The following is a 229,780-nucleotide window of genomic DNA, read 5'->3' as shown; positions in this document are numbered from 1 at the left end:
TTTGCTTTTCATTTGCGCGCTGAAAGGTCGCAAGGCGCAGGAAAGCCGGACCAAGTGCGAAGAGTACAGGGCGCGTCGTAGGCAACTCGAGAGCCTGTGCGACGAGGAAGATCCGAGCACGATCGACCGCGGAATCAGGGATCTTCGTGAGACAAAGCTTGCTCCGCATCTGAGGCAGCTCGTCGAGATCTGGATACCGGCGATCGAGACGAGATTGGAAGAAGCGCGACGGTTCAGAGAACTCGAGTGGAATCGCTTGGAGAAAATTCGCCGGCGCGAAGCAGTAACAGAAGCTGTGGCCAAGATGCGGGAGACGGCTAAAGCGAGGATTGCCCAGTCACGCAAGGCGCATCCTGTCCTCGCCGCGCGCGACGCAGCCATTCAGCGGCTTGCGCGGGTCAAGGTTCGAAGGGTCCAGCTCGAAGCCGATGTCGACGAGATGCTAAAAGGCAAGTCTTGGTGGACTCAGCTCAGCTATGACTATCCTGACTACAACAAGATGGACAAAGAAATTCGCGATCTGGAGCGGGACGTCAAACTTTTCCTGTCGCGTAATGCAAAGACCATTCGGGAGGCTGAAGAAAAACTAGACGCCGTGGCCGGGCGCATCGACAAGAGGCTACGGCGGATCGAGGAAACCGTCATTGGCGCCGTTCCGGATAGAAGGCAGGAAACCTTCGACGGGGACACCATTGCACGAGATGCGCTTATCCTGTCGGCGCTGTCGGTTCCTGTCTCCGCCTGGCAGGACATCTCACAAGCCGGCGAGGTCTATGACGCGCTGCGCTCAGTCAATGGCAATTTCGATGGCATGAGCGACAGCGAAATTTGGCTTCAAACGCTTGCCATGGAGCCCGAGAGCCTTGCGGGCCTCGCGTCTCTCACAAAGGGCGCGCTTTTCGAGGCGCATGTCACAGAGAGCACCGGCGGCACGCTCCACGAACACTTCAATACTCCGGATACCGACATCACGATTGACGGGATGGAGTTCCAAGTGAAGGCGACGGACAGCGCAGGCTACATCGAAAGCGTCGATCCTGAGATCCCGGTCATCGCGACAAGCGAAGTCGCCGTGGAGACCGGCGCCATCGATGGCGGCATGACGAATGCCGACCTAAACAGCGCCTCGGATCTCGCCCTGGGCGGATCAGTTGTCGACTTCCCTGATACGGCGATGGACGCGGTGATCGGTGGCCTCAGCGGTCTAGGCATCTTTGCCACTCTCCGGGGCATCAATCACGCTATCGATCGCCATCGTGAAGGCGTCGATAAGGCCGAGGCGATTGAGGAAGGTATCGGCGTCGCTGTGACCGGCACCATGAAGGCGACCGTGGACTTAGCTGAGATGGGTTACAAGGTCGCTACGTCGCGTCCGAGCCGCTTCTTGGGACGTCAGGTTGTTAAGGTCGGACAGGGGATCGGCCGACGGATCGATGCGGCAGAAGAACGTGCGCGCCAGAAAGAAGAGGCCGAGAAGAAGCATACTTGACTGCCGGCCGAGGGTGGCGCCAACGCCGAGTAAAAACAATGGCTTAGGGTGGAGAAGGTTGGATTTGAGGCCCACCCCCTCCGCCATTTTCTCTGCCGGTCAACATGTCGCGCAGCAAGGACCGGTCTGTTCTTATCTGCTTGGTTGTGTTCGAGTGGGGTCTGCAGGTTTCGGGGATGCTGTCTGATCCGCGCTAGACGCCGCATGAGGTTGCTTTACCGACGTTTTTACCGCTGCACCATAAAGCGTGCAAAAAATTTTGTGGTGGCACCAGGATCGGTGATCGGGTGAACCGCCGCTACATATTGATCCGGGCGCACGATCACCAGGGCACCTTGTTTGCGGTCGATGCCTCTGCAGTCAAAAATATCGGTACTGGATCTGAAATCCGGGCAGTATACCTTTTCGTAATCCTTCAATGCGAACTTCCCCTTTTGGGGCAGCAAGAGAGACGGCAGCATTTCTGATGACACCTTGTGATGCGGTTGTTGCAGGACGGCGCGCGTGTCGATAACGCTGTCGATGTCTTGCCCGGCAGGCGTGTAGCGCACAATCGGGCTGTCGGGGGATTGCGACAGATAGGCGCAAAGATTTGCAATTGCGCCCCCCTGTTGGCCCTGGTCTTGCGCGTCGCCAAAAGCGAACAGACGCCAGCGGCCGTCTGCCTCGATGACATGGCCCAGTTGCATCTGTTTGCCATCCGCCAGCCGGATCACCGGGGCAGAGTGGAACCGCATCCCAATTGTGAAGCCCTTTGCGAGGGTCTGATGCGCCGCGCTGTCAGTGATCAGCGACGCAGCATACCGGGTCTCGACCCCCGCTGTATAGCGACCGTGTTTCTTGAAATAGCGCTGGAACTGTTCGGCCTCGGCAGCATCCTTGGGGCGGGCACTGAACAGGCGGGCCATGTCACGATCAAAATCGATCAATTCTTTTGCCTTGGACTGTCTTTCGGATGAATAGCTGTGCAGCAGGGCAGGGATGGCCTGCCCGCGCAATACCGCTGCAAGCTTCCACCCCAGATTGAAGGTATCGGCCATCGACACGTTCATGCCCTGACCGGCCTTGGGACTATGGGTGTGACAGGCATCACCGGCGATAAAGATACGCGGATCCCGCTGGGTTCGTTCTGTCTCTGGTACATCGTCAAAGCCATCACAAAGCCGTTGCCCGATTTCATAGGCCGACCACCAGGCCACGTCTTTCACATCGAGGGTGAAGGGCGCAAGAATGGCACGGGCCTTGCTGATCAGCATCTGAGCCGTGACATTGCGGTCTGCTGCACGTTCATCCCCGTGCAGCGCGTCCAGTTCGATATACATCCGCACCAGATAGCCGCCTTCTCGCGGGATGATCAGAATACTCCCATGTTCCGCTGACTGAATGGCGCATTTCAGTCGGATGTCGGGAAAGTCAGTCACCGCAAGGATGTCCATCACCCCCCAAAGTTGCCGTGCTGCCGCGCCTTTCAACTGGTGGCCCAATGCGCGGCGTACCTTGCTGCGGGCCCCGTCACAGCCCACGACATAGCGGGCATGAATTGTTTCGGTAATGTTCTCCTTTTCTGTATTAAAGGTTGCCGTGACAGGAAAATCTCCGTGCTCCTGCGTCGTCAGGGTCATCAAATCGCGGTTGTAGAGCGGTTCCATCCGGTGTGGGGAAGAGCGCATCACCTCAAGATAAAAATCATGAATACGAGCCTGGCTCAGAATGACGTGAGGCATTTCCGAGAGATCATCTTCCACATCCTGAATGCGGTCGGCGCGGTGCAGAACACCCTGTGTATCCGGCCGCCAGAAGGCCACTTCGTTTACGTGATAGGCTTCTTTCAAAACCTTTCCGGCAAAACCAAAGGCCTGAAACATCTCGATCGAACGGCAGGCAATGCCGTCCGCTTGTCCGATTTGGAGCGGGCCAGATTTACGCTCAACGATACGGGTGGAAATCTCAGGAAAAGCGGCAAGCTGTGCCGCCAGTGTCAATCCCGCAGGCCCGCAGCCAACGATCAGGACATCGACCGCCTCGTTTTTGTCGACTGCCGGATGAACGCAGGGATCACCCGAGCGAAAGCCGTTGAGGTGGTATTGCATGGCGCTATATCAACCCCAGTAAACGTGCCGCGTTGCCCTTGGTGATGTCCGCGCGCAGCTCGTCCTTGATCGCGATTTTCTCAAAATCGGCCAGCCACCGTTCCGGTGTGATCATCGGCCAGTCCGAACCAAACAGCACCTTCTTCTTCAACAGTGTATTGCAATAGCGCACCAGAATTTCGGGGAAATATTTCGGCGACCATCCGGAAAGGTCAATATAGACGTTGGGTTTGTGCTGCGCGACGGCCAGCGCCTCTTCCTGCCAGGGAAAGGACGGATGGGCGAGAATGATCTTCATATCGGGGAAATCAACCGCGACATCGTCCATATACATCGGATTGGAGTATTTCAGCCGCATGCCGTTGCCGCCGGGCATCCCCGAGCCGACACCGGTTTGACCGGTATGAAACAGCGCGATGCCACCTTCTTCGGCAATGGCTTCATACAGGGGATAGGCCATGCGGTCATTAGGGTAAAAACCCTGCATCGTGGGGTGAAACTTGAACCCCTTGATGCCGAACTCCTTGATCAGGCGCCGCGCCTCGCGCACGCCCATCTTGCCTTTCCATGGATCAATCGACGCAAAGGGGATCAAGACATCGTCATTTGCTGCAGCCAGTTCAGCGACTTCTTCGTTCTTGTATCGGCGGTAGCCGGTTTCACGTTCGCTATCGACGGGAAAGATCACCGCGGCGATGTTCTGGTCGCGGTAATGGGCTGCGGTTTCCTCGATCGTTGGGGGGTGTTTCCACGGGGCGCCGAAATAGGCGGCCATGGTGGATTGCAATTCGTCGTATCCGTCATCACCGTGACAACCACAAGGTTCTTCGGCATGGGTATGAATGTCGATGGCGCGGATTTTAGTCAGATCGACCATTGTGGTGTCCCTATAGTGTCGTGACCGCAGGGTCAGCATTGTCATAAAGCCGCATGAGCAGATCGGCGCGACGGGTCAGTATCTTGCGAAAGTTCAGATTACCCTTGGCTGTCATTTCGCCCAGGGCCATCGATGCAGGTTCGCCCAGTATGATGGCGCGGGACACACAGGTTGAACTGCTGCTGCCTTTGGCATGGGTTGCCAGGCATGTGTTGACCTCGGCCAACAGCGCAGGATCGGTCAAGACACCGTTGCTTTGCGCTGTTGAAAAGCCCCGGCGTTCGATTTCGGTCATATTGGGAAAGATCATCAGACCGATCTCGTTCCGATCCGCGCCGGTGATCACAAGATCAGCGGCCAGACCGCCCAGACCCGCCAGCATGTCCAGACGAAGTTGGCTTGCGCGCACCCGCGTACCGGTGAGCAGTTTGAAATCCTCGCTGATCCGTCCGTCGAATTTGAGACCCTTGTTCATGTCTTGCGGGTCAACAAACCGCATTGCATCACCGGTGACAAAATAGCCTTCGTTATCAAAGGCCTGCGCCGTCTTTTCCGGCGCATTGAAATAACCTGGCATGATGTTGGGGCCTTTGACGCGCACCTCGCAGCGCATGTCGTCATCGGGGATCAGTTTGACCACGACATCCGTCATCGGTACCCCGACGACGCCGGAGCGGTCGGTTGGTTCCTGCTGGATCAACACCGCCGGAGCCGTTTCGGTTAGCCCCCAGGACGAGGTCATCAAGGGCACTTCGCCTTTCACCTCAAGAGCAAGGGTTTCAATCCCTTCCCAGACATCTTGTGGCAGGGACGCGCCGGCATAAAAGATCAGGTCGAGGTGTTCGAAAAACTGTCTGCAAAAACCGGGATCACGTCGCAGCGCGTCCAACAGCATCTGAAAGCCGACAGGAACATTGAAACACAAGGTTCCCGCCACCTTTCCAAGGTTTTCGACAGTTCGGTCAAACAGCCCCGGGGCGGGTTTGCCATCATCCACGTAAAGCGATCCGCCATTTGCCAGCATCATGTTGAAATTATGTGACCCGCCAAAGACGTGGTTCCAGGGCAGCCAATCCACAACTCTTGGCGGGCGTTGTCGCAAAAAGGGCAGGGCGTCGGCAATTTGGGTCTGGTTGGCGCAGATCATCTTGTGACTGGTCAGGACACCCTTGGGTTCGGACGTCGATCCCGATGTCATCAGGATTTTCGCAATGGTATCCGGGGTGACGGTGGCCTGTGCCGCAACCAGGTCAATGCCGCCATCGCCCCTGAGCAGATCGTCAAACGAAGTGATGCCATCGGATTGGCCCTGGCAAGCGACAATTTCAACATCTGCCAGCGCATCTACCTTCAGAGCGGCGGCGTAGCGCGCCGCATCGTCTACAAAGGCCATCGCAGGCTGGACCAGTTTCACGGCATGTTCCAACCTGCCAAGCGCTGCAGGGATCAGGGAGTATTGTTCGGCCACCGGCACAGTCGGGATGCCCACATAATGTGCAGCAAGGGTCAACAATCCATGATCCACCCCATTGCCCGACATGATCAGGATCGGCGTTTCCGCCCCCATACCCCGTGCCAGCAGGGATTGCGCAATGTTGCGGACCTTTTGCAAGGTGCTGCCATAGCTCTGGCTGCGCCAACCGTCCCCGCTGCGTTCTGCGATAAAGACATTTTCGGGCGTAGTTTCCGCCCAATGGTCCAGCCAATCGCCGATGCGTCGGGCGACGGGCCCGATCTCATAGGTCGAACGCAGCAGGATCGTGCCATCCGCACGGTCTTCGCGTTGCACGGAGTGAGGCAGGAAGTCTGATGTTCGTTTCATACTTTACCCTTTTGATTGGCGTTTTGGATGAGCTGCAGCGCGGTGACCACCGTCTTGCGTGTCTCGGGGGCCAAGGCTTCCAGAAGGTTTGCTTCGTGGGTCTTGGTGGCAGCTACCGCGCGTTCATAAAGCTGGCGACCTTTGTCCGTCACATGCAAGGCATAGGCACGCCGGTCCGTCGGTACGCGGTCGCGGGTGATCAGCCCGCGTTGCTCCAATTGATCGACGATAACCACCAGGTTGGGCCGCTCCACATCCATTGCGCCTGCCAGTTGTGACTGGCTTAACCCCGGATTGTCAGCGATCAACACCAATGCGGTATAGGTCAACATACGCAGGCCAAAAGGCTTCAGCGTATGAGTAAGGTCAGCCTGAACCACATTGAAGGCGCGTTTCATGTGATAGCCCACAAAACCGCGCAGGGTTGCATCGCTGATCTGAACCGGGGCAGGAGATGGTGTGATCTCTGGTTTTGTCAGGGGCATTGGATTACCGAAATTTTGGTGGGCGTTTTTCAAGAAAAGCAGTCAGCCCTTCTGTGGCATCCGGCGTTGTCTGCGATACCGACGCGGCGAGGGATTCAACGAACAATCCGTCACTTTGGGACATATCGCTGATCTTGGCGATGGCCTGAATCATCAGATAGTTTGAAAGCGGCGCATTGCGCGAAATCTTGCCCGCCAGTTCCCCGGCAAGGGACATTGCCGCCCCTTCTGCGACCGTGTAATGGGCCAGCCCCAGGGCAACACCGTCCTGGGCGTCGTATTTTCGCCCGGTCAGCATCATTTCCGTCATTCTGTCCGCGCCGATGAGACGACTGACCCGTGCTGTGGCACCACCGCCAACAAAGATTCCGCGACGCCCTTCAGGTAGTTGGAAAACGGTTGAGGGTTCGGCGATGCGTACATGGGTCGATGCGGCAAGCTCAAGCCCGCCGCCAATGACCGCTCCGAACATCGCCGATACCACGGCCAGTCCCCCGAACTGTATCTTTTCCATGACCTCGTGCCATTTGCGCGAATGATACAAGTTGTCTTCGGCAGAGCGGTGTACATGTTCAGAAAGATCCAGCCCCGAACAATAATGCCCCGCTGTTCCCGTGATGATGACCACGCGCAGGTCTTTAGGGGGCGCTGAAAAGAAGGCATCGATCGCCAGCAAAAGTTCCTCACACATGGCATTGCGCTTGTCCGGGCGGTTCATGGTGAGTGTCGCGACCGGCCCCGCAACGTCGATTTTCAGAATGGGTTCGCTCATCTGGATGTCCTTACGTTTGCGCGGAGGCGTGATGGCCTTGATCAGCAGGGGTCCGGTATTTCCCGCCGGGGCGCAGTTGTGATCCTGACGTTGCCATATGCCGATACTCTGCCGATTCTGTTGGCTCGGAATTATTGTTATACAGCATAACGAATTTTGTCGAAGAAAATAAAAGACACCTCCACTGGACGGTCAGGCATGGATTGATTGTCGGTAGGCAGGCCCCCGCAAAGGAAGCGGATTCATGACAGTCTGTGCGCAGTTTGCCCTTGTATCCGCAGGGTCGAGCACGGACGCAGAAAATGCGCCCAATGACGATCAGGTGAAACAGCTGGCGCAAGCGATGGTCAGGAACGTGGATCTTCGGGGAAATCCCGACTTTCGTCCAAGTCAGGCCCGGCGGTGTCGTCATCCAGCAGGATACGCCACGCAGCGCCGTCAAGGTCGTCATATTGATCGGATCGCAAGCTCCACAAAAAGGCAAGAAGCCCCAAGCCACCAAGGCAGAGCGAAACCGGTATGAGAACAGCCAGAATATTCATTGACGTGCCCTTCGCGAAAGACGCAAGGCGTTCAGCAAGACGGTGATGGAAGAGGTCGACATGGCAATCGCTGCCAGCAAGGGCGTGACAAAACCCAGAACCGCCAAGGGAATCACCAAGGCATTATAGCCCGCGGCGATGCTGAAGTTTTCGAGAATCCGGCGTTTGGCGCTGCGGGCTGTCTGAATCAACTCCGGCAAGGGGGCGAGGCTGCGTCCCAGTAACACCACATCCGAGGCCGCCCGCGCAGCGTCCGCAGCCGCTGCCGGTGCCACCGATGCATAGGCGCTGGCCAGCGCACCGGTATCGTTCAACCCGTCACCAACCATCAGCACCTTATGGCCTCGTTCGGCCAATGCGGTGAGATAGGAGATCTTGTCGGCAGGGGTTTGCCCGGCGTGAAATTTGGTGATGCCGAGGGTTTCGGCAACTGCGCGGGTTGCCGCTGGCGTATCCCCCGAGATCAAATGAAGTTCGAAACCTCTGGCTTGCAAAGTGGCAACCATCTCTCTGGCACCTTCGCGCAGGTTCGCTTGCAAGCTCAGATGCACGGGGGCAGCATCGCCGATGCGCAGCCAGGCACCGGGCAAATCCGTAGGCGCGGCCCCGGTGAAACTGGCTGATCCCAGCAGGACATCGAGATGTTTGAACACTGCGCGCAATCCTTGGCCAGGGATCTCTTTGATCCCGTTCAGGGGAGCGGCCTTTAAGGAATTATCCTGCAATCCCAGGGCAATCGCCTGAGCCACTGGATGGTTCGAGCTTTGTGCCAAAGCAAGCGCGACCGATAGGTCAGAGTCAGATAAGGCATCCAATGACGCGATTTCAAGCTGGCCTTCGGTCAAGGTGCCGGTCTTGTCGAAGACAACGACGTCCGCTTCGGCGATGCGTTCAAGTGCTGTTCCATTCTTGACCAGAATGCCTGCACGGAACAATTTGCCAGCCGCCGCGGTAGAGACCGCAGGCACCGCCAGGCCCAAGGCGCAGGGGCAAGTGATGATCAGGACCGCGATGGCGATATTGATCGACAGACGCGCATCGCCCGAAACGATGATCCAACCCGCAAAGGCGGCAAAGGCCAGCAGATGCACAACCGGTGCATAGATACGTGCGGCACGGTCCGCCAACGCGGTATAGCTGTTGCGGGCGGATTCCGCGGCGTCGATCATCGTGACCATGCGCCGCAGGCTGGTGTCCGTACCAACCGCCTTTGCCAACAGGGTCAGGGGGCCAGACAGGTTCAATTCGCCAGCGTTGACTGTGCTGCCTCGTTGCGCCGCGACGGGCAGGCTTTCACCGGTCAGCAGGGCACGATCCAGCGTGCTGTTGCCCGCGATCACAATGCCATCCACGGGCGCGCGCGCACCGGCAAGTACGACAATATGATCACCGACCTGAGCCTGCTCCGGCTTGATTGTCTCGCGTCCCGTAGCGGTCTCGCGGATCACACGCGGGACTTCCAATGCAGCCAGTTCACGTGCGGCAGAGCGGGCGGTGCTGCGGCAGCGATGATCAAGATAACGCCCACACAGCAGGAAAAACGTCAGCGATAGCGCAGCGTCGAAATAGGCGTCATGCCCGCCAGCCGCAGTTTCAAAGAGAGACATGGCGGAGGCAAGAACCAGCGCCAGCGAAATCGGCACATCCATGTTCAAGCGCCCGACCTTCAATGCCGTCCAGGCATTTCGGAAAAACGGCTGACCGGCGAAGACAACAGCGGGCAGGGCAATCGCTGCGGAAAGCCAGTGAAACAGGGTGCGCGTGGCTTCCTCCGCGCCTGACCAGATGGCGACAGACATCAACATGACGTTCATCATGGCAAAGCCCGCGATGGCAATGCGGATCAACAGCGCACGGCCGGCCGTATCATTTGTCGTGCCTAGCGCGTCGCGGTCCAGCAGGCGCGCCTCGACCCCAAGGTCGGTCAGATGGTCGATCAGTGTGTCGGGCGCGGTTTGGGACGCATGGGTGATCTGGACCTGTTTGCGGTTCAGGTTTACCCGGGCATCAAACACATCATCCCGTTGAAGCAATCCGCGTTCGACGGTTGCGATACAGCCAGCACAGTGAATGGCGGGTAAGGACAAGTATAGCGTTTCGCCCGTGGTGCCTGCTGTGCGCGCCTGGCTGGTCGCAGGTCGTGCGACGCAACCGGGGCAAGCAGTCAAACCCGGACTGTCAAATTCGGGATTTTCGGCCATGGTCATGATGCGGGTTCATCCACATGTAGCGGAATGCGGCGGCGAAACTTTGTACCGTCTGCAGCCTCCAGTTCCAGCCAGAGCGTCCAGTAGCCTGGTTGTACAGGGGCGGCGGCGGTCAAAGCGCTGCCGTTCCATTGCAGATCGGGTGTCATGTCCTCTGCTACATGGGTCGCGCGGCCGAGCGTCGCCTTGATCACGGTGGGTTCCACAATAGCGCCCGAGGCATCCGTGATCGCAAGCGTCAGTATGTCATTGACCAGCGTTGTGTCCAACGTCCACCCCAGTGCATCCTGAGCGGCGCGGTCGGCGTCAAAGCTCTGGCTGGCGATATATGAATTCTTGGTGACCAAACCGGGAAAGGTGCTGACGGCCTGAAAGGCGAGCGTCAGGTTCACGGCGATGATCACGCTGAAACATCCGGCAAACATCGCAAAGACATGCCATCCTGTAAGCCTCCGTTTCATATCATTCTCCCTTGCCGTTAAAGAGGGTGGCCGTGCTTGCACGGGTCTGAGCTTCAACATCTTCGACCCAGATGCGCAGATCTGTTCGATTGCTGGATGCGGCAGGATCCTGACGACGTGCCGTGACATAGACCCTCTGTAACAGGGTCTCGTTTGCCGGCACAAGGACGCTCAGGTCATTGCTGCCTTCAAGTTCGATGCGCAGGGTTTCATCCGAGCTTAGGGAAAGGTGGAACAGCCGGTCTTCGCCCGATTTGTTGCGCAGGCGAACATCGTAGATGTTGCGGATCGAGCCCTCGCTTTGCATCACATAGGTCGGGTTGCGCACCGGCGAAACAGTGAGTTCGATGTCCGAACGCACAAACAGTGCAAACACCATACCGGCACCGATGAGGCCCCATAGTGTTGTGTAAAGGATCGTACGCGGCTTGAGCACATGTTTCCAGATCGGGCGGGGGCTCCAGGTGGCACGCTCGGGCGACTCTTTGGGCGGCGGCACGTCCTCAAGTGCCAAATAGTCGATCAATCCGCGCGGCTTTCCGATCTTGCTCATGATGTCGTCGCAGGCATCAATGCACAGAGCACAGGTAATACATTCCATTTGCTGACCATCGCGGATGTCGATGCCCATCGGGCAGACGTTGACGCAAGCCATGCAGTCAATGCAATCGCCGGTGCCTTGATCCGCTTCGGGTAGGTTGGTTTCCACATAGGTTGTGGCAGTCCCAGCAGCGGCGGCCGCCCTTGCGCCCTTGCGGTGCTTGCCGCGCGGCTCTCCGCGCCATTCGCGATAACCGACTGTCAATGTGCCTTCGTCCATCATTGCGGCCTGAATGCGTGGCCAGGGGCACATGTAAATGCAGACCTGTTCGCGCATGAAACCACCAAAGAGAAAGGTCGTCGCGGTCATGATGGCGATGGAAATATATGCAACGGCGGCTGCATCCAGGGTAACCAAGTCTCTCAACAGGGTCGGCGCATCGGTAAAGTAAAAGACCCAAGCCCCCCCTGTGGCCACGGAAATCCCAAGCCATATCAGCCATTTGGTAAGGCGAAGCCGCCATTTGCGAAAATCCCATTTGGCTTTGAGCAGTCTGATCTGCGCATTGCGGTCGCCTTCGATCTTTCGTTCGACAAGCAAAAACAGATCGGTCCAGACCGTTTGCGGGCAGGCATAGCCACACCAGACGCGGCCCAGTGCAGAGGTAAAGAGAAACAGACCGAGGCCAGCCATAATCAGCAGTCCAGCGACAAAATAAAATTCATGTGGCCAGATTTCGATCCAGAAAAAGAAAAACCGACGGCTGGCGAGATCGGCGAGCACCGCCTGATCGGGGAGGTTCGGACCGCGGTCCCAGCGTACCCATGGCAACAAATAGTAGATGCCGAGGGTGAGACCCATGATCCACCATTTCAGGCTTCGGAAAAAACCGGACACACGGCGCGGAAAGATCGGTTCGCGTGCGGCATAGAGGGATGGAGGAGGGGTCTCGGCCATGGATGGCTCCTGTTTCTGTTCGCCCCTTGGCTATGCCTTAGTCTCATGGGGGGCACCTTGATCTACATCAAGGCAAGTCACCGACCAACTGGAAAGTGGGGCGCTCCGGGAAAAGAGCGCCCCGACGCCGCGCAGGCTGATGCGAACAGTGCCGCAACGGCGTTTGTGGAAGGGTGTTGAGCTCAATCCGTAACTGGATCAGGATCAGCCTCGCCGCCCCCAAGCTGGTGCACATAGGTTGCAACGGCCTGTACTTGCGCTTCGGACAGACGCCCCCCCCATGGCGGCATCACGCCAAACCGGCTGTAGGTGATTGTATGAGTCAGCGCCTCGCGGTCACCTCCATAAAGCCAGATCGCATCAGTCAGATTAGGCGCACCCTGTTCGGGATCTCCCATACCATCCTCCGCGTGACAGGCCGTACAATTGTCTGCAAAGGAGTCGGCACCGACTTCGGCCAGGGCGGCATCAAACTCAAGACCTGACAGGCTGCGCACATATTCGACCAGCGGTGGAATTTGTTCCTTGTCCAGGATTTCGCCAAAGGCGGGCATCTCGGAATAATGGGCATCGTCGTCGTCTTCGTTGCGCACGCCGTGGCGCACTGTATAGGCAATCTGTTCGTGATTGCCGCCCCAGAGCCAGTCGTCATCCAAAAGGTTTGGATAGCCGATGGCCCCGGCGGCACCGGAACCGTGACATTGTGAACAATTGGTGCGGAATACCGCCGCCCCCGAGGACACGGCATAACGGTACAGTGCATCATTGTCCGACAGGGTGGCCAGATCAGCACTGGCCAGCTCTGCGTTGCGTTCCGCATTGGCGGCTTCGCGGGCGTCGATGTCGGCGGCTACTTCGCCGCGGGTCGAATAGCCGAGCAACCCTTCTGTCGCACCGTTGATCAACGGCCAGGCGGGGTAGGCGATGGTATAACCGATGGCCCAGATGATGGTAAGATACAGCGACCAGAGCCACCAGCGCGGCAGCGGGTTGTTCAGTTCCTCGATACCGTCCCATGAGTGGCCAGTTGTTTCGATGCCGGTGACATCATCAATCGGCTTTTTATTTTCAGGGTCGCTCATGACGCATCTCCATTCTTGGGGGTGTCGGGCGTTGCGGTGCTGTCATTGCGAAACGGAATATTCGCCGTGTCGCGATAGGCCTTGGTGCTGCCGGGCCGAAAGGCCCAAAGAATTACACCCAGAAAGAACAGGGTCATTGCCAATAACATCCAGCTGTCGGCAAATTCGCGCAGGAGGGAATAGGTTTCCATGGTGGCCTCCTAGCGGCTTGCGTCTGGGGTAAAGGTTGAAAAATCGACGAGGGTGCCGAGCATTTGTAGATAGGCGATCATCGCATCCATTTCGGTCAACTCTGGCTGCCCGTCGAAGTTGCCGATGTTTGCAGTGTCACCATAGCGTTCCAGCAGCCCGTCATAATCGCTGTCAGGGTCTGCCTGAGCCTTGAAATCGGCACGAGCGTTTTCGACCATTTCATCGGTATAGGGCACACCGACGCTGCGGTGGGTCTTGACCAGGTCTTCAACGTGTTTGCCATCAATCGGCGTGCGGGCCAGAAACGCATACCTGGGCATGATCGATTCCGGCACCACGGATTGAGGATCGCTCAGGTGGTCCATGTGCCATGCATCCGAATAGCGACCACCCACACGGGCCACATCGGGACCCGTCCGTTTTGACCCCCACTGATGCGGATGGTCATACATGCTTTCCGCTGCCAGCGAATAATGGCCGTAGCGATCCACTTCGTCGCGCATCGGGCGGATCATCTGCGAATGACAGGTATAACAGCCTTCACGCACATAGATCTCGCGCCCGGTCAGCTCCAGTGGTGTATAGGGGCGCATCCCCTCGACGTCCTCAATGGTATTTTCAAGGTAGAAGAGCGGTGCAATCTCGACAATGCCGCCGATACTGACGACCAGCAAGGAGAGAACCATCAGCAGGGTCGCCGAACGTTCGATCATAGCGTGCCGTTTCAGAATGCCGGTTTCAAGCGGCAATTCATTCGGAATTTCCTCCGGCAGGTCAGACAGAGTGGAGACCTTTGGATCCTTGTCGGAATCCATGATTTTTTCGTTATCAGACATCTGTTTTTCCTTACTCAGCCGGCACACCGACGGGGGCAACAACACGGGCTCCGCCGCGGATGGTCATCCACAGGTTCCAGCACATGATCAATGCGCCTGACAGGTACATGACCCCGCCCAGACCGCGCACGATGTACATCGGGAACTTCGCCGCAACGGTGTCGGCAAAAGAGTTTACGAGGAAACCCTGTGCATCGACTTCACGCCACATCAGGCCTTCCATGATACCGGTGACCCACATCGACGAGGCGTAGAGGACGATTCCAATTGTCGCCAGCCAGAAGTGCCAGTTGATCGCGGACATGGAATACATTTGCGCACGCCCCCAGAGTTTGGGTGTCAGGAAATAAAGCGCGGCAAAGGTGATCATGCCGTTCCAGCCCAGTACGCCGGAATGTACGTGACCGATGGTCCAGTCTGTATAATGAGACAGAGAGTTCACAGCGCGGATAGACATCATCGGACCTTCAAAGGTCGACATTCCGTAGAAGGCCAGGGAGATCACCATCATCCGGATGATCGGATCCGTCCGCAACTTGTCCCATGCGCCATTCAGCGTCATCAGACCGTTGATCATGCCGCCCCAGCTGGGCATCCACAGGATGATCGAAAAGACCATGCCAAGGGTCGCCGCCCAATCGGGAAGGGCAGTGTAGTGCAGGTGGTGCGGCCCCGCCCAGATATACAGGAAGATCAGGGCCCAGAAGTGAATAATGGACAGTTTGTATGAAAAGACAGGACGGTTCGCCTGCTTTGGCACAAAATAGTACATCATGCCCAGAAAGCCCGCTGTCAGGAAGAATCCGACGGCGTTGTGGCCATACCACCACTGGGTCATTGCGTCCTGCACCCCAGAGAAGAGCTGTACCGACTTGGAGCCCCAGATGCTTACCGGCATGTGCAGGTTGTTCACAATGTGCAGCATGGCGACGGTGATGATAAAGCTCAGAAAGAACCAGTTTGCGACGTAGATGTGGCGTTCCTTGCGATTGATCAGCGTGCCCATGTAAATCACCAGATAGGCAACCCAAATGACGGTAAGCCAGATGTCGACATACCATTCGGGTTCTGCATATTCACGCGATTGGGTTGACCCCAGCACATAGCCGGTCGCAGCCAGAACGATGAACAACTGATAACCCCAGAATACGTACCAGCGCAGGTTGCCACCCCAAAGGCGGGTGCCACAGGTGCGTTGCACGACGTAGAAGGACGACATGATCAAGGCGTTGCCACCAAATGCAAAAATCACCGCAGAGGTGTGTAGCGGGCGCAGACGTCCAAAGTTCGCATAGGGTTGCAACCAGTCAAAGTTGAGCGCCGGAAAGGCAAGCTGAAACGCGATGAATGTTCCGACCAGAAATCCAACGATCCCCCAGAACGCCGTTGCGATCACACCGGCACGGACGACATCATCCATATACCCGTTGGGGTCGATCCCCGGTCTGGGTTCTTCATCGGTATTACGTAATACCCAGATGAACATGCTTGCTGCGATGCACATAATCAGCACCGCGTGAACTTGATAAGCCAGATCCCGGCCCCAGCTGGCAGCAAGAGCCGCAAATAGCGTGATCCCCGCCAGGATGATCAGCTTGAAATAGTCAGACGTCATTGGTTTGTCCCTTCTTTCACCCCCGCACCACGTCTGGGTGCATGGGATGTTTGTTCGCATAACGGCTTGTCCCTTAGGTACGACATGCGGTCTTTGATCTGAATCAAAGACGGATGGCTTTCTTTGCCGGCAAGATCACGAAAGTTCTGTATGGCACAACGCCGCGTGAATTTTTAGCCGAAACAGGAGCAGAGCATATGTCAATTCAAACGGTCACCACGATTTTGACAGATGAAGATCAACTGGATGCCCAGCTCGGCGCGGGGGTCGGTGTCGCACGGGCCCTGGACGCGCATTTACAGGTGCTTGCCCTTGCGATCGGTGTTGACAACCCGGCATTGGTCCAAACCGCGCTGGACGCTTTTCCGGTTGGTGTCGATATGGAGGAAACGGTTGTGCGAGCGGGCGAACTCAGCGCGTTGGCCAAATCAAAGCTGGCCAACGAAGACATCCGCTGGAACGTAGAACCCATTGCTGTCACCCGTGCAATCAGCGCCATAGAAGTTGCACGCCATACAAAGTTCAGTGACCTCGTCGTTCAATATCGTCTGGCAGGTATTGCCGGTGCTGAGCGCACCCGCGCCCTGGCGGAATCCGTATTGTTTGATGCCGGCGCCCCGTTGCTGTTGTTACCAGACGCCGAACCGATTGATGTCCCGCCCACCAATATTCTGGTGTCATGGGACGAAAGCGCAACCGCCTTGCGCGCCGTCCGTCAGGCGATGCCATTGTTGACCCGGGCGGATTATGTGCATGTGGTCATGGTAGATCCGCCCAAGGATGCGCCTGACCGGTCCGATCCTGGCGGTGCCTTTGCCCAATATCTGTCGCGTCAGGGAATCAAATGCGAGCTGTCGGTGTGCAACAAGGACGAGGGCGGCATTGCCGCCACCCTGGAGCGGCGCGCGACTGAATTGGGGTGCGGCATGATGGTGATGGGGGCTTATGGACATTCGCGCCTGCGTGAGGCGATCTTTGGAGGGACCACACGCACGGTACTGCTGGAAGCCTCAGTGCCGGTCTTCATGGCGCATTGAGCTTCATGGCGCATTGAGGGTGTGTCCCATGGCCTTTCCGATCCTAACTCAACCTGGCGGCACTTGTGTCATCTCCGGTTTCCGCCATCAAACTTGCGAGATCGGGGATGGTGATGGTGCGGCTGCCCTCCATCTTGATCAACCCGTCCTTGCGCAGGGCGGTCATCTGGCGGCTGACCGTTTCAATCGTCAGACCCAGATATTCGCCCATGGTTTCGCGTGACATGGGCATTTCAAAAGACAGGGAATCTTTCAACGGTCGAAGTTGCAGCGACGCCGTTCGCCGTGCGATCAAAGCCAGAAGGCATGTGATTTTCTCGCGTGCGGTCTTGCGCCCCAGCAATACCATCCATTCCCGGGCGACTTCGAGCTCGTCCAAAGACATCATCAGCAATCTTTGTCCGATATGGGGGGTGGCCTCGACCAGCGTTTCAAAGGGTTTGCGCCGGAAACAACACAAGGTCACTTTCTGTATGGCTTCGACATCGTAGCCCACTTGCTCACGTCCGGGTCGTCCGATGAAATCAGATGGCAGCAACAAGCCCAGCATCTGGATGCGCCCGTCAGGCAGGGTCCGCGACAATTTGGCGGCACCGGTGACAACCGAACCGACAAATACCATTTCGTCGCCTTCGAACATGATCTGCTGACCGGCATCAAAGCTGCGGTAGTATTTGATCTCTTCCAGACGGCGCAGTTCATCCGTATCGCAGGTCGCACAGACCGCACGGTGTCTGATATTGCAGTCAGCACAGGAGGGAAATTCGCTTCTGGAAGTAATCCTGGTCATGTATGTACCCTTTCTGCGAGTGCCCCTAGCGACTGTATCAGTTGCATTCCAGAACTCAATTGCGACAGGTCCGCACAAGCGGAAGTGAACCTGTCGTCACTTGTTTGCGGTGTTACTGCACTCTGATGCTGTGTTAGTGGTTGCAATATAGGGCGTCGTGGTATTTTTATTGACGCAACGATCAACAAAAACATGACCAAAAAACTGGGAGTTCACAATGAAACATCTTCTTGCAACAACGGCTGCCGCCATTGGTGTTGCCACATCTGTCGCGGCTGCGGGCTGTGACGAGGTGACCTTTTCCGACGTAGGTTGGACCGACATCACCGCGACAACCGCCGCTGCTTCTGTGGTACTGGATGCGCTGGGTTATGCGACAGAGACCAAGATCCTTTCGGTTCCCGTTACCTATACCTCAATGGCGGCTGGCGACATTGATGTTTTCCTGGGCAACTGGATGCCGACGATGGAGGCAGATATTGCACCCTACCGCGAAGCAGGTACTGTCGAAACCCTGCGCGCAAACTTGACCGGAGCGAAATATACGCTGGCCGTGAACAAGGCGGCTGCTGATCTGGGGATTACGTCATTTGGCGCGATTGCCGAACAGGCAGAGGCGCTGGATGGCAAGATATATGGCATCGAGCCGGGCAATGACGGCAACCGTCTGATCCAATCGATGATCGACGACAATGCCTTTGATCTGAAAGACTTTGAAGTGGTCGAATCGTCTGAACAGGGGATGCTTGCTCAGGTCAAACGCCTGAGTCGCAAGGAAGAGCCGATCGTATTTCTCGGCTGGGAACCGCATCCGATGAACGCCAACTTTGAACTGACCTATCTTGAGGGCGGTGATGATTTCTTTGGTCCGGATCTGGGCGGTGCAACGGTATTTACCAACACGCGGGCCGGCTATGCACAGGAATGCCCGAACCTGGGCAAGCTGTTGAACAATCTGGAATTCACCCTTGCCATGGAAAACGAAATCATGGGTGCCATCCTTGATGACGGGAAAGACCCCGAAGAAGCGGCGGCAGCATGGATCAAGGCCAATCCAGATGTGCTGGGAAGCTGGCTGGACGGTGTGACCACCAAAGATGGCGGGGATGCAATGGCCGCCGCCGAAGCCGCACTCAAGTAACCCTTTGAGAAAATGCAAAAGATGCCTGCGTTGGTACGACACGGGCATCTATTCTCTGAAGGGCGCGCTCCCTTGCGAAAGGAACAACCATGAAATGGCTTACTGACAATAAGCTGCCGGTTGATGACATTGCCGAAGCCGCTTTCGACTGGCTTCAGATCAAGGGAGAGTGGTTCTTTGACGGGCTTGCGCTGGTGATGGAACGGCTGATTGACGCGATTCTCTGGGTTCTGCAAACCCCACATCCGCTGTTTGTCATTGCGGCATTCGCAGGGCTCACTTGGTTGATCCAACGCAACTGGAAAACCGTGGTTTTCATCGTGATTGGATTTCTCTTCATCCTGAATCAGGATTATTGGGAAGAAACAACAGAAAGCCTGACGCTGGTCTTGTCGGCCTGCGTGGTCTGTATGGGGGTCGGTGTTCCGATCGGCATTGCAGCGGCACACCGTCCGGGCCTTTATCGATTTATGCGGCCTGTTCTTGATCTGATGCAGACCCTACCAACCTTTGTCTATCTCATTCCTGCCATTGTGTTTTTCGGCATCGGCATGGTGCCGGGGCTGATCGCAACGGTGATCTTTGTACTGCCCGCGCCAATCCGTTTGACACAGCTTGGCATCGCCTCGACACCGAAATCCCTGTTGGAGGCTGCTCAGGCCTTTGGTGCCACACCGAGCCAGACACTGTGGAAAATCGAATTGCCCTATGCCTTGCCGCAGATCATGACGGGACTGAACCAGACAATCATGCTGTCGCTATCCATGGTGGTGATCGCCGCCCTTGTGGGCGCGGACGGGCTTGGCGTGCCGGTGGTGCGGGCTTTGAACCAGGTGAATACGGGGCTGGGCTTTGAATCCGGGCTGATCATTGTGGTTGTGGCCATCATGCTGGATCGGATGCTGCGGGTGAGTGGTAAATGAGTACTGCAGTCACATTCAACAATGTTTCCATCGTCTTCGGCGAGAAACCTGATGCAGCACTTGAACTGATGGATGCCGGTCAAAGCCGCGCGGAAATTGAAGCCGCAACCGGGCAGGTGCTGGGTGTACATGATTGTTCGCTGGACGTGGAAACCGGAGAAATCCTGGTTCTCATGGGCCTGTCAGGGTCCGGAAAATCCACTTTGCTGCGGGCGGTAAATGGTTTGAACCCCGTGGTGCGCGGCCATGTCGAAGTCAACGATGGGAACTGGTCGGCAAACGTGCAGGAGTGTTCTGCGGGAGACCTGCGCAAGGTTCGGCGCGAATGTGTTTCGATGGTGTTTCAGCAATTCGGCCTTCTGCCCTGGCGCACTGTGCGCGACAACGTCGCACTCGCCCTGGAGTTGTCTGCTGTGCCCAAGGCCGAGCGGCTGGCGCGTGCGGACAGGCAGCTTGCGCTTGTGGGGCTGTCCGATTGGGCGGATCGCAAGGTCGGTGAGTTGTCTGGCGGCATGCAACAGCGCGTCGGACTCGCCCGCGCCTTTGTCACCGAAGCGCCGATCCTTCTGATGGATGAACCGTTTTCCGCTCTTGATCCGCTGATCCGAACGCGATTGCAGGACGAATTGCTGGACCTGCAACGCGAGTTGAAGCGCACGATCATTTTTGTCAGTCACGATCTGGACGAAGCTTTCAAGCTGGGCGGGCGTATCGCGATTATGGAAGGCGGGCGCATCGTGCAACTTGGCACCCCGCGTGAAATATTTTCGAACCCTGCGTCCGCATATGTTGCCGATTTTGTGTCCAATATGAACCCCTTGGGCGTTTTGACGGCATGGGATGTGATGACTGCCGCAACCGATCAGCCCGGTCCGCAAATCGCGGCAGCAACGCCGGTGGCGCAGTTGATCGATCAGTTGAGCGGTGCGGATACGGCGTTGCGTGTGGTCGATGGGGACAATGTTCTGGGGACGGTGACAGCACAAAGTATCGTCGATCGCCTGAGCCAGTAGGCCGGGCGCGCCGCATCCACATTGCCCGGTTTTCGATCACCTATTGACCTAACGACACCCGATGCCCCATCGTAAGGGCATTATTACGGACTCTAGGATTAAACATGGCTGAACCTAAACCAATTCAGCTCGACGCAAAGCAACAAGCCTTTATTGAACGATTTATTCTTCGCCGCCCGATTGTATCGCCCGAAAATGCGGACACCCCAGGCGCGGCAGTTGTTGCCAAGGCGGTCGAGCTACGCGCAGATATTGCAAAGCTGGGACGTGGGCCCGAGATTCTCAAGGCGCTTGATATTGCAATCGCGGCGGGCGATTTCGCCAAGGCCCAAAAGCTGTTGGATGTGTCCCAAAAGGCCATGCCTACGCCGCCTTTGCTAGGGATCTGGACCGAAGCCCGCAGCAAGGTGGCCAGACAGATAGGCGAACTGGAGGATGCGTTGAGGTCTTTTGACTCTCCGTTGTTCCAACGCATTGCGGAATTCGGACTGGCGGCTTTCACGGGAAAAAAGCTGACCAACATGGCGGTTGCAGTGCGCGAATATGATGGTGCCAACCCGAAGGACCGTGAAACCGAAGAGAACAAACTGCGTATCGCAGTGAACGAAATGCAGGCTTTTTCGCAGAACGATGAAGTTCTGGGCATGCTAGACGACAATCCGCTGGGCGTGACCTTAACCCTGCGCCAGACTTTGTCCGAGGCTCTCGCCACACTTGAACGCGAGATCATTCGCCGGGCCAATGTGGTATGACTGATCCGGTAGAAAAACAGCGTAAATGGGCAGGAAAACTTGCACAAAAAATTGGCCTTTCACTTGATGAATTCCTTGATGAACTGGAATTCGAAGATGACGGCGCAGATGAGGAACCTTCCGAATGGGACGCCCTCTATGGGGACCTAAAGGCGCAGATCGACCATTTGGTGGAAGAAGGGGAAACCCATGCGACCCTGATACCCGGATCAAAGCCCGAAGAACTCTTTGCTTTTCTGGGCGAGGTCGCCGGCCTGCGTAACACGTTGGAAACCGGAGATTTTGACGCATTGCAGGCGATTATTCCCAATGTGAATGCCTTGCCGCACCGGCTTCGTGAGATCAGGAGCGCGGTTGACGCACGTCTGGTTTCGGAAGCAGAAGCGCTTGAACGGGAATTGCTGGAGGCGACGCCACCCGCAGGGTTTGAAGCGGATGACAGCCCGGGTTTTGATACCGCTCGACAGGCGGCGCTGGTGCTCGTGCGGGCGCGACCAGTTGACGTGGATTGTTTTACGAAAGCACGCGAACTATTGCGCCTTGCCGCAGAGGCAATCACCCAGAAGGTCAAGGAACGCGAAGCGCAAAACCGCAGATTGACCTTGGAGGCCGCAGAGATCTATCCGGTTGGTATCCTCGACTCCCAGAAGAAGCGCTTCAAGAGTGCAATGGATTTGATCGATGCTTCTCTTGCTCCGCCGATCACCAGCGCCAAGAATTCTGATGCCGCCAAACAAATCAAAGCTGCCGAAGCCCTTCGCAAGACCTTTGATGACGAGGTCAAAGCCATTGGCGGCGAAGAAAAAGCACGCGATATCAACGATGCCTTTGGCGACAGGTTTGGTGCCATTGAAACCGCACTTGGCGGGACGGCTGCAGTGGTTGAACTGCTGAACCATTACAGTCCTCATGAACTTGCCGATCTGATCGTAGCCCTTGGCGATGGCAAGGCAGGAGCCGAGAACCTCAAGGAAACCTTTGTTGCCTTCGGGTCCGGAGCCAACGCCAAAAAGGCGATACAGGAACTCGGCGCTGAAAACCTCAAGAAAATGCAAATCGACGGCAGTACTCTGGATGAGATTGCCGGGATGAATAAGGGGCTTGGCCCGGCAACTCTTAAAGTGATGTTCACCGAGCATGACAATCTGACTGCGGCCCAGGAGGTCTTGAAAGGGTTTGGCACAGATGCCTCGCTGCTGCGGGATTTGGTGAATGACAGCGGGCTGGCAAATGAACCAAAGGCGCTTGTTGCGCTGCTGACGCCGAGCGCTGACAACTCGCCATCGGACATTGCAGAGATGGTCAAGAAGTTCGACAACAAGGAGAAGCGCGAGCGTCTTGGCGGCATGATCGGCGAAGGCGGTCTGGGTGAACACCCGGAAGTGTTTGGCGAATTGGTCAAGACCGCAGGAGGCGACGGACTTGTCGCCATGGCCACGGCCTTTGACAGCAAATCGAAGCGCGAGGCCTTGAAGAAGGGGCTGAACGAAGGCGGGCTTGCCCAGCCCGGGGTCAAGCCAAAGTTCCTTGGTGAATTCTTTAATAATTGTTCTACCGGCAGCAACACTGACAAAGGCAATGCAATGGTCGGCTTACTGACCGGTTTGACGCCGGATAGTCGCGGACAGATGAAGAATATGATGAAGGACGGTGGTGTGGGGCAGGCACCCAAGGCCTTTGCCGTTATGATGCGCGATGGCTGCGGCAATGATCCTGCCGCGCTGAAGGCCCTCCTGGACAAGACAAATTCGGATAGCGGCCGGACCGGTATGAAAGCCTTGCTGGCAAATGCGGGCATGGATGGCAGCGTTGCTGGTGCCGAAAACTGCATGGCTGAAATGCTACAGGCTTCGGGCGGTGATCCAGACAGCCGCGCCACGGGTTTTGCCAATTTGATCAAGGGCATCGACGGCACGATGGCCGACAATTTCAAGACCATGCTCGACAAAGGCGGCCTTGCGGGTCATCCCAAGGTGCTGGCCCCGCTGATCGCAAAAGGCTGCGGCAATGATGCGCGCAAACTTGGACTGCTTGCGGAAAACATCAGCGGCAACGCGACGGCGCAGGACAACCTGGCGGGGTTGGTGAACAAGGGCGGCTTTGGGGCGAAGGTCAGCGGCGGCGCGGACACAAATACCAAGCCGGAGTGCTTTGCTGAGTTGTTTGAAACCGGCTGTGGTGGCTCGCCCGCCGAATTGGTAAACCTGCTCAACGTAATGGGAGATACGCAACAGGCACAAATGTGCACCCTGATGAAGGACGGCGACCTCGGTAAACATCCCAAGGTTCTTGCCAACATGTATAAACATGGCTGTCTCAGCAAAGGCGAAGCCGATGCCACGGGACGCAAAGACCCGGCGAAACTGCTGGTCGTCCTGGCGGATTTTGCAGGCTCAGGGCCGTTGTTCAAGGAAATGATGACAACCGGCGGATTCGGAACCGGCCCGGAAGAGCGCCTGGGCAGTGTGATGCGCTATGGCTTTACCAACAAAGGCACAAAAGACGCTGATCTGACGCAATTGAAAGCCATGGCAACGGCGTTTTCCGGTGCTGATATGGTCAAACTGGACACTATGCTGAAAGCCATGGAAGGCGCCGATCCGATGGCATTGCCAACCGACAGGGACAAGGCATTGCAACCCGGTGGAGGCTTGCAAAACATTCTGGCATGGGACGGCCATGCAGGCTCAGCCGCTAAATTGAAAACCAAATTCTACGACAAGCTGGCCGCACCAAGCCCGACAAGTCCGGCCCGACAATCTTCAAACCTCAGTTTGTCTGTCTTGATTCAAACGGCGGCTTCTTTCGAGGGCGAACCGATTGCGACCCCCCAGTCAAGTTTCGTTACCGCGACCGGTCAGCAGATCGATATGAGGGCTGATCATATACTTGGACGGCATACACGCAAATATCAAGATTTTGGCGATGTCAAAGCGCAGAATACGCTGTTTCCTGCGCATTTGGATGCAGCGGGTATTGATGCCCTGGCAAAGGCATCGGTTGCAAATATTACGCCGACGACAGATCGACGCAAAAAGAGAAGAGAAGGTTTTCCTCCTACAGCAACGATTCCAAACCGCAACGACCGTAAGCGTCGCCCGCCCATAGACATTTTTGATTTGAACAGCGCCAGATCAAGCTGGCCAAAGGACTCCGTTTCAACCGGCGACGGCTATTCTGTGAAAGTCACCTTCATTCCTTCCAATCAGGGCGGGGATCGCGTGATGCTGGATCAATTTTATCCCGATGAATCCGGCACTGATCCTCATGTGCTTGATGTGAACCAAGCTGATATGCGCAAGATCAGGTCCGCACTGCGGAACCAGTTCTAGGTACCGATTGAGAAAGAATAACAGACCATGAGCACCTTTGAGATCGAAATACGGGTAAAGGATGGGGAAACCCAAATTCCCGAAGACCAGATTGTGGAATATGCCAAAGGAACGCCGGATCGTTTCGAAAGCTACATGCATCTGGAAGGTCTTATTACCTTTGTCATTGGCGACGCGCGATTGGAGATTGAAGATACGCTTTCCTATGTGTTGCCAACACTGGCACTTGAGGTTCTTTCCGATCTGGTGAGCGAGGGGGAAATCAAGTTCATCCTCAATACCAGCCCCGAAAAGTTCTTTTTCAAAAGTGATGGAACAACGGTCACGATGACGGGCAATTATTTGCCCGAAACGCTTGAGTTTCGTCAGGATGACATGATCTCGGCCGTATTGGAGGCCTGCCGACGGTTTCTGATCTGGGCAGAGCAGATCTGGCCCAATATCGGTATTGCCGACGATCTGACAATGCTGAACGAAGTGAAGGCGGAATTGAATTCCTGATCCGCAAAAGCCAAAAGCGGAGAGGGTGCGCCTGTGCCTTTGGTTTGCGCTGAAATACATGTCCCTACCTGAATGGTCCCGCCAATCGTGAAATACGTTGACAGGACAAAGGTAAATCCCTTCATCTGAGGCAAATGAAAACTGCCTGTTCCGGTGTTACCCCCTTGATGCAAGGTCTGACAAAGCAGCCTTGTCGCGGTCAGCAGGGTAGGCATCCGTATCTTAAAACACTAACGTCGATTGTGATCGCGTTAATGGGAATGGTTCGGTGCTGATTTATCTTCGTCAATTTTTCATTCTGATTTTCTTCATGATCTGCGCTGGGATGGCCATGGCCAGCGAGAAAGTAGCGCTGGTTATCGGGAATTCGAAATACCGGAATGTTTTCGTCCTGCCAAATGCTGCGCAAGATGCAATCGACGTGGCGCAAGTGCTTGGCAAGTTGGGGTTTCGCGTCATTCATGGAACCGATCTTACTCGTGTCGAAATACTGGAACATGCGCAAGACCTTCGCAGGTCGCTTGCCCCGGATGACATTGCGCTGTTTTACTTTTCCGGGCATGCGATCCAGATTGGCGCCGAAAATTTCATCATTCCTGTGGATGCTTTCGGTCAGGATGAACAGACCGTTCGCAATAATTCGGTCAAGCTGCAAACCGTTCTCTCCGAGATGGAAAGCAAGGCGGATCGCAATATCGTCATTCTTGATGCTTGCCGCAACAACCCTTTTGACATTCCAGCAGCAAATCGCGCCATTGGCGGCGCTGCCCGCGGTCTGGCCAAGGTGGATGCCGGTGTCGGGTCCTTTATCGCCTTTTCAACACAACCGGGAAATGTTGCCCTGGATGGAAACGGTAGGAATAGCCCATTTACCGCGGCCTTGTTACGGCACTTGCCCTCTCAGGCAGATGACCTCCACGAAGTCATGCGCAAAGTCCGTCGCGACGTAGTGGAGGACACCAACAGTTCCCAGATCCCATGGGAAAATTCTTCGATGATCCAACGGATTTATCTGGCGTCACATCCAGCCCGCACAGAGCCTGTAGCTCCGTCCACTGAAAGGCCTCGACCGGCCGCGCAGCCGGTGTTTGGCTACGAAGTTGCCGGGCTGGATCCCTATGGAGATGGTTTTCTTGCTCTGCGCAACGGCACGACCCCTTCGGCCACGCGTATTCTAAAGATGACCGAGGGAACCCGCCTTGAGGTGCTAGGCCAGGACGGAGTCTGGTTCCACGTCAGGACGGAAACCGGTGCGATTGGATGGGCACATTCGAATTGGATCGGCTTTGTCGGCGCAAGAAGCAACCAACCAACGGAAAGTTGTGAGAGCCTCTGGATGCAGCGCAATGCGATTTTCGCGCGCAATGGCTATTGTTTTCAAGGGGCGAGAGGGCGCAAGGCATTTTCCAATGCGGGGTGCAGGGTCGGGGTTGCCGCAGGCGACATTCCTCTGAGCGCTGCAGAAAGAAACGAAGTCGAATTTCTGAGATCGCGTGAAAAGCTACTGCAATGCCGGTAGGTGCCGTTCCCCCATGACATCACCGACGCTTTTGCGACCTGGTGCTGGCGCGGCCTGCACCCGCGTTGCCGTGAGGCGCAGTACAGGTTCCCCAATATGGCGAATTTGGCGTTTTCCCTGCCACTTCCTGACAGGGGTATGATCAGGCCGGATTTTACGATTTCTGCGGAGTGCCAGAAGGCCGCGAATTTGAAAGAACAGCGCTGCGCTCAGTAAAGTGTCAGTGGCAATTGCGCCCTTGCGATCAACCCTGTTCGCGCCCAATCCAAGGCAATTGTGCCTCCGGTCGCGGTTAAAAGGTCACTTATTATTTTCGATCCGCTTGCACGTTTTGGCACAACAACTGTCGGCCCGCCGGTTTCCGTCCAGTTGAAAACCAATGTGTCAACCGCCCCGACATCTTGAATGTCCCAGGTTAACGTGATCCGCCCTTTCTCGGAACCAAGAGCACCATGCTTGACCGAATTTGTCGCCAGTTCATGCAGGACCAGAGCCAGGCATGACAGCAGATGCTTGGGTAGCGTGATCGCGGGGCCGTCCAGTTCGAATTGCGCGGCACCCTTGACGGCATAGGCCAGCAACATTGGCTGCGCGAGTTCCATCATGCTCAACGCTTGATCATCCGGACGGTTTATTGTCTGCAAATGCGCATCGCTCAGCGTGCGCAGCCGTTCCGATGCCAGTCGGCCAACTTCCTTTGGATCGGTTTCCTCGCGGGCGGTCATCCTTAGAACAATGTCCATCACGTTGACGATGTTGCGCAAGCGATGGACAAGTTCATTTTCCGCCAGTTCGCGGGCCTTGCGTTCGGCATCTCGTTTTGCGGTCACATCCATTTGTGATCCGAAAAAGAAGACCAGGTTCCCATCATCATCCAGAATCGGGCCGATCTGAAGCGCATTTTCAAAGCTTGAGCCGTCTTTGCGGTAATTCAGTATTTCTACGGTCTCGACCTTCTGGCCCTCGATGGCGCGGCGCAAGTCAACCAGACTTTCTTCAGTGGTGCCGATCCCCTGCAAGAACCTGCAATTGCGTCCCAACACTTCATCTTCTTCGTAGCCGGTCAGATCCAGAAATGCGGCGTTGACATATACGATCGGATTGTCCGGTAACTGCGGGTTCGTAATGCACAGTGGAATCCGAGCATGTTGAACAGCCTGCGCCATTGCCTTGTCAGTTCTCAGGTCCCAACGGACACGGCTTTTCGCAATGGTCAATCCAAGGTTTCCATTTGTTTGGCGCTGACGGATCATGCTGTATATCGGGAATGGCAAAATCAGGCAACTATGTTTCCCTCCCGATTGCCGTCATCAAGCCACGCCAGGCGATCATGCGCGCTGGCGCTTGAATCTTCATGTTTTTTGGAGAAAATGGTGCCCCCACACGGACTCGAACCGCGGACCTATTGATTACAAATCAATTGCTCTACCAGCTGAGCTATAGGGGCGCACACCCTGAGGTGTCTTGCGTTGCCAGATTGTAAAACCATTCAACGTGGGCGTTCTTTAGGTGATGTTGTTTCGGGATGCAAGCACTCTCATCACCCATTTTGCATCATTTTTGCACCCTGTTTTTCCGGCAACATCCAAACCGATTTTGGTGTTTTACACGACAAGCCGGTGCCTGTATTCAACAGCCTAACCGAACGAGTAGCGAGTATGAACTTATGCAGTTGGTTTTGCACACAGGTGCCCATTTTACCGAACAGGAACGATTGATCAAATCGGTTCTGCGTAACAAGGATACCTTTGCGCAACGCGGTATCGTGGTGCCGGGCCCCAATAGCTATCGCGGCCTGGTGCGGGAGACTCTCAATGCCATGCGCAAAACACCGGCTTCGCCGCAGGCGCGCGAGGTTTTGCTGGACGTGATACTGGATGGTTCTCCGGCAGACCGTGTGATCCTGTCGGATGCTAATTTTTTCCGGACGGCTGGAACGGCGATCCAGCGGGGCGTGTTATATCCGGCGGCGGCGGACAGGATGGCCTTTATGGCGCAATTGTTTCCCGACGATGAAATCGAGATTTTCCTGGGGCTGCGCAATCCGGCCACGCATATTCCGATCCTTTATGCAAATTCGATCGACACCTCCGCCGAGGCCTTCTGGGAAGGGCGCAACCCACAAGACATTCGCTGGTCGGATACGATTTCTGATATTCGCGCAGCAGCGCCTAACATTGCAATCACGGTCTGGTGCAATGAAGATACACCGGTAATCTGGTCCGAGATCATTCGCGAAATGGCCGGGATCGACCCTCATGAAAAGATCTCTGGCGGGTTTGATCTATTGGCGAGCATTATGAGCAAAGAGGGGATGGAACGGCTGCGCAGCTATCTTCATACCCACAAGGACATTACTGAAATCCAGAAACGCCGGGTGATTGCTGCCTTTCTTGACAAATTTGCATTGGATGACCAGATCGAAGAGGAACTGGATATGCCCGGTTGGACCGATGAACTGGTAGAGGAATTGACCGACCTTTATGACGAGGACGTCGCCATGATCCAGCGGATGCCCGGCGTTCGTTTGATTGCACCTTAGATTTGGCATGCGCCGAATCGGGGTTTTCAGTGGACAGTTGCGTAACGAATTGAAATAGATATATTTTTACAGGTTTCAACCGGTCATGAACGTGAGCGGGCAAGGGACGGATCCGTGGTCCACATGCCTTGGAACCAATCAGGTCAGGGTCGGCGCAATGTCGGTTATTACATCATAGGCAGTATCCACATCCTCTGCGGTGCAGGTCCAGGCTCCTGCTTGAAACCGGATCACCAGATCACCATCGACGCGCGTTTGAGTCAGGTAAATACGCCCGTCCGCATTGATCGCATTGACCAGTTGCTGGTTGAGCGCATCGCTGTCCTGCGTGCCTTGGGGGACATAACGAAAAGTGAACAGCGACAGCATCGGCGCGGTCACAATTTCAAAGCCGGGTGTTTCGGCCAGTCGCGCTGCGAGACCCTGAGCCCATGACACATGATTGCGGATCATGTCGCGCAATCCGTTCAGCCCATGCGCGCGCAGCAGGAACCACAATTTCAGGGCACGAAACCGCCGGCCCAAAGGCACCGACCATTCCGAATAATTGATTATTCCGCCATCAGCACCGTCGGTCTTGAGGTATTCCGGGTGGATGGCAAGCGTTTTGACAAGACTGGCAGGATCTTGCAGAAAATGTGTGGTGCAATCGAACTGCGCGCCCAGCCATTTGTGCGGGTTCAAAACCACACTGTCCGCGCGTTCAATGCCAGCCCAAACCGATTGAAATTCAGGGCAGATCATCGCGGCACCAGCCCAGGCGGCATCGACATGCGTGTAAAGACCCTCGGCGGCAGCCACATCCATGACGGCGGCGATGTCATCGCTGGCACCTGCGCTGGTGCCGCCCACGCAGGCAATGATGCCAGCGGGCAAGAATCCAGCAGCGCGGTCAGCGTCGATCGCGTGTTGCAGCGCGGTGACATCCATGGCGCGGGTTGGCCCGCGTGAGGGAATGCGGACAAGGTTGGCCTCGCCAATGCCGGAAATCCAGATTGCCCGGTCAATTGAGGTATGGACCTCGGCACTGGCATAGATGCGCAGCGGTTTTTGGCTGCTCAGACCTTTCTTGTTGCCTTCCCAGGCCAGGGTTTTTTCGCGCATGGTCAGTACTGCGCAAAGTGTTGCGGTACTGGCGCTGTCCTGTATCACACCCGAGAATCCCTTTGGCAGGCCGATTGCCTGACGCATCCAGTCACAGGTTCGGGTTTCCAGTTCGGTTGCGGCGGGCGAGGTTTGCCATAACATGCATTGCGCTGCGATCGCCGTGACATAGCTTTCTGCCAATACTGAAACCGGTGCGGCATTGGCGGGGAAATAGGCAAAGAATCGAGGGTGCTGCCAATGGGTCATGCCGGGCATGATGGTATGTTCCAGATCATGGAGGATGGCGTCGATCGTTTCGGGGGTTTCCGGTGCGCTTGCCGGAAGCTGGGCAATGATCTCGCCCGGTTTGGTCTGGGCTCGCACCGGTCGTTCGCGCAGGGTGGCGTGGTAATCGGCGGCCCAATCCGCGGCATCTTTTCCGCGGCTGCGGAAATTTTCCCAATCCATCTGCGTTCCCTTCGATGTTGCTGACGCGGCGTATTTCCGGCCCTAAATACTTAATTTGTTTAGCAAGTCGCATCTTGCTGTCAACGTCCATCGCTGCCCCTGACAACAGCAGGGAAGCGGGACGGATTTGCAACGTCAAACTTGCGTTCTCCAGGTTGTTCCGGGCGCAACGGCTCATAGCCAAGAGAGGGGCGATGCGCGTGGGGCGTGCAGAAAACAAAGACCGATCAGGGCTGAATGTCCTTGCGCCGCTCAGCCAACTGGCGGCTTGGAAAAGGCACAGGCGGGGGTCACAAGATCACCTGCGGTTCGGCTATTCCCTGTGCGACATCCTTGAAGACAAAGGTTGTGCCGTTGAGGGGGGCGGTTTTCAGGATGTCATCCGAAAGACCCTGCTGCGCGCTCGTGACATATAGATCACATAGGTCGCTTCCGCCAAAGGCAGGGCAGGTCGGTTGTCGGGCTGGTACAGGGATGCGGTTAATCTCACGGCCATCGGTAGCAAAACAGATAACACAGGAGCTGCCCCACATCGCGACCCAGAGATTTCCACGCGCATCTGTTACCGCTCCGTCAGGGTTCAACCGGGTGGCATTCAGATCGATGAAAACCTCTGCCGCACCACTGGGCCAGCCATCTGCCGCATTCAGCGGTTGGCGCATGATTTGCCGAGTGAGAGTGTCGGAATAATAGGCACAACTGCGATCAGGCGCGAAACAGATGGCATTGCTGATGCTGATGTGCTTGACCAGTTCTTTCAAGGCCCCTTGATAAAAGCGGTAGATTGCTCCTGCCTGGGGCTCGGCATTCTTGCCCATGGTTCCAATCCAGAATCCGCCCCAGGGATCGGCCCGAGCGTCGTTTGACCGTGTGACCGGATTGTCCGCATCGAGCGCGATCAGTTTGGTTTTCTGCGCCGTGGCTATGTCAAACCGCCAGAGTGCGGTTTCAGACGCCAGCAGCAATGTCTGTTCATCAATCCATCCGGCAGCAGAATGATCCTCTGCCAGATGCCATTCCTGATGATTCTTGCCAGAGCGGGACAGCAAACGCCGCCCAAGAATATCGAACCAGAACAATTCCTGTCGTACAGGATGCCAAAGCGGCCCTTCACCCAAATGGCAGGCACGGCTGTCGTATCCCGTCATGCCGACGCCCTCGGGCAGTTTTCCAGATTCTGTGCCGCAGGTTCTGCCACCGTTCTGGTTGTACCAGCGCGGAATAGGAAAGGTCGGCCGTCGAAGGCCACCAGAGAAGAGACCGTCACCCCCGAAAGCAGCATCGGTTGAAAGAGAGCGGCTATCGGTAATGACTTCATCGGTTGGCCTGCCAGTGCCGGTAGGCGACAGTCAATCCCGCAACTGTCATGCGTTCTGCGTCTGTAACCGTGGCGGGTGCCCCCTGCGTTTGAAGGGCCCGTGCATAGGGCAGGGTGGCGGCATCCGTTCCAATGATCGCAATGTTGGTGCCCAGCCAATAGGGACGCGCGGCAGCCAGTTCCGCCCCGATAAGCAAACCGGACAACCGGGCCCGGCCGACGGCAGGCGCTATTCCGTTCAGCACATCATCGGCATGTATAGCAAAGAGCCTCGCGGCCAGTTTCTCGGGCTTGCTGAGGGTTTCTTCGACGGTGAAATCAAAGGTGGCCTCGTCCCAGACGTTACCGTCTATTGAAGCGCGCAGCACAGATCCGCCGGTAAGCAAAGCAAGCAATTCGCCGCTCATGTAGGTCTGAAAACTGATCACTTCACCGGCGGACACCTGGACCCATGTGCTATGGCGGCCCGGCAGACAGATCACGCCATCCCAATCAGGATTCAAGGAGAGAAAACCGGCGATACGTGTTTCATCCCCGTGCATCAGATCCGAAGGTGTCGTCTGGCGCAGACCCGCGATCACCTGCACATGAAAACGCTTGCTGGGGGCAGACACAAGGTTTTGGGCAAGGGGACGGCAGGGGACCACGCCATATGGGGCTTTGACCCAACCTTTGGCTGCACCGACCATGCCGCAGGCGATGATCGGTTGGTCGGACGTGATGTTCCAGGTTTCAAGCAATGTCGACAAGGCTGTTTCGAACCCGTCATGGGCAAGCTGTTCCGCGCCATCATCCGACCGCAGGCTTGCCAGGGCGCGCCCCTCGCGCATGGCCCATGCCTGTAGGTGATTATGGCCCCAGTCTATCCCGATCCATTCCGGCGATATTGATGCATTCATCCTGAAACCACCACATCTCTATCGCTGAACTGGTGTCGGTCGGACTTGGGTCTGCGGGCTTTTGAGACCTTGACGCCTGCAATCTGTGCTTGCCGCATTTCAAAACCGCGCGTGACGTCAAGGCCTGATAGGCCGCCACTGATGAAAGCGGGGTCGCTTTTGGATGGGCGAAGCGTTTCTGTTTGATCCATCACCTGAAATTCCTCAATGTGAACATTTGTCTTTCCACCAACAGGGTTTCACGATGACCCGCAACAAGGACGCGAAGATCCCGCTCAAGGCACCCTTGCAACTGGCTATGCCCTACTCTGCAAGTCTTGTCCGCAAAGATCCACAGGGGGCAGCGGTTTCACTGGAGTTCATGATAGACGCGGCGGCCACCACATCAAGGCGGAAGGACGAAATCGCTGTTCGCGCTCTCATGATCGACCGTTTGCCACTGGGGACAGCATGTAATGACATCAACGCAGTTGCCTTTGTTTTCGGGGCATCGGCTTTGGCCCTGGGTGGCGTCAGGGCGACAGTTTGGGCGGCACATGTTATGCTGGGCTATTCATTCCACGGAGAACATCTGTGGTGAGCGGATTTACTTTAGATATGAAATGTTTTTACTTGAAATAAAGCGGCGTTGCGCTTAGCATTTTCAGACACATCTGTATTGGGGGGCGACTTTATGCGTGCAATCTGTTTGGGCGGCGGGCCTGCGGGCCTCTATTTTGGCATCTCTCTCAAGCTGCGCAATCCGCAGGCAGAGGTGACTGTGCTGGAACGCAACAAGCCCGATGACACCTTTGGCTGGGGTGTGGTCTTGTCAGATGAAACGCTTGATAACCTTGAAGAAAACGATCCTGTATCAGCGGCCACCATCCGCGAAAACTTCGCCTATTGGGATGACATGGCGCTGATCTACAAGGGGGAAAAGACCGTCAGTTCCGGCCACGGGTTCTGTGGTATCGGCCGGATGCGGCTGCTGAATATATTGCAGGCACGTGCCAAGGAATTGGGCGTTGTGTTGCAATTCGAAACCGAAGTGCAGGCCGCGTCGGAATATATGGCCGATTATGATCTGGTGGTCGCCTGCGATGGGTTGAATTCAAAAACCCGAAAGGAATTTGAAACGACGTTCCAGCCTGATGTGGATGTACGCAAATGCCAGTTCATCTGGCTCGGTACACATCAGAAATTCGATGATGCCTTCACTTTCATCTTTGAAGAAACCGACAAGGGTTGGCTCTGGGTGCATGCCTATCAATTTGACGAAAATACCGCGACCTTCATCGTGGAATGCAGTCAGCAAACCTTTGACAATTACGGTTTCGGCGACCTGACCCAGCAGGAAACCATCGCGATTTGCCAGGAGGTTTTCAAGGATCATCTCGACGGGCATGCATTGATGACCAATGCAAACCATATTCGCGGTTCCGCCTGGATTCAGTTCCCCCGCGTGCTCTGTGAAAAATGGCATCACGAGAATGTCGTGCTTTTGGGGGATGCAGCGGCAACTGCACATTTCTCAATCGGGTCGGGATCGAAACTGGCGATGGAATCCGCGATCTCTTTGGCGGATCACCTGCATGCAGAACGAGATATTGCACAGGCCTTCGAAAAATACGAAGCCGCACGACGCCTTGAGGTGCTTCGCCTGCAGTCGGCGGCGCGTAACTCTTTGGAATGGTTCGAGGATGTAGAGCGCTATCTAGATCTTGATCCGGTGCAACTCAATTACTCTATGTTGACACGCTCACAACGTATCAGTCACGAAAATCTGCGCACCCGTGATCCAGAATGGCTTGGCGGGGCAGAAAAATGGTTCATGGAACAGGCCGGCGCGGACTTCAACGGTCCTGCACGGGCACCGATGTTCGCACCTTTCAAGCTGCGCGAGATGTCTCTGGCAAACCGCATCGTGGTGTCACCCATGGCGCAATACAAGGCCGTTGATGGTGCGCCCACGGACTGGCACCTGATCCATTATGGCGAAAGGGCCAAGGGGGGCGCGGGGCTGGTTTATACCGAAATGACATGTGTCTCCGCTGATGGGCGCATTACGCCCGGTTGCCCCGGCCTGTATGCACCGGAACACGAAATAGGGTGGAAGCGGCTGACCGATTTTGTGCACAACGAAACAGAGGCCAAGATCTGCTGCCAAATCGGTCATGCGGGGCGCAAAGGCTCCACCAATGTTGGCTGGGCCGGCATGGATGCGCCATTGAGCGAAGGAAACTGGCCGATTTATTCTGCCTCGGCCCTTCCCTGGTCCGATGGCAATGCAACGCCTATCGAAGCAAGTCGCGCCGACATGGACCGCATCCGCGATGATTTTGTCTTGGCCGTGCAAATGGCAGCGCGCGCGGGTTTTGACATGATCGAATTCCATGCAGCCCATGGTTATTTCATCTCGTCCTTCATTTCTCCCTTGTCGAACATGCGCAGTGACGAATACGGCGGGACGCTGGAAAACCGGATGCGGTATCCGCTGGAGGTCTTTGCCGCCATGCGTGCGGCCTGGCCAGAAGACAAGCCGATGTCTGTGCGTATTTCGGCCAACGATTGGGCGGGCGACGACGGTGTTACACCGCAGGAAGCGGTGTTGATCGCGCAGATGTTCGAAGCGGAGGGTGCTGATATTATCGACGTATCGGCCGGGCAAACCTCGACCCAAGGCAAACCGGTCTACGGGAGGATGTTCCAGACGCCGTTTTCCGATCGTATCCGCAACGAGGGCGGCATCAAGACGATGGCAGTCGGCAATATTTACGAGGCGGACCATGTCAATTCGATCCTGATGGCGGGACGGGCCGATCTGGTCTGCATCGGACGGCCGCATCTGGCTGATCCCTACTGGACCCTACGCGAGGGCGCTGCCATCGGAGACCGCAACTGCACATGGCCCTTGCCCTATGGGCCGGGGCGCGATCAGATGTGGCGACTGGCAGACAGGCAAGCAGAAATGGAGATTGTGTGAGACAGATTTTGGTAACCGGCGGCGGGTCAGGAATCGGGCGCGCCGTGGCACAGGATTTCGCAGCGAAGGGTGACACGGTGACCATTGCGGGACGCCGCATGCAGGCGCTTGAGGAAACCAACGCAGGCGGCAAGATGCGCTGTTTGACTGTCGATGTCACAGACGAGGGATCGGTCAAGACATTGTTCGACCGCCCCTATGACGTGGTTGTTGCAAATGCCGGTACAGGTCATGCCATGCCGCTGGCACAAATGCCTCTTGATATGTGGAACGACACATTGTCGGTCAATCTGACGGGTGTTTTTCTGACCTTTCGCGCCGCACTGGCGGAAATGCCCGCTGGGGGGCGGCTGATTGCGATGGCCTCCATCGCCAGCCTGAAAGGGGGGGCGAACCTTGCCGCCTATACGGCGGCCAAACACGGCGTCCTGGGGCTGGTGCGGTCTCTTGCTCTTGAAGTGGCAAAGTCCTCAATCACCTGCAACGCTGTCTGCCCCGGTTTTGTCGATACGCCATTGGCGGAGGGTGCGGTGCGCAATGTGATGAAACGCCTTGAGATCGACCGCGAGGAGGCGGAAAAGAGGGTCGTCGCAGGCAATCCGATGCGCCGGATGATCACCTGCGATGAAGTGGTCGCCGCAGTGCGGTTCCTTGCCTCGAAAGAGGCTTCGATGATCAATGGGCATGATCTGGTCGTGTCGGGTGGCGAGATATGACATCTGCCAAAGATCGCGTGAGATTGTGGCTGCGGCTGCTCAAGGTTGTGCGCGGGATCGAAACCGACCTGCGGGAAAAACTGCGCCGTGAACATAATACCACCTTGCCACGTTTTGATGTGATGGCCGCCTTGTCGCGCCATCCTGAAGGGCTGAAGATGAGCCAGCTCAGCGGCGTCTTGCGAGTGTCCAACGGCAATGTGACCGGCATTGCGGACCGGTTGAGCGACGAAGGTCTGGTGGAACGCGTTGCCGTGCCCGGGGATCGCCGGGCTATCGTTCTGCGGCTGACGCCCGAGGGGCTGGCCGTTTTCGAAGGACAGGCGCAGGCTCATGAAAGCTGGATCGACGAATTGTTAAGCGGTGTAAGCCCGGAAGAGGCGCGTTCGATGGCCGAGCGTTTGAAAGCCTTCGCCGCTGCCACCGAGGCCACCACAAAGGAGCATGAAAATGCGAACTGATGTCAAACACTTTTTATGTGAGATCGAAGACGGTATTGCCCATGTGCGTCTGGACCGGCCTGACCGCAAGAACCCGCTGACCTTTGACAGTTACGCGGAATTGCGCGACTGGTTTCGCGATCTGGTCTATGCCGACGATGTTGATGTGGTGGTGTTTGGATCCAATGGGGGCAACTTTAGCTCCGGGGGAGATGTCCATGATATCATTGGCCCTTTGACACGAATGAACATGAAGGAATTGCTGCGTTTTACCCGTATGACGGGTGATCTGGTCAAGGCAATTGTAAATTGCGGAAAGCCGGTGATTGCTGCTGTTGACGGCATTTGCGTCGGGGCGGGCGCGATCATCGCCATGGCATCGGATCTGCGGATTGCCACGGCCGAGGCAAAAACTGCCTTTCTGTTCACCCGTGTCGGACTGGCTGGTTGTGATATGGGGGCCTGTGCCATCCTGCCACGCATCATCGGGCAGACCCGTGCGGCAGAATTGCTTTATACCGGGCGGTCGATGACTGCGGAAGAAGGCGAACGCTGGGGTTTTTTCAACCGTCTGGTCACAGCCGAAGATCTGGAGACAGAAGCGACTGCGCTGGCAAGGCAAATTCAGGCGGGTCCGAATTTTGCCCATATGATGACCAAGACAATGCTGGCGCAGGAATGGTCCATGTCGATAGAGCAAGCGATCGAGGCAGAGGCCCAGGCGCAGGCGATCTGTATGCAGACCGGTGATTTCGAGCGGGCCTACAAAGCCTTTGTAGCGAAAGAGCGCCCGGTTTTCGAGGGTGATTGAATATGGCGGATTGCGGGATTGAGTTTAAGGGCAAGATGAAGTCCGGGCGGTCGATAGATGTCTGACCGGAGTTTTCTGACCTGGCCGTTTTTTGAGGAACGGCATCGGGAGCTGGCGGATGCCCTGGATGTCTGGGCCGAAGAGAACCTGTCATCGGTGGATCATGGGGATACTGATGAGGCCTGTCGCATGCTTGTGCAGATGCTGGGCAAGGGGGGGTGGCTGCAGTATAGCGGCGCCTTGGCGGAGGAGCGGCTTGATGTGCGTTCGCTCTGTCTGATCCGCGAAACCTTGGCGCGCCATGACGGTCTGGCCGATTTTGCCTTTGCCATGCAGGGGCTGGGAACCGGTGCGATCTCCCTGTTCGGGACGCCGGGACAACAGCGGGAGTGGTTGCCAAAGACGCGTGGAGGCAGCGCGATTTCAGCCTTTGCCCTGACCGAACCGCAATCGGGATCGGATGTGGCCAGTTCGACCATGACCGCGCGGGCAGAGGGCAATGGTTTTGTCCTGGATGGCCGTAAAACGTGGATTTCAAATGGCGGGATTGCGGATGTCTATACTGTTTTCGCGCGCACCGGCGAGGGGCCGGGTGCCAAGGGATTGTCGGCCTTTGTGGTGCCTGCGAATACGCCCGGACTGAAGGTCGAAGAGCGTCTTGAGGTGATTGCTCCGCATCCACTTGCTACCTTGCATTTTGACGGGGTGAAATTGCCAGGATCGGCATTGATCGGCGAGGCTGGCAAAGGTTTTGGGATTGCGATGTCGGTGTTGGATGTGTTTCGTTCGACGGTGGCTGCGGCGGCCCTGGGCTTTGCCCGCCGAGCGCTGGATGAAGCGATTGAGCGTGTGACAACCCGTCATGTGCAGGGCGCACCTTTGTCAGATTTGCAGATGGTGCAGGGGCATATCGCCGATATGGCGGTGGATGTGGATGCCTCTGCCTTGTTGGTGTATCGGGCTGCCTGGGCCAAGGATTCAGGGGCTCCACGGGTCACCCGCGAGGCCGCGATGGCGAAATTGTTTGCCACGGATCAGGCGCAGAAGGTTATTGACAAGGCCGTCCAGTTGCATGGCGGGGATGGCGTGCAACAGGGCCGGATTGTTGAAAGCCTTTACCGCGAAATCCGCGCCCTGCGCATTTATGAAGGGGCTTCTGACGTGCAGCGCGTGGTGATAGCGCGGCAAACCTTGGGGGGGAAATGAGATGTTACGAACGTCGGGACATGTAGACAGCTATGCGCGTGACAACCTGCCGGACAAGGAGACCTGGCCTGCCTTGTTGCTGGAGGGTTTCGACTATGCCGACCGGTTGAATGTTGGTGTGGAACTGACTGACAGGATGGTGGAAAACGGCTTTGGTGACCGGACCGCCCTGATCGGTAACGGACGCCGCCGGACCTATAAGGAACTGTCCGACTGGACCAACAAGCTGGCTGCTGCACTTGTTGAAAACCTTGGGGTGAAACCGGGCAACCGAGTGCTGATCCGTTCTGCGAACAACCCAGCGATGGTGGCCTGCTGGCTGGCGGCAACCAAGGCGGGGGCGGTTGTGGTGAATACCATGCCGATGTTGCGTGCGGGGGAGTTGAGCGCGATTGTCGACAAGGCCGAGATCAGCCATGCGCTTTGTGATACGCGGCTGATGGACGAGATGACCCTTTGCGCCAAGACCTCGCGGTTTCTCAAGACCGTGGTGGGATTTGACGGCACCTCCAATCACGATGCGGAACTTGACCGGCTGGCTCTGGAAAAACCGGTGCAATTCGATGCGGTGGATACGGCGCAGGATGATGTGGCGCTTTTGGGTTTCACATCGGGCACCACCGGCAAGCCCAAGGCGACCATGCATTTTCATCGGGATCTTTTGATCATCGCGGATGGCTATGCCCGCGAGATACTACAGGTCACACCAGAAGATATCTTTGTCGGCTCGCCGCCTTTGGCCTTTACCTTTGGCCTTGGTGGGTTGGCGATTTTTCCGTTGCGCTTTGGTGCGGCTGCGACATTGCTGGAGACGGCAAGCCCGCCCAACATGATCGAGATCATCGAGAAATTCAAAGCAACCGTCTGTTTCACCGCGCCCACGGCCTATCGTGCGATGTTACAGGCGATGGAAGGTGGCGCGGATCTGAGTTCATTGCGTGCGGCCGTGAGCGCCGGGGAAACCCTGCCGCCGCCTGTCTATCACGATTGGAAGGAAAAGACTGGCAAGCCGATGCTGGACGGGATCGGTGCCACCGAGATGTTGCATATCTTCATTTCCAACCGGTTTGATGATCACCGGGCGGGTTGTACCGGCAAACCCGTCACCGGTTATGAGGCGCGCGTCATTGCAGAAGACGGTACAGAGACGCCGCGCGGCGAGGTTGGACGCCTCGCCGTGCGCGGCCCGACGGGTTGCCGCTATCTGGCGGATGAGCGGCAGGCAACATATGTCAGGGACGGCTGGAATATCACCGGTGACAGTTTCTCGATGGACGAAGACGGGTATCTGCATTTCGCTGCCCGCAACGACGATATGATTGTGAGTGCGGGCTATAACATTGCCGGACCTGAGGTGGAGGCCGCGCTGTTGAGCCACCCGGCAGTGAGCGAATGTGGTGTGGTGGCAAAGCCGGATGAGAAACGCGGATTCATTGTGCAGGCCCATATTGTTCTGGTGGACGGAACCACAGGCGATGCTGCGATGGTAAAGGTGCTGCAGGATCACGTGAAGGCCACGATTGCGCCTTTTAAATACCCTCGTGACATCCGGTTCATTGATGTCTTGCCAAAAACCTCGACCGGCAAGATTCAGCGCTTTGCGCTCAGAGAAAAAACATGACGGGTTTCGACGAGGCCGCGAAAGGGGCCAAGATGGATTTCGCAAGCGATATGTCCTATGGTGACTATCTTGGGCTTGACGCGATCCTGTCGGCGCAAAGGCCCTTGTCGGAGGCGCATGACGAGATGCTGTTCATTGTTCAGCATCAAACCTCGGAATTATGGATGCGTCTGGCTATTCACGAGTTGCAAGAGGCGCGACGGGTAATGCTGCTTGGTGATTTGCAACCTGCCTTCAAGATGCTGTCCCGAGTGGCGCGGATATTCGAGCAACTTAACGCAGCCTGGGACGTATTGCGCACAATGACGCCAAGCGAATACACCGCGTTCCGCCCGTCACTGGGCAATTCTTCTGGCTTTCAATCGCACCAGTACCGGCTTGTGGAATATCTGCTGGGCAATCGCAACGAAGCTTTGTTGACTGTCCACAAGCACAAGGCCGCATCATTCAAGGCGTTGGCGGCAGAACTGGCGCTACCCAGCCTGTACCAGGTGGCGATCGACCTTGTCTGCACCCGTGTCGGGGTCGCTCCTTTGGCGGGCACTCCAAGCAACACGGACTGGCAGGCGGTTCAAGCGGTGCAGGATCTGTGGCAAAAGGTGTATGAAGACCCCAAAGAACACTGGGAGCTTTACGAACTGGCGGAAAAGCTGGTTGATCTTGAAGATTATTTTCGCCGTTGGCGTTTCAATCATGTAACCACGGTTGAACGGATCATAGGTTTCAAGCGGGGCACCGGTGGCACGTCGGGCGTCGCCTATTTGCGCCGCATGCTGGAAGTCGAACTGTTCCCGGAATTGTGGCATGTCAGAGGAGCGTTATAAATGTCGAGCGTATTGAAAAAGGATCGTTTCAAACTTCCCGACGGAGTGATTTATCTGGACGGGAATTCTCTTGGTCCGATGCCGAAAACCGTACCTGCACGGCTGGCCAGCGTGATGAACGAGGAATGGGCGGAAATGTTGATCCGCGGCTGGAACAAGGCCGGATGGATGGCGCAACCGACCGAAGTAGGCACCTCTGTCGGACGGCTGATCGGTGCCGCCGCCGGGTCGGTGGTGATGGGCGACACGCTGTCGGTGAAGGTGTATCAGGCACTTGCTGCCGGGGTGAAAATGCGTCCTGACCGGCGCGTGATCCTGTCGGATACGGGTAATTTTCCCAGTGACCTTTATATGGCTGAAGGCTTGGTCGGGCTGTTGGGGCAGGGATACGAATTGCGCACTGTGGCACCCGAAGATGTGGCCGCCGCCATTTCTGACGATGTGGCTGTTGTTCTGCTGACCGAGGTTGATTACCGCACCGGGCGCTTGCACGATATGAAAAAACTGACAGCGCTGGCCCATGGTGCCGGGGCGGTCATGGTCTGGGATTTGGCGCATTCAGCAGGGGCAATCCCCGTTGACCTTGCCGCATCGAACTGTGAATTCGCGGTAGGATGCACATATAAATACCTCAACGGTGGACCCGGCGCGCCGGCATTCATCTATGTACGCCCCGATCTGGCTGATGATGTTGAACCTGCGCTTAGCGGTTGGTTGGGACATGACAGCCCGTTTGACTTTGCCCTGAACTACCTGCCGGGCAAGGGTATCGAGCGCATGCGTGTCGGAACCCCCCCGGTCTTGCAGATGGCAGCGCTGGAAGAGGCGATGAAGGTTTGGGACGACATTGATATGGGCGCGTTGCGCAGCGCGTCCCTTGAATTGCAGGAACAGTTCATCGCTGAGATAGAGCATGCAGTTCCACAACTGACATTGGCCAGCCCGCGTGAGGCGAAGATGCGCGGATCGCAGGTGTCCTTCCGCTTTGAGCATGGTTATGCAGCGATGCAGGCGTTGATAGATCGTGGAGTGATTGGTGATTTCCGCGCACCTGACATCATGCGTTTTGGTTTCACACCGCTTTATCTGGACACCGCTGATGTTTCGGCAGCGGTTGCCGTGATCAAGGACGTCATGACCAATGCTTTGTGGGATGAAGACAAATACAAGGTGCGCAGCCGCGTAACCTAGGCTTAGACGTCAAAAAAAATCGTTTCATCAGGCCCTTGCAGGGTGACATTGAATCGATAAATGTCGTCACTTTCAGGGTGTGCCAACAGGGTGGCGACACGATTTCGATGTTCGATCCGGCCCAACACCGGGTCGCTTTCATTTTCCGGTGCATCCGCGAAATAGGCGCGGGTGTGCAACCCAATATTGATACCGCGGGCCACAATCCACAGGGTAATATGTGGTGCCTGCACGCCACCCGAGGGCCAGGGCACCGAAGCGGGACGCAGGGTTTCAAACCGAAAGGTCCCATCCTCTGCATCACAGGGGCAGCGGCCAAAACCGGTGAAATGCGGATCGGCACCTTCTTGACCTGCATAGAGTCCGTTGGCATCGGCCTGCCATGCCTCAACCATCGCATCGCGTAGTGGCGTACCGGTGCCGTCAAACACTTGACCGATCAGGGTGATCCGTTTGCCCGAGGCGTCGCCGGTGATCATCGTCGCGCCCAGGTCGACGTCATAAACCCCTGTGATACCTGCGAAATTCGGTGTGCACCCAATGTGTACATATGGCCCTGCGGTCTGGCTTGCGCTTTCTGGATGGGTGTCCATCACAGTCCCTCCATCCGGTTTTCAAATATCGTTTGGCGCCGCCCGCGCAATGTCACGTCAAAGCGGTAGGCGCGGGCATCCATCGGCAAGGTCCGGGACATATCCAATGGCGCGATCAGGCGGTCGACCGCTGCTTTGTCGTGGATTGTGCGCACGATCGGGCAGAGCGGAATCAGCGGATCGCCCTCAAAGTACATCTGTGTGATCAAACGCTGGGCAAAGCCGTGGCCGAATATACTGAAATGGATATGTGCCGGGCGCCAGTCATTGGGGCCGTTGGGCCAGGGATAGGGACCGGGCTGGACCGTGCGGAATTCATAACAGCCGTTTTCATCCGTGATCATGCGCCCGCATCCGCCGAAGTTCGGATCCAACGGTGCGACATAGCCTTCTCTTGCGTGGCGATAGCGGCCCCCTGCATTGGCCTGCCAGACTTCGATCAGCGCACCGGCAACGGGGCGGCCGAACTGGTCTTGCACGCGACCATGTACAACGATGCGCGGGCCGATGGCCGAAACATCCTGCGGGCCGAAATTATGCAGCAGGTCCGCATCAAGTGGGCCAATCAGGGAATGGCCGAAAACCGGCCCGCTTTCTTCGCTGATTGTCGTCGGGAAAGACAGCGGCGCGGCCTGAGGGCTGCGTTTCACACTGGTTCTGTATGGAGGATACAGGGCGACGGGTTGGTGTTGATGTTGGCGCGGAGCGTAACCGCCCAAAGGTTTTTTGGTCATCAGTAGGGCAATCCCACATAGTTTTCGGCAAAGGCTTTCTGAGCGGCGTCGTTGCTGCGCAGAAAGGAAATCTCAGCGCTCTGCATGCGCAGGTCAAAATCGCTTTGATCCGGGAATCTGTGCATGAGAGAAGAGAACCACCAGCTAAATCGTTCCGCTTTCCAGACCCGCGCAAGCGCGCGTTCCGAATAATGATCCAAACCTTCGGTATCGCCACTGTCATACCAGGCATGCAGGCCTTGAAACAGGTAATGCACGTCGGATGCCGCGGTGTTCAGCCCCTTGGCCCCTGTGGGCGGTACGATATGCGCGGCATCGCCGCAGAGAAACAACCGTCCCCAGCGCATGGGTTCCGTGACAAAGGACCGAAGCGGCGCAATTGATTTTTCGATCGTCGGTCCGGTGATCAACCGGTCGGCGAACTGTTCTGGCAAACGCCGTTTCAGTTCTGTCCAGAAATCATCATCTGACCAATTGTCTACATGATCAGCCATGGAACATTGCACGTAATAACGGCTGAGATTGGCATTGCGCATAGAGCAAAGAGCAAAGCCGCGTTCGGAGTTGGCATAGATGAGTTCGTGATCTACCGGCGGCGTTTCGGACAAGATACCGAACCAGCCGAAAGGATAGACCTTTTCATATTCCCGCCGCACGTCTTCTGGGATGGTCTTGCGGCTGATGCCGTGAAACCCGTCGCACCCCACAACATAGTCGCAAGAGATCGAATGTCCTTTACCATCTTGTTGGAATGTCACGCTGGGGGAGTCGGAATCTGCACCGTTTATCGCGACATCCGCAACTTCAAAGACGGTCCTGGCACCGACCGACTCGCGCGCATCATAGAGGTCACGGGTCACCTCGGTCTGGCCGTAAACCATGACGGTTTCGCCGGTGTGTTTCTTGAAGTCGACCCTGAAACAGCCGGCCTCGCTGGCCAGCAACGTGCCGTCATGGGCAAGTCCCTGAGCACGCAAGCGTGCGTCCACGCCCGCCTGCTTCAGCAGGTTTACCGTGCCGCGTTCCAAAACGCCTGCACGGATTCGGCCAAGCACATAATCACGGGTCTTGCGTTCCAGAACGACGGCTTCGATCCCCGCGCCATGCAACAACTGGCCCAGCAATAGACCGGAAGGACCGCCGCCGATAATCACAACTTGTGTTCGCATGGTTCCCTCCGTTTGTGTACAAGGTACCGAAAAAATGCGGTGATGCCAGTGCTAAGCGTTAGCGCCTCTGCAACGCGGGAGAGAGGCCGGTGGTGAGCGCGAAAAGCACCGCTGCCGCCGACACGATGCTGGGGCCGGTTGGCGTGTCAAAATAAAACGAGGCCGCAAGCCCGGCAAACACCGCGATTGCGCCGAGGATCATGGCGCAAATCGCCATCATTTCGGGAGTGCGCGCAAAAGGGCGGGCTGCGGCAGCGGGGATCACCAGCATGGCAGCAATCAGCAAGGCCCCGACCACCTTAAGTGCAACAGCGACGGTGATTGCCAGGGCGATGGTAAGAATCAATTGCTCTCGGCGCGGATTTCCGCCCGATGCCGTGGCAAGGTCAGGGTTCAGTGTTGCCGTCAACAGCGCCTGCCAGCGCCAGACGACAAGCAAGGCAACCAGCACGGCGCCAAACCAGATCATCACCACATCACCTATGGTTACGGCGAGGATGTCACCGAACAGATAGGCCGAAAGGTCCACCCTCTGACCAGGGACAAGGGATACGGCGACCAATCCCAGTGCCAGACCGGCATGGGCCAGAACACCAAGAAGGGCGTCGGTGCTGACCTGGCGTTCCGACAGGCTGCTTACGATCAATGCCATGATCAATGCCACGATCAAGACACCGCCAATCACGGGCAGCTCGGTGGCAAGCGCCAGCGCCACGCCCAAGAGGGCCGCGTGGCTGGTGGCATCGCCGAAATAGGCCATCCGCCGCCAGACAACGAAACAGCCCAATGGTGCAGCAGCCAAGGCCACGCCCAAACCTGCCAGGGCGGCGCGCAAGATGAAATCGTCCAGCATCAATGGATACTTCCGTGATCGTGGCTGTGGTCATGAGCATGATCATGATCGTGGCGGTATAAGGCCAGCGTGCCCTGGGTGCCGGTGCCGAACAGGGCGCGGTATTCGGGCGCATCCGCGACGATCTCGGGGGTGCCTTCGCAGCAGATATGCCCGTTCAGACACAAGACCCGGTCGGAAGCTGCCATGACGACATGCAGGTCATGACTGACCATGAGCACGGCGAGGTTCAGCTCACGACGTACATCTTCGATCTGGCGATAAAATGCCGCTGCGCCGGGTTGGTCGAGGCCCTGTGTCGCCTCATCCAGGATCAGGATGTCGGGGGTACCCAGCAGGGCGCGCGCCAACAACACACGCTGGAATTGTCCCCCGGACAGCGACGCCATCTGTGTGCCCGCCAATTCGGGAACACCGGCGCGGGTCAGTGCGGCATCACATTCAGCAGCTTTCTGACGTCTGGGCAGGTTGAGAAACCGCTTCACGGTCATCGGCAAGGTTGCGTCAATCTGCAATTTTTGAGGGACATAGCCAATCCGCAGCCCATTGGCCCGTGACACCGTTCCCGCGACAGGTTTCAAAGCGCCGATCAATGCCCGCAACAAGCTGGATTTGCCCGATCCGTTCGGACCGACCACTGTGACGATCTCGCCGCGTTCAATGGCGAAACTGACGTCGCGCAACACTTTGACTTGTCCGTATCCCAGGGTAAGTCCGTGGCTTTCGATCAACTTCATGCGGCGGCGTCCTGACAGGAAGGGCACAGACCTTCGGCCTCTACCACTGTACGTTCGATTGCAAAACCGGCGGCGCGGGCGGCGTCGTTCAGGCGGTTCCTTGTCGGGGCGGTGTCGGCCTCTGCAACAGATCTGCAGGCGCGACAGATGAGGAATGCAGGCATCTGGCACTCTCCCAAATGGGCACAGGCGATATAGGCGTTGAGAGCTTCGATCTTGTGGGCAAAGCCGGCTTTGACCAGAAAATCCAGCGCACGATAGGCAACGGGTGGCTGTGCCCCCATGCCTTCCGCCGCAAGCACGGCAAGAAGGTCATAAGCCCCCTGGGCGCGGTGTTCGGCCAGAAGAATTTCCAAGGCACGTCGGCGCACTGGGGTCAGCCGCAACCCTTGGTCGGCGCAATGGCTTTCTGCTCTTTGCATGGTATCTGCCACGCAAGAGGCGTGATCATGTGGGGCAAAGCCGATAGTGCTCATTGTGGTTCTCCGTTGATGGCGTATTGATATGTTATAACATTCGATATATCAAGCGCGTAAAATGCAAAGGAGTTTTTATGCGTGTTTTGTTCATGTTGTTGGCCCTGATGGTTCCCTCCATGCTGCGGTCAGAGGTGCCACGCGTGGCCACGGATATTGCGCCTGTACATGCTCTTGTCAGTCAGGTGATGCGGGGAATAGGGGTGCCGGATCTTGTCATCCCGCATAATGCTTCGCCCCATTCATATGCCATGCGCCCCTCCGAGGCCCGCAGTCTGAGTGCGGCGAATCTGGTGATTTGGGTCGGTCCGGCATTGACGCCCTGGCTGGCCGAACCGCTGGAGGCTCTTGCAGGTGGTGCGCGCAAGCTCTCATTGATGGAGTCAGAGGGCATGACGCTGTTGTCCTTTCGTGAGGGGGGAGCCTTTGAAGCGCATCAACATCTGGGCCATGAACACCAGGGACAAGATCACGACAAACATGGTCACGAAGGCGATGGTCACGACAAACATGATCACGACGAACATGGTCACGACAAACACGATCATGATGAACATGATCATGAAAATCAGCATGTTGTGGCACTTGATCCGCACCTTTGGCTTGATCCGCAAAACGGGGTGGTCGCATTGGACGCCATTGCAGCGGCTCTGTCCGCCGTCGACCCGGAGAATGCACAGCGCTACCACTCCAACGCCCAGCAGGGGCGTGATCGGCTGCAGGCAGTAGAGCGTGACATCCGCCAACGCCTTGCTGCGGTCCAAGATCATGATTTCATCGTCTTTCATGACGCATTTCACTATTTTGAGAACCGTTTCGACAAAAGGGCCGCCGGGGCGATCAGTGCAGGTGACGCCGCAGCACCCGGAGCAGCACGGATTGCAGAACTGCGGGCGCATTTGGCCAAGGTGGCACCAGATTGCGCCTTTGCAGAGCCGCAAATGAACACAGGTTTCATGCGAACGGTCCTGGCTGGGCAGGCGACAAAGCTCGGAACGCTGGATCCCATGGGGACAGCTTTGCCACTGGGACCGGACCTTTATCCCGATCTGCTGTTGGCTTTGGCGGATGCAATGGCGGATTGCCTGATGCCGTGACAGGGGCAATTGAATAAGGCTCCGCCGGGGAAGCGGAGCCTTGCGTGCTGAAAAGTGATTGTTGAAATGACTTCAGACTGCGATCTTGCCGCCGCCCTGTTTGGTGACAACGACAACCGAAGGCCGAGGCGGCATGTCCGGATCAAAGTCCGGCCAGCGGGTTGCCGGGTCTTCGAAGGTTGACTTGCGTTCGAACCCCTTCAGGGCCTTGGTGCCATCGGTCCCTGGGTGTTGAACCGCAAGGAACAGCGTTTCACCGTCGTCCGTGAAATAGGGGCCGCACATCTCGCCGCCGACCGGGCAACGGAAAAACAACTTCGAGGTGCCGCGAAGGGCACCTTCGGTTTCGACCCCGTAAAGCCCGTCGGATTTGCCGGTCTTGCCCCATTTAGAACCCTGGTCTGTCGACACCCAGAGCCGCCCCTCCGCGTCGATGGCGCAATTGTCAGGCGAACCAAACCAACCGTTTTGCGAGGTTTCCGGATTCCAGTGCGCGCCAACGTCGGCAAGTGTTGGATCGCCACATTTTACCAGGATTGACCAGGTGCCCCGGGTGGCGGCATGATCGCCACCGTCTTCCTTTATTTCGATGATATGCCCGAAATCAGAGGCGCTGCGTGGATTGGCCGGGTTGGTGTCTTTGCGTTTGTTGTTGTTGGTCAGCATGATATAGGCAGTGCCATCGCCGCGTGGTTGGGCGTCTTCGGGGCGGTCCATCGGCGTCGCCCCCAGTGCATCTGCTGCCAGTCGCGTATCGATCAGCACGTCCGCCTGGCTGGCAAAACCGTTTTCCCGCGTCAGGGGACCGGTGCCATGCACAAGCGGCAACCAGGTGACTGTGCCGTCTTCGTCAAAGCGGGCGACATAGAGGGTGCCCTGGTCGAGCAGACCGGAATTCGCGGCGCGATCGGGGGAAACAACTCCGTCCGATACATATTTGTATTGGTAATCAAACCGATTGTCATCGCCCATGTAAACAACCAGCCTGCCCTCGGTGCTGGTGGTTGCTTCTGCACCCTCATGACGGAAGCGCCCCAAGGCGGTGCGCTTGATCGGGAGGGAGGCAGGATCCAGAGGATCAACTTCGACAACCCAGCCGAACTTGTTAGGGGCATTGGGTTCCCTGTCGATATTGAAGCGATCGTAGTATTTGCCCCAAGCATACCACATACCCGGTACGCCATAGCGCTTTTTTGAATCCGCATCGGCCTGTCCCGAGAGGTCGGGCTTGCCATCGGCGTCCAGCACATCGGTCCAGTAGTACCCGTGAAAGTTTTCCTCGGCCATCAGCCAGGTGCCCCAGGGTGTCATACCTCCGGCGCAGTTGTTCAGGGTGCCAATGACATTCCTGCCATCGGGATCGTCATTGGTTTTCAATCTTTCATGACCCGCGGCGGGCCCTGACATCACCATCGCGGTGTTGAGCGGCTGGATTCGGCGGTTCAGTTTTCCATCCTGAACTACCCGCCAGGCACCAGTGGGATCCTTGACGATCTCAACGATCGATCCACCGTGGGCCGCCATTTCAATATCAATCAATTCGGGTGTCATGCCCTTGAACCCGGCGCTGTCCTGACGGCCCAGACCGGGGAACATCACTTCTTCGTTGGTGTACTCGTGGTTCACGCAGAGCAATCCACGTGTCCCTGCTTCATTCAGGGGGAGAAAACCGACGTAGTCGTTGTTGTAGCCAAATTGCATGAGCTGTGCGGCAGCGGTCTGGTTCATCACGTCGAATTCCGGTGCGCCGGCCAGAACCGGATCCCCCCAGCGCAGCAGCACATGTGCGTCATAGCCCTGCGCGACGTGATGGGTCTCATCATTGCCGGCTTCCAGTTCCTGAAAGGCATAGCGGCTGTTTTCCGGGGTGTCCGCTGCGGTCGCATCAGGGGCGATGAGGGCCGAAGCACCGAAAAGGGTGGTGGTGGCAGAAACACCCAACATGCCCTTCAAAACATCGCGTCGGCCATATCGCGCATTGATCACGTCGCCGATGGTACGGGTCAGGTTCGGATTTGTCGGGATGTCGTCAAAGGCTTCATAGGCTTCAGCCTTGTTTCCGATTGTTGGGTCGTTGATGATGTCGTCGCGGTTCATGGCGCGTTCCCTGATCAATTCCTGAGTGCCGTCCTTTTGCGCTGAGTCTGTGATGGATTTATGACAGGGCTTTGAGCCCGAGCGGAATTTAACAGGTTCCCCTTCCTCAACTTTTCGGCATTTTTGAGCATTGCAAGGCCGGCCTGATGTCTGCCAAACCTTGCTGGCAAACGCCAGATGCAACCCCACATGATGTGAAAACGGTCTATACGACCTATTTACCCTACCGTCTTTTTTTCTTGCCAGGTCGGGGAGGGGGCGCGACAAGACGCTTCGATCGTGGTCCCCCCCTTGAAGGTCCCGGAGCCCGCGACTAATCTGATGACAACGGTTTGGCGGGTATGGTCCCGCCAACGCAAAGACAGGCGAGCACAGATGAACGATCCAATAGACACATATATGAACCTCGTGCCGATGGTGGTCGAGCAGACCAGCCGCGGCGAGCGCGCCTATGATATTTTCTCGCGCCTTCTGAAAGAGCGGATCATATTCATCAACGGCCCTATTCACAGCGGCATGAGCCACCTCATCGTTGCGCAGTTGTTGCACCTGGAGGCGGAAAATCCGTCCAAGGAAATCAGCATGTATATCAATTCCCCCGGCGGTGAGGTGTCCGCAGGCCTGTCGATCTATGACACCATGCAATATGTCCGCCCGAAAGTGTCGACATTGATTTGCGGCATGGCGGCATCAATGGGGTCCGTCATTGCGATCGGCGGTGAAAAGGGGATGCGTTTCGCGCTTCCCAACGCCGAAGTGATGGTTCATCAGCCTTCGGGGGGGTCGCAGGGCATGGCAGCGGATATCTTGATCTCTGCCCGTCATATCGAGCAAACCCGCGAGCGAATGTATCAGATGTATATGAAACATTCCGGCCAGGATTATGAGACCGTCCAAAAGGCGCTGGACCGTGATCTGTGGATGACTCCGGAAGAGGCGCTGGAATGGGGACATATCGACGAGATCGTCGCAAACCGTGGCAAAGAAGACGATAAGGACGCCCCCAAGGGCAAGCCCAAGAAGGGCAAAGGCGATAAGTAAGACTGAGCTTTAGTCGCTGCGATTTTACGATTGTAGCGGCCGAGGCACTGCCCTAATGTTCGGGCAAGAACGTGCTGACCCGGTTTGGCGCAAAATTCACGACAGACCTGAAAGGGCTGACATGGCGAATAATTCCAGCGGTGATAGCAAAAACACCCTATATTGTAGCTTCTGCGGCAAAAGCCAGCATGAGGTGCGCAAGCTGATTGCGGGGCCGACTGTGTTCATCTGCGATGAATGTGTCGAGCTGTGTATGGACATCATCCGCGAAGAAACAAAGGCGTCTGGCCTGAAGGCGACAGACGGCGTTCCGACACCCAAAGACATCTGCGACGTGCTGGACGATTATGTGATTGGTCAGGCGATGGCCAAGCGTGTTCTTTCTGTTGCGGTGCACAACCACTACAAACGGTTGAATCATGCCCAAAAAGGGGGTGACATCGAACTGGCCAAATCCAACATTCTGTTGATCGGTCCAACCGGTTGCGGCAAAACCCTGCTGGCGCAAACACTGGCGCGGATTCTGGATGTGCCGTTCACGATGGCAGATGCGACCACCCTGACCGAAGCCGGTTATGTGGGTGAAGATGTGGAAAACATCATCCTGAAGCTGCTGCAATCGTCGGAGTACAACGTGGAACGGGCACAGCGCGGCATCGTCTATATCGACGAGGTTGATAAAATCACGCGCAAGTCCGAGAACCCGTCAATCACCCGTGATGTATCGGGCGAGGGCGTTCAGCAGGCGCTCTTGAAGTTGATGGAAGGCACCGTTGCTTCTGTGCCACCTCAAGGCGGGCGCAAGCATCCCCAGCAGGAATTCCTGCAGGTGGACACAACCAACATCCTGTTTATCTGTGGTGGGGCCTTTGCGGGTCTGGACAAGATCATTTCGGCACGTGGCAAAGGCTCTGCAATGGGCTTTGGTGCAGATGTACGCGACAATGACGAACGTGGCGTGGGCGAAGTGTTCACCGATCTGGAACCGGAAGACCTGTTGAAATTCGGACTGATCCCTGAATTTGTCGGCCGTCTGCCTGTTCTGGCAACATTGGAAGATCTGGACGAAGATGCGCTGGTGACGATCCTGACGCAGCCCAAGAACGCCCTGGTCAAACAATATCAGCGCTTGTTCGAGTTGGAAGACACGCAATTGTCCTTTACCGAAGATGCGCTGACCGCCATCGCGAAACGGGCGATTGAGCGCAAGACCGGTGCGCGTGGTCTGCGCTCGATCCTGGAGGATATATTGCTGGATACGATGTTTGAACTGCCTGGTCTGGACACGGTCACCGAAGTTGTCGTGAATGAAGAGTCGGTGAACTCGGACGCAGCACCCTTGATGATCCACGGCGAGGCCAAGAAAGAACCAGCTACAGCAGGGTGATTTCCGGCATCTCAAGTTTATGAAAAGGGCGTGTCGTGGGACGCGCCCTTTTTCAGTTCTCGGCAAGACGACAGGGTTTGCCGGGTCGGTCAAAAACAATGAGGACTTGGACATGGAAATCAAACGGATACATTCAGGTGGTGAGTTCGAGACAAAGATCGGCTATTGCCGTGCTGTAGTCGCGGGCGGCTTTGTGCATATTGCCGGCACGGTTGGGCAGGGCGAAGACGTCATCAGCCAATGTGCCCATGCTCTTGAGGTCATCGGCAAGGCACTGGAAGAGGCGGGGGCAACCTTCAAAGATGTTGTGCGGGTCACATATATGTTGCCGGATCGCTCTGAATTTGAACCCTGCTGGCCGATTTTGTCCAAGGCATTTGGCGCAAACCCGCCTGCTGCCACGATGGTCGAATGTGGGTTGATCGACCCAAAATATCGCATTGAGATCGAAGTGACGGCATTGGTGCCTGGCTAAGCCTTGGCAAAAATTGACCTAACTCTTGCTGATCACTTCTTCAAACTTGTCGCCAAGACGATTTTGCACATCCTGGGGATCAAGTGAGCGCCATGGTTTGCCGCCCTTGCCGATAAACCCGCCATCTGCCAATGCGGCTTGCAAGGCAGGCATGTTCAGCTCGCCCATCCACATGCGCGGTTTCGCGGGGCCACGGGGTTTCCACGAGCGGATCAATTCTGTGACATTCAGCGGCGCGCGTCCGGTAAAGGCTTCCAGGTGGCGTTCCAGATTGCGCGTCGCCCCCGAAGGACGGCGCACAATCATTGCTACATCAACCGTCGCATCTGCCACCATCGCCAGCATATGCAGTGCGGATCCTTCGGCGGCGATCACTTTTCTTGCGGCCTTGTAGGTTGCGATCTGGTGGTAGACATCATGTTTCTCAGGATGATAAATCGAATAACCTTCTTCTGAAAGACGCGCCTCGAGGTCGGTTTCACCTATCAGATTGCCGCGCCCGGAGGGCAGTTTGCTGCGGCTGATATAAAGTTTTTCAGACCCTTGCGCCGTGACCCTGCGACCAAACCGTTTGGCGATCGCTGCGCGAAATGTCGCTGTGCCCGAGATCATGGGCCCCAGTCCGAAACCGGGGCCGGGCACGATCAGACGTTCAACCCTTTCCGTCGCTGCGATGCTGACAATGGGTGCATCAGTGTCGAGCAATTTGACCAGGTCGCGCTGGAACGCGTGCACTTCGTTGCCGTTACGTGGGCGTTTGGGAATATATAGGATTCCGTCGATTCCCTGATCCAGATGTTCCAGAGCCCAGAGCCGCGCCATGCTTTCCACCAGGAAGTGGCCAAAGTGCATCCACAACACGCCCCCCCAAAGCCAGGTTCCCTTGCGCGTCGCCAAGTTTTCCCGAGGCATTGAAGGTTCAATTGTCAATGCACGGCCATTGCGCCACAAAGCCCCTTGTTCATGATACTGACCCTCAGCTGTCAGAATTCCGGCGGCCTGAACAAATCCCTGTTCGCTTGCCGGAACCACAATCGCGTTGCCTAATGTTGTGATGTCGCTTGTCCAGGATGCAAGAGGTGTCGGACCTTGGAGTTTGGCGTCCCTTACGCAGGTCCAGACCAGGCGGCTGCAATGATCTGGCAATTTGGAAAACCCGGCACGGGTGATGATGGTCTTGCATTCAAGCATGCCTTCGCGACCGTAAACATCTGGATGGAACGCAATCACCAATGCCCGGACACCATCAAGCGCGGCGTGACGCAAGAAGTCCAGCTCGCTGCCCTCGCTGTCAATCAAGAGGACGTCGGGCGAAAAATCATTCTGAATGGTGTCATATTGTGCCGTTGGCACGTCAGTCGGGGCATTGCTGGGTGAACCGGTTTCGATCAGAGAAGAGCCAGGAAAGGAATTGTGAACGTGAAGCGCCATGGTGTCTGCAGGGTCCGGGGCGCTGATCAACACCTGATTGCGCAACTCGATGATGCCGCCCAACTGGTTCATGTCGTATAGTGCGTTGATATGATCGATAAGTGCTGGATTGGCTTCGAAGGACATCAGTTTTTCAGGCTTTGCATTCTTGGCCACGATGGCCCCGACCAGACCGATGCCCGTGCCCATTTCCAGCACGTTGTCGCCTTTTCGCACAACCTGCAATGCACCGGCAATTTCCTGCGCTTCATACCGTTTTGCATTGATCCGCTCGATGCGGTCGGGGGTCAGCATCGGGCTATCGGGCACTTTGATCCCGTAACATTCGGCGACAGGTCTGAGCGCAGCGGTTGCGGGGGGGGCAGGCGGGGTGGGTGTCACAGTTGTCTCCGTTTTCAAAATGATAGCTTTGCCAGGAGGACAGGCCAATGAATTTGCGGAAACTTACCTATATGCCCCTTTATTGGGAGTCTTTGCCGCAACAGTTGAAACGGGTCGCTGGACGCGCCGTGCGCACTGGTGCATAAGCAGATGTGATCGAGCGCGGAGAGCATCATGGGCATTCTGAATACAGTCTTTCGAGCATTGACGTGGTGGCACGGCAATACGTTGAACACCCAGCTGTGGAGTTGGCGCAAAGGCGTCAAAGTGGGCGAGGACGACCAAGGCAATACCTTTTTTCGCAACAAGGACAACACGCGCCGTTGGGTGATGTTCAATGGCGAGATGGAGGCAAGCCGGATCAGCCCCGATTGGCACGGCTGGCTGCACCATACATGGGACGAGCCGCCAACAGACAAGCCGCTGCCGCGCAAGGCGTGGGAAAAACCGCATGTTGAGAACCTGACAGGCAGCATGCTTGCCTATGCGCCTGAAGGATCGCTACGTCTGTCCAAACCCAAGGATCGGTCGGATTACGAGGCATGGAGCCCGGAGTGATCTCGTCGCTGGGTAGATGTTGTGGACCGTTGTTGCTGGTGCTGGGCCTCATGGCCGGCCCTGCTGTTGCGCAGCAAGTTACCAATGCACCAGGAGGGGTATTGCGGGCACTGGACAAGACCTCAGGTCATACGACAGATTTCGAAGTACGGGCGGGTCAGGTATTTCGTGTTGGATCATTGCAAATCGTGATGAATGAATGTCGGTATCCTGCGGGGAACCCCTCTGGTAATGCCTATGCCGCGCTTGAAATTTCCGAAATTGGCAAGGACGGTCTGTTGTTTTCAGGCTGGATGATTGCCTCAGCGCCAGCAGTCTCGGCGTTGGAACATGCCCGTTACGATGTCTGGATCATACGCTGCACCACGTCGTAGGGTTGCAAGGTTTCAACCGAATTAAAGTGCGCCTGGCGGGAAATCGCGTCTTGCAGTTGCGCGTGATACAGGCTGCGGTCGATTTCGACCGCGCCAAGCGAGGCCAGATGCGCGGTTATGAACTGGGTATCAAATAATCGGTAGCCCGCCCGGTTCAATCGGTCAACCAGCGCCGCCAACGCCATTTTTGATCCATTTGTCCGCCGTGAAAACATGCTTTCGCCAAAGAAGGCGGCACCAAGCGTGACACCGTAAACACCACCCACCAGAGTTTCATTTTCCCAAAGTTCACAGGAATGGGCATGGCCGCGTAGATGCAGGGCGCTGTACAGACTGAATATCTCGTCGTTGATCCAGGTATCTGCGCGATCCGCGCAAGCCGCGACGACCGCGTCGAAATTCGTGTCTACCCGGATTTCACAGGTTGTTCGTCGCATCGCCTTTGCCAGTGAACGCGATATATGAAATCCATCCAGCGGCAAAATTCCGCGCCGTTCGGGATCCACCCAGAAGATTTCGGGATCATCGCGGTGTTCGGCCATGGGAAAAATCCCATGGCCGTACCCCTGCAGCAGAAGCTCTGGCGTTAGTTCCGACATGACCGGGGTTCATACTGGTCCCTGATCCGGTCAGGGGGTGCCAAGGTTGGTTTCAAGCCAATGTTCCAGCCAATGGATGTTATAATCGCCGGTGTGCACCGCCTTTTCCTTTAACAGCGCATGAAACAGCGGCACCGTGGTATCCACCCCGTCCACGATCAACTCACCCAGAGCGCGGTTCAGTCGTGCGAGAGCTTCGGGGCGATCGCGTCCATGCACGATCAGCTTGCCGATCAGGCTGTCATAATAGGGCGGGATCGAATAGCCGTCATAGAGGGCGGAATCCATACGTACCCCCAGACCGCCTGGCGCGTGGTATTGGGTGATACGTCCTGGGCAGGGTGTAAAGTTTGGCAGTTTCTCTGCGTTGATGCGGACCTCGATGGCATGTCCGTTGATCTTGAGATCTTCTTGCTGAAAGGACATTTCCATGCCGGCGGCTACGCGGATTTGTTCACGTACCAGATCAACACCAAAAACGGCTTCGGTCACAGGATGTTCAACCTGCAACCGGGTATTCATTTCAATGAAATAGAACTCACCCTTTTCGTAAAGGAATTCTATCGTACCCGCACCGATATAGTTGATGTCTGCCATGGCATCGGCGCAAACCTTGCCGATGCGGGCGCGTTCTTCTGCGGAAATGGCTGGGCCGGGCGCTTCCTCGAACACCTTTTGGTGACGTCGCTGCAATGAACAATCTCGCTCGCCCAGATGAACGGCGCGGCCTTTGCCATCGCCAAAGACCTGAATTTCGATGTGGCGTGGCGTGGTCAGATATTTCTCGATATAGACTTCGTCATTGCCAAAGTTGGACATCCCTTCGGCACGCGCCGTCTGGAACGCCCGTTCCATTTCCTTGGCGGATTGTGCCACTTTCATCCCTTTGCCACCGCCGCCAGCGGTTGCTTTGATGATGACGGGATAGCCCATTTCCTCGCCCAGTGCCTTTGCCTCGTCCAGCGTTGCAACGCCTCCAGCAGAACCGGGCACACAGGGTACTCCGAGCTTTTTCATCGTGTCCTTGGCGGTGATCTTGTCCCCCATCACACGAATATGCTCTGCGGTGGGACCAATAAAGGTCAGCCCGTGATCCTGTACCACCTGCACAAAGTTGGCATTCTCGGACAGAAAACCATAGCCGGGGTGGATCGCTTCGGCTCCGGTGATCTCGCAGGCTGCGATGATGGCCGGTACCGAAAGGTAGGATTGCATCGCGGAGGGTGGCCCGACACAAACGGATTCGTCTGCCATGCGCACATGCATTGCGTCGCTGTCCGCTGTTGAATGCACCGCAACCGAACCGATGCCCATCTCGCGTGCCGCACGGATCACGCGCAGGGCGATCTCGCCCCGATTTGCGATCAGAATTTTGTTAAACATGCGCAGCAGCCCTATTCAATGATGACAAGAGGTGCACCGAATTCAACCGCGTCGCCGTCGCCAACCAGAATCCGCTTGATCGTGCCTGAACGGGGGGCTGGAATGTGGTTCATCGTTTTCATGGCTTCGACGATTAGCAAAGTGTCACCTTCGCCCACTGATGCACCCACCGAGATGAAGGCAGGCGCGCCGGGTTCGCCCTGCATATAAACGGTACCGACCATGGGAGAAGTTACCGCACCGGGATGGCTGGCAGGATCCACAGGGTCGGCCGCTGACGTTGGTGCGGCGACTGCGCTGACCGAAGCGGCGGGTGCTGCCGGGACAGCGGCCTGCATTTGTTGCGGCGCAGCGGATACAATTTGTTGTGGGGGTTTGCGGCTGACACGCACGTTCAGACTGTCATCTTCGGCATAGTCCCGTTTGACTTGAAGTTCGGTCAAATCATTTTCGTTCAAAAGCTCGGCCAACGCCCGGATGAATGCTACATCCGCGTCATGGGTGTTTTTTGTCATATTTTCCTCGACATGTCCCTTGTCCGGCGGTTCAAATCGCCGTGACGTTTGCACAGGTTATAGGCTAATGCGCCGCCCGTGAAAACCCGCCAGTTGAACCCCAGAGATGTGACATGCATTGTGAAGGTGCAAGGAGAAAAACCATGAACCTTTCCCATTGGCTGTCACAGTCTGCGGCGCGGGCACCCGCCGCCCCGGCGCTGTTCATGGGGACAGAACAGGTTGCCGATTATGCCGGTTTTGCCGATCAGGCCGCACGTGTCGCAGCCTGGTTGGAAACCGAAGGTGTGGCACCGGGAGATCGTGTTGCACTTTATATGAAGAACACGCCCGCGTTTCTGATCGTTCTCTACGGGATTTGGCAGGCTGGTGCGGCGGCCGTGCCAATCAACGCCAAGCTGCATCCGCGCGAGGTGGCCTATATACTGGATGATGCGCAAGCCTGTATGGTTTTCGCCACGCAAAGAGAGGCCGATGCCCTGCGCGACAGCAGGGCTTCCGTCCGGGTAGTCGGGGTCAACGATGCGCTATTCGTCGACGAGGTTCTGGCCACTGTTGCAAGCCTGCGGACCGTCGCACGCGGTTCACAGGATCTGGCATGGCTGTTTTATACCTCCGGTACCACGGGCCAACCCAAAGGCGTGATCATCACCCATGGAATGCTGGCGTCGATGGCGGCAAGTTACGCCGTTGATGTAGATCAGGTGAGCGCCCAGGATAGCGCCATTTATGCAGCACCGTTGAGCCATGGTGCCGGGCTCTATGCGATCTTGCATGTGCAGGCCGGAGCGCGGCACGTTTGCCCCGCTTCGGGCGGTTTCGATCCGCAGGAAATCCTGTCGCTTGCGGCGCATTTCGGGTCGGTGCATATGTTCGCGGCACCGACGATGGTCAAACGCCTGACCCAAAGCGCCAAGCCCACAGGCGCAAAGGGGATCGGCCTGCGCACGTTGGTTTACGCCGGCGGTCCGATGTATTTGCAGGATATTATCGAGGCTTCGGACTGGTTTGGCCCGGTGTTTGTACAGATCTACGGGCAGGGTGAATGCCCGATGGGGATCTCGGCATTGTCACGGGCCGATGTGATGCGCCGTACCGGCCAGGGGTGGCGCGCGCGGCTGGCTTCGGTCGGGCGGGCGCAGCAGGGGATCGAGCTGTGCATCTCGGGGCCAGAGGGGGCCAGGCTACCCGCCGGGTCAGAGGGTGAAATCATGGTGCGCGGGCCGACGGTAATGCCGGGATATTGGCGTAATCCGAAAGCGACAGAGCGCACGTTACGCGACGGCTGGTTGATGACCGGCGACATCGGCGTGCTGGATGCAGAAGGCTATCTGACGTTGAAGGATCGAAGCAAGGATGTGATCATCACGGGCGGAGCAAATGTCTATCCCCGAGAGGTGGAAGAGGTGTTGTTGATCCACCCCGAGGTACGGGAAGTGTCGGTCGTCGGACGCCCCCATGCGGAATGGGGTGAAGAGGTCGTGGCCTTTGTTGTCGGCACCGCCAGTGACGCAGTACTGGATGCGCTCTGCCTTGAGAATATCGCACGGTTCAAGCGGCCAAAATCCTACATTCGTCTGAACGAATTGCCAAAGAACAATTATGGCAAGGTGCTCAAGACTGAACTGCGCAGGAGGCTGTAGCGAACCGGCATCGGAAGGTTGTTCTGTCCGATGCCCGCCGCATGTTTATACGATCTCAGATGGCGAGGTATTCTGCGCGTAGTTCGGCGTTGTCCAGTACTTCTTGGGCGGTGCCGTCAAACACGATCCCGCCGGTATCAAGGATCACTGCGCGGTCCGCGAGTTTCAGAGCGCGCACAGCATTTTGTTCAACCAGGATTGTGGTGATGCCTTGTTCCTTGATGATCGTAAGTGTCTTTTCGATTTCGTCGACGATGACAGGGGCAAGGCCTTCGTAAGGTTCATCCAGCAGCAATACCTTGATGTCACGTGCTAGGGCACGGGCAATCGCCAGCATCTGCTGTTCGCCGCCGGACAGGGTTGTGCCGTCCTGGGATTTGCGTTCGCCAAGACGGGGAAAGAGATCATAGAGGCGCTCAAGTGACCAACCGATAGGAGGCGCGATCTGTGCCAGCTTGAGGTTTTCCTCGACCGTAAGGCCGGGAATGATGTTGCGGTCTTCCGGGACAAGCCCAAGGCCGGCTTGCGCCGCCTCGTGCGATTTCATTCGGTGCAATGGCTGGCGGTCCATCCAGATTTCGCCATGGTGCACCTCGGGAGAGGACATTCGGGCAATGGCGCGCAGCGTCGAGGTCTTGCCCGCACCGTTCCGGCCCAACAGGGCAAGGATTTCACCCTCATGCACGTTAAAGCTGATGCCCTGCACGATGTAGCTTTCGCCGTAATAGGCTTCCAAATCCCAGACCGACAGAAAGGCCGGAGCAGTGGCGGCGTGATTTGCATTCTTCGCAATATTTTGCGTGTTCATATGTCTGATCCTTTGACGGCTGGGGCGCGCTTAGGCGGCATCCTGGGATTCACCCAGATAGGCTTCGCGTACCTTTGGGTGGCCTTTGATTTTGTCCGGCGTATCTTCGACAAGGGGGGTGCCCTGCGCCAATACTGTGATGCGATCCGACAGGGAGAACACAACATGCATGTCATGTTCGATGATGGCGATCGTGATGTCGCGTTCGTCCTTGATCTGTTTCAACAGATCGATGGTGTTGTTGGTATCAGCGCGCGCCATACCTGCCGTCGGTTCATCCAAAAGCAACAGGCGCGGTTCTTGTGCCAGGCACATGGCAATCTCAAGACGGCGTTTGTCACCGCGTGACATTGACGACGACTGCATCTCGCGTTTGTCGATCAGGTTCATATCGATTAACATTTGCTCGGCTTTGCCAACGATGTCCTGATCCTTTTCGATGCTGCCAATAGCGTGCATGCGGAAGGCTCCGTCCCGTTTGGCGAAACAGGGGATCAACATGTTTTCCATGACCGTCAGATCGGAAAAGATCTCGGGTGTCTGGAACACTCGGGAAATGCCCATCTGGTTGATCTCATAGGGTTTGCGCCCCAAAACAGATTGCCCGTCAAACATTACCGATCCGGTGTCCGGGATCAGTTTGCCGACCAGACAATTCAGCAATGTTGATTTGCCCGCACCGTTTGGCCCGATGATTGCGTGGCAGGTGTTTTCTTCGACGTTGAGGTTCACATCGCCCAGGGCCTGAAGACCGCCGAACCGTTTGCCCACATTTTTAACTTCAAGAATAGCCATGATGTCTTTCCTTATTCTGCGGGGGTTTTCGAGGTATCGGTGGCTTTCTCAGCCGCTTTTTTGCCGCGGAGTCTTTGGGCAATGCGCTGGCCGCCTTCGACAAGCCCGCCTGGCAGAAAGATCACAACCAGCATGAACAACAGACCGAGGGTCAGATGCCAGCCTTTGCCGACAAACGGATGGACCAGGGCGACCATGAGGTTCTCAAGCCCGTCGGGCATGAAAGAGAACCAGCTGTGCAGGACATTATCGTTGATTTTGGCAAAGATGTTTTCGAAGTATTTGATGAAACCGGCACCGAGGATCGGCCCGATCAGCGTGCCAGCGCCACCGAGGATGGTCATCAGGACCACCTCACCGGAGGCCGTCCATTGCATCCGTTCTGCCCCTGCAAGAGGGTCCATGGAAGCCATCAGACCGCCCGCAAGACCGGCATACATGCCAGAGATCACAAATACGGCCAGTGTATAGGGGCGTGTGTTTAGACCGGTGTAGTTCATCCGCTGCTGGTTTGATTTCACCGCACGCAGCATCAGACCGAAGGGGGAACGGAAGATGCGGATCGCCAGATAGAACGCGGCAATCAGGATCAGCGCACAGAAGTAGTAACCAAAGTTGAAATCAAAGCTCCAGGCACCGACGTCCAACGTGTAGGTGGATTGCATCTTTTGACCGAAAATATGCGGGATGTCTGGCAGGTTTTCGGAGTGAAAGAATTGCGGGTCGGAGGTGTAAACCTGCAAGCCGGTTTCGCCGTTTGTTATGGGGGTGCCGAAAAAGCGGCCAATCAGATCGGAATAGGCGATGGCAAAGAGCATCTGTGCAAAGGCCAAGGTCAGGATCGAGAAATAGATGCCTGAACGACGCAGCGATATATAGCCGATCATCAGGGCAAAGACTGCTGACACGACAACCGACAGGATCATGCCGGGCAGGATGTTGTAACCAAGAAGTTTGAACATCCAGACGGCAGAATATGATCCGATACCGAGAAAGGCAGCATGCCCAAAGCTGAGATAGCCGGTGAGGCCAAACAGCAGGTTGAAGCCGACAGCGAAGACGCCAAAAATCACAAAGCGTTGCATCAGGTCGGGGTAACCGGCGTTGAACTGGGCCATGGCCGAGTCTGTCGGGAAAGGGTTCAGCAGGAAAGGCGCGAAAAGTGCGAGGCCAGCAACAACCAGCAGGAGACCCGCGTCTCTTTTGTTAAGTCCAAACATGTCCTATTCCTCCATCACGCCTTTGCGACCCATCAGGCCACGTGGACGTGTCAGCAAGATAATAATTGCCACTACGTAGATGATGATCTGGTCGATCCCGGGCAAAATATTCTTGATTTCATTCATTGAAGCGAGGCTTTCGAGGATGCCCAGCATGAAGCCTGCCAGAACCGCTCCGGGCAGGGAACCCATGCCGCCCACAACAACAACCACGAAACTGAGCACCAGAAAATCCATGCCCATATGGTAATTGGGTGAGTTGATGGGCGCGTACATGACACCGGCCAAACCCGCGACCGCAGCCGCAATGCCGAACATGATGGTAAAACGCCGGTCGATGTCGATGCCCAGCAGACCAACGGTCTCTCGGTCTGCCATTCCGGCGCGGACCACCATCCCGAAGGTGGTGAACTGCAAGAAAGCAAAAACCGCACCGATGATCGCCGCCGAGAAGGCAAAATAGACCAGACGCCAGTAAGGATAAGCCAGCGAGGTATCAAGACCCAGAAGCGGGCCGAAATCAAAACTGCCGACAAATACAGACGGGGCAGGCGTGGGAAGCGGATTGGCTCCGTAAAAGTATTTGATCACTTCCTGCAAAACGATGGCAAGACCGAAGGTCACAAGAATTTGGTCAGCGTGTGGGCGTTTGTAGAAATGTTTGATCAACCCGCGTTCCATGATGAAACCAACCAGCAGCATCACCGGAATCGCAAAAACGATTGCAAGGGGGACGGACCAGTCAATCAAGGCGGCACCGACCTCGGGGCCGAACCAGTTTTCGACATAGGGAGTTTTGATTTTCAGGGGGTTGCCCAGAAAATCCTTTTCGGTTGCGGAGAGGGATTCCGAACTGAGAGTCAGAATACGCTGCACGGTGACAGAACAGAACGCACCGATCATGAACAAGGCTCCGTGGGCAAAGTTGACCACCCCGAGCGTGCCAAAGATCAGCGTCAGGCCCAAAGCGATCAGCGCATATGCGGATCCCTTGTCCAGGCCATTCAGAAATTGAAGAATAATTGCGTCCATGGTCCCCACCTTTTGGAAAATGTCGCCCGCAGCCCCCGAAAACAGTGCGCGGCGTCATGGGACAGAGCGCACCACAAAAGGATGCGCCCTGTAATTTCTGTAACGAAGTCGCAGGCTTATGCGCCGGGGTTACATGAACCCAGCTCGCCACCGGCAAACATCGGGTGATCCGGCGCATATTCTACTTGCGCACGCGGAGTCACTTCGACAATTTCCAGCGTGTCATATTCGTTGGTCGGGTTCTCTTTGCCCTTCATGACCAACACGTCCTTGAAACACTGGTGGTCATCGCCGCGGTACAGAACCGGACCATTGCCCAAACCATCGAATTCGAAATCTTCCAGAGCTTCGACAACACCACAGGGATTGAATGTGCCAGCGCGTTCGACCGCATCCGCATAAAGCAGCGTCTGAACATAGCAGGTGTGTGCAGAGTTGGACGGCGGACGGCCATATTTTTCACCAAAGGATTTGACAAAGGCCTTGGAGCCCTCATCCTGAAGCTGCCAGTTCCAGTTCATTGAGCCGATAACACCCTGCACGTTTGCGCCCGCACCAGCGGCCATCAACTCGGAGTACAAAGGCACAACGATTTCAAACTTCTTGCCATTCACTTCCTTGTCCAGCAGGCCGAACTGAACTGCATTCGTCAAGGAGTTTACCATGTTCCCGCCGTAGTGGTTCAGAACCAGAACATCGGCACCTGAGTTCAGGACTGGGGCGATATAAGAAGAGAAGTCAGTGGAAGCGAGCGGCGTCAAAACATTGTTGACTGTTTCCCAGCCCATTGCCTCGGTTGCGGCTGCAATCGATTCCTGCTGTGTCCAGCCCCATGTATAGTCTGCGGTCAGGTGGTAGGCCTTACGGTCGGAACCATAGGCGTTTTTCAACACTGGCGCGAGCGCGGCTGCCGACATGTAACCATTAAAGAAGTGACGGAACCCGTTGGCCTTCTTATCCTTGCCTGTGGTGTCGTTGGAATGCGTCAACCCGGCCATAAAGATGACACCGGCTTCCTGGCAAAGACCCTGAACAGCAACAGCTACACCAGAAGAAGACCCGCCGTTGATCATGACGGCCCCGTCTTTTTCAATCATGGCTTTTGCAGATGCGCGGGCAGCGTCTGACTTGGTCTGAGTGTCGCCAGTGACGAATTCGACCTTCTTGCCCAGGATGCCGTTGCCCTTCAGTGCCTTGGAACTGAATGTGTTCATCATCCCGCCGTCGCCTTCGCCGTTCAGATGCTGGACTGCCAGCTCCTGCGCGCGCAGTTCGTCAAGACCTTCTTCGGCATAGGGGCCGGTTTGCGGGACGTTGAAGCCCAGAGTTACCGTTGAGCCAGTGGGTGCGTTGGTAAAGCCGGAGTGGCCGTCAGCGCGCAGATACGTCGGCAGTGCAAGACCGGCACTTGCCACGGCACCTGTTTTGATCAGGCCACGACGTGTGGGGTTCGAAAATGACATAGATTCCTCCCGGATTATTATTCGCCTGCCCATCCTCCAGGGCAGTACGACACAATTGTGCAAAGCCAGTATCGCTTGATTTGAGAAAACCGATCAATAACCCCCTTGGAGGTCACACTTATTTTGTAAAAATGTTCGCAATTTCGGATGAAATTTTGTAAACAAAGTAATATTGCAGCGCAGAAACGCTTTGAAATTGCGCGATATTGCGTAGATTTACGGGGGCAGAATTCATGGCAAGGGAGGCACTTACCGGCAGCCGCATCCGTGAACGTCGTGTGATGGCGGGGCTCAAACAGGCCGACCTCGCCCGTCAGATCGGAATCTCGCCCAGTTACCTCAATCTGATCGAGCACAATCGGCGCAGAATCGGTGGCAAATTGTTGCTCAACATTGCAGCTGCGTTGGGCGTTGAACCGAATGCACTGACCGAAGGGGCCGAAGCCGCCTTGCTGGCCACGTTGCGTGAAGCGGCGGATCGTGCCGGGATGAGCGGCGAGGAATCCGCGCGCGCGGATGAGTTTGCCGGACGTTTCCCCGGGTGGGCCGATGTGCTGGCGGGCACGGCAAAACGGGTTGCCGCCCTGGAGCAGACGATCGAGGCGCTGAACGACCGTCTGGCCCATGATCCCCATCTTGCGGCTTCGATGCATGAATTGTTGAGTACCGCTGCTGCCATCCGGTCGACCGCAGCTATTCTGGCCGAGACAGAGACCTTGCAACCGGAATGGCGGGACCGGTTTCATGCCAACATTCATCAAGACAGCCGACGGTTATCCGCCAGTGCAGAATCGATTGTGGCTTATCTGGATGCCGAAACGGGCGCGGTGGATGCAGCCGGTTCTCCACAGGAAGAGGTAGAACTCTATCTGGGTGCGAACAATTTCAGTTTTGCTCAACTGGAATTGGGCACGCCTGGGCCAGAGGTTGTGGACAAAATGGTACAGGCCGCGCCGCAACTGGTGTCCGCGGCGTCCAAATTCATCACCACCTTTGCCCTGCGTCAGGTGGCGGAAGATGCCGCAGTGCTGAAGCTGTCAGACCTCAGAGCGGCCGTTGCGCGGGTGGGTGCCGATCCGCTGACCTTGGCGCAGCAGTTGCACTGCCCGCTGCCGTGCCTGTTGCGCCGGATGGCGGCCTTGCCGGAACTTGGTGCGGGATTGGTCGTTTGTGACCGTTCCGGCACGGTGATCTTTCGCAAATCCATTGAGGGTTTTACCGTGCCGCGACATGGATCTTGTTGTCCGCTTTGGCCGTTGTTCGTGGCTCTTGGGCAGCCGGGGAGCGCGGCACATGCCCGCATCACTCAATCGGGGCGTGCCGATGCTTCCTTTGACGGATATGCGGCGGCTGAGACTGTTTCGATTGCCGGATACAACACTGCCCCTTTGGTTCAGGCCGTCATGTTGTTGCTTCCGGCCAAAGTTGGCGGTGATCAAAGTCTTGGCGTTGGATCAACCTGTCGGGTCTGTCCGCAGGATAATTGTCATGCAAGACGAGAACCCTCTGTGCTGAGTGTCGGGGTCTAGTTCCACGGCAAGCAGCGAAGATCACCTTTTGACAGGCCTGCATCTCCGGTGCATGGTTATCTGACAGCGTTACATCCGCATCAGACGGAGCGGGCGCTGCAAAGGGGGAGGGCCGTCGCACTTGAGCAAACATGTTGTGTTGGTTGAAGACGAAGTAAACATTGCAGAGGCCATTCGGTTTTTGTTGTCAAACGAAGGCTGGCGCGTCGAAACATTGGCCAACGGTATTTCCGCTGTCGAGGTGATCCGCAATGTCTCTCCTGATCTGGTGATGCTGGATGTGATGTTGCCGGGCAAGAGCGGTTTCGAGATATTGCATGACTTGCGCAGTGATCCGGCGTTTGCGGCCTTGCCGGTGTTGATGCTGACCGCACGCGGTCAGTCACGTGACCGCGAGATGGCGGAAAAAGCAGGCGTGAGCCGCTTTATGACCAAACCGTTTTCGAATGCCGAAATGTTGGACGCAGTGCGCGACCTGACCAGCTGAGCTTAGGGGAAATGCCCATGGCAGACCGCCCTGTTTTTCTGGAACGCCGCAGTTACCGTCTGCGCAGGATGATGGACGCTGTGCGGTTCCTGCCGTTTTTGGGGTTGGCCTTGTGGATGGTTCCGTTGCTCTGGCCCTTGCCCGCAGCAGAGGTCGCAAAGAACGGCATCCCGATGAGCACCGCGTTGCGCTATCTTTTCTGTGTATGGCTGATGCTGGTGATCTCTGGCTGGCTCTTGTGGCGCAAGACGCGGGTGCAACACCCATCAGAGCCTGCGAACGCTCAGGACACAGTTGAATGACGGTCGGTATCAACCAACTGGTGTTCGTCTGTCTGGCCTATGTGGTGTTCCTGTTTGTCATCGCGTTTCTGGCTGAACGTGCAGCGATGCAAGGCCGGTTTGCCGCTGTGCTGCGTTCGCCCCTTGTATATACCCTGTCGTTGTCGATTTATTGCACCGCCTGGACCTTTTACGGTGCCGTCGGCTATGCGGCGCGATCGGGACTGGAGTATGTGACGATCTATCTCGGGCCGTCATTGGTCATGATCGGCTGGTGGTGGATCTTGCGCCGTCTGGTCAGTATCGGGCGCAACCAGCGTGCGACCTCGATCGCGGATCTGATCTCGTCGCGTTATGGCAAGTCGAATACCCTGGCGATTGTCGTGACCCTTATGGCGGTGATCGGGGTGACCCCATACATCGCGCTGCAATTGCAATCTGTGGTTCTGTCCCTGGCGACCTTTGCCGCCTTGGAAGGCGAAGGGCACGGGTTTAATCCGACACAAGCCGCATTCTGGGTTGCCACTGGACTGGCGTTGTTCACGGTCCTTTTCGGCACCCGGAACCTGAACGTTAACGAACGCCACCATGGCATTGTGATTGCGATTGCTGCGGAAGCGGTTGTAAAGCTGGTTGCTTTGCTGGCGGTCGGTGCATTCGTGGTGTGGGGGTTGGCCGGCGGTTTGAGCGAGACCCTGGCCCGGATCGACGCTTCGAAAATCGGCGCATGGGAGGTGCAGAGCAGCCGCTGGGTCGCATTGACCGTTTTGTCTGCCGCCGCCTTCCTGTGCCTTCCGCGCATGTTTCAGGTGATGGTGGTCGAAAACGATGACGAGCGGTATTTGCAAATCGCATCATGGGCTTTTCCCACCTATCTGATGCTAATGAGCCTCTTTGTGGTGCCGATTGCGGTTGTCGGACTGGATTTGTTGCCCGAAGGCTCAAACCCGGATCTGTTTGTCCTCAACCTGCCGTTGAGCCAAAACCAGAACGGTCTGGCGACGCTGTCTTTCCTTGGCGGTTTTTCATCCGCAACCTCGATGGTCATTGTGGCCACCCTGGCCCTCAGTACCATGGTCAGCAACCACATCGTGATGCCTGTCTGGCTCACGCTGCGGCAGGGAGGGGCGACGCAATCAGGCGATGTGCGTGGTGTGGTGATCCGTGCCCGGCGCCTGTCCATTCTGCTCATCATTGCGCTGGGCTTTTTATATTACCGGGCCTCGGGCGGCAGTGGGGCACTTGCCGCCATCGGCACCATTAGTTTTGGAGGTGTTGCACAGTTTCTTCCGGCGTTGTTGGGCGGTATTTTTTGGCGTGGCGCGACGCGAAACGGGGCGCTCTGTGGCTTGGGGCTGGGTTTTGCCATCTGGCTGTTTACCATGCTGTTGCCCAGTTTTGGCGTCGATGCGTCCTTGTCACGCGAAACATTCGAACATGGTCTCTTTGGCCTCAACTGGCTGCGTCCACAAGCGTTGTTCGGCATCGAAGGGCTGGACCCCACGGTTCATGCCGTAGTCTGGAGCCTGTCGCTGAACCTCATGATGTTCACGCTGGTTTCATTGCTGACCTTCCCTGACCCGATCGAGCGCTTGCAGGGAGCACAGTTTGTAAATGTACTGGATCATTCCGGACCGTCGCGGTTCTGGACGGCCTCGGTTGCAGGCAGCGAAGATTTGATGATCATGAGCCAGCGCATTCTTGGTGCATCCGAGGCGCAAAGGTTCTTTCGCAAACAGGCCAAGGCGCAGGGTGTTCCCGGACATCTACCTGAGCCGACACCAGATTTCATCGAAGCCCTGGAGCGCGAGTTGGCCGCGTCCGTCGGGGCGGCAACGGCCCATGCAATGGTTGCGCAGATCGTTGGCAGCAGCGCGGTTTCTGTGCAGGATTTGCTGGCGGTGGCGGATGAATCTGCCCAGATGCTGGAATATTCGAGTCAACTGGAGCAAAAATCACAAGAGCTTTCCGAGACCGCGGCGCAGTTGCGCATGGCGAACGAGAAATTGACCCAGTTGTCGTTGCAAAAGGACGGGTTTCTCAGCCAGATCAGCCACGAGCTGAGGACACCGATGACCTCGATCCGGTCATTTTCAGAAATCCTGCGCGATACCAGTAGCCTGACGGAAGCGGACAAGACGCGGTATGCCTCCATCATTCATTCTGAAACGCTGCGGTTAACCCGGCTGCTGGATGATCTGTTGGATTTATCGGTGTTGGAAAACGGCCAGGTCTCACTGTATCTGGGACAGGATGGACTTCATAATGTGATCGCACGGGCGGTCACGACGGTCGTTTCAGGGGGCGAGGGACGTTTGAAGGTCCACGTGGTCCCGAACGAAAAGGATGTTGTGCTTAACACTGACCTGGACCGGTTGGTTCAGGTGTTCATCAATCTTATCAGCAATTCCCAGAAATACTGCATGACGGATGTGCCGGAACTCACCATTTCACCGAAGCTGACCGATACAGGTTTGACGGTTGATTTTGTCGACAATGGCCAGGGCATCGCACCGGACGAACAAGCGGTGATCTTTGAAAAGTTTTATCGCATCGGCGGGTCACAGGGGGATGGTGCCGGACTGGGGTTGGCAATCTGTCAGGAAATCATGGAACGGCTGGGCGGGGGGATCAGCTATCTCAAGGGACATAACGGCGGCGCGTTCCGGGTGTTCCTGCCTGGTACGGCCCTGGCCTTTGATACGACTTATCGCGAGGCAAGGACCCCGGCACGTTCTGATGTCTCACGAAGCTGATGAAGGGGTGCTGTAGGTTTTATGCGCTGGAAATGCTGAAACTGTCGAACTGATCGCAGCCCAGGATACCACGGATTGCGCAACAGCGACCTTTGTCAGGTCCAGTGCGGGCGGCAGCCGGACCAGGGGAAGGGCCGCCCGATCAAATAAAGGGTTGCGCCAGTGCTCCGCGCATATGGGCGATGTCATACCCTGCGTTGGCTGCGGTTTCGATGATATGATCCGCCTCCATCTCTCCGGCCTGTGCCAGGGCCCATGCGATGGTCGAACGGGTGCCCGAAGCGCAATAGGCCAGCACGACCTCGTCGCTGCCCGATCCCAGATCGCGGTTCTTGGCGATCACATCGGGTACCATGCTTTGATGGGTCAGGGGCTGTTGTACAAAACTCAACCCTGCAGCCTCGGCAGCGTCGCGGATCGCAGCACTGGCATGGGTTGGCGGGACTTCGGCGTCAGGCCGGTTGCACAAGATTCGCGTGATACCTGCCGCCTTGAGGTCGGCCATGTCCTCGCTGGCGATTTGCGGGCTGACGAAATAGCGGGGGGTTAACTGTCGGATATTCATACCGATCCCTTACGCAAGGTGAATAAAACTGTCCAGAGGTCAGCTGCCGGTTCATAGTCGGTTAATTGGTAGTTTCAGCATGACCCTGCCGTCTTTGTCGGCGGGGGGCATATGGCCTGCACGCATGTTGACCTGCAGCGAAGGAAAAATCAACTTGGGCATTCCAAGCTGAGCATCGCGTGTCTCGCGCAATTTTACAAAACTGTCCTCGTCCGTGCCACCGCCAATATGGACATTCACGGCCTTTTGCGCGCACACGGTTGTTTCCCAGGCAAATTTGTCGCGCCCCGGTGCCTTGTAATCATGTCCGACAAAGATGCGGGTTTCGTCTGGAAGGGACAGGATACGCTGGATGGATTGATACAGATCATGGGCCGAGCCGCCGGGAAAATCACAACGTGCCGTGCCAAAATCCGGCATGAACAGTGTATCACCAACAAAGGCCGCATCCCCGATGTGATAGGTTAGGCAGGCAGGCGTATGGCCCGGCGTATGCATCACATCGGCACGCATCTGCCCGATGTGAAAGCTGTCACCATCGGCAAAAAGCGCGTCAAACTGGCTGCCATCCCGCTGAAATTCAGTGCCCTCATTAAAGACTTTGCCAAAGGTATCCTGCACCACATTGATCCGGTTGCCGATGCCGATTTTTCCGCCAAGTTTTTCCCGCAGGTAGGGGGCGGCGGACAGGTGGTCGGCATGGACGTGGCTTTCCAGCACCCATTCCGTTTTCAGACCCGTTTCATGGATGAAGGCGATGATCTTGTCCGCTGACCCTGTTTCAGTGCGTCCAGCAGCCTGGTCGAAATCAAGTACTGAATCGATGACGGCGCATGCGGAGCCCTGCGGGTCTTGCACGACATAGCTGACGGTATTTGTACCTTCGTCAAAAAATGCGGTTACTATCGGGGAAGGGACGGATTGTGGCATCTCGGGGTCTCTCCTTGGTCAGGATGCAAGATAGCCCGAATTTCAGATTTCGCCAAGCGGTTCACGTGTCGAACCATACACTTAGGCGAGGAAGATACCGACGATGACCATCATCAAACCGATCACCGACAGAAACAATGCACCAAGGTTCACGGGCAAGGCGGATTGCAGCACATTGCGCATTGCATCGTCATCCAGATTGGCGCGTTTGGCACGGCTGACCCGCAGAATGCACCAGACCAGACCCGCAAGGCCCATCAGCGACAGAGCGGCACCGGACCAGATGACGATGTCAAAGACGGATGATGATTGATTTTCCATGGCGCTATCCGCTACGCCAAATGCCGCGCAGGGGCAAGGGTGGCTTGCAGGTCACGAAAGCGGGGGGTAGTCAGCGTGCAAAGCAAACACGATCTCAAGCGCAGGAAACCCAGACATGAGTGATCAAGCCAACAATTCAGACGTTATTGAAGCCCAGGGCGACGCAACATACCGTGTCACAGCAAATGAACTGCGCCAGTTTGTCGAGCGGATCGAGCGGCTGGACGCAGAGAAGAAAGATCTGGCCGAACAGCAAAAAGAGGTCATGGCCGAGGCAAAGGCACGCGGTTACGACACCAAGGTTTTACGCAAGGTTATTGCGCTGCGCAAACGCGATGCGGATGACATTGCCGAAGAAGAGGCGGTGATGGAAATGTATAAAGAAGCCTTGGGTATGTAGGCCAGTCTCAGCCTGCAAGGGGCGCTGATACCCAGGCAGGCGGTGAGGCATTTTCTTGGCGGCGGGCAGGAAGGTGGCGTGGCCGGTCCCGCCTTGCCAAACGGGCCTTGCACCTTGGGGCACACCTTAATAGAAGGATGCAAATTTTCCCCCGCGTATTCCCTCACGCGGCTTATTTTTATGGAGCACACATGCAGGTCAATGAGACGCTGAACGAAGGTCTGAAACGCGCCTATTCCATCACGGTGACCGCCGCTGAACTGGAAGCCAAGGTCAACGAAAAACTGGCCGAAGCGCAGCCTGAAGTCGAGATGAAGGGTTTTCGCAAAGGCAAGGTTCCGATGGCACTGCTGAAAAAGCAGTTTGGCCAGAAGGTTATGGGCGAAGCGATGCAGGAAAGCATCGATGGTGCCATGACCGAACATTTTGAGAAATCCGGCGACCGCCCTGCAATGCAGCCCGAAGTCAAAATGACCAACGAAGACTGGAAAGAGGGCGATGACGTCAATGTAGACATGTCCTACGAAGCGCTTCCCGAGATTCCCGAGTTGGATATGTCCGGCATCAAGTTGGAAAAGCTGGTGGTCAAGGCAGACGACGCAGCGATCGAAGAGGCGCTTGCGAATCTGGCTGAAACCGCACAGGATTTCAAAGCCCGCAAAAAAGGTTCCAAAGCCAAAGACGGTGATCAGGTTGTCATGGACTTCCTCGGCAAGGTTGACGGCGAAGCCTTTGAAGGCGGTGCAGCGGATGATTTCCCTCTGGTGCTGGGGTCCGGTAACTTCATCCCAGGTTTCGAAGAACAATTGGTCGGTGTGAAAGCGGGTGAGGAAAAGGCTGTGACCGTGACCTTCCCGGACGAATACCAGGCAGAGCATCTGGCAGGCAAAGAAGCCGTATTCGATTGCACCATCAAGGAAGTCAAAGAACCTGTTGCCGCTGAAATCAACGATGAAATGGCCAAGAAATTCGGTGCCGAGGATCTGGCTGCGTTGAAGGTGCAAATCGCCGAGCGTCTTGAGGCGGAATATGCCGGCGCCTCCCGCGCGGTCATGAAGCGCGGTTTGCTGGACGCATTGGACAAGATGGTCGATTTCGATCTTCCCCCGTCACTCGTGAAAGCCGAAGCAGGCCAGATTGCGCATCAGTTGTGGCATGAAGAAAATCCTGACGTCGAAGGCCATGATCACCCCGAGATCGAAACAACGGATGAACACACAACCCTGGCAAACCGCCGCGTGCGTTTGGGACTGTTGCTGGCAGAGATCGGCCAGCGCGCCGAAGTCGAGGTGACCGATGCCGAGATGACCCAGGCAATCATGAATCAGGCGCGCCAATACCCTGGTCAGGAGCGCCAGTTCTTTGAGTTCGTTCAGCAAAACCAGCAAATGCAGCAGCAGTTGCGTGCGCCCTTGTTTGAGGACAAGGTTGTCGACCACATTGCAGAAGCCGCGAATGTGTCTGAGAAAGAAGTGTCCAAGGACGAATTGCAGAAGGCTGTTGAGGCGCTTGAAGACGCTGAGTGATCAACACAGTTTTAATTCTTCGAAAGGCCGCGCTGTGATGTGCGGCCTTTTTTGTGGGGGTATCGTGTGCATGGCCCTAGAGAGGGTGATGGAAACCAAGAGGGTTCAGCTTTGGCGCAATCCGGTTTCAACCAACATGCCCCGTCTTTTTGCCTCGTAATAATAACCGCGCGCATACCATTTTATGGCGGTGGCATGATCCCCGTCTGACAGCAGCCAGGCACCGCGCAGATATTTCAGGGCAAACTCAAGGTTGGTATCAGCATCCAGCAAATCGGTTGGTTGGCCGCGAAATCCCATGGATCGCGCGGTCGCAGGCAGGATTTGCAGCAACCCGTAATAGGGGCCATTGCGTGCACGTGGGTTATGGGTGCTTTCGCGTATTGCCAGGCGGTGTACCAGGCTGCGCGGCAGCTCGTAATGATCAGCCCAATGGTTGATCTTGCGACGCAGTTCAGGGGTTTCATTGGGGAATAGCGGCAAGGCGGCCTGTGCGGAGTCTGGTTGCCGCGGCGTCGCGCAGCCAGCAAGGGAGGCGCAGACAAGCATGAGAAAAGTACGGCGAGTTGTCCTGTGCATAAATTGTGCTTCTTTGATTCCAGTGCTGCAGATTAAGGGCCAAGGGCCATCTGCCGCAACCAGGGGGCCAGCGAATGGCAGGCTTTCGCCCATCACCGCCGATCAAACGTTATAACACGCCAGAGATGCGAAACCGGTGGGGCGGGTGATCCGAAGAGTTTGGCATCAATTTGTCCAAGCCTTACCGCAAAGTTACCACATTTTGCGGATAGCTTCAGTCCACACTCGACGTAATCGCACGAATATTCGCGGTTTTTGCCAAGATTTTTGGAGATTAGAGAAATGGAATACGGACGCATCGAACCCATCAAGGGGGAAAACGGTTACGAGAAAACCGCCCTGACGATGAAAACCATTGCTGAGCTTCTGGCCGAAGAAGGCACGAATGCCGACGAAATCGAAGCGATGAAGCAGTCGCCGATGACACGTACGCCCACTCCGCAGCCACATTTGCAGCAGCCCCCGCATATGCAAAGCCGTGCTCAGATGCCCGAAGAGGCAGATATGCCTGAGAAAATTATGCCCAAAGCGGCCACGCTACCACCGATTACCCCCGTGGTTGAGACCCAGGAAGCGACAAAGGCACCGACTAAACCACGCTCCTTTCTGAAACGGTTGATCGGCGGTTGATCAACTGCGATGCCACCATCGCCTGCACGTCGTGGAACAGACAAAACCGACATACACCTGACGATCGACCTGCTGCTTGATCCAATGGATCCGGCAGTTGGGTTTGGGGTAGGGCAGGTTCTGGAAACCCATCAGGGCAAATGCGCAAGAGACCGCAGACCAGTAAGGAAAGTAAGCCGCGCTCTTATTGCATTGCGCAGCGATTCTAAATTCAAGCGGCCTGTGCAAAGTGTGGAAAAGCGACGCATCTGATCAGCACTCAAACTTGTGAGCATCGAAAAACGCCGCGCATGAAAGCGCGGCGTTTCCTATTTCATTCAATCACTAACGGCTTATGCGCCCGTTGTCGTGTCTTCATCGGCGGCACCGTCTTCGATCACGGCTTCGACTGTTTCGGCCAGTGCTTCGTCGTCGGACGCGGCGGAACCGATGTCGTCAAACAATTCAGCGATCTCGAAATCTGCGGCAGCTTCTTCTTCGGCGGCCAGTTCCTGAATGGACTTACCGGATGCCTGAAGCTCTGCCTCTTCAGGGGAACGGGCGACGTTCAACTGAATGGTGGCTTCAACCTCGGGGTGCAGAATGACGGTAACGTCGTGAACGCCCAGTTCCTTGATCGGTGCAGACAGAACAACCTGTTTGCGATCGACGGTAAAGCCTGCCTCGGTTGCTGCCTCTGCCGCGTCGCGGGTGGTGACAGAACCGTAAAGCGCACCGGCGTCGGAGGCGGAGCGAATCACGATGAACTGCTGACCATTCAGCTTTTCGGACATCGCTTCGGCTTCTTTCTTGGTCTCGAGGTTTTGCGCCTCAAGCTGGGCCTTGCGGCCTTCGAAAGCTTCGATGTTGGCTTTGGATGCGCTCAACGCCTTGCCCTGAGGCAAAAGAAAATTGCGGGCATAGCCGGGTTTTACGTCAACAACTTCGCCCATTTGGCCAAGTTTCGAAACGCGTTCCAGAAGGATTACATGCATGTGCTTTTCTCCTTACTTAACAGCGTAGGGCAGCAGGGCGAGGAAGCGGGCGCGTTTGATGGCACGGGCCAGTTCACGCTGCTTTTTCGCCGAAACGGCAGTGATACGGGAAGGAACGATTTTGCCACGCTCAGAGATGTAGCGCTGCAGCAGACGTGTGTCTTTGTAATCGATCGCAGGTGCATTGTCGCCCGAGAAGGGGCAGACTTTGCGACGGCGGAAAAATGGTTTTGCGGCCATGGTTTAGGTCCTTTCTCTCAAGCTTTGGGTTAGCGACGTTCGCGGCGCTCAGGGCGCTCGTCACGTTTTTGCATCTGAACAGAAGGCAGCTCTTTATGCTCGTCCATTTTGATGGTCAGAACGCGCATCACGTCGTCATGCAGGCGCATCAGGCGCTCCATTTCCTGAACAGCCGGAGCCGGGGCATCCGAGCGCAGGAAGGCATAGTGGCCCTTGCGGTTCTTGTTGATTTTATATGCCATCGTTTTGACGCCCCAATACTCGCTATCAACGAGTTTGCCGCCGTTGTCGGCGAGGACGGTGCCAAAATGTTCGATAAGGCCTTCAGCTTGCGTGTTGGACAGATCCTGACGCGCAATCATAACATGCTCATACAGCGGCATGGTATCTCCATTTATTTCGAGGCGCATTTCATAGGCAGGGCACATTCCTTTGCGGCCCTACCACGAGAGACTGCGCGGTTCAAATCTTTGCAAAGGAAGTGTCCATATACACGCATTGGCGGGCAGGGCAAGGGCCGTGCGTGGCGAAGGCGGACAGGGGACGGGATCGGGATCGTTGATTTGAAGTTCAGGCTGGTTTGCCCTGGGCAGTGATTGGCAGGTTTCAGGGACACTTGAGGGGCGACCTATGGCAATCAAGGAGATTGATAGGACCTGCGCCGAATTCATGTCGGCATCGAACTGAATGGTCAATGCGTTCCCGAATGCTTGAGTGAGGCGACGACCTTGTCGCTGAGGGTAGGGCAAACAGGGTTGACGCCTTGGTTCAGCTGCCGGCTGTTGTTCCCTGACCTGTCGCGTCCAAGGGATGTTTTGCGGTTGCAGTGCGGTTTGCTTGACATCGCAACACCTTAATACCCCGACATGGTCGCAGCTCTGACTTGGGACTGCCCCTTTTTGGTCTTTTTGTTCGCGGAACAATTGTTCAACAACAAAACCAAGACCGAGGGATAAGACAATGACTGCAACAGCAGAGTTTATGAATCCAACCCCCCCCGCAGCCGAACCCGTGCGTATGGTTGATGGCGGTCGGATGATCGTTCGTGGTGCGCAACGGCTGGTGGGTGTGTCTCTGACCATTGCGGCGCTTGCACTGTGGATGGTTCCCGGATCGTCATGGGAAAACGACGTCATGCTGTTCAAACTGATCCTGTCGCTCACTGCCGTGATCGCAGGTTTGGGATTGGTCAGTTCCAGCGCCAAACCGCGCACCCCTGAGGTCGAAATTGACACTATCCGTCGTGAAGTCCGGCTTGTGCGTCGCCAGCGCGGGGTCGTCCCTGAAGTTTTGCAAAGCTGTGGTTTTGCGCAGTTGGCGCGGGCCGAACATGAGGGGAGCGTTGTGCGCTTGTGGGATCATGCGGGCAAATTCCTGGCCGAGGTCAGCTTGACTGACCGCTCCGCCCTGTCGAGTCTGGTTGCCGGGCTGCGCGATGCCGGCAAGCTTGCCTAGGTTCGATCACTCAAAATTCAGGTTCATTTTCCAGCGCGCTGATGATGTCAGCGCGCTTGTTTTGTGCCGTGTCACGAGTGTTCACAAATGCGCAGCTTCTGTGGAGCCATGTTGGGTTGTGAAATAAGAAAACGATGCGCAGTTTGCCCCAACCTATCAACCACTGGAGATTGAATAAATGAAATCCCTTATGCTCGCCGTTGCCCTGACACTGGGCGCTTCCGGCGCATATGCTGCTGACAAATACATGCTGGATGCCAGCCATAGCCAAGTGCTGTTCAGTTACAACCACCTTGGTTTTTCAACAACTTACGGTATGTTTTCAGGATTTGAAGGCGAAATCATGTTTGATGCCGAGATACCGGAAAATTCTTTGGTCAACGTGTCGATCCCTGTTGCATCGTTGTTTACCGGTTGGGAACAGCGCATGACGCATTTCATGTCCGGTGAATTCTTTGATGTTGCAGAGGGCGACATGGTCACCTTTGCATCGACGCAGATTGAAGTGACCGGCGAAGTTACTGCGTTGATCACCGGCGATCTGACGATGAATGACATCACCAAATCTGTCGTGCTGGATGCCAGATTGAACCAGAAAGGTGATCATCCTCAGACAGGACAGGACTGGGCAGGTTTTGACGCTACAACAACGGTTTTACGGTCAGATTTTGATATGGGAGCCTTTGCGCCTTATGTGAGTGACGAAGTGCAAATCCAAATTTCGATCGAGGCAATGAAGGTCGAGTAAGGCGCCATCGACGATTAAGGGGACAGGGCCTGCCGGGAACCGGTGGGCCTTGTCTTTGTCATTCTGGCGCGCTGCGACTGGCCTTAAGCTTGATCGCCAGTTTGACCGCAAAAGCAAGACTGGCCTCATCGCCGATATTGTCGCCGATGCCAAAGTCTCGACGGTCCAGGGTCAAATCGGCCCTCATTTCAGCGACGTCTTCGTTCACTGCCAGATTAAAAGGCAAGACCAACGGCACTGTTATGTCCTTGATTGTCAGGGTGCCGACCGCTTCGTAGCCGTCAATGGCGTGGCGGATCACCCCGTCGAATTTGGCCGTTTCATAGGTTGCGGCGTCAAAAAAATCGACTCCAAAGGCCTGCTGTGTGACCGAACCAAGCGTGAGAGAAGGAATTGCAATCGTTGTTGTGACGTGGCCGACCTCGCCTTCGGGGATCGTTTCATCAAAACTGATTGCTGAAGTCCAATCGGCAAAATTACCGGTTACTTCGCTTCCGAACTGGACGACGGTGATTTCGATGCTTCCCCTGTCCACCAACCAGTCCGAGGTGACCTCAGCCAGTGACTTGCCTGAAAACGTGCTGTTTTTGTCGCTTATCCCTTGGGTGGTGCCCAGGGCAATGACCAATGCCCAAACAGCTGCGGCGACGATGATCGGCTTGCGGCTATGCTTCTGTATAGGCAGCGAACCGATTGACAGGTCACCGGGCAACATTCGGCGCAGGGTGACATCATGATCGACAAAGTGGTGTTTGAGAGCACCTGCGATATGAAGGAGCACAGACAGGGCCAGCAGCTTGCTGGCAAACCAATGCACGGAAGAAAAGAGGTGTTCGATTCCCGTGGATTTTGGCACCAGCGGCAGGGATTGGCCAAATGGCCACCAGATCGGCGCGAATCCTTGTGCGGCGGCATGTGAGATCCACCCTGACAAGGGAACAATGATCAACGAGGCATAAAGCAGCCAATGCACCATTTCTGCTGTGAAGCTCTCGACCAGCCTATCTGTGTTCAACAGGCGAGGTTTGGGCTGGGATAGGGTCCAAAGGAGGCGCAGTATCGCCACGAAAAAGACAGTGACACCAAGTGTCTTGTGCAGGGAAAACAGCCAGGCCTTTTGCGCCAGTTCAGCGTCAGTTTCAAAGGGAAGGCGATTTGCGATCAAGCCAAGCGGGATCAACGTAATGATAAGAAAGGCGGTCAGCCAGTGAAAGCCTTTTGTCACACTACCATATCGCGTTTCGGTGTTCGTAATGGCCATTTATTGCTCCTGACAATTTCCGGTCATAGATAGCCAAACCAAATTTGGCTGCAATTGTCTGTTTGTGCACATCAACTCTGCGCCCTTGTTCCGCGCATCTGTGCAGGCTAGACATTTTTGAAATATATTGAGGGGGCTATCATGAGCATTGCATTCGTTTTTCCCGGACAGGGCGCACAAACTATCGGCATGGGGGCCACATTAGCCGAGACCTATCCGGCCGCGCGGGCCGTATTTGAAGAAGTTGACGAGGCCTTGGGCGAGAAGCTCTCTGATCTGATCTGGTCGGGCGAGATTGAAGCGCTGACCCTGACTGAGAATGCACAGCCAGCCTTGATGGCGACCTCGATGGCCGCGATGGCGGCGTTGAAAGCGGAAGGCATCGGGCTTGAGCGCTCGGCATTTGTTGCGGGGCATTCACTTGGTGAATATTCGGCGCTTTGTGCTGCGGGCGCGGTTTCACTGGCTGATACGGCGCGATTGTTGCGCATTCGCGGTCGCGCCATGCAGGCGGCAGTGCCTGTCGGGCAGGGGGCAATGGCAGCGGTGCTGGGACTGGAGGCTGATGCAGTCGAAAAGGTGGCAGAGGCGGCCGCACAGGGCGAAATCTGTCAACTGGCCAATGAGAACGACCCGACACAGAACGTCATTTCCGGCAGCAAGGCCGCTATTGAACGTGCAGTTGTGCTGGCTAAGGAGGCCGGTGCCAAGCGGGCATTGCCATTGCCGGTATCGGCACCATTCCATTGCGCCCTTATGCAGCCTGCCGCGGATGAAATGGCGCGCGCCCTCGAAGCGGTTCAGTTTGACGATCCTACCGTGCCGCTGGTCGCAAATGTACTGGCCGAAAGCGTTTCTGATGCGACCCGCATCAAGGCGCTGTTGGTCGAGCAGGTCACAGGACGTGTGCGGTGGCGGTCTTCGGTTGAATGGATGGTGGCGCAGGGCGTTGACGAATTCTGGGAAATCGGTGCGGGCAAGGCCCTGTCCGGGATGATCCGCCGGATCGCAAAAGAAACCACCTGCCGTGCAATTGGCACACCGGACGATGTCGCGGCTGTCAAAGACGCCTGAAAAAGGAATAGGAAGAATATATGTTTGATCTGTCAGGAAAAAACGCGCTGATCACCGGAGCCTCCGGAGGCATCGGCGCGGATATAGCGCGGCATTTGCATGCTCAGGGTGCAACCGTCGGACTTTCGGGTACGCGTACAGAACCGCTGGAGGCGTTAAAGGCGGAACTGGGCGAACGGGCACATGTCTTGCCTTGCAACCTGAGTGATTTGGAAGCAGTCGACGCGCTGCCCAAACAGGCGATTTCCGCCATGGGCTCCGTCGATATTCTGGTCAACAACGCCGGGATTACCCGTGACAATCTGTTCATGCGGATGTCGGACGAGGAATGGTCGTCGGTCCTGAACGTGAACCTGACAGCGACGTTCAAGCTGTGCAAGGGGGTGATGCGGGGCATGATGAAGGCCCGGTGGGGCCGCATTGTAAATATTTCCAGCATTGTGGGGGCCACAGGCAACCCCGGACAAGCGAATTATGCAGCCAGCAAAGCCGGCATGATCGGAATGTCAAAATCCCTGGCCTATGAGGTGGCAAGCCGTGGCATCACAGTGAATGCAGTGGCCCCCGGATTCATCGCGACGGCGATGACAGACAAGCTGACGGAAGACCAAAAGTCTGGTATCATGGAGCAAATTCCGGCGGGGCGCATGGGTGATCCGGCTGAAATTGCGAGTGCGGTCGTCTATCTTTCGAGTGACGAAGCAGGCTATGTCACGGGTGCGACCTTGCATGTCAACGGTGGTATGGCCATGTTGTAAAGCGTTTCTGATACCGTTTGCGCATGGCGTACCATGTGCTAAAGGGGGCGCAGAATCGTGATTGGGGGTGCTTGATTGGCTCCCCCGCCCTGTGTACTCAGGGGTAAGAGCCGCTCCTAAGACGGGGCATTCTCCAATTGCCCGACACACGGGTATGCGGATATCAATAGGGGCCGGTTGGCCTGAAGAATGAGGATTTATAGTATGAGCGACGTCGCAGACCGCGTTAAAAAGATCGTTGTAGAGCACCTTGGTGTGGAAGAGGACAAAGTGGCCGAGAATGCGTCGTTCATCGACGATCTGGGCGCAGACAGCCTTGACACCGTCGAACTGGTGATGGCGTTCGAAGAAGAGTTCGGCATCGAAATTCCTGATGACGCGGCTGAAAACATCCAGACGTTCGGCGATGCGGTAAAGTTCATCAACGAAGCCTCTTAAGTCCGGCGGGTCCTTGCAGGGGCCTTTCGGCATCAAAAATTCTCGAAGCGGCGTTGTTCCAAGCGGAATGACGCCGTTTTCGATTCTGACATGCAGGAGAGGGGTTGCTCATCTTGCAGGCTCTTCGCAGAGTGGCGCAAACGCCGGTATGTAGCGTGACCATGAGCAAGCCCAGAGTATCCAACCCATGCCGAGAACGATCCCGACCATTAATACGTCCCGTTTGACTCTGCGCGCGATGCGGGCGGAAGATTTTTCGCGCTTTGCAGAGATCTGGGCGACGCCCGAGGTTGTGACCCATATCTCTGGCAAGCCACGGGGCAAGCCACAGTCCTGGGATGCATTCCTGCGCAATGCAGGCCATTGGCAGATTTGCGGTTTCGGCCAATGGGCGGTGCAGGCGCACGGAGAATCCCAGATGGCAGGGCAATGCGGTTTCTTTTTTGGTTCAAGGGGGTTGGGAGCGGATTTCGACCCTTTCCCCGAGGCGGGCTGGGTTCTTGCTCCCGAAGCGCAGGGGCGTGGATTGGGCCTGGACGCGGTGCAGGCTGCACATGACTGGTTTGATCGCGTTATCGCGTGTCGTACCGTTTGTATGATTACCCCGGGAAATACCGGGTCGCTGCGTATTGCCGAAGAATTGGGCTATGGCCTGCTGCGTGAAACCGAAATGGACGGAGAGGCGATTTGCCTTTTGACGCGCAAGGGGCCACCGATTTGAGACCGCTTGAGACACCTGATGTCTTGAACTGGGGGCCTTCGACAAGGTATAGGCCATTCATTGAGATAAAAGGGGCAGGTGGATGCGCAGAGTTGTTGTAACGGGATTGGGACTGGTGACGCCTTTGGCCGATGGGGTCGAGGCAAGCTGGAACCGAATTCTGGACGGACAGTCGGGAGCAGGGCCAATAACCGGGTTTGATGCTTCTGCGCTGGTCACGCAATATGCCTGTGAAGTGCCGCTGGGCGACGGATCTGACGGGTCATTCAATGCAGACGCCTATATGCCTGTAAAAGACCAACGCAAGGTCGATACCTTCATTCTGTTCGGCATGGCGGCAGCACAGCAGGCGGTTGAGGATTCCGGCTGGATGCCCGAGGACCGCGAAAGTTTGGAGCGCACCGGCGTTCTGATCGGGTCGGGCATCGGGGGTTTGAATTCGATAGCCAATACCGCTGTCATGATGAAGGAAAAGGGTCCGCGTCGCGTGAGCCCGTTCTTTGTGCCGGGCGCGCTGATCAACCTGATTTCCGGTCAGGTGTCCATTCGCTATGGATTCCGGGGGCCGAACCATTCGGTTGTGACGGCCTGCTCTACCGGCGCACATGCGATTGGCGATGCCTCTCGTCTGATCCAGTACGGTGATGCGGATGTCATGATTGCAGGCGGCGCAGAAGCGGCGATTTGTGAAATCGGTATTGCAGGGTTCAATGCCTGCAAGGCGCTGAGCACAAAACGTGGTGACGACCCCAAGAAGGCCAGCCGCCCCTACGATGAAGACCGTGACGGTTTCGTCATGGGCGAGGGCGCAGGTATTGTTGTTCTGGAAGAGTATGAACATGCCAAGGCGCGTGGTGCGAAAATCTATGCCGAAGTGATTGGTTATGGTCTGTCCGGGGATGCCTATCACATCACGGCACCGGCGGAGGACGGCGACGGTGCGGAACGTTCGATGCGGGCCGCGCTGCGTGTGGCGGGAAAAGAGCCGAAAGACATTGACTATATCAATGCGCATGGCACCTCGACCATGGCGGATACGATTGAACTAGGCGCGGTTGAACGGATGTTGGGAGAGCACGCGTCAAAGGTGACAATGTCGTCAACCAAATCTGCGACAGGCCACTTGTTGGGGGCCGCGGGTGCCATTGAGGCGATCTTTTCGATCCTTGCGATCCGCGACCAGGTTGCCCCGCCAACGATCAATCTTGATAATCCGGCGGTTGAGACCAAGATTGATTTGGCACCAAACAAGGCGGTGAAACGCGAGATCAATGTAGCGCTGAGCAATTCCTTTGGTTTTGGCGGAACAAACGCCAGCGTATTGTTCGGAAAGGTCTGACCCATGTGGCGGCATATTGCCTCGAACGCCGTGACTTTCCTGGTTGTGGCGCTGTTCCTGCTGGGCGGCGTTATCATCTGGGGACAGTCGCAATATACCGCCCAAGGACCGCTTGAGCAGGCAATATGTGTGCAGGTCAAACCGGGGTCGACCATGCGCCGGGTATCCAGGGATCTGGCCGCGGAAGGCGCTGTCAGATCGGCTGCGATCTTTCGCATGGGGGCCGATTATGAGGATAAGACTGCGGCCTTGAAAGCCGGCAGTTTTCTGGTGGAGCCAGGCACCTCGATGTCTGAGATCGTAGAGACCATCACCAAGGGCGGTGCCAGTACCTGTGGTACAGAAGTGGTTTACCGGATCGGGATCAATCGCGTTTCGGTACAGGTGCGCGAATTGGACCCCGCCACCAGCCGTTTTGTCGAAAAGGCTGAGTTCGTACCGGGAGAGGATGCTGTTCCCGAAATTTATGTACAGATGAAGGCACAGGCAGACACGCGGTTTCGGATTGCCCTGGCCGAGGGTGTAACCAGTTGGCAAATCATCAATGCGATGGCTTCGATGGATGTGCTTGAGGGAAGCGCGGGCGATGTGCCGCCGGAAGGGTCACTTGCCCCGGACAGCTATGAAGTTCGACCCGGTGATGACCGCGCGGCGGTTGTGGCGCGGATGGCACAGGCACAGCAAGAGCGGCTTGCCGAGGCATGGGACGCGCGCGATCCCGATCTGCCCATCGAAAACCCGGAAGAGTTGCTGACGCTGGCTTCAATCATCGAAAAGGAAACGGGTGTGGCAGAGGAGCGCCGGCAAGTCGCCAGCGTTTTTGTGAACCGTCTGAACCAGGGTATGCGGTTACAGACCGATCCGACAGTGATCTATGGCATCACCAAAGGCGAAGGCGTATTGGGCCGTGGATTGCGTCGGTCCGAACTGCGTGCGGAAACGCCATGGAATACCTATGTTATCAATGGATTACCGCCAACACCAATCGCCAATCCGGGCCGTGCAAGCCTAATGGCGGCGGCACAGCCTGACCAAAGCAATTATATCTTTTTCGTGGCCGATGGTACCGGTGGCCATGCCTTTGCGGAAACTCTTGCAGAGCATAATGCCAATGTTGCTGCCTGGCGTCAGATAGAAGCAGAGCGTGGTGCAGCAGCAGCAGGAAACGCCTCCACCGGTGGTGGAGACTGAGCGAGTGGAATGATCAGCAGCACCCCTGGTCCTCTCATTGTTCCTAGAGCGCTGTAATGAAAAATTAACCAATGATCGCACGGTCTTACAGGGGTTTGGTAACCCTCTTTTCATTGACATTGCGGACGATGTGATCTATAGATTTTGACATGCTAGAAGACGTGGGCAAGCGGCCTCGGGAGGGATTCCGAGGGCCGCTTTTTTTGTGTCTGCTCGGTCGGGGGATCCGTGAGAACCGGGAGAGAGAATGACTACTTGTAGCGAAGATGACGATATTGCGTGGGGAAGCGAAATTCTGACCACGTTATTTAATTCGATCACCGATCTAAGACGCGAGATCGAGGAGCTGACGCGCGCAGCGCGAGTCGAAGGCACTTTGGATGAAACGGCGGCAAAGCAATCTTTGAACAAGGTTAAGGACCTTGTGTTGCAATGCGCCAAAGCGGAGATTTTATTAAATGAATGTCGAGGTAAACAAGCTGGAATCGCAAAGGGCGGATACGCCCTCGATCTTGACCGAGCAAGGGTTGAGATCGGGTGCAAGCTGGATCGCCTCCGCCGATGCGGATGTCCAAGAGCAGTTTCTGAATGAGTTGGAAGAGGAAGAACTACTGGCGCTTCCTTACCTCTTTGAGTTCTGGGCGATGGATCACCAGTTGCCGCCAGAGGGAGCCTGGCGGACCTGGGTGGTCTTGGGGGGACGTGGTGCCGGAAAAACACGTGCAGGCGCGGAATGGGTGCGTTCGATGGTCGAGGGGGCCAAGCCACTGGATCAGGGTCGTTGCCGCCGTGTGGCGCTGGTTGGCGAAACTATTGATCAAGTACGTGAAGTCATGATCTTTGGCGACAGCGGGATATTGGCCTGTTCGCCCGAGGATCGCCGCCCTGTGTGGGAAGCCGGGCGAAAGCGGTTGGTCTGGCCGAATGGTGCAATTGCGACGGTCCATACCGCCTACGATCCCGAAGGGCTGCGCGGACCGCAGTTCGACGCAGCCTGGGTAGACGAGTTGGCGAAATGGAAACGAGGGCAGGAAGTTTGGGACCAGTTGCAGTTCGCGCTGCGCCTGGGCGAGGATCCGCGTGTATGTGTCACGACAACGCCGCGCAATGTTTCGGTGTTAAGGCGGTTGATGGCTTCGCCTTCGACGGTGCAGACCCATGCGCCGACGGAAGCGAACGCTGCTAACCTGGCCAAGTCGTTTATGGAAGAAGTGAGAGCGCGTTACAAAGGCACGCGCCTGGGCCGGCAGGAGCTGGATGGGGTTTTGCTGGCGGATGCAGAAGGGGCTTTGTGGACCTCTGCGTCATTGGAAGCGCAACGGGTAGAGCATCCACCCGAGTTTGACCGAATTGTTGTTGGTCTGGATCCTGCGACCTCGGCCGGTATCGAAGCGGACGAATGCGGAATTGTCGTTGTTGGAGCGATCGCTCGGGGGCCGGTACAAGAGTGGCGGGCAGTTGTTCTGGCAGATTGTTCGATCCAAGGCGCGACCCCTTCGGGATGGGCGAAAGCGGCGATTGCGGCGATGGTGCGATATGGGGCCGATAAGTTGGTCGCCGAGGTCAATCAGGGCGGCGCAATGGTAGGAGAGGTCCTGCGCCAGATTGATCCGCTGGTGCCGTTGAAGTCAGTACATGCCTCCAGGGGCAAGGTGGCACGAGCAGAGCCTGTGGCAGCTTTGTATGAACAGGGGCGCGTGGGCCATGTAAGGGGGCTGGATGCGCTGGAGGATCAAATGTGTCGAATGACGGCGCATGGATATGAAGGCAGCGGGTCCCCAGATCGTGTAGACGCATTGGTTTGGGCCTTGCACGAGTTGATGATTGAACCGGCGGCCAAATGGCGACGCCCGGCGTTGCGCAGTCTATAGCGCAAATCCAAGCGGTGTTGCATGGGCCTGCGTTCGGTGGGGTCGCACAGAATTAAACTCTTTGTAGCAATTTGTAATCAAGCCGATTGGAGCGGGTTCCGCAGCCTGTTTTGATTAGGGAATGGCAATAGGAGTTGGTGCATATGTTTGATTTTCTGCGACGCGGGGCTGAGGCTGCGAATGTGCCGGAACAAAAGGCTTCGGCAACTGGGTCTGTGGTGGCCTATCAGACTTCCGGCCGCGTTGCGTGGAGCCCACGGGATTCTGTGAGCCTGACCAAGGTCGGGTTTTGCGGAAATCCCGTTGGTTTCCGGTGCGTCAAATTGATTGCCGAGGCAGCGGCAGCCTTGCCTCTGGTCGTGCAGGATGCCGAACGGCGTTACGACACACATCCGTTGGTTTCCCTGCTGGCGCGTCCTAATGCCTCTCAGGGCAAGGCGGAGTTGCTTGAAGCGCTTTACGGGCAGATGCTGTTGTCCGGTAACGGCTATGTCGAGGCAGTGGGCGACGGGATCCCCGTGGAATTGCACGTCTTGAGGTCTGACCGGATGTCGGTGATCCCGGGCGCAGATGGCTGGCCTGTGGCCTACGAATATGCGGTTGCGGGCAAAAAACACCGGTTTGACATAGGTGGTCTGGCGCGACCTGTGTGCCATATCAAGACATTCCACCCCCAAGACGATCACTACGGGTTTGCACCTCTTCAGGCGGCTGCGATGGCCATGGATGTGCATAATTCCGCCTCGCGCTGGTCCAAAGCATTGCTGGACAATGCTGCGCGGCCATCGGGCGCAATCATTTACAAAGGAGCCGAAGGTCAGGGGCACCTGGCACCGGATCAATATGACCGGTTGGTGGCGGAAATGGAAAACCATCATCAAGGCGCAAGGAATGCAGGGCGTCCGATGTTGCTGGAAGGGGGGCTTGATTGGAAACCGATGGGGTTTTCGCCATCGGACATGGAGTTTCACAAGACGAAGGAAGCCGCCGCGCGCGAAATTGCGCTGGCCTATGGTGTCCCGCCGATGTTGTTGGGGATTCAAGGGGATGCGACCTATGCCAATTATCAAGAGGCGCATCGTGCCTTATATCGCCTGACGGTGTTGCCTTTGGCGACGCGGGTAACGGCGTCGCTGGCATCCTGGTTGGCCGGGTTCACCGGGGAGATGGTGGAGGTGCGCCCCGACCTTGATCAGGTTCCGGCATTGGCTGATGAACGCCAGTCCCAATGGTCCCGGGTGGCGCAGGCGGATTTTCTGACTGATGCCGAAAAGCGAAGCCTGCTGGGGCTGCCTACGGTCGCTGATAATGATTGAGCAGGAGATGTATGAGCGGTTTGAATGCGCACCCGGGCTCAAGTTACAAGCGCACGAACGGGTGACGCAGATCCATCAGGAAAATATGGCCAAGCGCATGGACCAACTGGAAAAACTGATGGAGCGCATGGAGCGACGGTTATGGTTGACGGTCTATGGCGTGGTCGCGGTGATACTTGCGCAGGCGATTCAGAGCGTGTTGGCAGTGGCCCCTTAAGCGATTGAAAATCAAGAGGATTTGTCATGGGATATGACGTGAGAAATTTCGGCTTTGCGCCGGAAAACGGGAAAGATGTATTTGCATTCATGCCTGCATTGGAACGCAAGTTCATGACGTTTGAGCATGTGGTTGCTGTCGAAGGCGGGACCGAGATCAGTGGGTACGCCAGTCTGTTCGGCATGGTGGATCAGGGCGGTGACATTGTTGAAAAGGGGGCTTACGGGGCGTCCCTTGCGGCGGTGGCCTCAGCGGGGCGCAGCATCAAGATGCTGTGGCAGCACGACCCCAATCAACCGATCGGAGTCTGGGACGAGGTGCGTGAGGATGGCAAGGGGTTATTCGTCAAGGGGCGCATTCTGGACACGGTCGAAAAGGGGCGCGAAGCGGCGGCCCTGGTCGCGGCCAAGGCGATAGATGGGCTGTCGATCGGCTATCGTGCGGTGAAGGCGACAAAGAACACCAAGGGCCATCGGCTCTTGTCTGAACTGGAGCTTTGGGAAGTGTCGCTTGTGACCTTTCCGATGCTGCCCAGTGCACGGGTGGCGGCGAAGGGCGATTTTGTCGCCGTCGGTGACGTCCTGCGAGAGATGGCGGCGACCTTTGAGGAGGCGCGTGCCGACATGGCGGAGCGGGAGCCTGCGTCGGTAAATCAGCAAATTCGGGAGTAACGGATGAGCAATATGAGAAACGGAGAGATGTCGCCGGCTGAGGAAGTGCGCAGAGCGGTGACAGGTTTTGTCACTGAATTCAAAGGTTTTCAGGCGGAAATTGAGATGAAACTTCAACAAACGGAAGAGCGGATGACCATGCTGGATCGAAAAATAACATTGCCTTTGCGTACCCCCTTGAGCGGGGCCACGGATGCCGGTGCTCCCCATCAGAAGGCGTTTAATACCTATTTGCGCAATGGCGATGATGACGCGCTGCGTGGGCTTGAGCTGGAGGGGAAATCGCTTTCGACGGCGGTTAATTCTGATGGTGGGTATCTTGTGGATCCGCAAACTTCGGCGACGGTTCAGTCGGTGTTGAATGCAACGGCGTCCATCCGGGCGATTGCATCTGTGGTTCAGGTCGAGGCGACCTCCTATGACGTTTTGGTGGATCATACCGATGTGGGAGCCGGTTGGGCGACAGAGGCGGGTCCGCAAGCCGAGACCGATACCCCGCAGATTGATCGCATTACAATTGGCCTACATGAATTGAGTGCCTTGCCAAAGGCCTCTCAGCGGTTGCTGGATGACTCTGCGTTTGACATTGAGGGCTGGCTTGCCGGGCGCATTGCTGACAAGTTCGCGCGCGCCGAGGCAGCGGCCTTTATCAATGGCGATGGCGTGGACAAGCCCAAGGGGTTCTTGTCGCATCCAGCAATTGACAATGATGTCTGGACCTGGGGCAACCTTGGGTATGTACCAACGGAAGTGGACGGTGAAGTGACGCCGGACGCGATAATCGAACTGGTTTATGCGCTGGGTGCACAATACCGCGCCAATGGGGCCTTTGTGATGAATTCCAAGACTGCAGGTCTGGTGCGCAAGCTGACCGATGGGGACGGGCGCTTCTTGTGGTCTGATGGTCTGGCGTCGGGTGAGCCGGCAAAGTTGATGGGCTATCCTGTGTTGGTGGCGGAGGACATGCCGGATGCGAGCACTGGCAGTTTCTCGATCGCCTTTGGCGATTTCCGGGCCGGATACACAGTGGCCGAACGTCCAGATCTGCGGATCTTGCGCGATCCGTTCAGCGCCAAACCGCATGTGTTGTTCTATGCGACCAAGCGCGTGGGCGGCGACGTGAGCGATTTTGCCGCGATAAAGCTGTTGAAATTCGGTGTGGCGTAAACCGCGCTGACGGAGGGACCGGGGTGAGTTGACCCCGGTCCGGACGCGCGACCTCAGATACTTGCTTTGCCTAGCTGCTCCCCTCTGACCAAGCAGAGCAGGTGGCCGCGCGTCCGGGTTTGAGACCCGCACGAGGGGGCCGAAAATTGGAGAGTTTCATTATGTTGATCGAAGAGACACCCGTTCCCGACGCGGCCCTGCCGGTGGAGGCATTCAAGGCCCATCTACGGCTGGGCAGTGGCTTTGGTCAGGGAGATGTGCAGGATCCGGTGTTGATGTCGTTTCTGCGCGCAGCAATTGCCGCGGTCGAGGCACGTACAGGCAAGGTTTTGTTGGAACGCAGCTTTCAGCAAACTGTACCGGTATGGCGTAACCCCTGTGCGCATCAATTGCCTGTTGCACCAATTGGTGCGGTCACGAAGGTAGAGTTGATTGATCGTGAAGGCACCCGCAGTGACGTTGAGGCGACCAGTTATTGGCTGGAGCGGGACGGGCACGGACCAAAATTGCGGTCTACGGGAGGTGCATTGCCGCGGATACCACAAGCTGGGGCTGTCGTGGTGCATTTTGACGCCGGCTTTGCAGTGAATTGGGAAGGCGTGCCCGGCGACCTGCGTCAGGCTGTTTTGATGCTGGCATCCCATTATTACGAATATCGTCATGACACGGGACTGAGTGACGGTTGTATGCCGTTTGGCGTGACGAGCTTGATAGAACGGCACAAGTCAATGCGATTAGGAGCGGTGAGATGAGCATACCGCGGCTGAATCAGGCGTTGGTGTTGGAAACGCCGGAGCGCGTGAGCGACGGGGCGGGCGGCTATGTCGAGGGTTGGGTTGCACTGGGAACCTTGTGGGCCGAGATCACCGGGCGGACCGGACGCGAAACGGCGCAAATCGGCAGCCCTGTAAGTCGGATGGCATACAAGATTGTCGTTCGCGGTGCGCCCTTTGGCACTCCCGAACGTCCCAGGCCACAACAACGGTTTCGGCTGGGCCAGCGAATTTTCACCATTGAGGCAGTGGCGGAGCGTGACCCTGAGGGGCGTTATCTGACCTGCTTTGCCGAAGAAGAGGTCGTGGTATGAGCTATGTAATCTCAGGGCCCTTACAGGCTGCTGTTTATGATGCGTTGCTGGCAGATTCCGCACTGGGTTTGATTGTCGGCACCGCGATTTATGATGCGGTGCCAGCAGGCGCGTTGCCGGCAATTCATGTGCGTCTGGGCGGAGAAGAAGCGAGGGATGCGTCTGATGGCAGCGGAACCGGTGCCTTGCATAGATTCACGGTCTCGATCATCACCTCACGTCCCGGATTTGCGCAGGCCAAGGCGGCGGCCGCTGCTGTGTGTGATGTGCTGCATGGCGCTGATCTGACGCTTTCAAGGGGCCGGTTGGTATACCTTCGGTTCGAGCGGGCCAGGGCGGCACGAGTCGAGACTGCAGCGACGCGCCAGATTGATTTGCGGTTCGCCGCACGTGTGCAGGACGACTGATTTTACACGGTATAGCAGGAGACAAGGAATGGCTGTTCAAGCAGGTAAAGACCTTTTGGTAAAAGTGGACATGACGAGTGACGGTCAGTTTGAGACCATCGCGGGGCTGCGCGCAACGCGTGTGAGTTTTAACGCAGAACCAGTGGATGTGACCACGCTCGACAGTGAAGGCGGCTGGCGAGAGTTGCTGGCGGGTGCCGGCGTTCGGTCCGCTGCGATTTCTGGGGCAGGTGTGTTCAGAGATTCAGGTACGGATGAGCGGACAAGGCAGTTGTTTTTCGACGGGCTGACGCCGAATTTCCAGATTGTAATTCCTGAATTTGGGGTGGTTGAGGGGCCATTTCAGGTGACTGCGCTTGAGTATGCGGGTCAGTTGAACGGTGAGGCGACCTATGAGTTGAGCCTGCAATCCGCGGGGATCCTGACCTTTACGCCAGATTTGGTGGTTTGAGCATGGCAAATCGCTGGAGAGGGGATGTGCCGCTGGTGGTTGACGGGGAGCGCTGTGAAGCACGGTTGACCCTGGGTGCTTTAGCGGAATTGGAGGACAGCCTGGATGCGGAATCGCTGGTGGGGCTGGTTGAGCGGTTCGAGGGGAGCCGTTTTACCAGCCGAGATGTCGTGGCACTGTTGGGGGCGGGCCTGCGCGGGACGGGAAAACATATCACTGACGCGCAGGTTGCGGATGCCCATATCGAAGGCGGGCCGATGGCGGCGGCGAAAGCGGCAGCGGAATTATTGGCACGGGCTTTTGTGGTGCCGGAGTGAGCGCGGGCTTGGATTGGCCGGGGCTGATGCGGGTCGGACTGCATGTGCTGGGTCTGGAACCTGATGTGTTCTGGGCGCTGACACCTGTCGAATTGCGGTTGATGTTGGGCACTTCGGGTGTGGCCTTACCCATGTTGAGCGAGGGTCTGGCAGCGTTGATGGCGGCTTATCCAGACGAGAATGAAGGACCGAACGATGGCTGAATTTGATGATTTTGGCGGACTTGAAGGTAAAGCCGAGGATCTGAATGCTACCCTGGAAACGACCGGGGTTCTGGTATCGGGATTTGAGAGCGAGTTGCGCCGGATGAGCGGGGCATTGGCGGCCACGGGCAAGGATGTTCAGACCCTTGAAAAGGGGCTGAGTAAAGGTTTGCGCCGGGCTTTTGATGGTGTGGTTTTTGATGGAATGAAACTGTCTGATGCGCTCAAGACTGTTGCGCAATCTTTGGCAAACACAACCTACAACGCTGCAATGAAGCCGGTTACGGATCATTTTGGTGGATTGGTTTCCCAAGGTGTCGGAGCGCTGGTCCAAGGAATATTGCCCTTTGCAAAGGGTGCCGCTTTTTCGCAAGGCAGGGTGATGCCCGTTGCCCAGGGCGGTGTGGTCAGCGGTGCCACCACGTTTCCAATGCGCGGTGGTACGGGGCTGATGGGGGAGGCGGGACCAGAGGCGATCATGCCGCTTGCACGTGGTCCCGATGGCAAGCTGGGGGTACGCAGCGCAAGCAGCCCCGGACCAGCAATCGTCATGAATATCACGACGCCGGATGTGACAGGTTTCCAGCGCTCACAGAGCCAGATCGCCGCCCAGATGAGTCGCGCCTTGTCTTCGGGCAACAGAAACCGGTGAAGCCCGCGCAAATGCAGCAAACAGAATAAATGTCAGGAGCAGAAGGATGGCTTTTCATGAGGTGCGATTTCCGCCGACTTTGAGTTTCGGTTCACTCGGCGGACCGCAGCGGCGCACGGACATTGTAACGCTGGCAAATGGGTTCGAGGAACGCAACACGCCCTGGGCGCATTCGCGCAGAAGCTATGATGCGGGGCTTGGCATGCGTTCGATCGACGACTTGCAGATATTGATCGGCTTTTTCGAGGCGCGTATGGGGCAGATGTACGGGTTTCGCTGGAAAGACTGGGCGGATTACAAATCTGGTCGCGCGACATTGGACCCGGTGTTTGATGATCAGAGTATTGGTTACGGTGACGGTGTCACAAATGCCTTTCAGATCATGAAGACCTATCGTTCGGGCAGGCAAATTTACCGTCGTCCGATCAAGAAGCCTGTTGCCGGCACAGTAAAGGTCGGAGTTGAGCAGGATGAACTGCAAGAGGGCCTTGATTACGAGGTAGATGCCAATACTGGCATCATCACCTTTGCGCATCCGCCCGATCCAGACATGGAGATCTATGCCGGTTATGAGTTCGATGTTCCGGTGCGCTTTGACACGGACCGCATTCTGACCAGTGTAGAGAGCTTTCAGGCAGGGCAGGTGCCATCGGTTCCTGTGATCGAGGTGCGGATATGATGGGCAGCTTTGATCCTGCACTGCAGGCGCATTTGGAAGGTGGGCTGACCACGGTTTGTCATGCCTGGAAAATCACCCGCAAGGATGGGGTGGTATTTGCTTTCACTGACCACGATTTACCGCTGCAGTTTGAGGATTGCAGGTTTCGCCCAGATGCGGGTCTGAGTGCCAGGGCACTTGCCCAGACCACCGGACTTGCCGTGGACAACACCGAGGCGATCGGCGCGTTGAGCGATGCGTCGATCCGCGAGGACGAAATTGAGCAGGGGCGATTTGACAGTGCCGAAGTTGTTGCCTGGTTGGTCAATTGGGCAGATGTTTCGCAGCGGTGGGTGCAGTTTCGAGGCACAATTGGCGAGATGCGTCGTGTTGATGGAGCGTTTCGCGCTGAATTGCGAGGTTTGACAGAGGTACTGAACCGTACGTTGGGGCGGGTATACCAAAAGCCCTGTACCGCGGTACTGGGGGACAAACAGTGCGGGTTTGATCTGGATTTGCCAGGGTATACGTTGATGTTGCCTGTGGATACCGAAAAGGACGGGCGAAAATTCATCTGGGACAGTTTGCCTGGGTTTGACGAACAATTCTTTATTCGTGGTCGCATGAATGTGTTGGATGGGCCTGCACAGGGGCTGTTCGGGCTGATCAAACATGATCGCGTCAAGGGTAAGAAGCGGATCATCGAACTTTGGGAGCCGATAAAGGGTGACGTGGGCCCCGGAACCCAGGTCAAGCTGATTGCGGGATGCAACAAGCAATTTGAAACCTGTCGTTTGAAGTTCAAAAACGTTCTGAATTTTCAGGGTTTCCCTGATCTACCCGGAGAGGATTGGGTGATTTCGGTACCCAGATCCACCGGCACCAACACAGGTGGATCATTGCGATGAATGGGCAGCGGATCGTGACAGCGGCGCGCAGGTGGATCGGTACGCCCTATCTGCACCAATGTTCGACCTTGGGAGCGGGCTGTGATTGTCTGGGATTACTGCGCGGTGTTTGGCGGGAGGTTTGTGGTGCAGAGCCTGAGGCCGTCCCTGCCTATTCACGCGATTGGTCGGAACCACAGGGGGAGGAACGTCTGTGGGCAGCGGCGGCGCGCCATCTGACGAAAAAACAACGTGATGTCGAGGCTGCCGGTGATGTGATCCTTTTTCGCATGCGTGACCAAGCGGTGGCCAAGCATCTGGGGATTCAGGGGCTGGTTGGTGCACAAGCGAGTTTTATCCACGCCTATTCAGGACATGGGGTCGTCGAAAGCCCTTTGAGTATGCCCTGGCGGCGGCGCGTTGTGGCAAGATTTGAGTTTCCCAAGGAGAGCAACTGATGGCAACGGTCCTTTTTTCGGTCGCAGGCGCGGCCATTGGCGGCTCTTTAGGCGGCACCTTTGCTGGGTTGTCGTCTGTGGCGATCGGGCGTGCGGTGGGTGCCACCTTGGGGCGGGTCGTGGACCAGCGATTGCTGGGCCAAGGTGGACAGGCGATTGAAACCGGAAAGGTCGACAGGTTTCGCATCACCAGTGCTGGTGAGGGAGACCCGATCGCACAGATCTATGGCCGGATGCGTGTGGGCGGGCATGTGATCTGGGCCTCTGATTTTCAGGAAACGACAACCACATCAGGTGGCGGCAAGGGGAGTCGATCGCAACCGGCAACAACGGAATACAGTTATTCGGTCAGTCTGGCTGTGGCGGTGTGTGAAGGAGAAATCACGCGGGTTGGCCGCGTGTGGGCGGATGGTGAAGAAGTGGCACGTGATGATTTGAACATGCGGGTCTATACTGGAACGTCGACGCAATTGCCCGATCCCTTGATGGAGGCCATAGAAGGTCAAGGCAAGGTGCCGGCCTATCGCGGCACGGCCTATGTGGTCATGGAAGATCTGAGCCTTGCGCACTTTGGTAACCGCGTGCCGCAGTTTTCGTTTGAAGTGTTGCGCCCGGAACAAACCAATGCACCGGATTGGGAGTACACGCCTGCATTCGGTATCGAGGGCGCGGCATTGATTCCGGGCACCGGGGAATATGCCCTGGCCACGACACCTGTCAATTTTGAGGCAAGTGCAGGATCGTTCAAGAGCGCGAATGTTTCCACCCCGGCCGCCAAGCCGGATTTCACGGTGTCAACGGAAGTGCTGACGGAAGAGTTGCCAAACCTCAAGGCCGCTTCATTGGTGGTGTCTTGGTTCGGAGATGATCTGCGGTGTGGTCAATGTACGATCCGTCCCAAGGTAGAAAGCGCCGAGTTCGAGTCGAGTGATTCACCATGGGTTTCGTCCGGTTTACCGCGCGAATTTGCACAAGTCATCGTCAAGGACGAAGAAGGGCGCCCGATATACGGCGGCACGCCCACGGATGCGTCTGTCGTTCAGGCCATAAAAGCCCTGAAAGAGGCGGGTATCGCGGTCATGTTCTATCCGTTTATTCTGATGGATCAATATAATGAAAACGGATTACCGGATCCTTACAGCGACGCGGAACACCAACCCGTCCTGCCCTGGCGCGGGCGCATTACCCTGTCAAAGGCACCGGGACAGCCTGGCAGCCCGGATGGAACTGCGGCAGCGCAGTCCGAGGTCGAAGCGTTCTTCGGCACGGCGACCGCAGAAAGTTTTACGGTTGTCGAGGGCGAAGTGGTTTTCATCTCTGACTCAGAGGAAGAGAGCGAAACAGAGATCACGGGAGAGGGTGAAACAACCGGGGCGGGGGAAGAAACCGGCACGGGACCGACCAGTGGTGAAGGATCTGAAGGAGCAGCACCGAGTGAAGGGGAAGAGGAGGAGGAAACCTTCGAAGACAAGCCGGAAGATTGGTCCTTTACAAGGTTCATCCTGCACAATGCGATGCTGTGTTCTGTTGCTGGAGGAGTCGAGGCGTTTTGCATCGGATCCGAAATGCGCGGACTCACCCAGATTCGCGGGAGCGAAGGTGTGTTCATTGCGGTGCAACGCCTGAGAGCCCTGGCAGCCGAGGTGCGCAAGATTCTCGGTCCGCATACCAAGATCAGCTATGCTGCGGATTGGTCAGAGTATTTCGGGTATCAGCCGCAAGACGGGACAGGTGACCGTTATTTTCATCTGGACCCGCTTTGGGCGGATGAAAATATCGATTTTATCGGCATTGACAACTACATGCCTCTGGCGGACTGGCGCGACACGCCGGATCATCTGGATGGGCGGAACTGGGATGCGATCTATGATCTTGACTATCTCAAGAGCAATATCGAGGGTGGTGAAGGGTATGATTGGTATTATCACTCGCCCGAAGCCCGGGATGCGCAGATTCGCACCGACATAACGGATGAAGCGCATTTTGAGCCTTGGATCTACAGATTCAAGGATTTGCAGGGATGGTGGGGAAACTTCCACCATGAACGTATCAACGGAATACGCCAGGCCACGCCAACATCCTGGGAGCCAATGTCGAAACCGCTTTGGTTCACGGAGTATGGATGTGCGGCGATAGACAAGGGAGCCAACCAGCCCAACAAATTTCTTGATCGCAAGAGTTCTGAAAGCAAGCTACCGCATTATTCGAACGGTGCGCGCGATGAACTGATGCAGATGCAATATCTGCGGGCAATGGCCACTTACTGGGATGACCCAGCCCATAACCCTATGTCCACTGAATATCAGGGCAGGATGTTGGACATGAGCCGGGCATTTGTCTGGGCTTTTGATACTCGGCCCTATCCGTTTTTTCCCAACAACATCGGCAAATGGAGCGATGGGGAAAATTATATGCGGGGTCACTGGATCAACGGGCGGACGGCAGGACGGTCATTGGCTTCCGTCGTGGGCGAAATCTGTCGGCGCGCTGGGCTGGAGGACTTCAGTACTGATGGTCTGTACGGCTATGTGCGGGGATATGCTGTGGAACAGGTGACAGATGCTCGATCGGCTTTGCAACCATTGATGATCCGGTATGGCTTTGATGCGATCGAGCGGGATGGCGTATTGCAGTTTCGCATGCGGGACGGATTGAAACCTTTCAAACTTGATCTTGAGCAACTCGCTGTCAGTGCCGAGCTTGACGGAACTTACGTACAGGTGCGGGACTCCGATGCTGAAGTCTCTGGCAGGATGCGGCTGCGGTTTGTTCAGGCGGATGCAGATTTTGAAGTTATCGCGGAAGAAGCCGTGCTAGCGGATGAAGCGACCCATTCTGTTGCAGGATCAGAAGTAAATATCATGTTGACCCGAGGTGAAGGGCGGCAGGTTGCTGAACGCTGGTTGACGGAAGCGCGCGTGGCGCGCGATACGCTGCGGCTTGCGCTGCCGCCGTCCAAGCTGCAAATAGGTGCGGGCGACGTCATCGAATTGCCTGCAGAGCAGGCGGAACGAGCAGCGCTTTACAGAATTGACCGGGTTGAACAGTCAGATGTGCAGATCCTTGACGCTGTTCGGATTGAGCCCCAGGTTTATGATCTGGCGGACATTTTTGATGAAGTGGTAACGGCGCGCGCCTTTGTTGCGCCGACGCCTGTCGTTTCCCATTTCCTGGATATTCCCTTGCTGCGGGGGGATGAGACGCCCCATGCGCCGCATATCGCCGCAACAGCGCAGCCCTGGCCGGGGCGGGTTGCGCTGTATCGCTCCAGTATCGATGCGAATTATCAACTGGACAAAATTATTACCGACCGTTCGATCATGGGGGTCACCCATAGCGATTTACCCTTTGCTTCCGCCGGGGTCCTCGACCGTGGTGCTGTTCTGGAGGTGGAATTGATCAGCGGTCAGCTGTCGTCCGTGAGCCAGGAGGCATTATTGGCAGGGGCCAATCTGGCGGCAATCGGCGATGGCAGTTCAGATCAATGGGAAATTTTCCAGTTTGCAGAAGCTGAACTGATCGGGCCGCGCAGGTACTGGTTGAAAACCCGGTTACGTGGACAAGCGGGATCGGATGGTTTGATGCCCGGCGTTTGGCCGAGTGGATCAAAGTTTGTCCTGTTGGACGGCACACCCGAACAAATTGAACTGAGCCCAAACTTGCGCCGGGTTGTACAGAACTTTCGTATTGGACCTGCAAAGCGCAGCAATGATGATCCATCCTACCGCCATTCGGTCCAGGCATTTGATGGTAACGGGCTGCGGCCCTACAGTCCGTGCCATTTACGTGCGGTACCGCAATACGGGGGGGATATTGCAGTGACATGGATCAGACGCACGCGTGTTGATGGCGATGGTTGGGACGTTCCGGAAGTGCCTTTGGGAGAGGAAACCGAACGTTATGTTGTTCGGGTGGTGCAGGGGGCTTCGGTCTTGCGCGAAACGCTCGTTGAGGTGCCGTCATGGCAATATACCACAGCAATGCAGCTGACCGATGGTGTGATGGCACCATTTGACGTGGCAGTGGCACAGGTATCAAGCGCATATGGAACGGGTTTGTTTCAGCGGGTGCACGTCGCCTGATGCGTGCGCTGCATTACAGTGATGTATCCGCTGCTGCTCGCGTTTTACTGGCTACGCCGCCAGCCTTTCGCGAGCAGGTTTGCAGCCGCATGTTGCGCGAAGCGGAAAGCGCAGATCGCTTTGTGCGACGGTTGGGCCGGCTGCATCCAGCCTGGGGCAACGGGACATTGTTGGCAGCCGCACGGCGCAGGCGTTTGAGCGATGAACCCGGTTTCGATGATCCCGATTATTGCGCCTGTTGGTGTCATGTGTTGCAGGCAATTCATGAACACCGACAGGCGCCCGAATGTAAGGCCTGGTGACATTACAAAAGGATAAATGCCAGTTATCACAGGTTTGCGTTTGGAAACCCCGGTCCGAATATTGTAAGCAGGCGACAATAGAGGATGTGACCTATGATTGAACCACGCCGAAAAATTGCTTCGCTTGATCCTGTTTGGGATCAGATCACTATTGAGGCTCAACAGGCCGTTCAGGACGAACCGTTGATCGGCGGCTTTGTGCATGCCTGCATCTTGCACCACAAATCGCTGCAAAAAGCCCTCTCATATCGAATTGCCGCAAAACTTGCATCAAATGAGATGTCGATGGTCGTGGTGCGTGAAATGGTCGAAGACGCCTTTACTGAGGAACCGGACCTCGTTGAAGCGGCCCGCGCTGATCTGATGGCGATCTATGAGCGTGATCCCGCCTGCCACCGGCTGGCCCAGCCGATCCTGTATTTCAAGGGATATCAGGCGGTGCAGGCTTACCGAGTCGGCCACCATCTCTGGACGAAGGGCCGGAATGATCTGGCGTATTTTGTTCAGATGCGTGTCAGTGAAATTTTCGGAGTTGATATTCATCCCGGTGCGCGCATCGGCAAAGGGGTGATGATTGACCACGCCCATTCGGTTGTCATCGGAGAAACCGCTGTAGTCGGGGATAACGTTTCCATGCTGCATTCGGTGACGCTGGGTGGAACGGGCAAAGAGGAAGAGGACCGCCATCCCAAGATCGGCGATGGTGTGCTTATCGGGGCGGGTGCCAAAGTACTGGGCAATATCAAAGTTGGCCACTGTAGCCGGGTCGCCGCCGGATCTGTGGTTCTTGAAGACGTGCCGCCCTGTAAAACAGTGGCTGGTATTCCGGCACGGATTGTGGGTGAGGCAGGCTGTGAGCAGCCTTCGATTTCCATGAACCACATGTTCGGGCCACAGGACTGAGCCCAGGCATGAAAATGAAAACCCGCCAGGCGCGGGTTTTACAGGGTGTCAACGCAGCGTTGTTAACGGGCTTGATCAGCGGCAGGGCGCTTTGGGCCATACGGGCCAGATTGCGCGTCGAAAGTGCCGGGTCAGGCCAGCATGGTCATCGGTGATTCAAGATTGTCCTTGATCGCGTTAAGCAAGACTGCGCCCAAAGCGCCGTCAATAACACGGTGATCAACCGACAAAGTCACTGACATGACAGTCGCCACTGCAATCTGACCGTCGGCTTCTACCACGGGTTTTTTCGTACCAGCCCCAACGGCCAGAATTGCGCCATGAGGTGGGTTGATCACCGCATCAAAATTGTCGATTCCGAACATTCCCAGGTTGGAGATGGCAAAGCTGCCCCCCTGATATTCATGAGGTGCCAGCTTGCGGTCTTTGGCGCGGGCCGCAAGATCCTTCATTTCCGCCGAAAGTCTAGAAAGACTTTTTGTTTCAGCATCTTGCAGGACAGGTGTGAACAAGCCCCCCTCGATGGCGACGGCCACGGCTACATCGGAAGGTGTGAGTTGCAGCACACGATCACCGGCCCAGACGGCGTTTGCCTCGGGCACCTGTTGAAGTGCCAATGCACAGGCCTTGATGATGAAATCATTGACCGACAGCTTCACGCCACGAGTTTCAAGTTGCTTGTTCAGATCTGCGCGAAAGGCCATCAGCGCATCAAGCCGAATATCACGGCGCAGGTAGAAATGCGGCACGGTTTGCTTGGCTTCGGTCAGGCGGGCGGCAATGGTCTTGCGCATGCCGTCCAAAGCGATTTCTTGGTATTCACGCCCTTCGTAGATTTTCAGGATGGTGTCGGTCGCAGGACCGGATGGTGCCGCGGGTTTGGCAGGCTGGGCAGAGGCGCTGGCCGCCTTGTCCGACGGGGTTTGTGATTTGGACAGTCCTTCGACATCTGCCTTTATGATCCGTCCACGCGGCCCTGATCCGGATATTTCGGCCAGATCGATGCCTTTGTCGGCCGCAATGCGCCGCGCAAGTGGAGAGGCGAAAATCCGGTCGCCGTCTTCGGTTTGCAGCGAGGGCGGCGTCTGCGGGGCGTCTTGGGCCGGTGCAGCGTCAGTTTTTTCTTCAACTTGCTGAGGTTCTGTCGGTTTCCCAGGTGCGGACCTTATGTCGTCTTGCGTTTCGCCCTCTTCCAGCAATAGGGCGATGGCGGTGTTCACAGCCACCCCTTCCGTGCCGTCCGGGATCAATATCTTGCCGATCACACCTTCGTCGACAGCTTCGAATTCCATCGTCGCCTTGTCGGTTTCAATCTCACACATGACATCGCCGGAGGACACGCTGTCACCCTCCTTGACCAGCCATTTCGCAAGTGTACCTTCTTCCATCGTGGGCGACAGCGCGGGCATGAGGATTTCTGTTGGCATCTCAGTTGGTTCCTTTTTGTTCACAGTCGGCGCCGGGCAAACGGTGGCAATGGGTCTGGATCTCAGCGATGTAGCCACTTTCCCGCTTCAGAAACACGGGATCGGCGACAAGGCCCTCATCCCCTTTCGCGAAGTCGAAAAGCGAAGGTTCGGTCGGTCGTGCGGTGGCGTTTTGCCGTGACAGCCCGCGCCAGTGTGGCTCCGCCATCTTCCTTGTGACATCGCTTGCTTTTTGTAGTGTCTCAAGCTCGAAAGACAAATACGTGGTGGAGATTCCCTCATCCAGAACGCTTAGCGTGCGCGTCACGTAGAATCCGGCGGCTGTAACGGCACACCCAGTAACGAAGCCGAGGATCAGGCTGCGCAGCGTCATTTACTTGTACGTCACTTTTTTCGCGGCTTCGATGACTTCTTTGGTCGTCACCAACGCGTGTTTTTCCAGGTTCGCCGCATAGGGCATCGGCACGTCCTTGCCAGTGCAATTGATTACCGGCGCGTCTAGATAATCAAATGCTTCCTGCATCACTATGGATGAAATGTAGCTGCCTACCGATCCCTGCGGCCAGCCTTCTTCGACAGTGACCAGACGGTTGGTTTTCTTGACTGATTTCAGGATTGCGCCCGTGTCCATCGGACGTAGGGTGCGCAGGTCGATGACTTCGGCGTTGATGCCTTCGTCGGCCAATTTCTCTGCGGCTTCCAAAGCATAGCTCATCCCGATCCCAAAACTGACAATGGTCACATCATCGCCTTCGCGCCAAATGCGGGCCTTGCCAAAGGGGACTGTATAATCCTCCAGATCAGGCACATCAAAGGAACGACCGTAAAGGATCTCGTTTTCGAGGAAAATCACCGGATTGGGATCGCGGATCGCTGTTTTGATCAGACCTTTGTAGTCGGAAGCAGAGTAGGGCATTGCGACTTTCAAACCCGGCACCTGCATGTACCATGCTGCATAGTCCTGGCTGTGCTGCGCCCCGACACGGGCGGCGGCGCCATTGGGGCCGCGGAACACCATCGGCGCACCCATCTGTCCCCCGGACATATAGAGCGTTTTCGCCGCGGAGTTGATGATCTGGTCAATGGCTTGCATGGCAAAGTTGAAGGTCATGAATTCCACAATCGGGCGCAAACCGCCGAATGCGGCACCAACACCGATGCCGGCAAAGCCATGTTCGGTGATCGGCGTGTCGATAACCCGTTTGTTGCCGAATTCGTCCAGCATCCCCTGCGAGATCTTGTATGCGCCCTGATATTCAGCGACCTCTTCCCCCATCAGAAAGATACTGTCATCGCGGCGCATTTCTTCGGACATGCCGTCGCGCAGGGCTTCGCGGACCGTTTGTTGTTTCAACTTGGTGCCGTCGGGCCAATCGGGGGTGACATCGGGTTCCGGTTGTTTATGTCCTTCGGCGGCGGGTTCTTTCGGCTTTTCCTTTTTCTCAGCTTTGGCAGGTTCTTCGGCTGGCGTCGCAGAAGAAGAAGCCGAGCCGATGTCATCGGCGTTTTCGCCGTCTTCCAGCATCACGGCGATAGGGGTATTCACCTTGACGCCTTCGGTGCCTTCCTCGATCAGGATCTTGCCGATGGTGCCTTCGTCGACCGCCTCGAATTCCATCGTGGCCTTATCGGTTTCGATCTCGGCAAGAATGTCACCGGAAGCAACAGTATCGCCTTCCTTGACCAGCCATTTGGCCAGGGTGCCTTCTTCCATTGTCGGGCTCAGGGCGGGCATCAGAATTTCAATGGCCATTGTTCAAGCCTCCTGCGGAACTTCGGTTGCGTAAATGTCTGTCCAAAGCTCATCCAGATGTGGTTCCGGGCTTTCCTTTGCAAAATCAGCAGAAGCATTCACTATTTTCTTGATCTCTTTGTCGATGGCTTTCAGATCGTCCTCGGTTGCATGTTTGCCCTCAAGCAACAAGCTGCGCACGGCCTCGATCGGGTCTCGTTCATCGCGCATTTTCTGGACTTCTTCACGGCTGCGGTATTTGGCGGGGTCAGACATCGAATGGCCACGATACCGATAGGTCTTGATTTCCAGAATATAGGGGCCTTCGCCTGAACGGCAGTGTGCCACCGCGGTTTCACCGGCGGCTTTGACGGCCAGAACATCCATGCCATCCACGGCTTCTCCAGGAATGCCAAAGGCCTTGCCGCGTTCCCAGATTTCAGCAGAAGACGTCGAACGCTGTTGCGATGTCCCCATGGCGTACTGGTTGTTTTCGATGACGAAAATACAGGGCAGTTTCCAAAGAGCGGCCATATTGAAGGTTTCATAGACCTGGCCCTGGTTCGCTGCGCCATCGCCGAAATAGGTAAAGGTCACGCGGCCGTTGTCCTTGTACTTGTCCGAAAAGGCGAGCCCCGCACCCAGTGGCACCTGTGCCGCGACAATCCCGTGACCGCCGTAGAAATGTTTTTCCTTCGAGAACATGTGCATCGAGCCGCCCTTGCCCTTGGAATAGCCTCCCTCGCGGCCGGTAAGTTCTGCCATCACACCGTTCGGATCCATGCCGCAGGCCAGCATATGACCATGATCCCGGTAGGATGTGATGCGCTTGTCGCCTTCCTCGGCAGTGGCTTCAAGGCCTACGACGACAGCTTCCTGGCCGATGTAGAGGTGGCAAAATCCCCCGATCAATCCCATGCCATAAAGCTGGCCTGCCTTTTCTTCGAAACGCCGGATCAGCAGCATGTCCTTGTAATAGGCCTTTAGCTCCTCCGCGGAGACATTCGGTTTTTTCGTGGATTTCTTTGCCGCCATGGGATCGTCCTCCGCCAGCGCATGGGCTGCGCTTATATAGTTTAGTGTTAAACTATTCTTTATCGGATTCGCAGGGCAAAGGGTAGGGGGATTCAGGACGGGCTTTCTCTGCACCGGTCTGAACGCCGGAATTTGCTTAGCGGATAACAATCTCGTCGCTGCGCACCATGCCCAGAACACGTCGGGCCTGTTCATCCAGTAGATCAAGGTCGAGGTAATCGTCAGACATGCGTTTGGTCAGGTTTTCCATCCGTGCCACTTCAATGCGCACAGTTGTCAACTGTTGGCGCAAATCCTGACTTTCGGCGACAATCTCGGCACGCCGGAACAACCCATAGTCGCCCTGAACAGCGGCAAAGGTGAAATAAAGGCTCAGAGCAAAGGCAATTGCAAAGAAAATCAATGTGCCAAATGCGGGGCGTGGGGTGCGGTTCATAACGGTCTGCCTCGAACGTCTCTTGATGGACGTATGTTGGGACTATGACACAAGTTTACTGCTATGTGAATCCCTCAAGCACCGCAAATGCATGTTTTCAAATGTATTGTGTGTTTTTTGACGATCAAACGGCGCGCCCTTCCAGTGCTGCGACTCCCGGAAGGGTTTTGCCTTCCATCCATTCCAAGAAGGCACCACCGGCAGTCGAGATATAGGAAAAATCGTCAGCGACCCCCGCCTTGTTCAATGCCGCGACCGTGTCGCCGCCCCCTGCAACTGATACCAAAGCCCCATCTTTCGTGCGCTCGGCCACGATTCTTGCAGCAGCGACAGTGGCCGTGTCAAACGGAGAGATTTCGAAAGCCCCCATTGGACCATTCCAAATGACGGTTTTCATCCCTTCAAAGGCGGCGCGCGCCACGTCGATGCTGGCTGGTCCTGCGTCGAGCACCATCTGGTCCGCATCCAGTTCGGTAGCATGGTTCAACTGTTTGACCTCGTAAGGGGCGTCAGCAGCGAAATTACGTGCAACCAGACCGTCTTCGGGCAGGATCACGCGACAGCCGGCACGTTTTGCCTGGGCAATAATATCACGGGCAATGTCATATAAGTCAGGCTCTTGCAGGGATGCGCCCAGATTTGCCCCTGTTGCACCCAAAAAGGTGTTCGCCATACCGCCGCCGATGATCAACGTGTCGAGCCGGTTCACCAGATTTTCCAGCAATGCAATCTTGGTCGATACCTTGGCACCGCCCACGACTGCGCCAACTGGACGCTCTGGCTTTCCCAGGGCGGATTCCAACGCGCTCAATTCAGCTTGCATCAAACGCCCTGCACAGGCGGGCAACAAGTGGGCAATGCCCGTTGTTGAGGCATGGGCACGATGCGCCGCGGAAAAGGCATCGTTGCAATAGATGTCGCCAAGGGCGGCCAGCCGCTTGGCAAATTCGGGATCATTGGATTCTTCGCCGGGGTGGAAACGGATATTCTCAAGCAGCAGAACCTCCGCCTGTTTGGCCTCTTGTGTGAGATGCTCTGCTCCTTCGAGGGTTTCAAGCAGGACGACAGACCGTGCCAGTTCGGTTCGTAACGCAGGCAGAACCTGTGCAAGGCTGAGGTCAAGTTTGACCTGTCCCTTGGGGCGGCCGAAATGCGCCAGCAAAATGGGTTTGCCGCCTTTGGCAAGAATGTCATGTACAGTGGGCACGATCCGTTCGATCCGCGTGGCGTCGGTGACGCGGCCCGAACCATCCACCGGTACATTGATATCGACGCGCACAAGCACCCGCTTGCCCGTCACATTCATGTCATCCAGCGATTTCCAGCCCATGTTCTGTATCCTTGTCCCATAAGTTTCACAGGTGTTTTGCCTTTCTTGCGCAAATGGTCAATCCACTCGCTTGGCAATTGGGGTGATCACGCTTAGTTAAGAGAAAATCAGTTAAAGGAGCGCCGCATGGCCGAGACCAAAGACCCCGAAAACACCATCCTGATGGAACTTACTGGTGGCACTGTCACAATCGAGTTGCTGCCGGACCTTGCCCCTAAACATGTTGAACGCATGAAAGAGCTGGTGCGTGCAGGCAAATATGACAATGTCTGCTTTCATCGCGTGATCGAGGGCTTCATGGCTCAGACCGGTGACGTAGAACACGGCAATATGGAAGATGGCTTTAACCTGCGCATGGCCGGAACAGGCGGTTCTGATCTGGGCAATGTACCGGCAGAGTTTTCCAAGGTGCCACATGCGCGTGGTTCCATCGGTGCGGCACGTTCGGCCAACCCTGACAGCGCGAATAGCCAGTTTTTCATCAATTTTTCCGACAATGATTTCCTGAACGGCCAATATACCGTCTACGGACAGGTGACTTCGGGCATGGAACATGTGGATGCGATCGCACGTGGCGAACCCCCGGCAAAACCGGATCGTATGATCAGCATGAAGGTTGCAGCGGATGTTTAAGGCATTTGCTACCGGCAGTATTCTGGCAGCCCTCCTGGGCACGTCGGCAGCAGCGACGGGCCTCAAGATCGAAGTGGCAGGCGAAGCCAACGGCACCATCACAATCGACCTGCTTGAAGATCTGGCACCCCAGCATGTCGAGCGGATCACAACATTGGCCAAGCAAGGCGCCTATGACGGCGTCGTGTTTCACCGGGTGATCGAAGGCTTCATGGCCCAGACCGGGGACGTGAAATTCGGGAAGGCCGAGGGGGGCGACATCCGTCGCGCTGGCATGGGTGGCTCTGATCTTCCCAATGTGCCAGCAGAATTTTCTGATGAACCCTTCGACAAGGGCGTGGTCGGCATGGCCCGTTCGCAAAATCCGGATTCTGCAAACAGCCAGTTTTTCATCATGTTCGATGCGGGGCATTTCCTGAACGGCCAGTACACTGTCGTCGGTCGCGTCACCGAAGGACAGGATGTGGTTGATGCGATCAAACTTGGCACTGGTGCCAATGGCGCAGTGGTCGGCACACCTGATATGATGAAAACCGTTACGGTCATCGATTGATTTCCCCTGTGCTGATCGAAAGCCTATAGGGATTGAAGGGCGCGCTGCAAAGCGTGCCCTTTTTATTTCAGATTGCGCCAGGGGGGGCCGGATCATGCGCCCGCAGGTGTTAAAGAGCCTGGCAAACCGGGAGGCGGGAATGGCTTGTTTTAGACCTGGTGCGGCCCGGCAATCAGGGGATCAAGACAGGAAAGCCGGTATCTTCCTTGAAATTGGACCAGACCCCGATCAAGTCCGAGCGGGCAGGTGGGTCTAAAAAACCGTATCCGGTGTGGTTTTGCTATTGGCGTATGAAGTGAGGTTGGCTTACACAACTTCATCAGGCGATATACAAAGAAAAGGCACCGCCGGTACGCGGCGATGCCTAAACTGCATATCATTGGGGGGCGGTTCAGCCAGCAGCCGGGTTACCCTTTGGCACTGGCGAAGATTTCGCACCGGGGTTCAGAGGATCGTCCTGGCGCTGCACGGATCCTTCGAAATGCGCACCGGATTCAATCGCAATGGTCTTGTGGATGATATCACCCTCAACACGTGCTGTTGACGTAAGGCGCACTTTCAGGCCGCGTACACGTCCGACAATGCGGCCGTTTATCACAACATCATCAGCAATCACTTCGCCTTTGATGGTTGCGCTTTCACCGATGGTTAGCAAATGCGCACGAATGTCGCCCTCAACTGTACCTTCGACCTGAATATCGCCGGTAGTCTTCATGTTGCCGGTGACGTGAAGGTCAGCCGACAGCAACGAAGCAGGGGGCTTTGCTTTTGGTGCGCTGGCCTTGAATTCGCTTGGCTTGGCCTGTGGAGACGCCTGTGGCGTTGCTGGTGGCGTGGTGCCTGCGGGTTTAGATGTGTCTGCGTCCTTGTTCGGGGCGGGGTCGTTGATTTTGCTTTTAGAAAACATCGTTTGCTGCCTTGATATAGATCATCGGGTTTACAGCCTTGCCACCTACACGCACTTCGTAATGTAGGTGAACGCCGGTTACTCGTCCAGAAGCTCCCATATCACCGATATGTTGCCCACGCGAGACCCTTTGTCCAACTTTTACGCGGATACGGGACTGGTGTGCATAGCGGGTTTCAATGCCGAATTCATGCTGGATTTTGACAAGTCTACCATATCCTGATTGCCAACCTGCATGAGTCACAACACCGTCCGCCGTCGCATAAAGTGGTGTGCCGCTTCCCGCAGCGAAATCAACGCCAGAATGCATGCGTCGACCACCGGTCTTGGGGTCACGACGGAAGCCGAACTTGCTGGTGAATCGGAATGCATCTTTCACCGGGTTGGCAAAAGGGGCCTTTTGGGCGGCGATCCGGTAGAGATTCAGGCGGTCCATCTGGTTCAACAGACGGTTGGCGCGCAAGGTGTCGCCTGAAGGTGCCTCGCCACGGGTGCTGAAAGACAGTGGTGCAAGCGGGCCACCCTGGCCGGAATAACCACGGCGCACCGTTGCCAAGATCCGGTCTGTCGGCATGCCCGCGCTGCGGAACATTTTATCAAGCGGTGCCACCGAAACGGTCATTGCCTCTTCGAGTTGGCGGAAAATCGTATCGTTTTGATCTTTCATCAATGCAATTTGTTGCGACATGCGATCTGCTTCTAGCAGGGCTTCCTGTGCGTCGGCGACAACCTGATCCCGCTCTTTGGCGGTCTGTTCAAGCGCTTCGGCCAAAAAACCCAGAGGTGCCGCATTAGTCGCCATGCGCACTGCCCCGGTCCCGCCTTCGTCAAGACTGCCCTCCAGCTCCGCAAGCTGCGCGCGTGCATCCTCTCGATCGTGCATGGTGTCGCGCAGGGTGCTCTGGATCACGTCGATCCCGGTTTCCAGCTCGCGGCGGCGGGTTTCTGATTGAAGCAATTCGGATTGCATGGTCGAAATCTGTTTCAAAGCGGCGTTAAAACGTTCCTGGGCGGCCAGTGCTTCGCTTGCGCGGCTGTCACGCTGCGAAGAAAGATCGTTCAGCCGGGCCTGATAGGTGCGTTGGTCGCGCTTGGCCTGTTCGCGAAAATTGCCCGACCCGATGCTGTCCATCAAGATGACGGCCGTCGCCACAATCGACCAGGCGACCAGACAGGCGCAGCCCGTGAATGCAATCAACTGCGTGCTGGGGCGCAGACGTATGAATCGTGTATCATTGTCGGACTTGAGAAAGACGCGACGTTCAGGAAAATATTTTTCCAAAATGGCATGGGTTTTGATGGCGAGCCTTGTGCGCACGTATGATCCCTCTCAGCGTCCCGGTTGTCCTGCCGTTTTTGGCATTCTTGTCGTGCCGTCTTGCCGGCATGTTTTTTGCTTAAAGCTTCCTAGCCAGTGCACCCCCTCGGGGCAAGCCTGTTGAACAATGTCCCAGCGTCAAATAGCCGGAAAGGTGCAAATTGGCATAAATCCGCCTATTCCAGTGACTTGGGTAGTGTGGTTCACGCTACATCCGGGCCAGCTCAGGCGGTCAATGGCCAATAGAAATCGGGTGGAATGCCTGCCTCTGCGCGTTTCTCTTCGTTGAAAGGTGGTTTCAACAATCCATGAAAATAGGTCCGTACCAGCGCGTGAAACCGCTCTTTGGGATCCTCATTGTATCGGCCGCAAAGAAAATGAAACCATTTGCTGCCATATGCGACATGCGCGACTTCTTCGGCATAGATGGTCTCAAGTGCTGCGACGGCGCTCTCGGCCTTCGCCTGTTTGAACAGTTTGATCATGCCCGGTGTCACATCAAGGCCGCGCGCCTCTAGCACCATCGGCACAACGGCAAGACGACCCATGAAATCTGTTGCGGTATCTTCGGCAGCACGCCACATGCCAGCATGGGCGGGCAGGGCGCCATAAAAACTGCCCAGTTCCTCAAGGCAATCAGCCATCAGATTGAAATGCTTGGATTCTTCATCTGCCGCTTTGACCCAATCGTCATAAAACCCCATGGGCATTTCGACATCGCTAAACCGGGCAATTATGTCCCAGTGCAGGTCAACGGCGTTGAGTTCGATATGCGCCACTGCGTGCAACATCGCGATCCGGCCTTCGGGCGTTCCCGGTTTGCGGCTGGGCACCTCGCGCGGGCTGAGCAACTCGGGTTTGGCCGGACGTGCCGGATGCAGGGGCGGATCACCATGGCCGATTTCAGGGCTTTCACCAGCGGAGCGGGCGGCCTGCCATTCTGCTGCCAGGCGTCGTGACAATGCCGTTTTTTCGCGCCCGTCCGCACAGTTCAGCACGGATTCGGCCATTTGGGCCAAGGCCATCACAGCCCGCGAACCGTTTCAAGAACAGCATCGACATGACCTGCCACTTTTACCCTGCGCCAAACCTGCGCAACCTTGCCGTCCGCGCCAATCAGATAGGTCGCCCGCTCTATCCCCATCGATTTCTTGCCGTACATATTTTTCTCGACCCATACGCCGTAGGCCTCGGTTGCGGTGCCGTCTTCGTCAGATAGCAACGGCACGGTCAATTCATGCTTGGCTGTGAATTTGTCATGTTTCGCCATGGTATCGCGTGAGATGCCAAACACCTTTGCGCCGGCAGCTTCAAAATCGGCCAGTTTCGCAGAGAAACCGATGCTTTCTGTGGTGCACCCCGGTGTGTCGTCGCGTGGATAAAAAAACAAGACAACAGGTGCGCCCCGAAGTGCACTGAGCGTTACGCTGCCACCACCGGTGACGGGTAACGTAAAATCGGGGGCTAAGTCGGCGATTTCTGGCATGAAAAAGATCTCTTTTGCTTGGCTTAGGGTTGGCACTTGGAAGCGCGATTGTGGCCTGACATACTAGAGCGATACTGGCGCGTGCCAAGCCTACAATCAAACGGCTGACATTTCCCAGGTACCCATGACCCTGAATCGGATGAAGATGAGCGATTCCGCCACACCTCGACCGGAAAAATCCGGATCCGCAAAAAGGCCGTCGCGCTATTTGGGGCGGTCGCTGGTGTGGATCCTGAATGCCGCCCTTGGATTCGCGACCGTGGCTGTGTTGTTGGTCGGAAGTGCGGTTTATTATCTCAAAAACAACGCAGTAACAGCACCAGCCTGGGCTCGCACGATGATTGAGGCAAGGATTGCGAGGGAACTGCCTCAGGCGCGGGTGCGTTTCGGTGAAATGGCGTTTTTGATGGAGGAAGGCTGGCGCCCCCGCATTCGCCTGCGCAATGTGGCCGTTCGCGCCGTCACGGGTGAGGAACTCATCAGGTTCAGTGAATTCAAGGCCACTTTTTCCACCCGGAGCATGTTGGAAGGCCACGTTCAGCCAAAAGCCATTGCACTGACCGGCCTCGTGGCGCGTCTCAGACGCGATGAGGACGGCCGCGTGTCGGTGCAGACCGGTCTCAGCGGTTTTGGCGCGGAACGCGAAGCGGCGACACTGCCAGAACTGATCGGACAGGTGGATGATGTGCTGCTAAGCCCGGCATTGAACATGCTGCGTGATGTTGATCTGCGGTCACTGACCCTGCGCTTTGAAGATGCGCGTTCGGGGCGGGTCTGGACCTTGGATGGCGGTCGCATGAAGCTGGTGCGTGATGGGGACGCCCTGCGCATCAACGCGGATCTTGCGATTCTCGATGGAGGAGTCGGGGTCGCGACACTGGCGGCGAACTACACCAGCCAGATTGGCGAAACTGCTGCGGAATTCGGGATGGCATTCGAAGATGTCGGGGCGCAGGATATTGCTGCACAAGGCCCGGCCTTTGCATGGCTGGGGGTGCTCAAGGCCCCGATTTCGGGGTCGGTCAGGTCGGGGCTGAACGAAGATGCCACTTTCAAGCCGCTGGCCGCGACCCTGCAAATTGGCGCTGGTGTGGTGCAGCCCAATGCCGGCACCAGCGCGATCCCCTTTGAAGGGGCGCGCAGTTACTTTAGCTACGAACCTGCGGAAAAATTGCTGACTTTCGCCGAACTTTCCCTGCGCAGCAAATGGGTGACCGGGCAGGCGGCGGGCACGGCTGTCTTGGGACTGGACGGTGACACGGGCAAGCTGAAGGATCTTGTCGGCCAGATTCAACTGTCGGGCCTTTCCGCCAATCCGAGCGACCTTTACGATGCGCCTGTAAGCCTTGCGCGGGCCGAGGTGGATTTCCGTCTGGAACTGGACCCTTTCCGCCTTACTTTGGGGAGGGGGCAGATCTCTGATCAGGGTCAAACCGCTGTGGTGTCCGGCGCAGTGTCGGCGAACAGTGACGGGTGGCATGTTGCCCTGGATGCCCGCATGGATGCCCTGGCACCTGAGCGCTTGTTGGAACTGTGGCCCCAACGCGCAGCAAGCCATACGCGCGGCTGGCTAGAAAAAAACCTCATGGCCGGTGTTGTTCACAATATTGACGCGGCTGTGCGCCGCTCGCCGGGTGCGCCGCCCCAGACCTATCTTGCCCTTGATTTCGAAGAAGCGACGGTGCGTTTTTCCAAAACCTTGCCGCCGGTCAGTGAAGGGCGTGGCCACGTCACTCTGACCAATGATCGTCTGGTGGTCTCTCTGGACAGCGGAAACCTCACGCCGCCCGAGGGGGGCGCAATTAAGATGACTGGTTCATCCTTCATCATCCCGAACATTCGCGCCAAGGACGGCACGCCGGCGATTGTCCGGCTGGAGGCGCGGTCGGGCATCACCGCAGCTTTATCATTGTTGAACATGCCTCCCCTGTCCGTGATGGACAAGGCCAAGCTGCCTGTGGCCCTTGCCAGCGGTGAGGCGGCACTGAGCGGTACGCTCGCCCTGCCGTTGAAACGCGGACAGCGGGTCAAGGTTGATTATCACGTGCAGGGCGATCTCATCGGGTTGCAATCTGATGTTCTGGTGAAGGGCCGCAGCATTGAGGCAGCAAAGTTGGCGTTGTTTGTAGACAACAGCGGTTTTACCCTAACCGGCAAGGGGCAGATTGACGGTGTTCCCTTTGATGCGGTTCTCAAGCAACCGGTTGGGCCTGATGCTGCCGCGGGAAAACTAAATGCGCAATTTCCCCTGAACAATGACTCCCTGGACCGGTTTGGCATCCGATTGCCCGAAGGGTCGGTGTCCGGTCAAGGTCGCGGCGAGGTTGAGGTGACGCTGAACCGGGGTGCCCCTCCGCGATTGCGACTGCGCTCTGATCTGGTCGGGCTGAGGCTGACAGTGCCGCAGGTTTCCTGGCGCAAACCTGCAAACCGGGCGGGCCGGCTTGATGTCGGCGTGACCCTGGGGGCGGTTCCTTCAGTAGACAGGCTGGAGGTTTCGGCCAACGGCTTGTCTGCATCAGGGCTGGTGCAACTCAAACAGGGCGGTACTTTGGATCGCATACGCTTTGATCAGGTCAAGGTCGGCAATTGGCTTGACGTGCCGCTGGATCTGGTTGGGCGTGGCGCTGGCAAACCGGTACAGGTAGTGTTGCGCGGCGGATCGCTTGACCTGCGCAGAGCGGCATTTGGTTCCGGGGTGCCGGACCCGGACACGCCTCCAATGGAAGTGGCACTCGACCGATTGCAAATCACCGACACAATTGCATTGACACAAATGAATGGGCGATTTGATACCATCAAGGGCCTTGATGGCCGATTTAAGGCGTTGCTGAACGGCGAGGCACCGGTAGAGGGTAATTTGGTGCCGCAATCAAAACGCAGCACGGTGCGATTGGTCTCCTCGGACGCCGGACAGGTTTTACGGGCCGCCGGATTGCTAAAACAGGTCGTTGGAGGCAGTTTGTCGCTGGTTCTGCTGCCGGTAGGCTCTGGCGGTGCCTTTGACGGGCGCCTTGAAATCGGCGGCGTCGCGATCAAGGATGCACCGGGCATTGCCGCCTTGCTGAACGCTGTTTCTGTTGTTGGGCTGGTTAACGAGCTGAACGGGGATGGCATCTATTTTGAGGATGTGGAGGCCAGCTTTCGTCTGACACCCAACCGCTTGACCCTGACCGAAGCCAGTGCAGTGGGTGCTTCCATGGGATTGTCCATGGATGGGACCTATGCGCTGGATACAGGGGAGATCGCGATGCAGGGCGTGATTTCGCCAGTCTATCTGTTGAATGGAATCGGGTCACTGTTTACCCGCAAGGGGGAAGGGTTGATCGGGTTCAACTACTCCCTGAGCGGGCAAGCAAGGGAGCCCAAGGTTTCGGTCAATCCACTCTCCGCGCTGACCCCGGCGATGTTTCGCGAGATATTTCGCGCGCCGCCCCCGGAACTGCCCGAGGTCGATGGCGTAAGCGAAAGCACCTTGCCCCGGCAAAAACCAGCAGAGCAAACACCCGTTGAACGTCGCTTTGAAGGCAGATAGAGCGCGCTCATGAAACTTTCTGATTTTGATTTTGATCTGCCCGATCACTTGATCGCCACCCGGCCTGCGGTGCCACGGTCTTCCGCCCGATTGCTTGTGTCGGATGGCGTGGAAATTCATGACCAGCGCGTTACCGACCTGACCAGCTGGTTGCGTCGGGGCGACCGGTTGGTGCTGAACGATACCCGCGTTATTCCGGCGCGCCTGTTCGGCATGCGCGTGCGCAACAGTGTTCAGGGCCGGGTCGAGGCCAAAATCGAAGTGACCCTGCTTGAACCTCGTAGTGATGGCACCTGGTCGGCATTGATTAAACCACTGCGTAAACTCAAGCCGGGCGAAACCGTGATCTTTGCCGATGATCTGCATGCCCGGCTGGAGAAGATCGAAGAAGGACAGGGCCATCTGAGGTTTAACTGTAAAGGTGATGCCTTTGACACAGCGCTGGAGGCGGCAGGTGCAATGCCGCTGCCCCCCTATATCGCCGCAAAACGTGCTGCGGATGCCCGCGACAAGACTGACTATCAAACGGTTTGGGCAAAAACCGCAGGTGCGGTGGCTGCTCCCACGGCGTCACTGCATTTTGATGAAACCTTGTTGCAGGGTCTCAGCGACCTTGGAGTCGGTTTTACCTATGTCACGCTTCATGTCGGGGCAGGCACTTTTTTGCCGGTCAAGGTCGATGATATATCCGATCACAAGATGCATTCTGAATGGGGGCAGGTTAGCGGCAAGGCGGCAGCCGAGATTGCTGCAACCAAGGCGGCGGGCGGGCGTGTCATTCCGGTGGGCACCACCGCATTGCGTCTGATTGAAACCGCAGCCCATGCGACCGGTCAGATCACTGCATGGGAAGGCGACACCGACATCTTTATCACGCCGGGGTTCAGCTTTCATGTGGCAGATGCCTTGATGACAAACCTTCATTTACCCAAGTCCACGCTGATGATGCTGGTCGCGGCGTTTATGGGGCAGGATCAGATCAAAAGGGTCTACGAACATGCCGTTGCCCATGGCTACCGCTTTTTCTCATATGGCGATGCGTCGTTGTTAATCCCCCACACTGCGTTAGAACGTAGCTGAACAAGAAATCGCAAAACCCTGGTAAACGGCATTTCATGTCGCAGACAGGACTGACCCTTCCACCTCAACGGTCTTAGGCGGAGGCAACGCACAGTAAGGACGGGCTGCAATGCTACAGGTTTTAACAAGCGCATGGGCGCTGCTCTTGGGCATGGGATTGCTGATGATCGGCAATGGCATGCAGGGCACGCTGCTGGGTATCCGTGGCGCGCTTGAAGGGTTTTCGACCTTCGAGATGTCCATCGTCATGTCGTCCTATTTTGTCGGCTTTCTTGGTGGCTCGCGCATGGCACCCGGCATGATCCGTCGGGTAGGGCATGTGCGGGTCTTTGCCGCCTTGGCATCCATGATCTCAGCTGTGATGATTCTGTACCCGACCTTTCCAAACCTCGTTGTCTGGTCGCTGGGGCGTGTGTTGATCGGGTTCTGCTTTTCAGCCGTCTATGTGGTTGCGGAAAGCTGGCTGAACAATGCGGCGAACAATTCCAACCGCGGTCAGGCCCTGTCGTTGTACATGATGGTTCAAACCCTTGGCATCGTCATTGCCCAGGCATTGCTGTTGACTGCAGATCCCTCGGGTTTTGTCCTGTTTGTGATCCCGTCTGTGTTGGTCAGCCTTGCGGTCACGCCAATCCTGTTGTCAATCAGTCCCACGCCTGCCTTTGATACAACCAAGCCGATGAGTCTTCGTGAACTGGTCAATTTTTCACCACTGGGCTGTGTCGGCATGTTCTTGTTGGGGGGCGTATTTTCGGCCCAGTTTGGCATGGCCCCTGTCTACGGTGCCGAAGCGGGGCTGAGCGTAGCGCAAATCTCGATGTTTGTAGCGACCTTCTTTGTTGGTTCCGTGTTGCTGCAATTTCCGATTGGATGGATTTCGGACCGGATGAACCGGCGGACCTTGATTGCGATTGTCTCCATTTTCGGGGCTTTGGGATCATTCGTAGGGATGTTGCTGGGGCATGTATTTCCCGTCCTTCTGGTTTCTGCCTTTGTGGTTGGGGGAATGTCTAACCCTTTGTATTCATTGCTTATCGCGCATACGAACGACTTTCTTGAGCATGAAGATATGGCGGCTGCTTCTGGCGGTATGGTATTCATCAACGGTCTGGGCGCGATTGCCGGGCCGGTCATCACGGGTTGGATGATGGGCACCTCACTGGGGCCGGGCGGATTTTACCTCTTTACCGCGGCACTGTTTATCGTGCTTGCGCTTTATGCGGCCTATCGAGCCACCCAGCGCGAGGCCATTCCGGCCGAAGAGACAGGCGATTATGTGCCGTTAACGGCAGCGGCGACCGGTATCGCAATGGAATATGCGCAGGAAATCGCCCTGGAAGCGGAACAAGACACGCAGAATTCCCCATGAAACGGTCAAAGATGTCGGTTTTGATATAATTCGTGAGTGGGCAGTTGGTTAAAAATGTCCCTAAGGTAAAGAGGTTGGGCCATTTCGGCCAAAGGAACACGGTATGATTGATCCTCAGGAGATCCTCGAATTCTGGCTTGATGAGGTCGGGCCAAAAGGTTGGTACGAACAAAGCAATGCATTGGACGCCCAGATCTGCGACAGGTTTGGTGATGCGTGGCAGGCAGCTTGCGACGGCAAGTTTTCCCTTTGGTTGACCTATCCCTCCGGCGCGCTGGCCTATATCATCCTGACAGACCAGTTTTCGCGCAACATGTTTCGCGGCGAGGGGCGTGCCTTTGCTTCTGATCGCATTGCGTTGGCCGCTGCCAAATCTTCGATCGAACGTAACTGGGATATGCAGATTGACGAACCTGCACGGCAGTTTTTCTATATGCCGTTGATGCATTCCGAGAACCTATGTGATCAGGACCGTTGTGTGCGTCTGATGTGCGAGCGTATGCCGAAAGAGGGGGCAAACAACCTTTTGCATGCACGCGCCCACCGTGATGTGATCCGCCGTTTTGGACGGTTCCCCTATCGCAATGACGCCCTGTCGCGTGTCAGTACCGTTCTGGAAAAAGAATACCTCGCGGATGGCGGGTATAGTAGCACTCTGCGCAATATGCGTCAGCAGGACAAAGCCGCCTGATCAAGGTCGCGGTTGTGGGGCCAGCATATGTAGTTTACCGTTAAACTACATTTAAAAAATCCATTCGCGAGGTTTATGCCATGGCCAAACATTCCTTTGATCTGATCGTAATCGGAGCCGGGCCGGGCGGCTACGTTGCCGCAATCCGCGGAGCGCAATTAGGTATGAAGGTCGCGATCGTCGAACGCGAGCATCTTGGCGGCATATGTCTGAACTGGGGCTGCATTCCGACCAAGGCGATGCTGCGCTCTGCCGAGGTGTTCCACCTGATGCACCGTGCAAAGGAATTTGGTCTCAAGGCCGAAGGCGTCGGTTATGATCTGGATGCGGTGGTCAAACGTTCGCGCAAGGTGGCCGCACAATTGTCAGGCGGCATTGGCCATCTGATGAAGAAAAACAAGGTTACCGTATTCATGGGCACCGCAACCCTCCCGACCAAGGGCAGGGTGTCCGTCAAGACCGACAAAGGCAACGAAGACCTTAGCGCCAAGAATATCGTGTTGGCAACCGGTGCGCGTGCACGCGAATTGCCCGGACTTGAAGCCGATGGCAAACGTGTCTGGACCTACAAGCATGCGTTGCAACCTGTGCATATGCCCAAAAAACTGCTGGTCATCGGATCCGGGGCCATCGGCATTGAGTTTGCAAGCTTTTACAATACGCTAGGTGCCGATACTACAGTGGTCGAAGTAATGGACAGAGTGTTACCTGTCGAAGACGCCGAGATTTCGGCCTTTGCCAAAAAAGCATTTGAAAAGCAAGGCATGAAGATCATGCAAAAGGCCATGGTCCAGAAACTGGATCGCAAGGGGGACAGTGTCACCGCCCATATCGAGGTGAACGGCAAGACCGAGAAAATGGATTTCGACACGGTCATTTCCGCTGTTGGAATTGTTGGAAACGTCGAGGGGCTGGGGCTGGAGGCATTGGGTGTCAAGATTGACCGCACGCATGTCCTCACGGACGAATTTTGCCGCACGGGGGTAGAGGGGCTTTATGCAATTGGCGATATTGCAGGCGCACCTTGGCTGGCTCATAAGGCCAGTCACGAAGGCGTCATGGTGGCAGATTTGATCGCCGGCAAACATGCCCACCCCGTGAAACCCGAAAGCATCGCGGGCTGTACCTATTGTCATCCACAGGTGGCCTCGGTGGGGTATACCGAAGCAAAGGCCAAAGAGTTGGGATTTGACATCAAAGTGGGCCGTTTCCCTTTCATCGGCAATGGCAAAGCCATCGCTCTTGGTGAAGAAAACGGCATGATCAAAACGATTTTCGATGCGAAAACCGGAGAGTTGCTGGGGGCGCATATGATCGGGGCCGAGGTTACCGAACTGATCCAGGGCTATGTCGTGGGACGTCAATTGGAAACCACAGAAGAAGACCTGATGAACACGGTCTTTCCGCATCCGACATTATCGGAGATGATGCATGAATCCGTGCTCGATGCCTATGATCGTGTGATCCATGTGTAATCTCAGTTTCACCTCACAGAAGGGTCCGCACTTGTAGGTACGGACCCCGACTCAGGAGCTCAAGGAGGTGGTGACGCCCTTGATGGGTGCCCCTGACCCTGTTGGCCTGCACAGGCAGGCCGGTAAAAAGGCTACTCGTTACGTCGTAGGCACGCAGGATCGTCGCTAAAAGTTTCACGCGTATGAATGCAATAGCGCGCGGTGATGTATGGACGGCCCCTGAACTGGCTGTCATACAAGACGGATGGTCAGTCTCAATCGCGTTGTAATGCAGTCCTCCAGCCGTCGGATGATCAAGGCTCTTGGTCCCCAAGAACTTGATACGGCTGAGATTTCCGGGAAGTGGGGGGAGCGTTTCGATTTCAAGAGCTATACGAAATTCCGCTATCCCGTTTACGATATATGTGCTGGCGCATTTGTTGACAAATCGACCGGCCAGCAGCTGGATTTTGATCTGATCCTTGCCAATCAGGTCTGGGAACATCTGGACCGGCCCTATGCTGCGACCCGAAATGTTTATGCCATGCTGCGTCCCGGCGGGTATTTCTGGGTGGCGGTACCGTTTTTCGTACCGCTGCACGCCGCACCCCAGGACTGTTCACGCTGGACCGCGCGGGGATTGAAAAACCTGTTGATCGAAGCAGGCTTTGTCGAAGATGCCATACATGCGGAGCAGTGGGGCAACCGCCATGTCGCCCGACGCAATCTCGAAAAACCTTGGCCTCCGGTGTATGACCCCGAAACAGATGACATCAATAATGACCCAGACATGCCGATTTGTGCATGGGCATTGGCGCAAAAAGTTTGATGTTCGCATGCAGGTAGAGCCGCAAACCGCCGTGACAGCCCCTACGTCATGGACATTGGTTCTGTTGCTTTGGGGGGCAGGCCTTGGCGGGGCGGCGCAATACGCCAAAATCGCTGTGATATTTGACTTGTTGCCCGATCTCTATCCGCAGGCTGGTTCATCGCTGGGGTGGGTCGTGTCGCTGGTAGGGTTTGTAGGTATCCTGTTCGGCGTTGCCGCAGGTCTGCTTGTCGCGCGGATACGTTATCGACGCGCCTTGCTTGCTGCGCTGTGGATCGGGGCGGCGGTCTCCCTATTCCAGGCCAGCCTGCCACCTCTGCCGTGGATGTTGTTGAGCCGCATTGTCGAGGGGGTATCGCATCTTGCCATCGTTGTCGCCGCGCCAACTTTGATCGCGCAACTTTGTGCGCCTTCTGATCGAGGATTGGCATTGACGCTTTGGGGTACCTTCTTTGGGGTCGCTTTCGCGGTTCTGGCTTTTGGCGGTCGGCCTTTGGCACTGGGGTTGGGCCCCGCAGCCCTGTTTGCGGCCCATTCCCTCTATATGGCGGTATTCGCTTTCTTGCTTGCCTCGCGCCTGCGCGCGCTGCCCGGCAAACAACAACATCCTGCGTTTTCCTTGCGCAAGATCCTGCAGGATCATGTCACCATTTACCGTTCTGCGCATATTGCAGCACCTGCAGCAGGTTGGTTGTTCTACACCTTCAGTTTCGTATCCCTCCTGACGCTTTTGCCGCCCTACCTAGCCCCGGAGATACGTGCCATCGTCGTCACGGCAATGCCCCTGACCAGCATCGCGGTATCCATGACATTCGGTGTAATGCTGTTACGCTTCCTGCCGGCGGTGCGGGTTGTTGAATGCGGTTTTGGTGCCAGTGCGCTATGCATGGTCTGGCTTTGGTGCGCACCGGCCTCTCCCTGGGCCTGTATCGCTTTGGCCGGCACGCTCGGCCTTGTGCAGGGGGCCAGTTTTGCCGCTGTCCCCCAGTTGAACAAAACAGCCGCCACCCAAGCCCAAGCCAACGGTGCGATGGCCCAGATGGGAAATATCGGCAACACGCTGGGTACACCGGTAATCGCCCTTGCATTGGCTGCGATGGGCTATCAGGCCTTGCCCGTCGTTGCGGGTATCGTTCTTGCCCTTGGCCTTTTCGTGCATCTCCTGTTAGGCCGCTTGCGAAGATAGTAGTGCGTTCCCCTTTGGTTCTCATTTTTTCATTGGAGAATCCTTAGCGGACACTTATGTCTGAAGTGTTAACAGGGGTGTCTCATGGCAGAGCAGAAAAATATTGAGGTGCGCGGCGCGCGCGAACATAATCTCAAAAACATCGACGTGGATATTCCACGTGACCAACTGGTTGTTATCACAGGGCTTTCCGGTTCGGGGAAATCTTCGCTTGCGTTTGACACGATCTATGCCGAGGGCCAGCGTCGCTATGTTGAATCCCTGTCAGCCTATGCGCGTCAGTTTCTCGACATGATGCAAAAGCCCGATGTTGACCATATTTCCGGTCTGTCCCCCGCTATTTCGATCGAACAAAAGACCACGTCGAAAAACCCCCGGTCAACCGTTGGCACCGTTACCGAAATTTACGACTATATGCGCCTGCTGTTTGCGCGCGTCGGGACGCCTTATTCACCGGCCACAGGCAAGCCGATCGAGGCGCAGCAGGTACAGGACATGGTAGACCGGATCATGGCGATGGAAGAGGGCACGCGTGCCTATCTTCTTGCCCCAATCGTCAGGGATCGAAAGGGGGAATACAAAAAGGAATTCATTGAGTTACGAAAGACCGGCTTTCAACGGGTCAAGGTGAACGGTGCCTTTCACGAACTCGATGAACCGCCCGTTCTGGACAAGAAGTTTCGCCATAACATTGACGTTGTCGTTGACCGTATTGTGGTGCGCGAAGGGTTGGAAACACGTCTTGCAGACAGCCTGCGCACCGCTCTTGATCTGGCTGATGGCATTGCGGTGCTTGAAACCGCGCCCAGCGAGGGGGACCCGGAACGCCTGACGTTTTCCGAAAAATTCGCCTGTCCCGTCAGCGGCTTTACCATTCCCGAAATCGAACCGCGCCTGTTTTCCTTTAACGCGCCCTTTGGTGCCTGCCCGGAATGTGACGGTCTGGGCAAAGAGTTGTTCTTTGATGAGCGTCTGGTGGTGCCGGACCAGAATCTGAAAGTCTACGACGGAGCTCTTGCCCCATGGCGCAAGGGCAAAAGCCCCTATTTCAAACAGACGATCGAAGCCATCGCCGCCCATTTCAAGTTCAACCAGAACACAAAATGGAAAGACCTCGACAAGAAAGTCCAACAGGTTTTTCTCTATGGCTCTGGCAAAGAAGAGATCAAGTTCCGGTATGACGAGGGGGGACGTGTGTATGAGGTCAGCCGCGTGTTTGAAGGGGTGATCCCCAATATGGAACGCCGCTACCGAGAGACCGACAGCAACTGGATTCGGGAGGAGTTCGAACGCTATCAGAACAACAGACCCTGCGGTGTCTGCGATGGCTATCGTCTGCGCGCAGAGGCACTGGCGGTCAAGATTGCCGGGCTGCATGCGGGCCAGGTCGTTCAGATGTCGATCCGCGATGCGCTGGCATGGTGCGAAACGGTCCCATCTCAATTGAGCAAGCAGAAGAATGAAATCGCCAAGGCGATTTTGAAGGAAATCCGTGAGCGGCTTGGATTTCTGAATAACGTTGGATTGGAGTATCTTACGTTAGCACGCTCAAGTGGTACTTTAAGTGGTGGAGAGAGCCAGCGCATTCGCCTTGCATCACAGATCGGTTCTGGTTTGACGGGGGTTCTCTACGTTCTGGACGAACCGTCGATCGGATTGCACCAGCGCGACAATGATCGTCTGTTACTGACGCTGAAAAACCTCCGTGATCAGGGGAACACTGTCATCGTGGTCGAACATGACGAAGAGGCTATCCGCGAGGCGGATTATGTCTTTGATATTGGTCCCGGCGCGGGCGTACACGGCGGGCAAATTGTCAGTCACGGTGTGCCTGCTGCAATTGCGGCAGATCCGAATTCAATCACAGGGCAATATCTGACAGGCGCCCGGAAAATTATCGTGCCTGACGAACGACGTAAAGGAAATAACAAAAAAATACAGGTGGTTAAGGCTACTGGTAACAATCTTCAGAATATCACGGTCGATTTCCCACTCGCCAAATTTGTTTGTGTTACGGGGGTTTCCGGCGGTGGTAAATCCACACTGACGATCGAAACCCTTTTCAAGACCGCATCGATGAATTTGAACGGAGCACGCCAAACTCCGGCCCCCTGCGAGACCATCAAAGGGCTTGAGCATCTGGACAAGGTGATCGACATTGACCAACGCCCCATCGGACGCACGCCGCGCTCGAACCCTGCCACCTATACGGGAGCGTTCACTCCGATCCGCGACTGGTTCGCGGGATTACCTGAAGCCAAGGCAAGGGGGTACAAGCCCGGCCGCTTCAGCTTTAACGTCAAGGGGGGACGTTGCGAGGCCTGTCAAGGTGATGGGGTTATCAAGATCGAAATGCATTTCCTTCCCGACGTCTATGTGGAATGCGAAACCTGCAAGGGTGCCCGGTACAACCGCGAAACGCTGGAAATCAAATTCAAGGGCAAATCGATTGCCGATGTGCTCAATATGACAGTCGAAGATGCGCAGACCTTCTTTGCCGCGGTCCCTTCCATCCGTGAAAAGATGGATGCGTTGATGCGTGTGGGCCTTGGCTATATCAAGGTTGGCCAGCAGGCAACAACCCTCTCGGGCGGAGAGGCCCAGCGGGTCAAACTGTCCAAGGAGTTGAGCAAGCGGTCCACAGGCCGGACATTATATATTCTGGACGAACCAACCACGGGGCTCCACTTTGAAGATGTTCGCAAGTTATTGGAAGTGCTGCATGAACTGGTTGATCAAGGGAATTCTGTTATCGTGATCGAGCATAATCTCGACGTGATTAAAACCGCGGATCATATCATCGATATTGGTCCCGAAGGTGGCGACGGCGGTGGTCGTGTCGTTGCCACCGGAACGCCGGAAGAGGTGGCTGGCTTTGCAGAAAGCTACACTGGAAAATACCTGAAACCGATGCTGGAAAAACAGACATCAGTCGCGGCGCAATGAAACAGTGCTGACCAGTTCAGGGTGCTGAGAGGCAAAGATCGAGCAGACGGGCAAAACCAGAGGCGTCAAGCTTGTCAAAGCCGCTGCTCAGCTGCGCAAGCTCGGTCGCGCCTGCGCTGCCCAGGACCGGGTCGGCGAAAAGATGGAACTTGTCTGAGATCTCAGCGTCCGAGAGTGGCAGATCGCTATCGCCCTTGGGCGTGCGGGCGACATCTTCAAAGCTGCGCCCATCTGTCGTATGTATTGTCACCTGAGCCCAACGTTTCCCTTGGGAAATCCTGGTCAGATGCGGATCGTCAATCAGCCGTATCTTGTCGCTGACCCGCAAGATTTCCGGATCCGACAGCGTGTCCTGGGCCAGTTCCTGTACCCCGATTTGACCGCGCACGATCATTGTGGCAACGGGAAAGGCGATACCATAGGCAAATTCATCCACTGTCGCAGGTCGATGCCCGGCAAGCCGGGTCGCATTGTGAAATGTTTTGATGTCAACAGCTTCGATGTTGTCATGGGTCAGGCCATGGGTCGCCATCAGGGATGCCACGGAGTCGATACTGGGGTGCGCCCATCGGCAGCAAGGATAGGGTTTGTAACTGGTATCTTCAACCGTACGCCAGGCCTGACCCAGATCGGCCCAGAATTCCGGTGCGTCTTCGCAGGTCAGGGCGGGCGCGCCGGTAAATCCTTCGCGGGCGAGGTAGGCTGCGACAACACCAGAGGGGGCCCCCCAGCCAACACCGTCGCGCACCATGGTAGGATGGTCGATACAACGCATCATCTGGCTGCGCGGCCCGTGATATTCGCCAATTCCTGCTGCGTGTCGAATTTGATCAGCTGTGCATTGCAACATTCGGGCAGCGGCGGTTGCAACACCTACAGCCGTCCATGCGCCGGACGTGTGATAATCCGTGCAGGTCGCATGCTGGGCCAGTCCGGCACGGTAACTGATCTCATATCCAATCGCGAGAAAAACAGCAAAATCGCGTCCTGTCAGCGGGATGCGTGATGCATCCGCAAGGGCAAGCAGGGCGGGAAACACCGCCGAACCGGCATGCCCCTTGCAAGGAGAGGTCGTATCGTGGGCGTCCACTGCATCGACTGTAAAACCACCGGCCATCGCCGCACCAGCAGCTGACAGGGGGGTGCCGTTCATCAGGACACGCGCCGAACTTTCGGTTGTGGGGCCGAACATGGTTCGCCCTCCTCGCACCGCGATCCGCGCCATTTGCGTGGTCGATGCAACGGCCGCAACGCCCATGGTATCCAGAAAAGACCGGCGCAAGGTCGCGAGTAAAGCATCCGGTAAGTCATCATAGGTCAGATCAGCGACAAAGTGCTGAAAGGGCAGGGACATGACGCGTACTCCGGCTGTTTCACCTTCAGCCTAGGGCGCAAGACCACTCAGAAATGCCTGATTGCGACCTCAACCGTCGCGATTGCGTGCTGAAAGCCGGGGCAGCATTGCTGAAAAGTCCTTCCCCCGTCCGTCTTCGTCTTCGACGAATTGCCGGTACAGTTCCAGCGCAAGCGCCCCCATCGGCGTGTCGGCGTTCACGGCCTCGGCTGCTTGCTGGCTCAGCCCAAGGTCTTTCAACATCAGTTCAGCGGCAAAACCGGGTTTGTACCCATTGTCCGCAGGCGACGTCGGGCCAACGCCCGGGGCCGGGCAATAGTTGTTCATCGACCAGGAAAAACCCGATGAAGTGCTGACCACGTCAAACATTTTCTGGCGGTCGAGATCAAGCTTGTCTGCCAGGGCAAAGGCTTCGCAGGTGGCGATCATCGTGGCGCCAAGGATCATGTTGTTACAGATCTTAGCGGCCTGTCCGGCACCGGCTTCACCGCAATGAACAGCTTTTTGTCCCATGATGTCAAACAGGGGTTGCGCCTTGGCAAATGCATCGACGGACCCCCCCGCCATAAAGGTCAATGTCCCTGCAGATGCGCCGCCAATGCCCCCCGAAACAGGAGCGTCGACGGACAGAAACCCCGCTTTTTCAGCGGCTTCCGAGGTGTTTCTCGCGCTTTCGACATCAACTGTCGAACAATCGATCAACAGAGCACCCGCTTTCATATGGGTGATCGTCTGGGCCGCGACCTGTCTGAGAATGGACCCGTTTGGCAACATGGTGATGACCACATCGGCTTCTTTTACCGCCGCTTCGATATCGCCGGCCTGTGTCACGCCTTCGGCTGTTGTGCCCGCAACGTCATACCCTGTCACACGATGGCCAGCAGCGGCCAGATTGGCCGCCATCGGCGCACCCATGTTGCCCAATCCGATAAATCCGATGGTGAGGGGTGTCATTGGTCTCTCCTAAAGTTTGAGGGCCTGTGCGCCCAGAGGTTGCAGCATTTTGGTGACCGCGGCATAGGGTACCTCACCGCTTGGATATTGCCATTTGGGGGCACGGTCTTTGTCAATGATCGCCGCCCTGATCCCTTCGAGGAAATCTCCGTGTTCGCAAGCACGGTGGGTAAAGCGATACTCAAGATCAAGCGCCTTTTCCATGGTAAGGGCAGGACCACGCAACCGGTGTATCATTTCGACAGTACAGGCTGCAGACAGGGGGGAATTCCGGCGGATGTTCTTGAGCGCGGCCATGGCAAAGTCACTGCCATCATTGCCCAGCTTCGTCACAATGTCCCGCAGATCCTCACCGGTAAAAAGGGCTGTGATCTGTTCGATCTGCCCTTCCAGCCACCCCTCTGGTGGGGTCTGTGCCGCCACGACAAGCCCGTCTGCAGAGCCAGTTTCCTCCATCTCCCTGGTCAAGGGTGTCCACATTCGTTCTGGCACATATATATCTGCGAAACCTGCAAAAATTGCATCTGCTGGTCCCATTCTGGTGGCGGTTATCCCCAGGTATTCCCCAAGCCGCCCCGGCGCGCGTGCAAGAATCATCGAACCGCCGACATCAGGGACAAGGCCAATCCCGCACTCGGGCATCGCGATCTGGCTGCTTTCGCCGACCACACGGCGCGAACCATGACAACCGATGCCAACACCGCCACCCATGGTGAAACCCTGCAAAAAGGAAACGACCGGTTTGGCATAGGTGTATATCTTGTGATTCAGTCGGTATTCATCAGCCCAGAACTTCTGACCATAGCTATAGTTCCCCTTGATGCCCTGTGCATACAGTTCGGCAATATCGCCACCGGCACAAAATCCGCGATCGCCCGCGGCATCGATGACAACCAGATCGACAGTTGCATCATCCCGCCAGGAATCAAAGGCATTTTCAATCGCAAGGCACATCTCATAAGTGAGCGCATTCAATGCCTTGGGGCGATTCAAGGTGATCCGTCCAGCACGCCCGAGAATTCGTATCTCGACGTCACTCATCTGTTTTTCAACATTTCACGGGCAACGATAACACGCATGATCTCGTTGGTACCTTCAAGAATCTGATGCACCCGCAAATCGCGCACCAGTTTCTCGATCCCATAATCCGCAAGATAGCCGTATCCACCATGCAATTGAAGACATTGGTCGACAATCCTGCTGCCTGCTTCGGTGACAAACTTCTTTGCCATCGCGCAAAACTTGGTCGCATCCGGCGCGCCTGTATCAAGTTTCCAGGCTGCTTGGCGTAGAAAGACACGCGCCGCCTGTAATTCGATTTCCATATCGGCAAGCCGGAACTGTAAGCCCTGAAACTGGTCGATCGGCTTGCCAAAAGCCTTGCGTTCCCCCATGTAATCCAGCGTCTTGTTCAGGGCTGTCTGTGCGGCGCCAAGGGAACAGGCGGCAATGTTCAGACGTCCGCCGTCAAGGCCTTTCATCGCATATTTGAAACCCTGGCCCTCTTCACCCACCAGATTTCCGGCGGGAATGTTGCAATTGTCGAATTGAACTTGCGCCGTTGGTTGGCTGCGCCAGCCCATTTTGTCTTCCAGACCACCAAAGGAAAGCCCGTCAGTACCGTCTTGCACATAGACGGTTGAAACGCCCGCGGCCCCGTCTTCCGAAGTGCGCACCATGCAGACATAGGCATCAGAATAACCACCGCCGGAAATGAAAGCCTTGGTGCCGTTCAGACTGTATCCATCGTTTGTGCGGGTTGCTTTGGTCTTCAGCGCCGCGGCATCCGACCCTGAACCGGGTTCGGTCAAGCAATAGCTGAGCACGGTATGCATCGACAGGACATCCGGCATGACCCGTGCCTTCAAGGCATCATCGGCAAAACTGTCCAGCATCTTGGCACACATGTTATGGATAGACAGAAAGGCTGCCACTGACGGGCAGGCCATGGAAAGCGCTTCAAAAACCAGCGTGGCATCAAGCCGGCTCAGTCCGGATCCCCCCGATTCTTCAGACACATAAAGCGAACCAAAGCCGAGTTCGGCAATCTTGGGCCACAAATCCTTGGGGATGGTTTCTTCTTTTTCCCAAGTCTGGGCATGAGGCGCTATATGCTCCTGGCCAAAGGCATGTGCCATGTCAAAAATGGCGGTTTGTTCTTCACTCAGTGCAAAATCCATCGTGTGCTCGCTTTGGTTAATGAACGCATGCTATTCTTCAATCTTTTCAGAAATCTTGCATGACGGCACAGGTGTGCCGCACTTCAGGCTTCATCTTGCAAATAAACTCAATCCCGCACCAACAACATGCGCCACCTTGGGGCAGGGGCGCAGGGCGGGCCTCCCCCCTGCGCCGGCTGTTGTTTATTCCATTACGGGAATGGAAAACTCGCCACCTTCCTTGATGCCCGAGGGCCAGCGCGCGGTCACGGTCTTGGTGCGTGTGTAAAACTTGAACGCATCCGGCCCGTGCTGGTTCAGATCACCAAAGACGGATTTCTTCCAACCGCCAAAGGTGTGATAGGCCAGCGGCACCGGGATCGGTACGTTGATACCCACCATGCCGACGTTGACACGGTTGGCGAAATCACGCGCTGCATCGCCGTCACGGGTATAGATCGCAGTGCCGTTGCCATATTCATGATCCATGGCAAGACCGATGGCTTCTTCATAGGTTTTCGCCCGCACACAGGTCAGGACAGGGCCAAATATTTCATGTTTGTAGATGTCCATGTCCCTGGTGGCATGATCAAACAGATGCGGCCCGACGAAATAGCCGTTTTCATAGCCTTGCAGTTTGAAATCGCGACCGTCGACAACCAGTTCCGCACCCTGGTCGATACCGGTCTGCACCAGTCGTTCGATGTTTGCCTTGGCCGCAGCGGTGACAACCGGACCGTAATCCACGTCATTGCCCGATGTATAGGGACCTACTTTCAGGCTTTCGATGCGGGGAACAAGCTTTTCAATCAGGCGGTCCGCTGTCTCGTTACCTACCGGAACAGCGACTGAAATCGCCATGCAACGTTCGCCCGCAGCGCCATAGCCTGCACCAATCAATGCATCAGCCGCCTGATCCAGATCGGCGTCCGGCATGATGATCATGTGGTTCTTTGCGCCCCCGAAACACTGGACGCGTTTGCCCTGTGCACAGCCGGTGCCATAGATATATTCGGCGATCGGGGTTGACCCGACAAAGCCGACAGACTGGATGGTGTCGTCATAAAGGATCGCATCCACGGCCTCTTTGTCGCCGTTCACGACCTGCAGGATACCTTTGGGCAGGCCGGCTTCCTCGAACAACTCGGCGAGCATCAGAGGAACGGACGGATCACGTTCGGAGGGCTTGAGAATGAAGGCATTGCCGCAGGCAATGGCAGGCGCAAACATCCACATCGGGATCATGGCTGGAAAGTTGAAAGGGGTAATGCCCGCTGTCACACCAAGAGCTTGACGCATGGAATACATATCGATGCCGGGGCCGGCGGAATCGGTGTAGTCACCTTTCAGAAGTTCAGGCGCACCGATGCAATATTCAACGACTTCCAGCCCGCGCTGCACGTCGCCTGCAGCATCGGGCAGGGTCTTGCCATGCTCGCGTGACAGGGCTTCGGCCAACTTGTCCATGTCGCGGTTCAGAAGCGTTACAAGTTTCATCAGCACCCGTGCGCGGCGCTGTGGATTGGTGGCGGCCCAGGCGGGTTGCGCCGCCGCGGCATAGGCGACGGCCTGTTCCAGTTCTTCTTTCGAAGCGAGTGGGCATTTTGCCTGCACTTCGCCTGTCGCGGGATTCATCACGTCCGAGAACCGGCCGGAGGTCCCTTTGACACGCGCGCCGTTCAGATAGTGGGTGAGTTCTTGCATGGTGTTCTCCGCAATATTGGTTTAACGGCATCCTAGTCTTGCAAAAAGGCAAAGCAAAGAGGCAAGAATGCAAATTGAATTTGCTTTTTTGCAAAACGTTTTGACATCCGAACCCGCAATCGGGGGAGCCTTCAGGAGGGGACACGCGCAATGGCATATAACTGGGACGACCTGCGCCTCTTTCTTGCCGTGGCGCGGGCTCAAAGCCTGTCCGGGGCGGGCAAGGCCTTGCGGCTGGATCCGGCAACTCTGGGCAGAAGGGTGGTTCGCCTGGAGGCGGCTCTTGAGGCGGTGTTGTTTGTAAAATCACCGCAGGGCTATGCTTTGACCGCTGCAGGGGCGCAACTGCTGGAACGTGCGGAGGCCGCAGAGCAGGCGATGCGGTTGGCCATTGCGGGCGTGGCGGCAGCCAGCGACAGGTTGACCGGACAAATCCGTATCGGTGCCCCTGATGGCATCGCGAATTTCCTGTTGCCGCAGGTCTGTGCTCAAATCGCCTCGGACCATCCCGGACTGGACATTCAGGTTGTCGCCTTGCCGCGGGTCTTCAACCTGTCGCGGCGCGAAGCAGATATGGCAATCGCCGTCAGCGCACCTGAGGCCGGGCGGTTGACCGTGCAGAAAATCACCGATTATCAACTGCATCTGGCTGCCTCTCGACAATATCTTGAGAAACACGGACCGATCAGTGACGTGAACACGCTCAAGAGCCATCGCATTGTCGGTTACATCCCGGATATGATCTTTGACAGGGAACTGGATTATCTTGAGGATCTTGGCTTGGCGTCGGTGACACTGGGATCGAACTCTGTCTCGGTTCAAGGGCATATGATCCAGCAGGGGGGTGGTATCGGTGTGGTGCATGACTTTGCCCTGCCGTTTCTGTCGGGAGTCGAGAAAGTCCTATCTCGGGAGGTTTCCCTGCGCCGCGCCTTCTATCTGATCCGGCATGCTGACGACCAGGGCAATCAGAAGCTTGGTCAGTTTGCAGAGATCCTCAGCGGCGCTTTGCGCAGCGAAGTCTCACGGTTGGAGAGGAAAGCTTGACACTACGTACCTTTGTGGCGAACGATTGGACTCTGAGGGTCGCCAATCGGAAGGAACTGCAATGCATGTCTCACAAATCCTGAAATCCAAATCCGATCAGTCTGTGGTCACGTCACCGCCAACCATGTTGATCTCGGAAGCGGCAAGGATGTTGTCGGAGAAACGCATCGGGACGCTGGTGATCTCATCCGACGGCAAGACACCGGATGGCATCCTTTCAGAACGCGACATCGTGCGCGAACTTGGCAAACAGGGGGCCAGTTGTCTGCCGCTGACTGTGGACAGATTGATGACACGCGAATTGGTGACCTGCAGCTTGAATGACCGCGCGGATGTTATCTTGCAGCAAATGACCGATGGCAGGTTCCGACACATGCCAGTCCTGGAAGACGGGGAACTGGTAGGTCTGATCAGCCTTGGTGACGTTGTCAAAGCGCGGTTGACAGAACTGGCGATGGAAAAAGATGCCCTTGAAGGGATGATAATGGGGCACTAACCTGCTTGCACCGATCTGCACTGCATGTTTGCATGTGCAGCGAATGAACCGCCGCCCATAACTGAACAGTCAGGACGCCGCATGCGCATTGGCCTTTACCCCGGCACTTTTGACCCTATCACATTGGGCCATATCGATATCATTCGACGTGCGGCCACGTTGGTGGACAAGTTGGTGATCGGCGTTGCGATCAACCGGGACAAGGGACCATTGTTTTCCCTGGAAGAACGCGTTGCGATGATTGAAGAGGAATGTGTGTCCCTCGCCAAGCAGACGGGCATCGAAATTGTTGTTCATCCTTTTGAGAATCTTCTGATTGATTGTGCCAATGATGTCGGCGCGCAGATCATCGTGCGCGGATTGCGGGCCGTCGCGGATTTTGAATATGAATATCAGATGGTCGGCATGAACCGGCAGTTGAACGACACGATTGAAACCATATTCTTGATGGCCGAGGCGCAGCATCAGGCGATTGCAAGCAAGTTGGTCAAAGAAATCGCACGGTTGAACGGCGACATCAGCAAATTTGTGACGCCAAGCGTGGATGTTCAGGTGCGGGCGAAATTCGCAGGCTAGACCCAGAGTAACAAACGCTGAGCCTAAAGAAAGCGGGCGATGACACCTGCCGTATCCAGCATCCTGTTGGAAAAGGCCCATTCGTTATCATACCAAACCAGGACCCGGGCGAGATTGCCCTGTTGCACCGCTGTCTGGTCGCTGGCGAAAATCGCGCTTGCCGGGTCGTGGTTGAAATCTGTCGAGACCAACTTGCGTGCGGTGACATCAAGCACACCCTTCAATGGGCCGTTGGCAGCATCCTGCATTGCCTGATTGATCTGGGATTCGTTTGCATCTTGGCCAAGTTCGACCACAAGATCACAGCAGGATACATTGGGTGTGGGCACGCGGATGGCCGTTCCCGTGATTAACCCTTCCAGATGAGGCAATACGACGCCGAGCGTCTGAGCAGCACCTGTGGTGGTTGGGATCATCGAAAGGGCGGCCGCCCGCGCACGATAAAGATCCTTGTGGGCGCGGTCATGTACCGGCTGCGTGCCGGTATAGCTGTGCACGGTGGTCATATGACCCCGCAAGATGCCAAAGGTCTCATGCAGGACATGTGCAACCGGCACCAGACAATTCGTCGTGCAGGAAGCATTGCTGATGATCTGGTCCGTGGCAGTGATCTGATCATGGTTGACGCCGTAAACCACTGTCTTGACATCTCCCTTTGCGGGAGCAGAGATCAGCACACGTTTGCTGCCATTGGCAAGATGCAGCGCCGCTTTTTCGGGACTGCGGAAGAACCCCGTGCATTCGAGGGCAATATCCACATCCTCCCAGGGCAGATTGTCGGGTGATCGTTCGGCGGTGACGCGGATCGGCCCATGCCCCACGTCAAGCGTATTGTCGCCAAGGCGCACCGGGCGGCCAAACCGTCCGTGCACGGAGTCGAACTCAAAAAGATGCGCATTGGTTTCCAACGGGGCAAGGTCGTTGATGGCCACCACTTCGAAGTTGGTGCCGCCACGCTCGACAAGCGCCCGCAAGATGTTGCGCCCGATGCGGCCAAAGCCGTTGATGGCAAGTTTTACCGTCATGACATCACCTTTTGATCAAATGCACAGTGTAGAAAATGATCACTGTGTGGCTCATGTCAACGCCTGGGGCGCGGGAAACAAGTACCAATACAATATAGATGATTTCGACCGGCCTAGCGCCAGAAGGCAACCCATTCGATCAATTCCAGCATTTTCTTGCCAAGAAAAATCATGTGTTCGGTGCCGTAGAACGCCCAATCCACCGCTATTGCCCCAACAAGCAATATCCCCAGGATAAAGGCGATAAGATTGGTCACGTGGCTCCACTCCGAAATGGTCCGCCCCGATATGACAGGGGCTGGCAGGTCGTGCAAGGGGCTGGCCCCATGGGGAAAGCTCGGGTAGGGCGTTTAGCCCAGTTTTCCCATAGCCACAGCCACATCCGCCATGCGCACTGAAAAGGCCCATTCATTGTCATACCAACCCAGCACGCGGACGGTACGCCCTGCCACCACGATGGTTTGATCCGGCGCGAAAATGCAGGATTCCTCGGTGTGGTTGAAATCAACGCTGACCTTTTGTTCGGGATCATATCCCAACACGCCTTTCATGGACCCGCTGGCAGCTGATTTGGCCGCGGCATTGACCTCTTCAACTGTGACATCACGCGACGCCGTAAAGGTTAGATCCACTGCGCTGACATTGGGAGTGGGGACACGGATGGCAGTGCCGTCAAGTTTGCCCTTCATCGCGGGGTATACTTCGCCCAGTGCTTTGGCCGCACCGGTGGAGGTCGGGATCAGCGCCATTGCAGCGGCACGGGCGCGGTACAGGTCTGAATGGCGACGATCGAGCGTCGGCTGGTCGCCTGTGTAGCTGTGGATCGTGGTCATCAGACCACTTTCGATGCCCACGGCTTCGTGCATGACCTTGGCAAGTGGCGCAAGACAGTTTGTCGTGCAGGATCCGTTTGAAATCATCCGGTCGGATTTCTGCAACTGGTCGTGGTTAACGCCGTAAACGACCGTACGGTCGACGTTCTTGCCGGGTGCGGAGAGCAAAACGCGTTTTGCACCTTGTTCAAGATGCACCTTTGCCTTGTTGCCATCGTTGAATTTGCCCGTACATTCCAGCACCAGATCGCAACCGGTCCAATCCAGTTCTTCCAGATTGTAGGAAGACATGACTTCGATGTCGTTCTGTCCCAGGTTCAGATACCCTCCGTCAATATTGACCTGCCCTGGAAAACGACCATGCACCGAGTCGTACTTCAGCAGATGCGCTGCAGTCTCAATTGGACCGGTGGCGTTGATTTTGACCACCTGAATGTCATCGCGGCCAGATGCGGCGATATGATTCAGCGTGCAGCGGCCAATGCGGCCAAATCCGTTGATTCCGACTTTGATGGGCATGAGGGTCGTCCTTTGGTCTGGGAGCTTGTGCGCTCTATAACGGGGGCAAGGACATAGATTAAAGAGGGAAAGCTAAGTATAAGTTGCTGTTAGCGCTAAATTTTTATGTTAGCGTTAAAGCGATTGCCATAGTGGGTTTGCCCCTTTGGACGGGTGCGCTAACTGTGAGGCACAAAGTACAGGGGATAGCATGAGCGGTTTGATAGCCTTGTTTGACGATGTCGCAGCGATTGCCAAAGTCGCTGCAGCGTCGATTGATGACGTCATCGGTCAAGCGGCCAAGGCTGGCAGCAAGGCAGCCGGGGCGGTGATCGACGATGCGGCTGTCTCACCGAAATATGTGCAGGGATTTGCCGCCCACCGCGAACTGCCGATCATCTGGAAGATCACCAAGGGCAGTCTGCGCAACAAATTGCTATATTTGTTACCCGCCGGGCTGGCCTTGTCCGCATTTGCGCCGGGGGCCATTTCACCCCTTTTGATGCTGGGCGGTGCCTATTTGTGTTTCGAAGGGGCCGAGAAGGTTGCCTATGTGCTTGGGCTGAGCCATGGCCATGCGGAATTTCCGGGGCAGAAAACCACCCTTGAAGACCCTGCGCGTCTCGAAGAACAAAAGGCAGCAGGGGCAATCAAGACTGATTTCATCCTGTCGGCCGAGATCATGACAATTGCCTTGGCCGCCATCCCGACAAGCAATTTCTGGATGGAGGCGGCAACGCTGGCTGCTGTTGCCGTGATGATCACAGTGGTTGTTTACGGGGCCGTGGCCGTCATTGTCAAAATGGATGATCTGGGCCTTGCCATGGCCAACCGCGGTCGCCTTGCCATCTCGCGCGCCATGGGGCGCGGATTGGTACGAGCCATGCCGGGATTTCTGAAAACGCTGACTGTCATCGGCACAGCGGCGATGCTCTGGGTTGGTGGATCAATCATCATTCACGGCATGCAGGAACTTGGATTGAATGAACCGGGCCACCTGATTCATGATCTGGCTGCGAAGGTAGGGCACCTTGTGCCTGCTCAGTTTCAGGGCGTTACCGAATGGTTTACCAAGGCGGCGATGGACGGCGTATTCGGCCTGATATTGGGGCTCGCGCTTATTCCCGTGGGTGAAAAATTGGTTACGCCCTTGTGGCGCAAGCTCTTTCAGCGGGATGCCAAGGCAAACAACGGGCACTGAAATTCAGGCGAGCGAACTATTCCTCTTGAACCTTCAATAATCTGAAGGCCCGTCGACCTGTGCCTGTAGAATGCACCATATCCGATTGAAACAGAACAATATTTAAACCTAAGCAGGGTAATGCACGGGAAAGGTTTGACAATCGTTTGTATAGAACCATCGTGATCTGTATCTATCGCTGGCGACGCATGGCGAATTGGCTCAACACCCCCGCGATGACCAAATGGCCCGACAGGACATACAGAACCAACGCCATCATCCCTGACCCGCCAAAGCATAGCCAAAGCAGTGCAACCATCAGGCCAAAGCAAAATGCAGCCATCAATAATGCAATGGGCATGTGTACTCCTTTCGCGGGTTGAGGATTTAGCTTAGCGCAGCAGGAGATAACAAGATATTAACAAGCCACCACACAACCATAGGTTAAGGTCGGGAACAAGGCGACGCAAATCTGTCGGCGCGCGGAAACGAGCGGTCGATGGCTGGTCATGAGCGGTTTTGCGCTTAAAACCAGGAGCTGAAACAAGGATGCCCCGCCTTTGTGTGGCGGGGCATCATTTGAAACTATTTATTTCAACGTCAATTGTCAGGGTTAAAGCAGGTCTCTGGCCGCTGTGGCAATGCCTTGGGCGGTAATGCCAAACTTCTCGAACAATTCTTCAGCCGGGGCAGAAGCACCAAAGCTGTCCATGCCGACAAAAGCGGCTTTGCCGAATTTGCCACGCTCACCCAGCAGCCAGCGATCCCATCCCATACGCACACCGGCTTCGATGCCGACGCGCACCGCGCCACCGGGCAGGATGCGCTTGCGATAAGCATCGTCCTGGGCGGCAAACAATTCCATGCAGGGCATTGAAACGACGCGGACGCCAATGCCTTCGCTTTGCAACATTTCGCGCGCCTGCAAAGCCAGATGTACTTCTGAGCCGGTGGCGATCAGGATCACCTGGCGCTTTGTTCCTGTTTCCGCGTCCGCCAGGACATAAGCGCCTTTTTCGACCATGTTGGAATTCTTGTGCTCGGTCCGTAGCGTAGGAAGCCCCTGGCGGGTCAGAGACAGAACCGAAGGCGTCGACTTGGCCGTTAGTGCGACTTCCCAGGCTTCAGCCGTTTCAATGGTATCTGCGGGGCGGAAAACATAGGTATTCGGAGTGGCACGGGAAATGGCCAGATGCTCAACCGGTTGATGGGTCGGCCCGTCTTCGCCGAGGCCGATGGAGTCGTGGGTCATCACAAAAACCGTCGGAATCTTGGACAGCGCCGCCAGACGCATCGCAGGGCGGGCGTAATCCGTGAAACACATGAAGGTACCGCCATAAGGACGGATGCCCCCATGTAGCGCCATGCCGTTCATCGCGCTGGACATGCCGTGTTCGCGCACCCCCCAATAGACATATCGGCCGGCACGATTGTCGACATCGAATACGCCCAGATCACCGGTCTTGGTATTGTTTGACCCAGTCAGGTCGGCCGAGCCGCCAACGGTTTCGGAAAGGATCGGGTTGATCACTTCGAGGGCTTTCTCCGAAGAAGCGCGGGTCGCGAGCTTTGGCGCGGTTTCAGACATCTGCTTTTTAAAGGCCTTGATGGTCGCGCTCAGTTTCTTGGGGGCATCACCTGCCAGGGCGCGATTGAAAGTCTCGCGCTTGGCACGCGGCATCTTGTCGAAACGCTCTTCCCAAGCCTTGCGTTCGGCCACACCGCGTTTGCCGATGGCCTCCCATGCGGATTTCACATCATCCGGCACTTCAAAAGAACCTGCTGTCCAACCATAGGCGGCCTTGGCAGCCTCAAGTTGCGCAGGGTCCGTCAAGGCACCGTGGCCTTTGGACGTATCCTGTGACGCGTGCCCCAGAGCGATATGAGTTTTACAGGCGATCATTGTCGGCATATCCGACTTGCGTGCAGCCGTGAGGGCGGCGTCAATCTCTGCTGGATTATGGCCATCGATTTCGATGGTTTCCCAGCCGGCAGCCTCGAATCGTTTTACCTGATCGGTACGGTCCGACAGGGTGACGGGGCCATCGATGGTGATATTGTTGTTGTCCCACATCACGATCAACTTGGACAACTTGTGTCGGCCCGCCAATGAAATCGCTTCCTGGCTGACACCTTCCATCAGACATCCGTCGCCGGCTATCACATAGGTATAGTGATCGACTATCTTGTCGCCGTAGGTCGCCCGTTGAATTTCCTCGGCCATTGCAAAGCCAACCGAATTGGCGATGCCCTGGCCCAGAGGTCCTGTCGTGACTTCGATGGCGTCCGCAAGAAAGTTCTCGGGGTGGCCTGCAGTGCGCGCACCCATCTGACGAAAGTTCTTGATCTCTTCGAGCGGAAACTGCGCGTCACCTACCAGATGAAGCAGTGAATAAAGCAACATGGAGCCGTGTCCCGCCGAGAGGATGAAACGGTCCCGGTCGGGCCAAAGCGGATTGGCCGCATCGAATTTCAGGTGGTTGCCAAACAACACAGTGGCGACATCAGCCATGCCCATCGGCATGCCGGAGTGGCCAGAGTTTGCTGCGGCGACGGCATCCAGCGTCAGGGCGCGGATGGCGGTGGCTTTGGACCAATGGTCAGGGTTTGCGGTGCGCAGGGCGTTCAGATCCAAGAGATGCTTCCTTATCGGAGAGGGGGATTTGCGCCTGTGCATACCAGCAGACCCGCAAAGTTCAAGCCAAAGGCGATACTGACCACAGGCAGACCTGTTGCAACGGTTCAACTTCGCCGTTCAAGTGGCTGATCTCAAACGGGGGGCGCATTTGCTGATTTCTTTGGGTAGGATTGCCTAAACAGGGCTTTTCAGCGATTCGGTGACGGAAATGCGAAAAGGCCGACAATAGGATGAACGCTAAAGGGGATGTCAGGGACATGCGCAACATCGACGAGCTACAGCGCCGTATCACTACCGCGATGGACCGGGTGGCCAGCGGCTTGGACAAAATCGGCACAGGGCCTGCCGGACCGGACCCGGAAACCGTGCAGGCACTAGAAGATGAGAGAACCGCGAATGCGCAACTGACAGAACGTGTTCGTGCGCTCAAGACAAAGCTGGACGGCGAAACCGCAAAATTGCGGGCGCAGGTCGAAGAAGCCGAGACCCGTCTGGCGCAACTGGACGTAGATCTGCAGCGGGTACGACGGGCCAATCTGCAATTGACTGAAGCCTGCGAAGCGCTGCAAAAAGCCAATAGCGAAGGTGCGGGCGACCCACATCTGATCAACAAGGCCATGCTGGCCGAGTTGGAAGGCCTGCGTGCGGCACGGGCATCGGATGTGGCGGAATCGACTGCCATACTTGCTGCTTTGACGCCCTTGTTGGAAACTGCAAGCGATGAGGAGACAGTTTGATGCCGGAAACACGTATTACAATCGGTGGTCGTCAGTTCGAAGTGGCCTGTCAGGAAGGCGAAGAAGGCTATCTGCATGCCGCCGCCAAAATGCTGGACGACGAGGCCCAGGTTCTGAGTGATCAAGTCGGGCGCATGCCAGAGGCGCGGATGTTGCTGATGGCGGGGCTGTTACTGGCTGACAAGACCGCCAGCGTTGAAGACAAGATCAAGGAGGTCCGTGCGGAACTGGCAGAACGCGAGGCCGAACTGGCCGGCTTGCGCAATGCAGTGGTCGAACCGGAACGCATCGAAGTTCCGGTCGTGCCACAACAGGTCACTGATACGCTGGCCGAAGTTGCCGCTCAGGCTGAAGCATTGGCAGCCGCTGTGGAAGAAAAATCCGCCACCACTTCCTGATGTCGGCGCAGGGCAGGGCATCTGGCCCATTTACCATTCCACGGAAAATGAAAAACCGGTCCGCCTTTCGTCGCGGAACGGGTCGACGCCCCTTGGTCAAGGGGTCAATAGGCCCCGCGCCGCTGTAGAGAAGACTGGATTATCCGTTGGCTTCGCGGATCTTGTTTGCCGCTTCCTGGTCGAACTTCACGTCGTTCTCTGCGAACAAGGTGTCCAGTTCACCGGACAGGGTCATTTCTGTTACGATGTCACAACCGCCCACAAATTCGCCTTTGACGTAAAGCTGAGGCACGGTTGGCCAATCCGAAAAATCCTTGATGCCCTGGCGCAATTCCTCATCCGCCAGAACATTCACGTCGGCAAATTCTACGCCCATGTAATTTAACACACCTGCCACGCGGGATGAAAACCCACATTGCGGCATCTCTTTGGTGCCTTTCATGAACAGGACAACGTCATTGTTGGTGACGGTTTCTTTGATCTGGGCAGCGGTATCGCTCATGATATTAATCCTTTGATTTTGTGGTGTGGAACGCGGTGTGAAACCGCGCTGCATAGGTTTCATCATCGGCCAGCGGCGCTACTTCGGTGTCCGCACGTCCAAAAAAACCTTTGGCGGTCAACCAATTGGTCTGACCCCGCTCAAGGCTTTCATTGCGCCGGTTGGTGCGCGAAACTGCGTCCAGGTCTGTTGCTTCCATTCCCAAGGGGACATCGCTTTGGCGTCGCGCAGGTTGACGCGAGGCAAGCGGTTTATAGGTCGATCGTTGGGCGCGGAATTGCAGGGAGGCAATAGCAACGACCCCGATAACAACCATGATGAGCAACCCGACCCACATGATATCAGTCCGGTGCCTTGGTGGTCAGCGCGAGCGCGTGCAATTCACCGCTTGGCCCGTCCATCTTGCCCTTGAGGGCGGCATATACGGCACGTTGTTGCTGAACACGGTTCATGCCCTTGAACGAAGCGTCGACAACCATTGCGGCCATATGCACGCCGTCATTACCCTGTACGGTGATTTCAGCCTGCGGAAACGCGGCGCGGATCAGATCTTCGATCTCTTGGGCTTGCATGGGCATGGGACTGGCTCCGGTTGGTTTGCGGCATCGTATTTGGCTATGATGTAGTCGGGCGGGGAAGACTGTGCAAGCGAGGGTGCAGAATTTTCCGGCTTTGGGTGATGTCGTGAGATCGCTTTATTTCATTGAGAGTGTCGAGGCGCGCCACTAGATGTAATGTAGTCAGTCCTATTCAGGCCCCGAAGGAGGACCGAGATGCAACCAAGTGAAAATGCACCTGAACAAGCCCTTGACTGGGTTCGCAAAGGAAAGGGCGCGGCTCTTGCCACGGTGATTGAAACCTGGGGGTCGGCACCTCGTCGGGTGGGCGCGCAACTGGTTGTGTCGCGCGATGGTGCGATGGAAGGCTCTGTCTCGGGCGGTTGCGTCGAAGGTGCCGTGGTTCTCGAAGCACTGGAAGTCCTGGAACGGGGCGGCACCAGAATTCTCGAATATGGTGTCAGTGACGGTGACGCCTTTGCTGTCGGGCTGGCCTGCGGCGGAACAATCCGGATTCTGGTAGAGCCGGTCGGCGAAGGCGGGATCCCTGTCGAGATGCTCGAAGAATTGGTCGCCGCACGTGAGGATCGCGAGGCAATCGCCTATGAAGTGGCGCTGGATGGTTCGGCCCGTGCCTTGGTACGTGACCGGCACCAGTCACGGTTTCGCACGGATCGTTCGGGTCTCAGTGAAGACGGACAGATCTTTGTTGCAATTCACAATCCACCCTTGCGGTTGATTGTCGTGGGCGGGGTACATATCGCGCAAACACTGGTCGCAATGGCACAGGCCACCGGTTATGACCCGATTGTCGTGGACCCACGCGAAGCCTTTGGTTCAACAGAACGCTTCCCCAATGCCGAGGTGATCAACGACTGGCCTGACGAGGCGCTGCGCAAAATCGGCGTGGATGCGCGGACTGCCCTGGTCCTGTTGACCCATGACCCGAAACTTGACGATCCTGCCCTCCACGTCGCCCTTGCCTCCCCAGCCTTTTACATCGGCGCTTTGGGCAGTTCGCGCACCCATGGCAAACGCCTATTGCGGCTGGGCGAAGCCGGGTTCGATACCGGTCAAATTGCCCGTATCAAAGGACCGGTGGGTCTGGACATCGGCGCGGCAGGTCCTGCCGAAATCGCGGTCTCGATCATGGCGCAGATGATCCAGACCCTGCGTAAGCCATGAAGTTCGGTCCTGTTCCCGTGGCCAATGCCAAAGGCACCGTGCTGGCGCATTCGGTTCGGCTGAACTCGGGTCGGTTGCGCAAAGGCGTGTTGTTGGAAGCCAGCCATATCGCGGCCCTGCGTGAAGCCGGTGTCGCGCAGGTCGTCGTGGCGCGGCTGGATGCGAATGACGTCGCAGAAAATGATGCCGCGGCGGCCTTGGCTCAGGCGGTGTTGGGGGATGGCCGGGGGTTGCAGGTGACGGCACCGTTTACAGGACGGGTCAATCTTTTGGCGACGGGGCCGGGGGTTGTACAACTGGATGTGGCAGCGCTTGAGGCGGTGAATGCCGTGGATCCGATGATCACCATCGCAACAGTGCCAGCGCAGGGGCAGTTGGCGACAGGTGGCATGGCTGCAACGATCAAGATCATCTCATATGCCGTCAGTGACAGCGCCCTGTCAGCAGCGGTGGCGGCCGCGGGCAGCGGTGCCATTTCCCTTGCCAATCCGGTATTGCGCACAGCAACATTGATCATCACCGATATTCCGGGCGGCCCGGCCGACAAGGGCCGCAAAGCCATAGAGGACAGGCTCGCAGCACTTGATATGCAGCTGGATGCCGTTGTGCTTGTGGCCCATGACGAATCCGCTCTGGCCGCAGAAATTGCAACCGCTCAAAGCGATCTGGTGCTGGTTCTGACCGGTTCGGCGACCTCTGATCTGGCGGATGTTGCGCCTTCGGCACTGCGCCGCGCAGGCGGGCGGGTGCTGCGATTTGGCATGCCGGTTGATCCGGGAAACCTGTTGTTTGTCGGTGACTTGGGCGAACGGCCCGTGATCGGCCTGCCGGGATGCGCCCGATCGCCTGCGTTAAACGGCGTTGATTGGGTATTATCGCGCATCGTCTGCGGTGTTCCCGTCACGGCAAGTGACATCGCAGGGATGGGGGTTGGGGGGCTGCTCAAGGAAATCCCGTCGCGACCGCAACCCCGCAGAGGCGGAAAAGCCTAAGGCCAGAAGCGGCGTTTTCAGCTGATTGGCTGCGATTTCCCGCCTTATCCCCGAAACACGAAGATTTGTTATTCTCAACTGTGGTCATGCGTGTTTAACTCCACTCAAACGAGCACACCAAGGGAGGAAGATATGACACAGGTCAACATGACCGTGAACGGTAAATCCGCGTCTGGCGACGTTGAAGGCCGTACATTACTGGCGCAATTCCTGCGCGATGACCAAGGACTTACCGGCACCCATATCGGTTGCGACACCAGCCAGTGTGGTGCCTGTGTGGTTCACGTCAATGGTGAGGCGGTCAAAGCCTGCACCATGCTCGCGATCGAGGCGGACGGTGCGACAGTCGGTACGATCGAAGGACAGGCCAATGACGATGGATCCCTGAATGTGATCCAGCAGGCTTTTCAGGATCACCATGGGTTGCAATGCGGCTTTTGCACGCCGGGCATGGTGATGTCAGCGGCTGCCCTGCTCAAGGATAACCCAAAGCCGAGCGAAGCCGAAATCCGTCACTATCTGGATGGCAATATTTGCCGCTGCACCGGCTATCACAACATTGTCAAAGCGATCATGGCGGCCTCTGGGCAGGATGTCAGTGCGATAGCAGCCGAGTGATCGGGGCATGACCCCCGACACAAAGGTGCGCACCTGTCTGTGGTTTCAAACCGGTGGCCTCCAGGCGGCGGAATTCTACATCACGCTGCTGGAGGACAGCCGGATCGAACAGACCATGACACTGGCGCAGGCAGACGAACCCATCGTCGTTGACCTGACATTGGGGGGAACCCCCTATCAGTTCCTGACGGCAGGGGATCACCATGCCTTGTCCCCGGCCGTGTCCCTTTCTGTGTTGACAGATGATCAGGCAGAAACCGACAGGCTTTGGGCAGCTTTGCTTGATGGGGGCGGCAGTGAAATGGCCTGTGGCTGGCTGACCGACAGGTTCGGCGTGTCCTGGCAGATCGTGCCGCGCAGGCTGATGGAACTGCAATATCACAAGGACCGGGCCATGGCGCAACGGGTACATGACGCCATGACCAAGATGATCAAGATCGACATCGCAGCACTTGAGGAGGCTGCCGCGACGTCGCGGAAATGAAATCTGGCGTGACCGGGGGAGACCGGAAACGCCACGTGAGGGAGGAATTGATATGCCTAAAGATGGTGGAATTGGTGCCAGCAGCAAGCGGCGCGAAGACGTCCGGTTTCTGACTGGAAACGGAAACTACACAGATGACATCAATATACGGGGGCAGGCCTATGTGCATTTCCTGCGCTCTGATATTGCACATGGGACGTTGACTTCTGTGGATACGGCAGCAGCGGCGGCGATGCCTGGCGTCATCCAGATTTTCACGGGTGACGATTTCGCCGAGATTGGCGGCATGCCTTGCGGCTGGCAGATCACGGACAAACATGGCGCAGCGATGCAGGAACCAAAACACCCCGTTCTTGCGCATGGCAAGGTACGTCATGTCGGTGAACCGATTGCCGCAGTCGTGGCCGAAACGCTTGCGCAGGCACGCGATGCTGCCGAGGCCATCGAGGTCGAGATCGCGGAACTGCCTGCCGTGGTGAACATGAAGGATGCGGTCAAGGAGGATGCGCCGAAGGTGCATGATGATCTGACATCAAACCTTTGTTATGATTGGGGATTCGTTGAAGAAAATAAGGCGGCGGTGGACGAGGCGTTTGAAAAAGCGGCCCATGTCACCACGCTTGAGCTGGTCAACAACCGTCTGGTGGCCAACCCGATGGAACCGCGTGTGGCGATTGGAGATTACAACCGCTCGGACGGGGAGCACACGCTTTATACCACCAGCCAGAACCCGCACGTCATTCGCCTTTTGATGGGGGCTTTTGTGCTGGGCATTCCCGAGCATAAGCTGCGTGTTGTGGCCCCCGATGTGGGCGGTGGCTTTGGCACCAAAATTTTCCATTATCAGGAAGAGGCGTTTTGTACCTTTGCCGCCAAGGCGATCAACCGTCCGGTCAAATGGACCTCGACACGCTCCGAAGCCTTCATGTCCGACGCGCACGGGCGCGACCATGTGACCAAGATCGAGTTGGCGCTGGACGCACAGAATAACTTTACCGCCCTGCGCACCGATACCTATGCCAACATGGGGGCCTATCTGTCCACCTTTGCACCTTCTGTGCCGACCTGGCTGCACGGCACCTTGATGGCGGGCAATTACAAGACGCCCTTGATCTATGTGAACGTCAAGGCTGTGTTCACCAACACCGTTCCGGTCGATGCCTATCGCGGAGCAGGTCGTCCCGAAGCGACCTTCCAACTGGAGCGTGTGGTGGACAAATGTGCCCATGAGCTGGGCGTTGACCCGATCGCCCTGCGGCGCCAGAATTTCATCACCGAATTCCCCTATGCCACGCCTGTGGCGGTGGAATATGATACCGGCGATTACGTCGCGACCATGGACAAGCTTGAAGAACTGGCGGACATCGCCGGTTTCGACGCCCGCCGCAAGGAAAGCGAAGCACGGGGCAAGCTGCGCGGTTTCGGCGTGAATTGCTATATCGAAGCCTGTGGGATCGCGCCATCGAACCTTGTTGGACAGTTGGGCGCACGTGCAGGATTGTATGAATCCGCAACGGTGCGCGTAAATGCAACAGGCGGTTTGGTTGTCATGACCGGATCGCATTCGCATGGACAGGGGCATGAGACCTCTTTTGCCCAGGTCGTGGCCGAGATGATCGGTATCGACGAAAGCATGGTGGATATCGTGCATGGCGATACATCCAAAGTGCCGATGGGAATGGGGACATATGGATCGCGTTCGATTGCGGTGGGCGGTTCTGCGATGGTTCGGGCGACGGAAAAGATCATCGCCAAAGCCAAGAAGATCGCCAGCCACCTGCTGGAAGCCAGTGAGAGCGATATAGAGTTGAAGGATGGAGCCTTCAGTGTCGCAGGCACGGATAAATCCGTCGCCTGGGGAGATGTGACCCTGGCGGCATATGTTCCACACAACTATCCTCTGGATGACATCGAGCCAGGTCTGGAAGAAACGGCATTTTATGATCCGTCCAACTTTACCTATCCGTCCGGTGCTTATGCCTGCGAAGTTGAACTGGACCCTGAAACTGGTGTTGTTACCATCGAGCGCTTTACCGCGGCGGATGATTTTGGCAACATCATCAACCCGATGATCGTAACAGGCCAGGTGCACGGAGGTCTGGCGCAAGGGATCGGTCAGGCCCTGCTTGAGAACTGCGCCTATGACGAGGACGGCCAGTTGTTGAGTGCATCCTATATGGATTACGCGATGCCGCGGGCCTCGGACCTGCCGATGTATGATGTCGACCACTCTTGCCAAACTCCTTGTACCCATAATCCCCTGGGGGTGAAGGGCTGTGGTGAGGCAGGGGCGATCGGGTCTCCGCCGGCCGTCGTCAATGCGGTCCTGGATGCCATGCGTTCAGGCGGTAAGGATGTCGCGCATATTGATATGCCGGTCTCTCCAAGTCGCGTCTGGGCAGCAATGAACGGGTGAGGTGAGAGGAGCGGGGACACAGCCGGGGCGCTGCCCCGGACCCCGGAGTTTAGTGGCAAGATGAATTTCGCAGGGCCCATTTTCAGATGCGTGCCAGCTGATTGGAAGGAAAGACGATGTATAATTTTGATGTAGAAAAACCGCGCACGGTTGCCGATGCGGTGCAGGCTATGGCCCGCGAGGAAGCACAGCTGTTGAGTGGCGGTCAGACCTTGATTCCGACGCTCAAGGCGCGCTTGGCGTCACCCTCGGTTCTTGTGTCCCTGTCTGGGATAGACGAGATGCAGGGGCTGTCCATGTCGGATGATGGCTTGCTTTGTATCGGAGGCGGCACCACCCATGCGACGGTTGCGACGGGAGCGGCAGCGCAATATCCGGCGCTGGCGCATCTGGCTGCGCGGATCGGTGATCCGGCTGTCCGCAATCGCGGGACCATCGGAGGGTCTGTTGCTAACAATGACCCTTCCGCCTGTTATCCGGCGGCTGTTCTGGGCAGTGGCGCGACGATTGTGACGGACAAACGCGAAATCGCGGCAGACGACTTTTTCCTGGGCATGTTCGAGACTGCTCTGGAGGAAGGCGAGATTGTTACGGAAGTGAAATTTCCGATTCCCTCTGCGGCGCATTATGAAAAAATCATACAGCCTGCGTCGCGTTTTCCGCTTGTTGCTGTTTTCGTGGCCCGCTTCGCGGATGGGGTGCGGGTGGCAGTTACGGGGGCGTCCAACAATGGGGTTTTCCGCTGGAAACAGGCCGAGGAGGCGCTGACGGAGAATTTTGCGACTGAGGCTGTGGCGGGGTTGCAGGTGGACGCAGCAGAGATGATCAGTGACTTGCATGGCTCGGGTGGCTATCGTGCACATTTGGTCGCCGTGATGACCCGGCGGGCTGTTGCTGCCGCTGGGTGAACCGGACCCCAGCCGATTGCCAAAGCCGCGCACCGCAGGGTGCGCGGCTTTTTGTTGCTGATATTGAATGACGGAACCTCCGGGGCCTTTGTGGGTTGTACCAACATGGCCAGTCTTTGGCATTTGATCACCAGTGAGGACAAAGCGATGAGAAAGTTATTCCGATCCACCACAGCATTGGGCATGAGCTTTGCCTTGATTTTGCCGGCGACAGGTCAGGCGCAGGATCTTGATCCCTGTAATCTGGAGGCTGAAATCGGGCTCTTTCCCTGTATGGTCGAAGGCACGGTTGTGCGCAGCGCAGATGAATTGACCGCGCTGGTTGGGAACACCGACGGGCAGCCAGTTCAGGATGAGAACAGTCTGGCCGTCGAGCGCGGCAATGTAGAACCGGCGCAGGATGAGGCCCAGACAGATGCCGAGGCAGCGGCCGAAGCGCAGGCAGCGGCAGACGCGGCGGCTCAGGCCGAAGCAGAGGCAGCGGCCCAGGCGCAGGCAGAGGCCGAGGCAGCGGCGCAAGCCCAGGCTGAAGCGGAAGCAGCAGCTCAGGCACAGACTGAAGCAGAGGCAACGGCGCAAGCAGAGGCTGAGGCAGAGGCGGCGGCGCAAGCAGAGGCTGAGGCAGCAGCAGCGGCTGACCAACAACAGGCAGACCAAGCGGCGCAGGCCGAAGCAGAACGTTTGGCAGCTGAGCAAGCTCAGGCCGAAGCAGATCGTGCGGCGCTGCGTGAAGCCCGGGCCGCCGAAAGACAGGCCGAACTTGATGCGGCTGCCGCAGCCGCTGCCGCGGCGGCGCAAGGCCAGGGCACCGGAGATGTCGTGACCGAAGAGGTCACCGAAGACGATCTGCGTGCATCCAGTGAGGAGTTTGAAACAGCCGTCACCGGCGATGGTGCCGCAGCAGATAACGACAACGGTGGGTTAAGCAAGTTTGAAAAGGCCTTGTTGCTGGGCCTGGGGGCCGTTGTTGTCGGCTCTGTTCTGAAAAACGGTGACAAGGTGTTGAGCCGATCCGGTGACCGCGTCGTGGTTGAGGACCCCAATGGCGATCTGCGGGTATTGAAGGATGATGATGCGTTGATCCGCCGTGCCGGTGACAAGGTCACGACCGAGACCTTTGATGACGGATCTTCACGGTCGATTGTGACCAAACCGGACGGGTCGCGTATCGTGACCGTGCGCGGACGCGACGGCACAGTATTGCGTCGGGTCAATATCGACGCGCAGGGCAATGAATATGTCCTGTTTGATGATCTGGCCAAGGAAGAGCGTGTTGTCGTCACCGAATTGCCGCCGGTAAAGCAAAGTTTTGCAACTGTGGGCAATCAGGATGAGGCGGCCTTGCGTGCGGCCCTGGAAGCGGAAATGAATGCCGGTCAGAACCGTCGCTTTTCGCTTCGACAGGTGCGTGACATCAAACAGGTGCGCGCGCTTGCCCCCGAGTTAGAGCTGGACGCCGTCCGCTTTGACACCGGGTCTGCGGCGATCCGTCCCGAACAGGCGCGCAGTCTGGCCAAGATCGGGCGGACATTAAGCGATCTGGTTGCTGCCGATCCGCGCACCGTGATCCTGGTAGAGGGGCACACCGACGCGGTGGGCAGTGCGACCTATAATCTGGCTTTGTCCGACCGACGGGCCGAAACCGTTGCACTTGCCCTGACAGAATATTTCGACGTGCCGCCGGAAAACATGGTTACTCAGGGATATGGCGAAAGTGCATTGAAGGTTCTTACCCTGGCTCCGGAGGTGAAAAACCGCCGCGCCGTTGTGCGCAACATCACCCATCTTCTGCGGTGATTAAAGACTGAAAAGCCCCTGATGGATTTTCTCCATCAGGGGCTGTTCCAAATTCGACGTATCGGGAAGCCTGCGCTTATTTTGGCAGGGGTCCGATCAGCATGACCATCTGGCGGCCTTCCATTTTCGGGAAGTTCTCAACGCGGCCATGTTCCTTGGTGTCTTCTGCTACGCGCTCAAGCAATTCCCGGCCCAGATTCTGGTGGGCCATCTCGCGGCCACGAAAACGCAGGGTGATCTTGACCTTGTCGCCGTTGGCCAAAAACTTGAATACATTGCGCATCTTGATTTCATAGTCACCGCTATCCGTATTGGGGCGGAACTTGATCTCTTTGATGTCGATGATCTTTTGCTTTTTGCGCGCTTCGGCTTCGCGCTTTTGGGTCTCGTATTTGAATTTGCCAAAATCCATGATCTTGCAGACGGGTGGGTTGGCGTTTGGTGAAATCTCTACCAGATCAAGCCCGGCCGCCTCGGCCAGTTCCAAGGCGCGGGCAGGGGTGACAACACCACCGTTCCCGCCATCGGCCTCGATCAGGCGAATTTCGTTTGCACGGATGTTTTCATTTACGCGTGGGCCGGTATCTCGTTGCGGCGGCGCATTATGTGGTCTGCGAGCGATGGTGGTCGTCCTTTGATTATTCGATTGATATCGAGGACGTAAAGTAGCTGCCGCTTGGCGGTACTTCAAGCCGCAAATTGCCGTGTTTCACAGGAAGTTACAAAAGCCGCGTCACTGGTGGCAAGCCATAAAATACCGCCGGGGAGAGAGGGATTGATTTATTCCCCTTGAACCTTTCGCTTCAGTTGCGCATTTGACGACCAAGCAACCCAAAGTCATGTGGCTTTGCGACATCATGTGCAAGGCGATGCGACGGGGTGGCAACAAAATATGGGAACGAAGAAATGAAAAACCTGATTTGGATCGTTGTCGCGGCAATTGTAGCTGTTGTCGGCTACATGCTGTATTCTGGAAAAACACCAACCGAGATTGCAACAGATGCTTCGGAGGCAGTGAATGCACCTGCAGCGCTGGAAGCGGCGTCCGAAGCGGCAGGCGCGGCCACAGAAGCGGCACAAACCACTGTGTCAGAAGCTGTCGAAGCCACGCAGGACGCAGCCGCGGCAGCGACAGAAACCCTATCAGAAGCCGCAAGCGAAGCAGCAGAAGCAGTGACCGACGCGGCCGAGGGGGCTGTTGATGCGGCCTCAGAAGCTGCCAGCGATGTGGCAGATACAGCCGTGAACATGACGGAGCAAGCCAAAGAGGCGACATCGGATACGGTTGCGGCAGTTACCGAAACTACCGATAGCGTCGCGGATGCGACAACAGAAGCGGCAGGCGACGCAGTTGATGCGGTGACCGAAACTGCCACAGATACCGCCGAAGCGGTTGACGCAGGATCAGAGGCAACAGCGAATGCTGTTGATGCGACAACACAAGCAACTTCCGACGCTGTTGATACAGCCACAGAAGCGGCAGGCGACACTGTTGATACAGCCACAGAAGCGGCAGGCGACGCTGTTGATACAGCCACAGAAGCGGCAGGCGACGCTGTTGATACGGCGACCGCGACTGCAAACGAAGCGGTGGACGCTGCCGAAGATGCCGCAGATACCGCCGCAACAGCAACCGAGGAAGCGGTCGGCGAAACCGCCCAAGCTGCAACCGAAACCGCAAGCGAAGCGACGCAGGATGTTGCAACAGCAACCGAAGAAGCGACAACCGCAACCCAAGAGGTTACCGAAACTGTCGATGCGGCAACCACGGAAGAAATCGCGCAAGCAGCAGAGGCCGTGAGTAAAGGCACTGCGACACCCGAAGAAACCTCGATGTTGGAACAGTTGTTGAGCGTCGATGGCTTTGACATGGAAAAGGTCAGTGAGATGATCGAAGGTTCTGAATTGGGTGCCCTGCAGAAAACCGTTTTGACGAAAGGCCTTGACGCAGCGAAAGACAATCCTGAGTTGCTCAAGGCTGCGCTTGAGAAGATCCGCGAAGCGTTGAACATGTAACCTTCGAAAGGAAATATCCTGCGTCAGCGCATCGCATTATTCTAAGGAGGTCAGGTAAAGAAATTGACCTTGTTGTGCGATGCGCCACTGGAAAGGTGATGTCGCGGGGTCGTTGAAAACAAATAACCGCGTCCGATCAATCGGGCGCGGTTTTCTTTTTTCGGGGTGTTTTGTTAACCGACGAATGCTTTTTCGATCACAAAATGTTTGGGATCGGAATTGGCACCTTCCTCAAGGCCGAAACCTTCGAGGATTGCCAGCATGTCCTTGTTGAATGCGAGGCTGCCACAGACCATTGCCCGGTCCGTTTCAACATCAATCCCTTCGATACCCAGGTCGCGAAAAACAGAACCATCCTCCAGCAGTGTCGTGATACGGCCCATCTTGGGGCTTTCTTCGCGTGTGGTGGTCGGATAATAACGGATCTTGGCAAGGTTCTCGACGCCGATCAATTCCTGCATCATTTCGTCTGATTTCAGATCTTCGATCAAACGGCGGCCATATTCCAGCTCGGCGACATCACGGCAGGTGTGGGTCACCACGACTTCTTCGAAATTCTCATAGGTTTCGGGTTCGCGCAGCAAGGATGCGAAGGGGGCAAAACCTGTTCCTGTCGCAAAGAACCAGATGCGTTTGCCGGGCAGCAGTGCATCATGCACCAAAGTACCCACAGGTTTGGGACGCAGAATGATCTCATCACCGGCCTTGATATGCTGCAATCTGGACGTCAGCGGGCCGTCCTGTACCTTGATCGAATAGAACTCAAGCTCCTCGTCCCAGGACGGTGAGGCAATGGAATAGGCGCGCAACAATGGTTTTTGTTTGCCGGTTTCCGGGTGTGGATCGCCCATCAGGCCGATCATCACAAATTCGCCCGAACGAAAGCGCAGGGATGCCGGACGTGTGACCCGAAAGGAAAACAGGTTCTCTGTCCAATGTTTTACAGAAGTGACGATTTGCGCATCAGGCAGGGTCACGACGGGTTTGGCGGTTATCTGGTTCAAAATGGTATGCTCTGTCATATCGTTTGTATTCAAGTGATTACTTGTATCCTCTATTAGATCAAGAAAACCGAAGGGGCAATCGGTGGTTACTTCGCAGCTGTGGCACGCAGTCCGGCCTGATAATTGTTGTCCTGCCAGTTCGAACGAAACTGCCATTGTTCTTCAGGTTGGCGGGCGGCGATGTCCTCGGTGACTTCGACCTCGTCAAAGCCGACACGCCGCGCCATCGTATATTGATCGGCCAGCACCGCGCCATACGCCCGCAACCGCCCCGAATAACCGCGTAGGCGCAGCGCGCGGGCGATGCTGAAGCCGCGTCCGTCAGCCGAGGAAGGAAAATTGATACGGATCATTTCAACGCCGGGGCGCAGTTCAATGGTTTCGGGCAGGGTGTCGGCGCTCAGATCAAGGGCGCGGCAATCGTTGGCAGCCCCTTGAGCGCAGAATCCGTGTGCCCAATCGTCAAGGACAAAGCCTGTATCATTAATAAGTTGCGTCATGTCAGTGCTCCTGAGCGGATGATCCTGCCTTCGGCAAAATGGATGCCGCATTCGTCTTTCGGTTGATTGCGCCAGCGCCCCGCACGGGGGTCTTCACCGGGCATCACCTTGGTTGTGCAGGGTGCACAGCCGATAGAGGGATAGCCCCGTGCGACAAGCGGATGGCGCGGCAGGTTGTTTTCGATGATATAGTCGGCCACGTCCATGGGTGACCAGAAGGCCAGCGGATTTACCTTGATCCGCGCCGCAGCGGTATCTTTGCGAACCTCAGCCTCGAAATGCGGCAACTGTTCGCGCGTGCCGGATTGAAAGCGTTTGCGTCCGGTGATCCATCCATCAAAACCCTGCAGTGCGCTATCGAGTGGTGCAGTCTTGCGCAGGGCGCAACAGGCATCGGGATCTCTTTGGTGCAATGTGCCATCGGGGTCTTGTGTGGCAATATCCGGTGCACGAATGATCTTGATTTTACTGAGGCCCAGATTGATCGCCACCTCTCGCTGATAGGCCAGAGTTTCGGGAAACAGCATCTGCGTGTCGATAAACAACACCGGCAGGTCCTTTTTTACCCGCGACGCAAGATGAAGCAGGGCAACAGATTCCGCTCCAAAGCTGGAGACCAGCGCGAGGTTTTCAACAGCATCAATGGCCGCGCTGATAACGTCACGTGCAGCGTGATGGCGCATTTGCACATTCAGCCTTGCAACCCGTGAATCGGGCGCAGTGGTCAACACCGGTTCATCAAGCGGCATATGCGGTTCGCAATTCTGGATAAAGCGCAGCCTTGAACGGAGCGAGACCGAGGCGACGGTAGGTTTCCAAAAAGGTTTCAGCGGGGTCACTGCGCAACTCAAGATAGGCCATAATGATGCGCTCCACTGCGGGAATGATCTCATCCGCCGCAAAACCGCGGCCTGCGCGCTCGCCCAGCTTGGCGGTTTCGCTACCGTCACCGCCCAGAGTGATCTGGTAGTTTTCTACGCCCGCACGATCCAGGCCAAGAATTCCGATATGTCCCACATGGTGATGCCCGCAAGCGTTGATGCATCCTGAAATCTTGATCTTGAGAGGGCCGATCTCATGCTCCAGTTTCAATTCATCAAAGCGGGTAGCAATTTCTTGGGCGATCGGGATCGAACGCGCAGTTGCCAGTGCACAATAGTCCATACCGGGGCATGCGATGATGTCAGAAATCAGCCCGATATTGGCCGTTCCCAATCCTTCTGCCTTGAGCGCATAATAGACCGAGGGCACATCCCCCTTGTGCACATGTGGCAAGATCACGTTCTGTTCGTGACTGATGCGCAATTCGTCATGACCATAGCGTTTCGCAAGTGCCGCCATCAGCCGCATTTGCCGTGATGTCGCATCTCCGGGGGTTTTGCCGTGCGCTTTTAATGAGATCGAGACAATTGTGTAATCAGGATTGCGATGGGCCGAAAGATTGGTATCGGCCCAGCTGCGAAACACCGGATCGTGCTGATAGGCGTTGTGGTAGGGGGCTTGATCACCTTTGAGGAAATGCGGCGCGGCAAAGTCGGTCTCAATCCTTGTGAGGACTTGTTGATCCATTCCGCTGAACTGAGGGCGGATCAAGGCATAATGCGCGTCAACCCGTGCGCGAATGTCATCGATGCCATTTTCATGCACTGTGATCTTGATCCGCGCTTTGAACTTGTTGTCGCGCCGGCCCAGCAGGTTATAGACCGCAACAATGGCTTCGAGGGTCGGGAGCAGGTCTTCCTTGGCAACAAAATCATACAGAACCTTTCCGATCATCGGCGTGCGGCCCAGACCACCGCCGATGATGACTTCATAACCGATGTCATTGTTGCGCTTCACAATCCGCAATCCGATGTCATGTGCCTTGATCACCGCACGATCCGCAGGGGCACCGGACACGGCAACCTTGAACTTGCGTGGCAGAAACTGGAATTCCGGGTGATCCGTGGACCATTGGCGGATCAATTCGGCTACAGGGCGCGGGTCAGCGACTTCGTCAGCTGCTGCTCCTGCAAAATGATCCGCCGTTACATTGCGGATGGTGTTGCCAGAGGTCTGGATGGCGTGCAGGTTCACTTCTGCCAGGGCGTCCAGCATATCCGGCACATTCCCCAGTTCAGGCCAGTTGAACTGGATGTTCTGGCGGGTGGTGAAATGGCCATACCCCTTGTCCCATTTGTCGGCGATAAGGGCGAGCTTCTCCATCTGGCTGCTGTTAAGCGTCCCGTAGGGAATCGCGACACGCAGCATATAGGCATGCAATTGCAGATAGAGACCATTCATCAGACGCAGAGGTTTGAATTCGTCTTCGGTCAGTGATCCGTCAATCCGCCGCGCCACCTGTGCACGGAACTGGGCATTGCGGGATTTGAGAAAGGCGGCGTCAAAATCAGTATATTGGTACATCAGAACTGCTCCTGCTTGCCGTGGGAATAGTTGGACGGGCCGGTGGCGCGGAAGGCTTCGCGAAAATGGGTCGGATGGGGGATGCCATCCTTGATCTGAACCTCGGCCAGATAGACGCCGACGACATCGGCTTCCTGGGCTGAGGCTTCGATCAGGCGCAGGTCTGCGTCGGCCTCGTCGGTGATGATGTCGGCCTCCGCCAGATCGCGGGTCCAGCCCGTCGCGGTCAGATAGATCACATCCCCCTCAACCAGGGCGTTTGCGGTAATGACTTTGGGCGTGAAAGGTTTGGACATCATGCCATCTCCTCTAATGGTATATCATTTGCAGCACGGGTCGCGGCGCGTGGGGCGAGACCGTAGAATGTGAGAGCAGGGCCGGTCATACAGGCCTCGGTCAGATCGGTTGCCATCCGTCGCAGGGAGGTCGCCAGGATGCGTTGCTCGGGGCGCGAGACATTTTCGATGATCGTGACGGGCGTATTGTGATCCGCGCCATGCATCATCAGCCGTCCCTGTACAAAGCGCACCGATTTCTTGCCCATATAGATCGCGGCCACTGCATCGGGTTTGGCAAGGGCGGCCCAATCCTGTTCCGCAAAGCCCTGCACATCATGTCCTGTTAGAAACCGGACTGAGGCGTTCCGTCCACGGCGTGTCAGGCTTTGACCGATGGTGGCCACAGCAGCAGAAGCCGCAGTAATGCCGGGTATGATCTGCCAACCGATGTTGTAACGGTCGATGGCGTCGATTTCCTCATCCAAACGACCAAAGATGGTGGCATCGCCGGATTTCAACCGCACGATCTGCGCACCGTTTCGCGCGTGTTCGACAAGCAATCTGTTGATGGTTTCCTGTGAGGTGGAGGGACCGAACCCTTCTTTGCCGACATCAACCAACAGGGCTTCGCGCCGGGTAAGCTCCAGAATGTCGGGTGAGATCAGCCGATCATGAATCACAACGTCCGCTTCATCCAGGGCGCGCCGCGCCTTGAGGGTCAGGAGTTCGGGATCGCCCGGGCCACCGCCAACAAAAGCAACATGCCCGGGGCGTGCGGCTTTGGTCGCGTGGTCCTGCAGCAATCTATCCAGGGTGCCCTGCAGTGATGCCTTGCCTGTAGCCAAGGCTCTGGGACCTGTCGTGAAATAATAGTCGCGCCAGAAGTCGCGGCGGGCGCGGCCAAAAGGAAGCACCTGCACAGCATCGCGAAACCCTTTACCGATGCGGGCAAGGGTTCCCAGCGACTGGGGGAGCCGCGCTTCAAGGTCTGCCTTGATAGCGCGCGCCAGCACAGGAGCGGCCCCTTCCGTGCCGATCGCGATGGTGACCGGATCGCGGTCCAGTATGGCGGGTGTGATGAAGGCACTGTCTTCAAGGTTGTCCACGATGTTGACCAATGCTCCCTCGTTGCGGGCGATGCCGGCGGTGCGCCTGTCCTCGGTCGCATCTTCATCCGCGGCATAGAACAACGCGGTATCGCGCGTATCGCCCTTCAATAGGGCGCGCTGGATCAGAGTGAGTTTGCCGGCCTCGGCCCAGGCAGTGATTTCAGGTGCCGGTTCAGGTGAATAAACCCAGATGTCAGCCTTGGTCTTTAACAGCAGCCGCAGCTTGGCAAGGGCTGCATCGCCACCACCGGACAGAACGATACGGCGCTTGTTGGTCGCAAGAAAGATGGGAAAATGGTCCATGGTGGCGATCCGTCTTTGGGCAGTTTGATGGATTGAATATAGGAAAATATTCCGATACTTCGCCAGTGGTCGACAAATATAAGGACATATGTCCCAATACTGAGCCATTGTGGAACATGCGGGCCAAGGACAGAGGAAAACAGGAATGCGCGTGCGAATAGACGATACAGATCGGAAAATCCTTGCAGAGCTGCAGCGTGATGCCAGCCAGTCACTGGATGATATTGCCAGGAATGTAGGGTCATCCAAGACTCCGGTTTGGAACCGGATTCGCAAGTTGAAAGATGCCGGCGTCATTGGACAGCAAACCGTGATGCTGGATGCAGAGGCGCTGGGATTTGAGGCCTGCTTTTTTGTATTGATCCGGACCTCGGAACATGAAGCCGAATGGCAGGCGAAGTTTCTCAAGGCGCTCAAGGATCGTGCTGAGGTTCAGGAGGCGCATCGGCTGGCAGGGGACATCGATTATATTCTCAAGGTGAGGGTCAAGAACGCGCGCGCCTATGACGCCTTTTATCAGGCACTGATTTCAGAGGTGCGCGTGTTCAACGTCACGGCGTTGTTGTCGATGGAGGAAATCAAGTCGACGGTTACCTTGCCGCTTTAAGACGACAGGCCAATGCACGATTAAATTCTGTCTGCCCGCGACCGATGTACCACCTGTCCGCGAAGGCTGTGCAGGCTGGGGCGTACCGGCGATGTTGAGAAGGTGTCTGGGACATCCCTGTCCCGGATACCCCCGTTGAAAGGGCGGTGCGGGTCTGAAATGTCTCAGGGAAAGTTGATCAGAGAGAGGTCGCTGATGCGATTCTCGATCCCGATCCGACCTGCGGGTCAATCATCAGCTTGTCGAGTTTGTGAAAGTGATAGGAATTGGCATAGCTCGGGCGCATTGCGAGGGCCATTTCGGGCATATGGGCGAAAAGTGCTGGCAAGGCGACCTGCAGTTCCAGACGGGCGAGCGGGGCACCGACGCAGAAATGCAAACCACCGCCAAAGGCTGCATGAGGACGCACCGCACGGTCCGGGTCAAAGACCGAAGGTTTGTTCCAAACTGCGGGATCGCGTCCGGCAGAACCGAGAACCAAGGCGATTTCGGCGTTTTCAGGCAGAGTGATGTCACCCAATTCGATGTCCTCGTAGGCAAACCGCGTGAACATATGCAGGGGTGGATCAAAACGAAGCAGCTCTTCGACGGTGGCTGCGATCCTGTCAGGGCTGAGGGCGCTGCGCGGGGTTTGGTGTTCCAGCAAGCATTTTACGGCATTGCCAAGGCTGTGCACTGTGGCTTCGTGGCCTGCGTTCAGCAGCAATATGCAGGTGCCGATCAGTTCTTCGGTAGACAGTTTTTCGCCATCTTCCTCGGCCGCGATCAATTGAGTGATCAGGTCGTCACGCGGATCATTGCGCCGCTGGTTGATATAGCCTTGCAAAAAGCTGGTAAAATCGGCGCTGGCCTGATTGGCCGCCGCTTCGATCGCTGTGGTCCGGCCAGCCTGATACATCGCGACCATGGCATTCGACCAACGCAGCAGGTCATCGGACATGGATTCAGGAACACCCAGCAGACGGGCAATGATGCGCACGGGCAATTGTGTGCAAAAGGCCGGAATCAGATCGAAGGGATCGCTGGGCAAGGCGGTCAGCAGATCATGCGTGACGGCTTTGATGTCGGGGGTCAGGTTGGCAATCCGGCGCGAGGTAAATGCCCTCAGTACCAGGGACCGCAGGCGCGTATGATGTGGCGGTTCCAGTTCCAGCATGGATGTCGCTTCGACGCTGGCCCAGGCGGCAAGATGGGCAGGGTAGGGGCTGCGCAGGGCCGCAGGCTTTTCTCGGCCCAACCGACGATCGCGCAGCAAGCTCTGAACAGTGGCGGCATCAAAGGCGGCCAACATGTTGAAATCCTCCCAGAACACCACAGGTCCCGCCGCGCGGGCACGATCATAAGCGGCATAGGGATTTTGAACGAAATCTGGATCAAGCGGAGAGAGCGAAAGACGATACATGCGGTCATCCAAACTCAGGGGACTGGTCAAGGCAAGGGGGCACGTGCAATCTGTTGCCATGAAACATGGCTTTCGACAGCGTGTCGCGGTGGTGCTGGCATTTGTGATGATCGTCGCTGTCCTTGCGGGCTGCGTCTGGCGCTATGCCTACCAACAGGGGTTGGACCAGCTGGCAGCGCGTGGGCAGGCGGATCTGACCCTGGCAAGCGACCGTCTGGTTGGACAATTGCAACGCTACCGCGATTTGGCGGTGCTGATGGCAGATCACCCTATGATCGCGGTCGCGGTGCAGGAAGGTGGCAGCGCGGCGACGCGGGATCTGTTGTTGGAGGTCGCGGACAAATCGGCAGCGCTTGATGTCCTGGTGTTGTCAGCCGAGGGGCGCATTGCGGCATCTGCTTCGGGGCGTAATCTGTCAGCTTTGCGCGACGGGCGTCATGTCAAACGGGCTTTGCGCGGGGCTTTGGGGTGGGGGCACGGTCCGGCCTATCCCCTGACCCAGCGTGCATTTTTTCATGCGGCACCTGTATTTGGTCGCAACGGAAAGGTGCAGGGTGCGGTGGTGGTGATCACGGATCTGAACGGTATTGACTATAACTGGCGCGGCACCAACCCGGCTGCATTTTTCACCGATGCGCAGGGTGAGGTCTATATCGCAAACCGTACCGAATTGCTGTTCTGGAAACGGCCTGCGCATACGCCAGGTCTAATTCCGCCGCACGGCGATGCTCCGGCGTTTGAAGCGCGCAGAGTCGGGCCGCATGAGATCTGGCAATTGGGTTGGGGCCCCTATCTGCCGGGCGAGGCGTTGCATCTGACACAGGCCCTGCCGATGATCGGCATGACCGGCGAGGTCTTGCTGGATGTGACGCAAACCCGCGCACTGGCTTTTGCACAGGCGGCCGCGGTGGCGGGGCTGTGTATGGCCTTTGGGTCACTCTTGTTTCTTGCCTCTGAACGACGGCGCACCTTGGCTGCGGCGAATGTCCAGCTTGAGGCGCGGGTGGCCAAACGCACCGTGGCCCTGCGCGAGACCAACGCCAAGCTTGTGGCCGAGGCAAACGAGCGGGAAGAGGCGCAGGTTGCCTTGCGACAGGCGCAGGAGGATCTGATGCAGGCGGGCAAGTTGAGCGCCCTGGGCCAGATGTCGGCGGGGATCAGCCATGAATTGAACCAGCCCTTGATGGCGATCCGGTCCTTTGCTGAAAATGCGGTACAGTTCTTGGCGCGTGACAATCATCAACGCGCCGCAGAGAACCTGACCCGAATATCCGAACTGGCACAGCGTATGGCCCGCATCATCCAGAATCTGCGCGCCTTTGCACGCCAGGAGGACATTGCACAGGACCGGGTTGATCTGGCTGCGGTTCTACTGAGCGCAATGGAGATGACTGAGGGGCACCGCAAGGCGGCAAAGGTTGCACTGGTCTTTGATCCGGTTGAGACCGGAGTTTGGGTGCGCGGTGGCGAGGTCAGACTGGGGCAGGTTTTTGTAAACCTGATCACCAATGCGGTGGATGCCATGGCTGACAGGGCGGAACGCAGGCTTGAGGTGCGGGTTCATGCCGACGACTCGGTGCAGGTCGAATTTCGCGATACCGGACCGGGAATCGAAATGCCAGACAAGGTCTTTGACCCCTTTTACTCGACCAAGACCGTGGACCAGACCAGCGGTATGGGACTGGGTCTGTCAATCAGTTATGGCATTGTGCAGAGCTTTGGCGGTCAGATCAAAGGCAGCAACCTACAACAAGGAGGTGCCGTGTTTACCGTAACACTCGAAAGGGCGACCCCCAAGGAGCAGGCGGCGTGACGGGCGTTGTGCTATTGGTGGATGATGATGCCGCAGTGCGTGAAGCATTGGCGCAAACGCTGGAACTTGCGGATATAACGGCGATTACAGCAGGGTCGTTTGTTGTCGCCAAGGATCAAATTTCGCCCCAGTTTCAAGGTGTGATCCTGTCGGACATCCGTATGCCCGGTCGTGACGGTTTTCATCTGTTGGACTATGCCCAACAGCAAGACCCTGAATTGCCAGTAATCCTGTTGACCGGCGAAGGCGACATCCCGATGGCTGTGGCCGCGATGGCGCAGGGCGCATATGGCTTTCTCGAAAAACCCTGTGCACCTGCTGATCTGATCAACCAACTGGAACGTGCATTGCGCAAGCGGGCCCAAGTCCTTGAAAACCGGCGTCTGCGTTTTCTGGACGAAACCGGTGATCCCGCCGCACGGATGGTGTTTGGCATATCTGATCTGGCCGAAGGGTTGCGCCGGCAAATCCGGCTGGTGGCGCAGGCCGAAGATGATGCGCTTGTCACCGGGCCTCTGGGGTCGGGTATATCAAAGGTAGCCGAGGTTATCCATTTGAGTTCTGCACGCTCCAAAGCGGGATTCGTAAAACGTGCAGCGGCTGGATTGACACAGGACGCCTTGCGCGAGGCGTTGCAGGCAGCCGAGGGGGGGAGTTTGTTCATCGACGAAATCTCTTATCTGCCGGCGCAATTGCAACTGGCGCTGAGCGAGGGGCATGAGGGTGCACAGGGGGTTTGCCTGATTGCGGGAAACACGCGTGATCTGGCCGAGGAAATGCAGAATGGTCGGTTCAACGCAGATCTTTATTATCGGTTGGAGGCTCTGCGCGTGCGCATCCCCGCGCTTGCGGAACGCCCTGAAGACATTGATGAAATGTTCCGCCGCTATGTGGCGCAGGCGGCCGAACAGGCCGGATTGCAGGCTCCGGAAATATCACCAGATTTCATTTCGGGACTGATGGCACGTGATTGGCCGGGCAATGCACGTGCATTGATGTCTGTCGCGATGCGCTTTGTGATGGGGTTGCCCGAAGATGTGACGCCCGATACTTCACTCGGTCTGGCTGAACAGCTATCGGTGATTGAGAAATCCCTGTTGGAGGCCGCGTTGCGCCGGACGGATGGACAGGCATCTGCCGCCGCCGAAGCGTTGAAGCTGCCACGCAAGACTTTCTATGATAAACTGGCGCGATATAACATCCGCGCAGAGGATTTTCGCCGCTGAAAAATGTGCGGATTTCCGCACGGGCGCGCAGCAGACTGTGCGAAATTCCGCACAGTCGGGCGGGTCCGGATCTGTATGACCAGATTTCAACCCGGATCAAGCATCTGATTATGTATAGAAAAAAACCGCAAACCTGACAATGAAAACCGATCCTTGTGAGCGACGCGATACTCGCTTCTTATGCTCCCGAGCAGGCGCAGCCCTGCCATAACTTGATTCTATACTCTGGGAGGAGAACCGATGAAATTTTTGACAATGGCCGTTTTGGCGATGACCGTATCCGCAGGCGCTGTTGCAGCTGCATGTGATGACGGCGAGATCGTGATCAAGTTCAGCCACGTAACCAACACCGACAAACACCCCAAGGGCATCGCTGCATCCCTGTTGGAACAGCGTGTTAACGACGAAATGAACGGCAAGGCCTGTATGGAGGTTTTCCCGAACTCCACCCTTTATAACGATGATCAGGTGCTTGAGGCGCTTTTGCAGGGCGATGTGCAACTGGCTGCCCCCTCCCTGTCCAAGTTCGAGCAATTCACCAAGCAATTCCGTATTTTCGATCTGCCATTCATGTTCAAGAACATTGATGCGGTTGACGAATTCCAGAATTCCGAAACCGGTCAGGCGATGAAAGAAAGCATGTCGCGTCGCGGTCTGATGGGGCTGGCGTTCTGGCACAATGGCATGAAGCAAATGTCGGCCAACAAGCCATTGATGCTGCCGACCGACGCTGCTGGTCTGAAATTCCGCGTTCAGAACTCTGACGTTCTAAAGGCCCAGATGGCGGCGATGGGCGGCTCCCCTCAGCCGATGGCCTTCTCCGAAGTCTATGGTGCTTTGCAGACCGGTGTTGTGGACGGTCAGGAAAACACATGGTCCAACATCTATGGGAAGAAGTTCTTTGAGGTGCAGGATGGCGTGACGGAAACCAACCACGGCATCATTGATTATCTTCTGGTGACTTCGACTGACTGGCTTGATTCCCTGGATGCGGATGTCCGCGACCAACTGCTGACAATCGTGACGGAAGTGACCGAGGCGCGCAACTCTGAGTCTACTTCCGTCAACGCGAAGGCCAAGCAAGCCATTCTGGATGCCGGTGGTGTTGTACGCGAGCTGGATGCAGCACAGCGTGATGCATGGGTCGCGGTGATGAAACCTGTCTGGGAAGAGTTCAAAGGCGACGTTGGCCAGGAGAACATCGACGCAGCGCAGGAAATCAACGCCAAGCACTGAGCGTTGCAGCGGTTAACTCTTTGCATAAAGAGTTAACCGCAACCAATTGTTTGTTTGTTCTTTTTTGAACCGGGGAGGGGCGCGGCATGACCGGCCATTCGTTAGAACAATCCGGACTTGCGCGCATTGTGAGCGAGATCGAGGAAACAGCGATTGCGCTGATTCTCGGGTTGATGACCATCATTACCTTTGTGAACGTCATGCTTCGCTATGTTTTCAACTCAGCCTTTGGTCGCTGGGTTGAAGGCCTGCTCGGCGTTGATATTCCCGGAGGTATCATCTGGGGTCTTGAAGTCGTGACCTTTCTTTTCGCCTGGTTGGTACTGTTCGGCATGTCCTACGCGGTCAAGGTGACTGCTCATCTGGGCGTCGATGCCTTGATCAACCTGTTGAACGATGGACCACGCAGGATACTGGCAACGGCTGCGGGCATTGTCTGTATCGTATATGCGGCGCTGTTGATGAAAGGGGCCTGGGATTACTGGGCGCCCTTTGCGGGACTTGATGTGACCTCGGGCCGCTGGTTCCCGACAGGATTTGAAAATACCCGTGATCAGGCCTGGTACGAGGTGATTGATACGCCGATCCCCGAATGGCTCCGCTTTATCGAGCCGATCATGAATGAAGGTGAAGCCTATGAAAAGCTGCCGCGTTTCATTCCCTATGCGATGCTTCCCTTTGGTGCGGCGTTGCTTTTGCTGCGCTTTGTGCAGGCCACTGTGAAAGTAGTGGCGGGCCGACAAAGGTCGCTGATCGTCAGCCACGAGGCCGAGGAAGCGGTCGAAGACGTCAAACATCTGAACGCAGGGGATTGAGAATATGGAAGTTGTCATTCTCTTCACCATGGTCGTCGGCTTGATGTTGATCGGGGTGCCGATCGCCGTGTCGCTGGGCCTGTCCTCGATTATCTTCTTGCTGGCGCTTTCCGATACTTCGATGGCCTCGATTGCCCAGACCTTTTTTCAGGCAATGGCAGGGCATTACACCCTTCTGGCGATCCCCTTCTTTATTCTGGCCTCGTCCTTTATGTCGACAGGCGGGGTTGCACGACGCATTATCCGGTTTTCGATTGCCCTGGTCGGGCATTTGCCCGGTGGCCTTGCAATTGCGGGTGTATTTGCCTGTATGCTCTTTGCCGCACTCAGTGGCTCCTCTCCTGCAACGGTGGTCGCGATCGGGTCGATTGTCATCGTTGGCATGCGCGAGGTCGGCTACACCAAGGATTTTGCCGCTGGGGTTATCGCCGTGGCCGGGACGCTGGGCATTCTTATCCCACCGTCGATCGTGATGGTGGTCTATGCTTCGGCAACAGATGTGTCGGTGGGGCGGATGTTCCTGGCTGGTGTCATTCCCGGCCTTTTGGCGGGCATGATGCTGATGGTAACGATCTATATCATGGCACGGGTGAAAAACCTGCCCAAAGGTGACTGGAAGGGCTGGGACGAAGTACGGCGCTCGGGTATTGAGGCGGGCTGGGGACTGTTCCTCATCGTGATCATCCTGGGCGGTATCTATGGGGGGATTTTCACCCCGACCGAAGCCGCAGCAGTGGCCGCGGTTTATGCCTTCATCATCGCGTCTTTTGTCTATCGCGATATGGGACCGCTGCATGTCAAAGGGGAAGGGCAAAATATTTCGTTTCTGAAAAAGCCGATGTCCCTGATCACGGTCTTTTTCCACCGCGATACGCGCAATACCCTGTTCGAGGCGGGCAAGTTGACGGTGACCTTGATGTTCATCATCGCCAATGCCTTGATCCTCAAGCACGTGCTGACCGACGAACAGATTCCCCAGCAAATTTCCGCTGCAATGTTGAGCGCGGGCTTCGGCCCGATTGTCTTTTTGATCATCGTCAACGTGATCCTGTTGATCGGTGGCCAGTTTATGGAACCTTCAGGGTTGCTCGTGATCGTCGCGCCGCTGGTGTTTCCGATTGCAATCGAACTTGGGATTGATCCAATTCATCTGGGCATCATCATGGTGGTGAACATGGAAATCGGCATGATCACACCGCCGGTGGGTTTGAACCTGTTCGTGACCTCTGGCGTTGCAAACATGCCGATGATGAATGTCGTACGCGCGGCCCTGCCATTTCTGGCAGTGCTGTTCGTGTTTCTGATCATGGTGACTTACATTCCTGCGCTCAGCACCTGGTTGCCAGAGCTGATGATGGGGCCGGAGATCATCACCAAGTGACGGCGCTTGGTGAGGCCTGCGGCATTGAGTTTAAAGGCAAGATGAAGATCAGCAGGCGGCGAGTGCCGCGATGATCGGGGCAAAATCACCGGCCTTGAGCGAAGCCCCCCCGACAAGGGCACCGTCCACGTTCTCAGCCTTGAATATGGTGGCGGCGTTATCGGGTTTCACCGAGCCCCCATAGAGAAGCGGGATGGCATTGCCGATGTCCTGGCCGAAGCGGGCAATCAGGCGCTCACGGATAAAATCGTGTACTTCAATGATCTGCGCGAGCGTCGGGACCTTGCCGGTGCCGATGGCCCAAATCGGTTCATAGGCAATGACGGTGTTTTCGGCACTGACATCGCTGGGCAGGGAACCGGCAAGCTGGCCGCCGATGATGTTCAGGGTGTTATCCGCCTCGCGGTCCTCCAGCGCCTCGCCGATACAGAGGATCGGAGTCAGGCCAGCGGCCCAAGCGGCCTTGGCCTTGTCGCGCACCATGGCGTTGGTTTCCTCATGGGCGGCGCGGCGTTCGGAATGACCGACAATGGTATAGATCGCACCGGTATCCGCGATCATTGCTGCCGAAATATCGCCTGTGTGGGCACCAGAAGATTGCATATGGCAATCCTGGGCCCCGATGTCGATTCCCTTGCCTGCTACGACTTCGCAGGCGCGATAAAGCAGTGGAGCCGGTGGACAAATCACGACGCTGGGCGGGTTCGGCGGCAGGGCTTGTGCCAAGGCGTCCAATTCGCTGAGCGCGGCACCGGTGCCGTTCATCTTCCAGTTTCCGGCGGCAATCTTGCGGCGCATGATGGTCCTGTGATCTTGGAAAAGTTGCGCCTTCCTAACAGCCGTCAGGACGCAAGGCAATCAGTGGCTGCAAGCTAACGCAGGTGGCTCAAGGCTTCACATGCGAGGGCATGAGCAAGTTCCGGTTCGTCCAGAGCCTGGTCGGGCAAGGTCCAATAGGGCATGGCAGACAGTTTTCCGCTTTTTCGGGTATAGGTCCATTTTTCGGCTCCCATCCCCGTTAGTTTGCTTGCAAATTCGGGGTCCTGGGCTTTGAGCATCATCTGCCCTTCTGATTTCATCAGGGCAAAGATCACGCCATCCGCATAGATGCCCAATCCGCCAAACATCTTGCGGGTCGTCAGATCGGGGATACCGCTGAATAGATCGCGGGCAAAAGCGATGTCCGCATCGCTCAGGCTCATTTCGGGCCGAGAGCATCGTCGAATTTAATCGACTCGCCGCAGCCACAAGCCTCGGTTACATTTGGGTTATTGAATTTGAAACCGGATTCCAGCAGTGAGGTTTCATAGTCGATTTCGGTTCCGAAAAGAAACATTTGCGCCATCGGCGCGATCATGACACAGGCTCCGTCCTGGGTAACGACCTCATCATTCGGATCCGCAACGTCGACATATTCCATGGTATATTCCATGCCGGCGCAGCCGCCTTTCTTAATGCCGATACGCAACCCGGCATGACCCGCCGAAGACATCAGCTTGTTGATTTGCGCCGCTGCTTTGGGCGTGATCGTGACGGCTTGTTTGCCGGGGATTGCGAACATGGCGTTTCTCCTGTTGGTGCCAAGCTAAGTAAGGACACCTGTGTTCTCAAGTCCGGACTACATGAAACCCAGTTCGAGGCGGGCCTCGTCTGACATCATATCCATGCCCCAAGGCGGTTCCCAGACCAGTTCAACGTTTACCTGTTTGACGCCAGGCAGGGGTTCCACGGCATCTGCTACCCATCCGGGCATTTCACCAGCAACGGGGCAACCGGGCGCCGTGAGTGACATCTTGATGTCGACAGCATTCTCGGCGTTGATGTCGATCGTGTAGATCAAGCCAAGTTCATATATATTCACCGGGATTTCCGGATCATAGACCGAGCGGCAGGCCTCTACGACTTGCTCGTACAATGGATGATCGGTGGAGGAGGGCGCAATCAATGGCGTGCCTTCCATGGGTTGGGTCTGATCGGTCATGCGGGCCTCGTTGTATAACTTAGTGTTTATATAGGGATTGCAAGGGGCAGCGTCTAGGGGCGGGAGGTGATCAGCCCGTTACTGACCGGTCACAATTGTGCCTGCATTTGCAAGCTCCTGTTTTCCTGAACAGGCTCTTTTTACAGGGCATAGCGTGGAACAAAGCATCACGAGGCATTTGGCCATCACTCGCCGCAACTGCACTGTTGGGGCAATGTGCGAAGCTCCGCACGCGGTTAAAATTCCCCCAGGGTCAACAAATCGTCATTGACCATGATTTAACAGTGGCATCACGCCACTTTGCGTTTGCGTACCGGTTGCGGTTTTACCCGCGCTTCGATCTCGTCATAGAGTTTGCCAACAATGTCCTTGCCCGTTGCCTTTTCGATGCCCTCAAAACCGGGCGAGGAGTTTACCTCCAGCACTTTCGGACCGGTTTCAGAACGCAACAGGTCGACACCGGCCTTGCCCAGACCAAAGGCGCGCGCCGCTCGCAAGGCGGTGTCGCGTTCTTCTTTCGAGATACGCACAACCTTGGCCGAGCCACCGCGATGCAGGTTCGAGCGGAAATCACCATCCGCACCGGTGCGTTTCATCGCGGCGACAACCTTGCCCGCAATGACAAGGCAACGGATGTCTTCGCCTGCTGCCTCTTTCACGAAATCCTGCACAAGGAAATTCGCCTTGAGCCCGCGAAAAGCGTCGATCACGGATTCGGCGGCCTTTTTGGTTTCGGCCAGAACAACACCCTTGCCCTGGGTTGATTCCAGCAGTTTCACAATCAGCGGTGCGGTGCCCACCAGCGCCATCAGGTTCGACGTATCCTTGGGCGAGGCGGCAAAGGCGGTGGTCGGCATACCGATTTTCTTTGAGGCCAGCACCTGATGCGCATGCAGCTTGTCGCGGCTGGCAAGGATCCCGGCCGATCCGTTTACACAATAGGTGCCGATGGTTTCGAATTGCCGGATCACGGCGCAGCCATAGGGTGTCACCGACGCGCCGATACGCGGGATCACGGCATCATAGCGCGGCAGGCGCTTGCCGTCGTAATGCACCTCGGGGGACATGGCGTTTATCGCCATATAACAACGGGTTGTGTCAATCACTTCGACTGTATGGCCGCGCTCTTCGCCTACTTCCACCAGACGGCGCGTGGAATAATTGTCTTCCCGGCTGAGCACGGCGATGCGCAGGGCGCGCTTTGGCGCGGTCTTGCGCACGGCGGCCGTGTGGTAGACATCGTAGCTGAGTTCCGGTTGCAAGCGGCGCTCGGTGGCGGAAATCGTGATGTGGTCGTTCAAGGCCTGACGGCCCAGCAACATACGGCTTGAAAGGCCGGTGCGGTTGGTCAGGGTGACTTCGATAGGCCAGCGTTGTCCACCGACTTCCAGGGATGTTTCGATTACATAGCGCTGTTCGCTTTCGCCGTTTGACGATGTCACCTCGCGGCGATCGACCAGTGGTGCGGAACAGGTGATCACGATGTCTTCACGCCCGGCGATGGGGTGTACATTGAACCGCACCTTGGGATTTGAAGAAGAGCCAAAGGTTTCGATGTCATGGGCATGCAGCGCAGAGGTGCGCGCGCCCGTATCAACCTTGGCCCTGATTGCAGGAAGGCCCAGGCCCGGCAAGGCGATCCATTCTTCCCAGCCAAAGTTGAGTTTGTCCATGTCCGACACCTCTTGTCTAAAAGGACGAGCTATCAGGCGGGCAGGACAACCTCAACAGCGGAGCGACGTTCAAAGGCGAAACGATCAGTTTTCGTTAATGTCACGGGTGACGATGCGGGCACCGCTTGACTGAGATCTGAACACCGCCTTGAGCGCGATCCAGGCGAGGAGCGACAGAATTGCAAAGAGCGCCAGCACTGCGGGAACATTGGCGAGAGAGAACAGCGCAACCACACCGGCCATGATCAGTGCTCCGATTGCGAACCCTAGAAAAATGAAACCCGGAGCCAGCAATTCGATCACGCCAAGGGCCAGCGCAATGCACGTCCAGACCCACCAAAGTGTCAGATATTCCGCCACTATGTACGCCCCTTCAACAGTTTGAAGGCATCTCCGAAGGCGGCGAGGGTCTCGGAAGGGATCACGATGGTTTGATTGCCCGCACCCCGGCTCATCTCACCGACCGCCTCAACCTGTTTCAATGCGATCTGGTATTGTGCCGCTTCTATGCCGTTTTCGTTGATCGCAACTGCAACTACTTGCGTGGCATAGGCTTCGGCTTCGGCCAGGACGCGACGCGCCTTTGCCGTCTGCTCTGACGCGTAGAGTTCGGCATCAGCGGCAAGTTCCACAGCGCGCTTTGAGCCTTCTGCCTCGGTCACCTGTGCGCGGCGTGCGCGTTCGGCATTCAGCTGCTGCATCATCGCTGCACGGGTTGCGGCATCAAGGTTCACATCAAGGATTTCAGCGCGGGTCACTTCAATGCCCCAGTCATCCACTGCCTGTTCGACGGTGGATTTGATTGTCTCGATCAGGGAATTCCGGTTCGCCTGGACCTCGTCCAGATCCATCTTGCCGATTTCCGCACGCACGATCCCGGCAACCGTTGTGGAAATCGCGCTGTCGACATCGCGGATGCGGTATACTGTCTTTTCCGGTTCGGTGATGCGATAGAAAACCGAAGTGTCCACCTGCGTCAGAACGTTGTCGCGGGTGATCGCATCCTGCGATGCTGTAGGCAACTGCCGCTCAAGGATCGAGATCTTGTGCGCAATCCGGTCGATAAAAGGAACGATCATGTTGATGCCGGGTCCAAGGACAGACCGCAGGCGACCAAAGCGTTCGACCACATGTTGTTCGGACTGCGGAACGATCTTGACCGATTTAATGATCAGGATCACGACGAGGGCTGCAAGCAAAAGCCAGGCCAGATTGTTCTCCAGTATCCCGAGTATCAGCGCTTCAATGTCCACGATCACTGTCCTTCAAATTACGCATTGGCCTTGTTTGTGGGCGTTTTAACGCCTGATTGCAAGTTTTCTGCGACTGGTTTAGGCGGGGTTCCAACGATGGACAGGAGGGCCGCAATGCCGCGCATCACCTTTGACAAGCACGCTCAGGACGGCAAGGCCCGTGCGGGTACGATCCATACCACAAGAGGCGATATTCGCACACCTGCTTTCATGCCGGTCGGCACCGCGGCGACGGTCAAGGCGATGATGCCCGAAAGCGTGGCCGCAACCGGGGCCGATGTTCTACTGGGCAATACCTATCACCTGATGTTGCGCCCAACAGCCGAGCGGATCGCACGGCTGGGTGGGCTGCATCAATTCATGAACTGGGACAAACCGATCCTTACGGACTCGGGCGGGTTTCAAGTGATGTCCCTGGCAGATCTGCGCAAACTGACAGAACGCGGTGTGACGTTCAAAAGCCATATAGATGGATCGAAACATGAAATCACGCCAGAAAGGTCGATGGAAATTCAGGCTCTGCTCGGCTCTGACATTGTCATGTGTTTTGATGAATGTCCTGCGCTGCCAGCGGATCGAACCCGTATTGCCCAGAGCATGGAATTATCGATGCGATGGGCAAAACGCTCAAAAGAGGCCTTCGGCGACCGGCCGGGTCATGCGCTGTTTGGCATCCAGCAGGGCGGGCTGGAAGAAGACCTGCGCAAGCAATCCGCAGAGGCATTGCGCGAGATTGAATTTGACGGATATGCTGTGGGCGGTCTGGCCGTAGGTGAAGGGCAGGCGGCAATGTTCGGCTGTCTTGATTATGCCCCCGATCAACTGCCCGAGGACAAACCGCGTTACCTGATGGGCGTGGGAAAGCCGGATGACATTGTTGGGGCCGTAGCACGGGGAATTGACATGATGGATTGCGTCCTGCCGTCCCGTTCGGGGCGAACAGGACAGGTATTTACGCGTCGCGGTGTGTTGAATATTAAAAATGCCCGGCATGCAGATGACCCTAGGCCACTGGATGAAAACTGTGCCTGCCCGGCCTGTTCAAAGTACTCACGCGCATATTTGCATCATGTGTTCCGCAGCCAGGAAATGATTTCAGGGATGCTTCTTACCTGGCACAATCTGCGATATTTTCAAGACATCATGGCGGGTATGCGGGACGCTATTGCAGCAGGGACATTCAAGTCATGGGAAAAAAACTTTCATGAGAATCGCGCTGACGGCGATATTGAGCCGCTCTGAACAGGATGGGTGAGGGATGTATCGCGGACAGGGGTGTTGCAGCTCGCGCATCAAGGTCGATCTGTTCGATTTTCCTTCGTTTACCCCTCAAATACTACCAAATCACCTGTTGCCTCTCATCTTCACCGGGGCAATGATGTGGCAAACCCTGATCAACGGGGATTGAAACAGGCGAACCGGAACTACATATCGGTTCACAACAGGAGACGGCGTTGGTTGCCTTTCAGGGACCGGAACTGTCTTGCTAAATAAGGAATTGAGCATGTTAGAACCCTTAAACGCATCCTACCCAGTGTTGCCGTTGCGCGATATTGTGGTGTTTCCGCACATGATCGTGCCGCTTTTCGTGGGGCGTGAAAAATCCGTGCGTGCATTGGAAGAAGTCATGGCAGACGACAAACAGATTCTGTTGTCGAGCCAGATCGATCCCGGCGAGGATGATCCCACTGCCGATGGCATATTCAAGGCCGGTGTGCTGGCTAATGTGCTGCAACTGCTGAAGTTACCCGATGGCACTGTAAAGGTGCTGGTCGAAGGCCAGGCGCGGGTGCGGATCACCGAATACCTCGAAAACGACAGCTTTTTCGAGGCGCGCGCGGAATATCTCACTGAAATGCCAGGCGACGCCGCCACAACCGAGGCGTTGCTGCGCTCGGTCGGTGACGAATTCGAACGCTACGCCAAGGTCAAGAAAAATGTGCCGGACGAGGCACTGACAGCGGTTGGAGAAACCTCCGAGGCGGCACGGCTCGCCGATCTGGTCGCGGGGCATCTCGGCATTGAAGTCGAACAAAAACAGGATCTGCTTGAGACGCTCAGCGTGTCCGAACGGCTTGAGAAAGTCTATGGGCTGATGCAGGGCGAAATGTCCGTTCTTCAGGTCGAGAAAAAGATCAAGACGCGCGTGAAATCTCAGATGGAGCGGACGCAGCGCGAATACTATCTTAACGAACAGATGAAAGCCATCCAGCAAGAATTGGGTGATGGCGAAGAGGGCAAGAATGAAGTTGCCGAACTGGAAGAAAAGATTGCCGCCACCAAGTTGAGCAAAGAGGCTAAGGAGAAGGCAGAAGCCGAGCTCAAAAAACTCAAGAACATGAGTCCGATGTCTGCCGAGGCAACGGTTGTGCGCAATTATCTTGACTGGATGTTGTCGATCCCGTGGGGCGTTAAATCTCGCGTGAAAAAGAACCTCGGCAAGGCGCAGGAGGTTCTGGACGACGATCACTATGGCCTTGAAAAGGTCAAGGAACGGATTGTGGAATACCTCGCGGTGCAGCAGCGTTCAACCAAGATGAAAGGCCCGATCATGTGTTTGGTCGGCCCTCCCGGTGTGGGTAAAACCTCGCTCGGGAAATCTGTGGCCAAGGCAACGGGACGCGAGTTCATTCGCATTTCGCTGGGCGGTGTGCGTGATGAATCCGAAATTCGTGGTCACCGGCGGACCTATATCGGTTCCATGCCGGGAAAGATCATTCAGGCATTGAAAAAGGCAAAGACGACCAACCCGCTCATCCTTCTCGACGAGATCGACAAGATGGGGCAGGACTTCCGTGGCGATCCAGCATCTGCAATGCTGGAGGTCCTTGATCCTGAACAGAACTCCACCTTTGTGGATCACTATCTTGAGGTTGAATACGACCTCAGCAACGTGATGTTCCTGACAACGTCGAACAGCTATAATATGCCGGGGCCATTGCTTGACCGGATGGAGATCATTCCGCTTTCTGGCTACACCGAGGATGAAAAGCTCGAGATTGCCAAGCAGCATCTGGTGTCCAAACAGATCAAGAACCATGGGTTGAAAGCCAAGGAATTTACGATCGAAGATTCCGCAATTCAGGGAATGATCCGCTATTACACCCGGGAAGCCGGCGTGCGAAACCTCGAGCGTGAAATCGCCAAGGTGGCGCGTAAATCTTTGACCAAGATCATCAAGAAAGAGGCCGAGAGTGTTACCGTGACGGGCGACAACCTTGATGAATTCCTTGGTGTGCGCAAACATCGGTATGGTCTGGCCGAAGAGGAAAACCAGATCGGTGTTGTGACCGGATTGGCCTATACATCGGTGGGTGGTGAGTTGCTGCACATTGAGGCGCTGCGACTGCCGGGCAAGGGTCGGATGAAAACCACCGGCAAGCTGGGCGATGTGATGAAGGAAAGCATCGACGCTGCATCCAGTTATGTGCGGTCGATTTCACCCAAGATTGGTGTAAAACCACCAAGCTTCGATACGCTCGACATCCACGTGCACGTGCCGGACGGTGCAACCCCCAAGGATGGTCCCTCTGCCGGGCTGGCGATGGTCACGTCGATTGTGTCGGTGCTGACCCGCATTCCTGTGCGCAAGGATATTGCAATGACCGGCGAAGTGTCGCTGCGCGGCAATGCGATGCCTATCGGTGGCTTGAAGGAAAAACTGCTGGCCGCATTGCGGGGCGGGATCACAACGGTACTCATCCCGAAGGAGAACGAAAAGGATCTGGCCGAAATACCTGAAAATGTGACGCAGGGATTAAAGATTATCCCGGTGGGGCATGTTTCAGAAGTGTTGGAGCACGCGCTTGTTTCTCAACCTGAACCAATCGAATGGGATCAAGTTGCCGAGGATGCAGCGGCGGCGGCGGCATTGGCGGCCAAAAAATCCGGTGGAGATGGTGCCGTCGCCCATTGAACCAGTTCGGATTTGTTCAAGATCTCAAACGCCCTGGCCTATGCCGGGGCGTTTGTCGTTCCGCCGTTCACCATTCGTTAGCTTCCCCGCGGTAGGACCCAAGCAATGCTGGAAGTCAAAGCAAAAGGCGGTTAGTATGTTTCCAGGCAAGAAACAATCAAGAGTGAGATTTTCGTGAGTACCGCGACCAAAAAAACGACGAAATCCAAATCAACGTCAAAAACAACCAAGGCCGCAACGACGCCAGGCAATGCGGCCCCCACCTCGGCGTTGGATGGATCAGCGCCGGCTGCAGCAAAGCAGGCAGAACCAACTGTTGTTGACGCGCCGCAGGCTGTGATCCTTGGACCTATGATGCGCAAGAAAGAACTGATCGACGCTGTTGTTCAACGCTCCGGCATGAAGAAAAAGGACGTCAAACCGGCTGTCGAGATGATGCTCAGCGTGATGGGAGAGGCGATCGGCGACAACCGGGAACTTAACCTGCCGCCTTTTGGCCGTCTGAAAATCCGGCGCGAAAAAAAGCTGGCAAATGGACGTATCGTGGTCGCCAAGATCCGGCAATCCACGCCAAGTGACAATGCGGATGCGTCCAAAGGTTCGGACGATCCGGACATCTGATACCGTTTGGACAGGCAGCGCTCTTGCAGGGCGCTGCATCCTCCCGCAATGTTGTTTCACCTGGCGCAGCCTTTGATGTCACGCCGAAATTCATGGCTATGCCGTGATTTGTGAAGGTGTCCTTGTTTCGGTATATGCCAGTTTCTTGCTTGGGAACCCCTGCGCAGGGCCGAAACTTTCCTTTCCCTGACACAACATCTTCATACGCCTCAACTTTTTGGGTAATGAAGTCCGACAAAGCAGGTGAGGCGACATGACAAACTATCCCAGAATTTGGTTCCTGCGTCACGGTCAGACGGAATGGAACAAGGTCTATCGACTCCAGGGACAATTGGATTCGCCACTCACAGCGCAGGGGGTGGCGGATGCCCACCGCCAAGCCGGTTTGATGGGGCCGATATTGGCTCTGTCCCCTGACATCTATGTCTCACCTTTGGGGCGGACGATTGCCACGGCCGACATCGCATTGGGCGGAGCGCCATATCGGTGTGATGACCGCCTGATGGAAATCCACGCCGGCAAGTGGCAAGGCAGGACCCGCGCAGAAATCATGGCGGAACATCCGAACTGGGCCAAAGAAAATCCCCCCGCCCTCGAGATCTATCAAATGGCCGAGGGGGGGGAGGGGTTAAGCGGGCTTCAAGCAAGGGTCGTTTCCTTCCTGAAAGACCTGGCTGGACCGACGGTGATCGTGGCCCATGGTTTGTGGGGGCAGGTAATGCGCGCTGAGGTCTGTGGTCTGGACATGAAACGTGCCGGGCATCTTTCCAACGATCAGGGTTGCGTTTATCTGCTAGAAAACGGACATGAAACCAAGCTGGAGCCGCTCGAGTGAGCGCCTTTCCACCTCTTTATATTTTGCGCCACGGTGAGACCGAGTGGAATGCGACCGGTCGTTTGCAAGGGCGGTTTGATTCCAGCCTGACGGACGAAGGTCGCGCTCAGGCGCAGGCCCAACAGCGTATCCTGGCCGGTCAGGATCTCACCCGCTTTCAGGCCATCAGCAGTCCGCAAGGCCGGGCGCTGGAAACCGCGAGAATCGCAGTTGCAGGCCTTGCCACGCCGATTACGACCGATGCGGCACTCAGCGAAATCGGTTTGGGCAAATGGGCCGGCAGGGATCGGGCGGAAGTCATGGCGGAAACCGGTACGCGTGATGGCTTTGCGCTTTATGAACTTGCCCCGGAGGGGGAGGGGTTTGCAGCCCTGCACAATCGCTGCCTGCGCTTCTTGCGGGGGCTGCAAACACCATCGGTACTGATCACCCATGGCATCACCTCACGCATGCTGCGCGTGATTCTGACCGGACGCTCTATCGGTGCACTGCGTGAAATTGACGGCGGACAGGGTGTGGTTTTCCATTTAATTGACGGTCAGCAAAAAAGGCTGACATTAGGGGCTTGAAGCCCCCATGCTCCTTGCGCTAAGAGGTCGCCACGGCGGGTCGTTAGCTCAGTTGGTAGAGCGCTTCGTTTACACCGAAGATGTCGGGAGTTCGAGCCTCTCACGACCCACCAAATTTCCCAACGCCAGAGAACGCCTGCCGTTTACTCAGGATGCTGTTTTGGCTGATGCGGCGTTCTTTTCAATGGGCTGTTCGGGCGTGGCGCATGGCCTCTTTCTTTTTCAAGGCTGGGCAGATCCATGTTTGATGCGACTCACTTTCAGGATTGAAATGCCTTTGGGAAAGGAACTGGCCCGGTCAATGCGGAGTCTCTTTGAACGGATTGAGGGCAGGGAAATACACCACGCGCGTTGAGGGGTGCAACTCGATCAGGAAAACAAAGAAATGAAGGCCGGAAAGGAAGCGGAGCAGGGGTCTGCCATCGGGCACCGTGCAAGAAATTTTGCAATGTTTTCAAGACGGGAAAACGGATCATACAAAGGAGGCGGCACAAAAAGAGCAGACAAGTGGAAATTTCTTCATTTCCCCGGGATTTGCGTCTTGACGCCTGAGGCCACCGCCCATATTACGACCCAACGCTTCGGAGGTAACGACGAAGTGTGCAGCGGGCGGTTGTAGCTCAGCTGGTTAGAGTGCCGGCCTGTCACGCCGGAGGTCGCGGGTTCGAGCCCCGTCAACCGCGCCACTGCTGCATGAAAAAGGGTCCTCTGTGAGGGCCCTTTTTTCGTTTCGCAGAGGTAGATCCCTGGGCATTTGTGAACATCGGCGCCTGTTTGTCCGTCCGGATTGAAACGGCAGGCCGGTCATTTTGCATCAGCGATTCTAGCTGCGATGACACTGGCCTTCCTATTTCCTGTTCAGCAACTCAATTCATCCCTGCCATTTGCAATAACATGGGTGTAGGAGAAGGAATGAGTACAGGCCAATCCACCACCTCCCGCCTTGGAATTTTCTGCATGCTGACGGGAATGATGTTCATTTCCGTCAATGACATGCTCGTTAAATCCCTTTCAGGGGCCTATCCGTTACATGAATTGATATTGCTGCGTTCGGTGGTGGCGATCGGGTTTACCGTGGCTCTGCTGAAGTATGAAGGGGGTTTCAGGCTGCTCAACACCGGCCGCTGGGGACTGCACGCGACAAGGGCTGTGTTTATCCTGATAGCGAATTCAGCGCTTTATGCCGGTATTGCATCCTTACCTCTGGCGACCGCGACGGCACTTTACTTTGTTGCGCCCTTGTTTGTCACCTTGTTGTCGATCCCTGTGTTGGGCGAAGTTGTCGGGCCGCGCCGGTTTGCCGCGATTGGATTAGGCTTCGTCGGGGTGCTGGTCATGATGGTGCCGCAAATGTCTGCGGATGAGGGCGGATACGGCTGGATTGTAGTGCTGCCGGTGATTGCGGCAGCTTTTTATGCCTTCATGTCGGTGCTGACACGGAAACTGGGCCAGACCAGCCGTGCATCGGCGCTGGCGCTGCACATGCAATTTGCCTTTATCGCGATCAGTGCGGTTGTCTATCTGATTGCCGGCGATGGACGTTTTGTCACGGCTGACAGCAATCCTTCGATGCAATTTCTGCTGCGCCCCTGGGTCTGGCCAGACAGCGCGGATTATCTGCCTATACTGGGTCTGGGCATCATGTCGGCAATCATTGGCTATCTCATGACACAGGCATACCGGCTGAGTCATGCCTCCGTCGTCGCCCCGTTCGAATATGTGCTGCTTATCTTTTCGTTGTTCTGGGGCTGGACGATTTTTGGGGAATGGCCCCGCAGCAATGTGTTTATCGGCGCGGGCATCGTCATCGCTTCCGGAGTCTACATCTTTCTGCGTGAAGGCCGGACCGGCACTGTCAGATAGAAGGGTCGGGGCGTTTCCGCCCCGATCGCTTGTTGTTATGTCAATGCGTCCAGGATCCGTGCCCAGGACCGGATGCCCTTGTGAAAGCTTTCCATGTCGTATTTTTCGTTCGGAGAATGAAGCGCATCGTCGTCTTTACCGAAACCGATCAACATTGGCTCTGTGCCAAGGATCTCCTGGAAATGTCCTGCAATCGGAATTGAACCGCCGCTTCCGATATAGGCGGCAGGGGTGTGCCATTCATCCGTCAATGCCTTGCGCGCGGCTTCGAACATCGGATCAGAGACATCGGCGCTGGATGCACCGCCCGCACCGTGATCACCAAAACTGACCTCGCAATCGGGGGGCAACATGTCCGTGACCATCTTGCGGAAGTTCTCGCGGATTGCAAAGGGGTCTTGCGTACCAACAAGCCGGAAACTGATTTTTGCATGCGCCTTGGATGGCAGCACTGTTTTAAAGCCATCCCCCGTGTAACCGCCCCAGATGCCGTTCACTTCGCAGGTCGGGCGGGACCAGATCATCTCCAACGGGGTGCGATTCTGTTCACCTGCGGGGTGGCTCAGACCCACATCTTCAAGAAATGTCTGGTGGTCAAAAGACAGGCCCTGCCATTGGGCTTCCAATTCGTCCGAAAGTTCGGGCACGCCGTCATAAAAACCGGGCACAGTGATGCGCCCCTTTTCATCATGCAGGGAGGCAATGATTCTTGACAACACCCGTATCGGGTTCATCGCAATGCCGCCGTACATGCCGGAATGCAGATCCAGCGATGGGGCAGTGATGGTCAATTCTTCGCCAAGCAACCCGCGAAGCATGGTGACGATGGCGGGAGTTTTGCTTTCGAACAATCCGGTGTCACAGATGAGTGCAATGTCGGTTTTTAATTCGTCAGCATGTTCTTTCATAAAGGGCACAAGCGACGGGGAACCTGATTCCTCTTCACCTTCGAAAAAGAACGTGATCTTGCAGGGCCAGTCCCCTTTGATTGCTTTCCACGCCCGAAGCGCTTCGACAAAGGTCATCAATTGGCCCTTGTCATCGGATGATCCGCGCCCCCGAATAACCTTGCCCTTGGCGGTATCTTCTACTTGAGGATCAAAGGGGTCATTGTCCCAAAGCTCAAGCGGGTCCACTGGCTGCACATCGTAATGGCCGTAGAACAACAGATGCGGCCCGGTCTCGCCCAGATGGCCCACAACCATGGGATGCCCGGGAGTCGGTCGTTTGCTGGCCTCGATACCCATCTCGTTCAATTCACGCACAAGCCAGTCAGCGGCATTGTCGCAATCGGCCTTGAAGGCAGGGTCGGTCGAAATTGAAGGAATGCGCAGGAGATCAAGAAGACGGTCGGTCGCGGCGGGCAAATCGTCGTCGATTCGGGCAAGGATGGCGTCAAGTGACATGGTAAATGGCTCCTGTTAAACGAAATTTGGGCAGACCGTATCAGCGTATCGCGGAGTGTCCAGCACTGCCGATCAGGCAATCCGTTCAACCCATCGTCCCAAAACCAGACAGGCGACTGCAGCAATGCCAAAGCCGGCGACCATTGGCGCGACACTGTCGTCAAAGCTTTCTGTCAGCAAAAAGCCGACAGGCAGAGACACAAAGGTTGAAAGTGCCCCGACGACAGCCGCGCCGAGACCTGCCATCTTTCCCAACGGCTCCATCGCCATGGCGTTAAGATTCCCAAACAGCAGACCCATCGAAAAGAATGTGATCAGCTGCCACAGAATGAACAGGAAAAAGGGCGGTGTACCCGGCATGAGTACCAGATAAGCGCCAAAGAGCACTGCAGCGCACAGAATGGTAAAGAGCGCCAGTGTTGACAGGTAACGCATGCCCAAACGCCCCACCAGACTGGAATTGACGATGGATGCAAAGCCGATCGACAGGGCGGCGGCACCGAACCACAGAACAAAGGCATCGCCGGTTTCGAACACGTCCTGAAAAATCTGCTGAGCAAGGCTGAGGTAGGCCAAGAACGGTCCAAAGATGAACCCTGCGCAAAGGGTATAACCCAGGGCTGTGGGATTGCGACAGATGATCACAATTCCCTGCCATACCTTGCGCAGGGACAAGGCGCGCCGATTGGCAACCGCCAATGTTTCCGGTTGTCGTGCCGCGAACCAGCTCCAGGTCAACAATCCCATGCCCAAGAGCATCACAAAGGTCGCGCGCCACCCTGACAAGGCAATCAAAACCTGGCCAACAGCGGGTGCGATGGCGGGCACGATAATGAATACAGCCATCACAAAAGACATGATCCGCGCCATATCACGGCCTTCAAAGCCGTCACGTACGATGGCTATGGCGACAATGCGCGGCCCTGCCATACCAAACCCCTGCAACAGCCGGCCCAGCATCATCATCTCGAAAGACACCGCAAAGATACACAGTAGCGTGCCTGCGATGAACACGAGGTAGGAGCCGTGAATCACCGGCCGACGGCCAAAGGAATCGGAGAGCGGCCCGGCCAGTAACTGACCCAGTGCAAAGCCTGCGAAGAGGATCGAAATCACCAGATGGCCGCGGTTGGGGTCAGCCTGACCAAGATCTGTGGCAATCAAGCCGAGAGCCGGCAACATTACGTCCGTGGCCATAGCCACGATCGAGATCATCAATGCGATAAGGACGATAAACTCGCTACGCGACATTTCGCGACGGGGGACGGGCGTGATCATGATAGACCTGTCGCCCAAATCAGAAGCGTGCGCAATTGAAAAGAGCACGGGAAGGGCATGTAATCATCCCGTCAAAAGCGTGCCTGCAAACCTTAGATCATCGCAAACCTTGATCCAAATCAAGGCTGCGACAAGACGCACATCATATTTGATTGAACGAGGGGGGATGTTTCTATACTCATTCCAAAAACACAATGTGAAACGCCAAGGCCTTTCACAAAGCTGCAAGCGGAGACGCGCATGGATTATACGCTCAAACTTGACGAGGCGATTGCGCGCCTGCACGACGAGGGACGCTACCGGACCTTTATTGATATCGAGCGGCGCAACGGCCAGTTTCCGCATGCTGTCTGGACACGGCCAGACGGGGTTGAACGTAATATCACGGTGTGGTGCGGCAATGATTATCTGGGCATGGGCCAAAACCCTGTGGTTCTGGAAGCCATGGAAGAAGCACTGCGGGCGACCGGTGCCGGATCCGGCGGGACGCGCAATATCTCGGGTACAACAGTATATCACAAGCGACTTGAGGCAGAATTGTCTGATCTGCATGGCAAGGAGGCGGCGCTTTTGTTCACCTCTGCCTATATCGCCAATGACGCGACCCTTTCAACACTCCCCAAACTCTTTCCCGGCTTGATCATCTATTCAGACGCGCTGAACCATGCGTCGATGATTGAAGGTGTGCGCCGCAACGGCGGGGCCAAACGGATCTTCCGTCATAATGACGTCGCACATCTGCGAGAGTTGCTTGAAGCGGACGATCCCGCGGCACCCAAGCTGATTGCTTTTGAATCGATCTATTCCATGGATGGCGATTTCGGCCCTATCGAGGCTATTTGCGATCTCGCGGATGAATTCGGAGCGCTTACCTATATCGACGAAGTGCACGCCGTTGGCATGTATGGCCCACATGGGGCAGGGGTCGCGGAACGTGACGGGCTGATGCATCGTCTTGACATCATTAACGGCACTTTGGCCAAAGCATTTGGCGTGATGGGCGGCTATATCGCGGCCTCGGCCAAGATGTGTGACGCAGTCCGGTCCTATGCGCCGGGGTTCATTTTCACCACTTCACTGCCACCAGCCGTTGCGGCGGGCGCGGCGGCATCTGTAGCCTTCCTGAAGACCGCGCCGGAGTTGCGCGAAAAGCAACAACAACAAGCGAAAATTCTGAAATTGCGTCTCAAGGGGCTTGGCCTGCCGATTATCGACCATGGGTCACATATTGTGCCTGTGATCGTCGGAAACCCTGTTCACACCCAGATATTGAGTGACAAGCTGCTCGAGGAATTCGGTATTTATGTTCAGCCGATCAATTTCCCGACAGTTCCGCGGGGGACTGAGCGGCTTCGGTTCACGCCGTCACCTGTGCACGAATTTGGTGAAATTGATGCCTTGGTCCATGCAATGGACGGATTATGGTCCCATTGTGCGCTGAATCGTGCCGAAGCTGCTGGGTAAACACGTAAAATTCGTATTTCCGGTTGTACTGTGCTAGCGTTATCGAAAGAAAAGACCATATCCCGAATCGGCTGCGGATTCGGGAAAGTGGATACAGGCAAGTTAACGATGGGGCGATGGGATGATCGGGCGTTGGTCCTCTAAGGCTAAAGAAGAAGATTTGATTGAGCCGAAGGGCTTTGATGCATTCGAACTGCGTCTTGGGGACGTGATGCGGGGGGAACGCGCAACGATGGGTAAATCGTTGCTGGATGTTCAACGCGAATTGCGCATCAAGGCGTCCTATATTGCTGCCATCGAAAATGCGGATCCCGATGCCTTTGATACGCCGGGATTTATTGCCGGTTACGTACGGTCATATGCCCGTTATCTCAACATGGACCCTGACAAGGCCTTTGCCAGCTTTTGCAAGGAATCGGGTTTCATCGTGGCACACGGCATGTCTGCCGAAGCTTCAGTTATCAAGAAAGCCGGGCCAAGCGAGCGCAAAAACCGCCCGGCAGAGACTGATCTCTTTGCCCGTCCGAACCTGCCTTTTACACCCGCGGGCGAAAGTCTGCTCAGCCGGATCGAGCCGGGGGCGGTCGGGTCCATGCTGGTTCTGGTCGCATTGATTGGCGCAATCGGGTTTGGCGGCTATACCGTTTTACAAGAGGTGCAGCGTGTGCAGGTTTCGCCTGTCGACCAGACACCGGTGGTCCTTTCCGATCTTGATCCGTTGCAGGGTACATTGACAGCAACCCCTGAAAACGATGTTGAATCATCCGTACCGCGTACGATGGAAGCCCCCCGTGTCGAAGCGCTGGACCGGCTCTATCGACCTCAGGCGCTTGATGTGCCCTTGATGGTGGCGCGTGATGCTCCGATTGCGACAATCGATCCGCGCTCCATGGGTAACTTCGCTGTGCCTGAACTGACAGCCCAATCGCCCAGCCTGACCATCGCAAGCCTGACTTCCGGCACTGAAAATCCTGCTGTCCCTCAGGTTGTTGAAGGACCGGCGGCCGCAGTGCGTATGGTTGCGGCCTATCCCTCGTGGGTACGTGTTCGTGCTGCTGATGGCACGGTTATTTTTGAAGGTGTAATGGATAAAGGCGATACCTGGGATGTTCCCGCAACCGAAGAACCGCCATCCCTGCGCACAGGCGAATCCGGTGCCTTGTATTTCGCCATGGCAGATGGGTGTTATGGCCCGGTCGGCGCGCGCGGCAGCATCACCTCCAATTTGCCGCTCGACAATCAGGCATTGGCCGAGCTTTATCAACCGGTTGATCCCACAGCCGACACTTCGTTGACGCGCATGTTCGCGGATCTGGCGGGCAGCGACATTGACCCGGCTATTCTGGCCGCAATTCCTTGTCAGTCCAACTAGGGTCTGGCGACCCTTAGCCTTGCGAAGATGTTGGTGGAGGATTAGGTTCACGGCAACCTCCACCGCCTGAAAGTTGGCCTTCATGTCGCTCAATCACATCCGCCCATGGCGCAATATTTATCGCCGAAAATCCCGTCAGATCATGGTGGGTGATGTTGCCGTGGGCGGGGATGCGCCAATAAGCGTCCAGACGATGACAAACACCCAGACCACCGATGTCAAGGCGACCATTGCACAGGTGCAAGCTGCTGCGGATGCCGGCGCTGACATTGTTCGGATTTCGGTGCCGGATGAGGAATCATCAGCGGCACTCAGGTTGATCGTGCCCGAGGTTTCGGTGCCCATCGTCGCGGACATCCATTTCCATTACAAACGTGGGATCGAGGCTGCCGAGGCGGGGGCCGCCTGTCTTCGGATCAATCCGGGCAATATCGGCGATGCAAAACGTGTTCGCGATGTGATCAAGGCCGCCCGCGACAACAATTGTTCAATGCGCATCGGCGTGAATGCCGGTTCACTTGAGAAACACCTGTTGGATAAATATGGGGAACCCTGTCCCGATGCCATGGTTGAATCCGGTCTCGACCATATCAAGCTTTTGCAGGACAACGATTTTCACGAATTCAAGATCAGTTGCAAGGCATCGGATGTCTTTATGGCTGCGGCCGCCTATCAAAAACTGGCAGAGGCCACAGACGCGCCTATACACCTTGGAATCACTGAGGCTGGCGGATTGACCTCGGGGACAATCAAATCTGCCATCGGTATGGGGAATCTGCTGTGGATGGGCATCGGCGATACGATCCGGGTATCCCTGTCAGCCGATCCAGTGGAAGAAATCAAGGTCGGCTATGAAATCCTGAAATCTCTTGGTCTTCGCCATCGCGGTGTGAATATCATATCCTGTCCGTCCTGTGCGCGTCAGGGGTTTGATGTGATCAAGACCGTTGAGACCCTGGAAAAACGTCTGGAACATATCAAGACCCCGATGAGCCTGAGCATCATTGGCTGTGTTGTGAACGGCCCCGGTGAGGCGCTGATGACCGATGTCGGTTTCACCGGTGGTGGCGCAGGATCAGGCATGGTCTATCTGGCAGGCAAACAAAGTCACAAGCAAGACAACGACAGCATGATTGAGCACATCGTTGAGCAGGTCGAGAAAAAGGCCGCCGCTTTGGAAGCCGAAGCGGCGCTTGCAGCGGAATAACGATAGACAGTTTTTGCCCCCCCGTTTAGACATAGATATGGTGTCTGGCGCTAAAATCTTTCCAAAGTATGCTGAGTTTTTCTGCGGCGCTGGCATGGTGCGTGCGGGGCTTGGCAATGATTGGTCCTGCGCTCTTGCGAATGACATCGATGCGATGAAATGCGATGTTTATGCCAAGAACTGGGGTGGCAAACATTTGATAGAAGGCGACATCGCAGCTTTGGATGTGGCACCATTGCTTCAACCGATTGACCTCTACTGGGCGTCCAGCCCTTGTCAGGATTTTTCGCTTGCCGGTAAAGGACGGGGCCTGAACGGTGCGCGTTCCGGCATGTTCATGGAATGGGCGCGATTGATCGGCGAGGCAGGGGAAAATGGCTTTGCCCCACGCATCATTGCCTTTGAAAATGTGACTGGCCTGATGACTCGAAACGGTGGCAAAGACCTCTGCGCCGTTTTGAAAACCCTGATTTCTTTGGGCTATCGCGTAGGGGCTCTGGAAATAGATGCGGCGAAATTCTTGCCGCAAAGCAGACCACGTTTGTTCATCATTGGTGTGCGCCATGGAGTTTCTGTTGGCTCTCTTGCCGGTACAGCGCCAGAAGGTGTTTTCCATACTGAAAAAATCAAGTCCTTTGCGGCGAAGTTGCCAAATGCGATTGCCCAACATTGGGTTTGGTGGGCCCACGACACGCCGAAGCCACGGCGCCTGTCCCTGCGCAGGATCGTTGACGATGCCCCCAATACCGACTGGTTGATTGATGACGATGTTTCACGGCTGCTGCTGATGATGTCAGAGCCAAGTCAGTCGCGTGTGCGCAAGGCCCGCTCGACAGGGAAGACAGAGATCGGGATGCTGTACAAACGTGGCCGCCCCGACGAAAGCGGGCTGAACCGACAGCGTGCCGAAATCCGGTTTGACGGCCTGGCCGGTTGTTTGCGCACGCCTGCCGGCGGGTCTTCGCGCCAAACGATCATGTTTATCAAGGGCAATGAAACCCGTGCCCGCCTCTTGTCAAGCAAGGAGGTCGCGCGCCTTATGGGGCTGGGCGAACGGTTCATGATGCCTGACCGCTATAATCAAGCCTATCAAGTGGCCGGGGACGGCGTTGCGGTGCCGATTGTCAGCTACCTTGACCGCACATTGTTTCAACCAATTCTTACTGCGGATGAGCGTCGGAAGGTGGCATGAGCGCTTCGCAAGACTATCGGTCAAAAGCCCTGACTGCGCTGACGAATGAAATCGGTGTTTATGCACTGTGTGATCTGGATGGCCAACCGATCTATGTCGGACAGTCGGTCGATGGAATCCGCAACCGCGTGCGGCGGCATCTGACCTCGGCGCGCTCTGATGTGATTGCAAACCGCCAGATTGATGTATGGGAAATCGCTTTTGTCTGGGCCTGGCCGGTGACGGATCTGACAGAGGTACAGCCGTTGGAGGACGCGGTGTTTCAGCATTATGATGCCGAACAACCACTGATGAACGGTAGAAGTCTGACCTGTGCGGCCGAGGTGGCCTTTTGGCCAGAAAGGCAAGAGGTCCAAGTCATTGAAGAAACTGACAGGCAACTGCGCCTTGATCCGGCACAAAGGCTGCCCCGCCAGATCCAGCAGTACAACCATTTGGTGGATTATATCCTGACCGTCAAAGACGCCGCACATCTGAAGCGGTCACTGGAAGCGCATTTTCAACGACTTGTGAAGTACCACCAGACGTTTCTATAGCGTCAGTCAACCGCGTTTTTCGGCAATCAATGCCTGCATCTGGTCAAAGGGCAGATAGCCACGCAAGAGTTCATCCTTCATCACGAATGTCGGCGTGCCCGTGATTTGCAACCGTTGCGCCAGGGCACGGGTGTCCGCAATTTCCTGTGTGACGGCATCACTGTCCATATGCGCTTCGATCGCATCCGAATCCAATCCGAATGTCGTTGCCAGTCTGCGCAGCGAGGCAAGCGTAATGTCGCCTTTGAAGACCATCAGCGCATCGTTCAACGCCTTGTAGCTGTCGCCACCAGCCAGTTGCTTGACCGCGACAGCAAAGCGTGACGCCAATACCGACTGATCCCCCAGGATCGGGAATTCCTTGACGATAAGGCGAATGTTTCCATCTGTTTCCAATAGTTTGGCGACTTCGTCATGGGCTTTTTTGCAATAACCGCACCTGTAATCCAGAAATTCCACCAATGTGATGTCGCCCTCGGGGTTCCCTCCGACCCAAGAATACCCGTCGTTGAAAATCGCCTCTGCGTTGACGCTGACAAGATCAATGTCCGCTTGCGCCTGCTGGGCGGCTTCACGCTCGCGCAGGGCATCGACAGCCTCCATGATTACTTCTGGGTTTTCCAGTAGATAGGAGCGAACTTCGGCGCGAAACTGCGCGCGCTCTGCGTCCGTCAGCTCTGTCAGGTCCATGGCAGCTGCGGGCAGGGCTAATATGGCGGCAAGCAGAGGGGCGGCGAAACGGTGCGTCATTGCGGGGGTACCTTTGTAAACATAAGATGCCCGATCTTGACGAGCGGGGCGAAGACAGTGAAACACGCTCAAAGAACAGGAGCAAGGCCATGCGTATATCAAAACGATCTGCTGTCGATCCCTTTATCGTGATGGATGTCATGCAAGCGGCGGCAGCGGCCGAAGCCAGAGGCGAACATATTATTCACATGGAAGTCGGGCAACCCGGAACAGGGGCACCCAAAGCGGCGGTTGCAGCGCTGAACCAAGCGATGGATGAGGCGGCCTTGGGCTATACGGTTGCCCTTGGCTTGCCTGCGTTGCGTGCAAGGATCGCTCAGATGTACGGCGCATGGTACAACGTCGATCTTGACCCGGCCCGCGTGATCATCACTTCGGGATCTTCGGGGGGCTTTATCCTTGCTTTTACAGCGCTATTTGATACCTGCGATCGTGTAGGGATCGGCGCGCCGGGCTATCCCAGTTACCGCCAGATTCTCAGTGCTCTGGCTTTGACGCCAGTGGATTTGCCCACCGCTCTTGAGAACAGATTGCAACCCGTGCCTGCCGATTTTGCAGACCTGAACCTGGCTGGGCTGATGGTCGCGTCGCCTGCCAATCCCACCGGTACCATGCTGGACCGCGCAGCCATGCAGGGTCTGATCGAGGCCTGTGCCGACTCTGGCACCTCTTTCATTTCGGACGAAATCTATCACGGGGTCGAATATGAAAAGAAAGCGGTCTCGGCGCTTGAACTGACCAATGATTGCTATGTGATCAATTCCTTTTCCAAATATTTCTCGATGACTGGTTGGCGCGTAGGCTGGATGGTGGTGCCCGAAGACCACGTGCGAATTGTTGAGCGACTGGCACAAAACATGTTTATTTGCGCGCCTCATGCCAGTCAGGTGACAGCCCTCGCCGCCATGGATTGCGAAGAGGAATTGCAAGCCAACATGGACGTTTATCGCGCCAACCGCGCCTTGATGCTGACCGGTTTGAAAGAAGCGGGCTTCACCAGTTTCGCTCCGCCAGACGGTGCGTTTTATGTCTATGCCGATGTGTCTGAACTAACCAAAGACAGCGTTAGCTTTGCTGCTGAAATTCTTGAAAAGGCACGGGTTTCCGTCACTCCAGGGCTTGATTTCGATCCGATTCGAGGGTCAACGACCCTACGGTTTTCCTATGCCCGCAGCACCGCCGACATCACCGAAGGGCTGGCGCGGCTCAAGGCCTTCATGTCGGGCCGCTGAGGCGCTGGAATGCCTGGTGCAGACCTGCTAGACTGCGCAAAAGAGCAGCGAAAAGCGGTGACATGATACGGGCGTTTCTTCAGGCATTCTGCGTGGCTGTGCTTTGTGCAAGCAGTGTCTGTGCGCAGAATCCGAATGCTTCCAACCTCAGTGCATTGGCCCGCGTTGACGCGGCCAGGAGCAGCATCACGGATGGCTGGCTTGGTCGGACAGACATACGGATCGCATTGAGTCAGGGGGTACCCTTCCGCGTATTTCTACTCAATGACCCTGCGCGCCTGGTGATTGACTTCAAAGAGGCCGATTGGGCGACACTGCGGCCCGCGATGATCCTGCCAGAGCCGGGGCGCGTATCGGCCGTGCGCTTCGGGGCGTTTCGGCCAGGCTGGTCACGGTTGGTCGCGGATCTTGCTGAACCAATGGTGCCGGTTGAAATCGGCATGCCGGTGGAAGAGGCAAGCGGCAAGGCAACGCTTGAAATCATGATGGAAACAGCGAGCGAAGAAGAATTCGCAAGCCGCTCTGGCACCCCGACAGATGGGGCTTGGGCGGCGGCACTGACACAGAAGCCAGCACCCAAGACAGGTAAGAAAAAGAAATTCACTGTCGCGCTTGATCCCGGTCACGGCGGGTTGGATCCGGGCGCGGAACACGACGATATTTTCGAAAAGGATCTGATGTTGGCCTTTGCCCGTGCGCTGCGCGAAGCCTTGCTGCGCATGGGCATTGAGGTTGTACTGACCCGCGATGATGACGTTTTTGTCGCGCTGGAAACACGTGTCGCCATTGCTCATCAAGCCCGTGCGGATATTTTCATTTCATTGCACGCGGATAGCTTGCGGCAGGGCGGGGCAAAGGGCGCGACCGTTTACACCCTGTCGACAGAGGCCAGTGATACCGCAACGGCGCATCTGGCAGCGCGGCACAACCGGTCCGACATCATAGCAGGGGCGGATCTGACAGGGTCGGATGATCAGGTTGCGAGCATCCTGTTGGACTTGGCCCGTCAGGAAACGGAACCGCGTTCAACTGCACTGGCAGACGCGCTGGTGGCCGGGATGACCCAAGCAGGCGGACCGATGAACCGCAGACCGAAACGACAGGCGGGGTTCTCGGTCCTGAAATCCGCAGACATCCCGTCCGTATTGGTGGAAATCGGGTTTCTAAGCTCTGAACGCGATTTGAAGAACCTGCGTGATCCAGTCTGGCGTGCCGTTATGGTCGATGCCATGGCAGAGGCGATTCTGCTTTGGCGTGACAGCGATGCCGCCCGCGCACCGCTGGTCCGTCAGTAAGCTGCAAATATATTGATATTATAGGCAGATAACAGCCCAGTGCCGCTGCGTTCCCGTTTTGACCATCCCGGTCATTGCCGCTATAAGGATACGAACGAAAGCCACAAAGAGGGCGACACGCGGTGTTCCGATTTATTCTGTCTTTTCTGGGTGGTATCTTTACCACCGTGACCATGAGCATCGGTATGGTGGCGCTGACCATTGGTGCTGTTTTCTGGATGTATGGTCGCGACCTGCCCAGTCACGAGAGCCTCGCCAGCTATACCCCGCCCACAATCAGCCGCATTTATTCGGGACAAGGCCGTTTGATTGATGAATTCGCCAAGGAGCGTCGCCTGTTTGCCCCTGCGGACACGATCCCTCCGCTGATCAAGCAGGCCTTCATTTCTGCCGAAGACAAGAACTTTTATGAGCACGACGGGTATGACTTGCGCGGGATCGGCGCGGCAGCGATTGACGCTGTGCGCACCCGTGGCAAAGACGTGCGCGGCGCCTCGACCATCACTCAACAGGTGATGAAGAACTTTCTTCTTTCTGGTGACCGTCGTGCGGAACGCAAGATCAAGGAAATCATTCTCGCCGCCCGTGTCGAAGAAGCACTGGACAAGGAAAAGATCCTGGAGTTGTATCTGAACGAAATTTTTCTGGGACAAAACTCTTACGGTGTGGCGGCTGCCGCCCAGACCTATTTCAACAAGACACTCAGTGAACTGGCCCCTCATGAGGCGGCCTTTCTTGCCTCCTTGCCCAAGGCACCCTCGGACTACCATCCGGTACGACGCAAGGAACGCTTGCTGGCGCGTCGCAATTTTGTGCTGCGTGAAATGAACGAGAACGGCTATATCTCTGATGCCGATTACGCGACCGAAAAGGCGCAGCCCCTGCGTTCTGTACAGAATGGAGATTTCGCGAGCTTTAAGGCGGATCTGCCACCGCGTGACTATTTTACCGATGAGATCCGGCGACAATTGTCCGAAAACTTTGGTGAGGGCGAGTTTTTCACCGGGGGGCTGACAGTCCGGGCAACCATTGACAATGAAATGCAGCCGATCGCCGCAAATGCCCTGCGTCGACAGTTGGAACAATATGACCGTGGTCGCGGAATTTGGCAAGGCACCGGTAAAACCATACCCATCGACCAATTGGGGACGGAAGAAAGCTGGCGTGATGCGCTGAGTGATATTCGTGTACCGCGCGACATCGATCTGGAAAACCAATGGTATCCCGCCGTTGTGCTGAGTATCGATGGCGGCGATGCCCGCATCGGAATCGAAGGTGTGCCCGAGGATGCGGATGGGCATTTCATACCAGCAAAAGACGCGCAATGGGCCCGCAAACGGCTCGAAAACGGGAAACTAGGCCCAAAGGCACGTGGGCTGGGTGATCTGGTGTCGGTCGGGGATGTTGTATTGGTGCGCCGCATGACAGCGGATGCAGATGGCAGTTTCATCCGCTGGACCCTGCGCCAGGTGCCCGAGGTGCAGGGCGCATTTGTCGCGATGGATGTGGATACCGGGCGCGTCATTGCCATGCAGGGTGGCTTTTCCTATCAGGATTCGGTGTTCAACAGGGCCACTCAGGCCCAGCGTCAGCCCGGTTCCAGTTTCAAGCCCTTTGTCTATGCGTCTGCTTTGGACAGTGGTTATTCGCCGGCAACAATCGTGGTTGATGCCCCGATTGAGATCAATACACCGCAGGGAGTCTGGCGTCCCAAGAACTCTTCCAACCGGTTCTATGGGCCCACGCCGCTGCGCACGGGGATCGAACAATCCCGAAACCTGATGACAATCCGTCTGGCGCAAGAAGTCGGTATGGATGTCGTTGGCAGCTACGCGGAACGGTTTGGTGTTTATGAAAACCTGTCTCCGGTGCTGGCAAATGCGCTTGGGTCTCAGGAAACGACTTTATACCAGATGGTTAGTGCTTATGCGATGTTTGCAAACGGGGGCGAAAGGGTGCAACCGACACTGGTGGACCGCGTTCAGGACCGTTATGGCCGCACTGTCTACAAGCATGATGAACGCATCTGCAATGATTGTCAGATGGCAAGCCTTGATCCCGGTGTTGCGCCGCGTGTGATTTCCAACCGCGAACGGGTGATGGATCCTGTGACGGCTTATCAGTTGACCTCGATGATGCGCGGCGTTGTGGAACGCGGAACAGCCCGTAAAACCGTCAACCTCGGGGTGCCGACAGCGGGCAAGACGGGGACCACAAATGACGCGAAAGATGTCTGGTTCATCGGCTTTACTTCGAACATCGTCGCTGGTTGTTACATCGGTTATGATCAACCCAAAGCGATGGGGCGCGGGGCCTCGGGGGGCGGCATGTGCGGTCCGGTTTTCCAGCGTTTCATGTCACAGGCGGTCAAGAAATACGGCGGCGGAGAGTTCTCGGTGCCCGAAGCCTGCGAATTTATCAAGATCGACCGGTTTTCCGGCGCACGGTTGAGCAATGGTGCCTCTGGCCCCAATGTTGTGTCTGAGTGTTTCCGTGGCGGCGAAGAACCGGTGTTCGGCATCACTTTTGACGGCGGATTTGCCATGGGCGCCGACTTGCCCTTGGTCGAAGAGGTGGATCGAGTTGCCAAGCAGGTTACGACATCCACCGGCAAGAAAGCAGTTGTCGGGCCAAAGGCCAGTTTTGGCACCTTGTCTTCGGGCGGTTTGTATTAAGCGGGTAGGGTAAACCCCGCCCGACGACGACTTGTAGCACCCGTGCCGCTGGTCTATGTCCAAGGGGTATAGAACAAAGGCGTAAATGCATGCGTGCAGAGGCACAAAATACAGTAGATCAAATTTCCAAGTCTTTGGAATTGTTGGGACAACGGCTGGATGTTGAGACGGCTCAGCATAGGTTGGAAGAATTTAATGCGCGCGTCGAAGACCCAAACCTGTGGGATGATGCCGCGGCTGCGCAAAAGTTAATGCGCGATCGCCAGAATCTTGTCGACGCGATCGCCACTTATGACGGGATCCGGCAAGAATTGACCGACAATGTCGATCTGATCGAACTGGGTGAGATGGAAGAGGACGAAGAAGTCGTCACCGAGGCCGAGGCCGCCTTGAAAGCACTTTCTGTCAAGGCCGCGCAAAAGGAACTTGAGGCGTTGCTTGACGGTGAAGCGGACAGCAATGATACCTTCCTTGAAATCAATTCAGGCGCTGGCGGCACAGAATCATGTGATTGGGCCAGTATGCTGGCGCGGATGTATGTGCGTTGGGCCGAAAAGAAAGGTTACAAGGTCGAGCTACAGTCGGAAAGTGCGGGGGAAGAGGCCGGCATCAAATCTGCCACCTACAAGATCGAAGGCCACAATGCTTATGGGTGGTTAAAGTCCGAAAGCGGTGTGCATCGTCTGGTACGCATTTCCCCGTTTGATTCAGCGGCCAAGCGTCATACATCCTTTACCTCGGTCAAGGTTTATCCCGTCGTAGATGACAACATCGAGATCGAAGTTAATCCATCGGATATTCGCGTTGATACCTACAGGTCATCGGGGGCAGGCGGGCAGCACGTCAACACAACCGATTCCGCGGTGCGTATCACCCATCACCCGACAGGGATCGTCGTCACAAGCTCGGTCAAATCCCAGCACCAGAACCGTGACATCGCCATGAAAGCCCTGAAAAGCCGCTTGTACCAGATCGAGCTCGACAAGCGCTCTGCGATTGTGAACGAAACCCATGAAAACGCCGGTGATGCGGGGTGGGGCAACCAGATCCGTTCCTACGTTTTGCAACCATACCAGATGGTCAAGGATCTGCGCACCAACTATGAAACCTCAGATACAAAAGGGGTGCTTGATGGCGATCTGGATGGATTGATGGGCGCGACACTTGCTCTTGCCGTCAGCGGCAAAAGCCGTGCCGAGGCGCAGGGAAGTTAACGCTATGGGGTGCTGCAGCCTTGAATTACCCTCGACGAATTGATTGGCTGATGAAATGGATATTCTAGACAAGACCGCATATGCCCTGTCATCGGAAATGGAACGGGGCAAGTTGAGTGCCGTTGAACTGATGCAGGCAACACTTGAGCGGATCAAAGCGGTCAATCCGGCTGTGAACGCGATTGTCTCGTTGCGGGACACGGATGAGTTGCTGGCCGAGGCGCGCGCGGCAGATGACGAACCGCGCAGGGGTTGGATGCACGGGATCCCCTTGGCGGTTAAGGATCTGGCAAATGCCAAGGGCCTACCGACATCCATGGGGTCACCACTGTTTGCAAACACAATGGCAGAGCAGGACGATCTGGTGGTTGAACGGATGCGCAATGCGGGCGCTCTGATCATCGGCAAGACCAACACACCTGAATTCGGGTTGGGCAGCCACACATTCAACCCGGTACATGGGGCTACCCACAATCCCTATAACCTTGAAAAATCTGCGGGGGGATCTTCGGGCGGGGCAGCGGCGGCGCTTGCGAGCAAAATGCTCTCTGTTGCAGATGGCAGTGACATGATGGGATCGCTGCGCAATCCGGCAGGTTGGTGCAATGTATATGGCATGCGCCCGACATGGGGCGTTGTACCATCAGAACCTCTGGGCGATGTCTTCATGCATCATTTATCCACGTCAGGGCCCATGGCGCGGTGTCCGACCGATCTGGCTGCATTGGCCGATACCATGGCTGGGGCAGACATCCGCCAACCGCACAGCCGATCCGCAGCAGGCCTGGTGCCCATGCCGGTAGACCCGGTACCGCAACAACGTATTGGTTATCTCGGAGATTGGGGCGGGCGTTTTCCTTACGAAGAGGGGATTTCCGATCTGACAGAAACCGCGCTGTCCCGGATGCAGGAGCTTGGCCATAGTGTTGAGCATATCGCAGCGCCCTTTGATGCTGATCGGATGTGGAACAGCTGGATCACGCTGCGCTCTTTTTCTGTTGCGACGGGATTGCACACGCTTCACGCAGATGCCCAAAAGCGTGAATTCCTCAAAGGATCTGCACAATGGGAGATCGAGCGCGGTCTCAAACTTGGCGCGATGGACATACATCATGCAAGCTTGGCCCGGTCAGATTGGTATCGTCGCACCATCGAGTTGTTCGAAAAGGTTGACGTTCTTGTCTTGCCTTCGGCGCAATGCTGGCCCTTTGACGTGAATTTGGAGCATCCCAAGGAAATTTCGGGTGTCACAATGGATACCTATCACCGGTGGATGCAAGTGGTTGTTCCAGCCAGCCTGATCGGCCTGCCCGTGGTGAACATTCCCGCAGGCTTTGGTGCGCAAGGATTGCCCGGTGGCATTCAATTGATCGGACCAAGAGGCAGCGATGCGCGCCTGCTGCGGCTGGCGCAGGATTGGCACTTGGCGACCGATTGGCCCAACAGGCATCCCGCCGTAGTCTAGGCTGGCTCAGCTTCCAGAAATCCGAACCCCGCGCTCACCAAACCTGCGCTGGCATGAAATGAATGACGTGCATCTAACGCCTGGGGGCACGCGCAAGTCCCAGGGGTTCTTCGCGTCCGGCATCAAGCAGGCGTTGGTGCAGGGACGGGGCATCGGCATGCCCCGCCTCCAGTGCAAAGACATAAGCCTGGGTCAGGTAAAAAGCCGCGCCTTCGGCTGACTCGGCCTCGTCTGCGGCCTGGGAATAGAGCGCTACCAGCCTTTCGGTATTCCCGCTTGCATGCGCCGCGAGCAGGGCAGCGTCCAGCTTGCTCATTCCGCGGCATGCGCTTTCAAGCCGCGGTGGCGTTCCATTTGTGTCGCGACCCAGTCGTGAAACAAATGCGTTGGCCCGTCCATTGCCGGAGAAAACCGACCCCCGTCAAAGCCGGCTGCATGGCGGCCACGCTGCATTCCCTCAACGACAAAGACATCTTCGGCAAAAACTTCCTTCCACTGCGCTGCGTTTTTGGTGCGCAGCGTCTCAGACGTGTCTGGCGCGGCGTAATATAGATGTACATATTCGAGCGTGCGTTCAGGGCCGTCTGGCACCAACACGATCGCAAAGGTGTGATCCCGGTGCACACCCAACAGGACATTTGGATAGACAGCAATATATTCTGCGGCCTTGTCCCATTTGCTGTCCAGCTCTGTGAAATCGGGAAATACCGAGCCATCGGAATCCGAAATCTGGCGATATACCAGGGTGCCCTGGCCAGAAAACTTGCCTGTGGCTTCGATGTGATAATGGTCTTCCAGTCTTGAATAGCTGTTCAAGCCCGGATGCACCCAGGGCAAATGGTAACTTTCACAATAATTCTCGACCGCCAGTTTCCAGTTGCAATTGACCTCAAGGGTAAAACGACTTGCCGGTCCTCCGTGAAACAATGGTTTGTCAAAGGCACGCCAGCGCGCCATCAGGTCGGCGTTGATCATTTCAAACGGGGCGGCAGTGCCAGACAGATTGATGAACACCACATCCATCCAGATAAAGCTGCGTACTTCGATCAGGCCAAGAAGGTCTCGGTCAATATCTTCATGGGTATTTTGCCCCGGTCCCCCTACATGCGGTGTGCTGACCAATCGTCCGTCGGTTGAATAGCACCAGCTGTGGTAGGGACAGCGGATCGCCCCTTCGATCTTGCGCGCAGCGTCGACCAGAACCATGCCCCGGTGGCGGCATATGTTCTGGAATACCCGGATTTGACCTTGTTTGTCGCGCAGTAACAGCAAGGGCATGTCCAGGAAGGTCAGTGGCACCGCACCCCCGATTTCGGGTACATCAGAGGCAACAGCCAGGCCCGCCCAGTTATCGACCAGAACCGCCTGACGTTCTTCGGCGTGGACGCCTTGATCGATGTAATGTGCATTGGGCAGGCCATTGGCCTGCGAAATAGGCCGCCGCACGGCGCTAACGTCGGTGATGGTATCAGGCATGTGGCTCTCCTGCTGTTGTCAGCAGGATAAAGCACGCACCAGATTGGGCGTTCCTGTCAGCGACCCGTTTTTGTCAGGGGCGACATCGTGTCCTCAGGCAAATGTCATATCCGTCTGAAGAAGCCGTCGGTGATAAGGCAACAATTCCTCGACCGTGTGAAACCCGGTCTTTCGCGCAGCGGGCAAAGCATCGACGGGCTTTGGGCCCAGATATTCATAAACCATGCGGGTTGCACGCAGCCCCTTTGCATCCTCAGGTATAGTCCGAGTGATGTATCCGACCCAATAGTTATTCTCGAACGAAGCAACCCGGTTCAGAAAATTGAACGATGAAGTCATTGCATTGCGGCGCGAAACCAACAGGCTGATACCGTCTTCCTGTTGCATCGCAATGCCACGGAATTCACGCGCGCGGGCATTGGTTGGCAGGTTCTGAACCCGCATCGCATTGATGGACTCATATCCCCGCATATAGGTGTTGGTGCCAACGCGTTTGACAAATACGAGGCCAACGATGAACACGTCCTTGTTGGTAAAGCTGCGGCGCGAAAACCGGTAGAAACCACTGGGAAACAAGTCATTTGGTATTTTTGACGAAGATTCCGGCAGAAAGTCATGCAGGAAAGGATTTGAAATCGGGTCTTGCCCGGATCCAATCTGGTCAACGGGTTCCAGCAAGACACGCGCGTCTACCTTGAAGAATGCACAGATGCGGGCCAATACGTCCGGCCGAGGAAAGCTCTCACCTGATAGATACCGATTGTACTGCGTCCGGTTGATACCCAATTGCCGCGAAAGATCCGAGATCGAGGGATAAGCTTCTGAGAGTTGGCGCAGGTTCGCACCAAACATATTCCGGAGTTCAGCAGGGGACTGTTTTGTAAGTGTCATGGCGCAGTGTCTATCTGAGGCGTAAATCACATAATGTAAAATGTCGGCATAGGCGCTTAATTCCACATTTGACGCGGCTTAGCAACGTAGCTGATGCGCCTTAGCTGCATCGCTCCCGGTGCTTAGACACAAATACCAACGTGCTTTGGATCAGCTTCTCTCTATATTGTGTAAGTTGGTTACAAAAACAGGAACAATCGAGGGAACTATAAACAATATGATGGGCGTGGTACTTTGGAGCGATGTGAACGATCAAAAAGCAGTGTTTTGGTGCGAGGATCATGGCGACTTGGCCTATTTTAACGCCACTTCGGTCGAGGATACCGAAAACATGGTTTTGCAACCGGGTGATATGGTGCAATTCGACGTGACCGTCGAAAGCAAGACTCGCCGTGCACATAATGCACATATTGTGAAACCGAAGATGTGCAATGGACTGCAGGACGGGCTGCGCCAGAACGTCAGCCGTAATGATGAGGAACCTGATTGTCTGGTCGGAAAAGTCATCCCTTTCCACGGCGCCGCCAAGATACATTCAGAGCAGTGCAAGATCAGCAACGGCTAGGCCGGTCAAACGGCCCCACCGTTGAAGGTCACAGGAAGGGGTTAGTCGCCTCGCGATAACGCCGCAACACCGGTTCGCGCGACTTCGCTCAGGCCCAGAGGGCGCATCAAATCCGCAAAGGCATCTATTTTTTCCGGTGCTCCGGTGATTTCGAACACAAAGCTTTCCAAGGTGCTGTCCACAACATTTGCGCGGAAAATATCGGCAAGGCGCAGTGCTTCGACGCGATGATCGCCTTTGCCGACCACCTTGAACATTGCCAGCTCGCGTTCGACGCTGGCACCTTCCACCGTCAGGTCATGAACCTCGTGGACCGAAACGATCCGGCCCAGTTGCGCCTTGATCTGTTCGACGATTTGCGGCGTACCCGAGGTTACGATGGTGATACGGCTCAGGTGCCCTGTGTGGTCCACCTCAGCGACCGTCAGGCTGTCGATGTTATATCCGCGTCCCGAGAAAAGCCCAATCACGCGCGCCAGCACGCCCGGTTCGTTTTCGACCAACACTGCCAGTGTATGACGTTCAATCACGTCAGAGTAGCTCGGTCGTAGGTTGTAGGCAGAGTGCGAGTTGGCACCTTTTTTGATTTTTAGAGCTGACATTATTCGTATCCCTTATTTCTGCATCGGAAACCTTCAGCGTTTCCGTCCGTTTTCTGCGAAGGAAAACGGTCTAAACCAGCACCTTGCCCTCGGCATCAATAGCGGTTGAGGTATCAACCTCGCCCATGATCATCTCGTTATGGGCCTTGCCTGACGGGATCATCGGAAAACAGTTCTCGTGCTTTTCCACAAGACAGTCAAAGATCACCGGCCCGTCATGTGTAATCATTTCCATGATCGCATCGTCGAGATCATCAGGATCCGAGCAGATGATGCCCTTGGCCCCGAATGCATCGGCGAGTTTCACAAAATCGGGCAGGGCTTCGGACCAGCTTGAGGAATAGCGCTCCCCATGCAGCAGTTCCTGCCATTGGCGCACCATGCCAAGACGTTCGTTGTTCAGGATAAATTGTTTGACGGGCAAGTTGTATTGCATCGCGGTGCCCAGTTCTTGCATGTTCATCAACCACGAGGCTTCGCCCGCAACATTCACGACCAGACTTTCTGGATGGGCCATTTGCACGCCAATCGATGCCGGAAAACCATAACCCATCGTGCCCAGTCCACCTGAGGTCATCCAGCGATTTGGGTCTTCAAAACCAAGATATTGCGCAGCCCACATCTGGTGCTGCCCGACCTCGGTGCAGATGTAGCGGTCGTGATCCTTGGTCAGGGCTTCAAGACGCGCCAGCGCGTATTGAGGCTTGATCACCTTGCCTTTCTGCTCGAACTTCAGACAATCAATGCTGCGCCATTCGTCAATCTGTTTCCACCACTTGGCAACGGCTTCTGAATTGGTCTTGCGCCCGCGTGACTTCCAAATTTTCAGCAAATCCTCAAGCACATGCCCAACATCACCCATGATCGGGATGTCGACGCGGATCACCTTGTTGATGGAGGACGGATCAATGTCGATATGGGCTTTTTTCGATTTCGGGCTGAACATGTCCACAACGCCGGTGATACGATCATCAAATCGTGCACCGATGTTGATCATCAGGTCGCAGTCATGCATTGCCATATTGGCTTCATACAGGCCGTGCATCCCGAGCATGCCCAACCATTTGTCGCCCGAAGCCGGATAACAGCCCAAACCCATCAGGGTTGAGGTGATCGGAAAACCCGTAGCCTCAACCAGTTCACGCAACAATTGCGATGCGGCCGGACCGGAGTTGATGACCCCACCACCTGTATAGAACACAGGGCGTTTGGCCTTTTCGATGGCGGCAACCAGTTCGGTGATCTCTTCAAGATCACCTTTGAGCTGCGGTTGGTAATGTGATGTTGATGGCGCTTTGGGTGTGTATTTTCCCGTGGCGAATTGCACGTCCTTGGGAATGTCGACCAACACGGGACCGGGCCGCCCCGAAGTGGCGACATGGAACGCTTCATGGATGACGCCTGACAACCTGTCGGTTTCCTTCACCAGCCAGTTGTGTTTGGTGCAGGGTCGCGTGATGCCGACTGTATCCGCTTCTTGAAAAGCATCCGATCCGATCATGAAGGTCGGGACCTGACCGGTCAGAACCACCAGGGGGATGGAATCAAGCAGGGCGTCCGTCAGGCCGGTTACGGCATTTGTCGCACCGGGGCCGGAGGTGACCAGAACAACACCGGGCTTGCCAGTGGAACGCGCATAACCCTCGGCCGCATGCACCGCGCCCTGTTCGTGACGTACAAGCACATGTTTGATCGAATTCTGCTGAAACACTTCGTCATAGATAGGTAGCACAGCGCCGCCGGGGTATCCGAATACAGTGTCCACACCCTGGTCAATCAGGGCTTGGACGATCATTTTGGCTCCGGTCATTTGGCGTGTCATTGTCTTGCTCCGTGCGGCGGTATGTTGTGCCGTGTTTAAGTTCGTTTGGCGCATAAAAAAACCCCCGAGAATGTCGGGGGCGCATGGGTCGAATTATGGTCTACCGTCACCGGCCCATGCGCGAATGTCTAAGAATGACGACTAGTTCAGTCATGCCCAAGGGCTCCTCTTTACGTTTGGAGACATTATGAGGGGTTTTAAGGGGCGTCAACCAGCAAACACATGAAAAATATGTCGCTAGAGGGTGCGTTTCTGGAATTATGTTTCGGTTCAGGTGCTCCTCACGACATAAGTTGAAATCAAGGGGAGGGGCCGCCACTGTAGCCCGGCATCCCATGGCGGTCAGTTCGCATTACTTGATCCCGATCCTGGCGTTGCAAACCGATCCCAATGGCAACGAGAGCAATTGACCGACATGAACAAGAGGCGGCTATAGCCATGCCGCTATCTTGCCGTACTTTGACGACCAGGCGGATCACCCTGCATGACCAAGATGCGCTGACCATCGCAATGGCCGACAAAAGCCCAAGCTGCAGTGAGTCGTTGAGACAAATCCAGGCGGAAACCGGTGCTCGAACGATTCGATTCGACGAATCACCCGCAAAGCATGGGGTAGAGGCGTACGATGGTGTTTCCTCTGGTTGGCGACAGGGCACATTTTTTGGTTTTGTCCGGACAAATCAGTGCTCTAAGTTGCCTCCGTCACTCTCTTTACTAATAAAAGGTATTCCACTTTCTGCTACTGGCGTTAGGGTGGCCAAACTTGAAACGACCCACGCGTGAAGAAACTGCGACGTGGGCATCCTACTCGGGAGGAGTAACCTATGGATCGTCGTTCATTTTTGAAGACATCTGCACTTGGCGGTACAGCCGCCGCCGCGACAACGCTCGCAGCACCTGCTTATGCACAAGGCAAGCGCACACTGACAATGGTCACCACCTGGCCGCGCGGCCTTGCCGGGGTCTGGGACTCGGTTGAGCGGGTTGTAAAGAATGTCAGCGACATCACTGATGGCCAGATCACGATCGACCCCAAGGGTGCGGGCGAATTGGTTGGCGCATTCGAGGTATTTGATGCGGTGACATCAGGTCAGGCCGACATGTATCATGGTGCCGATTATTATTTCACCGGCCAGCACCCTGCGTTCGCCTATTTCACGGCCGTGCCATTTGGTATGTCCGCGCCGGAAATGATGACCTGGTACTATGGTGCGGACGGCAAAGCGCTGCATCATAACCTGGGAGAGGTGTTCGGCCTCAAATCCTATCTTGCCGGTCAGACAGGCGCGCAGGGCGGTGGATGGTTCCGTAAGGAAATCAATACAGCCGAGGATTTTAACGGTCTCAAGTTCCGCATGCCGGGCCTTGGTGGGCAGGCATTGTCCAAGTTGGGCGCTTCTGTTCAAGTTCTGCCGGGCGGTGAAATCTATCAAGCCCTTTCAAGCGGCGCACTTGACGGTACCGAGTGGATCGGCCCTTGGTCGGATGAAAAACTGGGTTTGCAAGAAGTCTGCGATCACTATTATCCAGCGGGTTTCCACGAGCCTGGTGCTGCGCTCTCTGTTGCGACCAACCTTGAACTGTTCGAGGGTCTGACACCTGCACAGCAGCGTGCCATCGAAGTATCCTGTGCAGATGCTCACCAGCACAACTATTCCCTGTTCGTGGCCAGCAACGGTCCGGCCTTGCAGCGTCTGAAATCCGGCGGCACGCAGATCCACGAATTCTCAGGCGAAATCTGGGATGCATTTGGTAAGGCATCCGCAGAAGTTCTGCAGGGCTTCACGGATGATGATCTGTTCAAGGAAATCCATGAGTCAGCGCAGAAATCAATGCGCGAATCCGGTGAATGGCTGGCATTGTCTGAAGGCAAATACGCAACAGAACGCAACCGCGTTCTGGCCGCAATGGACAACTAAGTCGGGCGTTAGCGGCGGTTTCAGAACCGCCGCTAATCCGTTATCCCCTGTCCGAGCCAACAGCGGCGCGGACGGGTTTCACGATATTCCGAACAGGAACTTTCCAGCATGATTGACGCACTTTGGTGGTTTATTTCAAACCTCGCGCTTGCATTCTATAATTTCGGCTATGCCATCACGCATCCGCAGCTTTGGCTGAACTGGAGTGACAGTCAGGCGATCATGCGTTTTGTGTATTTCGGGGCTTCGGCTGAATTGTTTTTTGTATTGCTCGTTGCGGTGATCATCATGACCGTGATCGGTATGGTGCGAAACGAGATCATGTGGGGCTACGTCCGGTTCTTTGAAAAAATCGGCAATGGCATTGGGCGCATTGTTGCCTGGGCTGGGCTGCTGATGATCATTCAACAGATCATCATCGTCTTCATGCAACGTATTTTCACACGGCCCGACATCGTTCTGGGTTTTGGCGTGCCGATGCAATTTGACATCTCCTGGTATGCCGAAGAGCTAAAGCTGTACAACGCGTTGATCATTTGTCTGTGTGTGTCCTATGCCTTTATACAGGGCAGTCATGTGCGTGTTGATCTGCTGTATGGTCCGGCAAAGTTTCGCACCAAGAAGATCATTGATATGGTGGGCGCTGTCATTTTCATGGTCCCATTTGCGGTGCTGACGTGGATGTACGGCTGGTTCTTTTTATGGCGTCATCTGATCGTGCCCAATCCCTCTGCGTCCGATACGCTTGAGCGGTTGTTGACCAAGGCACGGGCACTGCGCTGGAATGTGGAGACATTCGGGTTCAGTCCAAGCGGCTTCAATGGCTATTTCCTGTTCAAAATACTGCTCTGTGCTTTTTGCATCATGATCCTGATGCAGGCGCTGGTCGTGTTTTATCGTTCCTATCTGGAACTGCGCGAAGGCCCTCAAAGCGAAGGGAAATATCTCGACAAGGACACCCTTGGCGATGGCGAAGAAGCATACGAGGGAACGCACTGATGTTTTTGGGTCTCGATGGGGTCGAAGTCGGCCTGATTATCGTATTCGTCTGCCTGTTCGGTGGCATCCTTTCCGGCTTTCCGGTGGCTTTTGCCATTGGTGGTGCGGGTATCATTTCATTTGGGATCATCGCAGCGCTCGATTCCGCGGGGTTGATGATCCACCAAGCGATCGACACCTCCTCTGACGCTTACCGCGCCTTGGTCAATTCCGGCGTCAAAGAGGACAGCGTGTCCCTGTTCAGGTACCCCGATTTACCACGCGTGGCGGAATCCGTATTTCCCTCGGGTTGGGAAGTTGCACTGGATCGCAACGTATCCTTTATCGTGAACCGGATGAACGAACGCGTTCTGGCGGGGCAGTCGATTGAAACCTTGCTGGCGGTTTTGATGTTTGTTTTGATGGGCATCACGCTGGAGCGTTCAAAAATCGCCGATGACCTCTTGACCACAATGGCCAAGGTTTTCGGACCGTTGCCAGGTGGTCTGGCGGTATCGGTCGTTGTTGTCGGTGCCTTCCTTGCCGCGTCAACGGGTATTGTCGGTGCAACTGTTGTGACGATGGGGTTGCTGGCGCTGCCCACGATGTTGCGCAACGGGTACTCTCCGGAAATTGCAACGGGGGTTATCGCGGCCTCAGGTACCTTGGGGCAGATCATTCCTCCGTCAATTGTCATTGTCCTGTTGGGTACCTTGGCGGGCGATCTTTACTCTGCCGCCCAAGAAGCGCGGGCGCAGGTTGCCGGATGTAACGATGCCTTGACCCTGCTGGGGGAACCCGCGGTAGTTTCGGTCGGCACCCTGTTCCAGGCAGCACTTCTGCCCGGGATATTGTTAGCGCTTCTTTATGCGCTCTATGCATTCGGCTATGCCTTGATGAACCCCGAAAAGGCACCTGCGGTGGCACTGGGGACCACCAATTCCGAACCTATTACACGGGGCGAGGGGCTTACCTGGTTTATCGGCGTACCGGTCATTCTGGTCGTCGGGACGGTTCTGTTGGGTAATTTGGGTATCATAGGCAGTCAATCAACAACGGTGTCGAGTTTCTCTGAGTCCGGGGACGCCGCAAGCCTGCGGACCAATGTCAGCGATGAATGCAAGGTTGCGATGATCGAACTGCATGGGCAGGAGGCATGGGATGCCGCCGTGCAGGAGCAGAAGGTGATCGAGGACGCCGGCGGGGTGACCCAATCTGTCCGGTTGAGTGAAGAAGAACTCACAGCAAAACGTGCTGCGAGGATTTCCGATGTGGCACCCATTGGCACAGGCAATGCAATCTTGTTGACCCTGTTGTCGCTGTTTCTGGCTTTTGGTCGTGGTGTGTCGCCTTCTTCAGCAGCCCGACCGCTTGTCATCGGTGCAGCGGGTATCGTTCTTGCCGTGCTGGTTGATATATTGTTGATCGGTCCCACCACCTCTGCAGGGGCAACTGTTGTACTTATGGCGATCCCCTTTGCCATCGCGCTTTATGGGGTGGTTCATGCCACGCGCGTTTGTGCCCAGAACGAATTGATCCGTGTGGTATTTCCACCCTTGATGTTGATCGTGGCGGTGCTGGGATCAATCCTGGGCGGGATCACAAATCCGACGCCCGCTGCGGCCTTGGGGGCAGGCGGGGCGATCATGCTGGCTGCCTATCGCAAGCTGCGCGACGAAGACCGTTCTCCCAAGATCATCATCTGGTCTACGCTGGCGATCATCGTCTGTATTCTGGTCGGTGTGAACTTTGACCTGCGAATCAATCAGGAAGGGGTCAACGCAGAAAGCTGGATTGCCTTCTTTGTCGCCTATGGTGCCTATCTTTATGCGGTGTTTGGCCTGCTGTTCTCTTGCTGGGTTCTGTTCACACATGGTGTCCTGACACCGGTGGTGCGTGAGACCGCGAAGGTGACTTCGATGGTGTTCACGATCCTGATCGGGTCGCAGTTGCTGAACCTGGTGGTGATCAGCTTTGGTGGCGAACATTATATCCAGCAGTTTCTCAAGTCTTTTGACAACGAGATGACGGTCTTTTTGCTGGTGATGCTGGTGTTGTTCATTCTCGGCTTCGTTCTGGATTTTCTTGAGATTATCTACATCGTTGTGCCGATTGTCGGTCCAGTGATCTATGGTGGTACCTTTGACCCCAAATGGGTAACCATCATGATTGCGGTCAACCTGCAGACATCCTTCCTGACGCCGCCCTTCGGTTTCGCGCTTTTCTATCTGCGTGGCGTGGCACCGGCTTCAGTTACGACAAAACATATCTATCGCGGCATCATTCCGTTTGTTTTGATCCAGGTTGGTGGGTTGGCCATTCTGTGGCTCTTCCCTTCGATTGTAACGATTGTTCCCGATCTGGTGCCGTGACCGGTTGTACAAGAAACAAGGTGTAATCCGATTGAGAGGCCGCCCCGAAAAGGCGGCCTCACGTTTTTCGTGCAAGGCGTTTGTGGGGGGGAAATCGTCGAACGCAGAACGACCCTGCGCAGCAGCTGTCGCATTTCGGTATATTAGGCCAAAAAGAAAAGCGGGTGTCAGCGCCGTCTGTGCGCCATGTCGGGCAGGGCGATATTGGAGACCTGTTCTGCAATGGGATCGTTGCTGAGCGGATGTTGCGTCGGCTCAAAAGCGTCGGGATCTTTGAGCTTTTGCCATTTGCCGCCAAGGTAGACTTCGAGGCCTGAGAACTTGGCCTTGTATCCCATTTTCTGGCTGCCGGGCACCCAGTAACCCAAATAGACGTAGGGCAGACCGGCGCTGCGGGCAATCTCGATATGATCAAGGATGATGTAATTGCCCAGGCCATCCTTGGGACGGTCAGGCGTGTAGAAAGAATACACCATGCTGACCCCGTCAGCGAGCACATCGGTCAGGCAGACACCTGCCAGTGCACGGGTGTCGCTGTCGATATATTCGATGACGCGGCTGCGGATCGGGGTTTCCTCTACCATGGCTGCGAATTCGAACACATCCATATCCGCCATGCCACCATCCGCATGGCGGCTGTCCAGGTAGCGGCGGAAGAGTTCGTATTGATCCTCTGTCGCCCAGGGAGAAGTTGCACGCCGTTCAAGCCCCACATTGCGTTTGATGATCCGTCGCTGGCTGCGGCTGGCGGTGAAAGCGGCCACATCGATCCGGGCAGAGAGACAGGAGGCGCAATCTGCGCAGGACGGTCGATACAGTACATTCTGAGAGCGGCGAAAGCCCTGGGCTGACAGGCTGTCGTTCAACGCCCCGGCATTGTCACCCTGCAATGCCGTGAACAGCTTGCGTTCCATGCGGCCCTCCAGATAGGGGCAGGGTTGTGGTGCCGTTACATAGAACTGTGGCGTGAGGGGCAGTGTGTGGCGCATGGTATCCAATCTTTTGTGAGTTAGATTGTAGCGCTGACCCCCGGGGCAGCCAAGCATAGTTTTACTAAATTGTCGTTTATCCGCGCATGTGGTTAACGACGCCGGTTGAGCGCGACAGTGCCAAGTATCATATCCGTCAATCCCTGACGGCGTGCGGAGGTCAGCATCAGAATGATCGAAATCAGTTGCAGAAACGGCATCGCAAGGGAAATGGTGTACCCCAGAGTGTGCAAGAGCGCAGTGGTACCCTCAAGGGGATGGTCATCGGCCTGACGCAGTTCGACAGAAAGCAGGCGCATGCCCCAGGTTGCTGAACCGCTGGCCAGAGTGGCAACGCGATAGATGAAACCAACCACCAGCATCAGCAAGGGGAAAAAGAACAGTCCGGTAAAGGCAGTGAAAGGCACAATGATCAGGCAGATCGCCACGACCAGGACCGTATCAACCACCCAGGCGAACAGACGTTTGCTCGGCACTCCCTGGTAAAACTGGGGCAGGATATCAGGATCAGGTGTCATTACGCTCTCTTTGCAGTTCGGGAAATCGGTTTCAAAAATGGGTCCCCCCCGGGGGCGTCCGGGGGGGGAGGGCCGTATTGGGCCGGCTCAGTCGCGGGCGTCTTCGCGTTTCGCGCGATCGTCCATGAACTGGTCGAATTCGGCTTTGTCCTTGGCTTCGCGCAGGCGCTCCAGGAAGGCTTCGAAGTTGTTTTGTTCATCTTCCAGACGGCGCAGAGTATCGGCTTTGTAGGCGTCAAATGCTGCGTTGCCGGTGCTACGGGTGGACATTACGGTGCGGTTGCGCCGTGCGCTGCAGGACGTGCCATTAAACATGCGTTTGCTCCAGATCATATAAGCGAGAAGGGCGAGACCAACAGGCCAGAAAAATACAAATCCAAGGACCATTGCGGCAATCCATGCCCCTTTGCCTTTGTCATCAAGCCACTTTTCAGTGCGTACAAACCAGTTTGGCCTGGGGGCGAAGGTCTGTTCGGATGTCATGGTTGTCATGGTCGGGCCTTTCTTATGTGTAGGCCTGTCTGCGGCCTAGCTGACTAAAAGGTCTTATGTGAATGCCTTTTACATTATCCAAAATGGGCATTGTGCGGGGGCATGCAAGGCTAAATGTGAATGTTATTTACATTTATTTAGAAACGCTAATGAAATCAGCGGTTTGCGCCCCTGATATTTTTAAAACCTGATATGGATTCATACCAAAAACGTGATGTGGCGTGCCCGCGGCCGCCCAAATCTTGTCAAAACGAAGCAGGTTTTCATCAAACCACTTGCGGCATTTATTCACATGGCCAATGGGGGAGACACCGCCAATGGCAAACCCGGTCTGGGCGCGGATCAATGCGGCATCTGCCTTGCCCAGGGGTTCCTTTGCCAAACGCGCTGCGGCGTCAAGATCGACCTGTTGGCCGCCGGCGGTGATGAACAACAATGCCTCACCTGAGTTTTCGCCGCGTAACACGATCGATTTGGCTATTTGGTCTACTTCGCAACCGATGGCCGTGGCTGCGTCCTGGGCGGTGCGTGCCAAGGCCGTCTCAAGGATCTCGACAGGGGTTTCCAGACTGTCCAAAAGGGCGCTAACGCGTTTCAGGCTCTTGCTCATGGGGCGACACTGACGCAAAGATCGGGGCATGACAACCACGCTTGCCTCACAGATTACCCGCGTCCCGCGCATCTTCAACAAGGAGCGAGCGCTGGACGCGCAGGCGCTGGTGACGGAGCTGCCGGTCGAACTCCATGCGCTGGTTGTCGGGGCGGCGTCCTGTGCGCCCTATCTTATGCATTTACTTGAAAAAGAAATGCCATGGCTGACACAGGCGGTCGCAGACCCGGCCAGCGCCGTACAAGAGGTGATCACCGAAGCGCGCGATCTGCCCGCAGAAGCGGTTGCGGATCCCCTGCGCATTGGCAAGCGGCGCGTGGCGTTGATGGCTGCGCTGGCGGATCTGGGCGGTGCATGGTCGTTGGAACAGGTGACCGGGGTCTTGACGGATTTTGCTGATGCCGCCTGCTGGGCGGCGTTGCGCGCCGGGCTTGCGCCGCAAATCAAACGGGGCAAGGTGCCGGGGATGACGATGGACGATCTGGCGGATGCCGGGGGGATGACGGTGCTGGCCATGGGAAAAATGGGTGCCCATGAATTGAACTATTCATCGGATATCGACCTGATTTGCCTGTTTGACGAAACCCGGTTTGCGACGGTGGATTTTCACGATGCACGGGCGGCCTTTGTGCGTGCAACCCGTGCGATGAGTGCCACGTTAAGTGACCTTACGGCGCAAGGATATGTCTTTCGTACAGATTTGCGTTTACGCCCTGACCCGGCAGTGACACCGGTTTGCATGGCGATGGAAGCGGCCGAGCGGTATTATGAAAGCCTTGGCCGTACCTGGGAACGCGCGGCCTATATCAAGGCGCGGCCCTGCGCAGGAGACCTGAAGGCCGGAGCAGAATTCATAAAAACCCTGCGTCCCTTCATCTGGCGTCGGCATCTGGATTTCGCGGCGATACAGGACGCCCATGACATGCGTCTGGCGATCCGCGAACACAAGGGCCTCGGGGGGCCGATTACCTTGCCAGGGCACAATATGAAACTTGGCCGTGGCGGCATCCGCGAGATCGAGTTTTTTACCCAGACACGACAACTGATTGCGGGCGGGCGTGATGTTGAGTTGCGCGGACGCGGCACCTGCGACAACCTTGCTGTACTGGCCAGAAAGGAATGGCTGCCACAGGGGGTGGCCGATAGCCTGACGGATCATTACCGCGCTCATCGAACGGTGGAGCACCGCTTGCAGATGGTGCGCGATGCCCAGACCCACGACCTGCCACAGTCGGTGGAGGGGTTTGAACGACTGGCTGCAATGATGGATACAGATGTGCCGGCGCTGCAATCCGATCTGCACCGCCGTTTGTCAGAGGTACACGATCTGACGGAAGGCTTTTTTGCAAAAACGCAGTCCAAAATCCCGGTCACTGCGCAACCGCATCGCTTTGATAAACAGGTTTTGGACCGCTGGCACAGCTATCCGGCAATGCGCTCCCAACGCGGTGCAGAGATTTTTGAACGACTCAAGCCCGATTTGCTGGCGCGGCTTGCGCAGGCGGCCAAGCCGGACGAGGCGCTCCTGGCCCTTGACGGTTTTCTCGCAGGTTTGCCGGCCGGTGTGCAGCTATTTTCCCTGCTCGGTGCCAACCCCCAACTGGCTGATCTTTTGATTGATGTGGTCAGCACGTCGCAGGCGCTGGCGGCTCATCTGTCACGCAATGCTGGCGTTTTTGATGCTGTGATTGGCGGCGATTTCTTTAGCGATTGGCCGGGTGAAGCAGGATTGCACGAGGCATTGTCGGGCGTACTGGCGGCCGAACCGGGCTATGAGTTCCGGCTTGACGGGACGCGGCGTTGGGCGCGGGAATGGCATTTTCGAATTGGTGTACATTTGTTGCGCGGGTTGACGGATGCAAAGACTGCTGCCGCGCAATATGCAGATCTGGCACGCGCCGTACTGCGTGCGCTTTGGCCGGTGGTGACGGATGAATTTGCCACCCGCTACGGTGCCCCTCCCGGTCGCGGTGCGGTCCTGTTGGGGATGGGGTCGCTGGGGGCAGGGCGGCTGAACGCCACTTCAGACCTTGACCTGTTGGTGATCTATGATCCGCTTGGACAAGAGGCCTCGCAGGGGAAACGGTCCTTGCCCTCGCGGCTATATTATGCGCGCCTGACCCAGGCCATGATCACGGCGATGACCGCACCGATGTCTCAAGGCAAATTATACGATATCGACATGCGTCTGCGTCCCTCGGGCAATCAGGGGCCGGTCGCGACCAGCCTGGCGAGCTTTGAAAGCTATCAGACTACCCAGGCTTGGGTTTGGGAACATCTGGCCTTGACCCGCGCCAGTGTGGTTGCAGGGCCGAAAGATCTGAAAAGAGACGTAGATCAGCTGTGCGCGACGGTGTTGGCTTTGCCAAGTGATCTGGCACGGGTGCTGCGGGATGTGGCCGATATGCGGAGTCGTATTGCTGCAAGCAAGGCACAGGAAGGTATCTGGGATGCAAAAATCGGGCCGGGGCGCTTGCAGGACATCGAGCTGTTTGCCCAGGCCGGTGCCTTGATCGCTGGGCGCTATGCACACCGGATCACCGACGGGATCGACGCTGCGCGGATGCTGGGGCTGATCGCAGAGAAAGAAGCGCAGACCCTATGCGAGGCCTATGCAGTGTGTTGGCAATTGCAATGTGCGGTCCGGCTCTTGACACCTGGTGCCCTGGATGCCGCAACCTTGGGGCAGGCAGGCTCGGCCTTTCTGGCACGAGCGTTGGGATGCGACACATTGGAAACCGCCCAGGCGCATTTGGAACAGAAATGCGCCGAGGCTGCTGCTGTCATCAATTCCACATTGGCTGAGCACGCCGGAGATGAAGAATGAACAAAGGCGACCGGCAAGATCCCAAGGGTCTGATCTATGAAAGCTACCGGATAGAGGGAATTACCAAACCGGAATGTCGATCGATTTTTCTGGATTGGGCGCTGAGCCTGCCGTTGGAACAGGACACCGGCACAACGATCGCCAAATTGCTGGATCAATATCGCCCCGAGAACGCAAGCCACCCTATGACCGAAGTTCTCAGTGAGGGCCTTGCCAGTATGGCAGCACCACGTCGGCGTGGCGGCTGGCGGTCTCGGCCGCGCAACTAGAGGCCGATCATGGTCTCCTCTGGTTTCGGTGCCATTGTTTCGGCACTGTTGGATAGGGCCGCAGAGGTCACACAGATCCGCAGTCTTCTCGGTGATGCGAATCCGTAACGTTTGAAAATCAATAAAAACACGCCCTAAAACTGCCTCAATTTGCCGTCATGCATAAGACAAACAAAAGCGGGGAAACCAACCGCGCCATAAGAGAAAAAACCGAGGTAGATATGCAAACTTTGAAATTATTCACCGCAATGACACTTGGTGTATCTGTCGCCGCCTGTGGCAATGTGCCGGACATCGCAAGCCGCAATGCTCCTTACGAGGTGACGCCGCCGTCCGATAGCCAGCCTGCGAGCCAGCCTTTGGCGACTGGCAACACCGAGAGGCTGCATGCGCAACTGCCCATGACTGTCACCCAAATCAACATCAATGTACCCAGAACGCTTACTGTTTCCGAAGCGAATAGTTACTATCCCAAGGCCGATATTGTCTGGCGCGGGGATCCCATCGGCGACCGCTATGCACAGATCACCCAGATCTTTGATACTGCCTTTCGGGCTGGCACCAAGGATTTGTCGGGTCCTACCGGCGTAATTCTCGATGTGGAGCTGGTCAGGTTTCATTCCGTCACGGAAAAGACCCGTTATTCTGTCGGTGGTGTGCACAACATGGTGTTCAACCTGACGGTCCGGCGGGCATCCACTGGCGCGGCGCTCGCTCCGACGCGGCAGGTTACTGCAGATTTGCCGGCTCTGGGCGGACGCAGCGCTATCGAGGCAGAGCGTAAGGGGCAGACCCAGAAAGTACGCGTGACGAATTTCCTTGCACAGGCGATCCGTCAGGAACTGGCACGGTTTGTTTCGGCCTGACACCACCTTGATTACAGCCAATGCGCGGGTCGGACTTTGCCGATGGTTCAATTCAGCGCTTTCCCAACAGGCGCGAACCGACTAAAGGGGCGCTATGACAGTGCCCCATTCCCCATCCCCCGCCTCTGATGAAATTGCAAAAGCCATGCCAACCGTCCGGTTGATGCCCAAGGCCAACGCCCGTGCGATCCGTTTCGGTGCACCTTGGGTCTATGCCAATGAAATGGTGGTCGATCGACGGACCAAGAACCTTGCCCCCGGGACCCTCGCGCGTCTGGAAGACAGTGACCGACAGGTCTTGGGATTGGTGGCGATGAACCCGAACTCCAAGATTATTGGACGGATGCTGGATCCTGATCCTGAAACCGTCGTTGATCAGACATGGTTCGAAGCCAGGATCGCTCGTGCCCTTGCATTGCGTAGCCAGCTTTATGATGCCCCCTTTTATCGCCTGGTCCATGCCGAGGCGGATGGCCTTCCCGGTGTGATCATCGACCGTTTTGGCGATACCTGTGTGGTGCAACCCAATGCCGCCTGGGCCGATCTGCGCATGGAGATGCTCAGCGCAGCCCTTGTCGCGGTAACCGGCGTCTGCAACGTGCTTAAAAATGCCGGTGGCCGGACTCGCACCCTCGAAGGGCTGGATGATGTTTCGGGTGTGACCACGGGCGCGCTGCCTGACGCACCGCTGCCCGTCCCGATGAATGGCGCGACCTATATGGCCGATTTGACCGGCGGTCAGAAAACCGGCCTGTTCTATGACCAGCGCCCCAACCATGCTTTTGCCGCGCATTTGACACGGGGCCTGCGGGTGTTGGATGTGTTTTCCCATGTCGGCGGGTTTTCCCTGGCCGCTTTGGCGGCGGGTGCCGAGAGTGCCCTGGCTGTGGATGGATCAGCACCGGCGCTTGAATTAGCCGCGCAGGGGGCTGCTGCCATGGGGATGCAAGACAGGTACAGCACCCGACATGGCGATGCCTTTGATACGCTTGCGGCCCTGCGCAGTGAAGGGGCGGAATTCGACGTGGTGATCTGTGATCCGCCATCCTTTGCCCCCTCCAAGAAAGCCCTCGAAGCGGGTCTGCGTGCCTATGAACGCATTGCCCGCCTGGCCGCGCCGCTGGTTGCGGAAAATGGCGTACTTGGCCTGTGTTCCTGTTCACATGCGGCAGATCTTAGCGCTTTTCGTACAGCATCCGTGCGCGGCATCGGAAGAGCAGGGCGGCGCGGTATCCTCTTGCACACGGGGTTTGCGGGGGCAGATCATCCGCAGTTACCACAACTGGCCGAAAGCGGCTATCTGAAGTCGCTGTTTTTCCGTCTCTGATGGTGGTGCGCATATTGATCGATGCCTGCGTTCTTTACCCGACGGTCATGCGCGAAATGGTTTTGGGGACCGCCAGAACCGGGCTATTTGAGCCCATCTGGTCGGAACGTATTCTGGAAGAATGGGCGCGCGCCGCGGTCAAGATCGGGCCAACAGGAGAGGCGCAGGCCCGTGGCGAAATTGCATTGTTGCGCGCTTCCTGGCCCGCAGCGGCACGCCCTGCGGCACCACAGTTGGAACAACGCCTTTGGTTGCCTGATGAAAATGACATACATGTTCTGGCCGTGGCGGTTGATTCCAGTGCCGACAGTATCATGACCCTGAATGCCAAAGATTTTCCACGCGCGACATTGGCAGAGCATGACCTGACCCGGGTTGATCCTGACAGCTATTTGACCAGTCTCTGGGCGGAGCATCCCGAGTTGATCGAAGATATTGCTCAGGCCGTTCTGGCAACCGCCCGCCGCCTTTCCGGTCAGGATTGGGGCATGCGGCCGCTTCTGAAAAAAGCGCGCCTGCCACGGCTGGCCAAAGCGCTTGCGCAGTCCGTCTAGTCAGGCGAGTTCCAACGCTTTTGCAATGTCTGCAAGGCGGCAACGCGCGCTTCGGTCTTGGGATGGCTCAACAACCATGCCGGCGCTGTTCCAGCATTCGATTGGGTGAGCGCCTCAAGTTTTTTGAACAGTGATATTTGTGGTCCCACACCGATTCCCGCTTTGGTCAACAGCGCGGCGGCATAGGCGTCCGCCTCGTATTCGTCGCTGCGTGACAGGCGCGCTGCCAAAAGCGTGGTCAACATATTGGCAATCCATACACCCGCGAAGGGAATAAAGCGCCCCAGTACCATTGCCAGCACTGTACGGATTGCATTTTGGCCGGAAAAATCAATCATCCGGCGCCGCGAATGGCCCAGAGCGACATGGCCCAATTCATGCGCGATCACACTGGCGAGTTCCTCGGCGGTTACGGCACCGTTGCGGAATTTGTTGTAAAACCCCCGCGTGATAAAAATTCGGCCGTCCGGTGCTGCCAATCCGTTAACAGGTTCGATTTCATAAATATGCACCTTGATGCGCTTCAGTTCCAACGCATGAGCCAATTTGTCGCTCATGTCCTTCAGCGCTGGATCAACCAAAGGAGTGGATTTCGCGTCCAGTTCACGTGCGGTGCGCCAGGCGGAAAAGCGATACATGGCAAGGCCATAGGCAATTGCCAGAATGATAGGGAGGACACGGATCATGTCACTGATATGGGGGCATTGCAGCTACAGACAAGCGCAGCCCCAAGTCTCGGGTAGCAATGCACCTCGCAGGCTGTACCAACCATCTGCGTGTTTTTCCACCTTAACGGGTCAATTCCTTAATGCCACGCGACAGGCCTTCCAGGGTCATGGGGACCATGGCTTGCGGGCCGAAAATTTCCTGGATCATGGTGATCGACTGGGTATAGGGCCAGTATTTTTCCGGAACAGGATTGATCCACAGGTTACTGTTCCATTGATCCCGTGCGCGTGCCAGCCAGGTTGACCCCGCTTCGGCGTTCCAATGTTCGTTCGCGCCACCGGGATAGGCGACCTCATAGGGCGACATAGAGGCGTCGCCGACAAAAATGCACTTATAGTCCGGGCCAAAGGTCCGTAGAATTTCATGGGTTGAAATCTGTTCATCCCAGCGCCGCCGGTTGTCCTTCCAAACACCTTCGTACAGGCAATTGTGGAAATAGAAATGCTCCAGATGCTTGAATTCGGATGTCGCAGCAGAAAACAGTTCTTCCACCACTTTTACATGTGGATCCATTGAACCGCCAATGTCCAGAAACAACAAGACCTTGACCGCATTGCGCCGCTCGGGCCGTGTTTTCACATCAAGATAGCCGTGTTCGGCGGTCGCACGGATTGTACCGCCAAGGTCCAGTTCTTCTTGCGCGCCATCGCGAGCCCATCGGCGCAGGCGTTTCAAGGCAACCTTAATATTGCGCGTGCCCAGTTCAACAGAGTCGTCCAGGTTCTTGAATTCACGCTTATCCCAGACCTTGACCGCCCGCTGGTGGCGAGATTCCTTTTGCCCGATCCGCACGCCTTCGGGGTTGTAGCCATATGCACCAAACGGCGAGGTGCCGGCGGTGCCGATCCATTTGTTGCCGCCCTGGTGACGTTTCTGTTGTTCTTTCAGGCGCTCTTTTAATGTTTCCATCAGTTTGTCAAAGCCACCCAAGGCTTCGATCTCGGCTTTTTCTTCAGGGGACAGATGCTTTTCCGCCATCTTGGCAAGCCAGTCCTGAGGGATTTCTACCGCTTCAAGAACATCATCCAGGCTAATGTTTTCAAGGCCTTTGAATGCCGTAGCGAAAGCCTGGTCAAACTTGTCAATGTTGCGTTCGTCTTTGACCATTGCAACCCGGGCGAGATAATAAAACGCCTCGACATCATAGGTCGCGATGCCGGCTGCCATCCCGTCCAGAAATGCGAGGAATTCCCGCATGGAAACCGGAACCTTGTGGGCGCGCAGTTGTTCAAAGAACGGCAGGAACATCAGCCCGCCACCAGGAGCCGGTCAATCAATACAGTCAGCACAATTCCGACAACCATGCCTGCCATGGCAAAACCGGCGGCATATTGCGCGATGTCCTTGCGGTTGCCGCCCCGTTTGCGCGCGGTAAGTCCGCCCCAAAAGGCACCAAGCACCCCTAAAACAATGACAATCATCTATAGACCCCAATCATCTGAGGGCCGAACGACCTGTTTGGACAGGTTATCCTTTGAGCGGGTTCAGTGACGCAATCTCGCGCAGCTTTGCCCGCACAGCCCAATCTGGACCAAAGCCGTATCGCGCCCAGCCAATGCTGTCCAGTCTGACGCTGCGCGCTTCGGCATGGCGGTTTTCCAGTTCGAGCGCTTCGGCGCGCAGCAAAAGCAAGGTGGAAAGCAGCGCGGCGTTTTCACTGGCGTGGGCGGTGCGAATATGTGGGGCAATCAGCCGCAGAGCTTCGGCACCGTTACCACGGGAAATGGCATAGGCCGATAGTTGCGTTGCGACATAGGCACGGTGCAATGCAGTGCCGGGGGTACGGGAATAATAACGTTCGGCTTCGATGTAATGGCGGTGCGCGGTCTCGGGATCCGAAGTTTGCATCACGCGGCCCATGGCATAATGGGCAAAAGCACGGCGATGATCGTCCCAGCCCATGGCGGCGGCTATGCGGATTGCTTCCCTGGCTGCGGCGGTGCGCCCCGAAACCGAGATGGCGCGCCCAAGAGCGGTCTGTACCGCGTTGCTCCAAGCTTTCGGGGTGCGGGTGGAATACCGCGCGGCGCGGTTGATACCGGCGGGATTGGTGCGTGCCAGAATCTCGGGCAGGGCGGCGGCAACCTCTCCCCGCGTCATCCCAGACCGCAGTGTGGGATCGTAATAGGTGCGCAGGATCAACATATCAAAACCGGTTAACACCGTATGCACATTGTCGTCATTGAACACGCTGTCGGGGAGCCGGTAGAGATCGTTCAACGGTCCCAGCGCCTGCGCCAGTTCTTCATGCAGGCAATCGCGCACTTCCTGGGGGCTTGAATCATTTGGCAAAAAGATCGCCAGCCGCTCTCGCCGCTTGAGCAAGGTCCAGTTGGTTTGCGGTTTGCGCCTTGCGGTTGCATATTCGGCGAGTGACGACACATTCGGTGCGACGAAACAGGCGGCCTGCGGCAGCACTTTGTGGATTTCGGCGCGGCTGACAGCCTGAATTGTGATGTTGGCCTGGCCGCCATTTGTTTGACGGATGTCGATCTTCGCCTCATTGCGCAGGCGTGAGATAAGGCGGCTGAGATCAGGGCCAAGTGTCGAAGTGGGATTCCCGGTTACCTTTACCGTAATCGGGGTCTCAAACCGCGTCAGCACAGGCAATTGACGACCGGATTCCATCTGAAAGGAGAGTTCCACAAAATCCAGGGCCAAATCATTGTTGGAACGGATCGGCGCAGCAGGGATGCTGCGGGTGAAACTTTTCATTGGTGGCAGGGCGCTTTCACTAACGATAGCCCTTGTAGCGACGTCGTGCTGAGAGGCGGGAACGCAGGCGTTCAACAGCATCACCAATGGCAAAACCGACCGGGCCCTCATTCACAAAGGCCTGAAAAAACAGAGGGTTGAGTATAAATAAAACGCGTCGAGCGCACGCTGTCCACGTGCACGAAACGTGCAAAACTGATCATCATAACTGCCTGCCTGCCCTTTTTGAGCCTTGGATTTCAGGTCTTATCGCCCTCCATCCCGGCCTTTGTAGGGAGCAATTAAGGCAAATATGGGGCAATTATGGCAAAAAGTATCTACGTTAATTCAATCTCAGCGGGAATGTGCCGGAATCACCTGTAAAGTCATAAAAATCAGTAGCTTAGAGCATTGTTTTAATGCCCGAAGCAATCGGTTCGCAACTTGCAATGTTGCATTGCATCCACAGGTTGGACGCAATGCTGCAGAAGGTGTAAAATCGGGTTGAAACAGACGCCTTTAGCGGCCGCCACGTGCCATGAAGGCCAGACGTTCAAACAAATGTACGTCTTGCTCGTTTTTCAACAAGGCACCGTGCAATTTTGGCAGGGCGGAAGTGCCATCCTGTTTGAGGTCCGCCGCGTCCATATCTTCGGCCAGCAACAACTTGAGCCAATCAAGCACTTCAGAGGTCGAAGGCTTTTTCTTGAGGCCCTGTTGCCCTCGAATTTCGTAAAACTGGGTGAGCGCGGTGGTAAGAAGAGTTTCTTTGATGCCGGGGTGATGGACCTCGACGATCTTTTTCAGGGTATCCATCTCGGGAAAGCGGATATAGTGGAAAAAGCAACGCCGTAGGAAGGCGTCGGGAAGTTCCTTTTCGTTGTTTGATGTAATGATCACGATCGGCCGATTCACAGCCTTGATCGTTTTGCCGGTTTCGTAGACAAAGAACTCCATCTTATCAAGCTCTTGGAGGAGGTCGTTTGGAAATTCAATGTCGGCCTTGTCGATCTCGTCAATCAATAGAACGACTTTGTCTTCCGCTTCAAAAGCTTCCCAGAGCTTGCCTTTGCGAATGTAATTGGCAACGTCATGCACCTTTTCCTCGCCCAGTTGGCTGTCGCGCAAGCGGCTGACGGCGTCATATTCATACAGACCTTGTTGGGCACGGGTTGTGGATTTGATATTCCATTCGATCATGCGCAACCCCAGCGCATTCGAAACCTGCTTTGCCAGTTCGGTCTTGCCTGTGCCCGGTTCGCCTTTGACCAGCAAGGGACGTTCAAGGGTCACTGCAGCGTTTACAGCGATAGTCAGGTCGTCGGTAGCAACATAATCAGCAGTGCCTTGGAATTTCATGAGAGTTTTCAACCTTCTGATTATGGACCCGTCTGACGCCTTTAACCAAAAATCAAAGGGATTGTGTAGTGACAATTCTTAACCGCTGGTTTAGACGCGGCGTCATTAGGGCGTACTCGGGGATAGGGGTATCGTATGCAGGGAACAAAAATGGCTGAGGAGCATGATATGAAACAGGAAACTTTCCTGCCGGATGATTATACGCCGGCCGAAGACGAAGCGTTCATGAATGAAAAGCAGACGGAGTATTTCCGTCGCAAGCTGCTGAACTGGCGTGCGGAACTTGTTGAAGACAGCCGCGAGACCATCGAAGCCTTGCAAGATGGCACGCGCAACATACCGGATGTGATTGACCGGTCATCTGAAGAAACCGACCGTGCGCTTGAACTGCGGACACGGGATCGCGCCCGCAAACTGGTGTCCAAGATCGATGCAGCATTGCGCCGTATCGAAGATGGCGAATTCGGTTATTGTTCCGTGACTGGGGATCCGATTTCGCTCAAGCGCCTGGATGCGCGCCCCATCGCGACCATGAGTCTTGAGGCGCAGGAAAAACACGAACGGCGTGAAAAAGTGCATCGCGACGATTGATGAAACTGCGGATAGGATGATTGATCTGGCGCCGGGGCTTAGTCTCCGGCGTTTTGTATTGAGGATGAGCGATGAACATTTCCAATGCGATCGTTGTCGGCGGCGGAATCGGCGGGCTGTCCGTAGCCGCGGCGATGGCGCGGCATGGCATTGCCGTAACCTTGCTGGAGCGTGCCCCAGTATTGGGTGAAGTGGGTGCAGGCTTGCAAGTTAGCCCAAATGGCCTGGCGGTGCTTCGTGCGCTCGGGCTGGAGGCCGGATTGCGCCGCAAAGAGGCGGTGCAGGGCACTGCCGTTGTGTTGCGCGACCACGCGACAGGCGCACAGGTCGCCCGGTTGCCGCTGGATCGCCTGCCTGTGAACCAGAGATATTTTTTCGTTCATCGCGCCGATCTGGTTGATCTCCTGGCGGGAGCGGCACGGCGCGGTAATGTAACGTTTGAAATGGGTGCGCAGGTTGCCAGCATACGGCCCGGTGCTATCCCACAGGTACAAATGACCGATGGCAGCACGAGGCGCGCGGAATTGGTTGTGGCAGCCGATGGCATTCATTCTGTCGGGCGTCCTGTATTGAACGGACCGGACGCAGCGGCGTTTTCGGGGCAGGTGGCCTGGCGGGCCATTGTGGCCAATCGGTTCGACCATCCGCCCGAAGCTCAGGTGCATATGGGTACCGGGCGCCATCTGGTCAGCTATCCGCTGCGAGGGGGCGCATTGGTCAATCTGGTTGCTGTGCAGGAACAGGCCGGTTGGGCAGAGGAAGGATGGTTTCACAAGGATGATCCGGCCCATGTGCAGGCTGCCTTTTCGGAATTTGGCGGTATCGCGGGGGCGATGCTGGCAGATGTTGATATGGTAACCCTTTGGGGGTTGCATTTGCATCCGGTCGCCGCGCAGTGGCAACGACAGGGCGTCGCCCTGTTGGGTGACGCGGCCCACCCGACACTGCCTTTTCTGGCACAGGGGGCCAATATGGCACTTGAAGATGCCTGGGTGCTGGCCGAACAGGCCGCAAAAGGGTATGGCGATTGGTTGGCGGGGTATCAACAACGCCGCCAGGCCCGTGTCATCAAGGTTATTGCCGCAGCCCAGAAGAATGCCGCACGTTACCATTTGCCGCCAGGGGCAAAACGTAGTCTGGCGCATTTCGGCCTGCGCCTGGGCAGCAAACTGGCCCCTCGCAGGATGATCGGTGCCTTTGACTGGCTCTATGGATTTGATGTGACAGCGCAGCAGCCCTGACAGGGCTTAGGGGCAGCGCACTGCCAATGGAACGCGGATTGTTCCGAAAACCCGCGTTCCTGAGAGGGCGCTCAGGGTTTTGCGCGTCGCAACATGCCAAAAAGATCTCGCGGATCATCAGGATCAGCAAGAAGGTCAAGGGCGTGAAATAGACCGGTCTCCTCGATCTGGTCACGAACATAGCGCAGGGCCGAGAAATCCTCGATCGCAAAGCCGACGCTGTCAAACAGCGTGATCTGTTTGTCATTGGTGCGACCCGGTGCAGCACCAGTCAGAACCTGCCAGAATTCAATGACCGGGTGATCCTCGGCCAATTGTTGAATCTCGCCCTCGATCCGGGTCTGTTCGGGGTACTCCACAAAGATGTCAGCGCGGTGCAAGATCGCCTCTGCAAGTTCCGTCTTGCCCGGACAATCACCTCCGATGGCGTTTATGTGGACACCGGCACCTACCATGTTGTCGGTCAGGATCGTGGCATATTGCTTGTCAGCGGTGCAGGTAGTGATGATTTGTGCGCCTTCCATCGCCTCTTCGGCAGAGGTACAAGAGGTCACCCGCAATCCCAGATCCGCGAGGTTGGCCGCGCATTTGGTGGTCGCTGCGGGGTCGATGTCATACAGGCGCACCTCTTCGATCCCGACGATACATTTCATGGCTAGGGATTGGAATTCGGATTGGGTGCCATTGCCGATCATTGCCATGGTTTTTGCCCCCTTCGGGGCAAGGACGCGTGCCACCAATGCCGAAGTTGCAGCCGTGCGCAGCGCCGTCAACAATGTCATTTCGCTCAACAAAACCGGATAGCCGGAAGCGACATCAGCCAGCAATCCGAAAGCAGTCACCGTCTGCAGGCCGTCCGCCGTGTTTGACGGATGGCCATTGACGTATTTGAAGCCGTAAACATCACCATCAGAGGTGGGCATCAGTTCGATCACGCCCTTGTCCGAATGGCTGGCCACCCGGGGTGTTTTATCAAACAATTCCCAACGCTTGAAGTCGGCTTCGATGTAGTCGGCAATACCCTGCAGCATCGGTTCAACACCAATGTGGTGCACCAGTTTCATCATGTGATCTACAGAGACAAAAGGCACAAGCGCCTTGGCGGAAGGTTTCAGATTTGACATGGTACCGGCTCCTTAGAATGTACGTGTCGGACGGTCAAAGACGCGACGCCCGAAAGCAGAGGCGCACAGATCGACCATGAGGACCGCGGTACGACCGCGATCATCCAAGAAAGGGTTCAACTCAACCAGATCAAGCGAAGTCATGAGCCCGGAGTCATGAAGCATCTCCATGACAAGATGGCCTTCGCGTACCGTGGCACCGCCGGGGACGGTTGTGCCGACCGCAGGCGCGACCGCGGGGTCAAGAAAATCGACGTCAAGGGACACGTGCAGCAGACCATTTGCAGCAGCGACCTTGTCAAGAAAGGCAGCAAGCGGTGTGGCGATGCCGCTTTCGTCAATCTGGCGCATATCTACATGAGTCACGGTTGTTTCCTGCATCGCAGCGCGTTCCGCTGGATCGACAGAGCGCAACCCGATGATGGCGAGGTTGTCTTGCGGCAACGGGTGCTCGACCACAGGGAAGCCGTCGAAATCCGGGCGACCCGTCACATAGCCAAGGGGGGTTCCGTGCAGATTGCCGCTGTCTGTGGTTTTTGGGGTGTGAAAATCGGTGTGGGCATCAAGCCAAAGCACGAACTGCGGACGGTTGACGCTTTGGGCATGGCGCAATGTACCAAGTACGGTGCCCAGCGAAAGAGCATGATCGCCGCCCAGAAAAATCGGCAGACCTTCTTTCATCGCGGCTTCGGAAACATCGGCAAGGCTTTCGGTCCAGCCGATGGTTTCTTCCAGTGCAACAAGCTTGGGGTGTTCTTTGGCAACAAACGGGGCCGGGGCGACGTTGCCTTTGTCGACGACCGTATGACCCAGATCGCGAAGGGCTTCTGCAAGGCCGGCGGTGCGATAGGCATCCGGTCCCATCAAGCAGCCTTTGTTGCTTTTGCCACTGTCGAGGGGGGCACCGATGATGATGCAATGTTGCTGGGTCATGAGTTTTCTCCTGAAAGACGTTGCATTGGTAATATTGGTCAATAGTGAGCATTGAAAAGGGGTTGAAAACACCGTATTGAGCGTTGATTGACCAAAGTGGAACAATGAATGGACGATCTGGATAATCAAATCATTGCGGCTCTTCGCGCAGATTCGCGCGCACCTCTGTCGGCTCTTGCCGATGCTTTGGGCACGACACGCACAACCCTCAGAGCCCGGATTGCCCGGCTTCAGGAACGGGGGGAGATTGTAGGCTTTACCGTCCTGACCCGGGCCGATGTGATGCATGATGCGGTGCGCGGCCTGATGATGATCGGGATTGAGGGACGGGGCACCGAACGGGTAATCCGCCAGCTGAACGGATTTGCCGAAGTCCGGGCCGTACATTCAACGAACGGGCGCTGGGATGTGATTATCGAAATCGGAACAGCCACATTGGAAGACTTCGACGCGGTTCTGACACGGATCAGACGCCTTGAAGGGATCGTTGCAAGCGAGACAAACCTGCTGTTGAAAACGCGCAAGGCGGGTTAAGCGCGTTTCGCAGCCCTGATCCACAGCGCTGTGAGGATCAGGGCGAAGACAGCATTCCAGCCTGCCATTGACAGACCAAAGAATTGCCAGACGATTTCATCGCACATGATGACACCGCTGGGCGTATCGAGTGATAACAGCGCCCCGCCGCCCATGCTGCCAAGATCCATGCCACCGCCGCTGCATGAGGTTGGTCCGGGCCACCATAGCCATTCAACTCCTGCGTGGTAAAAACCGATGGCCCCGGTGGTCGCGGTGGCCAACGCCCCAAGCCAGGCCATGAACCGCGGCCCGATGCCAGCCAACAGCATGAGACCGATTAGAAATGCCACCGCATGAGGCCAGCGTTGCCAGAGGCACAATTTGCACGGCGGCAACCCCCCGATGAATTGGAATGCGAAGGCCCCCAGCAACAAGGCGGCCGAGCCCGAGGCGGCGAGCAGGATCATCGTTTTTCGCGTCACAACAGTTTCACCACGAATAGGCCACCCGCCAGCAAGATCACGAATAGTGTGAACATCAGCCCCAGGCGTTTTTCTATGAAATCTCGAATTGGCGGCCCGAACTTCCAAAGCAATGCGGCAACAATAAAGAACCGCAGACCGCGTGCAAGAATGGAAGTCATGATAAAGGTACCCAGTGGCATCGCGGTCCAGCCGGACATTATCGTGATGACCTTGTATGGAAACGGGGTGACGCCCGCGGCCAGCACTGCCCAGAACCCGACACCGTTAAAGCGTGTCGCAAAGGCTTCCATGGCATCGGCCTTTCCCAATGCGGCCAGCATGGGTTGCCCGATGGTGTCATAGGCAAAGGCCCCAATGGCATAGCCCAACAGACCGCCCAAGACGGAAGCGAGCAAGGCCACTCCGGCAATGACAAAGGCGCGGTTGGGCCGGGCGATGATCATCGGAATCATAACGATGTCGGGCGGGATCGGGAAAAACGAGCTTTCGATAAATGCCACAATTGCCAATGCCCAAAGGGCATGTGGATGTTGCGCAAGGCTTAGTGTCCAGTCGTAAAGGCGTTTTAACATGAGGCTGCTCTTTTGTTGCCACTTGCAACATCATACCGGATGCCCGCGGTCAAGACCCTCGACACGCGCGGCAAAACAACTGACGGGAAAACGGCACTGATATTGATCAAAAGGCACTTGCCCAGCCGCGTGATGCAGGCTAAACGCAGCCCGTGCCCAAGTGGCGGAATGGTAGACGCAGGAGATTCAAAATCTCCCGCCGAGAGGCGTGCCGGTTCGAGTCCGGCCTTGGGTACCACTTCAACAGGTGATCTTTGGTCCAAAGTTGAATGTCCGCAGTTGCCCCGGCGGGGCCCCCGATTTCCATGCGCTGAATTCTCCATTTGCTGTTTCAGCCGGTGCGCCGTGAGGTGTTGGGAACGTTTGACAAGCATTGGATGGCCAGGGACAGGGCCGGATTGGCGGCCTGGCCCAGCGCATGGATCGAATGGAAACATTTGGTCCGAAAAGTGGCGCAGCTGGGTCGTAAAGATGTTTCACCGCCTTTTTGATTCGAGATAAATGTGGCAAATGTTCGGTGTCACAGGCACCAGTAACGGTGTTTTCGGGCGATTGGTTCCAACTTAAGAACAGGCGAACCGTAACTATGGCGGGAACATGTCTGTTTAATTTTCGCATTGAAACAGGCGTGATTGTTTCCTTCTGATGAACATTCAGCCCGTTTTCTCCGACCAAGCCACCGGCTGTACAGTGAATAATATACCTATTTATATGGGAAATTCTGAGTTTTGCAGAAATTCTTATGGAAACAATCGCTTAATTTCCACTCTTCATTGTTTACCTGAACACGGCCCGATTCACAGGGGGCGAAGTTCAATCATGACACTTTGTTAACATTTTTCCCTTTGTTGGACCAATCTAGATCGGTATCTATGGTCTTGCCCAACTGGGGGGCAATGTTTGTAGGTCAGGGGGCGGCCACACTATTTCGCATCAATTTGGATGCGGGAGACGTGTGTACGCTGCGCAGTATGCGACCGTATATACGAAGCTGTCTGGACATGGTTGTCCAGCGGTTGACTGTCACAACAGTTCTCCCCGTTTTTTGGTGTTTTGTGTGTGTCGCCCTTGCTTGCGTTTTGCCCGAGGGGGCGAGAGTTTGAATGGAGAGAACAAGATGATCCGTGCGCTGATGCCACAATCAACCGAGGCGGCCTTCGTGGTGACGCACTTGCGGCCCGTTTCGTTCCCTCAGACACATGTCCCTTCCGCACCAACTTCCAGAACGGCCGCGTTGCGCGCCGCGCGCAACAACGTCCAGGAGACCAACCAATGATCCGTACACTTGATTTTAATGCATTCGCAGCCGGTACCGTTATTGACGACGAATATCTGGCTTCTGACGGTGTCACCGTTTCGGCCGTTGCTGGCGGTAATGGTGTTGACCAGGCCATGCTATTTGACAGCAACAATCCGACAGGTGACGACACCGACCTTGCGTCGGATACACTGGACGGATTGCTGATCATCTCCGAAGACGGCGACAGCAGTGACCCAGATGACAACGATGGCGGCGGCAGCATCTTTTTCGACTTTGATGATCTCGTCCGTATCAAGTCACTGACATTCAAGGACATCGAAGAGACCACGGGTGAAGGCACGCGGATGATCTTTTACGATGCGAATGGCGACGTGATCGACAACCAGTTTGTAGAACCGACCGAAGATGGCGGCGAACGCACAGTTGGCATTTTTGTTCAGGGTGTCTCGCGTATGGAAGTCCGCCTCGAAGGATCGGGCGCGATTGACAACCTCGTGTTTGACGATGGCAAGATGGAAGACACAGGCCCTACAGCAGTGGACGACATGGCCGAAACCGATGAGGACACCTCTGTCATCATCGACCTGCGCGGGAATGACACTGATCCGAACAACTCCAATGATGAGTTGACCATCGGTGGTTTTGTCAGCCCCAACGGTACGGTTGAGGATCTAGGTGATGGCACGGTCCGCTTCACGCCTGCAGAGAACTTCAACGGCGAGGCGACCTTTACGTATACGGTGACGGACCCGAACTTCAACTCCGACACCGGCGAAGTCACGATCCAGGTCAACCCTGTCAATGATGCACCTGTTGCCAATGATGATTCCGACACCACCGAAGAAGAAACGCCGGTCGAAATCAATTTGCTTGCCAATGACACCGACGTCGACGGTGATGCATTGACTGTCACGACTGCGACGGTTCCTGCCGCTGAGGGGACGCTTGAGCCGGTCAATGACGGCACCGACGGGCTGTATACCTTCACACCTGCTGCGGGCTTTATCGGTACCGCGACTGTCAGCTATGCCATCACGGACGGCAATGGCGGCACCGCAAGTGCCGTGCATACGATTGACGTTGCAGACGACGGTGTTAACGGCAATCCCGTTGCCAATCCTGATGCGCTGACAACTGACGAGGACACGCCCTCGGCACCTCTGAATGTATTGTCGAACGACAGTGATCCGGATGGTGACACGCTGACATTGACCAGTGCGACAAGCACCGATGGCGAAGTGTCCTTTACCCCGGAAGGCGAAGTTGTCTTTACACCCAACCCGGATTTCAATGGCCCGACCACGATCACCTATACCGTATCCGACGGGAATGGTGGCGAGGCAACCGGCACAGTTGATGTGACAGTTAACCCTGTCAATGATGCACCTGTTGCCAATGACGATGTGGATGTCACCCCCGAGGACGAACCGATCACTGTTGATCTGCTTGCCAATGACACGGATGTGGACGGGGATGAGCTGACGGTGACAGAAGTGTCCGTTCCAGCCGAGCAGGGCACGATCGTCAACAACAACGATGGTACCGCAACCTTCACGCCGGCGCCTGATTTCAATGGTCAGGTGACCATCAGCTATACCATCTCTGATCCCGACGGCCTGACAGATTCTGCCGAGCATACGGTCTATGTGAATGCCGTGAGTGACGGACCTGTCGCTTTGGATGATGTTGCCGAGACCCCAGAGGATACAGCCGTTACAATCGACGTGCTGGCCAATGACACCGATCCAGATGGCGATGAAACCTTGTTCATCTCCAGGGCGTCGGTGCCAGAAGATCAAGGCACGGTCGAAATAGTAGACAACCAGCTGGTGTTCACACCTGCGCCCGATTTCAACGGCCCTGTGACCATCAGTTATACCGCAGAAGACCCGGACGGGAATGAAGCACCTGCCGAGGTTGCGGTAAATGTCACTCCTGTCAACGACGCACCAGTCGCCGAAGACGATAGCGACGTGACCGAGTTGAACACGCCGATCCGTGTTGACCTGCTGGCCAACGACAGTGATGTGGATGGTGATGAGCTGACCGTTACAGAAGCAACTGTTCCGGCCGAACAGGGCACCCTGTCGGGGCCTGTCGATGGAACCATTCTGTTCACACCGGCTGCTGGTTTCACCGGCGAGGCGACGATCAGTTACACCATTGCAGATGCAGAGGGTCTGACGGATTCAGCCGTGCATACCATTGTGGTCAACCAGGAAGGTGGCGCACCAACCGCCAACCCCGACACCGCAGAAACCCCCGAGGATACACCAGTCACCATCGACGTACTCGAGAATGACACCGATCCTCAGGGCCAGCCGTTGACCATCACCGAGGCGTCGGTCCCCGAAGAACAGGGTACGGTCGAGATCGTGGATAACGAATTGCTGTTCACACCTGCACCGGACTTTAGCGGTCCCTGCATGATCTCCTACACGGTCCAGGACCCTGACGGCAACGCAGGTGAAGGGACGGTCTCTGTCAACGTCACACCGGTCAACGATGCGCCGGATGCGGTAAA

The 229,780-nt window shown here is 56.3% G+C and carries 219 protein-coding genes and 4 tRNA genes (2 of these 223 cut by a window edge); 121 read left to right on the top strand and 102 right to left on the bottom strand.

Annotation, left to right across the window (positions count from 1 at the left end; translation table 11 throughout):
* On the top strand, positions 1–1,489 hold the 3' portion of the coding sequence (locus OS190_RS11360; protein WP_267158797.1) for a hypothetical protein. 182 nt of this gene lie to the left of the window's left edge; only the last 1,489 of its 1,671 coding nucleotides appear in the window; the start codon falls outside the window, past its left edge; its stop codon occupies positions 1,487–1,489.
* 227 nt (positions 1,490–1,716) lie between these two features.
* Here the strand turns inward: OS190_RS11360 and OS190_RS11355 are convergent, their stop codons facing one another.
* The 13 genes from OS190_RS11355 to ccoN form a co-directional block, all read right to left on the bottom strand.
* Positions 1,717–3,579, bottom strand: coding sequence for an FAD-dependent monooxygenase (locus OS190_RS11355; RefSeq protein WP_267158796.1), 1,863 nt, complete (start codon positions 3,577–3,579; stop codon positions 1,717–1,719).
* A gap of 4 nt (positions 3,580–3,583) precedes the next feature.
* Positions 3,584–4,456: an amidohydrolase family protein gene (locus OS190_RS11350; protein ID WP_267158795.1), complete on the bottom strand. Its 873-nt coding sequence runs from the start codon at positions 4,454–4,456 to the stop codon at positions 3,584–3,586.
* 10 nt (positions 4,457–4,466) lie between these two features.
* Entirely contained in the window at positions 4,467–6,278 is a 1,812-nt protein-coding gene (locus OS190_RS11345; protein ID WP_267158794.1) for a feruloyl-CoA synthase, read from the bottom strand.
* A complete protein-coding gene (locus tag OS190_RS11340; RefSeq protein ID WP_267158793.1) occupies positions 6,275–6,763 on the bottom strand; it encodes a MarR family winged helix-turn-helix transcriptional regulator in 489 nt (162 codons plus the stop codon). Before OS190_RS11340 ends, OS190_RS11345 begins: the two co-directional genes overlap by 4 nt.
* A 4-nt stretch (positions 6,764–6,767) precedes the next feature.
* Positions 6,768–7,535 carry a crotonase/enoyl-CoA hydratase family protein gene (locus OS190_RS11335; RefSeq protein WP_267158792.1) on the bottom strand — a complete coding sequence of 256 codons (768 nt, stop codon included), beginning with the start codon at positions 7,533–7,535 and terminating at the stop codon, positions 6,768–6,770.
* A 347-nt stretch (positions 7,536–7,882) separates the two neighbouring features.
* Complete coding sequence (ccoS, locus tag OS190_RS11330; RefSeq protein ID WP_267158791.1) at positions 7,883–8,077, bottom strand: cbb3-type cytochrome oxidase assembly protein CcoS; 195 nt, start codon at positions 8,075–8,077, stop codon at positions 7,883–7,885.
* Positions 8,074–10,284, bottom strand: coding sequence for a heavy metal translocating P-type ATPase (locus OS190_RS11325; protein WP_267158790.1), 2,211 nt, complete (start codon positions 10,282–10,284; stop codon positions 8,074–8,076). Before OS190_RS11325 ends, ccoS begins: the two co-directional genes overlap by 4 nt.
* Positions 10,281–10,745, bottom strand: coding sequence for a FixH family protein (locus OS190_RS11320; RefSeq protein WP_267158789.1), 465 nt, complete (start codon positions 10,743–10,745; stop codon positions 10,281–10,283). The genes OS190_RS11325 and OS190_RS11320 overlap by 4 nt, the downstream gene beginning before the upstream one ends.
* A gap of 1 nt (position 10,746) precedes the next feature.
* Entirely contained in the window at positions 10,747–12,243 is a 1,497-nt protein-coding gene (gene ccoG / locus OS190_RS11315) for a cytochrome c oxidase accessory protein CcoG (RefSeq protein ID WP_267158788.1), read from the bottom strand.
* A gap of 182 nt (positions 12,244–12,425) precedes the next feature.
* On the bottom strand, positions 12,426–13,325 hold the full coding sequence (gene ccoP / locus OS190_RS11310) for a cytochrome-c oxidase, cbb3-type subunit III (protein ID WP_267158787.1): 900 nt from the start codon (positions 13,323–13,325) through the stop codon (positions 12,426–12,428).
* A complete protein-coding gene (locus tag OS190_RS11305) occupies positions 13,322–13,516 on the bottom strand; it encodes a cbb3-type cytochrome c oxidase subunit 3 (protein ID WP_267158786.1) in 195 nt (64 codons plus the stop codon). Before OS190_RS11305 ends, ccoP begins: the two co-directional genes overlap by 4 nt.
* Positions 13,517–13,525: 9 nt before the next feature.
* Positions 13,526–14,230: a cytochrome-c oxidase, cbb3-type subunit II gene (gene ccoO, locus OS190_RS11300; RefSeq protein ID WP_267158828.1), complete on the bottom strand. Its 705-nt coding sequence runs from the start codon at positions 14,228–14,230 to the stop codon at positions 13,526–13,528.
* A gap of 133 nt (positions 14,231–14,363) precedes the next feature.
* On the bottom strand, positions 14,364–15,968 hold the full coding sequence (gene ccoN / locus OS190_RS11295; RefSeq protein WP_267158785.1) for a cytochrome-c oxidase, cbb3-type subunit I: 1,605 nt from the start codon (positions 15,966–15,968) through the stop codon (positions 14,364–14,366).
* Between the two features lie 197 nt (positions 15,969–16,165).
* Here ccoN and OS190_RS11290 point away from each other — a divergent pair, with 197 nt between their 5' ends.
* Positions 16,166–17,005, top strand: a complete 840-nt coding sequence (locus OS190_RS11290) for a universal stress protein (protein WP_267158784.1) — start codon at positions 16,166–16,168, stop codon at positions 17,003–17,005.
* Positions 17,006–17,048: 43 nt separating this feature from the next.
* Here OS190_RS11290 and fnrL read toward each other — a convergent pair whose 3' ends face one another.
* A complete protein-coding gene (gene fnrL / locus OS190_RS11285) occupies positions 17,049–17,795 on the bottom strand; it encodes a transcriptional regulator FnrL (RefSeq protein ID WP_267158783.1) in 747 nt (248 codons plus the stop codon).
* Between the two features lie 217 nt (positions 17,796–18,012).
* On the opposite strand from fnrL, the gene OS190_RS11280 reads away from it, so the two are divergent.
* The 7 genes from OS190_RS11280 to OS190_RS11250 all read left to right on the top strand — a co-directional run bounded on the left by OS190_RS11280 (position 18,013) and on the right by OS190_RS11250 (position 26,976).
* Positions 18,013–18,936 carry a choline ABC transporter substrate-binding protein gene (locus OS190_RS11280; protein WP_267158782.1) on the top strand — a complete coding sequence of 308 codons (924 nt, stop codon included), beginning with the start codon at positions 18,013–18,015 and terminating at the stop codon, positions 18,934–18,936.
* Between the two features lie 89 nt (positions 18,937–19,025).
* On the top strand, positions 19,026–19,859 hold the full coding sequence (gene choW / locus OS190_RS11275; RefSeq protein ID WP_267158781.1) for a choline ABC transporter permease subunit: 834 nt from the start codon (positions 19,026–19,028) through the stop codon (positions 19,857–19,859).
* Positions 19,856–20,872 (top strand): choline ABC transporter ATP-binding protein, encoded by a 1,017-nt coding sequence (choV, locus tag OS190_RS11270; RefSeq protein WP_267158780.1) that lies wholly within the window; start codon positions 19,856–19,858, stop codon positions 20,870–20,872. Before choW ends, choV begins: the two co-directional genes overlap by 4 nt.
* Before the next feature lie 104 nt (positions 20,873–20,976).
* Positions 20,977–21,624 (top strand): hypothetical protein, encoded by a 648-nt coding sequence (locus tag OS190_RS11265; RefSeq protein WP_267158779.1) that lies wholly within the window; start codon positions 20,977–20,979, stop codon positions 21,622–21,624.
* Positions 21,621–24,956 carry a hypothetical protein gene (locus OS190_RS11260; protein WP_267158778.1) on the top strand — a complete coding sequence of 1,112 codons (3,336 nt, stop codon included), beginning with the start codon at positions 21,621–21,623 and terminating at the stop codon, positions 24,954–24,956. Before OS190_RS11265 ends, OS190_RS11260 begins: the two co-directional genes overlap by 4 nt.
* Positions 24,957–24,983: 27 nt before the next feature.
* A complete protein-coding gene (locus tag OS190_RS11255; RefSeq protein ID WP_267158777.1) occupies positions 24,984–25,457 on the top strand; it encodes a hypothetical protein in 474 nt (157 codons plus the stop codon).
* Positions 25,458–25,788: 331 nt separating this feature from the next.
* Positions 25,789–26,976 carry a caspase family protein gene (locus OS190_RS11250; protein ID WP_267158776.1) on the top strand — a complete coding sequence of 396 codons (1,188 nt, stop codon included), beginning with the start codon at positions 25,789–25,791 and terminating at the stop codon, positions 26,974–26,976.
* A gap of 209 nt (positions 26,977–27,185) precedes the next feature.
* Here OS190_RS11250 and OS190_RS11245 read toward each other — a convergent pair whose 3' ends face one another.
* Together OS190_RS11245 and OS190_RS11240 are read right to left on the bottom strand one after the other, a co-directional pair.
* The gene (locus tag OS190_RS11245) at positions 27,186–28,193 is read right to left on the bottom strand and encodes a PAS domain-containing protein (RefSeq protein WP_267158775.1); all 1,008 of its coding nucleotides are present in this window, start codon (positions 28,191–28,193) and stop codon (positions 27,186–27,188) included.
* A 154-nt stretch (positions 28,194–28,347) separates the two neighbouring features.
* Positions 28,348–28,423: transfer RNA gene (locus OS190_RS11240), tRNA-Thr, on the bottom strand.
* Positions 28,424–28,642: 219 nt separating this feature from the next.
* Here OS190_RS11240 and OS190_RS11235 point away from each other — a divergent pair.
* Positions 28,643–29,518 (top strand): hypothetical protein, encoded by an 876-nt coding sequence (locus tag OS190_RS11235; RefSeq protein WP_267158774.1) that lies wholly within the window; start codon positions 28,643–28,645, stop codon positions 29,516–29,518.
* A gap of 138 nt (positions 29,519–29,656) precedes the next feature.
* Here the strand turns inward: OS190_RS11235 and OS190_RS11230 are convergent, their stop codons facing one another.
* The 3 genes from OS190_RS11230 to OS190_RS11220 all read right to left on the bottom strand — a co-directional run bounded on the left by OS190_RS11230 (position 29,657) and on the right by OS190_RS11220 (position 33,289).
* Positions 29,657–31,072 carry a pyridoxal phosphate-dependent decarboxylase family protein gene (locus OS190_RS11230; protein WP_267158773.1) on the bottom strand — a complete coding sequence of 472 codons (1,416 nt, stop codon included), beginning with the start codon at positions 31,070–31,072 and terminating at the stop codon, positions 29,657–29,659.
* 290 nt (positions 31,073–31,362) lie between these two features.
* Positions 31,363–32,220, bottom strand: a complete 858-nt coding sequence (locus tag OS190_RS11225) for an SMP-30/gluconolactonase/LRE family protein (RefSeq protein WP_267158772.1) — start codon at positions 32,218–32,220, stop codon at positions 31,363–31,365.
* Between the two features lie 166 nt (positions 32,221–32,386).
* Positions 32,387–33,289, bottom strand: coding sequence for a 2-dehydro-3-deoxygalactonokinase (locus OS190_RS11220; RefSeq protein ID WP_267158771.1), 903 nt, complete (start codon positions 33,287–33,289; stop codon positions 32,387–32,389).
* A gap of 244 nt (positions 33,290–33,533) precedes the next feature.
* Between OS190_RS11220 and OS190_RS11215 the strand changes: the two genes are divergently transcribed.
* The 9 genes from OS190_RS11215 (at position 33,534) to kynU (ending at position 43,063) form a co-directional block, all read left to right on the top strand.
* A complete protein-coding gene (locus OS190_RS11215) occupies positions 33,534–33,869 on the top strand; it encodes a hypothetical protein (protein WP_267158770.1) in 336 nt (111 codons plus the stop codon).
* 93 nt (positions 33,870–33,962) lie between these two features.
* Positions 33,963–36,254, top strand: coding sequence for a bifunctional salicylyl-CoA 5-hydroxylase/oxidoreductase (locus tag OS190_RS11210; protein ID WP_267158769.1), 2,292 nt, complete (start codon positions 33,963–33,965; stop codon positions 36,252–36,254).
* Positions 36,251–36,970: an SDR family NAD(P)-dependent oxidoreductase gene (locus tag OS190_RS11205; protein ID WP_267158768.1), complete on the top strand. Its 720-nt coding sequence runs from the start codon at positions 36,251–36,253 to the stop codon at positions 36,968–36,970. Before OS190_RS11210 ends, OS190_RS11205 begins: the two co-directional genes overlap by 4 nt.
* Entirely contained in the window at positions 36,967–37,431 is a 465-nt protein-coding gene (locus OS190_RS11200; protein ID WP_267158767.1) for a MarR family winged helix-turn-helix transcriptional regulator, read from the top strand. The genes OS190_RS11205 and OS190_RS11200 overlap by 4 nt, the downstream gene beginning before the upstream one ends.
* On the top strand, positions 37,421–38,221 hold the full coding sequence (locus OS190_RS11195) for an enoyl-CoA hydratase family protein (RefSeq protein WP_267158766.1): 801 nt from the start codon (positions 37,421–37,423) through the stop codon (positions 38,219–38,221). Before OS190_RS11200 ends, OS190_RS11195 begins: the two co-directional genes overlap by 11 nt.
* A gap of 57 nt (positions 38,222–38,278) precedes the next feature.
* On the top strand, positions 38,279–39,427 hold the full coding sequence (locus tag OS190_RS11190; protein ID WP_267158765.1) for an acyl-CoA dehydrogenase family protein: 1,149 nt from the start codon (positions 38,279–38,281) through the stop codon (positions 39,425–39,427).
* 1 nt (position 39,428) lies between these two features.
* A complete protein-coding gene (locus OS190_RS11185) occupies positions 39,429–41,048 on the top strand; it encodes an AMP-binding protein (RefSeq protein WP_267158764.1) in 1,620 nt (539 codons plus the stop codon).
* Complete coding sequence (locus OS190_RS11180; protein ID WP_267158763.1) at positions 41,045–41,872, top strand: tryptophan 2,3-dioxygenase; 828 nt, start codon at positions 41,045–41,047, stop codon at positions 41,870–41,872. Before OS190_RS11185 ends, OS190_RS11180 begins: the two co-directional genes overlap by 4 nt.
* Entirely contained in the window at positions 41,873–43,063 is a 1,191-nt protein-coding gene (kynU, locus tag OS190_RS11175) for a kynureninase (protein ID WP_267158762.1), read from the top strand.
* Positions 43,064–43,065: 2 nt separating this feature from the next.
* On the opposite strand, the gene pcaG is transcribed toward kynU, so the two are convergent.
* Genes pcaG through OS190_RS11145 form a run of 6 tightly spaced genes read right to left on the bottom strand, consistent with a single transcriptional unit; the run spans position 43,066 to position 47,625 of the window.
* On the bottom strand, positions 43,066–43,656 hold the full coding sequence (gene pcaG, locus OS190_RS11170) for a protocatechuate 3,4-dioxygenase subunit alpha (RefSeq protein ID WP_267158761.1): 591 nt from the start codon (positions 43,654–43,656) through the stop codon (positions 43,066–43,068).
* A complete protein-coding gene (gene pcaH, locus OS190_RS11165; protein WP_267158760.1) occupies positions 43,656–44,390 on the bottom strand; it encodes a protocatechuate 3,4-dioxygenase subunit beta in 735 nt (244 codons plus the stop codon). The genes pcaG and pcaH overlap by 1 nt, the downstream gene beginning before the upstream one ends.
* Positions 44,390–45,559, bottom strand: coding sequence for a 4-hydroxybenzoate 3-monooxygenase (pobA, locus tag OS190_RS11160; protein WP_267158759.1), 1,170 nt, complete (start codon positions 45,557–45,559; stop codon positions 44,390–44,392). The genes pcaH and pobA overlap by 1 nt, the downstream gene beginning before the upstream one ends.
* 58 nt (positions 45,560–45,617) lie before the next feature.
* Positions 45,618–46,412 (bottom strand): iron chelate uptake ABC transporter family permease subunit, encoded by a 795-nt coding sequence (locus tag OS190_RS11155; RefSeq protein ID WP_267158758.1) that lies wholly within the window; start codon positions 46,410–46,412, stop codon positions 45,618–45,620.
* A complete protein-coding gene (locus tag OS190_RS11150; RefSeq protein WP_267158757.1) occupies positions 46,412–47,149 on the bottom strand; it encodes a metal ABC transporter ATP-binding protein in 738 nt (245 codons plus the stop codon). Before OS190_RS11150 ends, OS190_RS11155 begins: the two co-directional genes overlap by 1 nt.
* Complete coding sequence (locus OS190_RS11145) at positions 47,146–47,625, bottom strand: transcriptional repressor (protein ID WP_267158756.1); 480 nt, start codon at positions 47,623–47,625, stop codon at positions 47,146–47,148. Before OS190_RS11145 ends, OS190_RS11150 begins: the two co-directional genes overlap by 4 nt.
* A 77-nt stretch (positions 47,626–47,702) precedes the next feature.
* Between OS190_RS11145 and OS190_RS11140 the strand changes: the two genes are divergently transcribed.
* A complete protein-coding gene (locus OS190_RS11140; RefSeq protein ID WP_267158755.1) occupies positions 47,703–48,722 on the top strand; it encodes a zinc ABC transporter substrate-binding protein in 1,020 nt (339 codons plus the stop codon).
* 72 nt (positions 48,723–48,794) lie between these two features.
* Here OS190_RS11140 and OS190_RS11135 read toward each other — a convergent pair whose 3' ends face one another.
* Positions 48,795–50,819 (bottom strand): PhoX family protein, encoded by a 2,025-nt coding sequence (locus OS190_RS11135; protein WP_267158754.1) that lies wholly within the window; start codon positions 50,817–50,819, stop codon positions 48,795–48,797.
* Positions 50,820–51,194: 375 nt separating this feature from the next.
* Between OS190_RS11135 and OS190_RS11130 the strand changes: the two genes are divergently transcribed.
* From OS190_RS11130 to OS190_RS11120, 3 genes are all read left to right on the top strand, one after another.
* Positions 51,195–51,860: an ATP-dependent Clp protease proteolytic subunit gene (locus OS190_RS11130; RefSeq protein WP_267158753.1), complete on the top strand. Its 666-nt coding sequence runs from the start codon at positions 51,195–51,197 to the stop codon at positions 51,858–51,860.
* 121 nt (positions 51,861–51,981) lie between these two features.
* The gene (gene clpX, locus OS190_RS11125; RefSeq protein ID WP_267158752.1) at positions 51,982–53,247 is read left to right on the top strand and encodes an ATP-dependent Clp protease ATP-binding subunit ClpX; all 1,266 of its coding nucleotides are present in this window, start codon (positions 51,982–51,984) and stop codon (positions 53,245–53,247) included.
* Positions 53,248–53,359: 112 nt separating this feature from the next.
* The gene (locus OS190_RS11120) at positions 53,360–53,722 is read left to right on the top strand and encodes a RidA family protein (RefSeq protein WP_267158751.1); all 363 of its coding nucleotides are present in this window, start codon (positions 53,360–53,362) and stop codon (positions 53,720–53,722) included.
* Positions 53,723–53,740: 18 nt separating this feature from the next.
* Here the strand turns inward: OS190_RS11120 and OS190_RS11115 are convergent, their stop codons facing one another.
* Positions 53,741–55,534: an FkbM family methyltransferase gene (locus OS190_RS11115; RefSeq protein WP_267158750.1), complete on the bottom strand. Its 1,794-nt coding sequence runs from the start codon at positions 55,532–55,534 to the stop codon at positions 53,741–53,743.
* A gap of 174 nt (positions 55,535–55,708) precedes the next feature.
* Between OS190_RS11115 and OS190_RS11110 the strand changes: the two genes are divergently transcribed.
* Positions 55,709–56,092, top strand: a complete 384-nt coding sequence (locus OS190_RS11110; protein ID WP_267158749.1) for an NADH:ubiquinone oxidoreductase subunit NDUFA12 — start codon at positions 55,709–55,711, stop codon at positions 56,090–56,092.
* Positions 56,077–56,466: a DUF2155 domain-containing protein gene (locus OS190_RS11105; protein WP_267158748.1), complete on the top strand. Its 390-nt coding sequence runs from the start codon at positions 56,077–56,079 to the stop codon at positions 56,464–56,466. The genes OS190_RS11110 and OS190_RS11105 overlap by 16 nt, the downstream gene beginning before the upstream one ends.
* Here OS190_RS11105 and aat read toward each other — a convergent pair.
* Genes aat through accB form a run of 3 tightly spaced genes read right to left on the bottom strand, consistent with a single transcriptional unit; the run spans position 56,430 to position 58,963 of the window.
* Positions 56,430–57,065, bottom strand: a complete 636-nt coding sequence (gene aat, locus OS190_RS11100; protein WP_267158747.1) for a leucyl/phenylalanyl-tRNA--protein transferase — start codon at positions 57,063–57,065, stop codon at positions 56,430–56,432. The two genes, OS190_RS11105 and aat, sit on opposite strands and share 37 nt — an antisense overlap.
* Positions 57,066–57,095: 30 nt before the next feature.
* The gene (accC, locus tag OS190_RS11095; RefSeq protein ID WP_267158746.1) at positions 57,096–58,448 is read right to left on the bottom strand and encodes an acetyl-CoA carboxylase biotin carboxylase subunit; all 1,353 of its coding nucleotides are present in this window, start codon (positions 58,446–58,448) and stop codon (positions 57,096–57,098) included.
* An 11-nt stretch (positions 58,449–58,459) separates the two neighbouring features.
* Positions 58,460–58,963, bottom strand: coding sequence for an acetyl-CoA carboxylase biotin carboxyl carrier protein (gene accB, locus OS190_RS11090; protein WP_267158745.1), 504 nt, complete (start codon positions 58,961–58,963; stop codon positions 58,460–58,462).
* 143 nt (positions 58,964–59,106) lie between these two features.
* On the opposite strand from accB, the gene OS190_RS11085 reads away from it, so the two are divergent.
* On the top strand, positions 59,107–60,606 hold the full coding sequence (locus tag OS190_RS11085; protein ID WP_267158744.1) for an AMP-binding protein: 1,500 nt from the start codon (positions 59,107–59,109) through the stop codon (positions 60,604–60,606).
* A gap of 55 nt (positions 60,607–60,661) precedes the next feature.
* Here OS190_RS11085 and OS190_RS11080 read toward each other — a convergent pair whose 3' ends face one another.
* From OS190_RS11080 to OS190_RS11060, 5 genes are all read right to left on the bottom strand, one after another.
* Positions 60,662–61,414: an ABC transporter ATP-binding protein gene (locus OS190_RS11080; RefSeq protein ID WP_267158743.1), complete on the bottom strand. Its 753-nt coding sequence runs from the start codon at positions 61,412–61,414 to the stop codon at positions 60,662–60,664.
* A gap of 30 nt (positions 61,415–61,444) precedes the next feature.
* Complete coding sequence (locus OS190_RS11075) at positions 61,445–62,209, bottom strand: ABC transporter ATP-binding protein (RefSeq protein ID WP_267158742.1); 765 nt, start codon at positions 62,207–62,209, stop codon at positions 61,445–61,447.
* Positions 62,210–62,220: 11 nt separating this feature from the next.
* Positions 62,221–63,429: a branched-chain amino acid ABC transporter permease gene (locus OS190_RS11070; protein ID WP_267158741.1), complete on the bottom strand. Its 1,209-nt coding sequence runs from the start codon at positions 63,427–63,429 to the stop codon at positions 62,221–62,223.
* Between the two features lie 3 nt (positions 63,430–63,432).
* Entirely contained in the window at positions 63,433–64,461 is a 1,029-nt protein-coding gene (locus OS190_RS11065) for a branched-chain amino acid ABC transporter permease (protein ID WP_267158740.1), read from the bottom strand.
* 116 nt (positions 64,462–64,577) lie between these two features.
* Entirely contained in the window at positions 64,578–65,924 is a 1,347-nt protein-coding gene (locus tag OS190_RS11060; RefSeq protein WP_267158739.1) for a substrate-binding protein, read from the bottom strand.
* Positions 65,925–66,157: 233 nt separating this feature from the next.
* Between OS190_RS11060 and OS190_RS11055 the strand changes: the two genes are divergently transcribed.
* From OS190_RS11055 to OS190_RS11040, 4 genes are all read left to right on the top strand, one after another.
* A complete protein-coding gene (locus OS190_RS11055) occupies positions 66,158–67,453 on the top strand; it encodes a helix-turn-helix domain-containing protein (RefSeq protein ID WP_267158827.1) in 1,296 nt (431 codons plus the stop codon).
* 121 nt (positions 67,454–67,574) lie between these two features.
* On the top strand, positions 67,575–67,940 hold the full coding sequence (locus OS190_RS11050) for a response regulator transcription factor (protein ID WP_267158738.1): 366 nt from the start codon (positions 67,575–67,577) through the stop codon (positions 67,938–67,940).
* A 17-nt stretch (positions 67,941–67,957) separates the two neighbouring features.
* Positions 67,958–68,242 carry a hypothetical protein gene (locus OS190_RS11045; RefSeq protein WP_267158737.1) on the top strand — a complete coding sequence of 95 codons (285 nt, stop codon included), beginning with the start codon at positions 67,958–67,960 and terminating at the stop codon, positions 68,240–68,242.
* Positions 68,239–70,977: an ATP-binding protein gene (locus OS190_RS11040; RefSeq protein ID WP_267158736.1), complete on the top strand. Its 2,739-nt coding sequence runs from the start codon at positions 68,239–68,241 to the stop codon at positions 70,975–70,977. The genes OS190_RS11045 and OS190_RS11040 overlap by 4 nt, the downstream gene beginning before the upstream one ends.
* A gap of 142 nt (positions 70,978–71,119) precedes the next feature.
* Here OS190_RS11040 and OS190_RS11035 read toward each other — a convergent pair whose 3' ends face one another.
* The 3 genes from OS190_RS11035 to OS190_RS11025 all read right to left on the bottom strand — a co-directional run bounded on the left by OS190_RS11035 (position 71,120) and on the right by OS190_RS11025 (position 72,793).
* On the bottom strand, positions 71,120–71,542 hold the full coding sequence (locus OS190_RS11035) for a protein tyrosine phosphatase family protein (protein WP_267158735.1): 423 nt from the start codon (positions 71,540–71,542) through the stop codon (positions 71,120–71,122).
* Positions 71,543–71,593: 51 nt separating this feature from the next.
* Positions 71,594–72,472, bottom strand: a complete 879-nt coding sequence (locus OS190_RS11030; RefSeq protein ID WP_267158734.1) for an MBL fold metallo-hydrolase — start codon at positions 72,470–72,472, stop codon at positions 71,594–71,596.
* Positions 72,473–72,553: 81 nt separating this feature from the next.
* Positions 72,554–72,793 carry a hypothetical protein gene (locus OS190_RS11025; RefSeq protein WP_267158733.1) on the bottom strand — a complete coding sequence of 80 codons (240 nt, stop codon included), beginning with the start codon at positions 72,791–72,793 and terminating at the stop codon, positions 72,554–72,556.
* Between the two features lie 115 nt (positions 72,794–72,908).
* Between OS190_RS11025 and OS190_RS11020 the strand changes: the two genes are divergently transcribed.
* Both OS190_RS11020 and tig read left to right on the top strand, forming a co-directional pair.
* Positions 72,909–73,193, top strand: a complete 285-nt coding sequence (locus OS190_RS11020; protein WP_267158732.1) for a DUF2312 domain-containing protein — start codon at positions 72,909–72,911, stop codon at positions 73,191–73,193.
* A gap of 191 nt (positions 73,194–73,384) precedes the next feature.
* Positions 73,385–74,719 carry a trigger factor gene (gene tig, locus OS190_RS11015; protein ID WP_267158731.1) on the top strand — a complete coding sequence of 445 codons (1,335 nt, stop codon included), beginning with the start codon at positions 73,385–73,387 and terminating at the stop codon, positions 74,717–74,719.
* Positions 74,720–74,824: 105 nt separating this feature from the next.
* On the opposite strand, the gene OS190_RS11010 is transcribed toward tig, so the two are convergent.
* Positions 74,825–75,298 carry a transglycosylase SLT domain-containing protein gene (locus OS190_RS11010; RefSeq protein WP_416237394.1) on the bottom strand — a complete coding sequence of 158 codons (474 nt, stop codon included), beginning with the start codon at positions 75,296–75,298 and terminating at the stop codon, positions 74,825–74,827.
* Positions 75,299–75,580: 282 nt separating this feature from the next.
* Here OS190_RS11010 and OS190_RS11005 point away from each other — a divergent pair, with 282 nt between their 5' ends.
* Positions 75,581–75,928 carry a hypothetical protein gene (locus OS190_RS11005; protein WP_267158730.1) on the top strand — a complete coding sequence of 116 codons (348 nt, stop codon included), beginning with the start codon at positions 75,581–75,583 and terminating at the stop codon, positions 75,926–75,928.
* A 332-nt stretch (positions 75,929–76,260) separates the two neighbouring features.
* On the opposite strand, the gene rplI is transcribed toward OS190_RS11005, so the two are convergent.
* Genes rplI through rpsF form a run of 3 tightly spaced genes read right to left on the bottom strand, consistent with a single transcriptional unit; the run spans position 76,261 to position 77,525 of the window.
* The gene (gene rplI / locus OS190_RS11000; RefSeq protein ID WP_267158729.1) at positions 76,261–76,902 is read right to left on the bottom strand and encodes a 50S ribosomal protein L9; all 642 of its coding nucleotides are present in this window, start codon (positions 76,900–76,902) and stop codon (positions 76,261–76,263) included.
* Positions 76,903–76,914: 12 nt separating this feature from the next.
* Positions 76,915–77,142 (bottom strand): 30S ribosomal protein S18, encoded by a 228-nt coding sequence (gene rpsR / locus OS190_RS10995; protein ID WP_005852865.1) that lies wholly within the window; start codon positions 77,140–77,142, stop codon positions 76,915–76,917.
* A gap of 29 nt (positions 77,143–77,171) precedes the next feature.
* Positions 77,172–77,525: a 30S ribosomal protein S6 gene (gene rpsF, locus OS190_RS10990; RefSeq protein WP_267158728.1), complete on the bottom strand. Its 354-nt coding sequence runs from the start codon at positions 77,523–77,525 to the stop codon at positions 77,172–77,174.
* 577 nt (positions 77,526–78,102) lie between these two features.
* Between rpsF and OS190_RS10985 the strand changes: the two genes are divergently transcribed.
* Complete coding sequence (locus tag OS190_RS10985; protein WP_267158727.1) at positions 78,103–78,597, top strand: hypothetical protein; 495 nt, start codon at positions 78,103–78,105, stop codon at positions 78,595–78,597.
* Positions 78,598–78,775: 178 nt separating this feature from the next.
* Positions 78,776–79,345 (top strand): YceI family protein, encoded by a 570-nt coding sequence (locus OS190_RS10980; protein WP_267158726.1) that lies wholly within the window; start codon positions 78,776–78,778, stop codon positions 79,343–79,345.
* 58 nt (positions 79,346–79,403) lie between these two features.
* Here OS190_RS10980 and OS190_RS10975 read toward each other — a convergent pair whose 3' ends face one another.
* Positions 79,404–80,606 carry a cytochrome b/b6 domain-containing protein gene (locus tag OS190_RS10975; RefSeq protein ID WP_267158725.1) on the bottom strand — a complete coding sequence of 401 codons (1,203 nt, stop codon included), beginning with the start codon at positions 80,604–80,606 and terminating at the stop codon, positions 79,404–79,406.
* Positions 80,607–80,747: 141 nt separating this feature from the next.
* Between OS190_RS10975 and fabD the strand changes: the two genes are divergently transcribed.
* The 24 genes from fabD (at position 80,748) to cysE (ending at position 101,776) form a co-directional block, all read left to right on the top strand.
* Positions 80,748–81,680 (top strand): ACP S-malonyltransferase, encoded by a 933-nt coding sequence (gene fabD / locus OS190_RS10970; RefSeq protein WP_267158724.1) that lies wholly within the window; start codon positions 80,748–80,750, stop codon positions 81,678–81,680.
* A gap of 20 nt (positions 81,681–81,700) precedes the next feature.
* The gene (gene fabG, locus OS190_RS10965; protein ID WP_267158723.1) at positions 81,701–82,438 is read left to right on the top strand and encodes a 3-oxoacyl-[acyl-carrier-protein] reductase; all 738 of its coding nucleotides are present in this window, start codon (positions 81,701–81,703) and stop codon (positions 82,436–82,438) included.
* A 204-nt stretch (positions 82,439–82,642) separates the two neighbouring features.
* Entirely contained in the window at positions 82,643–82,876 is a 234-nt protein-coding gene (locus OS190_RS10960; protein WP_267158722.1) for an acyl carrier protein, read from the top strand.
* A gap of 187 nt (positions 82,877–83,063) precedes the next feature.
* The gene (locus OS190_RS10955) at positions 83,064–83,597 is read left to right on the top strand and encodes a GNAT family N-acetyltransferase (protein ID WP_267158721.1); all 534 of its coding nucleotides are present in this window, start codon (positions 83,064–83,066) and stop codon (positions 83,595–83,597) included.
* An 82-nt stretch (positions 83,598–83,679) separates the two neighbouring features.
* Complete coding sequence (gene fabF, locus OS190_RS10950; RefSeq protein WP_267158720.1) at positions 83,680–84,936, top strand: beta-ketoacyl-ACP synthase II; 1,257 nt, start codon at positions 83,680–83,682, stop codon at positions 84,934–84,936.
* Positions 84,937–84,939: 3 nt separating this feature from the next.
* Positions 84,940–86,127, top strand: a complete 1,188-nt coding sequence (gene mltG / locus OS190_RS10945; RefSeq protein WP_267158719.1) for an endolytic transglycosylase MltG — start codon at positions 84,940–84,942, stop codon at positions 86,125–86,127.
* Positions 86,128–86,585: 458 nt separating this feature from the next.
* Positions 86,586–87,998, top strand: coding sequence for a DNA-packaging protein (locus tag OS190_RS10940; protein ID WP_502212133.1), 1,413 nt, complete (start codon positions 86,586–86,588; stop codon positions 87,996–87,998).
* Between the two features lie 143 nt (positions 87,999–88,141).
* Positions 88,142–89,314: a phage portal protein gene (locus tag OS190_RS10935; RefSeq protein ID WP_267158718.1), complete on the top strand. Its 1,173-nt coding sequence runs from the start codon at positions 88,142–88,144 to the stop codon at positions 89,312–89,314.
* Complete coding sequence (locus OS190_RS10930; RefSeq protein ID WP_267158717.1) at positions 89,307–89,531, top strand: GTA head formation protein, RCAP_rcc01685 family; 225 nt, start codon at positions 89,307–89,309, stop codon at positions 89,529–89,531. Before OS190_RS10935 ends, OS190_RS10930 begins: the two co-directional genes overlap by 8 nt.
* A gap of 89 nt (positions 89,532–89,620) precedes the next feature.
* Positions 89,621–90,202, top strand: coding sequence for an HK97 family phage prohead protease (locus tag OS190_RS10925; protein WP_267158824.1), 582 nt, complete (start codon positions 89,621–89,623; stop codon positions 90,200–90,202).
* Between the two features lie 3 nt (positions 90,203–90,205).
* Positions 90,206–91,369: a phage major capsid protein gene (locus OS190_RS10920; RefSeq protein WP_267158716.1), complete on the top strand. Its 1,164-nt coding sequence runs from the start codon at positions 90,206–90,208 to the stop codon at positions 91,367–91,369.
* Positions 91,370–91,527: 158 nt separating this feature from the next.
* Complete coding sequence (locus tag OS190_RS10915) at positions 91,528–92,121, top strand: head-tail connector protein (protein ID WP_267158823.1); 594 nt, start codon at positions 91,528–91,530, stop codon at positions 92,119–92,121.
* A complete protein-coding gene (locus tag OS190_RS10910; protein WP_267158715.1) occupies positions 92,118–92,456 on the top strand; it encodes a phage head closure protein in 339 nt (112 codons plus the stop codon). Before OS190_RS10915 ends, OS190_RS10910 begins: the two co-directional genes overlap by 4 nt.
* On the top strand, positions 92,453–92,863 hold the full coding sequence (locus OS190_RS10905) for a DUF3168 domain-containing protein (protein WP_267158714.1): 411 nt from the start codon (positions 92,453–92,455) through the stop codon (positions 92,861–92,863). The genes OS190_RS10910 and OS190_RS10905 overlap by 4 nt, the downstream gene beginning before the upstream one ends.
* A 28-nt stretch (positions 92,864–92,891) precedes the next feature.
* The gene (locus tag OS190_RS10900; protein ID WP_267158713.1) at positions 92,892–93,314 is read left to right on the top strand and encodes a phage major tail protein, TP901-1 family; all 423 of its coding nucleotides are present in this window, start codon (positions 92,892–92,894) and stop codon (positions 93,312–93,314) included.
* A 2-nt stretch (positions 93,315–93,316) separates the two neighbouring features.
* Positions 93,317–93,631, top strand: a complete 315-nt coding sequence (locus OS190_RS10895) for a gene transfer agent family protein (protein WP_267158712.1) — start codon at positions 93,317–93,319, stop codon at positions 93,629–93,631.
* Entirely contained in the window at positions 93,628–93,834 is a 207-nt protein-coding gene (locus OS190_RS10890) for a rcc01693 family protein (protein WP_267158711.1), read from the top strand. The genes OS190_RS10895 and OS190_RS10890 overlap by 4 nt, the downstream gene beginning before the upstream one ends.
* On the top strand, positions 93,827–94,486 hold the full coding sequence (locus OS190_RS10885) for an RcGTA-type gene transfer agent tail tape measure protein (RefSeq protein ID WP_267158710.1): 660 nt from the start codon (positions 93,827–93,829) through the stop codon (positions 94,484–94,486). The genes OS190_RS10890 and OS190_RS10885 overlap by 8 nt, the downstream gene beginning before the upstream one ends.
* A 46-nt stretch (positions 94,487–94,532) precedes the next feature.
* Positions 94,533–95,165, top strand: a complete 633-nt coding sequence (locus OS190_RS10880) for a DUF2460 domain-containing protein (RefSeq protein ID WP_267158709.1) — start codon at positions 94,533–94,535, stop codon at positions 95,163–95,165.
* Positions 95,165–96,052 (top strand): phage/gene transfer agent baseplate hub protein, encoded by an 888-nt coding sequence (locus OS190_RS10875; protein ID WP_416237397.1) that lies wholly within the window; start codon positions 95,165–95,167, stop codon positions 96,050–96,052. The genes OS190_RS10880 and OS190_RS10875 overlap by 1 nt, the downstream gene beginning before the upstream one ends.
* On the top strand, positions 96,049–96,489 hold the full coding sequence (locus OS190_RS10870; RefSeq protein ID WP_267158707.1) for an NlpC/P60 family protein: 441 nt from the start codon (positions 96,049–96,051) through the stop codon (positions 96,487–96,489). The genes OS190_RS10875 and OS190_RS10870 overlap by 4 nt, the downstream gene beginning before the upstream one ends.
* Positions 96,489–100,571: a baseplate multidomain protein megatron gene (locus OS190_RS10865; protein WP_267158706.1), complete on the top strand. Its 4,083-nt coding sequence runs from the start codon at positions 96,489–96,491 to the stop codon at positions 100,569–100,571. Before OS190_RS10870 ends, OS190_RS10865 begins: the two co-directional genes overlap by 1 nt.
* Complete coding sequence (locus OS190_RS10860; protein WP_267158705.1) at positions 100,571–100,873, top strand: DUF7742 family protein; 303 nt, start codon at positions 100,571–100,573, stop codon at positions 100,871–100,873. Before OS190_RS10865 ends, OS190_RS10860 begins: the two co-directional genes overlap by 1 nt.
* Positions 100,874–100,966: 93 nt before the next feature.
* Positions 100,967–101,776 (top strand): serine O-acetyltransferase, encoded by an 810-nt coding sequence (gene cysE, locus OS190_RS10855; RefSeq protein WP_267158704.1) that lies wholly within the window; start codon positions 100,967–100,969, stop codon positions 101,774–101,776.
* A 131-nt stretch (positions 101,777–101,907) separates the two neighbouring features.
* On the opposite strand, the gene OS190_RS10850 is transcribed toward cysE, so the two are convergent.
* The 6 genes from OS190_RS10850 to OS190_RS10825 all read right to left on the bottom strand — a co-directional run bounded on the left by OS190_RS10850 (position 101,908) and on the right by OS190_RS10825 (position 107,736).
* Positions 101,908–103,203 carry a pyruvate dehydrogenase complex dihydrolipoamide acetyltransferase gene (locus tag OS190_RS10850; RefSeq protein WP_267158703.1) on the bottom strand — a complete coding sequence of 432 codons (1,296 nt, stop codon included), beginning with the start codon at positions 103,201–103,203 and terminating at the stop codon, positions 101,908–101,910.
* Between the two features lies 1 nt (position 103,204).
* Positions 103,205–103,576 (bottom strand): hypothetical protein, encoded by a 372-nt coding sequence (locus OS190_RS10845; protein WP_267158702.1) that lies wholly within the window; start codon positions 103,574–103,576, stop codon positions 103,205–103,207.
* Positions 103,577–104,956 (bottom strand): pyruvate dehydrogenase complex E1 component subunit beta, encoded by a 1,380-nt coding sequence (locus OS190_RS10840; RefSeq protein WP_267158701.1) that lies wholly within the window; start codon positions 104,954–104,956, stop codon positions 103,577–103,579.
* Between the two features lie 3 nt (positions 104,957–104,959).
* Positions 104,960–105,970, bottom strand: a complete 1,011-nt coding sequence (pdhA, locus tag OS190_RS10835) for a pyruvate dehydrogenase (acetyl-transferring) E1 component subunit alpha (protein WP_267158700.1) — start codon at positions 105,968–105,970, stop codon at positions 104,960–104,962.
* Between the two features lie 136 nt (positions 105,971–106,106).
* Complete coding sequence (locus OS190_RS10830) at positions 106,107–106,406, bottom strand: FtsB family cell division protein (protein ID WP_267158699.1); 300 nt, start codon at positions 106,404–106,406, stop codon at positions 106,107–106,109.
* A 124-nt stretch (positions 106,407–106,530) separates the two neighbouring features.
* Positions 106,531–107,736 carry a phosphoglycerate kinase gene (locus OS190_RS10825; protein ID WP_267158698.1) on the bottom strand — a complete coding sequence of 402 codons (1,206 nt, stop codon included), beginning with the start codon at positions 107,734–107,736 and terminating at the stop codon, positions 106,531–106,533.
* Between the two features lie 126 nt (positions 107,737–107,862).
* Here OS190_RS10825 and OS190_RS10820 point away from each other — a divergent pair, with 126 nt between their 5' ends.
* A complete protein-coding gene (locus OS190_RS10820; RefSeq protein WP_267158697.1) occupies positions 107,863–108,369 on the top strand; it encodes a peptidylprolyl isomerase in 507 nt (168 codons plus the stop codon).
* On the top strand, positions 108,362–108,922 hold the full coding sequence (locus OS190_RS10815; RefSeq protein ID WP_267158696.1) for a peptidylprolyl isomerase: 561 nt from the start codon (positions 108,362–108,364) through the stop codon (positions 108,920–108,922). The genes OS190_RS10820 and OS190_RS10815 overlap by 8 nt, the downstream gene beginning before the upstream one ends.
* A 391-nt stretch (positions 108,923–109,313) precedes the next feature.
* On the opposite strand, the gene OS190_RS10810 is transcribed toward OS190_RS10815, so the two are convergent.
* The 4 genes from OS190_RS10810 to OS190_RS10795 all read right to left on the bottom strand — a co-directional run bounded on the left by OS190_RS10810 (position 109,314) and on the right by OS190_RS10795 (position 112,633).
* A complete protein-coding gene (locus OS190_RS10810; protein ID WP_267158695.1) occupies positions 109,314–109,829 on the bottom strand; it encodes a bactofilin family protein in 516 nt (171 codons plus the stop codon).
* On the bottom strand, positions 109,819–111,147 hold the full coding sequence (locus OS190_RS10805; RefSeq protein WP_267158694.1) for a DUF5930 domain-containing protein: 1,329 nt from the start codon (positions 111,145–111,147) through the stop codon (positions 109,819–109,821). The genes OS190_RS10810 and OS190_RS10805 overlap by 11 nt, the downstream gene beginning before the upstream one ends.
* 224 nt (positions 111,148–111,371) lie before the next feature.
* Positions 111,372–112,175 (bottom strand): ferritin-like domain-containing protein, encoded by an 804-nt coding sequence (locus OS190_RS10800; protein WP_267158693.1) that lies wholly within the window; start codon positions 112,173–112,175, stop codon positions 111,372–111,374.
* Complete coding sequence (locus OS190_RS10795; RefSeq protein WP_267158692.1) at positions 112,172–112,633, bottom strand: peroxiredoxin; 462 nt, start codon at positions 112,631–112,633, stop codon at positions 112,172–112,174. The genes OS190_RS10800 and OS190_RS10795 overlap by 4 nt, the downstream gene beginning before the upstream one ends.
* A 145-nt stretch (positions 112,634–112,778) precedes the next feature.
* Here OS190_RS10795 and OS190_RS10790 point away from each other — a divergent pair, with 145 nt between their 5' ends.
* The 8 genes from OS190_RS10790 (at position 112,779) to uvrA (ending at position 125,723) form a co-directional block, all read left to right on the top strand.
* A complete protein-coding gene (locus OS190_RS10790; protein WP_267158691.1) occupies positions 112,779–116,168 on the top strand; it encodes a YhdP family protein in 3,390 nt (1,129 codons plus the stop codon).
* A 9-nt stretch (positions 116,169–116,177) separates the two neighbouring features.
* Positions 116,178–117,248 (top strand): tRNA preQ1(34) S-adenosylmethionine ribosyltransferase-isomerase QueA, encoded by a 1,071-nt coding sequence (queA, locus tag OS190_RS10785; protein ID WP_267158690.1) that lies wholly within the window; start codon positions 116,178–116,180, stop codon positions 117,246–117,248.
* A 109-nt stretch (positions 117,249–117,357) separates the two neighbouring features.
* Positions 117,358–118,617 (top strand): MFS transporter, encoded by a 1,260-nt coding sequence (locus OS190_RS10780; protein ID WP_267158689.1) that lies wholly within the window; start codon positions 117,358–117,360, stop codon positions 118,615–118,617.
* 103 nt (positions 118,618–118,720) lie between these two features.
* On the top strand, positions 118,721–119,308 hold the full coding sequence (locus tag OS190_RS10775) for a DUF924 family protein (RefSeq protein ID WP_267158688.1): 588 nt from the start codon (positions 118,721–118,723) through the stop codon (positions 119,306–119,308).
* A gap of 80 nt (positions 119,309–119,388) precedes the next feature.
* Positions 119,389–120,783 (top strand): dihydrolipoyl dehydrogenase, encoded by a 1,395-nt coding sequence (gene lpdA, locus OS190_RS10770; protein ID WP_267158687.1) that lies wholly within the window; start codon positions 119,389–119,391, stop codon positions 120,781–120,783.
* Between the two features lie 268 nt (positions 120,784–121,051).
* Positions 121,052–121,591, top strand: coding sequence for a methyltransferase domain-containing protein (locus OS190_RS10765; RefSeq protein WP_267158686.1), 540 nt, complete (start codon positions 121,052–121,054; stop codon positions 121,589–121,591).
* Positions 121,542–122,777, top strand: a complete 1,236-nt coding sequence (locus OS190_RS10760; protein ID WP_267158685.1) for an MFS transporter — start codon at positions 121,542–121,544, stop codon at positions 122,775–122,777. The genes OS190_RS10765 and OS190_RS10760 overlap by 50 nt, the downstream gene beginning before the upstream one ends.
* A gap of 84 nt (positions 122,778–122,861) precedes the next feature.
* Positions 122,862–125,723: an excinuclease ABC subunit UvrA gene (gene uvrA, locus OS190_RS10755; RefSeq protein ID WP_267158684.1), complete on the top strand. Its 2,862-nt coding sequence runs from the start codon at positions 122,862–122,864 to the stop codon at positions 125,721–125,723.
* A gap of 16 nt (positions 125,724–125,739) precedes the next feature.
* Here the strand turns inward: uvrA and OS190_RS10750 are convergent, their stop codons facing one another.
* The 5 genes from OS190_RS10750 to OS190_RS10730 form a co-directional block, all read right to left on the bottom strand.
* Positions 125,740–127,077 (bottom strand): MmgE/PrpD family protein, encoded by a 1,338-nt coding sequence (locus tag OS190_RS10750; protein ID WP_267158683.1) that lies wholly within the window; start codon positions 127,075–127,077, stop codon positions 125,740–125,742.
* A 69-nt stretch (positions 127,078–127,146) separates the two neighbouring features.
* Positions 127,147–128,031 carry a 3-hydroxyisobutyrate dehydrogenase gene (mmsB, locus tag OS190_RS10745; protein ID WP_267158682.1) on the bottom strand — a complete coding sequence of 295 codons (885 nt, stop codon included), beginning with the start codon at positions 128,029–128,031 and terminating at the stop codon, positions 127,147–127,149.
* 9 nt (positions 128,032–128,040) lie between these two features.
* Positions 128,041–129,072 carry an enoyl-CoA hydratase/isomerase family protein gene (locus OS190_RS10740; protein ID WP_267158681.1) on the bottom strand — a complete coding sequence of 344 codons (1,032 nt, stop codon included), beginning with the start codon at positions 129,070–129,072 and terminating at the stop codon, positions 128,041–128,043.
* The gene (locus OS190_RS10735) at positions 129,069–130,211 is read right to left on the bottom strand and encodes an acyl-CoA dehydrogenase family protein (protein ID WP_267158680.1); all 1,143 of its coding nucleotides are present in this window, start codon (positions 130,209–130,211) and stop codon (positions 129,069–129,071) included. The genes OS190_RS10740 and OS190_RS10735 overlap by 4 nt, the downstream gene beginning before the upstream one ends.
* A gap of 183 nt (positions 130,212–130,394) precedes the next feature.
* Complete coding sequence (locus OS190_RS10730) at positions 130,395–131,894, bottom strand: CoA-acylating methylmalonate-semialdehyde dehydrogenase (protein ID WP_267158679.1); 1,500 nt, start codon at positions 131,892–131,894, stop codon at positions 130,395–130,397.
* A gap of 150 nt (positions 131,895–132,044) precedes the next feature.
* On the opposite strand from OS190_RS10730, the gene OS190_RS10725 reads away from it, so the two are divergent.
* The 3 genes from OS190_RS10725 to coaD all read left to right on the top strand — a co-directional run bounded on the left by OS190_RS10725 (position 132,045) and on the right by coaD (position 134,013).
* The gene (locus OS190_RS10725) at positions 132,045–132,941 is read left to right on the top strand and encodes a LysR family transcriptional regulator (protein ID WP_267158678.1); all 897 of its coding nucleotides are present in this window, start codon (positions 132,045–132,047) and stop codon (positions 132,939–132,941) included.
* A 61-nt stretch (positions 132,942–133,002) separates the two neighbouring features.
* A complete protein-coding gene (locus OS190_RS10720) occupies positions 133,003–133,437 on the top strand; it encodes a CBS domain-containing protein (RefSeq protein WP_267158677.1) in 435 nt (144 codons plus the stop codon).
* 81 nt (positions 133,438–133,518) lie between these two features.
* Positions 133,519–134,013 carry a pantetheine-phosphate adenylyltransferase gene (coaD, locus tag OS190_RS10715; RefSeq protein ID WP_267158676.1) on the top strand — a complete coding sequence of 165 codons (495 nt, stop codon included), beginning with the start codon at positions 133,519–133,521 and terminating at the stop codon, positions 134,011–134,013.
* Positions 134,014–134,036: 23 nt separating this feature from the next.
* Here the strand turns inward: coaD and gap (OS190_RS10710) are convergent, their stop codons facing one another.
* The 3 genes from gap (OS190_RS10710) to gap (OS190_RS10700) all read right to left on the bottom strand — a co-directional run bounded on the left by gap (OS190_RS10710) (position 134,037) and on the right by gap (OS190_RS10700) (position 136,390).
* Positions 134,037–135,038, bottom strand: coding sequence for a type I glyceraldehyde-3-phosphate dehydrogenase (gene gap / locus OS190_RS10710; RefSeq protein WP_267158675.1), 1,002 nt, complete (start codon positions 135,036–135,038; stop codon positions 134,037–134,039).
* Between the two features lie 113 nt (positions 135,039–135,151).
* A complete protein-coding gene (locus tag OS190_RS10705; protein ID WP_267158674.1) occupies positions 135,152–135,295 on the bottom strand; it encodes a hypothetical protein in 144 nt (47 codons plus the stop codon).
* A 93-nt stretch (positions 135,296–135,388) separates the two neighbouring features.
* Positions 135,389–136,390: a type I glyceraldehyde-3-phosphate dehydrogenase gene (gene gap, locus OS190_RS10700; RefSeq protein WP_267158673.1), complete on the bottom strand. Its 1,002-nt coding sequence runs from the start codon at positions 136,388–136,390 to the stop codon at positions 135,389–135,391.
* Positions 136,391–136,580: 190 nt separating this feature from the next.
* On the opposite strand from gap (OS190_RS10700), the gene OS190_RS10695 reads away from it, so the two are divergent.
* Positions 136,581–137,570 carry a DUF808 domain-containing protein gene (locus tag OS190_RS10695; protein WP_267158672.1) on the top strand — a complete coding sequence of 330 codons (990 nt, stop codon included), beginning with the start codon at positions 136,581–136,583 and terminating at the stop codon, positions 137,568–137,570.
* 172 nt (positions 137,571–137,742) lie between these two features.
* Here the strand turns inward: OS190_RS10695 and OS190_RS10690 are convergent, their stop codons facing one another.
* Both OS190_RS10690 and tkt read right to left on the bottom strand, forming a co-directional pair.
* A complete protein-coding gene (locus tag OS190_RS10690) occupies positions 137,743–137,910 on the bottom strand; it encodes a hypothetical protein (protein ID WP_267158671.1) in 168 nt (55 codons plus the stop codon).
* Positions 137,911–138,162: 252 nt separating this feature from the next.
* A complete protein-coding gene (gene tkt, locus OS190_RS10685) occupies positions 138,163–140,184 on the bottom strand; it encodes a transketolase (protein WP_267158670.1) in 2,022 nt (673 codons plus the stop codon).
* A gap of 260 nt (positions 140,185–140,444) precedes the next feature.
* Here tkt and OS190_RS10680 point away from each other — a divergent pair, with 260 nt between their 5' ends.
* Positions 140,445–140,924 carry a hypothetical protein gene (locus OS190_RS10680; RefSeq protein ID WP_267158669.1) on the top strand — a complete coding sequence of 160 codons (480 nt, stop codon included), beginning with the start codon at positions 140,445–140,447 and terminating at the stop codon, positions 140,922–140,924.
* Positions 140,924–141,322, top strand: a complete 399-nt coding sequence (locus tag OS190_RS10675; RefSeq protein WP_267158668.1) for a cell division protein ZapA — start codon at positions 140,924–140,926, stop codon at positions 141,320–141,322. The genes OS190_RS10680 and OS190_RS10675 overlap by 1 nt, the downstream gene beginning before the upstream one ends.
* Before the next feature lie 139 nt (positions 141,323–141,461).
* On the opposite strand, the gene grxD is transcribed toward OS190_RS10675, so the two are convergent.
* Genes grxD through OS190_RS10660 form a run of 3 tightly spaced genes read right to left on the bottom strand, consistent with a single transcriptional unit; the run spans position 141,462 to position 142,402 of the window.
* The gene (gene grxD, locus OS190_RS10670) at positions 141,462–141,824 is read right to left on the bottom strand and encodes a Grx4 family monothiol glutaredoxin (RefSeq protein ID WP_267158667.1); all 363 of its coding nucleotides are present in this window, start codon (positions 141,822–141,824) and stop codon (positions 141,462–141,464) included.
* 4 nt (positions 141,825–141,828) lie between these two features.
* Complete coding sequence (locus tag OS190_RS10665) at positions 141,829–142,161, bottom strand: hypothetical protein (protein ID WP_267158666.1); 333 nt, start codon at positions 142,159–142,161, stop codon at positions 141,829–141,831.
* Positions 142,162–142,165: 4 nt separating this feature from the next.
* Positions 142,166–142,402, bottom strand: coding sequence for a BolA/IbaG family iron-sulfur metabolism protein (locus OS190_RS10660; RefSeq protein WP_267158665.1), 237 nt, complete (start codon positions 142,400–142,402; stop codon positions 142,166–142,168).
* A gap of 195 nt (positions 142,403–142,597) precedes the next feature.
* Here OS190_RS10660 and OS190_RS10655 point away from each other — a divergent pair, with 195 nt between their 5' ends.
* The 7 genes from OS190_RS10655 to OS190_RS10625 all read left to right on the top strand — a co-directional run bounded on the left by OS190_RS10655 (position 142,598) and on the right by OS190_RS10625 (position 150,781).
* Positions 142,598–143,566 carry an XdhC family protein gene (locus OS190_RS10655; RefSeq protein ID WP_267158664.1) on the top strand — a complete coding sequence of 323 codons (969 nt, stop codon included), beginning with the start codon at positions 142,598–142,600 and terminating at the stop codon, positions 143,564–143,566.
* Entirely contained in the window at positions 143,563–144,558 is a 996-nt protein-coding gene (locus OS190_RS10650; protein ID WP_267158663.1) for a molybdopterin-binding protein, read from the top strand. The genes OS190_RS10655 and OS190_RS10650 overlap by 4 nt, the downstream gene beginning before the upstream one ends.
* A 132-nt stretch (positions 144,559–144,690) precedes the next feature.
* The gene (locus OS190_RS10645) at positions 144,691–145,176 is read left to right on the top strand and encodes a (2Fe-2S)-binding protein (RefSeq protein WP_267158662.1); all 486 of its coding nucleotides are present in this window, start codon (positions 144,691–144,693) and stop codon (positions 145,174–145,176) included.
* Between the two features lie 7 nt (positions 145,177–145,183).
* Positions 145,184–145,660, top strand: a complete 477-nt coding sequence (locus tag OS190_RS10640; protein ID WP_267158661.1) for a VOC family protein — start codon at positions 145,184–145,186, stop codon at positions 145,658–145,660.
* A 52-nt stretch (positions 145,661–145,712) separates the two neighbouring features.
* Entirely contained in the window at positions 145,713–148,076 is a 2,364-nt protein-coding gene (locus OS190_RS10635; protein ID WP_267158660.1) for a xanthine dehydrogenase family protein molybdopterin-binding subunit, read from the top strand.
* Between the two features lie 116 nt (positions 148,077–148,192).
* A complete protein-coding gene (locus OS190_RS10630; protein ID WP_267158659.1) occupies positions 148,193–148,984 on the top strand; it encodes an FAD binding domain-containing protein in 792 nt (263 codons plus the stop codon).
* 147 nt (positions 148,985–149,131) lie between these two features.
* Positions 149,132–150,781: an OmpA family protein gene (locus OS190_RS10625; protein WP_267158658.1), complete on the top strand. Its 1,650-nt coding sequence runs from the start codon at positions 149,132–149,134 to the stop codon at positions 150,779–150,781.
* A gap of 76 nt (positions 150,782–150,857) precedes the next feature.
* On the opposite strand, the gene infC is transcribed toward OS190_RS10625, so the two are convergent.
* Entirely contained in the window at positions 150,858–151,472 is a 615-nt protein-coding gene (infC, locus tag OS190_RS10620; protein WP_267158657.1) for a translation initiation factor IF-3, read from the bottom strand.
* Between the two features lie 215 nt (positions 151,473–151,687).
* On the opposite strand from infC, the gene OS190_RS10615 reads away from it, so the two are divergent.
* Complete coding sequence (locus OS190_RS10615; RefSeq protein WP_267158656.1) at positions 151,688–152,797, top strand: hypothetical protein; 1,110 nt, start codon at positions 151,688–151,690, stop codon at positions 152,795–152,797.
* 173 nt (positions 152,798–152,970) lie between these two features.
* Here the strand turns inward: OS190_RS10615 and OS190_RS10610 are convergent, their stop codons facing one another.
* The 6 genes from OS190_RS10610 to cysG form a co-directional block, all read right to left on the bottom strand.
* The gene (locus OS190_RS10610; RefSeq protein ID WP_267158822.1) at positions 152,971–153,819 is read right to left on the bottom strand and encodes a ferredoxin--NADP reductase; all 849 of its coding nucleotides are present in this window, start codon (positions 153,817–153,819) and stop codon (positions 152,971–152,973) included.
* Positions 153,820–153,887: 68 nt separating this feature from the next.
* A complete protein-coding gene (locus OS190_RS10605) occupies positions 153,888–154,301 on the bottom strand; it encodes a DUF934 domain-containing protein (protein ID WP_267158655.1) in 414 nt (137 codons plus the stop codon).
* Complete coding sequence (locus tag OS190_RS10600) at positions 154,298–155,050, bottom strand: phosphoadenylyl-sulfate reductase (RefSeq protein WP_267158654.1); 753 nt, start codon at positions 155,048–155,050, stop codon at positions 154,298–154,300. The genes OS190_RS10605 and OS190_RS10600 overlap by 4 nt, the downstream gene beginning before the upstream one ends.
* Positions 155,040–156,707, bottom strand: a complete 1,668-nt coding sequence (locus tag OS190_RS10595; protein ID WP_267158653.1) for a nitrite/sulfite reductase — start codon at positions 156,705–156,707, stop codon at positions 155,040–155,042. Before OS190_RS10595 ends, OS190_RS10600 begins: the two co-directional genes overlap by 11 nt.
* Positions 156,707–157,003, bottom strand: coding sequence for a DUF2849 domain-containing protein (locus OS190_RS10590; protein ID WP_267158821.1), 297 nt, complete (start codon positions 157,001–157,003; stop codon positions 156,707–156,709). Before OS190_RS10590 ends, OS190_RS10595 begins: the two co-directional genes overlap by 1 nt.
* Entirely contained in the window at positions 157,003–158,397 is a 1,395-nt protein-coding gene (gene cysG / locus OS190_RS10585; RefSeq protein WP_267158652.1) for a siroheme synthase CysG, read from the bottom strand. The genes OS190_RS10590 and cysG overlap by 1 nt, the downstream gene beginning before the upstream one ends.
* Positions 158,398–158,542: 145 nt before the next feature.
* Here cysG and OS190_RS10580 point away from each other — a divergent pair, with 145 nt between their 5' ends.
* Positions 158,543–159,004: an Lrp/AsnC family transcriptional regulator gene (locus OS190_RS10580; RefSeq protein ID WP_267158651.1), complete on the top strand. Its 462-nt coding sequence runs from the start codon at positions 158,543–158,545 to the stop codon at positions 159,002–159,004.
* 178 nt (positions 159,005–159,182) lie between these two features.
* Here OS190_RS10580 and OS190_RS10575 read toward each other — a convergent pair whose 3' ends face one another.
* Positions 159,183–160,406: a cytochrome P450 gene (locus OS190_RS10575; protein WP_267158650.1), complete on the bottom strand. Its 1,224-nt coding sequence runs from the start codon at positions 160,404–160,406 to the stop codon at positions 159,183–159,185.
* Between OS190_RS10575 and OS190_RS10570 the strand changes: the two genes are divergently transcribed.
* The 5 genes from OS190_RS10570 (at position 160,405) to OS190_RS10550 (ending at position 166,877) form a co-directional block, all read left to right on the top strand.
* The gene (locus OS190_RS10570) at positions 160,405–162,219 is read left to right on the top strand and encodes an ATP-binding protein (protein WP_323370674.1); all 1,815 of its coding nucleotides are present in this window, start codon (positions 160,405–160,407) and stop codon (positions 162,217–162,219) included. The two genes, OS190_RS10575 and OS190_RS10570, sit on opposite strands and share 2 nt — an antisense overlap.
* Complete coding sequence (locus OS190_RS10565; RefSeq protein WP_267158649.1) at positions 162,216–163,445, top strand: sigma-54-dependent transcriptional regulator; 1,230 nt, start codon at positions 162,216–162,218, stop codon at positions 163,443–163,445. The genes OS190_RS10570 and OS190_RS10565 overlap by 4 nt, the downstream gene beginning before the upstream one ends.
* A gap of 240 nt (positions 163,446–163,685) precedes the next feature.
* Positions 163,686–164,681, top strand: coding sequence for a DctP family TRAP transporter solute-binding subunit (locus tag OS190_RS10560; protein ID WP_267158648.1), 996 nt, complete (start codon positions 163,686–163,688; stop codon positions 164,679–164,681).
* Between the two features lie 86 nt (positions 164,682–164,767).
* The gene (locus OS190_RS10555; RefSeq protein WP_267158647.1) at positions 164,768–165,496 is read left to right on the top strand and encodes a TRAP transporter small permease; all 729 of its coding nucleotides are present in this window, start codon (positions 164,768–164,770) and stop codon (positions 165,494–165,496) included.
* A gap of 4 nt (positions 165,497–165,500) precedes the next feature.
* Positions 165,501–166,877: a TRAP transporter large permease gene (locus tag OS190_RS10550; RefSeq protein WP_267158646.1), complete on the top strand. Its 1,377-nt coding sequence runs from the start codon at positions 165,501–165,503 to the stop codon at positions 166,875–166,877.
* Between the two features lie 48 nt (positions 166,878–166,925).
* On the opposite strand, the gene tpiA is transcribed toward OS190_RS10550, so the two are convergent.
* The 7 genes from tpiA to OS190_RS10515 form a co-directional block, all read right to left on the bottom strand.
* Positions 166,926–167,675 carry a triose-phosphate isomerase gene (tpiA, locus tag OS190_RS10545; RefSeq protein WP_267158645.1) on the bottom strand — a complete coding sequence of 250 codons (750 nt, stop codon included), beginning with the start codon at positions 167,673–167,675 and terminating at the stop codon, positions 166,926–166,928.
* Positions 167,676–167,749: 74 nt separating this feature from the next.
* Complete coding sequence (locus tag OS190_RS10540; RefSeq protein WP_267158644.1) at positions 167,750–168,079, bottom strand: TfoX/Sxy family protein; 330 nt, start codon at positions 168,077–168,079, stop codon at positions 167,750–167,752.
* On the bottom strand, positions 168,076–168,438 hold the full coding sequence (locus OS190_RS10535; RefSeq protein ID WP_267158643.1) for a HesB/IscA family protein: 363 nt from the start codon (positions 168,436–168,438) through the stop codon (positions 168,076–168,078). Before OS190_RS10535 ends, OS190_RS10540 begins: the two co-directional genes overlap by 4 nt.
* A 57-nt stretch (positions 168,439–168,495) precedes the next feature.
* Positions 168,496–168,858 carry an SUF system Fe-S cluster assembly protein gene (locus OS190_RS10530; RefSeq protein ID WP_267158642.1) on the bottom strand — a complete coding sequence of 121 codons (363 nt, stop codon included), beginning with the start codon at positions 168,856–168,858 and terminating at the stop codon, positions 168,496–168,498.
* A gap of 290 nt (positions 168,859–169,148) precedes the next feature.
* Positions 169,149–170,531 carry a 30S ribosomal protein S6--L-glutamate ligase gene (gene rimK, locus OS190_RS10525; protein WP_267158641.1) on the bottom strand — a complete coding sequence of 461 codons (1,383 nt, stop codon included), beginning with the start codon at positions 170,529–170,531 and terminating at the stop codon, positions 169,149–169,151.
* 84 nt (positions 170,532–170,615) lie between these two features.
* A complete protein-coding gene (locus tag OS190_RS10520; RefSeq protein ID WP_267158640.1) occupies positions 170,616–170,891 on the bottom strand; it encodes an NfeD family protein in 276 nt (91 codons plus the stop codon).
* A complete protein-coding gene (locus OS190_RS10515) occupies positions 170,891–171,784 on the bottom strand; it encodes an SPFH domain-containing protein (protein WP_267158639.1) in 894 nt (297 codons plus the stop codon). Before OS190_RS10515 ends, OS190_RS10520 begins: the two co-directional genes overlap by 1 nt.
* A 114-nt stretch (positions 171,785–171,898) precedes the next feature.
* Between OS190_RS10515 and tgt the strand changes: the two genes are divergently transcribed.
* From tgt to OS190_RS10475, 8 genes are all read left to right on the top strand, one after another.
* Entirely contained in the window at positions 171,899–173,026 is a 1,128-nt protein-coding gene (tgt, locus tag OS190_RS10510; protein WP_267158638.1) for a tRNA guanosine(34) transglycosylase Tgt, read from the top strand.
* A 262-nt stretch (positions 173,027–173,288) separates the two neighbouring features.
* A complete protein-coding gene (gene lon / locus OS190_RS10505) occupies positions 173,289–175,700 on the top strand; it encodes an endopeptidase La (RefSeq protein WP_267158637.1) in 2,412 nt (803 codons plus the stop codon).
* A 174-nt stretch (positions 175,701–175,874) separates the two neighbouring features.
* Positions 175,875–176,321: an HU family DNA-binding protein gene (locus OS190_RS10500; RefSeq protein ID WP_267158636.1), complete on the top strand. Its 447-nt coding sequence runs from the start codon at positions 175,875–175,877 to the stop codon at positions 176,319–176,321.
* 253 nt (positions 176,322–176,574) lie between these two features.
* Positions 176,575–177,156, top strand: coding sequence for a histidine phosphatase family protein (locus OS190_RS10495; protein ID WP_267158635.1), 582 nt, complete (start codon positions 176,575–176,577; stop codon positions 177,154–177,156).
* Entirely contained in the window at positions 177,153–177,725 is a 573-nt protein-coding gene (locus tag OS190_RS10490) for a histidine phosphatase family protein (RefSeq protein WP_267158634.1), read from the top strand. The genes OS190_RS10495 and OS190_RS10490 overlap by 4 nt, the downstream gene beginning before the upstream one ends.
* 37 nt (positions 177,726–177,762) lie before the next feature.
* A tRNA-Val gene (locus OS190_RS10485) sits at positions 177,763–177,838 on the top strand.
* A 496-nt stretch (positions 177,839–178,334) separates the two neighbouring features.
* Positions 178,335–178,411, top strand: a tRNA-Asp gene (locus OS190_RS10480).
* 226 nt (positions 178,412–178,637) lie between these two features.
* Positions 178,638–179,588: a DMT family transporter gene (locus OS190_RS10475; protein WP_267158633.1), complete on the top strand. Its 951-nt coding sequence runs from the start codon at positions 178,638–178,640 to the stop codon at positions 179,586–179,588.
* 35 nt (positions 179,589–179,623) lie between these two features.
* Here OS190_RS10475 and OS190_RS10470 read toward each other — a convergent pair whose 3' ends face one another.
* Both OS190_RS10470 and OS190_RS10465 read right to left on the bottom strand, forming a co-directional pair.
* On the bottom strand, positions 179,624–180,994 hold the full coding sequence (locus tag OS190_RS10470) for a M20/M25/M40 family metallo-hydrolase (protein ID WP_267158632.1): 1,371 nt from the start codon (positions 180,992–180,994) through the stop codon (positions 179,624–179,626).
* Positions 180,995–181,066: 72 nt separating this feature from the next.
* The gene (locus tag OS190_RS10465; protein WP_267158631.1) at positions 181,067–182,272 is read right to left on the bottom strand and encodes a multidrug effflux MFS transporter; all 1,206 of its coding nucleotides are present in this window, start codon (positions 182,270–182,272) and stop codon (positions 181,067–181,069) included.
* A 240-nt stretch (positions 182,273–182,512) separates the two neighbouring features.
* Here OS190_RS10465 and hemA point away from each other — a divergent pair, with 240 nt between their 5' ends.
* From hemA to OS190_RS10440, 5 genes are all read left to right on the top strand, one after another.
* On the top strand, positions 182,513–183,736 hold the full coding sequence (hemA, locus tag OS190_RS10460) for a 5-aminolevulinate synthase (protein ID WP_267158630.1): 1,224 nt from the start codon (positions 182,513–182,515) through the stop codon (positions 183,734–183,736).
* A 121-nt stretch (positions 183,737–183,857) separates the two neighbouring features.
* Positions 183,858–185,108: a helix-turn-helix domain-containing protein gene (locus OS190_RS10455; RefSeq protein WP_267158629.1), complete on the top strand. Its 1,251-nt coding sequence runs from the start codon at positions 183,858–183,860 to the stop codon at positions 185,106–185,108.
* Between the two features lie 82 nt (positions 185,109–185,190).
* Entirely contained in the window at positions 185,191–186,315 is a 1,125-nt protein-coding gene (gene ispG, locus OS190_RS10450) for a flavodoxin-dependent (E)-4-hydroxy-3-methylbut-2-enyl-diphosphate synthase (protein ID WP_267158628.1), read from the top strand.
* A 37-nt stretch (positions 186,316–186,352) separates the two neighbouring features.
* Positions 186,353–187,507, top strand: a complete 1,155-nt coding sequence (locus OS190_RS10445) for a DNA cytosine methyltransferase (protein WP_267158627.1) — start codon at positions 186,353–186,355, stop codon at positions 187,505–187,507.
* Positions 187,504–188,043, top strand: a complete 540-nt coding sequence (locus tag OS190_RS10440; RefSeq protein WP_267158626.1) for a GIY-YIG nuclease family protein — start codon at positions 187,504–187,506, stop codon at positions 188,041–188,043. The genes OS190_RS10445 and OS190_RS10440 overlap by 4 nt, the downstream gene beginning before the upstream one ends.
* A 6-nt stretch (positions 188,044–188,049) precedes the next feature.
* On the opposite strand, the gene OS190_RS10435 is transcribed toward OS190_RS10440, so the two are convergent.
* Positions 188,050–188,793, bottom strand: coding sequence for a DsbA family protein (locus tag OS190_RS10435; RefSeq protein ID WP_267158625.1), 744 nt, complete (start codon positions 188,791–188,793; stop codon positions 188,050–188,052).
* Positions 188,794–188,882: 89 nt separating this feature from the next.
* Here OS190_RS10435 and OS190_RS10430 point away from each other — a divergent pair, with 89 nt between their 5' ends.
* From OS190_RS10430 to OS190_RS10410, 5 genes are all read left to right on the top strand, one after another.
* On the top strand, positions 188,883–190,025 hold the full coding sequence (locus OS190_RS10430; RefSeq protein WP_267158624.1) for a pyridoxal phosphate-dependent aminotransferase: 1,143 nt from the start codon (positions 188,883–188,885) through the stop codon (positions 190,023–190,025).
* Between the two features lie 62 nt (positions 190,026–190,087).
* Positions 190,088–191,320 carry an N-acetylmuramoyl-L-alanine amidase gene (locus OS190_RS10425; RefSeq protein WP_267158623.1) on the top strand — a complete coding sequence of 411 codons (1,233 nt, stop codon included), beginning with the start codon at positions 190,088–190,090 and terminating at the stop codon, positions 191,318–191,320.
* A 122-nt stretch (positions 191,321–191,442) separates the two neighbouring features.
* Positions 191,443–193,995, top strand: a complete 2,553-nt coding sequence (locus OS190_RS10420) for a penicillin-binding protein 1A (protein ID WP_267158622.1) — start codon at positions 191,443–191,445, stop codon at positions 193,993–193,995.
* 89 nt (positions 193,996–194,084) lie between these two features.
* Complete coding sequence (gene prfB, locus OS190_RS10415) at positions 194,085–195,209, top strand: peptide chain release factor 2 (RefSeq protein WP_267158621.1); 1,125 nt, start codon at positions 194,085–194,087, stop codon at positions 195,207–195,209.
* A 55-nt stretch (positions 195,210–195,264) separates the two neighbouring features.
* Positions 195,265–196,674, top strand: coding sequence for an amidase (locus tag OS190_RS10410; protein WP_267158620.1), 1,410 nt, complete (start codon positions 195,265–195,267; stop codon positions 196,672–196,674).
* A gap of 73 nt (positions 196,675–196,747) precedes the next feature.
* Here OS190_RS10410 and OS190_RS10405 read toward each other — a convergent pair whose 3' ends face one another.
* The 3 genes from OS190_RS10405 to OS190_RS10395 all read right to left on the bottom strand — a co-directional run bounded on the left by OS190_RS10405 (position 196,748) and on the right by OS190_RS10395 (position 199,041).
* The gene (locus tag OS190_RS10405) at positions 196,748–196,990 is read right to left on the bottom strand and encodes a hypothetical protein (RefSeq protein WP_267158619.1); all 243 of its coding nucleotides are present in this window, start codon (positions 196,988–196,990) and stop codon (positions 196,748–196,750) included.
* Complete coding sequence (locus OS190_RS10400) at positions 196,987–198,150, bottom strand: aromatic ring-hydroxylating oxygenase subunit alpha (RefSeq protein ID WP_267158618.1); 1,164 nt, start codon at positions 198,148–198,150, stop codon at positions 196,987–196,989. Before OS190_RS10400 ends, OS190_RS10405 begins: the two co-directional genes overlap by 4 nt.
* Positions 198,151–198,243: 93 nt before the next feature.
* Positions 198,244–199,041, bottom strand: a complete 798-nt coding sequence (locus tag OS190_RS10395; protein ID WP_267158617.1) for a helix-turn-helix domain-containing protein — start codon at positions 199,039–199,041, stop codon at positions 198,244–198,246.
* Between the two features lie 217 nt (positions 199,042–199,258).
* Here OS190_RS10395 and OS190_RS10390 point away from each other — a divergent pair, with 217 nt between their 5' ends.
* Positions 199,259–199,606, top strand: coding sequence for a hypothetical protein (locus OS190_RS10390; RefSeq protein ID WP_267158616.1), 348 nt, complete (start codon positions 199,259–199,261; stop codon positions 199,604–199,606).
* 41 nt (positions 199,607–199,647) lie between these two features.
* On the opposite strand, the gene ilvN is transcribed toward OS190_RS10390, so the two are convergent.
* Positions 199,648–200,208 carry an acetolactate synthase small subunit gene (ilvN, locus tag OS190_RS10385; protein ID WP_267158615.1) on the bottom strand — a complete coding sequence of 187 codons (561 nt, stop codon included), beginning with the start codon at positions 200,206–200,208 and terminating at the stop codon, positions 199,648–199,650.
* A 70-nt stretch (positions 200,209–200,278) separates the two neighbouring features.
* Positions 200,279–202,030: an acetolactate synthase 3 large subunit gene (locus OS190_RS10380; protein WP_267158614.1), complete on the bottom strand. Its 1,752-nt coding sequence runs from the start codon at positions 202,028–202,030 to the stop codon at positions 200,279–200,281.
* 824 nt (positions 202,031–202,854) lie between these two features.
* Here OS190_RS10380 and OS190_RS10375 point away from each other — a divergent pair.
* The 3 genes from OS190_RS10375 (at position 202,855) to OS190_RS10365 (ending at position 207,299) form a co-directional block, all read left to right on the top strand.
* On the top strand, positions 202,855–203,949 hold the full coding sequence (locus OS190_RS10375) for a TRAP transporter substrate-binding protein (RefSeq protein WP_267158613.1): 1,095 nt from the start codon (positions 202,855–202,857) through the stop codon (positions 203,947–203,949).
* Positions 203,950–204,057: 108 nt separating this feature from the next.
* Positions 204,058–204,948 (top strand): TRAP transporter small permease subunit, encoded by an 891-nt coding sequence (locus OS190_RS10370; RefSeq protein ID WP_267158612.1) that lies wholly within the window; start codon positions 204,058–204,060, stop codon positions 204,946–204,948.
* Positions 204,948–207,299 carry a TRAP transporter large permease gene (locus tag OS190_RS10365; protein WP_267158611.1) on the top strand — a complete coding sequence of 784 codons (2,352 nt, stop codon included), beginning with the start codon at positions 204,948–204,950 and terminating at the stop codon, positions 207,297–207,299. Before OS190_RS10370 ends, OS190_RS10365 begins: the two co-directional genes overlap by 1 nt.
* Positions 207,300–207,466: 167 nt before the next feature.
* On the opposite strand, the gene OS190_RS10360 is transcribed toward OS190_RS10365, so the two are convergent.
* The 4 genes from OS190_RS10360 to OS190_RS10345 form a co-directional block, all read right to left on the bottom strand.
* Positions 207,467–208,288: an arginyltransferase gene (locus tag OS190_RS10360; RefSeq protein WP_267158610.1), complete on the bottom strand. Its 822-nt coding sequence runs from the start codon at positions 208,286–208,288 to the stop codon at positions 207,467–207,469.
* Positions 208,289–208,380: 92 nt separating this feature from the next.
* A complete protein-coding gene (locus tag OS190_RS10355) occupies positions 208,381–208,806 on the bottom strand; it encodes an RDD family protein (RefSeq protein ID WP_267158609.1) in 426 nt (141 codons plus the stop codon).
* Positions 208,807–208,893: 87 nt separating this feature from the next.
* The gene (locus OS190_RS10350) at positions 208,894–209,298 is read right to left on the bottom strand and encodes a DUF2852 domain-containing protein (RefSeq protein WP_267158608.1); all 405 of its coding nucleotides are present in this window, start codon (positions 209,296–209,298) and stop codon (positions 208,894–208,896) included.
* Between the two features lie 133 nt (positions 209,299–209,431).
* A complete protein-coding gene (locus tag OS190_RS10345; protein ID WP_267158607.1) occupies positions 209,432–209,908 on the bottom strand; it encodes a YbaK/EbsC family protein in 477 nt (158 codons plus the stop codon).
* A 28-nt stretch (positions 209,909–209,936) separates the two neighbouring features.
* Here OS190_RS10345 and OS190_RS10340 point away from each other — a divergent pair, with 28 nt between their 5' ends.
* The 5 genes from OS190_RS10340 to OS190_RS10320 all read left to right on the top strand — a co-directional run bounded on the left by OS190_RS10340 (position 209,937) and on the right by OS190_RS10320 (position 215,751).
* A complete protein-coding gene (locus OS190_RS10340) occupies positions 209,937–212,735 on the top strand; it encodes a [protein-PII] uridylyltransferase family protein (protein WP_267158606.1) in 2,799 nt (932 codons plus the stop codon).
* Positions 212,732–213,004, top strand: coding sequence for a hypothetical protein (locus OS190_RS10335; RefSeq protein WP_267158605.1), 273 nt, complete (start codon positions 212,732–212,734; stop codon positions 213,002–213,004). Before OS190_RS10340 ends, OS190_RS10335 begins: the two co-directional genes overlap by 4 nt.
* 221 nt (positions 213,005–213,225) lie before the next feature.
* Positions 213,226–213,870 carry a DUF6778 family protein gene (locus OS190_RS10330; protein ID WP_267158604.1) on the top strand — a complete coding sequence of 215 codons (645 nt, stop codon included), beginning with the start codon at positions 213,226–213,228 and terminating at the stop codon, positions 213,868–213,870.
* A 94-nt stretch (positions 213,871–213,964) separates the two neighbouring features.
* The gene (locus tag OS190_RS10325) at positions 213,965–215,197 is read left to right on the top strand and encodes an RSP_2647 family RNA methyltransferase (RefSeq protein ID WP_267158603.1); all 1,233 of its coding nucleotides are present in this window, start codon (positions 213,965–213,967) and stop codon (positions 215,195–215,197) included.
* Between the two features lie 5 nt (positions 215,198–215,202).
* A complete protein-coding gene (locus OS190_RS10320; RefSeq protein WP_267158602.1) occupies positions 215,203–215,751 on the top strand; it encodes an RSP_2648 family PIN domain-containing protein in 549 nt (182 codons plus the stop codon).
* On the opposite strand, the gene OS190_RS10315 is transcribed toward OS190_RS10320, so the two are convergent.
* From OS190_RS10315 to OS190_RS10295, 5 genes are all read right to left on the bottom strand, one after another.
* Positions 215,748–216,437: a M48 family metalloprotease gene (locus tag OS190_RS10315; RefSeq protein WP_267158601.1), complete on the bottom strand. Its 690-nt coding sequence runs from the start codon at positions 216,435–216,437 to the stop codon at positions 215,748–215,750. The two genes, OS190_RS10320 and OS190_RS10315, sit on opposite strands and share 4 nt — an antisense overlap.
* 103 nt (positions 216,438–216,540) lie before the next feature.
* Positions 216,541–217,728, bottom strand: coding sequence for a vWA domain-containing protein (locus tag OS190_RS10310; protein WP_267158600.1), 1,188 nt, complete (start codon positions 217,726–217,728; stop codon positions 216,541–216,543).
* Positions 217,728–217,901, bottom strand: a complete 174-nt coding sequence (locus tag OS190_RS10305) for an apolipoprotein acyltransferase (RefSeq protein ID WP_267158599.1) — start codon at positions 217,899–217,901, stop codon at positions 217,728–217,730. The genes OS190_RS10310 and OS190_RS10305 overlap by 1 nt, the downstream gene beginning before the upstream one ends.
* A gap of 46 nt (positions 217,902–217,947) precedes the next feature.
* On the bottom strand, positions 217,948–219,306 hold the full coding sequence (locus tag OS190_RS10300; protein ID WP_267158598.1) for a DUF2927 domain-containing protein: 1,359 nt from the start codon (positions 219,304–219,306) through the stop codon (positions 217,948–217,950).
* Between the two features lie 387 nt (positions 219,307–219,693).
* Complete coding sequence (locus OS190_RS10295) at positions 219,694–220,533, bottom strand: AAA family ATPase (RefSeq protein ID WP_267158597.1); 840 nt, start codon at positions 220,531–220,533, stop codon at positions 219,694–219,696.
* A gap of 168 nt (positions 220,534–220,701) precedes the next feature.
* On the opposite strand from OS190_RS10295, the gene dksA reads away from it, so the two are divergent.
* Positions 220,702–221,124 (top strand): RNA polymerase-binding protein DksA, encoded by a 423-nt coding sequence (dksA, locus tag OS190_RS10290; protein WP_267158596.1) that lies wholly within the window; start codon positions 220,702–220,704, stop codon positions 221,122–221,124.
* Between the two features lie 71 nt (positions 221,125–221,195).
* On the top strand, positions 221,196–222,365 hold the full coding sequence (locus tag OS190_RS10285; protein ID WP_267158595.1) for an FAD-dependent monooxygenase: 1,170 nt from the start codon (positions 221,196–221,198) through the stop codon (positions 222,363–222,365).
* A 71-nt stretch (positions 222,366–222,436) separates the two neighbouring features.
* Here the strand turns inward: OS190_RS10285 and ocd are convergent, their stop codons facing one another.
* The gene (gene ocd / locus OS190_RS10280) at positions 222,437–223,489 is read right to left on the bottom strand and encodes an ornithine cyclodeaminase (RefSeq protein ID WP_267158594.1); all 1,053 of its coding nucleotides are present in this window, start codon (positions 223,487–223,489) and stop codon (positions 222,437–222,439) included.
* Between the two features lie 12 nt (positions 223,490–223,501).
* Positions 223,502–224,422, bottom strand: a complete 921-nt coding sequence (rocF, locus tag OS190_RS10275) for an arginase (RefSeq protein WP_267158593.1) — start codon at positions 224,420–224,422, stop codon at positions 223,502–223,504.
* Between the two features lie 108 nt (positions 224,423–224,530).
* Between rocF and OS190_RS10270 the strand changes: the two genes are divergently transcribed.
* The gene (locus OS190_RS10270) at positions 224,531–224,956 is read left to right on the top strand and encodes an Lrp/AsnC family transcriptional regulator (protein ID WP_267158592.1); all 426 of its coding nucleotides are present in this window, start codon (positions 224,531–224,533) and stop codon (positions 224,954–224,956) included.
* Here the strand turns inward: OS190_RS10270 and OS190_RS10265 are convergent.
* A complete protein-coding gene (locus OS190_RS10265) occupies positions 224,953–225,420 on the bottom strand; it encodes a disulfide bond formation protein B (RefSeq protein WP_267158591.1) in 468 nt (155 codons plus the stop codon). The genes OS190_RS10270 and OS190_RS10265 overlap by 4 nt on opposite strands.
* Entirely contained in the window at positions 225,417–225,995 is a 579-nt protein-coding gene (locus OS190_RS10260; protein WP_267158590.1) for a YqaA family protein, read from the bottom strand. Before OS190_RS10260 ends, OS190_RS10265 begins: the two co-directional genes overlap by 4 nt.
* Positions 225,996–226,149: 154 nt before the next feature.
* Between OS190_RS10260 and OS190_RS10255 the strand changes: the two genes are divergently transcribed.
* Positions 226,150–226,233 (top strand) — tRNA-Leu (locus OS190_RS10255).
* 1,034 nt (positions 226,234–227,267) lie between these two features.
* Positions 227,268–229,780: the start of a cadherin-like domain-containing protein gene (locus OS190_RS10250; protein ID WP_267158589.1), read on the top strand. Its footprint extends 4,129 nt past the window's final position; 2,513 of the gene's 6,642 nt are visible here — the first part of the coding sequence; the start codon lies at positions 227,268–227,270; its stop codon lies off the right edge, out of view.

Origin of the sequence: Sulfitobacter sp. F26204 (assembly GCF_026410305.1) — a bacterium.
Taxonomy (GTDB): Bacteria; Pseudomonadota; Alphaproteobacteria; order Rhodobacterales; family Rhodobacteraceae; genus Sulfitobacter.
Note: the sequence above shows the minus strand (reverse complement) of the source record. Positions and strands in the feature narration are given on the sequence as shown.

Coding starts and splice junctions, on each gene's coding strand:
- OS190_RS11355 (WP_267158796.1), bottom strand. CDS start 3,579: ATGCAATACCACCTCAACGGCTTTCGCTCGGGTGATCCCTGCGTTCAT.
- OS190_RS11350 (WP_267158795.1), bottom strand. CDS start 4,456: ATGGTCGATCTGACTAAAATCCGCGCCATCGACATTCATACCCATGCC.
- OS190_RS11345 (WP_267158794.1), bottom strand. CDS start 6,278: ATGAAACGAACATCAGACTTCCTGCCTCACTCCGTGCAACGCGAAGAC.
- OS190_RS11340 (WP_267158793.1), bottom strand. CDS start 6,763: ATGCCCCTGACAAAACCAGAGATCACACCATCTCCTGCCCCGGTTCAG.
- OS190_RS11335 (WP_267158792.1), bottom strand. CDS start 7,535: ATGAGCGAACCCATTCTGAAAATCGACGTTGCGGGGCCGGTCGCGACA.
- ccoS (WP_267158791.1), bottom strand. CDS start 8,077: ATGAATATTCTGGCTGTTCTCATACCGGTTTCGCTCTGCCTTGGTGGC.
- OS190_RS11325 (WP_267158790.1), bottom strand. CDS start 10,284: ATGACCATGGCCGAAAATCCCGAATTTGACAGTCCGGGTTTGACTGCT.
- OS190_RS11320 (WP_267158789.1), bottom strand. CDS start 10,745: ATGAAACGGAGGCTTACAGGATGGCATGTCTTTGCGATGTTTGCCGGA.
- ccoG (WP_267158788.1), bottom strand. CDS start 12,243: ATGGCCGAGACCCCTCCTCCATCCCTCTATGCCGCACGCGAACCGATC.
- ccoP (WP_267158787.1), bottom strand. CDS start 13,325: ATGAGCGACCCTGAAAATAAAAAGCCGATTGATGATGTCACCGGCATC.
- OS190_RS11305 (WP_267158786.1), bottom strand. CDS start 13,516: ATGGAAACCTATTCCCTCCTGCGCGAATTTGCCGACAGCTGGATGTTA.
- ccoO (WP_267158828.1), bottom strand. CDS start 14,230: ATGATCGAACGTTCGGCGACCCTGCTGATGGTTCTCTCCTTGCTGGTC.
- ccoN (WP_267158785.1), bottom strand. CDS start 15,968: ATGACGTCTGACTATTTCAAGCTGATCATCCTGGCGGGGATCACGCTA.
- OS190_RS11290 (WP_267158784.1), top strand. CDS start 16,166: ATGTCAATTCAAACGGTCACCACGATTTTGACAGATGAAGATCAACTG.
- fnrL (WP_267158783.1), bottom strand. CDS start 17,795: ATGACCAGGATTACTTCCAGAAGCGAATTTCCCTCCTGTGCTGACTGC.
- OS190_RS11280 (WP_267158782.1), top strand. CDS start 18,013: ATGAAACATCTTCTTGCAACAACGGCTGCCGCCATTGGTGTTGCCACA.
- choW (WP_267158781.1), top strand. CDS start 19,026: ATGAAATGGCTTACTGACAATAAGCTGCCGGTTGATGACATTGCCGAA.
- choV (WP_267158780.1), top strand. CDS start 19,856: ATGAGTACTGCAGTCACATTCAACAATGTTTCCATCGTCTTCGGCGAG.
- OS190_RS11265 (WP_267158779.1), top strand. CDS start 20,977: ATGGCTGAACCTAAACCAATTCAGCTCGACGCAAAGCAACAAGCCTTT.
- OS190_RS11260 (WP_267158778.1), top strand. CDS start 21,621: ATGACTGATCCGGTAGAAAAACAGCGTAAATGGGCAGGAAAACTTGCA.
- OS190_RS11255 (WP_267158777.1), top strand. CDS start 24,984: ATGAGCACCTTTGAGATCGAAATACGGGTAAAGGATGGGGAAACCCAA.
- OS190_RS11250 (WP_267158776.1), top strand. CDS start 25,789: ATGGCCAGCGAGAAAGTAGCGCTGGTTATCGGGAATTCGAAATACCGG.
- OS190_RS11235 (WP_267158774.1), top strand. CDS start 28,643: ATGCAGTTGGTTTTGCACACAGGTGCCCATTTTACCGAACAGGAACGA.
- OS190_RS11230 (WP_267158773.1), bottom strand. CDS start 31,072: ATGGATTGGGAAAATTTCCGCAGCCGCGGAAAAGATGCCGCGGATTGG.
- OS190_RS11225 (WP_267158772.1), bottom strand. CDS start 32,220: ATGACGGGATACGACAGCCGTGCCTGCCATTTGGGTGAAGGGCCGCTT.
- OS190_RS11220 (WP_267158771.1), bottom strand. CDS start 33,289: ATGAATGCATCAATATCGCCGGAATGGATCGGGATAGACTGGGGCCAT.
- OS190_RS11215 (WP_267158770.1), top strand. CDS start 33,534: ATGACCCGCAACAAGGACGCGAAGATCCCGCTCAAGGCACCCTTGCAA.
- OS190_RS11210 (WP_267158769.1), top strand. CDS start 33,963: ATGCGTGCAATCTGTTTGGGCGGCGGGCCTGCGGGCCTCTATTTTGGC.
- OS190_RS11200 (WP_267158767.1), top strand. CDS start 36,967: ATGACATCTGCCAAAGATCGCGTGAGATTGTGGCTGCGGCTGCTCAAG.
- OS190_RS11195 (WP_267158766.1), top strand. CDS start 37,421: ATGCGAACTGATGTCAAACACTTTTTATGTGAGATCGAAGACGGTATT.
- OS190_RS11190 (WP_267158765.1), top strand. CDS start 38,279: ATGTCTGACCGGAGTTTTCTGACCTGGCCGTTTTTTGAGGAACGGCAT.
- OS190_RS11185 (WP_267158764.1), top strand. CDS start 39,429: ATGTTACGAACGTCGGGACATGTAGACAGCTATGCGCGTGACAACCTG.
- OS190_RS11180 (WP_267158763.1), top strand. CDS start 41,045: ATGACGGGTTTCGACGAGGCCGCGAAAGGGGCCAAGATGGATTTCGCA.
- kynU (WP_267158762.1), top strand. CDS start 41,873: ATGTCGAGCGTATTGAAAAAGGATCGTTTCAAACTTCCCGACGGAGTG.
- pcaG (WP_267158761.1), bottom strand. CDS start 43,656: ATGGACACCCATCCAGAAAGCGCAAGCCAGACCGCAGGGCCATATGTA.
- pcaH (WP_267158760.1), bottom strand. CDS start 44,390: ATGACCAAAAAACCTTTGGGCGGTTACGCTCCGCGCCAACATCAACAC.
- pobA (WP_267158759.1), bottom strand. CDS start 45,559: ATGCGAACACAAGTTGTGATTATCGGCGGCGGTCCTTCCGGTCTATTG.
- OS190_RS11155 (WP_267158758.1), bottom strand. CDS start 46,412: ATGCTGGACGATTTCATCTTGCGCGCCGCCCTGGCAGGTTTGGGCGTG.
- OS190_RS11150 (WP_267158757.1), bottom strand. CDS start 47,149: ATGAAGTTGATCGAAAGCCACGGACTTACCCTGGGATACGGACAAGTC.
- OS190_RS11145 (WP_267158756.1), bottom strand. CDS start 47,625: ATGAGCACTATCGGCTTTGCCCCACATGATCACGCCTCTTGCGTGGCA.
- OS190_RS11140 (WP_267158755.1), top strand. CDS start 47,703: ATGCGTGTTTTGTTCATGTTGTTGGCCCTGATGGTTCCCTCCATGCTG.
- OS190_RS11135 (WP_267158754.1), bottom strand. CDS start 50,819: ATGAACCGCGACGACATCATCAACGACCCAACAATCGGAAACAAGGCT.
- OS190_RS11130 (WP_267158753.1), top strand. CDS start 51,195: ATGAACGATCCAATAGACACATATATGAACCTCGTGCCGATGGTGGTC.
- clpX (WP_267158752.1), top strand. CDS start 51,982: ATGGCGAATAATTCCAGCGGTGATAGCAAAAACACCCTATATTGTAGC.
- OS190_RS11120 (WP_267158751.1), top strand. CDS start 53,360: ATGGAAATCAAACGGATACATTCAGGTGGTGAGTTCGAGACAAAGATC.
- OS190_RS11110 (WP_267158749.1), top strand. CDS start 55,709: ATGGGCATTCTGAATACAGTCTTTCGAGCATTGACGTGGTGGCACGGC.
- OS190_RS11105 (WP_267158748.1), top strand. CDS start 56,077: ATGGAGCCCGGAGTGATCTCGTCGCTGGGTAGATGTTGTGGACCGTTG.
- aat (WP_267158747.1), bottom strand. CDS start 57,065: ATGTCGGAACTAACGCCAGAGCTTCTGCTGCAGGGGTACGGCCATGGG.
- accC (WP_267158746.1), bottom strand. CDS start 58,448: ATGTTTAACAAAATTCTGATCGCAAATCGGGGCGAGATCGCCCTGCGC.
- accB (WP_267158745.1), bottom strand. CDS start 58,963: ATGACAAAAAACACCCATGACGCGGATGTAGCATTCATCCGGGCGTTG.
- OS190_RS11085 (WP_267158744.1), top strand. CDS start 59,107: ATGAACCTTTCCCATTGGCTGTCACAGTCTGCGGCGCGGGCACCCGCC.
- OS190_RS11080 (WP_267158743.1), bottom strand. CDS start 61,414: ATGAACACGCAAAATATTGCGAAGAATGCAAATCACGCCGCCACTGCT.
- OS190_RS11075 (WP_267158742.1), bottom strand. CDS start 62,209: ATGGCTATTCTTGAAGTTAAAAATGTGGGCAAACGGTTCGGCGGTCTT.
- OS190_RS11070 (WP_267158741.1), bottom strand. CDS start 63,429: ATGTTTGGACTTAACAAAAGAGACGCGGGTCTCCTGCTGGTTGTTGCT.
- OS190_RS11065 (WP_267158740.1), bottom strand. CDS start 64,461: ATGGACGCAATTATTCTTCAATTTCTGAATGGCCTGGACAAGGGATCC.
- OS190_RS11060 (WP_267158739.1), bottom strand. CDS start 65,924: ATGTCATTTTCGAACCCCACACGTCGTGGCCTGATCAAAACAGGTGCC.
- OS190_RS11055 (WP_267158827.1), top strand. CDS start 66,158: ATGGCAAGGGAGGCACTTACCGGCAGCCGCATCCGTGAACGTCGTGTG.
- OS190_RS11045 (WP_267158737.1), top strand. CDS start 67,958: ATGGCAGACCGCCCTGTTTTTCTGGAACGCCGCAGTTACCGTCTGCGC.
- OS190_RS11040 (WP_267158736.1), top strand. CDS start 68,239: ATGACGGTCGGTATCAACCAACTGGTGTTCGTCTGTCTGGCCTATGTG.
- OS190_RS11035 (WP_267158735.1), bottom strand. CDS start 71,542: ATGAATATCCGACAGTTAACCCCCCGCTATTTCGTCAGCCCGCAAATC.
- OS190_RS11030 (WP_267158734.1), bottom strand. CDS start 72,472: ATGCCACAATCCGTCCCTTCCCCGATAGTAACCGCATTTTTTGACGAA.
- OS190_RS11025 (WP_267158733.1), bottom strand. CDS start 72,793: ATGGAAAATCAATCATCATCCGTCTTTGACATCGTCATCTGGTCCGGT.
- OS190_RS11020 (WP_267158732.1), top strand. CDS start 72,909: ATGAGTGATCAAGCCAACAATTCAGACGTTATTGAAGCCCAGGGCGAC.
- tig (WP_267158731.1), top strand. CDS start 73,385: ATGCAGGTCAATGAGACGCTGAACGAAGGTCTGAAACGCGCCTATTCC.
- OS190_RS11010 (WP_416237394.1), bottom strand. CDS start 75,298: ATGCACAGGACAACTCGCCGTACTTTTCTCATGCTTGTCTGCGCCTCC.
- OS190_RS11005 (WP_267158730.1), top strand. CDS start 75,581: ATGGAATACGGACGCATCGAACCCATCAAGGGGGAAAACGGTTACGAG.
- rplI (WP_267158729.1), bottom strand. CDS start 76,902: ATGCATGTAATCCTTCTGGAACGCGTTTCGAAACTTGGCCAAATGGGC.
- rpsR (WP_005852865.1), bottom strand. CDS start 77,142: ATGGCCGCAAAACCATTTTTCCGCCGTCGCAAAGTCTGCCCCTTCTCG.
- rpsF (WP_267158728.1), bottom strand. CDS start 77,525: ATGCCGCTGTATGAGCATGTTATGATTGCGCGTCAGGATCTGTCCAAC.
- OS190_RS10985 (WP_267158727.1), top strand. CDS start 78,103: ATGACTGCAACAGCAGAGTTTATGAATCCAACCCCCCCCGCAGCCGAA.
- OS190_RS10980 (WP_267158726.1), top strand. CDS start 78,776: ATGAAATCCCTTATGCTCGCCGTTGCCCTGACACTGGGCGCTTCCGGC.
- OS190_RS10975 (WP_267158725.1), bottom strand. CDS start 80,606: ATGGCCATTACGAACACCGAAACGCGATATGGTAGTGTGACAAAAGGC.
- fabD (WP_267158724.1), top strand. CDS start 80,748: ATGAGCATTGCATTCGTTTTTCCCGGACAGGGCGCACAAACTATCGGC.
- fabG (WP_267158723.1), top strand. CDS start 81,701: ATGTTTGATCTGTCAGGAAAAAACGCGCTGATCACCGGAGCCTCCGGA.
- OS190_RS10960 (WP_267158722.1), top strand. CDS start 82,643: ATGAGCGACGTCGCAGACCGCGTTAAAAAGATCGTTGTAGAGCACCTT.
- OS190_RS10955 (WP_267158721.1), top strand. CDS start 83,064: ATGCCGAGAACGATCCCGACCATTAATACGTCCCGTTTGACTCTGCGC.
- fabF (WP_267158720.1), top strand. CDS start 83,680: ATGCGCAGAGTTGTTGTAACGGGATTGGGACTGGTGACGCCTTTGGCC.
- mltG (WP_267158719.1), top strand. CDS start 84,940: ATGTGGCGGCATATTGCCTCGAACGCCGTGACTTTCCTGGTTGTGGCG.
- OS190_RS10940 (WP_502212133.1), top strand. CDS start 86,586: ATGAATGTCGAGGTAAACAAGCTGGAATCGCAAAGGGCGGATACGCCC.
- OS190_RS10935 (WP_267158718.1), top strand. CDS start 88,142: ATGTTTGATTTTCTGCGACGCGGGGCTGAGGCTGCGAATGTGCCGGAA.
- OS190_RS10930 (WP_267158717.1), top strand. CDS start 89,307: ATGATTGAGCAGGAGATGTATGAGCGGTTTGAATGCGCACCCGGGCTC.
- OS190_RS10925 (WP_267158824.1), top strand. CDS start 89,621: ATGCCTGCATTGGAACGCAAGTTCATGACGTTTGAGCATGTGGTTGCT.
- OS190_RS10920 (WP_267158716.1), top strand. CDS start 90,206: ATGAGCAATATGAGAAACGGAGAGATGTCGCCGGCTGAGGAAGTGCGC.
- OS190_RS10910 (WP_267158715.1), top strand. CDS start 92,118: ATGAGCATACCGCGGCTGAATCAGGCGTTGGTGTTGGAAACGCCGGAG.
- OS190_RS10905 (WP_267158714.1), top strand. CDS start 92,453: ATGAGCTATGTAATCTCAGGGCCCTTACAGGCTGCTGTTTATGATGCG.
- OS190_RS10900 (WP_267158713.1), top strand. CDS start 92,892: ATGGCTGTTCAAGCAGGTAAAGACCTTTTGGTAAAAGTGGACATGACG.
- OS190_RS10895 (WP_267158712.1), top strand. CDS start 93,317: ATGGCAAATCGCTGGAGAGGGGATGTGCCGCTGGTGGTTGACGGGGAG.
- OS190_RS10885 (WP_267158710.1), top strand. CDS start 93,827: ATGGCTGAATTTGATGATTTTGGCGGACTTGAAGGTAAAGCCGAGGAT.
- OS190_RS10880 (WP_267158709.1), top strand. CDS start 94,533: ATGGCTTTTCATGAGGTGCGATTTCCGCCGACTTTGAGTTTCGGTTCA.
- OS190_RS10875 (WP_416237397.1), top strand. CDS start 95,165: ATGGGCAGCTTTGATCCTGCACTGCAGGCGCATTTGGAAGGTGGGCTG.
- OS190_RS10870 (WP_267158707.1), top strand. CDS start 96,049: ATGAATGGGCAGCGGATCGTGACAGCGGCGCGCAGGTGGATCGGTACG.
- OS190_RS10865 (WP_267158706.1), top strand. CDS start 96,489: ATGGCAACGGTCCTTTTTTCGGTCGCAGGCGCGGCCATTGGCGGCTCT.
- OS190_RS10860 (WP_267158705.1), top strand. CDS start 100,571: ATGCGTGCGCTGCATTACAGTGATGTATCCGCTGCTGCTCGCGTTTTA.
- cysE (WP_267158704.1), top strand. CDS start 100,967: ATGATTGAACCACGCCGAAAAATTGCTTCGCTTGATCCTGTTTGGGAT.
- OS190_RS10850 (WP_267158703.1), bottom strand. CDS start 103,203: ATGCCAACAGAAATCCTCATGCCCGCGCTGTCGCCCACGATGGAAGAA.
- OS190_RS10845 (WP_267158702.1), bottom strand. CDS start 103,576: ATGACGCTGCGCAGCCTGATCCTCGGCTTCGTTACTGGGTGTGCCGTT.
- OS190_RS10840 (WP_267158701.1), bottom strand. CDS start 104,956: ATGGCCATTGAAATTCTGATGCCCGCCCTGAGCCCGACAATGGAAGAA.
- pdhA (WP_267158700.1), bottom strand. CDS start 105,970: ATGGCGGCAAAGAAATCCACGAAAAAACCGAATGTCTCCGCGGAGGAG.
- OS190_RS10830 (WP_267158699.1), bottom strand. CDS start 106,406: ATGAACCGCACCCCACGCCCCGCATTTGGCACATTGATTTTCTTTGCA.
- OS190_RS10825 (WP_267158698.1), bottom strand. CDS start 107,736: ATGGGCTGGAAATCGCTGGATGACATGAATGTGACGGGCAAGCGGGTG.
- OS190_RS10820 (WP_267158697.1), top strand. CDS start 107,863: ATGGCCGAGACCAAAGACCCCGAAAACACCATCCTGATGGAACTTACT.
- OS190_RS10815 (WP_267158696.1), top strand. CDS start 108,362: ATGTTTAAGGCATTTGCTACCGGCAGTATTCTGGCAGCCCTCCTGGGC.
- OS190_RS10810 (WP_267158695.1), bottom strand. CDS start 109,829: ATGTTTTCTAAAAGCAAAATCAACGACCCCGCCCCGAACAAGGACGCA.
- OS190_RS10795 (WP_267158692.1), bottom strand. CDS start 112,633: ATGCCAGAAATCGCCGACTTAGCCCCCGATTTTACGTTACCCGTCACC.
- OS190_RS10790 (WP_267158691.1), top strand. CDS start 112,779: ATGAGCGATTCCGCCACACCTCGACCGGAAAAATCCGGATCCGCAAAA.
- queA (WP_267158690.1), top strand. CDS start 116,178: ATGAAACTTTCTGATTTTGATTTTGATCTGCCCGATCACTTGATCGCC.
- OS190_RS10780 (WP_267158689.1), top strand. CDS start 117,358: ATGCTACAGGTTTTAACAAGCGCATGGGCGCTGCTCTTGGGCATGGGA.
- OS190_RS10775 (WP_267158688.1), top strand. CDS start 118,721: ATGATTGATCCTCAGGAGATCCTCGAATTCTGGCTTGATGAGGTCGGG.
- lpdA (WP_267158687.1), top strand. CDS start 119,389: ATGGCCAAACATTCCTTTGATCTGATCGTAATCGGAGCCGGGCCGGGC.
- OS190_RS10765 (WP_267158686.1), top strand. CDS start 121,052: ATGCAGTCCTCCAGCCGTCGGATGATCAAGGCTCTTGGTCCCCAAGAA.
- OS190_RS10760 (WP_267158685.1), top strand. CDS start 121,542: ATGACCCAGACATGCCGATTTGTGCATGGGCATTGGCGCAAAAAGTTT.
- uvrA (WP_267158684.1), top strand. CDS start 122,862: ATGGCAGAGCAGAAAAATATTGAGGTGCGCGGCGCGCGCGAACATAAT.
- OS190_RS10750 (WP_267158683.1), bottom strand. CDS start 127,077: ATGTCCCTGCCCTTTCAGCACTTTGTCGCTGATCTGACCTATGATGAC.
- mmsB (WP_267158682.1), bottom strand. CDS start 128,031: ATGACACCCCTCACCATCGGATTTATCGGATTGGGCAACATGGGTGCG.
- OS190_RS10740 (WP_267158681.1), bottom strand. CDS start 129,072: ATGAGTGACGTCGAGATACGAATTCTCGGGCGTGCTGGACGGATCACC.
- OS190_RS10735 (WP_267158680.1), bottom strand. CDS start 130,211: ATGGATTTTGCACTGAGTGAAGAACAAACCGCCATTTTTGACATGGCA.
- OS190_RS10730 (WP_267158679.1), bottom strand. CDS start 131,894: ATGCAAGAACTCACCCACTATCTGAACGGCGCGCGTGTCAAAGGGACC.
- OS190_RS10725 (WP_267158678.1), top strand. CDS start 132,045: ATGGCATATAACTGGGACGACCTGCGCCTCTTTCTTGCCGTGGCGCGG.
- OS190_RS10720 (WP_267158677.1), top strand. CDS start 133,003: ATGCATGTCTCACAAATCCTGAAATCCAAATCCGATCAGTCTGTGGTC.
- coaD (WP_267158676.1), top strand. CDS start 133,519: ATGCGCATTGGCCTTTACCCCGGCACTTTTGACCCTATCACATTGGGC.
- gap (WP_267158675.1), bottom strand. CDS start 135,038: ATGACGGTAAAACTTGCCATCAACGGCTTTGGCCGCATCGGGCGCAAC.
- gap (WP_267158673.1), bottom strand. CDS start 136,390: ATGCCCATCAAAGTCGGAATCAACGGATTTGGCCGCATTGGCCGCTGC.
- OS190_RS10695 (WP_267158672.1), top strand. CDS start 136,581: ATGAGCGGTTTGATAGCCTTGTTTGACGATGTCGCAGCGATTGCCAAA.
- OS190_RS10690 (WP_267158671.1), bottom strand. CDS start 137,910: ATGCCCATTGCATTATTGATGGCTGCATTTTGCTTTGGCCTGATGGTT.
- OS190_RS10680 (WP_267158669.1), top strand. CDS start 140,445: ATGCGCAACATCGACGAGCTACAGCGCCGTATCACTACCGCGATGGAC.
- OS190_RS10675 (WP_267158668.1), top strand. CDS start 140,924: ATGCCGGAAACACGTATTACAATCGGTGGTCGTCAGTTCGAAGTGGCC.
- grxD (WP_267158667.1), bottom strand. CDS start 141,824: ATGAGCGATACCGCTGCCCAGATCAAAGAAACCGTCACCAACAATGAC.
- OS190_RS10665 (WP_267158666.1), bottom strand. CDS start 142,161: ATGTGGGTCGGGTTGCTCATCATGGTTGTTATCGGGGTCGTTGCTATT.
- OS190_RS10660 (WP_267158665.1), bottom strand. CDS start 142,402: ATGCCCATGCAAGCCCAAGAGATCGAAGATCTGATCCGCGCCGCGTTT.
- OS190_RS10655 (WP_267158664.1), top strand. CDS start 142,598: ATGCAACCAAGTGAAAATGCACCTGAACAAGCCCTTGACTGGGTTCGC.
- OS190_RS10650 (WP_267158663.1), top strand. CDS start 143,563: ATGAAGTTCGGTCCTGTTCCCGTGGCCAATGCCAAAGGCACCGTGCTG.
- OS190_RS10645 (WP_267158662.1), top strand. CDS start 144,691: ATGACACAGGTCAACATGACCGTGAACGGTAAATCCGCGTCTGGCGAC.
- OS190_RS10640 (WP_267158661.1), top strand. CDS start 145,184: ATGACCCCCGACACAAAGGTGCGCACCTGTCTGTGGTTTCAAACCGGT.
- OS190_RS10635 (WP_267158660.1), top strand. CDS start 145,713: ATGCCTAAAGATGGTGGAATTGGTGCCAGCAGCAAGCGGCGCGAAGAC.
- OS190_RS10630 (WP_267158659.1), top strand. CDS start 148,193: ATGTATAATTTTGATGTAGAAAAACCGCGCACGGTTGCCGATGCGGTG.
- OS190_RS10625 (WP_267158658.1), top strand. CDS start 149,132: ATGAGAAAGTTATTCCGATCCACCACAGCATTGGGCATGAGCTTTGCC.
- OS190_RS10615 (WP_267158656.1), top strand. CDS start 151,688: ATGAAAAACCTGATTTGGATCGTTGTCGCGGCAATTGTAGCTGTTGTC.
- OS190_RS10610 (WP_267158822.1), bottom strand. CDS start 153,819: ATGACAGAGCATACCATTTTGAACCAGATAACCGCCAAACCCGTCGTG.
- OS190_RS10605 (WP_267158655.1), bottom strand. CDS start 154,301: ATGACGCAACTTATTAATGATACAGGCTTTGTCCTTGACGATTGGGCA.
- OS190_RS10600 (WP_267158654.1), bottom strand. CDS start 155,050: ATGCCGCTTGATGAACCGGTGTTGACCACTGCGCCCGATTCACGGGTT.
- OS190_RS10595 (WP_267158653.1), bottom strand. CDS start 156,707: ATGTACCAATATACTGATTTTGACGCCGCCTTTCTCAAATCCCGCAAT.
- OS190_RS10590 (WP_267158821.1), bottom strand. CDS start 157,003: ATGTCCAAACCTTTCACGCCCAAAGTCATTACCGCAAACGCCCTGGTT.
- cysG (WP_267158652.1), bottom strand. CDS start 158,397: ATGGACCATTTTCCCATCTTTCTTGCGACCAACAAGCGCCGTATCGTT.
- OS190_RS10580 (WP_267158651.1), top strand. CDS start 158,543: ATGCGCGTGCGAATAGACGATACAGATCGGAAAATCCTTGCAGAGCTG.
- OS190_RS10570 (WP_323370674.1), top strand. CDS start 160,405: ATGCGGTCATCCAAACTCAGGGGACTGGTCAAGGCAAGGGGGCACGTG.
- OS190_RS10575 (WP_267158650.1), bottom strand. CDS start 160,406: ATGTATCGTCTTTCGCTCTCTCCGCTTGATCCAGATTTCGTTCAAAAT.
- OS190_RS10560 (WP_267158648.1), top strand. CDS start 163,686: ATGAAATTTTTGACAATGGCCGTTTTGGCGATGACCGTATCCGCAGGC.
- OS190_RS10555 (WP_267158647.1), top strand. CDS start 164,768: ATGACCGGCCATTCGTTAGAACAATCCGGACTTGCGCGCATTGTGAGC.
- OS190_RS10550 (WP_267158646.1), top strand. CDS start 165,501: ATGGAAGTTGTCATTCTCTTCACCATGGTCGTCGGCTTGATGTTGATC.
- tpiA (WP_267158645.1), bottom strand. CDS start 167,675: ATGCGCCGCAAGATTGCCGCCGGAAACTGGAAGATGAACGGCACCGGT.
- OS190_RS10540 (WP_267158644.1), bottom strand. CDS start 168,079: ATGAGCCTGAGCGATGCGGACATCGCTTTTGCCCGCGATCTATTCAGC.
- OS190_RS10535 (WP_267158643.1), bottom strand. CDS start 168,438: ATGTTCGCAATCCCCGGCAAACAAGCCGTCACGATCACGCCCAAAGCA.
- OS190_RS10530 (WP_267158642.1), bottom strand. CDS start 168,858: ATGACCGATCAGACCCAACCCATGGAAGGCACGCCATTGATTGCGCCC.
- rimK (WP_267158641.1), bottom strand. CDS start 170,531: ATGGACAAACTCAACTTTGGCTGGGAAGAATGGATCGCCTTGCCGGGC.
- tgt (WP_267158638.1), top strand. CDS start 171,899: ATGCCGCGCATCACCTTTGACAAGCACGCTCAGGACGGCAAGGCCCGT.
- lon (WP_267158637.1), top strand. CDS start 173,289: ATGTTAGAACCCTTAAACGCATCCTACCCAGTGTTGCCGTTGCGCGAT.
- OS190_RS10495 (WP_267158635.1), top strand. CDS start 176,575: ATGACAAACTATCCCAGAATTTGGTTCCTGCGTCACGGTCAGACGGAA.
- OS190_RS10475 (WP_267158633.1), top strand. CDS start 178,638: ATGAGTACAGGCCAATCCACCACCTCCCGCCTTGGAATTTTCTGCATG.
- OS190_RS10470 (WP_267158632.1), bottom strand. CDS start 180,994: ATGTCACTTGACGCCATCCTTGCCCGAATCGACGACGATTTGCCCGCC.
- OS190_RS10465 (WP_267158631.1), bottom strand. CDS start 182,272: ATGATCACGCCCGTCCCCCGTCGCGAAATGTCGCGTAGCGAGTTTATC.
- hemA (WP_267158630.1), top strand. CDS start 182,513: ATGGATTATACGCTCAAACTTGACGAGGCGATTGCGCGCCTGCACGAC.
- OS190_RS10455 (WP_267158629.1), top strand. CDS start 183,858: ATGATCGGGCGTTGGTCCTCTAAGGCTAAAGAAGAAGATTTGATTGAG.
- ispG (WP_267158628.1), top strand. CDS start 185,191: ATGTCGCTCAATCACATCCGCCCATGGCGCAATATTTATCGCCGAAAA.
- OS190_RS10445 (WP_267158627.1), top strand. CDS start 186,353: ATGGTGTCTGGCGCTAAAATCTTTCCAAAGTATGCTGAGTTTTTCTGC.
- OS190_RS10440 (WP_267158626.1), top strand. CDS start 187,504: ATGAGCGCTTCGCAAGACTATCGGTCAAAAGCCCTGACTGCGCTGACG.
- OS190_RS10435 (WP_267158625.1), bottom strand. CDS start 188,793: ATGACGCACCGTTTCGCCGCCCCTCTGCTTGCCGCCATATTAGCCCTG.
- OS190_RS10430 (WP_267158624.1), top strand. CDS start 188,883: ATGCGTATATCAAAACGATCTGCTGTCGATCCCTTTATCGTGATGGAT.
- OS190_RS10425 (WP_267158623.1), top strand. CDS start 190,088: ATGATACGGGCGTTTCTTCAGGCATTCTGCGTGGCTGTGCTTTGTGCA.
- prfB (WP_267158621.1), top strand. CDS start 194,085: ATGCGTGCAGAGGCACAAAATACAGTAGATCAAATTTCCAAGTCTTTG.
- OS190_RS10410 (WP_267158620.1), top strand. CDS start 195,265: ATGGATATTCTAGACAAGACCGCATATGCCCTGTCATCGGAAATGGAA.
- OS190_RS10405 (WP_267158619.1), bottom strand. CDS start 196,990: ATGAGCAAGCTGGACGCTGCCCTGCTCGCGGCGCATGCAAGCGGGAAT.
- OS190_RS10400 (WP_267158618.1), bottom strand. CDS start 198,150: ATGCCTGATACCATCACCGACGTTAGCGCCGTGCGGCGGCCTATTTCG.
- OS190_RS10395 (WP_267158617.1), bottom strand. CDS start 199,041: ATGACACTTACAAAACAGTCCCCTGCTGAACTCCGGAATATGTTTGGT.
- OS190_RS10390 (WP_267158616.1), top strand. CDS start 199,259: ATGATGGGCGTGGTACTTTGGAGCGATGTGAACGATCAAAAAGCAGTG.
- ilvN (WP_267158615.1), bottom strand. CDS start 200,208: ATGTCAGCTCTAAAAATCAAAAAAGGTGCCAACTCGCACTCTGCCTAC.
- OS190_RS10380 (WP_267158614.1), bottom strand. CDS start 202,030: ATGACACGCCAAATGACCGGAGCCAAAATGATCGTCCAAGCCCTGATT.
- OS190_RS10375 (WP_267158613.1), top strand. CDS start 202,855: ATGGATCGTCGTTCATTTTTGAAGACATCTGCACTTGGCGGTACAGCC.
- OS190_RS10370 (WP_267158612.1), top strand. CDS start 204,058: ATGATTGACGCACTTTGGTGGTTTATTTCAAACCTCGCGCTTGCATTC.
- OS190_RS10365 (WP_267158611.1), top strand. CDS start 204,948: ATGTTTTTGGGTCTCGATGGGGTCGAAGTCGGCCTGATTATCGTATTC.
- OS190_RS10360 (WP_267158610.1), bottom strand. CDS start 208,288: ATGCGCCACACACTGCCCCTCACGCCACAGTTCTATGTAACGGCACCA.
- OS190_RS10355 (WP_267158609.1), bottom strand. CDS start 208,806: ATGACACCTGATCCTGATATCCTGCCCCAGTTTTACCAGGGAGTGCCG.
- OS190_RS10350 (WP_267158608.1), bottom strand. CDS start 209,298: ATGACAACCATGACATCCGAACAGACCTTCGCCCCCAGGCCAAACTGG.
- OS190_RS10345 (WP_267158607.1), bottom strand. CDS start 209,908: ATGAGCAAGAGCCTGAAACGCGTTAGCGCCCTTTTGGACAGTCTGGAA.
- OS190_RS10340 (WP_267158606.1), top strand. CDS start 209,937: ATGACAACCACGCTTGCCTCACAGATTACCCGCGTCCCGCGCATCTTC.
- OS190_RS10335 (WP_267158605.1), top strand. CDS start 212,732: ATGAACAAAGGCGACCGGCAAGATCCCAAGGGTCTGATCTATGAAAGC.
- OS190_RS10330 (WP_267158604.1), top strand. CDS start 213,226: ATGCAAACTTTGAAATTATTCACCGCAATGACACTTGGTGTATCTGTC.
- OS190_RS10325 (WP_267158603.1), top strand. CDS start 213,965: ATGACAGTGCCCCATTCCCCATCCCCCGCCTCTGATGAAATTGCAAAA.
- OS190_RS10315 (WP_267158601.1), bottom strand. CDS start 216,437: ATGATCCGTGTCCTCCCTATCATTCTGGCAATTGCCTATGGCCTTGCC.
- OS190_RS10310 (WP_267158600.1), bottom strand. CDS start 217,728: ATGTTCCTGCCGTTCTTTGAACAACTGCGCGCCCACAAGGTTCCGGTT.
- OS190_RS10305 (WP_267158599.1), bottom strand. CDS start 217,901: ATGATTGTCATTGTTTTAGGGGTGCTTGGTGCCTTTTGGGGCGGACTT.
- OS190_RS10300 (WP_267158598.1), bottom strand. CDS start 219,306: ATGAGGGCCCGGTCGGTTTTGCCATTGGTGATGCTGTTGAACGCCTGC.
- OS190_RS10295 (WP_267158597.1), bottom strand. CDS start 220,533: ATGAAATTCCAAGGCACTGCTGATTATGTTGCTACCGACGACCTGACT.
- dksA (WP_267158596.1), top strand. CDS start 220,702: ATGAAACAGGAAACTTTCCTGCCGGATGATTATACGCCGGCCGAAGAC.
- OS190_RS10285 (WP_267158595.1), top strand. CDS start 221,196: ATGAACATTTCCAATGCGATCGTTGTCGGCGGCGGAATCGGCGGGCTG.
- ocd (WP_267158594.1), bottom strand. CDS start 223,489: ATGTCAAATCTGAAACCTTCCGCCAAGGCGCTTGTGCCTTTTGTCTCT.
- rocF (WP_267158593.1), bottom strand. CDS start 224,422: ATGACCCAGCAACATTGCATCATCATCGGTGCCCCCCTCGACAGTGGC.
- OS190_RS10270 (WP_267158592.1), top strand. CDS start 224,531: ATGGACGATCTGGATAATCAAATCATTGCGGCTCTTCGCGCAGATTCG.
- OS190_RS10260 (WP_267158590.1), bottom strand. CDS start 225,995: ATGTTAAAACGCCTTTACGACTGGACACTAAGCCTTGCGCAACATCCA.